The organism is Bifidobacterium sp. LH_743, from assembly GCF_056355775.1.
Genome location: NZ_JBKESZ010000001.1, coordinates 1 through 230,686, shown reverse-complemented (window position 1 = coordinate 230,686; position 230,686 = coordinate 1). Strand labels below are relative to the sequence as shown.

The 230,686-nt window shown below is 60.5% G+C and carries 169 protein-coding genes, 7 tRNA genes and 1 rRNA gene (1 of these 177 cut by a window edge); 64 read left to right on the top strand and 113 right to left on the bottom strand.

Annotated features, from left to right (window positions below):
• The 10 genes from AC1ATL_RS00885 to AC1ATL_RS00840 all read right to left on the bottom strand — a co-directional run.
• Window positions 1-4,759: the 5' portion of a Spy0128 family protein gene (locus tag AC1ATL_RS00885; protein ID WP_476567778.1), read on the bottom strand. Its footprint begins 1,283 nt before the window's first position; 4,759 of the gene's 6,042 nt are visible here — the first part of the coding sequence; its start codon is at window positions 4,757-4,759; the stop codon falls past the left edge of the window.
• A 359-nt stretch (window positions 4,760-5,118) separates the two neighbouring features.
• Window positions 5,119-6,123 carry a class C sortase gene (locus AC1ATL_RS00880; RefSeq protein WP_476567776.1) on the bottom strand — a complete coding sequence of 335 codons (1,005 nt, stop codon included), beginning with the start codon at window positions 6,121-6,123 and terminating at the stop codon, window positions 5,119-5,121.
• 92 nt (window positions 6,124-6,215) lie between these two features.
• The gene (locus AC1ATL_RS00875) at window positions 6,216-7,883 is read right to left on the bottom strand and encodes an ABC1 kinase family protein (protein WP_432622671.1); all 1,668 of its coding nucleotides are present in this window, start codon (window positions 7,881-7,883) and stop codon (window positions 6,216-6,218) included.
• 275 nt (window positions 7,884-8,158) lie between these two features.
• Window positions 8,159-8,401 (bottom strand): phasin family protein, encoded by a 243-nt coding sequence (locus tag AC1ATL_RS00870; protein ID WP_446476267.1) that lies wholly within the window; start codon window positions 8,399-8,401, stop codon window positions 8,159-8,161.
• Window positions 8,402-8,529: 128 nt separating this feature from the next.
• On the bottom strand, window positions 8,530-9,288 hold the full coding sequence (locus AC1ATL_RS00865) for a type 1 glutamine amidotransferase (RefSeq protein WP_476567774.1): 759 nt from the start codon (window positions 9,286-9,288) through the stop codon (window positions 8,530-8,532).
• A gap of 29 nt (window positions 9,289-9,317) precedes the next feature.
• The gene (locus AC1ATL_RS00860; RefSeq protein ID WP_476567772.1) at window positions 9,318-10,889 is read right to left on the bottom strand and encodes a MurT ligase domain-containing protein; all 1,572 of its coding nucleotides are present in this window, start codon (window positions 10,887-10,889) and stop codon (window positions 9,318-9,320) included.
• A 1-nt stretch (window position 10,890) separates the two neighbouring features.
• Window positions 10,891-12,339, bottom strand: coding sequence for a replicative DNA helicase (dnaB, locus tag AC1ATL_RS00855; RefSeq protein WP_432622650.1), 1,449 nt, complete (start codon window positions 12,337-12,339; stop codon window positions 10,891-10,893).
• 447 nt (window positions 12,340-12,786) lie between these two features.
• A complete protein-coding gene (locus AC1ATL_RS00850) occupies window positions 12,787-14,613 on the bottom strand; it encodes a [protein-PII] uridylyltransferase family protein (protein WP_476567770.1) in 1,827 nt (608 codons plus the stop codon).
• Between the two features lie 206 nt (window positions 14,614-14,819).
• Window positions 14,820-15,158 (bottom strand): P-II family nitrogen regulator, encoded by a 339-nt coding sequence (locus AC1ATL_RS00845; protein ID WP_003807443.1) that lies wholly within the window; start codon window positions 15,156-15,158, stop codon window positions 14,820-14,822.
• 1 nt (window position 15,159) lies between these two features.
• Complete coding sequence (locus AC1ATL_RS00840) at window positions 15,160-16,455, bottom strand: ammonium transporter (RefSeq protein ID WP_432622655.1); 1,296 nt, start codon at window positions 16,453-16,455, stop codon at window positions 15,160-15,162.
• A gap of 371 nt (window positions 16,456-16,826) precedes the next feature.
• On the opposite strand from AC1ATL_RS00840, the gene AC1ATL_RS00835 reads away from it, so the two are divergent.
• Window positions 16,827-18,062, top strand: a complete 1,236-nt coding sequence (locus AC1ATL_RS00835) for a cation:proton antiporter (protein ID WP_476567766.1) — start codon at window positions 16,827-16,829, stop codon at window positions 18,060-18,062.
• A 312-nt stretch (window positions 18,063-18,374) separates the two neighbouring features.
• On the opposite strand, the gene ftsY is transcribed toward AC1ATL_RS00835, so the two are convergent.
• Window positions 18,375-19,640 (bottom strand): signal recognition particle-docking protein FtsY, encoded by a 1,266-nt coding sequence (gene ftsY, locus AC1ATL_RS00830; protein ID WP_476567764.1) that lies wholly within the window; start codon window positions 19,638-19,640, stop codon window positions 18,375-18,377.
• A gap of 289 nt (window positions 19,641-19,929) precedes the next feature.
• Between ftsY and AC1ATL_RS00825 the strand changes: the two genes are divergently transcribed.
• Window positions 19,930-20,751 carry a TetR/AcrR family transcriptional regulator gene (locus AC1ATL_RS00825; RefSeq protein ID WP_476567762.1) on the top strand — a complete coding sequence of 274 codons (822 nt, stop codon included), beginning with the start codon at window positions 19,930-19,932 and terminating at the stop codon, window positions 20,749-20,751.
• Between the two features lie 223 nt (window positions 20,752-20,974).
• Complete coding sequence (locus AC1ATL_RS00820; RefSeq protein ID WP_432622663.1) at window positions 20,975-22,006, top strand: glycosyltransferase family 2 protein; 1,032 nt, start codon at window positions 20,975-20,977, stop codon at window positions 22,004-22,006.
• Window positions 22,007-22,390: 384 nt separating this feature from the next.
• On the opposite strand, the gene AC1ATL_RS00815 is transcribed toward AC1ATL_RS00820, so the two are convergent.
• On the bottom strand, window positions 22,391-23,941 hold the full coding sequence (locus AC1ATL_RS00815; RefSeq protein WP_476567759.1) for a C69 family dipeptidase: 1,551 nt from the start codon (window positions 23,939-23,941) through the stop codon (window positions 22,391-22,393).
• Window positions 23,942-24,067: 126 nt separating this feature from the next.
• Here AC1ATL_RS00815 and AC1ATL_RS00810 point away from each other — a divergent pair.
• From AC1ATL_RS00810 to AC1ATL_RS00800, 3 genes are all read left to right on the top strand, one after another.
• A tRNA-Lys gene (locus AC1ATL_RS00810) sits at window positions 24,068-24,140 on the top strand.
• Window positions 24,141-24,756: 616 nt separating this feature from the next.
• Complete coding sequence (locus tag AC1ATL_RS00805; protein WP_476567757.1) at window positions 24,757-24,942, top strand: hypothetical protein; 186 nt, start codon at window positions 24,757-24,759, stop codon at window positions 24,940-24,942.
• Window positions 24,943-25,503: 561 nt separating this feature from the next.
• A complete protein-coding gene (locus AC1ATL_RS00800; protein ID WP_432624761.1) occupies window positions 25,504-25,740 on the top strand; it encodes a glutaredoxin family protein in 237 nt (78 codons plus the stop codon).
• Window positions 25,741-25,778: 38 nt separating this feature from the next.
• Here AC1ATL_RS00800 and AC1ATL_RS00795 read toward each other — a convergent pair whose 3' ends face one another.
• The 3 genes from AC1ATL_RS00795 to AC1ATL_RS00785 all read right to left on the bottom strand — a co-directional run bounded on the left by AC1ATL_RS00795 (window position 25,779) and on the right by AC1ATL_RS00785 (window position 29,678).
• Window positions 25,779-27,059: a putative ABC transporter permease gene (locus tag AC1ATL_RS00795; RefSeq protein WP_476567755.1), complete on the bottom strand. Its 1,281-nt coding sequence runs from the start codon at window positions 27,057-27,059 to the stop codon at window positions 25,779-25,781.
• 299 nt (window positions 27,060-27,358) lie between these two features.
• A complete protein-coding gene (locus AC1ATL_RS00790; protein WP_476567753.1) occupies window positions 27,359-27,985 on the bottom strand; it encodes a hypothetical protein in 627 nt (208 codons plus the stop codon).
• Window positions 27,986-28,103: 118 nt separating this feature from the next.
• Window positions 28,104-29,678, bottom strand: coding sequence for an adhesin (locus AC1ATL_RS00785; RefSeq protein WP_476567751.1), 1,575 nt, complete (start codon window positions 29,676-29,678; stop codon window positions 28,104-28,106).
• A gap of 310 nt (window positions 29,679-29,988) precedes the next feature.
• Here AC1ATL_RS00785 and AC1ATL_RS00780 point away from each other — a divergent pair, with 310 nt between their 5' ends.
• From AC1ATL_RS00780 to AC1ATL_RS00770, 3 genes are read left to right on the top strand one after another with little or no spacing between them, the layout of a single operon-like run.
• Window positions 29,989-32,751 carry a YhgE/Pip domain-containing protein gene (locus tag AC1ATL_RS00780; RefSeq protein WP_476567749.1) on the top strand — a complete coding sequence of 921 codons (2,763 nt, stop codon included), beginning with the start codon at window positions 29,989-29,991 and terminating at the stop codon, window positions 32,749-32,751.
• Window positions 32,748-34,946, top strand: coding sequence for a YhgE/Pip family protein (locus AC1ATL_RS00775; RefSeq protein ID WP_476567747.1), 2,199 nt, complete (start codon window positions 32,748-32,750; stop codon window positions 34,944-34,946). The genes AC1ATL_RS00780 and AC1ATL_RS00775 overlap by 4 nt, the downstream gene beginning before the upstream one ends.
• A gap of 28 nt (window positions 34,947-34,974) precedes the next feature.
• A complete protein-coding gene (locus tag AC1ATL_RS00770; protein WP_476568341.1) occupies window positions 34,975-35,670 on the top strand; it encodes a TetR/AcrR family transcriptional regulator in 696 nt (231 codons plus the stop codon).
• Window positions 35,671-35,919: 249 nt separating this feature from the next.
• On the opposite strand, the gene AC1ATL_RS00765 is transcribed toward AC1ATL_RS00770, so the two are convergent.
• The 7 genes from AC1ATL_RS00765 to AC1ATL_RS00735 form a co-directional block, all read right to left on the bottom strand.
• Window positions 35,920-36,477, bottom strand: a complete 558-nt coding sequence (locus tag AC1ATL_RS00765) for an FMN-binding protein (RefSeq protein ID WP_432624483.1) — start codon at window positions 36,475-36,477, stop codon at window positions 35,920-35,922.
• Between the two features lie 70 nt (window positions 36,478-36,547).
• On the bottom strand, window positions 36,548-37,375 hold the full coding sequence (locus AC1ATL_RS00760; RefSeq protein WP_432624815.1) for an ABC transporter ATP-binding protein: 828 nt from the start codon (window positions 37,373-37,375) through the stop codon (window positions 36,548-36,550).
• Window positions 37,376-37,392: 17 nt separating this feature from the next.
• Window positions 37,393-38,694 carry an ABC transporter permease gene (locus tag AC1ATL_RS00755; RefSeq protein ID WP_476567744.1) on the bottom strand — a complete coding sequence of 434 codons (1,302 nt, stop codon included), beginning with the start codon at window positions 38,692-38,694 and terminating at the stop codon, window positions 37,393-37,395.
• Window positions 38,695-38,790: 96 nt separating this feature from the next.
• Window positions 38,791-40,173, bottom strand: coding sequence for an ABC transporter permease (locus AC1ATL_RS00750; RefSeq protein WP_476567742.1), 1,383 nt, complete (start codon window positions 40,171-40,173; stop codon window positions 38,791-38,793).
• A 21-nt stretch (window positions 40,174-40,194) separates the two neighbouring features.
• On the bottom strand, window positions 40,195-41,466 hold the full coding sequence (locus AC1ATL_RS00745) for a Fe-S-containing protein (RefSeq protein WP_476567740.1): 1,272 nt from the start codon (window positions 41,464-41,466) through the stop codon (window positions 40,195-40,197).
• A 242-nt stretch (window positions 41,467-41,708) separates the two neighbouring features.
• The gene (locus AC1ATL_RS00740; RefSeq protein WP_026646624.1) at window positions 41,709-42,377 is read right to left on the bottom strand and encodes an iron transporter; all 669 of its coding nucleotides are present in this window, start codon (window positions 42,375-42,377) and stop codon (window positions 41,709-41,711) included.
• 73 nt (window positions 42,378-42,450) lie between these two features.
• Complete coding sequence (locus AC1ATL_RS00735) at window positions 42,451-44,250, bottom strand: FTR1 family iron permease (RefSeq protein ID WP_476567738.1); 1,800 nt, start codon at window positions 44,248-44,250, stop codon at window positions 42,451-42,453.
• A 362-nt stretch (window positions 44,251-44,612) separates the two neighbouring features.
• Between AC1ATL_RS00735 and AC1ATL_RS00730 the strand changes: the two genes are divergently transcribed.
• The gene (locus tag AC1ATL_RS00730) at window positions 44,613-45,632 is read left to right on the top strand and encodes an FAD:protein FMN transferase (protein ID WP_476567736.1); all 1,020 of its coding nucleotides are present in this window, start codon (window positions 44,613-44,615) and stop codon (window positions 45,630-45,632) included.
• Between the two features lie 254 nt (window positions 45,633-45,886).
• Here AC1ATL_RS00730 and AC1ATL_RS00725 read toward each other — a convergent pair whose 3' ends face one another.
• From AC1ATL_RS00725 to AC1ATL_RS00705, 5 genes are all read right to left on the bottom strand, one after another.
• Complete coding sequence (locus AC1ATL_RS00725) at window positions 45,887-47,734, bottom strand: ABC transporter ATP-binding protein (protein ID WP_476567734.1); 1,848 nt, start codon at window positions 47,732-47,734, stop codon at window positions 45,887-45,889.
• A 1-nt stretch (window position 47,735) separates the two neighbouring features.
• Entirely contained in the window at window positions 47,736-49,598 is a 1,863-nt protein-coding gene (locus AC1ATL_RS00720) for an ABC transporter ATP-binding protein (protein WP_476567732.1), read from the bottom strand.
• A 105-nt stretch (window positions 49,599-49,703) separates the two neighbouring features.
• Window positions 49,704-50,195: a MarR family winged helix-turn-helix transcriptional regulator gene (locus AC1ATL_RS00715; protein WP_432624468.1), complete on the bottom strand. Its 492-nt coding sequence runs from the start codon at window positions 50,193-50,195 to the stop codon at window positions 49,704-49,706.
• Window positions 50,196-50,291: 96 nt separating this feature from the next.
• Window positions 50,292-51,356, bottom strand: a complete 1,065-nt coding sequence (locus tag AC1ATL_RS00710) for an aldo/keto reductase (protein ID WP_476567729.1) — start codon at window positions 51,354-51,356, stop codon at window positions 50,292-50,294.
• 140 nt (window positions 51,357-51,496) lie between these two features.
• Window positions 51,497-51,790 (bottom strand): helix-turn-helix domain-containing protein, encoded by a 294-nt coding sequence (locus tag AC1ATL_RS00705; RefSeq protein WP_169080743.1) that lies wholly within the window; start codon window positions 51,788-51,790, stop codon window positions 51,497-51,499.
• Window positions 51,791-52,407: 617 nt separating this feature from the next.
• On the opposite strand from AC1ATL_RS00705, the gene thiS reads away from it, so the two are divergent.
• The 3 genes from thiS to AC1ATL_RS00690 all read left to right on the top strand — a co-directional run bounded on the left by thiS (window position 52,408) and on the right by AC1ATL_RS00690 (window position 54,623).
• Window positions 52,408-52,602, top strand: a complete 195-nt coding sequence (gene thiS / locus AC1ATL_RS00700; RefSeq protein WP_432624452.1) for a sulfur carrier protein ThiS — start codon at window positions 52,408-52,410, stop codon at window positions 52,600-52,602.
• A gap of 208 nt (window positions 52,603-52,810) precedes the next feature.
• Entirely contained in the window at window positions 52,811-53,524 is a 714-nt protein-coding gene (gene thiF / locus AC1ATL_RS00695) for a sulfur carrier protein ThiS adenylyltransferase ThiF (RefSeq protein WP_432624447.1), read from the top strand.
• Window positions 53,525-53,708: 184 nt separating this feature from the next.
• Window positions 53,709-54,623, top strand: coding sequence for a thiazole synthase (locus AC1ATL_RS00690; RefSeq protein WP_432624448.1), 915 nt, complete (start codon window positions 53,709-53,711; stop codon window positions 54,621-54,623).
• A 104-nt stretch (window positions 54,624-54,727) separates the two neighbouring features.
• On the opposite strand, the gene AC1ATL_RS00685 is transcribed toward AC1ATL_RS00690, so the two are convergent.
• Window positions 54,728-56,257 (bottom strand): amino acid permease, encoded by a 1,530-nt coding sequence (locus tag AC1ATL_RS00685; RefSeq protein ID WP_476567726.1) that lies wholly within the window; start codon window positions 56,255-56,257, stop codon window positions 54,728-54,730.
• Window positions 56,258-56,660: 403 nt separating this feature from the next.
• Between AC1ATL_RS00685 and AC1ATL_RS00680 the strand changes: the two genes are divergently transcribed.
• Both AC1ATL_RS00680 and AC1ATL_RS00675 read left to right on the top strand, forming a co-directional pair.
• Entirely contained in the window at window positions 56,661-57,827 is a 1,167-nt protein-coding gene (locus AC1ATL_RS00680; RefSeq protein ID WP_476567724.1) for an ATP-binding protein, read from the top strand.
• 75 nt (window positions 57,828-57,902) lie between these two features.
• A complete protein-coding gene (locus AC1ATL_RS00675) occupies window positions 57,903-59,360 on the top strand; it encodes a cation:proton antiporter (RefSeq protein WP_432624451.1) in 1,458 nt (485 codons plus the stop codon).
• A gap of 8 nt (window positions 59,361-59,368) precedes the next feature.
• Here AC1ATL_RS00675 and AC1ATL_RS00670 read toward each other — a convergent pair whose 3' ends face one another.
• Window positions 59,369-62,704 (bottom strand): ABC transporter permease, encoded by a 3,336-nt coding sequence (locus AC1ATL_RS00670; protein WP_476567722.1) that lies wholly within the window; start codon window positions 62,702-62,704, stop codon window positions 59,369-59,371.
• Between the two features lie 465 nt (window positions 62,705-63,169).
• Between AC1ATL_RS00670 and AC1ATL_RS00665 the strand changes: the two genes are divergently transcribed.
• Entirely contained in the window at window positions 63,170-64,672 is a 1,503-nt protein-coding gene (locus AC1ATL_RS00665) for an amino acid permease (RefSeq protein WP_476567720.1), read from the top strand.
• Window positions 64,673-64,886: 214 nt separating this feature from the next.
• Here AC1ATL_RS00665 and AC1ATL_RS00660 read toward each other — a convergent pair whose 3' ends face one another.
• Entirely contained in the window at window positions 64,887-66,128 is a 1,242-nt protein-coding gene (locus tag AC1ATL_RS00660; protein ID WP_476567718.1) for an AGE family epimerase/isomerase, read from the bottom strand.
• 281 nt (window positions 66,129-66,409) lie between these two features.
• On the opposite strand from AC1ATL_RS00660, the gene AC1ATL_RS00655 reads away from it, so the two are divergent.
• Both AC1ATL_RS00655 and AC1ATL_RS00650 read left to right on the top strand, forming a co-directional pair.
• Entirely contained in the window at window positions 66,410-67,228 is an 819-nt protein-coding gene (locus AC1ATL_RS00655; RefSeq protein WP_476567716.1) for a hypothetical protein, read from the top strand.
• 64 nt (window positions 67,229-67,292) lie between these two features.
• Window positions 67,293-67,913, top strand: a complete 621-nt coding sequence (locus AC1ATL_RS00650) for a YesL family protein (RefSeq protein ID WP_432624683.1) — start codon at window positions 67,293-67,295, stop codon at window positions 67,911-67,913.
• Between the two features lie 153 nt (window positions 67,914-68,066).
• Here AC1ATL_RS00650 and AC1ATL_RS00645 read toward each other — a convergent pair whose 3' ends face one another.
• The 6 genes from AC1ATL_RS00645 to AC1ATL_RS00620 all read right to left on the bottom strand — a co-directional run bounded on the left by AC1ATL_RS00645 (window position 68,067) and on the right by AC1ATL_RS00620 (window position 77,430).
• Window positions 68,067-69,101: a LacI family DNA-binding transcriptional regulator gene (locus AC1ATL_RS00645; protein ID WP_432624684.1), complete on the bottom strand. Its 1,035-nt coding sequence runs from the start codon at window positions 69,099-69,101 to the stop codon at window positions 68,067-68,069.
• Between the two features lie 187 nt (window positions 69,102-69,288).
• A complete protein-coding gene (locus AC1ATL_RS00640) occupies window positions 69,289-72,003 on the bottom strand; it encodes a glycoside hydrolase family 2 protein (RefSeq protein WP_476567713.1) in 2,715 nt (904 codons plus the stop codon).
• A 105-nt stretch (window positions 72,004-72,108) separates the two neighbouring features.
• Window positions 72,109-73,005, bottom strand: a complete 897-nt coding sequence (locus tag AC1ATL_RS00635; RefSeq protein WP_476567711.1) for a carbohydrate ABC transporter permease — start codon at window positions 73,003-73,005, stop codon at window positions 72,109-72,111.
• Window positions 73,002-74,051 (bottom strand): carbohydrate ABC transporter permease, encoded by a 1,050-nt coding sequence (locus tag AC1ATL_RS00630; protein ID WP_476567709.1) that lies wholly within the window; start codon window positions 74,049-74,051, stop codon window positions 73,002-73,004. The genes AC1ATL_RS00635 and AC1ATL_RS00630 overlap by 4 nt, the downstream gene beginning before the upstream one ends.
• Window positions 74,052-74,206: 155 nt before the next feature.
• Window positions 74,207-75,583, bottom strand: a complete 1,377-nt coding sequence (locus tag AC1ATL_RS00625; RefSeq protein WP_476567707.1) for an ABC transporter substrate-binding protein — start codon at window positions 75,581-75,583, stop codon at window positions 74,207-74,209.
• Window positions 75,584-76,059: 476 nt separating this feature from the next.
• A complete protein-coding gene (locus AC1ATL_RS00620) occupies window positions 76,060-77,430 on the bottom strand; it encodes a GH1 family beta-glucosidase (RefSeq protein WP_476567705.1) in 1,371 nt (456 codons plus the stop codon).
• 123 nt (window positions 77,431-77,553) lie between these two features.
• Between AC1ATL_RS00620 and AC1ATL_RS00615 the strand changes: the two genes are divergently transcribed.
• The gene (locus tag AC1ATL_RS00615) at window positions 77,554-78,720 is read left to right on the top strand and encodes a GDSL-type esterase/lipase family protein (RefSeq protein WP_476567703.1); all 1,167 of its coding nucleotides are present in this window, start codon (window positions 77,554-77,556) and stop codon (window positions 78,718-78,720) included.
• Between the two features lie 119 nt (window positions 78,721-78,839).
• Here the strand turns inward: AC1ATL_RS00615 and AC1ATL_RS00610 are convergent, their stop codons facing one another.
• Window positions 78,840-80,651, bottom strand: a complete 1,812-nt coding sequence (locus AC1ATL_RS00610) for a sialate O-acetylesterase (RefSeq protein ID WP_476567701.1) — start codon at window positions 80,649-80,651, stop codon at window positions 78,840-78,842.
• Window positions 80,652-80,942: 291 nt separating this feature from the next.
• Here AC1ATL_RS00610 and ilvC (AC1ATL_RS00605) point away from each other — a divergent pair, with 291 nt between their 5' ends.
• Window positions 80,943-81,983 carry a ketol-acid reductoisomerase gene (gene ilvC / locus AC1ATL_RS00605; protein WP_476567699.1) on the top strand — a complete coding sequence of 347 codons (1,041 nt, stop codon included), beginning with the start codon at window positions 80,943-80,945 and terminating at the stop codon, window positions 81,981-81,983.
• Window positions 81,984-82,467: 484 nt separating this feature from the next.
• Here ilvC (AC1ATL_RS00605) and ilvC (AC1ATL_RS00600) read toward each other — a convergent pair whose 3' ends face one another.
• The 9 genes from ilvC (AC1ATL_RS00600) to AC1ATL_RS00560 all read right to left on the bottom strand — a co-directional run bounded on the left by ilvC (AC1ATL_RS00600) (window position 82,468) and on the right by AC1ATL_RS00560 (window position 96,617).
• Complete coding sequence (ilvC, locus tag AC1ATL_RS00600) at window positions 82,468-83,520, bottom strand: ketol-acid reductoisomerase (RefSeq protein WP_432624004.1); 1,053 nt, start codon at window positions 83,518-83,520, stop codon at window positions 82,468-82,470.
• A gap of 372 nt (window positions 83,521-83,892) precedes the next feature.
• Complete coding sequence (locus AC1ATL_RS00595) at window positions 83,893-85,242, bottom strand: MFS transporter (protein ID WP_476567697.1); 1,350 nt, start codon at window positions 85,240-85,242, stop codon at window positions 83,893-83,895.
• A gap of 500 nt (window positions 85,243-85,742) precedes the next feature.
• Window positions 85,743-87,350, bottom strand: a complete 1,608-nt coding sequence (locus AC1ATL_RS00590; RefSeq protein ID WP_476567695.1) for an MFS transporter — start codon at window positions 87,348-87,350, stop codon at window positions 85,743-85,745.
• 283 nt (window positions 87,351-87,633) lie between these two features.
• Window positions 87,634-89,148, bottom strand: a complete 1,515-nt coding sequence (gene gtfA / locus AC1ATL_RS00585) for a sucrose phosphorylase (RefSeq protein ID WP_476567693.1) — start codon at window positions 89,146-89,148, stop codon at window positions 87,634-87,636.
• A gap of 728 nt (window positions 89,149-89,876) precedes the next feature.
• Window positions 89,877-90,851, bottom strand: coding sequence for a DUF4392 domain-containing protein (locus AC1ATL_RS00580; RefSeq protein WP_476567691.1), 975 nt, complete (start codon window positions 90,849-90,851; stop codon window positions 89,877-89,879).
• 72 nt (window positions 90,852-90,923) lie between these two features.
• Window positions 90,924-92,882 (bottom strand): acetyl/propionyl/methylcrotonyl-CoA carboxylase subunit alpha, encoded by a 1,959-nt coding sequence (locus tag AC1ATL_RS00575; RefSeq protein WP_476568339.1) that lies wholly within the window; start codon window positions 92,880-92,882, stop codon window positions 90,924-90,926.
• An 86-nt stretch (window positions 92,883-92,968) separates the two neighbouring features.
• A complete protein-coding gene (locus AC1ATL_RS00570) occupies window positions 92,969-94,846 on the bottom strand; it encodes a 5-oxoprolinase subunit B/C family protein (RefSeq protein ID WP_476567689.1) in 1,878 nt (625 codons plus the stop codon).
• A 14-nt stretch (window positions 94,847-94,860) separates the two neighbouring features.
• The gene (locus AC1ATL_RS00565; RefSeq protein ID WP_476567687.1) at window positions 94,861-95,778 is read right to left on the bottom strand and encodes a LamB/YcsF family protein; all 918 of its coding nucleotides are present in this window, start codon (window positions 95,776-95,778) and stop codon (window positions 94,861-94,863) included.
• Between the two features lie 47 nt (window positions 95,779-95,825).
• Window positions 95,826-96,617 carry a putative hydro-lyase gene (locus AC1ATL_RS00560; protein WP_476568337.1) on the bottom strand — a complete coding sequence of 264 codons (792 nt, stop codon included), beginning with the start codon at window positions 96,615-96,617 and terminating at the stop codon, window positions 95,826-95,828.
• Window positions 96,618-97,106: 489 nt separating this feature from the next.
• On the opposite strand from AC1ATL_RS00560, the gene AC1ATL_RS00555 reads away from it, so the two are divergent.
• Window positions 97,107-98,060: an aminodeoxychorismate lyase gene (locus AC1ATL_RS00555; protein WP_476567685.1), complete on the top strand. Its 954-nt coding sequence runs from the start codon at window positions 97,107-97,109 to the stop codon at window positions 98,058-98,060.
• Window positions 98,061-98,123: 63 nt separating this feature from the next.
• Here AC1ATL_RS00555 and AC1ATL_RS00550 read toward each other — a convergent pair whose 3' ends face one another.
• From AC1ATL_RS00550 to AC1ATL_RS00500, 11 genes are all read right to left on the bottom strand, one after another.
• Window positions 98,124-99,209, bottom strand: coding sequence for a LacI family DNA-binding transcriptional regulator (locus AC1ATL_RS00550; RefSeq protein WP_432624007.1), 1,086 nt, complete (start codon window positions 99,207-99,209; stop codon window positions 98,124-98,126).
• A 366-nt stretch (window positions 99,210-99,575) separates the two neighbouring features.
• Window positions 99,576-100,874 (bottom strand): ABC transporter substrate-binding protein, encoded by a 1,299-nt coding sequence (locus AC1ATL_RS00545; RefSeq protein WP_476567682.1) that lies wholly within the window; start codon window positions 100,872-100,874, stop codon window positions 99,576-99,578.
• Between the two features lie 265 nt (window positions 100,875-101,139).
• On the bottom strand, window positions 101,140-102,420 hold the full coding sequence (locus tag AC1ATL_RS00540) for an ABC transporter substrate-binding protein (protein WP_476567680.1): 1,281 nt from the start codon (window positions 102,418-102,420) through the stop codon (window positions 101,140-101,142).
• 252 nt (window positions 102,421-102,672) lie between these two features.
• Window positions 102,673-103,527, bottom strand: a complete 855-nt coding sequence (locus AC1ATL_RS00535; RefSeq protein WP_476568335.1) for an ABC transporter ATP-binding protein — start codon at window positions 103,525-103,527, stop codon at window positions 102,673-102,675.
• 145 nt (window positions 103,528-103,672) lie between these two features.
• Complete coding sequence (locus AC1ATL_RS00530) at window positions 103,673-104,674, bottom strand: ABC transporter ATP-binding protein (RefSeq protein ID WP_476567678.1); 1,002 nt, start codon at window positions 104,672-104,674, stop codon at window positions 103,673-103,675.
• Window positions 104,667-105,650, bottom strand: coding sequence for a branched-chain amino acid ABC transporter permease (locus AC1ATL_RS00525; protein WP_476567676.1), 984 nt, complete (start codon window positions 105,648-105,650; stop codon window positions 104,667-104,669). The genes AC1ATL_RS00530 and AC1ATL_RS00525 overlap by 8 nt, the downstream gene beginning before the upstream one ends.
• A gap of 5 nt (window positions 105,651-105,655) precedes the next feature.
• Complete coding sequence (locus AC1ATL_RS00520) at window positions 105,656-107,080, bottom strand: ABC transporter permease subunit (RefSeq protein ID WP_476567674.1); 1,425 nt, start codon at window positions 107,078-107,080, stop codon at window positions 105,656-105,658.
• Between the two features lie 210 nt (window positions 107,081-107,290).
• On the bottom strand, window positions 107,291-107,677 hold the full coding sequence (locus AC1ATL_RS00515) for a fluoride efflux transporter FluC (protein WP_476567672.1): 387 nt from the start codon (window positions 107,675-107,677) through the stop codon (window positions 107,291-107,293).
• Window positions 107,677-109,089: a fluoride efflux transporter FluC gene (locus AC1ATL_RS00510; protein WP_476567670.1), complete on the bottom strand. Its 1,413-nt coding sequence runs from the start codon at window positions 109,087-109,089 to the stop codon at window positions 107,677-107,679. The genes AC1ATL_RS00515 and AC1ATL_RS00510 overlap by 1 nt, the downstream gene beginning before the upstream one ends.
• 547 nt (window positions 109,090-109,636) lie before the next feature.
• A complete protein-coding gene (locus AC1ATL_RS00505) occupies window positions 109,637-111,142 on the bottom strand; it encodes a ClC family H(+)/Cl(-) exchange transporter (RefSeq protein WP_476568333.1) in 1,506 nt (501 codons plus the stop codon).
• Window positions 111,143-111,277: 135 nt separating this feature from the next.
• Window positions 111,278-112,564, bottom strand: coding sequence for an adenylosuccinate synthase (locus AC1ATL_RS00500; RefSeq protein WP_432624015.1), 1,287 nt, complete (start codon window positions 112,562-112,564; stop codon window positions 111,278-111,280).
• A 500-nt stretch (window positions 112,565-113,064) separates the two neighbouring features.
• Between AC1ATL_RS00500 and fbaA the strand changes: the two genes are divergently transcribed.
• The gene (gene fbaA, locus AC1ATL_RS00495) at window positions 113,065-114,144 is read left to right on the top strand and encodes a class II fructose-bisphosphate aldolase (protein WP_476567668.1); all 1,080 of its coding nucleotides are present in this window, start codon (window positions 113,065-113,067) and stop codon (window positions 114,142-114,144) included.
• 338 nt (window positions 114,145-114,482) lie between these two features.
• Here fbaA and yddG read toward each other — a convergent pair whose 3' ends face one another.
• The 6 genes from yddG to AC1ATL_RS00465 form a co-directional block, all read right to left on the bottom strand.
• Window positions 114,483-115,466 (bottom strand): aromatic amino acid DMT transporter YddG, encoded by a 984-nt coding sequence (gene yddG / locus AC1ATL_RS00490; protein WP_476567666.1) that lies wholly within the window; start codon window positions 115,464-115,466, stop codon window positions 114,483-114,485.
• 470 nt (window positions 115,467-115,936) lie between these two features.
• A complete protein-coding gene (locus AC1ATL_RS00485) occupies window positions 115,937-117,022 on the bottom strand; it encodes a hypothetical protein (RefSeq protein WP_476567664.1) in 1,086 nt (361 codons plus the stop codon).
• Window positions 117,023-117,528: 506 nt separating this feature from the next.
• Window positions 117,529-117,602 (bottom strand) — tRNA-Gly (locus AC1ATL_RS00480).
• Window positions 117,603-117,733: 131 nt separating this feature from the next.
• A complete protein-coding gene (gene htpX, locus AC1ATL_RS00475) occupies window positions 117,734-118,873 on the bottom strand; it encodes a zinc metalloprotease HtpX (RefSeq protein WP_476567662.1) in 1,140 nt (379 codons plus the stop codon).
• A 382-nt stretch (window positions 118,874-119,255) separates the two neighbouring features.
• Complete coding sequence (locus tag AC1ATL_RS00470) at window positions 119,256-120,293, bottom strand: serine hydrolase (protein ID WP_476567660.1); 1,038 nt, start codon at window positions 120,291-120,293, stop codon at window positions 119,256-119,258.
• A gap of 409 nt (window positions 120,294-120,702) precedes the next feature.
• Entirely contained in the window at window positions 120,703-122,154 is a 1,452-nt protein-coding gene (locus tag AC1ATL_RS00465) for an FAD-dependent oxidoreductase (protein ID WP_476567658.1), read from the bottom strand.
• Window positions 122,155-122,430: 276 nt separating this feature from the next.
• Between AC1ATL_RS00465 and AC1ATL_RS00460 the strand changes: the two genes are divergently transcribed.
• Together AC1ATL_RS00460 and AC1ATL_RS00455 are read left to right on the top strand one after the other, a co-directional pair.
• Window positions 122,431-123,936, top strand: coding sequence for an amino acid permease (locus tag AC1ATL_RS00460; protein ID WP_432623334.1), 1,506 nt, complete (start codon window positions 122,431-122,433; stop codon window positions 123,934-123,936).
• Window positions 123,937-124,083: 147 nt separating this feature from the next.
• Window positions 124,084-125,091, top strand: a complete 1,008-nt coding sequence (locus tag AC1ATL_RS00455; RefSeq protein ID WP_476567656.1) for an asparaginase — start codon at window positions 124,084-124,086, stop codon at window positions 125,089-125,091.
• Between the two features lie 367 nt (window positions 125,092-125,458).
• Here the strand turns inward: AC1ATL_RS00455 and AC1ATL_RS00450 are convergent, their stop codons facing one another.
• Together AC1ATL_RS00450 and AC1ATL_RS00445 are read right to left on the bottom strand one after the other, a co-directional pair.
• A complete protein-coding gene (locus AC1ATL_RS00450) occupies window positions 125,459-128,014 on the bottom strand; it encodes an HAD-IC family P-type ATPase (RefSeq protein ID WP_476567654.1) in 2,556 nt (851 codons plus the stop codon).
• A gap of 346 nt (window positions 128,015-128,360) precedes the next feature.
• On the bottom strand, window positions 128,361-130,253 hold the full coding sequence (locus AC1ATL_RS00445) for a S1C family serine protease (RefSeq protein ID WP_432623328.1): 1,893 nt from the start codon (window positions 130,251-130,253) through the stop codon (window positions 128,361-128,363).
• 270 nt (window positions 130,254-130,523) lie between these two features.
• On the opposite strand from AC1ATL_RS00445, the gene tgt reads away from it, so the two are divergent.
• Window positions 130,524-131,876: a tRNA guanosine(34) transglycosylase Tgt gene (gene tgt / locus AC1ATL_RS00440; RefSeq protein ID WP_476567651.1), complete on the top strand. Its 1,353-nt coding sequence runs from the start codon at window positions 130,524-130,526 to the stop codon at window positions 131,874-131,876.
• Between the two features lie 335 nt (window positions 131,877-132,211).
• On the top strand, window positions 132,212-132,676 hold the full coding sequence (locus AC1ATL_RS00435) for a hypothetical protein (protein ID WP_476567649.1): 465 nt from the start codon (window positions 132,212-132,214) through the stop codon (window positions 132,674-132,676).
• Window positions 132,677-132,960: 284 nt separating this feature from the next.
• Here the strand turns inward: AC1ATL_RS00435 and AC1ATL_RS00430 are convergent, their stop codons facing one another.
• From AC1ATL_RS00430 to AC1ATL_RS00375, 12 genes are all read right to left on the bottom strand, one after another.
• Window positions 132,961-133,419, bottom strand: coding sequence for an Hsp20/alpha crystallin family protein (locus tag AC1ATL_RS00430; protein ID WP_432623322.1), 459 nt, complete (start codon window positions 133,417-133,419; stop codon window positions 132,961-132,963).
• 962 nt (window positions 133,420-134,381) lie between these two features.
• Complete coding sequence (locus tag AC1ATL_RS00425; RefSeq protein WP_476567647.1) at window positions 134,382-135,242, bottom strand: phage major capsid protein; 861 nt, start codon at window positions 135,240-135,242, stop codon at window positions 134,382-134,384.
• Window positions 135,243-135,380: 138 nt separating this feature from the next.
• A complete protein-coding gene (locus tag AC1ATL_RS00420) occupies window positions 135,381-136,076 on the bottom strand; it encodes a hypothetical protein (RefSeq protein ID WP_476567645.1) in 696 nt (231 codons plus the stop codon).
• Window positions 136,073-136,261 carry a hypothetical protein gene (locus tag AC1ATL_RS00415; RefSeq protein ID WP_476567643.1) on the bottom strand — a complete coding sequence of 63 codons (189 nt, stop codon included), beginning with the start codon at window positions 136,259-136,261 and terminating at the stop codon, window positions 136,073-136,075. Before AC1ATL_RS00415 ends, AC1ATL_RS00420 begins: the two co-directional genes overlap by 4 nt.
• A gap of 71 nt (window positions 136,262-136,332) precedes the next feature.
• A complete protein-coding gene (locus AC1ATL_RS00410) occupies window positions 136,333-136,464 on the bottom strand; it encodes a hypothetical protein (RefSeq protein WP_476567641.1) in 132 nt (43 codons plus the stop codon).
• A gap of 230 nt (window positions 136,465-136,694) precedes the next feature.
• Complete coding sequence (locus AC1ATL_RS00405) at window positions 136,695-136,832, bottom strand: hypothetical protein (protein WP_476567639.1); 138 nt, start codon at window positions 136,830-136,832, stop codon at window positions 136,695-136,697.
• Complete coding sequence (locus tag AC1ATL_RS00400; RefSeq protein WP_476567637.1) at window positions 136,829-137,095, bottom strand: hypothetical protein; 267 nt, start codon at window positions 137,093-137,095, stop codon at window positions 136,829-136,831. The genes AC1ATL_RS00405 and AC1ATL_RS00400 overlap by 4 nt, the downstream gene beginning before the upstream one ends.
• Before the next feature lie 44 nt (window positions 137,096-137,139).
• Window positions 137,140-137,751, bottom strand: coding sequence for a hypothetical protein (locus AC1ATL_RS00395; RefSeq protein ID WP_476567635.1), 612 nt, complete (start codon window positions 137,749-137,751; stop codon window positions 137,140-137,142).
• A gap of 217 nt (window positions 137,752-137,968) precedes the next feature.
• Window positions 137,969-139,330 carry a YfjI family protein gene (locus AC1ATL_RS00390; RefSeq protein WP_476567633.1) on the bottom strand — a complete coding sequence of 454 codons (1,362 nt, stop codon included), beginning with the start codon at window positions 139,328-139,330 and terminating at the stop codon, window positions 137,969-137,971.
• Window positions 139,311-139,625, bottom strand: coding sequence for a hypothetical protein (locus AC1ATL_RS00385; protein ID WP_476567631.1), 315 nt, complete (start codon window positions 139,623-139,625; stop codon window positions 139,311-139,313). The genes AC1ATL_RS00390 and AC1ATL_RS00385 overlap by 20 nt, the downstream gene beginning before the upstream one ends.
• 272 nt (window positions 139,626-139,897) lie before the next feature.
• Complete coding sequence (locus tag AC1ATL_RS00380; protein WP_476567629.1) at window positions 139,898-140,101, bottom strand: hypothetical protein; 204 nt, start codon at window positions 140,099-140,101, stop codon at window positions 139,898-139,900.
• Complete coding sequence (locus tag AC1ATL_RS00375; protein WP_476567627.1) at window positions 140,098-140,286, bottom strand: helix-turn-helix transcriptional regulator; 189 nt, start codon at window positions 140,284-140,286, stop codon at window positions 140,098-140,100. The genes AC1ATL_RS00380 and AC1ATL_RS00375 overlap by 4 nt, the downstream gene beginning before the upstream one ends.
• Before the next feature lie 145 nt (window positions 140,287-140,431).
• Here AC1ATL_RS00375 and AC1ATL_RS00370 point away from each other — a divergent pair, with 145 nt between their 5' ends.
• Window positions 140,432-140,887, top strand: a complete 456-nt coding sequence (locus AC1ATL_RS00370; protein WP_476567625.1) for a helix-turn-helix domain-containing protein — start codon at window positions 140,432-140,434, stop codon at window positions 140,885-140,887.
• Between the two features lie 3 nt (window positions 140,888-140,890).
• Complete coding sequence (locus AC1ATL_RS00365) at window positions 140,891-141,988, top strand: tyrosine-type recombinase/integrase (RefSeq protein WP_476567623.1); 1,098 nt, start codon at window positions 140,891-140,893, stop codon at window positions 141,986-141,988.
• Window positions 141,989-142,101: 113 nt separating this feature from the next.
• Here the strand turns inward: AC1ATL_RS00365 and AC1ATL_RS00360 are convergent.
• Window positions 142,102-142,187, bottom strand: a tRNA-Leu gene (locus tag AC1ATL_RS00360).
• A gap of 94 nt (window positions 142,188-142,281) precedes the next feature.
• Entirely contained in the window at window positions 142,282-142,605 is a 324-nt protein-coding gene (locus AC1ATL_RS00355) for a winged helix-turn-helix transcriptional regulator (protein ID WP_281775154.1), read from the bottom strand.
• A gap of 180 nt (window positions 142,606-142,785) precedes the next feature.
• On the opposite strand from AC1ATL_RS00355, the gene AC1ATL_RS00350 reads away from it, so the two are divergent.
• The 3 genes from AC1ATL_RS00350 to AC1ATL_RS00340 all read left to right on the top strand — a co-directional run bounded on the left by AC1ATL_RS00350 (window position 142,786) and on the right by AC1ATL_RS00340 (window position 145,905).
• Complete coding sequence (locus tag AC1ATL_RS00350; protein WP_432623319.1) at window positions 142,786-143,415, top strand: NAD(P)-dependent oxidoreductase; 630 nt, start codon at window positions 142,786-142,788, stop codon at window positions 143,413-143,415.
• Between the two features lie 443 nt (window positions 143,416-143,858).
• Window positions 143,859-145,013 (top strand): macro domain-containing protein, encoded by a 1,155-nt coding sequence (locus AC1ATL_RS00345; protein ID WP_476567620.1) that lies wholly within the window; start codon window positions 143,859-143,861, stop codon window positions 145,011-145,013.
• A 22-nt stretch (window positions 145,014-145,035) separates the two neighbouring features.
• Window positions 145,036-145,905: an SIR2 family NAD-dependent protein deacylase gene (locus tag AC1ATL_RS00340; RefSeq protein ID WP_476567618.1), complete on the top strand. Its 870-nt coding sequence runs from the start codon at window positions 145,036-145,038 to the stop codon at window positions 145,903-145,905.
• A 138-nt stretch (window positions 145,906-146,043) separates the two neighbouring features.
• Here the strand turns inward: AC1ATL_RS00340 and AC1ATL_RS00335 are convergent, their stop codons facing one another.
• A complete protein-coding gene (locus tag AC1ATL_RS00335; RefSeq protein ID WP_432623313.1) occupies window positions 146,044-146,946 on the bottom strand; it encodes a DMT family transporter in 903 nt (300 codons plus the stop codon).
• Between the two features lie 321 nt (window positions 146,947-147,267).
• On the bottom strand, window positions 147,268-149,883 hold the full coding sequence (locus AC1ATL_RS00330) for a X2-like carbohydrate binding domain-containing protein (RefSeq protein ID WP_476567616.1): 2,616 nt from the start codon (window positions 149,881-149,883) through the stop codon (window positions 147,268-147,270).
• 105 nt (window positions 149,884-149,988) lie between these two features.
• On the opposite strand from AC1ATL_RS00330, the gene AC1ATL_RS00325 reads away from it, so the two are divergent.
• Complete coding sequence (locus tag AC1ATL_RS00325; RefSeq protein WP_476567614.1) at window positions 149,989-151,650, top strand: IS3 family transposase; 1,662 nt, start codon at window positions 149,989-149,991, stop codon at window positions 151,648-151,650.
• 208 nt (window positions 151,651-151,858) lie between these two features.
• Here AC1ATL_RS00325 and AC1ATL_RS00320 read toward each other — a convergent pair whose 3' ends face one another.
• On the bottom strand, window positions 151,859-152,923 hold the full coding sequence (locus tag AC1ATL_RS00320) for an alpha/beta fold hydrolase (RefSeq protein ID WP_476568331.1): 1,065 nt from the start codon (window positions 152,921-152,923) through the stop codon (window positions 151,859-151,861).
• 121 nt (window positions 152,924-153,044) lie between these two features.
• On the opposite strand from AC1ATL_RS00320, the gene AC1ATL_RS00315 reads away from it, so the two are divergent.
• Genes AC1ATL_RS00315 through AC1ATL_RS00305 form a run of 3 tightly spaced genes read left to right on the top strand, consistent with a single transcriptional unit; the run spans window position 153,045 to window position 155,240 of the window.
• Window positions 153,045-153,206, top strand: a complete 162-nt coding sequence (locus AC1ATL_RS00315) for a hypothetical protein (RefSeq protein ID WP_476567612.1) — start codon at window positions 153,045-153,047, stop codon at window positions 153,204-153,206.
• An 8-nt stretch (window positions 153,207-153,214) separates the two neighbouring features.
• Window positions 153,215-153,883: a response regulator gene (locus AC1ATL_RS00310; protein ID WP_476567610.1), complete on the top strand. Its 669-nt coding sequence runs from the start codon at window positions 153,215-153,217 to the stop codon at window positions 153,881-153,883.
• A gap of 22 nt (window positions 153,884-153,905) precedes the next feature.
• Window positions 153,906-155,240: a sensor histidine kinase gene (locus AC1ATL_RS00305; protein ID WP_476567608.1), complete on the top strand. Its 1,335-nt coding sequence runs from the start codon at window positions 153,906-153,908 to the stop codon at window positions 155,238-155,240.
• A gap of 229 nt (window positions 155,241-155,469) precedes the next feature.
• Here AC1ATL_RS00305 and AC1ATL_RS00300 read toward each other — a convergent pair whose 3' ends face one another.
• Window positions 155,470-157,905: a S9 family peptidase gene (locus AC1ATL_RS00300; protein ID WP_476567606.1), complete on the bottom strand. Its 2,436-nt coding sequence runs from the start codon at window positions 157,903-157,905 to the stop codon at window positions 155,470-155,472.
• A gap of 199 nt (window positions 157,906-158,104) precedes the next feature.
• Here AC1ATL_RS00300 and AC1ATL_RS00295 point away from each other — a divergent pair, with 199 nt between their 5' ends.
• The 7 genes from AC1ATL_RS00295 to pknB are packed head-to-tail and all read left to right on the top strand — an operon-like array spanning window position 158,105 to window position 166,960.
• Window positions 158,105-158,812, top strand: a complete 708-nt coding sequence (locus AC1ATL_RS00295; protein ID WP_026646684.1) for an FhaA domain-containing protein — start codon at window positions 158,105-158,107, stop codon at window positions 158,810-158,812.
• Window positions 158,813-158,839: 27 nt separating this feature from the next.
• On the top strand, window positions 158,840-159,355 hold the full coding sequence (locus AC1ATL_RS00290) for an FHA domain-containing protein FhaB/FipA (protein ID WP_476567603.1): 516 nt from the start codon (window positions 158,840-158,842) through the stop codon (window positions 159,353-159,355).
• Window positions 159,356-159,360: 5 nt separating this feature from the next.
• Window positions 159,361-160,959, top strand: a complete 1,599-nt coding sequence (locus AC1ATL_RS00285) for a PP2C family protein-serine/threonine phosphatase (RefSeq protein WP_432623298.1) — start codon at window positions 159,361-159,363, stop codon at window positions 160,957-160,959.
• Window positions 160,956-162,467, top strand: coding sequence for an FtsW/RodA/SpoVE family cell cycle protein (locus tag AC1ATL_RS00280; RefSeq protein WP_476567601.1), 1,512 nt, complete (start codon window positions 160,956-160,958; stop codon window positions 162,465-162,467). The genes AC1ATL_RS00285 and AC1ATL_RS00280 overlap by 4 nt, the downstream gene beginning before the upstream one ends.
• On the top strand, window positions 162,460-163,926 hold the full coding sequence (locus tag AC1ATL_RS00275) for a peptidoglycan D,D-transpeptidase FtsI family protein (protein ID WP_432623294.1): 1,467 nt from the start codon (window positions 162,460-162,462) through the stop codon (window positions 163,924-163,926). Before AC1ATL_RS00280 ends, AC1ATL_RS00275 begins: the two co-directional genes overlap by 8 nt.
• Entirely contained in the window at window positions 163,923-164,867 is a 945-nt protein-coding gene (locus tag AC1ATL_RS00270) for a serine/threonine-protein kinase (protein ID WP_476567598.1), read from the top strand. The genes AC1ATL_RS00275 and AC1ATL_RS00270 overlap by 4 nt, the downstream gene beginning before the upstream one ends.
• Window positions 164,864-166,960, top strand: coding sequence for a Stk1 family PASTA domain-containing Ser/Thr kinase (gene pknB / locus AC1ATL_RS00265; RefSeq protein ID WP_476567596.1), 2,097 nt, complete (start codon window positions 164,864-164,866; stop codon window positions 166,958-166,960). Before AC1ATL_RS00270 ends, pknB begins: the two co-directional genes overlap by 4 nt.
• A 266-nt stretch (window positions 166,961-167,226) precedes the next feature.
• Here pknB and AC1ATL_RS00260 read toward each other — a convergent pair whose 3' ends face one another.
• From AC1ATL_RS00260 to AC1ATL_RS00250, 3 genes are all read right to left on the bottom strand, one after another.
• Entirely contained in the window at window positions 167,227-167,871 is a 645-nt protein-coding gene (locus AC1ATL_RS00260; protein WP_026646678.1) for an anthranilate synthase component II, read from the bottom strand.
• 87 nt (window positions 167,872-167,958) lie between these two features.
• On the bottom strand, window positions 167,959-169,056 hold the full coding sequence (locus AC1ATL_RS00255) for a class E sortase (protein ID WP_476567594.1): 1,098 nt from the start codon (window positions 169,054-169,056) through the stop codon (window positions 167,959-167,961).
• A 3-nt stretch (window positions 169,057-169,059) separates the two neighbouring features.
• Window positions 169,060-169,842 carry a DUF881 domain-containing protein gene (locus AC1ATL_RS00250; RefSeq protein ID WP_432623091.1) on the bottom strand — a complete coding sequence of 261 codons (783 nt, stop codon included), beginning with the start codon at window positions 169,840-169,842 and terminating at the stop codon, window positions 169,060-169,062.
• A gap of 121 nt (window positions 169,843-169,963) precedes the next feature.
• On the opposite strand from AC1ATL_RS00250, the gene crgA reads away from it, so the two are divergent.
• The gene (gene crgA / locus AC1ATL_RS00245; RefSeq protein WP_432623093.1) at window positions 169,964-170,422 is read left to right on the top strand and encodes a cell division protein CrgA; all 459 of its coding nucleotides are present in this window, start codon (window positions 169,964-169,966) and stop codon (window positions 170,420-170,422) included.
• A gap of 163 nt (window positions 170,423-170,585) precedes the next feature.
• Here the strand turns inward: crgA and AC1ATL_RS00240 are convergent, their stop codons facing one another.
• Window positions 170,586-171,842 (bottom strand): THUMP-like domain-containing protein, encoded by a 1,257-nt coding sequence (locus tag AC1ATL_RS00240; protein ID WP_432623149.1) that lies wholly within the window; start codon window positions 171,840-171,842, stop codon window positions 170,586-170,588.
• Between the two features lie 430 nt (window positions 171,843-172,272).
• Window positions 172,273-173,061 (bottom strand): rhomboid family intramembrane serine protease, encoded by a 789-nt coding sequence (locus AC1ATL_RS00235; protein WP_432623095.1) that lies wholly within the window; start codon window positions 173,059-173,061, stop codon window positions 172,273-172,275.
• Window positions 173,062-173,202: 141 nt separating this feature from the next.
• Between AC1ATL_RS00235 and AC1ATL_RS00230 the strand changes: the two genes are divergently transcribed.
• Entirely contained in the window at window positions 173,203-173,430 is a 228-nt protein-coding gene (locus AC1ATL_RS00230; protein ID WP_432623097.1) for a hypothetical protein, read from the top strand.
• A gap of 472 nt (window positions 173,431-173,902) precedes the next feature.
• On the opposite strand, the gene AC1ATL_RS00225 is transcribed toward AC1ATL_RS00230, so the two are convergent.
• On the bottom strand, window positions 173,903-176,359 hold the full coding sequence (locus AC1ATL_RS00225) for a glycogen/starch/alpha-glucan phosphorylase (protein WP_432623099.1): 2,457 nt from the start codon (window positions 176,357-176,359) through the stop codon (window positions 173,903-173,905).
• A gap of 310 nt (window positions 176,360-176,669) precedes the next feature.
• On the opposite strand from AC1ATL_RS00225, the gene AC1ATL_RS00220 reads away from it, so the two are divergent.
• On the top strand, window positions 176,670-177,107 hold the full coding sequence (locus AC1ATL_RS00220; RefSeq protein WP_432623101.1) for a sterol carrier family protein: 438 nt from the start codon (window positions 176,670-176,672) through the stop codon (window positions 177,105-177,107).
• Between the two features lie 98 nt (window positions 177,108-177,205).
• Here AC1ATL_RS00220 and AC1ATL_RS00215 read toward each other — a convergent pair whose 3' ends face one another.
• Complete coding sequence (locus tag AC1ATL_RS00215) at window positions 177,206-177,577, bottom strand: DUF3073 domain-containing protein (protein ID WP_432623103.1); 372 nt, start codon at window positions 177,575-177,577, stop codon at window positions 177,206-177,208.
• 126 nt (window positions 177,578-177,703) lie between these two features.
• Here AC1ATL_RS00215 and trpS point away from each other — a divergent pair, with 126 nt between their 5' ends.
• The gene (trpS, locus tag AC1ATL_RS00210; protein ID WP_432623105.1) at window positions 177,704-178,804 is read left to right on the top strand and encodes a tryptophan--tRNA ligase; all 1,101 of its coding nucleotides are present in this window, start codon (window positions 177,704-177,706) and stop codon (window positions 178,802-178,804) included.
• A gap of 315 nt (window positions 178,805-179,119) precedes the next feature.
• Here trpS and AC1ATL_RS00205 read toward each other — a convergent pair whose 3' ends face one another.
• Together AC1ATL_RS00205 and AC1ATL_RS00200 are read right to left on the bottom strand one after the other, a co-directional pair.
• Window positions 179,120-180,715 carry a sodium/proline symporter gene (locus AC1ATL_RS00205; protein WP_432623151.1) on the bottom strand — a complete coding sequence of 532 codons (1,596 nt, stop codon included), beginning with the start codon at window positions 180,713-180,715 and terminating at the stop codon, window positions 179,120-179,122.
• Between the two features lie 157 nt (window positions 180,716-180,872).
• Window positions 180,873-182,792, bottom strand: coding sequence for a threonine/serine exporter family protein (locus tag AC1ATL_RS00200; RefSeq protein ID WP_476567589.1), 1,920 nt, complete (start codon window positions 182,790-182,792; stop codon window positions 180,873-180,875).
• 201 nt (window positions 182,793-182,993) lie between these two features.
• On the opposite strand from AC1ATL_RS00200, the gene AC1ATL_RS00195 reads away from it, so the two are divergent.
• The 3 genes from AC1ATL_RS00195 (at window position 182,994) to AC1ATL_RS00185 (ending at window position 188,137) form a co-directional block, all read left to right on the top strand.
• Entirely contained in the window at window positions 182,994-185,750 is a 2,757-nt protein-coding gene (locus AC1ATL_RS00195; protein ID WP_432623107.1) for a phosphoenolpyruvate carboxylase, read from the top strand.
• A 174-nt stretch (window positions 185,751-185,924) separates the two neighbouring features.
• Window positions 185,925-186,626, top strand: a complete 702-nt coding sequence (locus AC1ATL_RS00190; RefSeq protein ID WP_476567586.1) for a carbonic anhydrase — start codon at window positions 185,925-185,927, stop codon at window positions 186,624-186,626.
• A gap of 146 nt (window positions 186,627-186,772) precedes the next feature.
• Window positions 186,773-188,137: a hemolysin family protein gene (locus AC1ATL_RS00185; protein ID WP_432623111.1), complete on the top strand. Its 1,365-nt coding sequence runs from the start codon at window positions 186,773-186,775 to the stop codon at window positions 188,135-188,137.
• Here AC1ATL_RS00185 and AC1ATL_RS00180 read toward each other — a convergent pair.
• Window positions 188,115-188,774, bottom strand: a complete 660-nt coding sequence (locus tag AC1ATL_RS00180) for a M48 family metallopeptidase (RefSeq protein ID WP_476568328.1) — start codon at window positions 188,772-188,774, stop codon at window positions 188,115-188,117. The two genes, AC1ATL_RS00185 and AC1ATL_RS00180, sit on opposite strands and share 23 nt — an antisense overlap.
• 218 nt (window positions 188,775-188,992) lie before the next feature.
• On the opposite strand from AC1ATL_RS00180, the gene AC1ATL_RS00175 reads away from it, so the two are divergent.
• The 3 genes from AC1ATL_RS00175 to AC1ATL_RS00165 all read left to right on the top strand — a co-directional run bounded on the left by AC1ATL_RS00175 (window position 188,993) and on the right by AC1ATL_RS00165 (window position 189,255).
• A tRNA-Ile gene (locus AC1ATL_RS00175) sits at window positions 188,993-189,066 on the top strand.
• A gap of 42 nt (window positions 189,067-189,108) precedes the next feature.
• A tRNA-Ala gene (locus AC1ATL_RS00170) sits at window positions 189,109-189,181 on the top strand.
• A gap of 1 nt (window position 189,182) precedes the next feature.
• A tRNA-Ala gene (locus AC1ATL_RS00165) sits at window positions 189,183-189,255 on the top strand.
• Window positions 189,256-189,385: 130 nt separating this feature from the next.
• On the opposite strand, the gene AC1ATL_RS00160 is transcribed toward AC1ATL_RS00165, so the two are convergent.
• On the bottom strand, window positions 189,386-189,841 hold the full coding sequence (locus tag AC1ATL_RS00160) for an MscL family protein (protein ID WP_476567584.1): 456 nt from the start codon (window positions 189,839-189,841) through the stop codon (window positions 189,386-189,388).
• Between the two features lie 379 nt (window positions 189,842-190,220).
• Between AC1ATL_RS00160 and gdhA the strand changes: the two genes are divergently transcribed.
• The gene (gdhA, locus tag AC1ATL_RS00155) at window positions 190,221-191,567 is read left to right on the top strand and encodes an NADP-specific glutamate dehydrogenase (protein WP_432623115.1); all 1,347 of its coding nucleotides are present in this window, start codon (window positions 190,221-190,223) and stop codon (window positions 191,565-191,567) included.
• A gap of 330 nt (window positions 191,568-191,897) precedes the next feature.
• Here the strand turns inward: gdhA and AC1ATL_RS00150 are convergent, their stop codons facing one another.
• The 7 genes from AC1ATL_RS00150 to dnaA all read right to left on the bottom strand — a co-directional run bounded on the left by AC1ATL_RS00150 (window position 191,898) and on the right by dnaA (window position 202,680).
• Window positions 191,898-192,440 carry a DUF3566 domain-containing protein gene (locus AC1ATL_RS00150; protein WP_432623117.1) on the bottom strand — a complete coding sequence of 181 codons (543 nt, stop codon included), beginning with the start codon at window positions 192,438-192,440 and terminating at the stop codon, window positions 191,898-191,900.
• A gap of 74 nt (window positions 192,441-192,514) precedes the next feature.
• Window positions 192,515-195,193: a DNA gyrase subunit A gene (gyrA, locus tag AC1ATL_RS00145; protein WP_476567581.1), complete on the bottom strand. Its 2,679-nt coding sequence runs from the start codon at window positions 195,191-195,193 to the stop codon at window positions 192,515-192,517.
• Between the two features lie 48 nt (window positions 195,194-195,241).
• The gene (gene gyrB, locus AC1ATL_RS00140; protein ID WP_476567579.1) at window positions 195,242-197,368 is read right to left on the bottom strand and encodes a DNA topoisomerase (ATP-hydrolyzing) subunit B; all 2,127 of its coding nucleotides are present in this window, start codon (window positions 197,366-197,368) and stop codon (window positions 195,242-195,244) included.
• Between the two features lie 239 nt (window positions 197,369-197,607).
• Window positions 197,608-198,093: a DciA family protein gene (locus tag AC1ATL_RS00135; protein ID WP_432623123.1), complete on the bottom strand. Its 486-nt coding sequence runs from the start codon at window positions 198,091-198,093 to the stop codon at window positions 197,608-197,610.
• Window positions 198,093-199,337 carry a DNA replication/repair protein RecF gene (gene recF / locus AC1ATL_RS00130; RefSeq protein ID WP_476567577.1) on the bottom strand — a complete coding sequence of 415 codons (1,245 nt, stop codon included), beginning with the start codon at window positions 199,335-199,337 and terminating at the stop codon, window positions 198,093-198,095. The genes AC1ATL_RS00135 and recF overlap by 1 nt, the downstream gene beginning before the upstream one ends.
• Window positions 199,338-199,475: 138 nt before the next feature.
• The gene (dnaN, locus tag AC1ATL_RS00125; RefSeq protein WP_432623127.1) at window positions 199,476-200,600 is read right to left on the bottom strand and encodes a DNA polymerase III subunit beta; all 1,125 of its coding nucleotides are present in this window, start codon (window positions 200,598-200,600) and stop codon (window positions 199,476-199,478) included.
• Between the two features lie 523 nt (window positions 200,601-201,123).
• Complete coding sequence (gene dnaA, locus AC1ATL_RS00120) at window positions 201,124-202,680, bottom strand: chromosomal replication initiator protein DnaA (protein WP_476567574.1); 1,557 nt, start codon at window positions 202,678-202,680, stop codon at window positions 201,124-201,126.
• A gap of 287 nt (window positions 202,681-202,967) precedes the next feature.
• On the opposite strand from dnaA, the gene rpmH reads away from it, so the two are divergent.
• The 8 genes from rpmH (at window position 202,968) to AC1ATL_RS00080 (ending at window position 209,325) form a co-directional block, all read left to right on the top strand.
• Window positions 202,968-203,102 carry a 50S ribosomal protein L34 gene (rpmH, locus tag AC1ATL_RS00115; RefSeq protein WP_003807168.1) on the top strand — a complete coding sequence of 45 codons (135 nt, stop codon included), beginning with the start codon at window positions 202,968-202,970 and terminating at the stop codon, window positions 203,100-203,102.
• 20 nt (window positions 203,103-203,122) lie between these two features.
• Window positions 203,123-203,488: a ribonuclease P protein component gene (rnpA, locus tag AC1ATL_RS00110; RefSeq protein WP_432623133.1), complete on the top strand. Its 366-nt coding sequence runs from the start codon at window positions 203,123-203,125 to the stop codon at window positions 203,486-203,488.
• Complete coding sequence (gene yidD / locus AC1ATL_RS00105) at window positions 203,485-203,817, top strand: membrane protein insertion efficiency factor YidD (RefSeq protein ID WP_432623135.1); 333 nt, start codon at window positions 203,485-203,487, stop codon at window positions 203,815-203,817. Before rnpA ends, yidD begins: the two co-directional genes overlap by 4 nt.
• A complete protein-coding gene (yidC, locus tag AC1ATL_RS00100) occupies window positions 203,817-204,854 on the top strand; it encodes a membrane protein insertase YidC (RefSeq protein ID WP_432623137.1) in 1,038 nt (345 codons plus the stop codon). The genes yidD and yidC overlap by 1 nt, the downstream gene beginning before the upstream one ends.
• A 126-nt stretch (window positions 204,855-204,980) precedes the next feature.
• Window positions 204,981-205,511 carry a Jag family protein gene (locus tag AC1ATL_RS00095; RefSeq protein WP_026646651.1) on the top strand — a complete coding sequence of 177 codons (531 nt, stop codon included), beginning with the start codon at window positions 204,981-204,983 and terminating at the stop codon, window positions 205,509-205,511.
• A 502-nt stretch (window positions 205,512-206,013) separates the two neighbouring features.
• The gene (gene rsmG / locus AC1ATL_RS00090) at window positions 206,014-206,748 is read left to right on the top strand and encodes a 16S rRNA (guanine(527)-N(7))-methyltransferase RsmG (RefSeq protein WP_476567566.1); all 735 of its coding nucleotides are present in this window, start codon (window positions 206,014-206,016) and stop codon (window positions 206,746-206,748) included.
• A 277-nt stretch (window positions 206,749-207,025) separates the two neighbouring features.
• A complete protein-coding gene (locus AC1ATL_RS00085) occupies window positions 207,026-207,970 on the top strand; it encodes a ParA family protein (protein ID WP_476568326.1) in 945 nt (314 codons plus the stop codon).
• Window positions 207,971-207,972: 2 nt separating this feature from the next.
• Window positions 207,973-209,325 carry a ParB/RepB/Spo0J family partition protein gene (locus AC1ATL_RS00080; RefSeq protein WP_432623141.1) on the top strand — a complete coding sequence of 451 codons (1,353 nt, stop codon included), beginning with the start codon at window positions 207,973-207,975 and terminating at the stop codon, window positions 209,323-209,325.
• On the opposite strand, the gene trxB is transcribed toward AC1ATL_RS00080, so the two are convergent.
• From trxB to AC1ATL_RS00055, 5 genes are all read right to left on the bottom strand, one after another.
• Window positions 209,306-210,250 carry a thioredoxin-disulfide reductase gene (gene trxB / locus AC1ATL_RS00075; protein ID WP_476567564.1) on the bottom strand — a complete coding sequence of 315 codons (945 nt, stop codon included), beginning with the start codon at window positions 210,248-210,250 and terminating at the stop codon, window positions 209,306-209,308. The genes AC1ATL_RS00080 and trxB overlap by 20 nt on opposite strands.
• Before the next feature lie 208 nt (window positions 210,251-210,458).
• Window positions 210,459-212,393: a protein kinase family protein gene (locus AC1ATL_RS00070; protein WP_476567562.1), complete on the bottom strand. Its 1,935-nt coding sequence runs from the start codon at window positions 212,391-212,393 to the stop codon at window positions 210,459-210,461.
• Window positions 212,394-212,426: 33 nt separating this feature from the next.
• Complete coding sequence (gene murJ / locus AC1ATL_RS00065) at window positions 212,427-214,172, bottom strand: murein biosynthesis integral membrane protein MurJ (protein ID WP_476567560.1); 1,746 nt, start codon at window positions 214,170-214,172, stop codon at window positions 212,427-212,429.
• Window positions 214,169-216,337: a DUF6049 family protein gene (locus AC1ATL_RS00060; protein ID WP_476567558.1), complete on the bottom strand. Its 2,169-nt coding sequence runs from the start codon at window positions 216,335-216,337 to the stop codon at window positions 214,169-214,171. The genes murJ and AC1ATL_RS00060 overlap by 4 nt, the downstream gene beginning before the upstream one ends.
• Window positions 216,301-216,951 carry an NUDIX hydrolase gene (locus tag AC1ATL_RS00055; RefSeq protein ID WP_476567556.1) on the bottom strand — a complete coding sequence of 217 codons (651 nt, stop codon included), beginning with the start codon at window positions 216,949-216,951 and terminating at the stop codon, window positions 216,301-216,303. Before AC1ATL_RS00055 ends, AC1ATL_RS00060 begins: the two co-directional genes overlap by 37 nt.
• Before the next feature lie 84 nt (window positions 216,952-217,035).
• Here AC1ATL_RS00055 and AC1ATL_RS00050 point away from each other — a divergent pair, with 84 nt between their 5' ends.
• Window positions 217,036-218,472: a CCA tRNA nucleotidyltransferase gene (locus AC1ATL_RS00050; RefSeq protein WP_476567554.1), complete on the top strand. Its 1,437-nt coding sequence runs from the start codon at window positions 217,036-217,038 to the stop codon at window positions 218,470-218,472.
• Between the two features lie 236 nt (window positions 218,473-218,708).
• On the opposite strand, the gene AC1ATL_RS00045 is transcribed toward AC1ATL_RS00050, so the two are convergent.
• The 7 genes from AC1ATL_RS00045 to AC1ATL_RS00015 all read right to left on the bottom strand — a co-directional run bounded on the left by AC1ATL_RS00045 (window position 218,709) and on the right by AC1ATL_RS00015 (window position 226,549).
• Complete coding sequence (locus AC1ATL_RS00045) at window positions 218,709-219,338, bottom strand: LytR C-terminal domain-containing protein (protein ID WP_432624514.1); 630 nt, start codon at window positions 219,336-219,338, stop codon at window positions 218,709-218,711.
• A gap of 44 nt (window positions 219,339-219,382) precedes the next feature.
• Complete coding sequence (locus AC1ATL_RS00040; RefSeq protein ID WP_476567551.1) at window positions 219,383-220,282, bottom strand: 4-(cytidine 5'-diphospho)-2-C-methyl-D-erythritol kinase; 900 nt, start codon at window positions 220,280-220,282, stop codon at window positions 219,383-219,385.
• Entirely contained in the window at window positions 220,279-221,187 is a 909-nt protein-coding gene (rsmA, locus tag AC1ATL_RS00035; RefSeq protein WP_476567549.1) for a 16S rRNA (adenine(1518)-N(6)/adenine(1519)-N(6))-dimethyltransferase RsmA, read from the bottom strand. Before rsmA ends, AC1ATL_RS00040 begins: the two co-directional genes overlap by 4 nt.
• A gap of 54 nt (window positions 221,188-221,241) precedes the next feature.
• Window positions 221,242-222,828, bottom strand: a complete 1,587-nt coding sequence (locus AC1ATL_RS00030; protein WP_476567547.1) for an aggregation-promoting factor C-terminal-like domain-containing protein — start codon at window positions 222,826-222,828, stop codon at window positions 221,242-221,244.
• A 300-nt stretch (window positions 222,829-223,128) separates the two neighbouring features.
• Window positions 223,129-223,202 (bottom strand) — tRNA-Thr (locus AC1ATL_RS00025).
• Window positions 223,203-223,315: 113 nt separating this feature from the next.
• Window positions 223,316-224,299, bottom strand: a complete 984-nt coding sequence (locus AC1ATL_RS00020) for a DsbA family protein (protein ID WP_476567545.1) — start codon at window positions 224,297-224,299, stop codon at window positions 223,316-223,318.
• A 69-nt stretch (window positions 224,300-224,368) separates the two neighbouring features.
• Window positions 224,369-226,549, bottom strand: coding sequence for a serine/threonine-protein kinase (locus tag AC1ATL_RS00015; RefSeq protein ID WP_476567543.1), 2,181 nt, complete (start codon window positions 226,547-226,549; stop codon window positions 224,369-224,371).
• Window positions 226,550-226,782: 233 nt separating this feature from the next.
• Here AC1ATL_RS00015 and AC1ATL_RS00010 point away from each other — a divergent pair, with 233 nt between their 5' ends.
• Window positions 226,783-229,701 (top strand): glycoside hydrolase family 3 protein, encoded by a 2,919-nt coding sequence (locus AC1ATL_RS00010; RefSeq protein ID WP_476567541.1) that lies wholly within the window; start codon window positions 226,783-226,785, stop codon window positions 229,699-229,701.
• A gap of 686 nt (window positions 229,702-230,387) precedes the next feature.
• A 16S ribosomal RNA gene (locus tag AC1ATL_RS00005) occupies window positions 230,388-230,686 on the top strand; the annotation flags it as partial.

Here is a 230,686-nt window from a genome sequence, read left to right as displayed (position 1 = left end):
CGGCATTCGTAATATTCCGGTCGGCATCGGTCAATGCATTGCGATTGTCGTACGTGACGCTCTGCACTTGCAGCGTACCGATATGCTTGCCGGACGCGTCCATGTCGGACACGACGTAGGTGACCGTCGAGGTGTGGCCGTCGTACGTGATGCCGCCGGCCTTCTCCTCGGTCTCGGTGATGTCGAAGACGTAGGTTCCCGCCTTGCGGAAGGTAAGCGCGTCGAAGGCGAACGGCTCCTCTTTGCCCGAATCGGCAGTCACGTTCGTGGTGCTGGCCTTGGCGAGCACACCATCCGACGTGCAGCCGGTGCCTGGGCAGCTCGCCCCCACAACCATGCCTGACGTCACGGCATCCTTGGTCGCATCGTCGCCCGCCTTGAGCGTAAAGGCGAAGGAATCAGTGGCCTTTCGTGCGCGGCCGGTCAAAGTCTTTGCACCTGCCGGAACAGCGGAAACCTCGGACGCATGATAGGTGTTGGTGAACTGGATGGCAGTCGATGAATCGCCCGCAGGCGCACTCACCCGTTGCAGCGCTCCGTTCGCGTCTTTGTAATACGTGATCTTCGCGTTGACCATGCCATTGGTGACCGTCACCGCCACGAACACGTAATACGCCGTACCGTCATAGGTCATTGCGGTACCGGCGTCCTTCACGGTGTCCGTGTTCTCCATCACCTTGTACACGTACGTGTTGTCGCCGGTGTTGCCATTAAAGGAGACCTGCGGGAAGTTCGCCGTATAGAAATCATCAAAGACGGCGTTCACGCCAGCTGCACCTGCTCCTACGGGCATTGGCACGGTATCCGCATTGTTCGGAAGCGCGGCCACCGTACCCGGATCTCCGCCCGCCGTCAGGAAGCTGCCGATCGCGGTCAGATGGGCACTGAACATGCCGGCTTGGTAAGGATAGCCGTTCTCGTTGTAATTCTTGGTGGCGGAGAACGTTACCGCACGCGGATCCTTGCTGTAGTTGTTGGTGAATTCGGCCACATTACCGGCTACGGTAGTCGTGTCGGCGATGGCAGCTCCGGAATCGTCATGCGTCTTCGTGACGGTGGTTCCAGCAACCTGCAATGTGCCGTCCGCAACGGTCACAGTGACGGTCACCACGTACTGCGCACGGGAATAGTTGAATCCCTCCAGCGCATCGGTGGCGGGCATGACCTCCGATAGCTGGTAGGTGTAGGTTCCCGGCTTGGTGAACGTGATATCGCCGAATGCCATGTCCTGCGATGCGCCTGCCGAAGCCTGGTAGGTCAGCGTCTTCGTCATCGTATGGTTGCCGTTGCCGTCCACACTGGAGATGGAGCATGCCCCGGCAAGCCGGTTCGCCACATCACAGGATGGCAATGGCGTGCCTTGCGCGGCCCGCAGTTGGAACGTGAACGGATATTTGGCGGACGAAGTGCCTTCCGGCAAACCTGCGACGGTTTTGTGCACCTGCACGAAGTCTTTCGCCGGCATGGTGATGCTGTCCGGCTGATATTGGTTGACCACCGTGGCCTGTGCGGCACCGGAGCTGCGCTTGATGGTGCCGCTCAGTCCGCTGGTTTTCGCCTGGTCAAGCAAATACCCGGTCGGCAAATCCTTTTCCGCAATCGAATACGAAACGTCGTCCGCGATATTGGCGATGGTGAGCGTCTGCCGATTGGTCAGCTTCACCGGCTCGGTCGTCGTGCATTTCGCTTCGTCGGTATCGCCCTCGGCGATGCAACGGACGAGCTGTCCGGACGTTGCATCGGCGCTTGCACGCTCCAGCTTCAGCACCACCGACTGATCCGCCGTAACATCTTCACCGGCACCGCCGGAAATCACGCCATAGTAGTAGTCGGTTTTGCCGTCCTGCTGGAGTTTGGCGGCATCCTTGGCATTCAGCGTGATGTCGAAAGTGAAGGCGCGTGTATCCATATCGTCGGGAGCCGTATACCCTTCGCCGATCGTGACCTTCTTGGTCAGTGACAGGCTGCCCTTGCGCTGATCCTGCACGCGCACCACGGTGGCGCCGGTGAACAGGTGTGAAAGCTCGGAATTACGCAGCTCGAACCTGGCACCACGGCTGCTGGTCGAAGTGTCGGGCGACTGCGCCACGCTGAAGTTCGTCCAGCCGGTGTCGTTGACGAAACCGTCGTCGGTCATGATGCTCTGGTCGGCCAACGTGTAGTAGCCGTTGTCGAAATCGCCGGTCCAGGTTACGTTGACGGCCTTCTCGTTTTCGCCGTCGATGGCCTTGCTCCAGCCGTCGCTGGTCACGCATTGCTCGTCGGCGCACCGTAATTGCGTGACACGCAGGTCGGAGAGCGTGCGATTGATGTCTCGGTTGGCGGCGAACTGCTTGAACACCTCGTTCAGCGTGCCGATATGCGTCAGCGTGGATATGCCGTCGTCCTTGCTGCCGGCGTCGGCGAAGATGCCATCATCAGTGATGAGCACTTTCGCCAACGTATCGTTGATCTCATAGCCGCCGGGGGCCTCAATCTCCTTGATGTAGTACGTGCCGTTGTCAAGGTCGACGCCGCTGCCCGCAACACCGTCCGCTTCGGAACCCTTCATCGCGAACATGCACGAGCCGTCCATATGGTACGGATAATCGGTGTCCTTGGTGACGCAGGCCTGCAACGGCGTGGCGCCTTCGAGCAGGCTCTTGCCGTCGGCGCTGACCTGATTGGCCGCATACAGGCCGAATTTCGCGCCTTCGATCGGATTGCCGGCGTCGTCAACCTTCTGCACGATCGGCGCGTTGCGCACGTCGGTGACCGCGATCTGCACGCCGAAGCTGCGCATGAACTGGTTGCTGTGCTTGCCTGAATCATCCATGTCGAGACGGATGGTGTTCTCTGCCGTAATGTCCGCCGCAGTATCAGCCATGGTGTAGTACAGACCCATCGCGTACAGCGAATCAGCCTGATCCGCTTCGCTGCGCATGAAGTAGTACGTGAACAGGTCGCCGGGCAGACTGGGGATATACGTCGAGTATTTGCCTTCGGAATCCTTGCCGAGGAAATGCAGGTAGTTCGTGCTCTTGCTCGCGTCGGATTGCGCCAGCTTCACGACCGATTCAACGCCGTCGACCTTCGATTCGGACAGGTTCCATCCCTGCAAGGCGCTGCCGGAGACGGCGTTCCATTCATCGTTCTGCAACGTGCCGCCCGCGGTCTTATGCCGGTTCAGGATGACGGCGAACACCTTGCCCTGCGAGGCGTCGTGCACATTGCCGTTCATGTCGTACACCGTGGTGCCGTTCGCCAACGTCAGCGTCTCGTGCGCCACCGACCATGCGCCATCGTTCCATTTCTGGGTTTCCCTGTTGCACAGCAGCAGGCCTTCGCCGTTGGGACTGATCTGGTAGCGCAGGTCGATATCCTTGGATTTTCGGTACCCGGGCGGAGCGCTGGTCTCCTTGAGCACGTAGTGCGTAATACCGCGTCCGTTGCGCGCCAAATCGGCGAAGTTCACCGGTTTGCCGGTTTCGTAGTTGGTGAACCTGTAGACGCCGTCCTTGTCGGTGACGCCCTTGCTGATCAGACCAGCGGCGGTGTAGGAGTAGTCGCTGCCTGCCTTGTACAGCTCGAATCCGGCGCCGGCCACGCGGTTGCCCTGCTGGTCAAGCTTGACCAGGTTGTTCTCCGGAATGTCGGCGAGATTGTACTTGAGCTTCATATTGGAGGCGTTGTTGCCGCGTTCCAGATAGAAGAAGTCGAGCGTGTGGTAACTGCCGTCGGCGAACGTGTTCGGATTGGTCGAAGACCATTCCACGGATTTGAACGCGTCGGAATCCTCGCCATACGCGTCGACGAACGCCTGCCGGATGGTGGTTTTCTTGTACTGGCTGCTGCCGCCGTCGGAGACCGTCACCACGCCGGTCCGATAGTTGATGTTCAAGGCGGAGGTGTTGTGGATGCCACCGACATCGCCCACGAGCACGCCATCGACGAACACCCACACGTCGTCGTCGCCGGTGAAGTCGAAGGTCATGTCCTCGCCGTTGACCAAGCCGTTTATCGGCTGCATGAAGTCGGATTGCGAGTGGACGCCGAAATAGTGGTTCAGCACCGCGTCCCTCATACCCGTGACCTTCTTCGTCAGTTGGCCGTTCCTTTCGGCGAACAGTTCATCGGCGTTGTTGAGCGGGAAGAAGCCCACGCTCGGAGTGTCATACACCACCACCTGGTTGTCGCCGTTGGTATCGCCATTGGTGTCGGTGACCAACGCGGCGAAGTTCTTCGCGCTGTCATACGTGTAATAGCCGTTCTCCAGCTGGAGCAGGCCTTTGAGATTGGTGTAGGTCTTGCGGTATTTCGTGGCCGAATCCGTGCTTTCCGGATCGAACAGATAGTCGAGCGACTGCGTGCCGTCGGTCGTCACACCCGAACCATACTGCTTGCCGGCCGCGAGCTGCGGGTACCCGTTGACCAGGGTGTTCTGGACGATGCCGAAATTCGGTCGGGCGCTTTGCGTCCATGCATTGATACTTTGGCCAAAAGTGCCGAAACCGCTATACGTGAATTTCAGCTGTTTGCCGTTGTTGATGCGCTGACTCCACTGGTCGTATAGGTCGTTGCTATCCGCGGTATGGTACGGCTGCACCCAGTAGTCGAACAGGTCGATGGAGGTGCCGGACGGACTGACCGTGTTCTTCACCACATGGTTGTTGTACGGCACGTCCGAGGTGTCGTTGGCTTGGGCCGACGGCGCGATAAGCACTGTGACGAGCATCAGCACGGCGGCCACCACGGCCGCAACGAAACGATTCGGCGCCAAGGGCGCACACACCCCTGCAAACCTTTGCACCAGCGCAGCCAGTACCCCCCTTGTATGACCCCGCATCAAACAAGAACGCTTCCTCACCGCGCAACCTCATCTTTTGCCGTACCGTCTACACGCAATACGGAATTCCCTTGCCTATCCGCGCCTGTCTGCCTATATTTCAGCACGAATGGTCGGAAGCATACACCATCGGTGTGTCCACGACAAATTCTCCGCCCCCCGGTAAACGAGAGGGGGGGGGTGAAAACGTTAACGCTCACAGTCATTCGGCACGTCTGTCCGGCATGGCAACATCCCCCGTAAGATGGCCACTTGACCGCGAGCACCGAGATCATACCGAATCATGTCCGGAATCATCTGATCAGCGTGTCGAGATGCACCGTGGCGTGACGCATGATATGCGGTTGCGGACGATTCCGACGACCCAGCACAAACAATGTCAGCAAGCCAATCGCAAGAACCGCAATACCAGCCTCAAAAGCCGTGACCCACGGGTCGCGCATGGTGTTCGGATCGGGCGCCGGCTGCGGAATAGAGACGCGATGGCCCGAAACCAGCAGACGATGCGTGTTCACGCCGTACGGCGTGCAGGTCATCAGCGTCACACGATCCTCGCCTTTGACCACACGCAGCTTCGACGTGTCCGAAGGCTCGATCACCTCGATGCGGTCCACTTCGTAGCCAAGCGTCTCCCCCATCACTTCGATGTAGAAGAAATCGCCCTTCCTCACCTCGTCCAAACGCGTGAACATGGCCGCTTCAACCAGCCCACGGTGTCCGGTGATGACCGCATGCGTGCTCGCGCCGCCCACCGGAAGGCTTGTGCCGTACAGATGCCCCGCTCCCGAGGCGAGCGCCACATTGGATGTGCCGTGGTAGATCGGCAGTTTGATGGACACCTTGGGTACGCGGATGGTGCCCATCACCCCGCCGCCGGCGTCCAGCAGGGATTGGTATTCCTTGTCTTTGGCGGATATCGAATCACTATCGTCGGACGTGTGGGAGCCTCCGGGAACGTTCGCGAACGGGTCGGATGCCTCGCCCAGCACACTCTGTTCGGAAGCAGCGATCTTCCTGTTGTATCGTTTGGCCGCGGCGAACGCGCGCTCGGCCTGCGGATACGGCCAGCCCTGCACATGGCGGGCGGCCTCGTCGGCCGTTTTGGATGTGGCGATCGACGCACGCCACTGCAACACGTACGGAAAGCCGGCCACCGCGATCGCAGCAATCACCAGCGTGGCCACGAAAGCATACAGAAAATGCAATTGCCGGCGTAGCCTCTGTCTGAGGGCGACGCGTGCGGAAATGTCGATCGCCTCGTCGAACGCCATCGGGCGCCATGGCTGCCGGTCCGCCATACGCACCTCCTGACGACCTGCATGACCCGCCGGTCGCAACCGGCGGAAATGGACGGAAGCCAAGTCTACCGCATCACGGCAACGCCAATCGGCTACCGCTTCTTCGAGCTGCGTCCCTTGAAGTAGATGTCGAACACAATCCAGACGGACAGGATGAACGCGATCACATAGCCGAGGAAACCGACGATCGGAATGCCGAAGATCACCGGTTTGATGCCCGCGTAATACACGATCGACGAGCCGATGAACAGGCCGACCACGATGAGCGCCATCGTGAGCCTGTTCACCATGTTGGCGAGCAGATGGATCGGCTCCTGCGATCCGACCATCTCCATATTCACGCGCAGCTGACCGCGCGTGAGCATGCGGGAGGCCACCTTCAGCTCGTTGGCGGCGGCCAGCAGGCTGTGCAGCGCCTGATGCCCCTCGACGGCCAGCGATTTCGCCTCATCCTTGACGAAATCCTTCTTCGACGTGCTCGCCGCGATGTGGTCGGAGATAATCTGGATCATGTTCACGTCGGGGATGAACTCGTCAAGTAGACCTTCCAACGTGACCAGCGCGCGGCCGACCGTGGTGACGGTGCTGGGCACTTCAATGCCGTGACGCTGCGCCATCTGCGTCAGGGCCGTCAGCATGGCGGCGATGTCGAGCTCGGCCAAATCAACCGTGCCGAATTCCTTGACGATCACGTCCAAATCAGCCAGCAGGGCCGGGTAATCCTCCGAATCGGCTTCGGCGCCGGCGAACCGCAGCAAACCGTCGGCAAGCGCGGGCGAATCCTGTTCGGCCACGGCGAAGATCATGTCCTTCAGAACGGAACGGGTTTTGGCGTTAAGCCGGCCCGTCATGCCGAGGTCGAGCAGCACGATCTGTCCGCCGCGCACCATGATATTGCCGGGGTGCGGGTCCGCGTGGAAGAAGCCTTCGTCAAGCACCTGCGTGGCGTAGTTGTCCACCAATTTGGTGCCGATCTCCTTCAGGTCGTAGCCGGCCGCGACGAGCTCGTCCGGATGGGACACGGAGATGCCTTCGACGTAGTCCATGACCACCACGTGCTCGGTGCAGAGTTCCGGATACGGTTTCGGGCAGTCCATGTACTTGTAGCGTTCGCAGAATCGTTTGAATTCCGCCAGATTGCGGGCTTCGATGAGGAAGTCGGTTTCGGATTCGAAAGTGTCCCACAGCTCTTCGACCACGCCGGAGAGGTCCACCACCTGCGCGCTGTGCATGGTTCTGGTGGCGACTTTGGCGATGGTGCGCATGATGGATACGTCCTGCGCCATGGTTTCGCGCACGCCCGGCCGTTGCACTTTGACGGCCACGTCCTCGCCGGTGGAGAGTTTGGCGCGATGCACCTGCGCCAGGCTTGCGGAACCGAGCGGTGTGGCGTCGATGTGCTCGAAGATCTCGTCCACGGGCCGTCCGTACTCGTTTTCGAGCACCTGCAGCACCGTGCTGTACGGCATGGGGTCGGCGTCGGCGCGCAGTTTGGACAGTTCGTCGCAGAACGCTTGGGGCAGGATTTCGGAGCGCATGGACAGGATCTGTCCGACCTTCACGAAGGTGGGGCCAAGCGCTTCGAGCATAAGCCGCATTTTGACGGGTGTGAGCCCGTGCACCACGTCGAATTGGTTGGCGATGCGCGCGATTTGCGTGAGTCGCTTGAGTTTGCCGCGTCGGGTCAGGTGGTAGCGTTCGGAGAACGTATCTTTTCGGGGCCCGAAGATGCCGATGGTTTCGGATGATTGCCCGTTCATCTGCGAGGCTGCGTCCGGCGAAGGGTCGGCGGATGGGTTGATGACCGCGTTGACCCTGTCGGACAGTGTGACCGGCTCGACGCTTTCGGGACGTGCCGCGTCCGGCTTGTCTGGTGACGATTTCAAAGACATATCACTGCTCGCAAACGGTTGGGATTCGACTGGGTGCTCGGTACATGGGCAATCGGCGCATGGGCGATGCGCATAAGATGGGCATAACAAATCGCCGTCCGGGCGCTGGCGTGCGCTGCAGACGGCGATACGAGGGTTTTGCCTTACTCGGCCTTGTCTTCGGTTGCGGCCGGAGCGGCTTCGTTCTTGGCTTCGGAGGTCTCCTTGGCCTCTTCGACCTTGTGCTTGAGTTCGGCGTTGAGGGCCTTGCCTTGCTCGACGGTCAGCTCGCCCTTCTTGACGAGGTCGTCGACGATTTCCTGGCTCTTCTCAACAGTGGTCGCCAAAGCACCGATGCCGGCGAGAAAAACCTTGCGCAGGCCGTCACCAAAATTAATATCAGCCATGATGTCCTCCTTTAGGTGATGGTGGTACCTACTGTATCGCAAATGCTCCACATATGCGGGAGGCAAAACCGGTCAATCGCATGGCGATTGGCGGAATACGGGACGGTTGCCGCCCGTTCATCGCCCGTTCATCGCGGACGGGACATGGCCACGCGGCGGGCGCGGTCGGCGGTGGCGTCGATGCGGCGCAATTCGGCGCGCTGCTCGTCCGTCTGCCCTGCCGAAGCCGGGTCGAACTTGCCGTAACGACGTTCCACGGCGGTGCGGATCAGAAAATCGGCGACCGCGGGATTCTTCGGCAGCAGCGAGCCATGCATGTACGTGCCGATCACGTTGTTGACGCGCGCGCCTTCCGTATGGTCCTCGCCGTTATTGCCGGTGCCGTCCGCGTCGACCGTGCCGAGCGGCTGGACGCCGTCGCGCAGGAACGTCTGTCCGGAATGGTTCTCGTAACCGATGATGTCGCCGAAATCGCCGGAATGTTCCGTGAGATTGCCGATCATGCGCGTCTCACGTCCCACCGTGTACGCGCCGATCACGCCGATGCCGTCGAGACGGGAACCGTCCACCGTTTCGAAATACTCGCCGAACAGCTGGTACAGGCCGCAGATCATGAGCATCGGCACGCCGTCCGCTGCCAGCGATCGCAGCAAATCGGCGCGCTGGAAGAAGTCGTCGATGATCTTCTTCTGGCCGGTGTCCTGTCCGCCGCCGCCCAGGATCATGTCGACGTGCTCGGGCCAGTCGCAACCCTGGTTGTAGGCGTGCACGCGCGGCTCATAGCCGTACAGCGCGAGACGGCGCCGGATGGTGAGCACGTTGCCGGAATCGCCGTAGATGTTCATGTCCTTCGGATACAGCGACACGATGTCGATGACCTGGCCCATATCGTCTCCTCGTTCTCCTTCGCCGCGTCTCACTTGCCCACGCCGGCGTCGGCCACGTCGGCGATTTTGGCCAGCGCGGCACGCGTTTTCAGCATGGCGGTGTACGTGCAGTAGATGTGTTTGGGGGTACCGGGGTCCGCGTTCACGAACGTCATGACCGTTTCCTCCAGGTCGGTGCTCACCTGTTCGACGGGCACCTGGTCGTATTCGAGGCGCAGGGCCATGTCCCACGCGCGCACGCCGGACACCGCTTTGACGCCGGTGCCGCGCAGCGAGGTGAAGTCCACGTCCCACAGCCAGCTCATGTCGCGGCCGTCGGCGTATTCGTCGTTGATGCAGATCATGGTGTCGCAGCCTTCTGGCTTGAACGAGGCCAGGGACAGGCGGAATCCCATCGGATTCTTGACCAGTAGCAGTTCCACGGGCGAGCCGTTCACGGTGATGACCTCGCCGCGGCCGAATGCCGGGGTGACCTCGCTGGCCGCGTCGATCATGGCCTGCGTGGTGGCATGCGCGAAGGCGATCATGCGTGGCGAGACTCCGGCTTGGCGCAGAATCGCGTTCGCGGCGGCCTGGTCGCTCTGGCCGGCCGCGCCATTCGCGCCGACCTCGCCGGATTTGCCGGCCGTATCGGATGCGGAGGCTTCGGCGAGCGCCTCTTCGAACGGCAGGAACATGGCCTGCGCGTCCGCCACGACCGCACGCACCACGGCAAGCGCGGCGGCCGCGTTGTACAGGTTGTAGACGCCTTCCAGCTTGACGGTCGTCTCGTACGTCTCACCATCGATGACGAAGCTGGCACGATGGTCGCCTACGGAACGCAATGTCACATCGGCGGGCAGCACGTCGGCCGTACGATCGGCCGAATCGGCGGTATTCCAGCCATTTTCCGGGCTTTCCTGCGATTCCGCAGCGTCCTGCGCAGCGTCCGACGTATCGGTTTCCTGCGATTCCGCGTCGACGGTGGTGCGCATGTCGTCGTCCGACGGGAAGAAGCCGCGCAGCGATTCGTCGAGGCCGAAATATCGCACTTCCACACCGTCTTCGGTATCAACGACGTCCGCAAGCCGGGCGATGCGAGGATCCTCGCGGTTGAGCACAACGGTTCCGGTGGTCGCTTCGGCCGCTTTGCTCAGCAGACGCGCGGTGTTGTCGATCTCGCCGAAACGGTCAAGTTGGTCGCGCATCACGTTGAGCAGCAGGCAGTAATCGGGTTTCACCTGGCGTACGAAATGCACGGCGTACGCCTCGTCGAGCTCCAATACCGCGATGTCGGCGTCGAGTTTGCCAGAAAGTGAGACTTCGGCGAGCAGCGACGAGACCACACCTCGGGTGAAGTTCGAGCCGGTCGGATTGGTGAAGACCTTCAATCCGAGCGATTCGAGCATGCTGGCCACCATGCGGGTGGTGGTGGTCTTGCCGTTCGTGCCGGAGACGAGCACCACGCCGAGCGGCAGTTGCGCCAGCGTGCGCGAAAGGAAGTCCGGGTCGATGCGTTCCACGATTTTGCCGGGGAACGCGCTGCCGCCGCCGTGCGCCAGGCGGGAGGCAGCGCGGACGGCTTTGCCGATCAGGGGCGTTGCGAAGGAATTCCAAGCCATATCACACCATCTCCTGCTGGGACTGGTAATCCTGGGGCATGTCCTTGAACTTCGAATAGGCGCCAAGGAATGCCAGATTGAACGTTTCGGTAGGACCGTTACGATGCTTCGCCATGATGATGTCGGCCTCGCCCGGACGGTCCTCCTTATCGTAGGCGTCCGGACGGTGCACCAGGAACACCACATCGGCGTCCTGTTCGATCGAACCGGATTCACGCAGATCGGCCAACTGCGGCTTCTTATCCTGACGCATTTCCGGACCACGGTTCAGCTGGCTCAGTGCCACCACCGGCACCTCAAGCTCCTTGGCGAGCAGCTTCAGCGCGCGGGAGAATTCGGACACCTCCTGCTGACGGCTTTCCACGGCCTTGCCGGAGGTCATGAGCTGCAGGTAGTCGATGACGACGAGTTTCAGATCGTTCGTCTGCTTGAGTCGGCGGCACTTCGCACGAATCTCCATCAGGCTCATGTTCGGGCTGTCGTCGATGAACAGCGGCGCATTCTGCAACTTGTCCTGCAACTCGTTCAGGACGGCCCAACGCTCAGGGGTGATGTCCTCGGCGCGGCGCATGACGGAGAGCGGAATATTGGCCTCGGCCGCGATGATACGTTGCGCCAGTTCGGTCTTGCTCATTTCCAAGCTGAAGATGATGGACGTCATATTGTGATGCAGCGCGGCGGAACGCGCGAAATCCACGCCGAGCGTGGACTTACCCATGGCCGGACGGCCCGCCACGACGATCATCTGGCCGGGCTGCAGACCCTGCGTCACCTCGTCGATGTCACGGAAGCCCGTCGGCACGCCTTTGGCCACCTCGCCGCTCTGCAGACGGTCGATCTGGTCGAGCGTCTCGGTGATGACACTGCCGATCGGCGCGTAGTCCTGGCGCACCTTGCCGGTGGACATCTCGTACACCTCGGCCTGGGCGAGGTTGACGACGTCCTCGGCCTGAGAGCCTTCGGCGGTATAGCCAAGCTGGGCAATCTTGGTTCCGGCGGCGATCACGTTGCGCAGGATGGCGCGCTGATGGACGATGTCGGCGTAGAACGTGGCATTGGCGGCCGTCGGCACCGAAGCCACCAGACTGTGCAGGTAGTCGGATCCGCCCACCTTCTCCAGGTTGCCTTCGGAAAGCAGCTCGTTGGCCACGAGCACGGCGTCGACCGGCTGGGAGGCGGCGAACAGCTTGATGATCGCCTCGTACACGGTCTGGTTGCGCGGCTGGTAGAAATCGGTCACGTCGATCATCTGCGACACTTCGCCGATGGCGTCCTTGCTCATCAGCATGCCGCCGAGCACCGCCATTTCGGCGTCGTCGTCATGCGGCGGCACACGATCGAAGATGGCGTCGCGGACCGGCTGTCCCGGACGTCCGCTCATGCCGTTTCCGGCGACCGAAAAACCATGGTTCTGCACCAAATCGTTGCCCCACGAATCGTTCTCCGCCATATCTCTCCAAACGCAAAATCGACCGAGGAAATCGACCGAAATTTTTTAATACAAAAGAAAACCATAATACCGTACACGTCGTCACGTCCGACATGGCCCCGCGATTGTGGATGAATCTCCGCATCGGGACATTTCACCAATCCACGACACGCGCGGAAGGCCCCGTTGTGGATAAGAAACTTGAAAAAAGCCGAGTTATCCACATATTGGGGATAACCGTGTGGAAAACGTTCCGACTTTTCCACAGAGTGGGGATAACCAAGTGGACAACTTGGGGACATTTTCCGTTTGGTGGGAAAATCCCCATATTTCGATTTGCCGAAGTGAACGCAAGGTGATATGTTCCCCACTTTTCGCTGACTGCCGACAAAATCACGGTAGACGAGGATGAGCGTCGGAACATTCGAGACGCGGAGACGGCTGAGCGCGCAGACCCCACCGGGAAGCTCACATGTGGTAACGGGTGGCGTTGTACATGGTGCGCACCAGCGTCTCCCGCCACCTGCTCCAGCCATACTGCTTGGAAATGGCCTCGCCGGATGTGGCGCCCAGCGAGGAACCATCGGCGCGGGTCAGGTCGAAGAGCATGTCCAGCAGCACGGGATCATGGTCGAGCCGCCCCGCCAGATCGTCGCCGACATTGGGATCATTGGGATTGCTGCCGGTCGCGAATTCGGATAGCGTCAGATGCTCGCGCACCAGCAATGTGACCCAACGGACGATGTCGCGGTCGAAGCCCATGCGCTCCACGATGACGGTCGCATGCCGCGCGCCCTCCGCCGCATGGTCGCGCACACCCGGCCGCTTGCCGATGTCGTGCAGAATGCCGGCAAGCAGCAACGCCTCGTAATGCCGGTCGTCATAGCGCCCGCCGCTGGGCGTCTCACGGCCGAGGCGGGTGACGACCTCCACCATATGCCTGTCGATCGTGTACCGGTGCGCGGCCGACGCGCTCGGCCGATTGCGCACACCCAACCATTCGGGGATGAGCTTGCCCGGCACGTCGATGAAATCGATGTCCTCCCACACATCCAGCAACGCGGGCCCCGTGGCCAGCAATCGTACGAACAATTCACGTGATTCCGCCGTCCAATTGCGGTCGCCGACCGGGCACTTCCGCAGATTTTGCAACGTTCCCGGAGCTATCGGCAGGCCGAACTCCGCGGCCGCGACGGCGACGCGCAGCACGAGATTCGGATCTTCGGTCGGATCCATGCCCGGTGCGAGGACGATCTCCTCCTCATGCCTGGCGACGCCAGGCGCGATCACATCGAAGGTCGGCGCCTGCCGCCTGCCGCCGCCACGCGGCTGGAACACCTGGAAGAAGGCGAAACGCGGCTTGTCATGCGTCAGCGAATGCTCGGCGCGAGACGCAGTGGAATCAAGGGAGAACGCGATCTGTCGGCCAACGCGGGCCAGCAGCGTCTGCAAATCGTCAATCGACTGCGCCTCACGCTCACCTTCGGGCAGTGTCGGATCGGACAGACCGAGCATCGCCGCGACCTTCGCCTGGTACGGCGACAGCAGCAGATTCGTGTCCTTGTCCGCGACCAAATGGATGCAGTCGCGCACGTCCAGCAAACGTTCGACGGCATCGTCGTACGTGCCGTGCGGACGGTCGGCAAGCCAGGATGCGGCGAGCGCGGAGACGAGCACGGCATCGCGCAGACCGCCGCGCGCCTCCTTAATGTCCGGCTGGTTGATGTAGGCCATGCGTCCGAATTCGTCGAGACGCGACTTCGCGGAGCCGAGTAGCTCCGGCAGACGCTTGCGGGCGGCCTTGCGCCACCGTTCCAATATGGAGGTGGCCGTATCCGCAATCAGCCGTGTGTCCCCCGCGATCGGCACCACATCCAGCCAGCCCATCGCGGCGGGCAGGTCACGGTCGGTGACGGCCTCGCATTGCGCGACGGTGCGCACCGACTGGTCGAGATCGAGGCCGGAATCCCAAATCGGATACCACAATTTGTTGGCGAGCTCGTTGAGCTGCCGGTCGTTCACCGCATGTGGCTCGTAGATGACCACCAAATCCAAATCGGAGCTGGGGCCGACCTGTCCACGGGCCAGCGAGCCAACCGCGCCGAGACCAATGCCGGAAGACGGGACCTCGAAGGAAACCTCCCCACAGGCCTCCTCCCACAGCCGCTTCAGACTATCCATGGCCAACCGCGTACGGGCCTCGCGTTTCGCCGCGCCATCGCGGTAGACACCGTCCTTATCGGGCTGGCTCATAGCCATGAACCGTTTCTTGAGACCTTCGACCGCTGAAGCCATAACGCACGTTCCTTACGAAAACCGACGCATTGAAAACCGGAAACAACGTCCGGGAAAGCAACCCGGAAAGCATCCCGGAAAAGACGAACCTATGGAAATCCCCGCACGGCGCGAAGCACGTACGGGGATCGTCCTATTGATAACCCGAACCTTGAAGCCCGGGGGTATTAAAAGCCGTCCGAATCGAAATCGAAAACGGAATCGAATCAGATGGCGGCGGAACCGGTCTCGCCGGTGCGCACGCGGGTCACCGAATCAAGCGGAGCCACCCAGACCTTGCCGTCGCCGATGGTGCCGGAGCCGGCGGACTTGACGATCACGCCGACCAGCGTTTCGGCATCGGCGTCATCGGACAGCACCTCGATGCGAATCTTCGGAATGAGATCCACGGTGTATTCGGCGCCACGGTAGACCTCGGTGTGGCCGCGCTGGCGACCATAGCCGTTGGCCTCGGACACGGTCAAGCCGTGCACGCCCGCGGCTGCGAGGGCTTCCTTGACATCGTCGAGTTTATGGGGCTGGATGATAGCGGTAATGAGCTTCATCTCACTTCACCTCCTTGAGGACGGAGCTGGCGGTACCAGCAAAATCGTAAGCGCGCTCGCCCTGGTCGGCCAAATCGATGCCGCCGACCTCCTGAGCCTCGGTGACGCGCCAACCAATCGTCTTCTCCAGAGCGAAGGCGATGATGCCGGTGATGACCGCGGACCAGACGATGGCCACGAGAGCGACGACCAGCTGGACGACCAGCTGACGCCAGTTGCCGCCTGCGAACAGGCCGGTGCCCTCGCCGAAGAAGCCGATGAGCACGGTGCCGGTGAAGCCACCGACGCCATGGACGCCGACCACATCAAGGGAGTCGTCGTAGCCGAGCTTGAACTTCAGGCCACAGGCCAGGCAGGTGAGCACGCCAGCGATGGCGCCCATCACGATGGCCCACAGCGGGGAGACCACATCGGCGGCCGGGGTGATGGCGACCAGACCGGCGACGATGCCCGAAGCAGCACCCATCGCGGTGTAATGGCCGGTGCGGATCTTCTCGGTGAAGCCCCAGGAAAGCATTGCCGCGGCGGTAGCGGCGGAAGTGGAGACCCACGCGTAGCCGGCGGTGCCGTTGGCGGCGAAGGCGGAACCTGCGTTGAAGCCGAACCAGCCGAACCATAGCAGGAAGGCGCCGAGCATGACGAACGGAACATTGTGCGGGCGGAACGGCTGCGTGCCGAAGCCCTTACGCTTGCCGATGATGAGCACGATGATCAATGCGGCGACTGCGGCGTTGATATGGACGACCGTGCCACCTGCGAAATCGTGCGCCTGGGCGCCGATGGCCTGGGAGATCGCGCCGTCGGCGGACAGCAGGCCGCCATTCCACACCATGTGCGCGAGCGGAGCGTAATCGAACGTGATCCACAGCGCCACGAAGATCATCCACGTGCTGTACTTCACGCGCTCGGCGATGGCGCCGCAGATCAACGCGACGGTGATCATGGCGAACGCGGCCTGGAATGCCACGTCGATGCTCACCGGATAGTGGTTGCTGTTCAGCGCGGCCGATGTGTATACGCCATTGTCGGAAACCATGGTGTCCTTCAGCAGGAAGCCGGTCGCCGGATCACCGAAGATGCCTCCGACCGAAGTGCCGGCGTAGGCGATCGACCAACCCCACAGCACCCAGATGATCATCGTGACGGACAATGCGGCCGCCTCCATGATCATCATGTTCAATACAGCCTTGGCGCGGACCATGCCGCCGTAGAAGAACGCCACACCAGGCGTCATGAGGAACACAAGGGACGCGGAAGTCAATATCCACGCGGCATTTCCAGAATCAAGCTGGCCCATGTCACCCTCCTCTTTCTTACTTACTCTGTCTTTGATTCACATTTCCCGCCCCATCGTGTGGGGCTGACAGAACGATATGGAACGCCGGCCGCGTTTTGAAAACGTTACGACGTGTTACGGCGACGTAACGGCATGTGAGAAAAACGTCGATTAAAGTCGCGGAATGCCGGAAATCCAACGAAACGGACTACACGGCAACGACCAAGACATGGCCGTCCGACAATCGCAATATGAAATTGCGGCGACGGACGAAGGGCGAGGTCGGAGTAAGTTGAATGCAGAAAACCTACGGGACGCGCGGCGCATGCGGCGTGCGCGATACGCATGCGCACGATACGCGCGGCGTGCGGGACGAGAGAGCGACGAGGATTATGGCAACGTTCATCATTTCACTATGCGCCATTCTGATGCTGACCACGGTCTCCGGACTGATCTGCCGGAAGGTGCAGCTGCCGGAAGTGATCGGGCAGATCCTCGTCGGCATCCTCGTCGGACCGGCGCTGCTGAACGTGCTGCATATGAGCGATTCGCTGTCGCTGTTCAGCGACCTCGGCATCATCATCCTGATGTTCCTGGGCGGTGTCGGCTGTGATCTGCAGCTGCTGAAGAAGTATTCGAAGGCCGCGATCATCATCGCATGCATGGGCGTGGTGTTCCCCGTGGCCGTGATGGGCGGAGTGAGCCTGCTGTTCGGGTTCAAGCCGATTCCGGCGGCGTTCATCGGCGTGGTGTTCTCCGCCACGTCCGTGTCGATCTCCGTGGCGGTGCTCAAGGAGGCCGGGCTGCTGGATTCCAAGGAGGGCGTGTCCATCCTCGGCGCGGCCGTGGCGGACGACGTGATCGGCGTGATCCTGCTGTCCGTGATGTGCACGCTCGTCAACACCGGCAGCGTGGACGTGGCCGGACTTGGCATGATCCTCCTGAAGCAGGTGCTGTTCTTCGTGGCGGCCGTCGTGGTAGTGGTCTGGGTGGCACCGGCGCTGATGACGTTGGCGGGCGTGCTGAAGGCGCCTTCCGGCATCGCGGTGATGGCGATCATCATCTGCCTTGCGATGGCGTGGGCGTCGAATCTGGCCGGACTGAGCTACGCGGTGGGCGCGTTCTTCGCCGGCATCGCGGTCAGCAACAGCGATTACGCCGAAGAGGCGGACCGGTACATCGAGCCGGTTGGCGACACGTTGTTCGTGCCGGTGTTCTTCGTGGGCATCGGCTTGCAGACCACGGGCGTGGACGATCCGAAGATGATCGTCTTCATTGTGATCATGACGATTCTCGGCGTGATTACCAAGATCGTCGGCTGCGGGCTGGGCGGACGCATGGCCGGCTTCGGCGGAGCGTCGGCGCTGATGATCGGCGCGGGCATGGTACCGCGCGGCGAAATGGCGCTGATCACCGCGCAAATCGGATTCAACGAGCATGTGCTCGGCAGCGAATACTATTCGACGATCATCTTCATCATCTCGCTGGTCACGCTGGTCGCGCCACTGCTGCTGAAGCTGACGATCCGCAGAGTGCCGGGGGTGGGTGCTGCGGATAACACTGAAGGTGTCGAAACTGGTGATGAAGCCGAAGCTGGTGAAGCCGCCGAAACCGTGTCCGCGGAGTAATCGCCACACCGAATGTCCGATTCTCCAGAATCGGACATCTGAAGTACCAAATCGGAGCCTTGTTTGTCCGATTCTCCAGAATCGGACATTCATACGCCAAAATCAAGGTCCTAAATGTCCGTTTCCCCAGAATCGGACATTTAGGGTGCGAAATTCGTATGTCAGGTGTCCGTTTCTGCAGAATCGGACATTCAAGCGTGGTTCGAAGTAGTTTATTTGTCCGATTCTGGGGAATCGGACATTCGAGATCGCAATAACGCAATAAAAAACGCCTCCCGAGATTGGGAGGCGCGATGCTATGGAAGAGGCGGGTCAGGCAAGGATGCCGTCGACGAAGCCTTCCGGATCGAACGGGGCAAGGTCATCCGGACCTTCGCCCAGACCGACGAGCTTGACGGGGACGCCCAGCTCCTTCTGCACGGAGATCACGATGCCGCCCTTGGCGGAGCCGTCGAGCTTGGACAGCACCACGCCGGTGATGCCAATAGCCTCGGCGAACACCTTGGCCTGCGTCATGCCGTTCTGGCCGGTAGTGGCATCAAGCACGAGCAGCACTTCGTCCACGGGCAGGTTCTTTTCGGTGACGCGGCGGATCTTGCCGAGCTCGTCCATCAGGTTGGCCTTGTTCTGCAGACGGCCGGCGGTGTCGATGATGAGCACGTCGGCGTTCGCCTCCTTGGCCTTGGCACTGGCTTCGAACGCCACGGAGGCCGGGTCGGCGCCGTCCTTGTCGGAGCGCACGACCGGCACGCCCACCTTGTCGCCCCAGGTCTCCAGCTGATCGGCGGCGGCGGCGCGGAACGTGTCGGCCGCGCCCAGCATGACCTGCTTGCCTTCGGAGACGAGCAGACGGGAAAGCTTGCCCGCGGTGGTGGTCTTGCCGGTGCCATTCACGCCGACCATGATGATGACGCTCGGCTTGTTCGCGCCTTCCTTGTCGGCGTTGAGACGGCGGTCGACGTCGGTGCCAACGAGCTTCAGGAGCTTGTCCTTCAGCGCGGCGCGCACTTCGGCCGGGTCGGATTGACCAGCGATACGGGCGTCGTTGCGCAGTTCCTCGACGAGCTGCTCGCTGGCTTCCGCACCGACGTCGGCGAGCAGGAGGGTATCTTCGACGTCCTCCCAGTCGGCTTCGGAGAGCTGGTCCTTGGCGAGGATGTTGAACAGGGCCTTGCCGAACGGGTTGCCGGACTTGGACAGGCGCGCCTTGAGACGCTGCATGCGGGATCCGGCCGCTTCGGGGGTTTCGATGGTTGCTTTCGATGCTGGTTCTTCAGCTGCGGGTGCCGTCGGGGATTCGGGCGACCGCTGCGTTTCGGAAGCCGCCGATTCGGCGGTTTTGGCGGTTTCAGCGGCTGGCGATGCGTTCGCTTCGGCCTTCGAGGTTTGCTCGGCATCGGCGTTGCCGACGTGCTTGGTGTCTTCGGTGGCGAGCTGCACGCCGCCCTTGGCCACAGCCTCGTCGGTGGCCCGTTCCACGGACCGCTTGGAAGCCTTGCCGAACCACCATACGCCGACGACGATAGCCGCGATGACGACCACGGCCACAACAATCGCAATAATCACATTCGTATCCATGGCTCCAGCCTAAAAAGCGCAACGGACACACCGCCGTCCATCCCACACCCATCCTTCCATCCTTCCCACGAGTGTCCGATTCTGGAAAATCGGACATCCAAGAGCCGAATTCTGCAGTCCAGATGTCCGATTCTGCAGAATCGGACACTCAAGGGCTGGTTTTTGTGCTCCAGATGTCCGATTCTCCAGAATCGGACATTGTTGGGAGGCGGGATATGAATCCGGGAACCGGAGACATGAAGTGGGAGTGGAAGCGGGGCTATCCACGGGACGTGAAAAACTGGACAGCATGGCCAATACATCCAGAATGACGTCGTATCAAAGGCGCGAACAGCTCATCGAAATCGGTCGATCGCTGTTCGCGGCCGAGGGTTTCGAAGCGGTGAGCGTGGAGGAGATCGCAGCCACCGCCAAAGTGTCGAAACCCATCGTGTACGAGCATTTCGGAGGCAAGGAAGGCCTGTACGCCGTGGTGGTGGACCGCGAAATGCGAGCCCTCACCGATACCCTTATCAACGCGCTGTCCGACCCGAACGCACATCCGCGCCAAATCGTGGAACGCACAGCCCTCGCGCTGCTCACCTACGTGGAGGAGAACGCCGACGGATTTCGCGTGCTCACCCGCGATTCGCCGAAAACCGACCCGTCCAGCTCATTCAATTCCCTGCTCGGCGACATCTCGGTCCGCGTGGAGGACATCCTCACCGAATCGTTCAAACGCCAGCATCTGCCGGCCAAAGGCGTGCCGTACTACGCGCAGATGCTCATCGGCATGACCGTATACACCTGCCAATACTGGGCCGACCAGCGCAAACTCAGCAAGGAGCAGCTCGCCGCGCACATCGTGAACCTAGCATGGTACGGACTGAGCCGCATGGAGGCCAAGCCGGAACTGCGCTACGAAAACGAGAAGACCGTACGCGCCGCGGAAAAACAGGCCGCGAAAAAAGCGAAGGAAAACGCGAAGCGGGAAAGGAAAGCCGCGAAATCGCAGAGCGCCCCAAGCCAGCCGGACAACCCAGACAACCCAGACAACCGCGACAACGACGAAACGGACGAACCCGCACAATCGCAAGAACAACAACAGCAGCCAAACGTTGACGAAAACTGACGCAATGTCACCTGAGATGACCCTCAGGGAAAATTCAGGTGCAGATTGCGTATTTCAGGGTGCCGTTTGTGCGCGAAACCATTCCCCGGAAGCGCACATGGTGCTACGTTAGTTTCCGTTACGCTTTGACCGGCACGGACGGACCAGCCTCGGCCCTCCGCACGGCCAACATGGCACAGCGCCGAGCCAAAACGACCGGCACGAGCCCGATACGAGGAAGAATATGCAGGAGAAGAAGACGCTCACCTTCGTGGTGCCCGCGTACAACATGACGGAATACCTGGAACGGTGCGTCGAATCGTTGATCGCGGCGAAGCGCAACGACGACATCGAAGTGCTGATCGTGGACGACGGCTCGTCCGACGGCACGCTGGAAATGGCGCGGAAATTCGAAGCTCGCAATCCGGGAATCGTGCGCGCGATCCATCAGGAGAACAAAGGCCACGGCGGCGCGGTCAACACCGGCATCGCGGCGGCGAGCGGCATGTATGTAAAGGTCGTGGACGCGGATGATTGGGTCGGTCCCGAATCGCTGGAACAGGTTCTGGCCGTGCTGCGCGACGAGGTCGGCAAGGACGACCCGCTCGACATGCTCGTCACCAACTACGTGTACGACAAGGTGGGCAAACGCAACAAACACGTGGTGAGCTTCCGTCATGCCATGGAGCCCGGAAAACGGCTCACCTGGGATGATCTGGGGCATTTCGGACTGACCGAATACATCCTCATGCACGCGCTGGTCTACCGGACGGCCGTGGTGCGTGAATCGAAGATGCAACTGCCGGAACACACGTTCTACGTGGACTTCATCTACGCGTATCAGCCGTTCCCGTGGGTCAAGTCGCTGCAATATCTGGACACGCCGTTCTACCACTATTTCATCGGACGTGACGGGCAGAGCGTGCAGACGGACGTGATGATCCGCCGCGTGGACCAGCTGCGTCTCGTCAACCAGTGCATGGTGCGCGCCACCCCCGAACGCGGCACGGTGCCGGACGGCTTGTACCGCTACATGATTCATTTTCTGGCGATTGAAAGCTCCGTGGCAAGCGTGTTCATGATCTTGTCGCGCGACCCGGCGAATTACGAGAAGAAGAAGGCCCTGTGGGCGGATATCAAGGAATATTCGCCCACGATCTACAAGGACGTCCGCAAGAAGGCGATGTCACGCGCGCTGAATCTGCACGGGTCGGTCGGACGATTCGTGATTCGCAAGGGATATTTCGTCGCGGAACACGTGGTCGGCTTCAACTGATTGTGGGCTCTGTTCGCCGGTCCGGCATTTCCAGTTGACGTGCGTCGGCCGGACGTTCCGGCTGGCATTCCGTTTGACGGACGGGCTGGCGTTTTGACGGTTTTAGCTCCAGGAAAGCGGCTATCTCGCTTATTTGTGGCAGATTTCACCTTTCCGGCACCGCTATTTCGCTTATTTGTGGCACCATAATGCGTTTGCCCCGAGTATGAACGTTGGAATTCCAAGGCTCATACTCGGGGTAACGCGTATCAGGTGCCACAAATAAGGCAATTAGAGGCAATTAGCTGGTCCGGGGGCTTTGCAAGGCAGCGCAGAATCGCCCGCACAGGTCACTGGCGCTGGTTCCCCGGGAGCAGGCACCCGCACCAGGCCGCCCGCACAGGCTCAGTTCCAGCGGTCGGACATGGCGAAGCCGTTGCGCATCAGGTTGCTGGACGTGTACAGCACGTCGTTAAGCAACTTGGTGGCATGCTTGCGCAGGTATTCCGCCATTTCGGTGTTGGCGGATTCCAGACGTGCGGAGGTTGGGCCGGCCGCGGTCTGCCCTGCGTTCTCCGGCTGCTCTTCCTGCTCTGTCGGATTTTCCTGCTTCAGCTGCTCCAGCGCCGCATCCGTGCGTTCGACCAACCGATGCCCAAACACACGCACGCCCTCCGCGAACGCCTCGATGGCATTGTTGGTCTCATAGAAATGCGCGTCGGCGAGCGCCGCGATCAGACGGTTCGTCCAATACAGGCAATCCGTGGAGACCTCCGGCGTGGTGTCACGCAGGTACGCCGGCGTATCGTCCACGTTCGCATAGAACGGCGCCGCCGCGGTGAACGCGCCGGAACCGTAGGAAATCCACATGATCGAACGGTTTTCCGCAGGCACGTACGGACGAATCTGCATGGCGACCATGTGTCCGGTGCGGTTGATGCCAATCGGACGGTAGCGATGGCGGCTTTCCGGGGTTCCCTGCGTTCCGTACGGATCGTAAGGGGTGCCTTCGAAATGCGATCCCAACAAAAAGTCGACGTCTTCGATGGTCACCGCGTTCTCCGGTTCGACGCACCACGGAATATCGTCCGATTCGGGCGTGTGCCCTTCCGCATCAGCGGGGTTGAGGTAACGGTGCATGTACCAGGCGCGCGGCGTGTTGTAGATGTGGTCCTTTGTGGTGGCGGTGCCGAATATGATGCGCGGATTGCAATGGCTACCGTTCATGCCGCCCTGCGCGCCCGCCGCGCGACCAAGTCGATGCCGTTCGATGAAGTCCGGCAGATCGGCGCTGCACATGAATTCGCGTGCGTCGCTGAACGCGTCGTCGAAATCGAAATAATCGATGCCCAGCTGGTTGGGGATGATGGCGCATTTCTCGTCCGGCACGCGACGGGCGATCCAATGGTGGCCGCCGATGGTCTCGACGTACCAGATCTCGTCCACGTCGGAAATGATGATGCCGTTCGATTCGTACGTTCCGTACGTTTCGAGCAGTTCCGCGAGACGTTTCACGCCTTCGCGCGCGGTGGCGACGTACGGCAGGACGAGGGTGATGATGTCCTCCTCGCCGATGCCGCCAGGCGTTTCCGCCCTGCCCGTGGTTTCGTCGGCCGGCTGCAGCTCGACCATCGGATCGGCGGCGAGCACGCGTTCGTTGACGGCGATGGTTTCGGTGGCGCTCATGGCCACGTTATGCTCGTTCACACCAGCTTCCGCAAGGATTCCACGGTTTGGCAGCACGTTCGGCACAATGCTGTAGCGGCATGGGTCATCGGGAAGGTCGATTTCGACGTGGCTGAGCACGCTGCGGTAGTGCCGCGGCTGCTCCTGCGGCGCGACGGCTATGAATTTCTTGGGATCGTAACGGCCGGAACCGGAATCATCGTCGCGGGCGATGATGGTCGAACCGTCGTAGCTTGCTTTTTTACCTACAAGAATCGTGGTGCATGACATGGTTTCGATTGTAAGGGCCGTGGGTACACGATGTGGGCACGCGAGGCGCGAACGTGGGGCAAACGTGAGGCGAAAGACGCCCGCGGTGGCGATTCGTCCGAATATGCTGTATACTATGTTGCTGTTGCCCCTCTAGCTCAACGGTTAGAGCAGCGTCCTTTTAAGTCGTGGGTTGTGGGTTCGAATCCCACGGGGGGCACCGGCCAAAAGCCTTGAAAGCCAATGATTGCAACGGTTTTCAAGGCTCTTCGTTTATCCGATGCAAGGGGTTATGAAGGGGAAACCCAGCATTTACCCAGCAGATTCATTTGCAAAGTCGTGCGGCACACCATAAATCCACGATTTTCCGGCCGTATGTTCTTGGCCACTCATTCCCGGCCGCACGCTTCCGGCCGCACGCCCCGGCCGTACGCCCTCGACCGCAAGTTTCCGGCCGTGAGTCCTCAGCCGGCCTGTCCCGACCACACGTTCTCAGCTGCACATCCCCGGCCGCGCTTGCCCTAGCTCGCCAAGCCAGCCCCCCCCCCACACACACACACAAGCCCAACTGTCCCAGTCCATCCAGAACAAATCCAATCGCCCCTATTGCAACGAATCAACCCAAGCCAAAACATCAACAAAAGCATCAACATGGCATGAACACACCTTTTGAACATCCCTTTGCGGATTTCTAACGATGCGTGCGGATTATTCATAGTATCGTGCGGATTTCTGGCAACGCGTGCGGATTATTCATGGCGTGTGCGGATTTTAAATCGCCCCAAAAATATTATCGGGGGACAAAAGATGGAAATTTCGTACTTTTCGGGGGCAAAATGTCTGAAATCGCCAATTTCCAATCCGCACGTATCGTCGATAATCCGCACGGTCAATCAGAAATCCACAGACACTGCCGAAAATCCGCACACGCAAAGTACAATCCGCAAATCTCCAGCAAGAATCCGCACGGCCTTGCCGAAATCCGCAAAGTTTGGCAGAAATCCGCACGCGACAAAGGATGATGCGGAATGAGGACGAGCAAGGCGCGAGGTACGGACGAGCAAGACATTCGGACGATTCGGACGCAAGGCACGGACAAGCAGAACAGTTGGACAGTCCGGACAATTTGAACGATTCAGACGATTCGAACAGACCGGACGGGCAGGACAAGCAGGACGATTCGGGCGCAAGACGCGGCCAAACAAGGCACGGACAAGCAGAACAATTCAGACACGAAAAAATTCGTACGGAACGAATGCAAACGCGGACAAGCAAGATTCGGACGGGCAGGACGGTTAGGCGATTAGGACAAGGCATGGGCGGTGATGGTCACATCGCGTCCGCAAAAACGGTTTCGGCGCGCCGCAATCGCGGGCGATGATAGACTTGAATGGCATCGAACATTTGTTCGCATATTTCAGTATTATGGGGAATTCCCCACTATATACAGTGGATGAACATACGAAACGCCACTATGGGTAGTGTATACTGATGAACGGTCCGCGCAGACGGGCGATAATCGCAGAACGTACCGGAAGGCATCCGCACAAAGCGGGGAGCCGCTTGCATAGGGAGGAAAAGTAATGACCGTAACCGTCTTCACCAATCCGAACAATCCGCAATGCGAAGCCACCGAACAGGAACTTTCCAAACTGGGCGTGCGGTACGTGGCGATCGACCTGACTCAGAATCCGTCCACGCTCGAGCAAATCAAGGACGCCGGATTCAAGCAGATTCCGGTGGTCATCTCACCGAACTCCTCATGGAGCGGGCATCGCCCCGACCTCATCCGTCAACTGGCCCAAAGCATCGCGGCGTAAACGACGGCCAACCCGGCCAGCATCCGCCGAGACACAGCCTACATACGGCCGGCCGTGGATGGGTCGATCTTCATGGTCTGGAATCGATGAGCCATGAAATCATCATTGAAATAGGTGGCGAAGAACTGCGCGACAGGCGAATCCTGCGCGATCCCCGCCATACGGGAATACCAGGCGTCAAGCGCCATCAACGTCATCACGCCATCCACAAAGACGAACACGAAACACACCAGCGTCAACGAATAGCGGATCCTCCACGGAATGCGCTGGATCAATCGCAGCAATCGCGGCAGAATCAGCTTGACCCAGACCAAACCAAGGATGCCCCAGAAGAACATGTACTTGCCGGACGTGCGCCCGTCGATCGAAAGCCACTGTCCCGTGTAATCCCATGCGCGGATGCCGAACGCCACCTGCATGAACCAGCTGGTGAAATATTCGAACGCACCGCCGATCACAGCGCTGGAGCAGAAGATCAGCAGCCAATTCGACTGCCACAAATGGTTGAGCAGCACAGTGACGATCACCACGCCGAAGCCGTAGATCGGCGAGAATGGCCCCCATAGGAAGCCCGCGCGGTCCTGGTATTCGCCGAACAGGATGAAATGGTAGATGGTCTCGACTACCAGGCCGAACACGCAACCGATCGTGAACAGCCAGAACAGATTGAAGAAATCCAGCGAAATATAGCCTTTGCCGGTCAGATCGCGGCCGGCCATGCCTTGGGAAGCGGCGTTCTCATACGCGCTGCGGGCGTCCATGCGCCGCAACGCGAATTGCAGCCGGCGCTCCTCCCGCAGCGACGGGTCGGCGGTGATGTGCAGCGCGATCAGCACGACAAGCTGGATGGCCGGGCTGACGAGATTCAGACCGAGCCCATTCAACGCCAACGACAGCAGGCCTTCGGCGAGCGTCAGCGGAATCAGCAGGTACGTCCATTGCGCGATGTGCCGGCGCTTGTTCCTGAAAAGCAGCACGCCGAACACCGTCAGGCACGCGGTGGTGACCATCAGCACGACCGCGTGGATCGCCGACAGAATCGTGGTGAGGCTCAGCGCGTCGACCCTCATATCGCCGGAAAGCACGGCCTGCACAACGTACAGGCACGACAGCACGATGATCGGCAGCGTCACCACGCCTTCGACGAGCATCACGATGCCGTAAATGCGGGCGATCAACGGCAGACGACGATCGGCGGGGCTGTCGGCTCCTTCGATGGCCGCGATTTCGGTTTCGTCCGCGATCGCCTTGCTTTCCGTGACCGCCTTGCTTGCGACGGAATCCTTGGATTGCGCGTCGGATTGCGCGGTTTCGCTCATGTGCCGCTCCTTTCCGAGCTCAACGCTACCAAACGGCGGCAATAATCGCTGTGGGGGAAAGAAGATAGGGGTATGACGATCGGCCAGCGCACCGAAGCTCGGAGCCGGCCTGAGAAAATTCCTTTGAGAGGATTTCCTTGACTGCCAGCCTCGACTCCGCCACCGACAAGAATACCCCCGTACATGAGGTCTCCGCGGAAAACATCACTTTTCCGGAGCTGCTACATGTACGAGGGTCTAAGTGCAGGAGGCAAGGTCCAGGACGCCAGAGTTGCGAAGACACCTGGCGCGAACCCCATTCAGCTGGCGATGGTTCCGGACTCATCGGCGTCCAGATAGCTGCTGGAATTGTTGGATCCGGAGGAGCTGGAACCGGAATCGGAAGAGCCTGAACCGGAGCCGCCCTGCTGCCCGGACTGACCAGAACCGGACTGACCAGAACCAGACTGACCAGACTGACCAGAATCGGAACCACCCTGGCCGGGCTGTCCACTCGGCGGCTCACCCATCTGACCGGACTGGCCGCCAGGACCGCCCATCTGACCATTGGATTGGCCATTGGACTGACCGCCAGGCCCCTGCTGGCTCGTCTGCTGCTGGCTCGAACCGGAAATCGCGTTCATCGCGAACGCGCCGCCGACACCGCCTATCAGGCCGCACACCAGGCTGAGACCCGCGATGATGGCGATGGTCTTGCCACCGAGTTTCGGCGATGGCGCTGCCGCCGCGGCCGGGTTTTCGAAGATTTCCGTCTCGGATTGCGGATTCGGCATGCGGAAGTTGTCGTGATTCCCGTCGGGTATCGCGCTGCCATAGCCGGTGCCACCGTAGCCGGCATTGCCGGATTGGGTATCGTCGGGAGCAGTGCTGCCAGACGGCACGGCATTGTTGGATGGGGTTGAGGCATTGAAATCGAAGTCGGTCATGATGCACTTCCTTGCAGTGAATTGTTATGAATTGCGGTGAATTGTTATGGGTTGCTGTGGATTGTTATGAATTGCGGATATGGATGGCTGCGCGAATGGCGGCGAATGGAACCGGCCGTCAGAACGACCACACGGTATCGGCCCCGAACCGCTTGTCGAATGCGGCGCGGTCGGCCACGTCCGAACTCAGTTTCGTGTCGGAGCTGGCGGAAACCGAGGTGCCGTACGAGCCGGTGACGGTCACCGTGAGGTCGCTGTCGCCCGAAACCACGGTCTTGCCGCCTGCCTTGATGGTCACCGTGCGGCCGGAGGAATCGACCACTTTGCCGCCGGAGGCCACGTTCAGCGCGGAGATGGTGGTATCGGCCGTGACCACCCATGTGGAGGTGCCGTCCACGTTCACGCTGATCGGCGCTTCGGAGGCCGACGACGAGCCGGATGCCGACGAATTCTCGGTGATTTCCGCCGAGCCCGTCCACGAGGAGCCTTCCAGCAGGTTGAGCGTCACCGTCGAAATGGTGTCGGCGCTCACTTTGCCGGACAGATCCTGCGAGCGCCCGGTGAAGGTCACCGTGGCGCCGTTCGAGCCGGCCGACCCCCAATTGTTCGAATCGTTGCCGGCGGCGAGGATGAGGTTCGCGGCGGAGGAGTCGAAGTCGAGTTTCGTGTTCTGCAGCACCACGTCAGCGGTGGTGTTGGTGAAGTAGAACATCGAACCGGACTCGATGGCGGATTTCAACGTGGAGTCCTTCGCCTGGAATGTGGCGTGCTCGCCGGTGGCGGTGTCCGCGTCGCCGGAGGTGGACTGGTAGATGATCACGCCGTTGGCCACGGGGTCGGAGCCGGTGGTGCCGGTGTTGGTGCTTTCCAGCGTCGATTTGTTGATGAGGATGGTGTTGAGGCCTTCCATGCCCGCGATCTGCGATCCGTTCGCCGTGCCGGTCACGCCCGACACCTCGATGTCTCCCGTGGAATACAGCAGCGGCGATCCGCTGCCGGCGGTGGAGAGCGTTGACCCGGTGACGGATATGGTTCCGCCGCCGCGGTCGGTGGCCAGGGATGCGCTGTGGTCGCCTTTCGTATTGATGGTCATGCCGTCGGCGATGATCGAACCTCCATAGGTGGCGTCGAGTCCACGCGAATTGGCCGCGGAGGTGTCGATGTCCACGTCGTTGGCCAGCACCGTGGCCGAATCGGTGGCGAAGATGCCGTTCGATCCGGCGCTTTCGGCGCTGATGGAGGAGCCTGATATGACGGCTTTCGACTGCTTCCCCACTGCCAGCAGCACCGAATTGGTGCCGTAGAAATTGCAGTTGTCGGCGTGGCTGCTGTCTCCCGATTTGACGAGTTTGCCGTTGGTGATGGTGAGCGTGCCGCCGTTTTGCGCGAGCGCCGCGTTCTGGTCCGTCTGGGTCGCCGTAGTGGTTTCGCCATCCGACGCGACCTTTTTGCCGTCGGCGGTGAGCGCGCCGGAGTAGGTGCCTGTGTAGTCGTAGCTCATGGTGTTGGCTCCGCCGGGGCCGTTGAGCGTGGCCGCGATGCTTTGCCGCGATCCGGGGCTCGCTTTGAGCAGTGCCGTCACGCCCATGCCCGCTCCGAAGCCCGAGACCAGCGATACGGCCGCCGCGATTGCGATGGCTTTGCCGATCGGCTGCGTTCCGCGATTGGCACGTTGATGGGTTGCATAAGCCATGATCGTTCCTTTCCTTTGAAGGCGGATATGTGGTTATGCGACGTCGTTAGTTGTATTAAGCACCTTGTTGTTGCGATGGAACTGGATGGCGTCCGGAAAGTTTCTGGATGGTTTTTGAAAGTTTTCTGAATGCGATTTCGTGGCCATTCCACCCTGTTTTCGCCCCGTTTTCCGCCTCGGGCGCATGGCGTCGACGCGCTCAGCGAAGATAAGGCAGCTTTGTCCCAGAGCGCGTTATACGATACGAATCGCGTAGCGCTACGTTTCCCGTATCGCTATGAGAGGAATCAATCGCCAAACCGGAGAGACAATGCGCAACGTACTGCAGATCCTGCGTCGTGACTTCAAACGTCTGCTCACCGTGCCGGCGGCATGGGTGATCATGATCGGCCTGATCTTCATCCCGCCGCTGTACGCATGGTTCAACATCTATGGATTCTGGGACCCGTACGGCAACACCAACGGCATCAAGGTGGCCGTGGCCAATACGGACGAAGGCACCGACAACGCGTTGCTCGGTAAAGTCAATCTTGGCGACCAGATCGAAAGCACGCTCAAAAGCAACGACCAGCTCGGCTGGGAGTTCATGAGCAGGTCCAAGGCGATGGAGGCCGTGCAGTCGGGCGATTGCTACGCGGCGATCGTCATTCCATCCGATTTCAGCGAGGACCTGGCCAACGTCGTGACCGACAGCAAGAACCGGCCCACGCTCGAATACTACGTCAACGAGAAGGCGAGCCCGATCTCGCCGAAAATCACCGATCAAGGCGCCACCACGGTCGACCGCACCGTCAACAACACCTTCGTATCCACCGTCAGCGAAACGCTTGTCAAAGCCATCAACGCGGCCAACGGCGCGGCCAACGGCGAAGTCCATTCCATCGCCGGCGACGCCATCGGCGAACTCGACAAAACCAATCGCAACGTGGGCTCGATCCGTTCCGTCATCGCGGATCTCGACAAGCAGCTCGCCAACGTGCCGCAGCAGACCAACGCCGCGCGCAGCGCCATGAACGACGTGCAGCTGGCCGCGGCAAGCGCCGGCAAGGGCCTTGCCGACACGTCCAACGCGATCGGCATCGCGCAGAACCGCCTCAACACCTTCTCCTCCGCCGCCGGCAGCGCGCTGGAGACCGGCTCCGGACTCGTCTCCCAAGCCGCGACCCAATCGACCGCCAGCATCAACCAGATTTCTTCCGTGGTAGCTGCGGCAAGCGGCTCCGCGCAGCAGGCGGTCACCGGCATGCAAAGCGTCACCGACAGCAACGCGAAACTCATCGACAAGCTCAAATCGGCCAGCGACAACGCGCAATACCAGCAGATCATCAGCAAGCTGGAGGACACCAACAACGCCGCCGCCGGAACGCTCACCGACCTCAAGACCCTGAGCGCGGACACGCAGGCCACAGCCGGTAGCGTGACCGGACTCTCCACCGATTTCAACAACAGCACGCAGACCACGCTAAAAAGCGTGGACGCCGCACGGAACACCATCAATTCCGGAGCGCTGCCGCAGCTCAACTCCGGCCTGAGCTCACTGGCCGGCACCGCCGGAACACTGTCCGGCACGGTGACGAACCAGACCGGACTGGTCAGCCAGACCGGCATCGTGCTTGACCAGCTCGACAAGCTGGCGTCGGACACCCGCTCCACGCTCGAGCAGACCGACCGGCAGCTGGCGAAGGTGGAGACGAAGCTTACCACCGTCAGCACCGACCTGAAGGCCCTGACCACAGCGGACCTGCTCAAGACCCTGACCGGCGATAGCTCGCTCGACACGGACAAAATCGCCTCGTTCATGGAATCCCCCACGGTGATCAGCACGAAGAACGTGTACCCGATCAACTCCTACGGTTCCGGCATGGCTCCTCTGATGACCAATCTGGCGCTGTGGGTGGGCGCGTTCGCCTTCGTGGTGATCTTCAAAGTGGAGGTGGACGACGAGGAGCTCGAGGACCTCGACCCGACCCCCACTGAAAAATACCTGTCGCGCTACCTGCTGCTCGGCACCATGGGCGCCATCCAGGGTGCGCTGTGCACCGTCGGCGACCTGATGCTGGGCGTACAGACGGAAAGCACGCCGCTGTTCATACTCACCGGTGTGATCACGTCGCTGGTATACCTCAGCATCACGTACGCGCTGTCCACCACGTTCATGCACATCGGCAAGGGCCTGTGCGTGGCGCTGGTCATCGTGCAGATTCCAGGCGCGTCCGGCCTGTACCCAATCGAAATGATGCCGAAGTTCTTCCGCGCGGTCTACCCGTTCGTGCCGTTCAGCTATTCGATCGACGCGTTCCGCGAAACCATCGCCGGTTTCTACGACGGACACTGGTTCAAGGCGATCGGCACATTGCTGCTATTCGCCGCCGTCTCCTTCTTCATCGGATTGGTGATTCGTCCGCTACTTGCCAACCTCAACCGCCTGTTCGCCCGCGAGATCGAGGAAAGCGACATGATCATCGGCGAGGAGGTCGAGCTTCCGGAGCGTGGATACAACGTGTCCCAAGCCATCCAGGTGCTCGCCGACAAGGGCGGCTACCGCGAGGCCATCGAGGAACGGGCAAGCCGATTCACCGAACTGTATCCGAAGCTCAAGCGTGGCGCGCTGGTCATCGGCTTCATCGTGCCGGTCATTCTGGCGGCCGTGTTCTCGTTCACCAACAGCGAGAAGGTGACCGTCCTGGCCACCTGGCTTGTCTGGATCCTGCTCATCATGGGCTTCCTCATGGTCATCGAATATATGAAGGACAGTCTGAACCGTCAGGTGGAGCTTGGCAGCCTGAGCGACGAATCCATCCAATCCATGCTGATGGAGCGTCAGGCCGCTCGCATCCGCCGCAGAAAGCGCGCGCAACAGGCGCGACGGGACCGGCTATTACGCAAGACGCAGCGACGTTCCGGAAAAGACGATCGCAAGCCAGCCATCGCCAGGGAAACGACGGCGAATGTGGCGGTCACGAACCCTGACGACGGCGACGGCATCGCCATGCTCGTCCGGAAGATGAACGCGTCCGAAACCAACGAAACCACCGAAGACATCGCCAACAACGCAGGAAGGAGCAACGCATGAAAAACATCTGGAAACTGTTCGTCGGCGACATCCGACGCATCACCAGCAACGTCGTCTCCGTCATCATCGTCATCGGCCTGGTGGTGATTCCCGGCATCTTCACTTGGTTCAACGTGGCCGCCAGCTGGGACCCGTTCGCCAACACCGGCGATCTGAAATTCGCCGTGGCCAACACCGACAGGGGTTACAAGTCCGACCTCATCCCCGTGAAGATCAACATCGGCGACGAAGTGGTCAACACGCTGCGTTCCAACAGCCAGCTCGACTGGACCTTCACCACCGAAAAGGAGGCCATCGACGGCACCAAATCCGGCAAATACTACGCGGCCGTGGTGATTCCGAAGAACTTCAGCACCCGTATGATGACGTTCTTCACCTCCGATGGCGACCATGCCGAACTCACCTACTACAACAACGAGAAGAAGAACGCGCTGGCGCCAAAGATCACCGGACAGGGCGCGGACACGGTGAGCGCGCAGATCAACGAGATGTTCTCCGAAACGCTCACCGGCACCGCGTTGGAGATCGCCTCGCAGCTGGCCAGCCAGATGGATAAGCCGGCGGCGAAGAGCCAGCTCACGCAATTCACCGGCAACGTCAAGGAGTTCTCGGGCACGCTCACCGAAAGCGCGGACATGCTCAAATCGTTCGGCTCGTTGACCCAGAGCGCACAGAATCTGCTGTCCAGCTCGGCCAGCCTGGTCGCGCAGGTGGACGGCAGCGCGAAGGGCGCCGGCTCGACGCTCAAGCAGGCCGGCGGCAGCGTGGACGACCTGACCGGTGCGGTGAAGACCAGCACCACGGCCCTTGGCACCGCGCTCGGCAAGTCGGCCAACAGCTTCAAGACGATGTCCGGCAGCGTGGACGACCTGTTCAACAAGGCAGGCACGCAGGCGGGCGACACCGCCACCGCGCTGCGCAACCAGGCGGCGAACGTCACCAAGCAGGCGCAAAGCTACCAGCAGATCTCCGATTCGCTCGACGAACTCGGCAAGAACGACAAGCTGCCGGCAGCGGTGAAAACCGCCATCGACCATCTCAAGACCAACGTGGACGCCACCGTCACGCAGCTCAACGATCTGGCCGCGGCGCTCAATGGCAGCGCCACCAACATCGACACCAAGGTGAGCGACACCGCCACGGAACTGACGGAAATCAAAAAGCTGACCCAGCAGGCGCAATCGTCCATCAAAGGCGTCAAAACCGATTACGAGACCCAGCTCAAGCCGCAGCTCGACGGCATCGCATCCTCGCTGAATGACACGGTCGCCTCGCTAAACTCGGCCGCAACCAGCCTGAAAGGCGCGCTCGGCGACCTGAACGCCACCACCGCCGACGCGGACAAGCAGCTGACCGCCATCCACAAAGTGCTCGATTCCACTGCGGACAGCCTTTCCAAGGCCGGCACAAAGCTGGGCACGTTCACCGGCACGCTGTCCGACGCGCTGGACAGCGGCGACATGAGCACCGTCAAGGACGTGTTGTCCAATAACACGGAATCGCTGGCAGCCACGCTGGCCGCCCCCGTCAAGGTGAAGCGCAACGCGGTGTTCCCGGTCAAGAACTTCGGCTCGCAAATGGCGCCGTTCTACACGTTCCTACCGCTGTGGGTGGGCTCGCTGCTCATGGTGGTGACGCTCAAGACCACCGTCTCGCGCAAGACCCGTCAGGAGCTCGGCGATCCGAAACCGCACCAGTTGTTCCTCGGCCATTACGGCGTGTTCGGCGTGATCTCGCTGCTGCAAAGCACGTTCTCGCTGGGTGGCAGCCTGCTGTTCCTGCACGTGCAGGCGGTGCATCCATGGCTGTTCATGCTCTCCGGCTGGGTGAGCGGCCTGGTGTTCTCGTTCTTCACCTACACGCTCGTGGCCAGCTTCGGCAATGTGGGCAAGGCCATCGGCGTGCTGTTCCTCGTCATGCAGATCTCCGGCGCGAACGGCGCGTATCCGCTGGCCGTACTGCCGAAGGTCATCAGCGGAATCAGCCCGTTCCTGCCCGCCACCCATTCGATCGTGGCCATGCGCGCGGCCATCGGAGGCATCTACGGCAACGACTACTGGTATGCGATCGGCGCGTTGCTGCTGTTCATTCCGCCACTGCTGCTCATCGGTCTGCTGCTGCGCATTCCGCTGATCAAATTCAACAAATGGTATGTGGGCAAGTTGGAAAGCACGAAGGTGATCGCAAGTGCCTGACATGACGGGCGCATCCATAGGCACACCGATGACGGACGCTCCGGGACCCGTACGCGGCAATGCGGCGGGAACCATACCGGGAAATCTGCCGGGAACCGTCAAAGTCGCCGTGCAGGATGCGGTGGAAGGCGTCGTCAGCAAAGCCCGCGGACGGCGTGAGCAGCTGCGGGAGCAGACCGACCGCAAAATCATGCGCGCCACATTGGAAATCCTGATTTCCGACGGCATCGGCGCGGTGACCATCGAGGAGGTCGCACGCCGTTCGGGAGTGGCGAAAACCACCATCTACCGCCGCTATCGCAATGCCGATGACCTACTGCAACGCATCCAGGTGGAAGTGGCCGGGTTGCCGGATTTCGACGATCTGCAACCGTCGCGCGACGGTCTGCGCGAGATGCTGCAACGCATCCAAGGCTGCTTCGACAGCGAGCTTGGGCTGAAGGCCGTCGGCGTGGTGCTGACGTCCGACAACGATTCGCTCAAGGCGATCACGACACAGGTGCTGGCACCGGCCGAACAACGTTTTGTAAGCTTCATGGAACGCGGCATTCGTGCCGGAGTGTTCCGCGACGGCTTGGACTGCAAGTTCCTGTTCAGCACGGTGCTGGGTTCCATGCTGGCATGCAAGGCGCTGGCAGAGCACAAGCCCGACATGGGGCAGGAGACCGGCTCCTGGGCCGAACGCATGACCGCGCTACTCTGGCCGAACGTCTGCGCCGGGTGACTTTCCCTTGCGCGCCGTTCGTTATACCCCCGTACCGGACAATCACCCCCGTATATGTGTCACGATTCGATTTTTTGGGCGAAAAATGGAATCGTGACACATCGCAACCTGCGCAAATACCCCCTAATTTCTATTTTTCTTCCAAAAACGTCGGAAAAAGATAGTTTGGGGGTATTCCTATGCAATTGAATGTGTCACGATTCAAAATTTCGGCCGAAAATCGGAATCGTGACACATCGCATCCCGGCCTTACTGGACCGAAGCCTCCTGCCGCGCCACGTCAAGGGCCTTGTTGAAGGCTTCAGTGGTCCAGCTGGCGCCGGCGAGCTTGTCGACCTTGAGATCCTTCAGCGGCTTGCCGACCACCGCGTCCGGCACGGCTTTGGCGAAGTCGTTCTGATGCTTTTTGGAAATCGACGTGAACGGATGGCCGATGATGCTCACCGACGCGACCTTCTGGTCCTTGACGGTCAGATGCACGTCGATGGTATCCTCGCCGACCGGACCGTACTGGCCGTTGACCGAATAGTCGCCGTCGGCGTAATTGCCGGTGTCCTTCTTGTCGGAGGTCGTGGAATTCTTATCGTCGGCATGGTTCTTCGTGGATCCGTCGCTGTTGGCGGTGTTGTCGGTGGCCTTGCCGTCGGTTTTCGACTTGTCTTCTTGCGATTGCACGCTTTCGCCGGAATTTCCGGCATATTCATCGTCCATCGGCGTCGCCTTCGGTTCGCCGCATGCCGACAGCAGCGCCAGGCTTGCCGCCGACAGCGCGATGACTTTGACCGCGTTTGATTGAGCAGCGCTCATTGTTACCCCCTTCTGCCCTTCGTAACGGGCGATATATCCATCCGGCCGCCGCAAAACGGCCTCATGCCTACTATTCCGCCGTATGGTTGTCCGCCGTGCGATCGTCCGTATCGCCGGTTTTCGCAGCCTTCGTCGGATCCGCGAACGAAATCGCGACACCGCCGTTCTGCGCGCCCTCCGCGTCCGAGCCAGTGCGCGCCGGCTCGCCGCCGGCCGCTTCGTACGCCCGTCGCGCCTCATCGTCGTTCCACTGCTCCCCGACGAGCACGCCATGGTTGAGCATGATTTCGCGCTGCGCGCAGGAGGCGACGAGCGCGTCATGCGTGACGACGATGATCGTCGTGCCCTGCTCGTGCAATTGCCGGAACAGGTCGAGCACGATCTTCTCGTTTTTCTCGTCCAAGTTGCCGGTCGGCTCGTCGGCGAGGATGAGCTTCGGGCAGTTGATGAGCGCGCGGGCGATGCACACGCGCTGCTGCTCGCCGCCGGACAGCTGGCCGGGCAGATGGTGCGCGCGATCCTTCAATCCCACGCGTTCCAACGCTTCCATGGCCTGCTTCTCATCGACGACAGAATGGTAGTACTGCGCCACCATCACGTTCTCCACGGCCGTCAGATGCGGCACCAGATAGAACTTCTGGAACACCAATCCGATCATGTTCTTGCGCACGTCGGCGAGCTGCTTGGCGTTCAAATCCTCCAATCGACGGCCTTCAAGCATGACGGAGCCCTTCGACGGCGTGTCCATGCAGCCAATCATGTTCATCAGCGTGGTCTTGCCGGAACCGGACGAACCGACAATCGCCAGCCATTGTCCTTGCGGAACGGTCAGACTCAGGTCGTCGACGGCGCGCAGATCGCCGTAGATCTTGGAAATATGGTCGAGTTCCAGCAGCATGTGTTCGTTTCCCATGATTATTCCTCCCTCAGAACGATGGCGGGGTCGATGCGGGTGGCGCGGCGGACCGGCGGAATGGATGCGACGACGGCGATCAGCACGCTCAGCAACAGCGAGGCGATGCCGAGAAGCCAGTTGAAGCCGAGCGCGCGGTCGAATACGGTGACGCACAGGATGCGGGCGAGCGCGTAGCCGATGGCCGTGCCGAGCAAGCCGCCAATCAGACCGTAGATGCCGGATTCCACGTAGAATTCGACGCCGATGGCATGCGCGTCGGCGCCGAGGGCCTTGCGCAGGCCGATTTCGTTGCGTCGTTGGCTCACGATGGAGCTGATGGTGGTGCCCACACCGACGAGCGTCAGCACAAGCACAACGAGCGACACGATCCAGAACAGGGTCTGCAGCATGGCGATGATGCGGGTGTCGGACGAGGTGATTCTGGTGACGGTCTGCGCCTTCACCGCGCTGTTTGGATTGCGGTTGATGCTGCCGACGATGGCGTTCAGGTCATCGCCCATGGCGTTCACCGAGTATTCGACCACGTCGGCGCCGCGCTTGGAGCCGGCGAGTTTGGCCACGTCCGCGGTCGTCGCGTAGATGATGGAGTCCTCGTTGCCACCGGTGTCGACGATTCCCGATACGCGGAATTCGGTACCGTCGGCGTCCATGATGTCGGACGAGACGCGACCGTTTTCCATGGCGTGGTGGCCTGTTTCCGCACCTTGGGCTTGAGTACCTTGAGTGTCCGATTCTGGAGAATCGGACATTTGTGGGTCGGATTTGGAGCTTTGTTTGTCCGATTCTCCAGAATCGGACATTTGGGCATCGGAGGCACGGTAGGCGATGGTGACACGGCTGCCGACCTTCACGCCGAGCGCGTCGGCCACGTCCCGGCCAACCATCACATTGCCCGCGCTGGACCAATCGCCCGTCACGTTCCAATGGCGATTGAGCGCTCTGACGGATTTCGCGTCCACGCCGGCGATGGTGTACGGCGCGGAGTTGACGCGCACGCTTTCATACCGGTATGCGGCCGATTTCGCGCTGTGCCCGGCCGTTACGAGCGATGTCACGGCACGCATGGTCGCACTGTCGATGCCTTGCGATTTTCCCGTGGCGTTGGATGGCGTGACGATTAGGTTCGCGCCGTATTCGCGCATTTCCTCATTCATCTGCCGTGGCACCGCGACGCATACGGACGCGAGGCAGAACAGCGTGGCCGCGCCGACCAGCGACGCGATCACGGCCATCATCGCCCGCGAACGACGGCGGAACACCGCGCCCCACAGCATGGTGAAGAACATCCTGCGATTCGTCATCGCACACCCCCTACGAAATTCTGTCCCCGCTTCAGCCCCAGACTCAGCTGCAGCTTCAGTCCCAGACTCAAGCCCAGCCACGATTTCAACACCAACTCACCTTCCATGCAACACCTCCGCCGGCTTAAGGCCCAAAATCGCCCGAATCGACGACAGCGAAGCAATGAGAATGGTGACGGCGAGCAGCACAAACACCAGCACAAACACCATCGGACGCATGGTGATGCCGGAGCCGAACACCACGTGTCCCACAATCTGCGCCACACCGGAACCAAGCAGCGCGCCCACAATCGCGCCGACCAGCGCGACCACCGCCGTTTCGGCGAGCATCAGACGCGAAACCGCGCCGTCCGTGGCGCCGATCGCCTTCAACAATGCCAATTCCGAACCGCGTTCGCCGATCGAGGCGGCCATGAGGTTGGCCACGGCGATCGCGGCCGCGACCAACGACAGCACGGTCATGAGCACCATCACCGCCTGCGTCTTGTTCAGCACGTCGCCCTGCAGCGCGGCCACCTGGCGCACCTGCTTGGCCACCGCCCCCGGCAGCACCTCCTCGATCTGGTAGGCGATCGACGAGGGATACGCGGTGCAATACCAGGTCTCCCACTCGTCCTGCGTGAGCGCGGCCGGGTTCTTCGACGCCTTGCGCGCGAGGTCGTTGTCGGGTGTGGTGAGCGCCTTGACCTCGATCTTGTCGACGGAGTCGGGCAGGTTCGCGAGCGTCTGCGCCATGATGGACGGCATGTAGATGGCGTTGTCGTCCGAATCGCCGGAATCGAATATGCCGACGATCTTCACCTTCACGCGATTCCGCTCGGTGCCGTTTCCGTCGGATGCGGCGATCGTTTTGTCAAGCGTGACGCTGTCGCCGATCTTCAGGCCGAGTTTCGCGGCGATCGCGCTGCCGGCCATCGCCTGCTCGCCGCCGTCCTTCGGCCATGTTCCGCTGACCTTCCACCACGATCGCATGCCGTCCACGCCGACCACGGTGGATTCGCCGGAATCCATGTGCAGGGTCTTGGCGAACCATGTGCCCACAATCGGCACATTCGCGGCCTTGCAGCTGCCTTGCGTCGAGCCGGAGCAGCTGACGTCGGCATGGATGTTCAGCTCGGGCGCGAAGTTGGTGATGTTGAATGCCCAGAAGATGGTTTTGATCTTCTTCGCGTCGGATTCCTTCAAAAACGACGTGGGATCGGAGGAGGTTCCGGAAGCCGCGGAGGACGTTCCGGAAGCAACCGAACCGTTGGAATCACCCGTGCCGTACAGGTCGCTCACCACCGCATCGGATTTCGGCTGAACGATGATGTTCGAGCCGTACGTGGACAGTTCCGCGTTGAGCTTGTCGCCCACGTCGAACACCACGCCGAGCATGGCCACGCTGACGGTGGCGGACAGGCACACGGTGACGGCGATGAGCAGCCGCCGCTTGAACTGCCGGCTGAACGAACGGAAGATCATATTCAGGAAGAACATGGGATTCGGCTTTCCTTTCGCTCACTGGAAGTGGCTCGACAGCGCGTCGAGCGCGGACGTTTGGATGACGATTTTGCCGGGTTTGATCTGGTAATCGAAGGGGATGGGGTTGCAGCCGCCTTTGAAGCCGATAGTGGCGAGGTTGATGGCCACATCGCATTTCTTGCAGATAATCTTGCCGTCCTTCTCGTAGTAGCCGGCGTCGCCGCAGTTGTCGCACGCGTCAAGGCCGACGCCGTACGCGCCGCCGTTCTTCTTGATGATGATGAAGCGCATGACGGTGCCGTCCTTCGCCTTGTATTGGAAGCGATGAAGATGGCCGTCGGAGACTTGGCTGAATTTGATGGTGGCCACGCCGTCGGCGAGCGAATACTCCTCCGGTGGGGAAAGGGTGACGACTTTCTGCGTCTGCGCAACGCCGTACGTCAGGGCCACGGTGACGCCGATCATGGCGACGAGGCTGAACGCGCCGGCCGCTTTCGCACGGCGACGGAAGGCGATGTGCGTACGCGCGATGGCTTCGTTGGCGCCGGTGGGCTTGACCTTGAATCCCATGACGATGCTGGCGACTGCGGGGATGGCGAATACCAGCGCCATGGCGATGGTCATGTCCCGCTGATGGTTGATGCCCCACACGAGCGCCAGGAAAGCGGTTGTCGGGAAACTGACGATGCGTTTGGATTGCAGGAGCTGCGCAAGGTCGGTGAAATGCTGGGCGAACAGCAGCGCGATCAGCAGCAGGGCAGCCGTGGTGAACGACCAGCGCACGGCGGTGGAACGCATCGTGCGGAATATCAGCGCCGCGATGATCGCGACGGCGGCGCCCAACGCGAAGCCGAGCGCGCGCAAAAGCATGTCGGAGGTGAAGATCGGATCGCCAGGCTCGACGAAAATCGTCAATCGCAGGATCACGTCGGGCAGCGCACGGAAGGTGGTGGCTGCGATCGCCAGCGCGGCCACAAGATTCGCCACGTCCAGCAGCGCGCGGCGACGATGCCAGTCGGTGGTGATGCGACGGGCGAAGATGACGACGACGAACACGGCCACGTCGAAGATGACGCAGCACCACAAGGTCGGATAGTTGACGAACGTGCGCTGCGTGATGACGGCCGTGGCGCGCAACGCGGCGAAGACGATGGCACCGGCGAATCCGACAACAAAGCCGGCCAGTCTCCAATACGCGCTCAGCGGCTTGTCCCGTCCCTCACCGACGGTGAGCATAACGTTCAGCGCCATGATGAGCAGCGCGGGCGCCAACACGCCCTGCAACACCGTCACAAACTGCAGCAGCATCCCAAAATCCTTTCATCCCCATCCCTCCCCCAAACCCGAGGAGTTCCCAATCATCCCTCCCCCAAAAAATCGAGGAGTTCCCGGCTTTCCTACCCTGCAATCGCAAGGAATAAGTCGCTCCCTTAAAACGCGAGAGAGCGGCCGCGCCGTATGTTGCTCGACCGTAAGCTTGGCCGAACGGCCTTGAGTGTGTCGAGCAACATATGGCGCGGCCGCGAACGGCAACCATTACAAGGAGAGAATCACCATTCCTGCGGCGTGTAGTTCCAATCCGGGAAGGTGACCTCGATAGGCTCAGTCCAGAAGCGTCCCTTGACGCCCGTCTCCGGATCGACGTGCAGCATCCAACCCTTCTTCTCCGGGGATTCGATCTTCAGCACGAGCTTGTAGGCGCCGGCCTTGTCGAGCTTGACGTTGGCACCGTAGTGCGGGCCGTCGGAGGCGTTCATCTGCATGAAAGTGCCGGAGCCGACGGACTTGTTGGAGGTCTTGTCGATGATGTCGTAGTTGACGGTGAGGTCCGGCACGAAGTCGCCCTTGCCGTAGCCGAGTTCGGTGCCCTTCTTGTTGGCGTGAATGTCGGCTTCGAGGTGGAAGCTCGCGTCGGCGGCCTTGAGGCCCATGCCGGACGGTTCCATGTCGATGGGCTGGAAGTACACGGCGTTGACGGTCAGCGGGCCGACTTCCTGGTCGGAATGCTTCTCGTCGACCTGGATCTCCTCGAAGCCCGCGCCGGAATCGTCGGAGCTGGAATCGTCGGCGGCCTTGGTGTCCTTCGCCGTGTCCGACGTGGACGTGCTGGACTTGTCCGACGAGGCGGCGTTGTCGGAGCCGCCGCACGCGGACAGGGAGAAGGCCATGGAGCCGGCCAGCAGGACGCCGAGCAGAGCGGCGATCTTCTTATTCTTCATTTCTCTTTCCTTCTGTGTTGTCGGATGGTGAGGAAAAATCTGGAAATTTGCGATTACGGATTGCGTACGGCCGTCAGGCGTGCGTCGCGTCCGAATCGCCCGTATCAGCCGCCGTACGCAACTTGCGTTTGCGCGCGAAGCCGACGATGAACAGCGCTATCACCGCGATGGCGGCGACGGCTTGGGCGGCAAGGCATTCGACGTACGGATACAGGCCGATCCAGTCATTCGTCGGCACGCTCGACAGGTAGTGGCCGTCGATGAGGTCGCCTTCGATGAGCGCATGGATGCCACCGCCGGCGAAGATGACCACAAGCACGGCCATCAGAATCGAGGTGACGAGGAAGAACGGGCCGATGGGAATCTTCACGGAGGTGAAGCGCAGCACGAGGAAGATGATGAGCAGCACCACGGCCGCGGCGATGCCGCCAATCCACATGCCTTGCGAATCCTGGCTCATGGAGTAGATGGATTCGTAGAAGATCACGGTTTCGGCACCTTCGCGGAACACGGCGAGGAAGCTCAGCATGGCGAGCGAGACGACCATGCCCAGGCTCACGCCTTCTCCGGCTGCGACCTTGCTTTGCGCGCTGGCCACGGCGGTTTCGGTTTTGGTGCGGATGTACCGGTTCCATGCTTCCACGGAGCTCTTGTTAAGCATCCAGTTGCTGGTCCACAGCAGCATGAGCATGGCGATGAGCGCGCACACGCCTTCGCTGATTTCCTGGATCGGGCCGGAGCCGCCGAACAGGAAGGTGAAGAGCACGGCAATCAGTCCGGAGCCGGCGAGACCGGCGAGCACGCCGAGGTAGATCCACTTGGTGAAGCGCTGGTTGCCGGATTTGACGAGGTAAGCCACGACGGCGGCCACGACGAGCAGCGCTTCGAGGCCTTCACGGATGAGGATGAGGAACGCCTGCCCGGCGGAGCTGGTGACGGCTTTGGTGAAGCCGCTGATGTTGCCGGACGCGCCGCCGTCGAGGGTGGCGGCGTCTTCGACAAGCCAGCTTTTGAGGTCGTCGACGAGCTTCTTGATCTGCTTCTGGGATCCGCCGTCACGCATGGTCTTGCGGGTCATTTTGAACTGATATTCGACTTGGGAGACACGGTCGCCGGAGATGGCGTTCATCACGTTCTTTTCGAAGCCGAGCTTTTCGTAGTACTGGTAGTACGCGTTGTTGACGAGGCTGGAGCCTTCCGATCCCTTGCTGGAGATGGCGGCCTGGTATGCCTTGTCGAGGATGACGTTCATTTCCTTGGCCACGTCGCTCCACGTGCGGTCGCCTTTGCCTTTGGAGGAGTTCTTCTTGGCCGCGTCGAGCGTCTTGCGTTCCTTGGCGGTTTCGGCGGCGCGCTGTTTGGCGTAGTCGCGCGGGTTGGCGAGGCTGGTGTTCGCGTCGAGCGTCTTCGCGGCGGCGTCGAGATCGGCGTTCAACGCGTCGACGGCGCCGGAGATGACGTCGCCCTGCCCCTGCTGGTAGGCGAGGCCTTCCAAATCGGTGAACTGCTTGAGCAGTTCGGTCTGTTTGTCGGCGGAAATGGTGTCGTTGACGGCCTTCGAGAAATTGGACGCATCGTAGCCGATCCAATGCGCGGTCTGGAAATCGGTGCCGGCCTGGCCGTAGTTGCCGTCACGGTAATCCCGTTCGGCGGTGTCGAGCTGTTTGGCGATGTTGTCCGCCACGGCGGTCCAGGAATCGAAATCCGTCTGGCTGTCATCGGCGGCGACCGCGCGCTGCGGAATCGCAGTATTCGTGAACAGCGTGACGAGCGCGATTATCAGCGTCGCAAGAAGCGCGGCAAGACGGCCGGAGACCGGGACGCGCGAATCGCACGAACCGGCTACGTGACGCTGCGCGACGCGAGATGACATGTTCCGAACCTTCCTTCTTCCGAGCTTGTTCGGTGCGCCCTCATCGCCGTACGCGACATGCGCACCGAAAAAACAAAATAGAACGAAAGTTTTTTGAAGAACAGTCTTGATTTTTGGTACGTTCTGCTGTAATGCACTCCCAGAATCGGCGGAATTCCGCCATTTTTATTTTTGACGACTTCGGCGTGTCGTCTCACATCGTGGCATGCGACAGCAACTCATCCATCCAGCAGCCAGTCGAAAAAATGTTAAATATACTTAACATTCCACCTCGAAAAAGGGGAAATGCAAAATATACTTCGCATTTTCAGTAATGATGCCCCTTTCCGCATCGCGATCGTCCTCACGCTAGCATCGGGGATATGGATTCCGCCAACACACTCGCGCGGCGCATGCCGCACACCACCGCATTTCCCAACGCGCTCGGCACCGGTCTGCTGATCTCGACGGCCCGGCCGATTTCCACGGAACTACGCGGCGAAATGGAGCGGTTCATCGACGATTATGAGCGAGTGCTGTCGCGATTCCGCGCCGATTCGTTGGTAGCATGCATCGGGCGCGCGGAACATGGCGGCCATTTCGATTTTCCCGATTGGGCCAAGCCACTGTTCGACTTGTATGATGCGTTGCGCGATGCCACTTCCGGCGCAATCGACCCGTGCGTGGGCGAGGATCTGATTCGACTTGGCTACGATCCCGCGTTGAGTTTCACGGTTAAAGCTGACGCCGGCGGACATTTGGGGGCTTTGCGGGGGCGGGCCGTGTGGGAGCGTGACGTGGTGCGTTCGGAAGGCACGACATTGGTCACGCAAGGCCCGATCCATCTGGATTTCGGCGCATGCGGCAAGGGCTATCTGGTTGACCTGCTGGGTGGATTGCTGAGTGAATCGATGGAGGATGAGGGGGAATTCGTCATCGACGCCGGAGGGGATCTGCTCGTGCATGCCGCAGAGCCGATCAGCGTGGCGCTTGAGGACCCGGACGACCCATCCCGCGCGGTCGGCGTGGCGCATATCGCCGACGGTGCGTTCTGCGCGAGCGCGCCGAGCCGTCGTCATTGGGAGGTGGCGGTCGACGAACGGACGCATCTGGCCATCCATCATCTGCTCAATGCCATCGACGGATTGCCCGCGCAGCAGATGGAGGCCACGTGGGTGGCCGTGCGGACGGATGCGAATACGAATGCCGACGCCGATACGGTCACCCACCATCGCACAATCGTTTTCGCCGATATCCCAACCGCCCTGGCGGACGGTCTGGCCACCGCGCTGTTCGTCGCCGATCCGAATGCGCTGAGCCGTGTGTTCGCGTTCGAATGCGCCATGCTGGACGCCGACCGCCACGCCAGTCTCAGTAGCGGTTTTCCCGGTCGTTTCCTCTAGTCGGCCCAGCCAAAGCCAACAGCCATACACATTCGTGTACATTCGTACACTTTGGTACACATTCGTGTACTTTGGTGCATTTTCATGTCATTTCCACCGCCATATGCAAAACGCGCCGACCGTGCGGATCGGGCCCGTGGGGTCGGGTGGATTCCGCATGGTCGGCGCGCGTCGGATTATTCCGGCCGGCTGGCCGGTCGATTAGCCAACCGGCGTCAGCCATCAGCCAATCGGCCGTTCAGCCAGCCAACCAATCAGTCGGTCAGCGTGAACTGGCTGTTGTAGATGTCGGCGTAAAAGCCGGACTTCGCGAGCAGCTCCTCGTGGGTGCCACGTTCGACGATGTCGCCGCCGTTCATCACCAGAATCATGTCGGCGTCGCGGATGGTGGACAGACGGTGCGCGATCACGAAGCTCGTGCGACCGACCGTCAGCGCGTCCATGGCCTTCTGAATCAGCTCTTCGGTGCGCGTATCGACCGAAGAGGTGGCCTCGTCGAGGATCAGGATCGGGGCGTCCTCAACCATGGCGCGGGCGATGGTGAGCAGCTGCTTCTGGCCCTGCGAAAGCGATGCCTTGTCATCAAGCACGGTGTCGTAGCCGTTCGGCAGCGACATGATGTAGCGGTGCAGGCCGACGGCCTTGCAGGCGTTGACAATCTGCTCATCGGTGACGCCCGGCTTGGAGTATGCGATGTTTTCACGCACTGTTCCACGGAACACCCACGTGTCCTGCAGCACCATGGAGAACTGGTCGTGCACGTTCCAGCGCGGCACGGACTTGGTGTCCACGCCGTCGATCGAAATCGTGCCGCCGGAAATCTCGTAGAAGCGCATAAGCAGGTTCACCATGGTGGTCTTGCCGGCACCGGTCGGACCGACGATAGCCACCTTCTGGCCAGCCTTCACCGAAGCCGAGAAGTCATGGATAATCGTCTTGTCCGGATCATAGCCGAACCGCACGTGGCTGAATTCCACGTCGCCGCGCACCGGCTGTGGCTTGCCGTCCGCGCCGACGCCGAGCAGCACCTGCTTGCCGGATTCGTCAGCCATCTCCGGCTCCTCAAGGAAGCCGAACACGCGCTCGGATGCGGCGGCGCAACGCTGCAGGTTCTGGAAGGCCTGGGCGAACTGCGACAGCGGCTGGGTGAACAGGCGGATGTACATCATGAACGCCACGATCACGCCGAATTCGATCTTGCCGTCCATGGCGAGCGCCGCACCCACCACGCACACGACCACGTAGCCGAAGTTGCCGATGAAGTTCATGAGCGGCATCATCAGGCCGGAAAGGAACTGGCTCTTCCAGCCGGAGACGTACAGGTCGTTGTTGTACTTCTCGAAGCGACGGATGGCGTCGGCCTCGCCGCAGTACGACTTGACCACGGTGTGGCCGGCGTACATTTCCTCGACATGGCCGTTCACGTCACCCAGGGCGATCTGCTGCTGGGCGAAGTATTTCTGCGAGACCTTCATGATCAGGCCCATCACGATCAGGCCGAGCAGCGAGGCGCCGACCGCGCACAGCGTCATGATGACGTTGTTGTAGAACATCATGATCAGCGCGCCGAAGAACAGCGTGACGGAGGTGATGAGCGAGCCGAGCGACTGGCCGAGCGTCTGGCCGATGGCGTCCACGTCGTTGGTGATGCGGCTAAGCACGTCGCCGTAGCTGACCTTGTCGAAGTACTTGAGCGGCAGCTTGTTGATCTTCACGCTGATCGCCTCACGCAGCTGCTGCGCGGTGCGCTGCGTCACGTTCGCCATGATCCAGCTTTGCACGTAGCAGAGCACGGCGTAGCCCACGTACAGCGCGACCAGCAGCCATGCGATGCGGTTCACCGCGTCGAAATCAATCGAACGCAGCACCGGCCTGCCGTGCACGAGGGCCGGCAGGCCCTTGGTGATCTCGTTGGTCATGTCCTTGAGCTTGTCCGGACCGACGATCTGGCAGACCGTGCCGGCTGCGCCGAGCACCAGCGCGAAGATCATGGCCGGAATGTAGTGGCGGCAGAAACGCGCCAGTTTCTTCATCACGCCGCCGAAATCCTGCGGCTTTTCAACAGGTCCGCGTCTGCGACCGTGCCCCATGCCACCTGCCATGTCAGCGGCCTCCCTTCAGTTCGTCCTCGCTGAGCTGCGACTGCGCGATCTGGCGGTACACATCGCAGTTATCCAGCAGTTCCTCGTGTGTTCCCTGTCCGACCACTTTGCCGTCGTCGAGCACGACGATGCGGTCGGCGTTCATGATTGTGCCGATGCGCTGGGCGACGATCAGTTTGGTGGAGTCCTTCGCTTCCCTTGCGAGCGCGTCCCTTACCGCACGGTCGGTTTTGAAGTCGAGCGCGGAGAAGGAGTCGTCGAAGATGAGGATTTCCGGATGGCGGTAGACGGCGCGTGCGATGGAGAGGCGCTGCTTCTGGCCTCCGGACACGTTGGAGCCGCCTTGTGCGATGGCGGATTCGTAGGTTTTGTCCTTCTTCTCCACGAATTCGGTGGCTTGGGCCACGTCGCAGGCCTTGCGCACGTCGGCCATCTGTTCGGCGGTGAGCGCGCGGCTTGATTCGGCTGCGAGCAACTCGCTCTCGCGTTTACGTCCGGCCGCGGTGGAGGTGTCGGCCATTTCGACCGTGTTGTCGGGTGCGCCCGGCTGGTCGCCGTAGCTTACATTGGAGGCGATGGTGCCTTTGAACAGGAACGACTGCTGCGGCACGTAGCCGATCTTGTCGCGCAGGGCCTTGAGCGTGTAATCGCGCACGTTCACGCCGTCGACGAGTACTTCACCCTGCGTGGTGTCGTAGAAGCGCGGCACCAGGTTGATGAGCGAGGATTTGCCGGAGCCGGTGGAGCCGATGAACGCCACCGTCTCGCCCTTCTTGGCGGTGAACGTGATGCCTTGGAGCATGGCCTCGCGTGAATCCGGGTAGGTGAAGCTCACGTTGCGGAATTCGATCTCGCCTTCTTTGCCGGGCTCGCCTTCGGTGTGCGTACCGTCGGTGACGAGCGGATCGGTATCGATGACCTCAAGCACACGCTGCGCGGACACGTCGGCACGCGGCCAGAGCACGAACACCATGCTCATGAGCAGGAAGCTCATGATGACCTGCACGGAGTAGCTGGAGAACACCACCATGTTGGAGAAGGTGGTGAGCTTGTCGGTCAGCTCGGCGGCGTCGATCAGGTAGGCTCCGATCCAGTACACGGCGAGCATGAGGCCGTTCATGATGGTGTTCATGAGCGGCATCATGATGGCCATGGCGCGGTTGGTGAACAGCTGGGTATCGGTGAGTTCCTTGTTGGCCTTGGTGAACTTGGCTTCCTGGTAGTCCTCGGCGTTGTAGGCGCGCACCACGCGCAGGCCGGTGAGGTTCTCGCGGGCCACAAGGTTGATGTTGTCGGTCAGGCGCTGCATGGCCTTGAACTTCGGCATGACGAAATGCATGATTACGGCGATGGCCACCAGCAGGATGGCCACGGCGATGCCGGTGGCGAGCGTCCAGTCGAATCCCTTGCCGGCGATCTTGCACACGGCCCATACGGCCATAATCGGCGATTTGACGATCATCATCAGACCCATGGTGATGAACATCTGGATCTGCGTGATGTCGTTGGTGGACCTGGTGATGAGCGATGCGGTGGAGAATCGGCTCATTTCAGCCGGTCCGAAGCTTTCCACCTTGCGGAATTCGAGCGAGCGCAGGCGCTGGCTGAACGAGGCGCCGACGCGGGCTGCGATGTAGCCGGTGACGATGGCGCAGGCGGCGGAGCCGAGCGAGACGAGCAGCATTTTGCCGCCGGCCACCCAGATGTCGTGCATCTTGCTGCCGGGGGTTTCCACGAGCGTGGTGATGTCGGACATGTAATCCGGCAGGGTCAGGTCGAGCCAGATCTGCCCGACGATGCTGACCAGCGCTATGAGCATCTGGCCTATCTCCGCTTTGGAGAGGTATCGCATGATGCGAAGCATGTATTGGTTCCTTCTCTTATTTGTTTTCTGTATGCGATTTGCGATTGTCGGCGAAGCTACTATCGACGATTACTTTACATCGTAAATTACTTACGATGTGAGATATTACGCTTCTTCCTGTGTGTTTCCTGAGAACGCCTCGGCGACCTGTTCCGGCGTGGGCCGCGGCTTGCCGGGCATGCACAGCGTCATGTACGTGGTGAATTCGGTGGTGAGGTCGATGAATTCGCGCGTCCTGCGCTCCCCCATCTGCGAAAAGATCCAGCAGATCGCGTCGCGCATGCTCTCACGCTGCCGGTGCGCGCGTTCCTCACCCGTTTCAGTGAGACGGATATGCACACTGCGTCGGTCATCCGGGTCCGGTTCGCGCACGATCTGGCCCTTTTTCTCAAGTCCGGCAAGCAGCGTGGAGACACGTCCGGTGGTGGCGCCCATGGCCTGCGCGATCTGGGATGGCGTCATCGGCCCCTTGATATACAGCTGCTGCACGACGAACGGCTCACCTTTGGCGCCACGCAGCATCTCCCGCTGCATCTTGGATCGATTATCCCAGGTGACATGCACCAGCCGTTCAAATGCTTCCTGCTCGAACCCCAATGAGCGTCCTCCTTTACACCGTAGACGTCCGTAAACAACCGCCTACGATAGCTTACGGTGTAAACAATTATTTGGAGGAATCAAACTATTGAACCGTCAGCGTGAGCGGGAACCGCCGAATACGGAACGATTCAGCACGTCGAGCTCGCCCTGGGTAAGGTCGAGCGCGGTGGCGGCGAAGGAATCGTTGATCTCGTGTGGATTGCGGGCGCTGGGGATGGTGAACAGCTTGCCGTATTGCGCAAGTTCCCACGCCAACGTCACGCGCTGGTAGGAGCAGTCATGAGCGGTTGCGACCTCGCGGAACGTATCGTAGGCATGCTGGTCGAACGCGTCGAGGAAGCCACCGAGCGGACTCCAGCAGACGAAGGCCAGGCCGAGTTCGGCGCAATGCTCCATCGTATGTTCCGGATCGGGGTGTGAAGGCGAGAACTGGTTCTGCACGGCAACCAGACCATCACCCAGAATGCTGCGTGCGATGTCGATCTGCTCGTTGTCCACGCGGGAAATGCCGGCATATCGGATCACACCCTCGTCCAACAGCTGCTTGAGCGCACCCACCTGATCCTCGTAGGGAACCGCAGGGTCCGGGCCGTGCGAGTAGAGCAGGTCAAGCGCGTCCACGCCGAGGTGCACGGCTGATTCCTTGGCATCACGGATCATGGTCTCCGGGCGCGAATCGGCCATCCAGCCGTATCGGCTGCCGGCGGCCTGCAGGTGCTGGCGTTCCTGCGCGTCCGCATCCCGAGTGTCCGATTCTGGAGAATCGGACATCCGAACACCACTCGACACCTTCTGGATGTCCGATTCTCCAGAATCGGACACACTGGCGTCAGGAGCCGGAGCTTCCATCGTGCGACGGTAGCCGGTCTTCGTGGCTACCAGCACCTCGCCACGCGGGCCATCCCACGTGCGCAACGCGTCTCGCACCAGTCTCTCGCCGTATCCCAAATCCTCCGGGGTTCCGGTTCCCGGTTGGCTCGGCAGATAGTACGACCATGCGGTGTCCAAGTAACGCACGCCCGCATCGAGACCGGCATGGATCGTCTTGATCGCAGTATCGCGGTCCGGCCGTCCTTCGATGGCGAGCGCCATCGTGCCCATGCCAAGCCTTGGAATCCTGAACCCCGCCAATTCGCTCTCATTCCGTGCAATCGCCATAACCGTCTTCCTCCCCGTCGTCATCGTATCCGCCACCCATTCTTGCACACATGCGGCAGCCGGCAGCATCAGCGCACAGGCTTATCCCGCCACTGCATCCAATTCATCAATCGCATGCTCAAAACGAGAGCCCATAACTGCTACCTCCTCACCCGTTGCGGAAGCTGATCAATGGCACAGGCCATACCCAATGGCGTCTGATACGGGTCAGTGGCGTCTACGGCCGGTTCCAGAAGCTGGAGAATGTTCAAAATCGCAAACAGGGAATCCGTTCTCACGGCTTTGCCGCTTTCAACGTTGCGCACCGTATTGATGCTCACCCCCGCCCTTTGCGCCACATCGGCAAGTGTGAGATTCAACAGTTTCCGCTGAATCGTGGCATGCTCCCCCAAGACACGGAGCGAACGCCTCACTTTCGTCGGAACATACTTCATATTCGCACCCCATCTTGTCTGCAAACTTTTATTGTCATTATTCTGATAATCAACTCTCGTAAGAATTATAATAGCGATAATTATTTGGGACCGGCAGCATATATTGGCCCTATATGAAAACATACGTGCGCGCTTGGCTTGTCGGGCGGGTGCGAGAGGATGAGGACACAACCGAACGGGAGCCGAAAGGCTGAGAGGGAGCTCGACGAGCTTCGACCGAGGACTTGATGCGGGTAATGCCGCCGTAAGGAGACGGGTTGTTCGCGCCGCCAAGGCGCATCTCAATCTTCCGTTCGCGATAACCGAATATCGCGTGATTAGGGTCACGGAGGGGCGCACCACCTCACAGGGTACGGTTCCTTCGGCGACCCTTTTTTCGTACCGACCCCGAGTGTCCGGTTCGGCAGAAACGGACATGTGGAAGCCGCAAACAGATGCTTGTATGTCCGATTCGGCAGAAACGGACACACGTGCATCCCGAAAGGCACTTCGTGTGTCCGATTCTGGAGAAACGGACACACAGAGGACCAAAACCGGCGTGCAGATGTCCGATTCTGCAGAATCGGACACTCAAGGGGCCATAGACAGTGCCGCAGGCACAGAAGGGAACACCGCACATGATCATCAACGGCAAGGAAGAGAACGTCGCCACGCCCATCACCGTGGCCGAGCTGATCGAAAGCAAGGGGCTGCGCGCCGACCGCGTGGCCGTGGAGCTCAACGGCGAGATCGTGCCCCGCACCAAGCGCGCGCAGACGCAGCTCAAGGGCACCGACACCCTGGAAATCGTCACCTTCGTGCAGGGCGGCTGAGCGGCACTGCGATTCAGCGATTCAGCAATCCGCCAAATCGGCCCGGACGCGGCTGCATGCACAACATGCACAACATGCACAACACACGTGACGCATGTGACGCACGTCCGGCGAACGTAGGCACGCGACGCGCAGCACGCCGCAATCGCACGCACAGCAACGCAAGCCAACAACACCCAGCACATCAACGAACGGAAGAATAACCATCATGACCTTTGAACCCACTGCAACACCGGAACAGATCAACGCCCGCCAGCAGGCATTCGACAACCTGCCCGACCCCACCACGCTGGTCAGCCGCGAGGAAATCCGCGCGGCCTTGCTCGACCGCCACACCGCCGCCACGCAGGACAAGCTCGACGCCGCGCACGTGGCCATCTGCGGCCTCGGCGGTCTCGGCTCCACCATCGCGGTGGCCCTGACCCGCATCGGCGTCGGTCATCTGCACCTCATCGACTTCGACCGCGTGGACATGACCAACCTGAACCGTCAGCAGTACTTCCTCAAGGACCTCGGCCAGTACAAGACCGAGGCGCTGCGCTCCAACCTGCGCCAGATCAACCCGTTCACCGAAATCACCATCGACACCGTCAAGGTGACCGACGAGAACGTGCCGACGCTGTTCGAGAACGAGGACATCATCTGCGAGGCGTTCGACGTGCCGGAGAACAAGACGATGCTCGTCAACGCGGTGCTGGAGAACCTGCCGGACAAGAAGCTCGTGAGCGCTTCGGGCATGGCCGGATTCCGCAGCTCCAATCTGGTGAGCACACGCCGCGTCTCGAAAAACTTCTACTTCTGCGGCGACGGCGAGACCGCACCGGTGCCGGGTGCCGGTCTGATGGCGCCGCGCGTGGGCGTGGTCGCCTGCCATGAGGCGAACATGATCACCCGTCTGATCCTCGGCGAAGAGGACGCATAAGGCCGCAAGGCACAAGGCATGCGGGGCCGGTGCGCAGCGGAAAATGCTACGTTACTCCACTACGCACCGGCCCCGCCACACTAGTCCCTGCGCACCGATCACAACGCAATATCCACCGTGCATCAATCGCGGCCACCGCAAGAAAACAGCGAAAACCGCGTAATTCCAACGAAAGGAACCGACTATGAGCACTGAACACACCATCACTACCGCGGAGAAGGACGTCGCCGCCGCGCCGAACGCCACGCTCGACGAGCTGGTCGGCACCACCACGAACACCGCCATCCTGCCGGAGCCGGACGCACACGCCTACGACGAGATCGCCACCGGCGACGCCGATCCGCTCATCCTCGGCGGCCACAAGTTCACCAGCCGCTTCATCCTCGGTTCCGGCCGCTACGACCTGAACCTCATCAAAGCCACCATCGAGAACGCCGGCACGCAGATCGTCACCATGGCGTTGCGCCGCTGCCGCACCACCGAAAACAACCTGCTCGACTACATCCCCAAGGGCATCACCATGCTGCCGAACACGTCCGGCGCGCGCAATGCCGAAGAGGCAGTGCGTATCGCGCGTCTGGCCCGCGAGGTGTGCCAGACGGACTTCGTCAAGGTGGAGATCGAACACGAGGCGAAGTACCTGCTGCCCGACAACGAAGAGACCATCAAGGCCACGAAGCAACTGGCCAAGGAGGGTTTCGTGGTCATGCCGTACATGTTCCCGGACCCAATCGCGGCGAAGCGTCTTGAGGATGCGGGCGCTGCGTGCGTGATGCCGCTTGGCGCGATGATCGGCTCGAACAAGGGCCTGCGCGCACGCGACTTCATCGAGGTGATCATCAAGAACTCCAACGTTCCGGTAATCATCGACGCTGGTATCGGCCGTCCGAGCCAGGCCGCCGAGGCTATGGAAATGGGCGCGGACGCAGTGATGGCGTACACGGCCATCGCCTCCGCCGGCAACATTCCGCTGATGGCGCGCGCGTTCAAGAACGCGATCGCGGCCGGCCGTGAGGCGTATCTGTCCGGTCTGGGCAAGGTGACGGAGGACCACGCCGTGCCGTCCAGCCCGACGAACGAGGCCGATTACATCGGCTGATCGGCTACGATTCGACAAAGGGTCGGTGGGAGACTTACGGTTTCCCACCGACCCTTTGTCATCTTGCGTCGCGTTGCATCGCGCAACCACGCTATTTGCGCGGCCTACTTGCGCGAGACCGCCTTCGAATCGCCTTTCTTGGAACGCTCGCTCAGCAGGCAGTATCCGCCGAACACCACCAGCCAGACCACGCCGGCAATCGCGGAACCGCGCGTATCGGCCGAAAGAAACAGCGTCACGTACACGAATACGAAGAACGCGATCGCAATCCAATCCGTCACCTTCCATGCCGGCATCAGGAAGCCGTCCGCAATGAAGTCGGAGCTCTTGCGATAACCGCGATGCGCGAACATCGTAAGCACGTAGATGAAAATCACCACGGCGCTGGCGGCGGAGGAGAACAGCACGAACGCGCTGTTGACACCGGGAATCATGTTGATGATCGGGGACAGCAGCACCATGCAGCCGGAGACCACGATTGCCTTGGCCGGCACCTTGCGGTCGGACACTTCGGCCAGTCGCGCCATGGCCGGAACGTCGGAATCCTGCGCCAGCTGGTACAGGTGGCGGCCCGCCGAATACAGCAGCGAGTTGAGCGACGATGCGGCGGCGGTGATCACCACGAAGAACACCAGCGCGGCGGCCCAGTCAAGACCCGCATACTTGAAGACCATGATGAACGGGGACGGGTAGGAGCCATCGGAGTTCGGCTTGAAGTTGCGCCATGGCACAATCGCCATGATGGCGACCAGCGCGCCCACGTAGAAAATCAGAATACGCATGATGATCTCGTTGATGGCCTTCGGCAGCACCTTGCGCGGATTCTGCGTTTCGGAGACGGTCACGCCCACGAATTCGATGAGCAGATAGGCGAAGAACACCATCTGGAAGCTCATGAAGAAGCTCATCCAGCCGTTCGGCGCGATGGAGAAACCGTCGACAAGGTTCTTCAACGAAACGGAAGCGCCCGGAATGGTGCCGTCCACACCGTCGATGGTGGTGGCCGGGTAGTGGAAGCCGATGACCAGCATGACCACGGCCGTGACGATAAGGCCGACGATCAGCGTGATCTTGATCATCGAGAACCAGAACTCCGCTTCGCCGAACACTTTGACGGCGATGAGGTTGATGGCGGTGAGCACCACCAGGAAGCACAGTTCGATCAGCCATTTCCACGCATGGAGTTCTATACCGAACATACGGAAGAACGTGACGAAATAGGTGCTGACCGCCGTAATCTCGGTCATACCGGTCAGGATGAGCACGATCCAGTACGTCCAGCCCGCGAACTTGCCCCACGCACGGCCGAGGTAACGCCCGATGAAGTTGATGAAGGTGTGCTGGCTCGGGTCGCGGTACATCATTTCACCGATGGCGCGCATGAGCAGGAACATGATCAGGCCGACGCCGACGTATACGAAGATGATGCTGGGGCCCGTCAGGGCGATGGATTTGCCGGAGCCGAGGAACAGGCCCGTGCCGATGGTGCCGCCGATGGCAATGAATTGCACATGGCGATTCGTCAGGCCACGGGACATTTCGTTGTCTTCGTCGAGGCTTTCGACGGATTTGATCTGCGACTGCGCGTTGCCAGTCGCGCCGGTTTTTCCGGTTTGCGTATTCCCAAAAGTCATAATGCTCACACCCTACCGCGAGAACCGCACAATAAACTTCATTGTTCGTAACGCGAAAGAAACCCGCATCCCCTCGTACGTTTATCTCTGAAATGTCTGGTTCCCGAACAGAAATAAGGCGTCAACCGGACGTTCAGGCAAAGCGCTCAGGCAAGCATTGAAGAAACACGTGCCATTCCCAAATATCCCCTATAGCAGACAGCCCAACATCCATAAGACGCCTGCAGGCAGATATCATCCCAATGGTGGATTGGAAACGATTTATGTAAATCGTGGGTTAGGCTTTATGTAAATCATGGGTTAGACTTTATGCAAATCATGGGTTAGACTTTATGTAAATCGTGGGTTAGACTTTATGCAAATCAACGAATAGCTGCTTCAAAACCCTTGCAGGAGGCGCAAAATGCTTCATCGAACGCTCAGCGACAAACTGCTGCATCTTGCCCAGCAATTTCCGGTCGTTTCCGTCACCGGCCCAAGGCAAAGCGGAAAATCCACACTCGTCCGAAACGTCTTTCCCGATTATCGCTACGTTTCCCTCGAAGACACGGATATGCGCGCGGTAGCCCAAGATGATCCACGCTCATTCCTCGCCCGCTTCGACAACAAGGTCATCCTCGACGAAGTGCAGCGGGTCCCCGAATTGTTCTCATATATGCAGGGGGTAATAGACAACGCGAATATGCCCGGACAGTACATACTTTCCGGTTCGCAGAATTTTCTGCTCATGAAAAGCATTTCCCAGTCGCTCGCAGGTCGCGTGGCAATCCTCCACCTGCTTCCGCTTTCCTATAACGAGCTTTCAGGCACGGACTTCGAGCCGACGGCCATGAGCGACTTCCTGTTCCGTGGCGGATATCCCCGGCTTAACGTCATTGGCATCGCGCCCGAAGACTTCTTCCCAAACTACATCCGCACCTACATCGACCGTGACGTGCGCGCCGAACTGGGCATACGGAAAGTATCGTCCTTCAACACATTTCTCACGGTATGCGCCACACGGATCGGCGAAGTGCTGAATATCGAAAGCCTTGCCAACGACTGCGATATCAGCGTCGATACGGCCCGTAACTGGATGTCCATCCTCGAATCAAGCTTCATTGCATTTCGTCTACACCCTTACCACAAGAATTTCGGGAAACGCCTGATCAAAGCCCCGAAACTGTATTTCTACGACACTGGACTGGCAGCTAATCTACTAGGCATCGAAACCGCCGAACAGCTTGCAGAAAGCCAATACCGTGGCAATCTTTACGAGAATGCGGTCGCGGTCGAAATCATCAAACGCTATCAGGCGCTTGGAAAAGAACCGAGGCTGTTCTTTTGGCGGGACAGCAACAAAAAAGAGGTTGATTTCATCCTCGAGAAAGGCGGCAAGCCCCTGTATGCGATCGAAGTCAAATCGTCCGCCACATACCGGCCAAGCGCTTTCGAGAATCTGGAAGACCTCGCGCCGATTATGGGTGTGGAGACGGATCATCGCTTCGTCGTCTACGGGGGTGATGAGTCCTTCCCCACCAAACATGGGACAGTACTGGACTTCGGCAGCCTCGGCGATCTGGTCGCCTGATCACATCGCATCCGCGTTATATGCACCGGGCTTAACCCCAGCCAGCCCGTCACGCAGGGACATTAGGCTGATGGCATGACGCAAGAGCTCGTTTCATTGACCATCATCATGGCGGTGGCGGCCGTCAGCCCGATCGTGGCGCAGCTGATCCCAGGAAAATTCATTCCGCAGACCGTGCTGCTGCTCGCCGCCGGAGCCGCGCTCGGTCCATACGGTTTTGGCGTGGTGCAGGTGAACGACGCTGTGAAACTCCTGAGCGAGCTCGGCATGGCATTCCTGTTCCTGCTCGCCGGCTATGAGATCAATCCGAAGCGTCTTGCCGGGCATCAAGGCAAGGTCGGCCTCATCACATGGGTGGTCACGCTGGGCCTTGCATGGCTGGTCGTGACGTTCATCCCGTTCTTCTCCAAACAGGGCATCAACGGCATCGCCACAGTCATCGCGCTCACCACCACCGCGCTCGGCACGCTCATGCCGATCCTCAAGGAACGCAGCCTCGAGGGAACCCCCATCGGCGACGCGATCATCTCTTACGGAACATGGGGCGAACTCGGTCCGATCATCGCCATGGCCATACTGCTGTCCACCCGTACCGGATGGCAGACCATGCTCGTACTCGGCACGTTCCTCGCCATCTGCCTGCTGTGCGCGACCCTGCCTGCGAAGGCGCTCAAAACCGGCCATCGCCTGTACCATTTCCTTACGGAAAACGCGAACACGTCATCGCAGACCCTGATGCGGCTGACCACGTTCCTGCTCATCTTCCTCGTCACCATCTCCGCGCTGTTTGACCTTGACGCGGTGCTCGGCGCGTTCGCCGCGGGCTTCATCCTGCGCTACATCATCCCCGACGGCAGCCAATCGCTGGAAATGAAACTGGAAGGCGTCGGCTACGGATTCCTCATTCCCGTCTTCTTCGTGGTATCGGGAGCGGCGATCGACGTGCGCGCCGTCGCCGGGCGGCCCGCGCTGCTCGTCGCGTTCATCGTCATGCTCATGCTGATCCGCGCGGTGCCGGTGTACATCGCCATGTCAATCGACAAACGCAGCAACCCGATGTCGTCGCACCACCGCGTCACCGTCGCGCTGTATTGCACGACCGCGCTGCCGATCATCGTCGCCGTCACATCGCTGGCGGTGAAGGTCGGCACCATGCAAAGCGACACCGCGTCGACGCTCGTCGCGGCCGGTGCGATCACGGTGTTCCTGATGCCGCTGCTCGGCTCAATCACGTATCAGGTGGCCGACGTGCACCCGGTCACCGCGGTCCGGGAGATCGCGCACACGCCGTCCGATTGGCGTGAGATCGTGCACGAGCATGCGCAGATACGCACGCTGCTGCACCATCAGGATCGGCTCAAGCGCTTGGCGGAGACGTTGGACGTGCTGGAAGCGCATGGGCATGGCGACGAGCACCGGGCCGCGCTTGTGGAGCGCGCCCGACATGAGATCGACCGGCAGCTGAAGGAGCTTGGCCTGGACCCGCATCTCACCACGCAGCTGCCGCACAACTACCGCTATCCGAAGAATTAAGGTGCCGGCTACTCCACGGACTTGAGCGAGCCGATCGGGTCGATGCGGTCAAGCACCGGATTGACGAACAGTTGCACCAGCAGCGCGAACGCCATGGTCACCGCGGCCGCGACCACGTAGCTCAGCGGCTTGACCTCCACCTCGAAATACAGCGAAGGCATGTTGAGCGCCATGGTCAACAGGCCGCCCACGAATCGGCCGAGCGGCAGACCCAGCGCCACCCCCATGACGGTGAGAATCATCATCTCGCGATTCACGTAATGGTGCACTTCACGGTCGAAGAAGCCAAGCACCTTGAGCGTGGCCATCTCGCGCACGCGTTCGGACACGTTCGTATTGGCGAGCGTGAACAGCACCACCAGCGCGAGCCCGCCGGCGAGCGCCACGATCAGCGCCACCACCGCGCCCATGAGGTCGAATTTGAAGCTGTCGGCCATGTGCGCGCAACTCACGGTCTTCATCACCGCATCGTCTTTTTCCAGCGATTGCGCGTAGGCGGTTTGCGAGGCGTCGGTTCCGGAGAGTTTGGCGAGCATGGCGTTCCAGGCCAGCGCCGTGGAATCCTGAGTGTCCGATTCTGCAGAAACAGACACGTGGGACCCGGTTTTCGTACTTTGAATGTCCGATTCTGGAGAATCGGACACGTAGGTACCGGTTTGGGTCGTCTGTTTGTCCGATTCTGCAGAATCGGACATTCTTGATGCGGAAGAACCGGCAGATTCGGCAGATTCGGAGGATTTGGAGTTCGTGACGGACGTATCGGATACGAAGGTTTTGCCGAACAGTTTGGTGTAGTAGGCTTCGCTCACGTACACGTCCGAGCCGATGAGATTGCGATTCACCGCGGCCACTTTCGCGACGGCCTGCACGCCATCGCCGTTGGTCAGCCGCACTTTGCTTCCTGCGGTGACGCCGAACGCGTTCGCCGCCGACTGCGCCACAATCACGCCGTCGTCATCCAATTTCAGGGAACCGGCCTTGCCTGCCTCGGAAGAGCCCAGCATCCCGGTTCTCACCGGTTGCAACGTGACCATCGCACCCAAATCGGACAGCCGCTTTTCCGGCACCGTGATCAGCTGGATGCTTGCGCTGCCGCCGTTCGAGCTGCCGCCATTCGAATCGCCGGCTTTCCTTCCGGCATCGTCCGATTTTCCGGCACTCCCCTTTCCAACGGCCATATCACCCGATTCGACGCGCACGTCGAGCGATGACGTGACGCGCCCGTCCGAAGCGACTTTGGCGCGCATCTCGTCCGCGTCCGAATCGCCGGAAACCACCATCAGGTCGTATTGGTAGATGTCGCGGTATTGCTTGATTCCAAGGTCGGCGACGGTGTCATTGATGGCGAGGCCGCAGACGATAAGCGCGGTGCAGCCGGCCACGCCGCCGACCGTCATGATCAGACGCGACTTGAAACGGAAGATGTTGCGCGCGGTCACTTTGCCGAGGAAGCTCATGCGATTCCAAATCGGCCGAATCCGTTCCAGCAGAATGCGCGAGCCGGCACGTGGCGCTTTCGGCCGCATCAGTTCGGCGGGCGTCAGACGCATCTCCCGCACGCACGCGTAGATGGTGGCGGCGAGCACGCCGACCACAAACAGCGCGACGCCGAGCGAACCGTACAGCCAGTCGTATTCCAGATGCACGCCGGGCATCACGTACATGCCCTCCAATACGACCAGCAGGAACGCCGGAATGCCGAGGAAGCCCGCGAGCAGGCCGAGTCCACCGCCGATGAGACAGGCGAGCACCGCGAACAGCAGGTAGCGCGACGCCACCACGAGGCGCCCGTAGCCGAGCCCCACGTAGGTGCCGATGAGCGAGCGGTCCTCCTCGACCATGCGCGCCATGGCGGTCAGGCTCATCATCACGGCCACTATCAGGAATACGATCGGGAACGCGTTGCCGAGCGACTGGATGGAGTCGAGGTCGGATTTGAGCGCACTGAATCCGCCGAGCGACTGCCGGTCCTGCACGTACCACCGCACTTGCGGAACACTGTTCTTCAGCTCGTTCTCCTTGGTTTTCAGCGTTCGCTCGGTTTTCGCCCGCTGTTCGTCCAATTGCGATTGCGCCTGGTCGAGCTGCTGTTTGGCCTGCGTCAGTTCGGGGCTTGCCGCGATTGCTGTTTCACGCATTGTTTCACGCATGGCGTCGGTGAGATTGGCGGCTGCGGCGCCCGCCTGCATGTCGACGATGCGGTCGAGTTGCTGGTTGAACCGCTCGCGATTGGCGTCGATGCGCGACTGCGCCTCGGCGAACTGCTTGTCGGCTTTCGCACGTGCGTCGGCGATCCGCTTTTCGCCCGCGTCGAGCAGCTCCTGGCGGCGGGCCTTCTGCCGGTCGGTTTTCACGGTGCCGTCGATGCGGTCGACCACTTTCCCGACGGTGTCTTCGTACGATTCGCCGAACGTGTCTTCGGCCGCGGCGTCTTTGACAAGAAGGGTAGCGGACGTGTAGAGGGTACCGGTCACGCCATCGGAGGGAGCAAAGAACGTGTAGTCGGTGGTGGCGGTGGAGCGGAACGAGGTCATGGCGGAGTAGCCGTCCGGATTGCTCAGGTTCCGCGGATCAAGCACCACGCCCACAATGGTGAGCCTGGTCGGAAAGCTCGGCGCCGCGTCGGCTTCGGAGGCTCCGCCCGTTTCGTCCGCGACCGCGATGGTCTCAGCGCCACTTTGAGTGTCCGATTCTGGGGAATCGGACATCTGAACACCGTTTTTTGCCTCATGAATGTCCGATTCTGGGGAAACGGACACACAAGCATCCGATTGGGCACCACGTTTGTCCGATTCTGGGGAATCGGACATCCAGGCGATGTTTTTGCCGGTTTGTTTGTCCGATTCTGCAGAATCGGACACTTGGGTATCCGAGGAGGAGGGCTCGGCGGCTTCGGGGGCTACGGTGAGGTGGCTGCCGATTTTCTTGCCGGAGTCGAGCATGAATTTTCGGGTCACCGCGATTTCGCCGGCTTTCCTCGGCAGGCGTCCTTCCTGCACGTACGGCTGGTCGATGCCATCCGTTCCGATTTCCTGCATGGTCGCCGATTTGCCGCCGTCCAAATCGAACGTCACGTCCTGCGACCGTTCCGGCTGCACCTTCTCGACGCCGTCGACGGCACGCATCGCGGCGATATCGTCATCCGTCAGTCCCGCGGTGGACAGCACCTGAATGTCGTGCAGGCCTTGGGCGTCGAAGAACCGATCAGTACCGCGGAACGCGTCCCGGCAACCTGCGTATATGCCGGTGAGCACGGCCACGCCCAGCAGGGTGATCATGGCGATCGAAACGAATCTTTTCCACGAATGCGCCCACATACGCAACATGTCTTTGACGAACGCCATCACGGCCTCCCTCATACGACCACATACAACCCACATGCCCCACACGCAGCCACCGCAACACCGCAACACCGCAACACCGCAGCCGGCCCGCGCATGGTCCCATCTCCATTGAACACCATAAAACCGGAGAAGCAAGGCCGCAGCGGCGCCGAATCGCCTAGAATCGCCCGAAACCATACAAATCCGTCCAAGCCTAATCTGTATCAGCCCAAACCACACCACGCGCAATGCACCAACAACCGCCAACCATCCCAGCTCCGCGGTCCCGCCAACCACCACAACACCAAGCCGCAATCGAAATTCCCCCGAGCCCGCCTATGCCAACCAAACCATCCCATCCAAAACCAGGCAAAACCAGCCCGCCCAAAGCGGACATCGCACTGTTCCGCGCATCGCATGACATTACAATCAAAAGCAGTCCCCACGAAGGACGAATCGCAAGCAAAAAGAGAAGAGGAAACATTCATGAGCGACGTCACCGCCGCAAAGAAGCCGCGTGAGACCGACGACGTGCCGGTTCCACCTACACTTCGCAAATCGTTGAAAAACCGCCACATCCAGCTGATCGCGCTGGGCGGCGCCATCGGAACGGGCCTGTTCTACGGCTCCAGCGAGTCCATCCAGCTGGCCGGCCCGTCCATTCTGCTCGCCTATCTGGTCGGCGGCCTCGCGATCTTCATGATCGTGCGCGCGCTGTCCGAAATGGCCGTGGAGGATCCGAAGGCCGGCGCGTTCAGCTACTATGCCACGCGCTACTGGTCGAAGCGCGCGGGCTTCATTTCCGGCTGGAACTACTGGTTCAACTACGTGCTTGTGGCCATGGTGGAGCTGTCCGTGGTCGGCTCGTTCGTGAACTACTGGTTCCCGAACATTCCGAAGTGGGTTTCGGCGGCAGTGTTCCTAGTGGCCATCGCCGCGCTGAATCTCATGGGCGTGAACAAGTTCGGCGAATTCGAGTTCTGGTTCGCCATCATCAAGATCGTGGCCGTGATCGCCATGATTCTGGGCGGCCTGTATGTGATCATCGCCAACGTGCCGACCGCGTCGGGCATTCGCGCGAGCTTCGCCAACTGGTTCACCGTGGACGGCGGATTCCTGCCCCACGGCCTGATGACCCACAACGCCGACGGCACGTGGACGGGTCTGATGATGGCGCTGGTCGTGGTGATGTTCAGCTTCGGTGGCACCGAGCTCATCGGCATCACCGCCGGCGAGACCGAGAATCCACGCACCACCATTCCGAAGGCCACGAACGGCATCATCTGGCGTATCCTCGTTTTCTACATCTGCGCGCTCGGCGTGATCATGGCAGTGATTCCGTGGAGCAAGATCGACGGCGATTCCAGCCCGTTCGTGCAGATCTTCGATTCGGTCGGTGTGCATGCGGCCGCCGGCATTCTGAATTTCGTGTGCCTGACCGCCGTGATGAGCGTCTACAATTCCGGCCTGTACGCCAACTCCCGCATGCTGTATTCGCTGGCAAAGCAGGGCAACGCCCCGGCTTACCTGGGCAAGCTCAGCAAGAAGGGTGTTCCGGTCGGAGGCGTCGTCACTTCCGCGATCATTATTGCGATCGCCGTGGTCGTCGTGTTCGTATGGCCGGAATTCGCGTTCAATTATCTGATGTCGATCGCCACGATCGCGGCCGCGATCAACTGGATCATGATCATGGTCACGGAAATCAAGTTCCGTCGCGTGGTGGCCGCCGGCGACGGTCCGGCCGAGCTGAAGGGATTGAAGGGCAAGGAGGCGCTCGACAAGATCGCATTCAAGCTGCCGTTCGCCAATGTGACGCCGTATGTGGTGATCGCGTTCATGCTGCTGGTCGTGGTGCTTATGTGCTTCTCCGCGAGCTATCGCATCGCCGTGGTGGCGGGCGTGATCTGGCTGGCGGTGCTGTTCGCCGCGTACCAGCTCACGCAGGCCGGCCGCAAGCAGACGGAGGCATCCGCGGCGGACGCCGAATGACCGAGCTGTCCGCTTAAACGCAGAAAGCGTCCATAAGCAACGCAAAACGGCCTTCCCATCCGTATGCAAACCGTATCGATCGATCCGATTGCGGCGACAACATACGGACGGGAAGGCCGTTTCTTTTTACCTTTGCTTTTGCCTTTGCCGGCTGACCAGCCGCACGCAACCCAAACCGGTCACACACGGCCAATCAGCCATCGCAAATGAAGACTCAGCCCTGCTTCTTGGCCGCCGGAGCGATGGACAGGCTCGGATCGCGCAGCGGGATCATCATGGACTGTGTCGCGTGATACAGGTCGGACTTGCCCGGCCACACGGTGCCGATCGGCTGGTTGGTGCGATCGAGCTGGTGGAACCAGGATCCGTTGACATGGTCCATCACCGTGCTGTCCGCGTACTCAAGGAACGTCGAATACCACTTGGCGTACGATTCCTTACCGGTCACGCGGGCGAGCGTGGAGGACGTGTTGATGCCCTCGGCCAGCGTCCAGTGCATGCGGTCGTGCACGACGGGCTTGCCGTCCCAGTCGGTGGTGTACACGATGCCGGGCGCGCCGTCCGCGTTCCATCCGTCCTCGACAGCGCGGTTGAACAGGTGTTCCGCGGCGTCGATGTACGGGGCGGCGGCCGCCGGATCGGACGGATAGGTGCTGGTGGCCCACTGGGTGATCAGGCGGGCCCATTCGATGCCGTGGCCCGGCGTCGCGCCGTACGGCTTGAACTGGTCGTCCGGCTTCTCACGGTTGCATTCGAGGTCGAGTGACCAATCGGAATGGAAGTGCTCGGGGATGCGCCAGTTGTTGGCCTTCGCCCAGCCAAGCACGTGTTCGATGATGCGGCCTGCGCGCTTGCGCCAGGTCTCGTCGCCGGTCACGTCGGCCACGGCAAGGAACGCCTCGACGGAATGCATGTTGGCGTTGAGGCCGCGGTACGGGTCGAGTTCGGTGAATTCGGTGTTCCACGTATCGACGGACAGGCCGGTCTCGTCATCCCAGAACTTGTCGAGGAAGACCTTTTCGGCGTGGTCGAGCAGTTCGGCGGCGCCGGGACGGCCAAGCAGGGTCGCGGAGGAGGATGCGAGCAGCACGAAGGCGTGCGCGTAGCACTGCTTGGTGGGCGTGTAGCCGCCTTCGGGGGTGATTTCCGGATACCAGCCGTCGTTGACATCGTCATGCAGCGCGCCCTTGAGTCCCTTCAGACCGGCGTCAACCAGCTCCTCGGCACCCGGGAAGCCGACGAAGGCGCCCAGACAGTACACGTGGGTCATACGGCAGGTGATCCAAGTGGCGCGATTGCGGTCCTTCCACGGGGTGCCGTCGTCGCCCAGCCAGTAGGAGCTTCCGTCGGGAGCCGGGAACTTCGTGCCGAAGTTCAGCAGATTGTCGCGGGCCGCGTCGAGGAACGCTTTGTTTTCCGCCGTTCCCAGTTGGTATTTCTTGTCTTCGACAGCCATGTCAAATCCTTTCCTGATTTCCTGCGATTGCGCACTTGGATTTCGCAACGCACGTTCCGGCGCGCCTTTGAGCGGCACGTCACACGTGCATGCACCCCTTGCGTTCGCACCTTGTTCGGTTATGCGCTTGGGAAACTTCGTCATATTCCCTCGCCGCTGCACCCCACTGTAATGATTAAGCGCTTAAGCCGCAACCGCGACACGCGCTGTTACTTAATCGCTTAAGGTTTTCTTAAGCTTATGTTCTATAGTGGTCGATAGCAACGTGGGCCGCCGCATGGATGGCAGGCCATCGCAGGCATCGCAGCAACGAGACATCGCAGCAACGCAGGGAGGCGGAAGCGGGCATGGAATCGTCCACACCATTCAAAGGCGGCGAAATCGACAGCCGACAGGCCGACGCCATCAACACACTTTCCTCAGCCAACGAATACCAAGGCAAATCACGCATCCAAACGTTGCGGAAACTGCCATGGAACCGCAAATGGAGGTACTTCCGCGAGCAACTGCTGGCCCGCACCGTGGTCGTCGCGGCCATCGTGTGCGTGGTCGTGTACATTGCCGCGCAGGTGCTGCTCCCCGCACCGGGGCCGAAACTGTACGTGGCGGTGTTCGACGACGCGGTCAGCCAGCAGGAGGCGGCAAACCTGCAGTCGCAGGTCGCGAAACGGCTGGACCTGCCGGAAGGTCGCAAGGGCGGAGTGCTCATCGACACCTACTTTTCCAGCGACGAGAACGGCATCAGCAAGCTGCAGACCATGATCGCCAATCATGAGATAGACGCGATCGTGGCCACACCGAAGACCTTCAAACAGCTGTCCGGCTACGGTTATATGACCAATCTCGATTCGTCGCTGACCAAGCGGCAGCGCACGTCGTTTTCCGGCGATTTCGTCACGATGAAGGGCTTCAAGGATTCCGACGATCCCGATTTCGACGGCGGCGGCAAAGGCAAGGCCGAGCCGTTCGGCCTTTCGATGACCGGCTTCCGGCAATGGAATCGGCTGAAATCAGCCAAATCCAACGCGTTGATCGGCATCGTGCAGGAATCGCCGAACCGCACGACCACGCAACGGCTCATCGACTATCTCAGCGCATGACGGCTCCGACAACTACCGGCGCCACATCCAGCCACATCAGCAACATCCACCCACGGAGGAGACCATGGCCAACATTTTCAGTCAGGACAATCCATTCAACGACTTCATGAGCAACGTCGGAGATATGGCGATGGTCAGCATAGCCTGGACCGTCTGCTCCATTCCCGTCGTCACGATAGGCGCCTCGACCGCGGCCGCCTGCGAAGTGGTGCGCGAGCTGCAGAGCGATTCCTGCAAAGGCATCTTCCGCAGCTTCTGGTCGGCCTTCAAGCGCCGCTTTCCCACCACGCTCGCCCTGACCGCGGTGATCGCCGCGTTCTGCGGACTGGCGCTGTTCGACCTGTGGTACCTGTCGAAGCAATCCACCGATGCCGTGGCCGTCCTCTACGGCGTTACCGTCGTGGTCATCGCGATCGTTGGCTCGGCCCTGGCCTTCGTGCTGCCCTTGACCGGGCGCAGCAAGCTGAGCGTCGGCGAACAGCTTGTGCAATCCGCCCGACTCGCCTTGGGTCGGCCACATATCGCCTTCGCCGCGCTCCTGCTGGATATCTGGCCGATCATCGTGGTGCTGATTGCGCCGGAGCAGACGCTGATGCTGATGCCGTTGCTGTGGATCTTCGTCGGTGCCGGAGCCAGCTTCTGGGTACAGATGAGGCTTATCCGCAAGACCTTCTCGCTCGACTAGATTCCGTCCGAATCCCGCGAATCCCGTCCGAAAACCTACGCGCAAAGCAGAAACATAAAACAAAAAACGCCGCACGACCATATCGGCCATGCGGCGTTTTTCGCATTCCCGCGTTTCCGCACGGCCCCACGCCCTCGCATGGTCACCGCGCGTTCAGCGACCCGCAGGCGCGGGACCGGTGGAGGCACGCGCACGCAGCTCGTACGGATCCTCCTTGATGTGTCCGAGCTTCTCGCCATCGATGAGCCTGAGCATCAGCTGCGCGGCCGTCTTGCCGGTGTCCACCACGTTGCGGCCCATGGCCGTCAGATTCGGGTAGGCCGCGGTGCACATGAAGGAATCGTCCCAGGACATGAGCGACAGCTCGTCCGGCACCGCGATGCCACGCGCGTTGGCCACGCCGAGGCCGGCCAGCGCCATCACGTCGTTGTCGTAGATGATGGCGGTCGGATGCTCGTCGAAGCCCAGCAGACGATTGGTGGCCTCACGCCCGGATTCGGGCGTGTAGTCGGTATGCAGGCAACGGTACCGTATGCCCAATTCGGCGGCCATGTCGGCGAACGCCGCATCGCGGATATACGAGTGGGCCAACGCTTCCGGACCACCCACACGCGCGATATGGCGATGCCCCAGATCGTACAGATACTGCACCGCCTGCCGTACGGCATCGGCGTCGGCGCTCGACAGGCTCGGCAGACCACCCGCCACGGAGGCGTCGGCGATGGCGAGAACCGGCACGTCAGGAGTCTTCTCCAGCAGGGAGACGCACGGGTCGCCGAGCTCCACGTTGACCAGCAGCAGACCATCGACGTTGCCGGTGGCGATCCAGTCCTTGATGATCGACAGTTTGGCGTCCTCGCCGACGGCCATGCGGATCAGAATGGAATAGTCGTGCTTCTCCAGTTCGGCGCCGAGGCCGGAGATCAGCTCCATCATGAAGGATTCGACGGACAGCAGTTCGGGATCGTAATCCAGCACCAGGCCGATGCGCTGCGTCTTCGCCTTGGCCAGCGCTTGGGCCGCGCCGTTGGGCTTCCAACCCAATTCGTGGGCCACCCGCAGTACTTTGGCGCGGGTCTCGTCGGAGACTCCCGGCTTGCCGTTGAGGGCGTACGAGACGGCGCTGCTGGAAACGCCGGATGCCTTGGCAACGTCGAAAATCGTCACTTTGCTTTTCTGGATAGGCATTCCCGTTTCCTTACACACACTTACGCTAGAAAAATCAGCCACTTAACCGATTCATCTCCATCATACAGCACAAACGCCGTCGATGCTCTGGGACTGGCCTTCCAAGGCTTGTTCCGGAGCATCGACGGCGTTCATACGATCGTCCTCACCGAAGCGAAGACGGCGAAAGGAAATCCCTTTCCGGCAATCACCACTCCCGCTTGAGATCGTTGGCGCTGCGCAGCACGTTTGCCGCGGCGAACGCGTCCGGATCGGCGGTCGCGGTGGTGGCGATGTGCAGCGTGACGCTTTCACCGGCCAACAGGGAGACCATGCCTTCGTCGACGGTCGCCTTGGCATCGACCTTGTCGACCATGCAGAACAGGTCGCGCACGTAGCTTTCGGCGGTGACCGTGAGCTCCACGCCGCCTTCGACGGCCTTGGCGGAGGTCTTGAACGCGTCGGCGGGGGCGGCGAGCTTCTGGTCGATGATTTCGGCCGGATTGAAGACCACGCGGGCGAAGGCGCCGTCGGACGAAGTGGCCACGACCAGCTCGCTGCCGGCGTCCGCATAGGAGACGATGTCCTCGTCGAGCGGCAGTCCGATGTGCGAGACCGCGCCGAGTTCGACGTCATCGAAGGTCTGGGATGCGAGCACCTTGCCGGACAGGGTCACGCGCTCGACCTTCCAGGAACCCTTCCACGCCTCGCGGGTGTCGTTGAGCACGATCAGCTCATAGTGGTCGTTGGCGGTCTTCACGCCCTCCCAGCTGTGGGTCGCGCGGTACTCCTCGGAGACACGCGGCTGGATGGTGGCCAAACGCGGTGCGAAGAAGTCGCGGGAGGCGTACCACACCGGCTTGCGATGGCCGTTGAAATCGACCGCGGCCCAGGAGACGACCGGCCAGTCGTCGTTCAGCTGCCAAATCAGCGCGCCCGCGTTCACCGGCTCGAGGGAGCGCATATGCTCCACGCCGAAGCGCATGGCCTGCGCCTGCTGCAACTGGCATGCCCAGTGCCAGTCCTCGATGTCGGCCCAGTTGTCGGTGGGGATCAGCCAGCTGTGCTCGCCGTCGGACGGCTTGCCGTTGACCACGCCACCGAAGCTCACGTCGTCAAGATGGCCGGGGGTGATGTGCGAGCGCATGCCGCGGGCGAGCTTGTAGTTGCCGCCGGAGGCCTTCTGATGCACGAGCATCTGCTTGCCGAACGGTTCCAACTTGTCGTCATGCACGGCACCGGTGAGGGTGCTCCATGCCGGCGGCGCCTGGTAGCCGAATTCGTCGGCGAAGCGCGGGGTGTACTGCGCGTAGACGGTGTAGTCGGCGCGGTTCCAGGCATCCCAGATGTGCATGGTGCCGTCGGTGTCGAGGTTGGCGCCCGTGAACTTGGTGAAGCTCATCGGAGAGCTCGGCAGGTAGGCGGAGCGGGCCGGGTCGAGTTCGGCCAGCAGGGACGGGAACAGTTCGGAATAGTAGTAGTCGCCCCACGGCTTCTCGCCGTAGCCGTATTCGTTGGCTGGACGATCGTCGTCGCGCAGGGCCTGCTTGTAGCCACCCCATTCGGAGTAGGCCACGTAGTTCTCGTTGGAGCCGTTCCAGACGATGAGGCTGGCGTGTTCGGACAGGCGGGTGATATGCTCGCGGGCCTCGGCTTCGACCTCGGCCTTGGTTTCGGCATCCTCCGGATAGGCCGCGCAGGCCAGCATGAAGTCCTGCCACACCATGATGCCGTACTTGTCGCACAGGTCGTAGAACTCATCGGATTCGTAGATGCCGCCACCCCAGGCGCGCACCATGTTGGAGTTGGATTCCACCAGGTCGCGGATGCCGCGTTCGTAATCGCGCTTGGTGACGCGGGAGATGAAGGCGTCGTCCGGAATCCAGTTGTAGCCGTGCGCGTGCACCGGCACATCGTTGATGTAGATCTGGAATGGACGGCCGATTTCGTCGGCGCGGGTGTCGACGTGCACGGTGCGGAAACCGACGTGGCCGTTCCAAGACGCTTCGGCCGCGTCGCCGGCGGTGACGGCGACGTCGTACAGCGGCTGGTCACCGTAGCCGACGGGCCACCACAGCTTCGCTTCCGGCACGGCGATCGTCAGCACGGCCTCGTTGCGGCCTTCGGCGACGACACCGTCAGCGGACAGCTTCGTGCCGAAACCGGAGATTTCGGCGTGCACCGGCACAGCCTGACGGACCGGATGGGAATCGTACGGGGACATGACGCGGCCCTTGCCGGCGCGTTCGATTTCGACGTGCACGCTGAGCAGTCCGGTGCCGTCGGCGGCGACGTCGACGAGCGGGCGGACGGAGGCGATGCGCACGCCGGACCAGGAATCGATGCCGATCTCACGCCAGATACCGGCGTTGGCCACGTCGACGCCCCAATCCCAGCCGAAGGAATAGCTCGGCTTGCGAATCTGGTTGAAGGCGTGGTGCTCGGTGTGCGGATAGTAGCCGCGGGCCTGTTCCATGCGGTCGGATTCACGCACGGGGGACGTGAAGGTGACGGTCAGCTCGTTGGCGCCGTCCCTGAGCAGACCACGCACGTCCCAACGGTAGGAACGGTGGAAGTTGCGGGTGGAGGCGACCGGGCGGCCGTTCAATGCGATGCCGGCGATGGTGTCGAGGCCGTAGGCCACCAGGTCGTGACGGTCGGAGCCGTCGTCCTGCCAATCGAAACGGCAGGTGAATCGCCAATCGACATCGCCGATCCACTGCTGCTTGTTCTCGTTGTCGCCGTCGAACGGGTCGTCGATCAGACCGGCGTTGAGCAGGTCAAGCGTGGCCTCTCCCGGCACAGTGGCCGGAATGCCTGCGGCGAGCGTCGCGCGCAGTGCTTCGGGAGCGGCTTCCGGGTTGACGGCGGTCAACGTCCAACCCTCGTTCAGAGGTGCAAACGTGCTGGGAATGTGAGACATAGTGAATCCTTCTAACAAATGTTCTGAAAAGGAAAGGGCCGCACCGCGATGTGACTCTTGGCGCGGCCCTTGGTTATGGAAAAAGGAAGTTGGAGGTTACGTTTTTTATTCCTTCACGGAGCCGGCAGCGATGCCGCTGTAGATCTGCTTCTGGAAGATCAGGAACAGGATCAGCATCGGCAGCAGCGTGATGATCACGCCGGCGCAGATCAGGTTGTACTTGCTGCCCATCGGGCCGGTGAAGGAGTACAGCGCGATGGCGATGGTCTTCAGATTCGCGTCCTGCAGGTAAAGGTTGGCGGCGTAGTACTCGTTGTACACACCGACGCCCTTCAGGATGGCGCAGGTCACGATTGCCGGCTTCAGCAGCGGCAGCAGAATCTTGTAGTAGACGGTGAAGTAGGAGGCGCCGTCCATGATGGCAGCCTCATCCAAGGAGATCGAGATGTTCTCGAAGAACTGGATGAACACGTAGATGGAGATCACGTCGGTGCCGCACATCATCAGGATGTAGCCCCACATTGTGTTGACGGCGTGGAAGTTGACCATCATCTTGTACAGCGCGACTTGCATGGCGATACCCGGAAGCAGTGCCGCAAGGGTGAACATGCCACGAATCAGGCCGTTGCCGGGGAACTGGAATCGGCTCAGCACGTAGGCCAGCATGGTGCCGATGATCGTGGTGACCACCAGGACCACCGCCACGACGATGATGGAATTGCGGAAGGCGACCGCCATGTTCGACGTGACGAACGCCTGCACGTAGTTGTCGAAGTTGAACCAGTTCTTCGGCATGTCCATGACGGACGTGCTCTGGTATTCCTTGTCCGTCTTGGCTGCGGTCACGAAGCAGCTGACCAATGGCAGCAGCATCATGAACGCGACGAAGATCAGCGAGAAATACTTGAGGAATACGGCCACTCCGATTTTGAACCTGTACCAGAAGCCCGCGGTCTTGGCTGCGGAACGTTCCTTAGCGAGTGCGACTGCGTCAGTCATCATGCCACCGCCTTTTCCTTGTTGCTCGGTCCGTTCTTGAAGACCGAAGCGTTCTTCCTGGCCATGCGGGCGCGCTGGCGCTCGATCTTGGCCGCCTGCTTCCTTGCCTTCTCCACGCCGTCATCGGCATCCTTGAACACGTACTTGAAGAACAGGTTCTGCAGCAACGCGCAGATGAGGATGATGATCAGCAGGACGATTGCCATGGCGGATGCCAGGCCGACCTTCTGGCTGGTGTGGGCCAGACGGTCCATACGCACGAAGTAGGTGGCGGTGCCGTTGGCGCCGGAGGTGATGACGTACGGGCCTTCGAAGGCGGACAGCGAGCCGGTGATCGAAAGGATGACGTTCAGCACCAGGATGGTCTTGATGCCCGGCAGGATGATGTGCTTGAACTGCTGCCACCTGTTGGCGCCGTCGATTTCGGCCGCCTCGTACAGCGTCGAATCGATCGACATCATGGCGCCGATGAACAGGATCACGTTCTGGCCGAGGTAACGCCAGACGGAGGCGCCCACCAAGGACCAGTTGTTCACGCTTTGGTCCTTCAGCCAGTATGGCAGGTTGTCGAGTTGGAATCCGCACCATTGGAGCACGGTGTCGAACACGTATCCGCGGGTGTAGAAGAACTTGAAGATGAAGCCGACCGCGATGCCGTTGATCAGGTACGGGAAGAAGTAGATGGCCTTGAACGCGTTGCCGCCACGTACCTTGAACGCCAACATGGTGGACAGATACAGAGCCAGCGCCACCTGGATCAGCGCGCCGATCATGTAGTAGACGCTCAGCTTCAGGGAGGAAAGCGTATCAGGACGGGTGAAGACGTCGATGTAGTTCTGGAGGCCGACGAACTGACGTGGGCCGATGTACTTCATCTTGTAGAACGAGTAGCCGATCATGGACCCGAACGGCCAGTAAGTGAAGATTACGAGCAGTGCGACCGGAATCGCGGAAAAGGCGACGATGACGCCCGCCTTACGCCAATTTCGGGGCTGCTTGTTGAAGGGAACCTCGACCTTCTCGGTCGGTTCCACTGCTGCTGCAGTCATGATATCCCCCTCTTTGGGTTGCTTCTCTGCCTAACGAAAGATTGCGATGAAAGATTGCGATGAGAGAGGACTTCGGCTTGGTTCCGCCGAGAACGAGCCGAAGTCCTCAGTGATGGGTGCGCGAGCTTTACGCCGTCACGCCTGGCGTTCCGGAATCACTTGGTGTCGACGCCTTCGGAATCAAGGGCGTCGTTCCACTTCTGGTTCCATTCCTTGACGAGGTCGTTATAGGACTCGTCCTTGTTGGCCGCGTGCTCGACGATGCCCTGGACACGGGAGTCGCCGCCGTTGTTGATGTTGAGTTCGGAATCGGAGTTGAGGTCGTTGAACAGGTCCTCCTCGCCGTCAGGGGCCGGCTCGTCGGCGATGAGCTTGACGTTCTTGAAGTCGGAGTAGAGGTCAGGGAGCCTGTCGTCGTCGGCCTTGATCGAGATGCCACCTTCGTTGTATGCGAAGTTGGACTTCTCGGTCATCCACTTGACGAAGATCATGGCCGCTTCCTGGTTGGTGGTGGAGGAGTTCTTGTTGATGCCGTACGCGTAATCAGGAGCGGAGGTGGCGTACTGCTTGCCCTTGACGGAGATCGGGAACGGCATGTAGCCGACGTCCTTGGCGTTGTCGCCTGCGGACTGGATCTGGGAGACGGCCCAGGAGCCGAGCACCATGGTGGCGATGTCGCCGCTGTTCAGCTTGTTCTTGGAGGATTCCCAATCGGTGGTGGAGTAATCGTCCTCGGTCAGGCCATCAGCGACGGCGTCATACAGGATCTTGTAGACGTTGTAGGCGTGGGTGCCGTCGCCCAGATCCTTGAACGGGTTCTTGGTGTGGGTGAAGACGTTGTTCATGTAGCTGGGGTCACCGGTGGCCGTGCCGCCGATGTACGCATCCCAGGCGCCCATGGTCCAGCCGGCCGCGTAGTTGGTGTACAGCGGGATGGCCTTGGTCTTGTCCTTGACGGCCTTCAGATCGGAGATGAACTCCTTCGGAGTGGTCGGCAGCTTGTCGATGCCGGCCTCCTTGAAGATCTTCTTGTTGTAGACGATGCCGGAGGCGTTGCCGACCGAGGCCACGCCGTAGACCTTCTTCTGGTAGGACTGGTTGACGGCGTACTTGATCTCCTTGTTCATGTCCCCGAGGGAGCCGTAGGAGATGAAGTAGTTCTGCAGCTCGGCCCTGTCGACCGCCGGAATCATCATGATGTCGCCCCAATCGCCGCCCTGCAGACGGGTCATGGCGCTGTTGGCGTAGTCGCTGTTGGCTTCGACGGTGACCTTGATGTTCGGATACGTCTTGTTGAATTCGGCGATGTACTGCTTCCAGGTCGTTCCCGGATAATCGTCCTTGAGCATATCGGTACGGTGGCTGAACAGCTTCAGATTGGCCTTGATGTCCTTACCGGTCTGACCAAGCTTGATGTCCTTGTACTGCACGTCGGTGGTCTTGGAGGAGCCACTGCTGCTGCCACCGCAGGCTGCCATGCTCACCGCGCAAACGGCCGCAATGCCGGCTGCGACGATCTTCTTGAGATTCATCTTCCGATCCTTCCTTGTGAATCCTTGTCCACCACTTCCGGAGTCTCGGCACCGATGCTCCATTGGTGATGCCTTTCATCTCAGGCCTCTCTGCCTGCCTTTGATGAACTGGTAGTTACACCATAAGTGAACCCCTTAAGTTTGTCAAGCGCTTAAGTTAACTTCCGAACCGCCATCACATGCCGGCAATGCTACAACTACCACCTCAGCGCTATGTTTCAGGAACACCAAAACCCAACGTTTTCAGCACGTCGAAACGGTTCGAGATTTATCATACACACACTTCGCATGTTTAGGTTAAGAGGGTTAACGTAAAATTTTTTACTGGAGTGTCATTAAGCGCTTAAGCATGCATATGCAGACGTTCCTTAATCGCGGAAAATGGCGGAATCGCAACAAAAAAGGCGTGCCGCGCCATGAACGGACGCGGCGCGCCTTTCAACCCAAGTCGGCGGGAGGCAGCGATCGCCGAATGCTCACGCCTTGCGGGAAGCGAGGAAATCGCGGTACCACAGGAAGCTGTCCTTCGGAATGCGCTCCTGCGTGGCGTAGTCGACGTACGTGATGCCGAAACGCTTGGCATAGCCGAAATACCATTCGAAATTGTCGAGCAGCGACCACACGAAATAGCCGGTCAGCGGCACACCCTCGTCGATGGCGCGCTTCGCCGCGGTGAGATGGCGCTTGAGATAGTCGATGCGGTCCGGATCGTGCACCGACTTCGTGCCGTCCTCGTTCACCGTCAGCTGGTCCTTGCAGGCCATGCCGTTCTCGGTGATCACCAGATCGACCTCCGGATAGTTGTCGTGCACGCGCACCAGCAGGTCGTGCAGGCCGTCCGGATCGATGTTCCAGCCCATGTCGGTATGCGGGCCCTCGGTGGGCAGCCAGTCCACGTCGGACGCGCCGGGGGCGGTGGACGCCTCAGTGCTCTGCGGGAACTGCGGACGGTCGGACATGGCCACACGGTTGGTGGAATAGTAGTTGATGCCCAACACGTCGATCGGCTGGTGGATGAGCTCGAGATCGCCTGGCTGGATGAAGTCCCAGTCGCAGATGCCCTTGGTGATGGAGAACAGTTCGTCCGGATAGCGGCCGCGCAGCATCGGGTCGAGGAAAGCGCGGTTGGAGATCAGATCGAGGCGATGGCAGGCGTCGGCGTCGCCACGGTTGAACTGCAGATTCAGCGTGACCGAATACTTGGCCTTGTCCCCCACTTCGGCACGGACGGCCTGCGTCATCAGGCCATGAGCGAGATTCAAGTGATGGACCGCCGGGAAAGCGCCGGGGCCGAGGCCCAGGCCCGGCGCATGCTCCTTGGCTCCGTAGCTCAGATAGGACGAGCACCATGGTTCGTTCAGCGTGGTCCAGGTATCGACGCGGTCGCCAAGACGCTTGGCCACGACACCCGCGTAGTCGGCGAGCGCGTAGGCGGTCTTGCGGTTCAACCAGCCGCCTTCATCGCCGAGGTACTGCGGCAGATCCCAGTGGTACAGCGTCACGACCGGCTTGATGCCGGCTTCCAGCAGGGCGTCGACGATGCCTTCGTAGAAGTCGAGGCCTTTGCTATTGGGCGCGCCACCAGGCGTCGGCAGGATGCGGGGCATGGCGATGGAGAAGCGGTAGGCGTCGACGCCGAGGTCCTTGAGCAGGGCGAGGTCCTCACGCCAGCGATGGTAGGAATCGGTGGCCACGTCACCGGTGTCGCCGGCGAGGGTGGCCCCCGGAGTATGGCTGAAGGTGTCCCAGATGGAGGGGCAGCGGCCATCCTCGGTCACCGCGCCTTCGATCTGATAGGCCGCCGTGGCGGTGCCGAATGTGAAATCCTGTGGAAAAGTCAGCGTCATTGCGTGTCCTTTACTGAAGCGGTTAAGATATTAATGAGGTTAACCGATGTCATAGACTGTTTGCAGACAACACGCCCCGTTCCACGGAGCGAAAACACCATCGGTTCGTTCCAAGGAAGGGCCATGAACACCATCACCCAAGCATCGCGATTCATTCCAATCACCAACCCGGACCTTCGGTTCATGGGGCGCATCGACCGCTCCCCCGCCGACCACCAGACCTGGGCTTTCCCTTACACGCAGGTCTCGTTCCGCTGCACCGGCACCAGCGTCGGCGTGCGCCTCGTCAACCATTGGGGGTATGGCGACGCGTATCTCGGCGCCATCGTCGACGGTATGCAGGTCAAGGCGCGCGTGCCCATCGACGCCTCGCATGACGCCGTCAGCATGGAAAACGGCTACCCAAGCCGCGTGGAGCCAGCCGGAGCGGAGGACGAAAAGCCACGACAGCCGGTCGACGTGGCAATCGTCTCCGATCTGCCGAATATCGAACATGAGGTGACGATCTTCAAGCGGCAGGACGAAGGCAACAATCGTCTGGACATGTACGGCATCCTGCTGGATGACGGAGCGAAGCTCATGCCGACGGCGGCGCCGCTGCCGGAACGCCGTATCGAAGTGTACGGCGATTCCGTAACGTGCGGCGAGCGCTGCGAAGCAGCCTGCTACGTGGGCAAGGCCGATCCGGAAGTGGATCTGAGCCCGTACAGCAACTCGTGGTATTCGTACGCCGCCATCGCCTCGCGCAAGCTCGGCGCGCAGGTGCATCTCGTTTCGCAGGGCGGCACGACGCTGTTGGACGGCATCGGCTGGTTCCATGCGCCGGACTACATCGGCATGGAAAGCATCTGGGACAAATCCGTCTACAACACGCAGTTGGGTGACACGGCCCCGTGGGATTTCGCGCAATACACGCCACACGTCGTGGTGGTCGCGTTGGGGCAGAACGATTCTCATCCGCGCGATTTCATGGCCGACGACTACGACGGCGGCGAAGCCTCGCATTGGCGGGCCCGGTACGTCGATTTCGTGCACGCGCTGCGTGGCAAGTATCCGCATGCACTGATAGTGCTCACCACCACCGTGCTCATCCACGACCCGTCCTGGGACCGCGCGATCGACGAGGTGTGCCATACGGTCAACGACGAAGGCGACGACCGCGTGCGGCACTTCCTGTACTCGCGCAACGGAAAGGCCACACCCGGGCATCCGCGCGTGGTGGAACAGCAGGAGATGGCCGACGAGCTGACCGCGTATCTGGAATCCTTCGGCCCCGACCTGTGGAAGTGACTTCGAGGCAAACTTCATAACGACTCCATAGCTGCCCCATAGCGAAACCGGCCGTCCCCTCACATCGAAGGGACGGCCGGTTTTTCTATACCGCCATTCACTGCCGTGAAGCCGCAGAATCACTCCTCGGCGGCAGTGTGATCTGTCAGATCAAGCCGGAACGGCTGTGCGGGCAATCCGTCGCTGTTGAACAGCGGAGCCGGCCCCCAGCTGCGCCACGCGTACCGCATCGACATCGGCTCAGGCACATCCGGACATGCCAGCGTAATCGTGCCGATGCTGCGGCTATTGACGGGAATGCCGAATTCGGTGGCGTTGTAATCGACCACGTTCACCCTGGAATTGACGAGGTCGTCGATGTCGCAATCCACGAAAATCGCCGCGGTGGCCGGATGGAACACGCCATCGGCACCCGCAAGCTCGAAACCGGAGCTTTCCGGCGAGCGCACCAGCGAAGGCAGCTCCACAACGGAAGCATCACCCCTGCTGCCGGGCGTGGTGCCATCGAAATGCAGGCCGTGCGCATACCGGAAGAACAGCCGTACGCGGCCGTTCGGATCGCAACGGAAGCCCAACACCGTCGGCCCGTACACGGGAACGCGGGCCATGCCGTAGACCTGCCTCAGCGCGCAATCGGCAAGCCGTTCGCCCGGAGTGCGCTTGTCGACAGGGTGGATGTTGTCGTACTCGCCGCAATCGATGGTGCAGATGACGTACACGTTGTCGATGGACTGCGCCGCATCCCATTGGGCTTCGCGCAGCACCGGCCACAGCATCGGATCGCCTTCGGTCTCGTCCACCTTCTTGTCGATCCATTGCGGCAGTTGCACAATGAGGAACGGCAGATTCTCGCTCCAGATGGCACGCCACTCACCGATCAGCATGCCCAGCAGCTCACGGTAGGATCCGCAATACGGCTCGTCCTCCTCGCCCTGGTACCACAGGAAACCCGCCAGCGAATACGGCGCGATGCGTTCCAGCATGGCGCGGAACGGGCCGGTCGGACGGTACTGCGATGTCGGCGTGACCGGCGGTGGCCACGGGCACGCGCCGTACTGCTCGTTCAGCGTATCCCACGTCACGTCGGGATCGGCTTCCTTGGCGGCCGCGATATTCGCGTTCCAAGCATCGAATCTCGTCTGCCATTCGTCGGTCTCCAGCTTGAACTGCTCCTGCGTCTTGCCAGCGATCGCGCGCTCGTACCGGGTGAGATAGCCTCGTCCGGCCTCGCTGGAATTCAGCGCGTCCTCGCTCATCCAGCAGGTAATCGACGTGCCTCCGATATAGCAGTCCACGATGCCGATCGGCAGATCGGGGTCGAGTTCGGAGCGCAGCTTGTGTGCGAAATAATAGGCGACCGCGCTCATCACACCGCTGTTTTCCGGCGATGATTCCTGCCAGCTCGCCGCGTTCTCCGCATTGCGATTGATGACGCCGGTTTTCGGCACGTTGTAGAAACGCAGCAGCGGATCAGCGCAATCCTCAAGGGCCGCTTCGGCGTTCTCGCTGTTGCGCAGCTCAAGTTCCATATTGCTTTGGCCACCGGCAAGCCACACCTCGCCGATCAGCACATCCTCGAATTCGAGGAAATCGTTGCCCGCGGTGACGCGAAGCGTGTACGGGCCACCCTCCGGCTGGGCCGGAAGCATCACGCGCCACGGCGAAAGACCGTCCTTGAGATCCTTCGAAGCATACGCGTGGGCTTCCGCGACTGTCGACCCGTCAAAATCGCGAATCTGCGCAACGACCTCCAAACCTGCGCAATCGGCATCCAACGCGCCGAACACGGCGATGGGCTTATTACGTTGCAATACCATATGCGAGGCGAAAATCGCCGCCACATGCAGCACACCGGCCGAGCTACGCTCCTCGACCTCATCGACTTCCGCCGTCAGTTCAGATCCCGGCGCGGGACCAGTTGCAGCGACCATGGCATCTCTTCCTACTAGAAATACGACATGCTAGAAATACGACATGCCTATCCTATGCCATTCCCGGCCGAGAATACGCGAAGCCGTCACCCATTGAGCAGTGGATTTTTTACGGTTTCGCGGCTCACTTTGTGGACTGGATACGTGTCAAGACGATGTCTTCGGTAGGATAGACCGCAGTTTGCAGGACAAAATCCATGCACGAAACCACGAATTTCATCTGCGAATGGTAGAAACCCGAACGCTTTCCAAGCGTTCACCCCACTACACAAAAAAGGAGTGCCAAGTACAATGGCTGCACAAATCTGGTACGAGAACGACGGCGATCTCTCGGTCCTCGAAGGCAAGAAGGTCGCCATCATCGGTTACGGCTCCCAGGGCCACGCCCACGCGCTGAACCTGCGCGACTCCGGCGTCGACGTCGTCGTCGGCCTGCGCCCCACCTCCAAGTCCGTCGAGCACGCCAAGGAGCAGGGCCTGGAAGTCAAGTCCGTTCCGGAAGCCGCCGCCGAGGCCGACATCATCATGATCCTGGCTCCTGATCAGTATCAGCGCACCATCTGGGCCAACGACATCGAGCCGAACATCAAGCCGGGCGCGGCCGTTGCCTTCGCCCACGGCTTCAACATCCACTACGGCTACATCAAGCCGTCCAAGGACCACCCGGTCTTCATGGTCGCCCCGAAGGGCCCGGGCCACATCGTGCGCCGCGAGTACGTGAACGGCCGTGGCGTGCCGGTCGTCGTGGCCGTCGAGCAGGACCCGCGCGGTGACGCTTGGGCCATCACCCTCGCCTACGCCAAGGCCCTCGGCGCACTGCGCGCCGGCGCCATCAAGACCACCTTCAAGGAAGAGACCGAAACCGATCTGTTCGGCGAGCAGAACGTGCTCATGGGCGGCGTAAACAAGCTCGTCGAAATGGGCTTCGAGGTCCTCACCGACGCCGGCTACCAGCCGGAGATCGCCTACTTCGAGGTGTGCCACGAGCTGAAGATGATCGTCGACCTGATGAACGAAGGCGGCCTGAACAAGGACCGTTGGTCCTGCTCCGACACCGCCCAGTACGGCGACTACACCAACACCTGCATCGACGAGCACGTGCGTGAGCGCATGGAATACCACCTGAAGCGCATCCAGGACGGCTCCTTCGCCAAGGAGTTCATCGAGGATCAGGATGCCGGCGCACCGAAGTTCAAGGCCCTGCAGGAGGAGTACTCCAACGTCCGCATCGAGACCGTCGGCCCGAAGCTGCGCGCCATGTTCTCCTGGAACAACGGCCAGGACGAGGACGCCGATATGGCCACCTTCACCGGCAAGATCGCCCGCGGCTGAGTGGTTCTCTGGGCTCGGGAACCGGTTCCGATAAATCCAGCCATCGGAAGGCCGTCACCCCGTTCGTGGGTGGCGGCCTTCCGCTATTTTCTTTCAAGGCTTTCAGTGCGATTCCGCATGCCCTACGAGATCATGCCCCCGTACGCGAAAAACCCATTTCTCGCCGCCAATCCCCAGCCGACGCATGCAAGAGGGTACCAAATCGGTGGAAAATAAAGGAAATCGCACCCCATACTCGAAAAACCTCGATTCATCGCGTTAAATGCCGAATGTGCGGCACAGGTCAAAGATATGGTCAGCCAGTCACCATTTGAGCCAAGCAGACAGACCAAGCAAACCAACCAGACGAGCCAAGCAAGCAGACCAACCAGAGAAACCAAGAGAGATGATCACGCAAACGCAAAAGACCGCCGTCCGAACGAATCGGGCGACGGTCTTTTTGCAATGCTTCAGATTCCGGCTCTCAGCTCGGAATCAGGCAATCTCACTGAACCTGGGTACGAGCAATCTTGCCGTTGAAGGACTCGGCCATATCGGCATCGGCGTCCACCTGGTTGTTCCAGGAGAACATGGCGCGCAGCTTCGGGCCAACGGTCTCCAGGTGCGGGTGGCTGTACTCTTCCTGCAGCTTCTTGAACTTCGGAGCGCCAGCGGCCTGGTCATCCATGAACTCCTTGGCGAAGGAGCCGTCCTGGATGCGCTTGAGCTGATACTGCATGCGCTTCTTGGTCTCCTCGGTGATCACGGTGGAGGTGTAATCGCCGTACTGAGCGGTGTCGGAGCAGGACCAACGAGCCTTGTTCAGGCCACCTTCGTTAGCCAGGTCAACCAGCATCTTCAGCTCGTGGAACACCTCGAAGTAGGCGATCTCCGGCTGGTAGCCAGCCTCGGTCAGCACGTCGAAGCCCATGTCGCACAGGTGGTTGATGCCGCCCATGAGCACGTCCTGCTCGCCGAACAGATCGGTCTCGGTCTCCTCGGTGAAGGTGGTCTTGATGGCGCCTGCACGCAGGGCACCCAGAGCCTTGGCGTAAGCCAGGCACAGCGGCCAGGTCTTGCCATCCGGATCCTGCTCGACAGCCACGACGACCGGGACGCCACGGCCAGCGGCGTACTCACGACGAACGATGTGGCCCGGGCCCTTCGGAGCGACCATGAAGACCGGGTGATCCTCGGACGGCTTGATGTAGCCGTAGTGGATGTTGAAGCCGTGAGCGAAGGCCAGAGCTGCGCCCGGCTTCAGGTTCGGCTCGATGTCCTTCTTGTACACGGCGGCCTGGTACTGATCAGGCAGCAGAATCATCACAACGTCAGCCTCGGCAACGGCGTCGGCGACGGACTTGACTTCCAGGCCCTGCTCCTTGGCGTATTCCACGGACTTGGAGGTCGGACGCAGGCCGACGACGACGTCGACACCGGAATCGCGCAGGTTCAGCGCATGGGCATGACCCTGGGAACCGTAACCGAGGATGGCGACCTTCTTGCCATCGAACACGGACAGATCGGCGTCCTTCTCGTACCAGATAGTTGCTGCCATAATAGGCGCTCCTTTATTTTTCTTTTATTGCGATTCGGGATTTTGCTTTCCCGAACAAACTCGCGTTTTCTTATTCTTTTTTCGGTTGTCGCGGCGGGCCGTGGCTCCTAGGAGTTTACTCCCCCCGGATTGTGTCCGAGGAACCACCCCGCATCTCCTGCGGAACTGTTTTAGTCCCGCTTTCTTTATGTTGCTTGTTGGCGTTCACATAGTGGTTATGTTCGCGTCAAACGATTTTCTGTAGGGCTGTCGAACCCAGCCACCGATTTCACTTGGTGAACGGAGCCGTCAAGACGGCAGTCCAGTGGACTGCCGATAGGCGACGCCTGAACGAAGCGGCAGCTGAGTGAGGGCAGGTATCTGCCGTTGATTTCACTTGGTGAAATCAACGTCCTTAGTCTCCTTGCAGCTCAGCACTGCGATAAGGCAGCACAGGGCCATCACGCCGAGGTACAGGCCAACGGAATGCACGCCCCAGTGGTGGGACAGCCAGGTGGCGATGGTCGGCACGAAAGCCGCGCCGACGATGGCGGCCAGGTTGTAGCCGATGCCGGATCCGGAGTAACGCACGTTCGCGTCGAACAGTTCCGGCAGGAAGGCGCCGATCGGACCGAACGCGGTGCCCATCAGAGCGAAGCCGATGCACAGGAACAGCAGGTTGGTGACGAAGTTGCGCTGGCCGACGACCGCCGGATCAAGCAGGAACGGGAAGAGCAGTGCGAAAGCGATGAGGCAGCAGGAGGAGATGACGATCACGCGCTTGCGACCGAACTTGTCGGCGTTCACGCAGGAAATCACAATGAATGCAGCGAACACGCAGACGGCAACCATCAGCATGAGCAGATACTCCTGGTTGCTGAAGCCCAGGCCGCCACCGCCCTGCTCGACGGTCTTGGTGCCCCAAGCGAGGGACCAGGTTGCCAGCGTGTAGAACAGCGTGTAAGTGACAGCCACCAAGAACGTGGCCTGGATGACTTCCTTCCAGCTCTTCTTGAACACTTCGGTAAGCGGGGACTTGACGACCTTCTTCTGCTCCTGGGCCATACGGAAGATCGGGGTCTCCTCCATCTGGACGCGGACGACGAGGCCGACGATCACGAGGATGGCGGACAGCAGGAACGGCACACGCCATCCCCAAGCGAGCATCGCGTCATTGTCGTTGAAGGTCTCCAGCAGGAAGTAGGTGCCGTTCGACAGGAAGAAGCCGATCGGGGCGCCCAGCTCCGGGAAGGAGCCGTACAGCGCGCGCTTGTCCTCCGGAGCGTTCTCGGTAGCCACCAGCGCGGCGCCGGACCATTCGCCACCCAGGCCGATGCCCTGAACGAAGCGGCACAGGCACAGCACGGCGACGGCCGCGACACCCCACTGGTTGTAGGTCGGCAGGCAGCCGATCAGGAAGGTGGCGATGCCCATGGTGAGCAGGGAAACCACCAGCGTGGTTTTGCGGCCCATACGGTCGCCGAAGTGGCCGAACACCAGAGAGCCCAGCGGACGGGCGATGAACGCGATGGCGAAGGTCAGCAGGCTGGCCAGCAGCGCGACGGTCGGATTGGTGGTGTCTCCGAAGAACACCTTCGGGAAATAATTCGCAGCGGCGGTGCCGTATGCGTAAAAGTCGTAGAACTCGATGGCGGTGCCGACCATGGATGCCGCGATCACGGTCTTCACCGAATCGCGTACCATCGCCTGCGCCTTGCCAGCGGCCGCTTCGACTGTACTCATTGATGTACTCCCTGTACGTCTCCTGTTACCGGCTCCCAACTTCCGCCGATAACGATGTTGTTTGTAGTTTCTGTTTTTCTGTTGTGCGCTATGCCGGCCGGCTTCAAAGGTTTTCGCTGTGTCTGCCTTGTGGGCTGCAACAAAAAGGCCCCGCATCATGCAGGGCCATCAACGTGTGTGTTACGCGCGCCTCAAACCCTGCCTTCGTTGGCGAGGGATTGAAGCCGCTATGCTCGAATCAGTCCGCCAACGAAAGCGGAATAATAATTCGTGCGGACAGCAGTACGCGTGCAACCATTCCGTTCATCTTGGCGAACCTCCTTTCGCAAAGTCTTTCGCTCGGCGGGATTTCCGCTCGAACTAAGCCTTAAAGGTAAGCGTGTCCACCTCCCCCATCTACCAAAGGTTCACTATGTGGACACGTCTACCCAAATTATTTTTTCAAACTGCCTTTTTGGCTATTTTCCGCCGTTTTCCAATCGTTTTCGATTGACGTTCCGTCATTTTTTCAGCGGAAGCGTCAGAACGGCGGCAAGCAGCATGGCGATCGCGGCGACGGCGAACATCGGCAGATAGGCGCCCGTCTCGATGATGACGGCCGCGCAGACGGCGACACCGAGCAATGCGCCGATCGTATTGGCCAATCCGTAGGCGGCCAGCGAACGTCCGACGGAACGCACGTCCGGCAGAATCGCCAATCCCAGGCTCTGGCTGACGCCGTCGAACACCACGCAGGCGAAGCCGGCAAGCAGCGCGTATAGGGAGACCGCCAGCAGATGGTCGGCGAGCAGCAGCGGCAGCAGGGCCGCGACGATGAACAGCACGCAGGCGACGACGGCGGGGATACGCAGATCGTCGAACGCGCGGGCGATGCGGCCGAGCAGCAGCGCGGCGACCAACGCGCCGACGAAAGCGGCGACGGCCATCGCCACAACCACCGCACCCGCGCCGTGGAAGCCGAGGAACCGGTAGCCGGAAATATCGCTTCCGAAGCCGAATCGTGCCATATACCACTGGAACACGGTGATGCCGGCGGTAGCGGCGACGCCCATCATGCGGGCCGCGAACGCCGCGAAGAACTTGGGCGCGCCCTTCGGCGGAAGATACTGCGAGAAGTAGTCGCTCCTACGCGTGCTTCTGCGGGGCAGGTAGCTGCTGGATCCTTCGAACGGCAGCACCAACAGCGTGATGACCGCGGCGATGACGAAGGCCACCGAGCACCGCAACAGGGCCGTACGCACGGTGCCGCTTCCCCAGTCCAGATCATCGAGGTTCCATGTAAGGGCCACGGCGGCGATGACGCCGACCATCTGGCCGAGCGCCTGTCCCTTGCCACGCCAGGAATCGGCCCGGTCGCGGAACTTGTCCGGCACACGTTCGCCGAACGCGGCAGCGAACGGCATGGCGATCATCGCATATCCAACCTGCCCCAGCAGCCAGAAGAACACCACCAACGGCAGGAAATCCGTGGCGCTCATGATGGCGAACGACACCGCAGCGAGCACACTGCCACCGGCGATCCATGGCGTACGACGGCCGAATCGGCAATAGGAATGGTCGGACGCGACGGCGATCAGCGCGTTCATCACGAAACTCAGCACAAGGCCCGCGATGGTGAGCCAGGCAAGGATGCGAACGCTGCCGAAACCGTCGAAATCCGCGAAACGGCTCAGGAACTGCGGCACAATCACGGTGTTGAGGGCCGCGAGCGGAGCGTTGAACAGCAGCGCGCCGAGCGCGAATCCAATGGTGAGGCGACGGGATTGCGCCTTGGTCGGAGTGGTACCGTCCGGCGCGGTCATCGGATCGCGCAGATCGAGGAACGACGATTCCAGGTTCGGCACGGCCACGTCAAGATGCGCGGCGGCGGTCAACGGGGAGCCGGATTCCGCGGAAATGCGGGCCGCCTGCGTTTCCGGGCGCTCGTTGGAGGCTTCCGGCACGCGCGGATGCTGTTTCACGGCAAGGCGCTTCAGCGCCGCCTTGGCTTCCGGCGTGAGCGTCTTCTCAAAGTCGGGACGGTCATCGATGCCGGGGCGGATGAACACCTGTCCAGGCAGCGGCTTGGGCTGCATGGGCTGCTCGTTGTTCTGATTGTTTTCAGTCATATCCACTGTTCTTCTTGCTTTGTTCTTCTTGCTTTTCTGCTTCGTCTGTTTTTCTGCTGAGTCCCGCATATGTATCCGTCGTCGTACACGCGCCCGTATCGCAATGCATGCTATGGTGCGCGCATATCCAAATCCCGCATACGTACGGATCGAAATGCATAAGAAAATCGCCCGAACACACTGCGACAGCGCATTCGGGCGATTCTTCAACGAAACCTACGATAGCAACACGTACGGCCACCGTCGCTTGTTTTTGTTGTCCCCGTTGTCTCCTTTGTTCCCATCAAGCGACGAACGGCGGATTGGCGATCAGGTCGTCACTGCGATGGGATCCGGCGGAATCCTCCCATTCCAGCGTGGCGACCGGCGTGGTGTTCTCGACGCCCAGACCGCGCTTCGGTTCGAAGGTCAGCGTGGCCTGCGTGGTGGCGCCGCGCCAGGTGAAGCTGATGGAATCGTCGCCGTCGGTGGTGTACGAGAACGTGCCGTCGAAGGCGTCGAGCTCGTTGCGGAACTTGGCTAGGGCGTTGAGGGCCTTGACCACCGGACGCTTGAGGTTCTCGTCGATCTCCTCGGTGGAGTAGTAGTGGCGGTTGATGTCACGGCCGTTGTTGGTCTTGCGCAGCAGCTCCATGTCATTGCGGCCGGCGAGCGCGCCCACGTAGTAGACCTGCGGCACGCCCGGCAGGAAGAACTGCACGGCGCGGGCTGCGATGTAGTGCTGGTCGTTGCATCCGAGCGCCGAATAGTAGGTGCTGTTGACCTGGTAGAGGTCAAGGTTGGATGCCGCCGCGCCGGTTGCCGCCTGGGATTCGCCGTGGGTGTTGGCGTGGATGGTGTTGACCAGGTTGTCTACATCCTCGTCCGGCACGAGACCCTTGAGCGAGCGGTCGAGCTGGTCGGAGCCGATGTCGATCACGCCGATGCCGTCGTGCGTATCGAGCACGGTGACGGCATTGTTCGGACGGATGTCGGTCCAGTGGGCGACGGGCTCGACGTGGCCGGTGCTCAGCGCGTGCAGGAGCAGCGGCGGCAGGGCGAAGTCGTAGACGCGGTCGACCTTGGATGCGATCTCGACCTGCTTCTTGTAGTAGGAGTGCACTTCGATGAGGATCTCCAGGCCGCGCTTCATGCCTTCCTCGCGCAGACGGGAGATGAGCTTGAAGGTCTTCGGGGTCATGAAGCAGCTGGTGCCGGCTTCCTTGGCACCATAGCCGACGGCATCGAGGCGGATGTAGCTGACATGGGAGGCGGCCATCTGGTCGAAGATGGACATGAGGTATTCCCAGCCCTTGTCGGAATCGGTGTCGATATCCACCTGCTGCGGGGTGAAGCTGACCCAGACCAGGCGGGTCTTGCCGGCGAACTTGTAGTGGGTGAACGGCAGACCCGGGCGCGGGCGGTAGATGCCGGCCAGGTCCTCTTCGGTGGCGCCGTTCGGGAAGACGGAGCTCATGGTGAGGAACATCGGGTAGTACTCGGACTCCTCGCCCTTGGCGAGCACGTCCTGGAACTGCTTGGACTGCCAGCTCATGTGGTTGACGATGGCGTCGACCATGATGTCGTGGGTCTTGGAGAGTTCGGCCACGTCGTCCCAGCTGCCGAGGCGCGGGTCGACCTTGGTGTGGTCGATTGGGTCGAAGCCCGCGTCGGCGCCGTCGAACGGGGTGAAGAACGGCAGGATATGCACGCCGTCATACACGCCGTCGAAACGGGTGCGCAGGATTTCGGTCATCGATTTGAGGGTTCCGTCGCCGAGACGGTTGGCGTAGGTGATGAGCTGCACCTTGTTTTTCATGGGACCTCCTTTGGCTCCGTTTCTATTCTGAACGAACCTAGGCTTCCGTTTCCGGGCGTGTCCGGACGAGTTGGACGTTTCCGTTCCGAACGCGCCGATCTGCCGTTTCCCGGACTTCCGTTTCCGAGCGATTCCGGACGAATCGGACGAATCGGACGAATCGGACGAATCCGGGCGAATCCGGGCGAATCCGGGCGCCGTCTTCCGCACTTTCGCGCCTCGCGGCGTCCGGGTGCGTCCGTTCCGTTTCCGGACGTTTCCTGACGAGTTGGGCAACGTATCCGAAGTTCGCTCATTGCTGCATCGAACCGGTTCGATATTACCGCAACAAACCCCTCCGCACCAAAACCGCAATCCTCATCCGGGCGTGTCGAACCGGTTCAATCGCAAACCCACACCCAACGCCCCATTCATCGCCCGAATGTCCGATTCTCCAGAATCGGACATCCAGACCCCACAAACCACACTTTGTTTGTCCGATTCTCCAGAATCGGACATCCAAGCAACCCGAATCACACTCCACGTGTCCGATTCTCCAGAATCGGACACTTAAGCATGCAGCATCAAACCCCGAATGACCAATTCGGGAGAAACGGACAAACAGGCGGTCCGAATCGCATTTTGCGTGTCCGATTCTGCAGAAACGGACGCACAGACCCCACAAACCACACGCCATACGTCCGATTCTCCAGAATCGGACACGTGGGGTGGAATGGAATCGGCCGGAATTAGCCGCGGGCGCAGTTCGTAAGTTGGCCGACCTGCCGAAAATAAAAGTCGGGAGCGAGCCCGTCGACGGTCGCGACATTCGTCATATGCACACCGTCAAGTCCTCCGTATTCGACAATCACATCCAGCACTCGCCTCTGCCACGACGGTTCAAGATACGGATCGACCTCATCGCATCCCAATGCGCGCATCGCGCAGACGATCGCATGCGCACCCCAATTCGACGTGCCGGCCACCACCAGCTGATCGGTCGGCACCGTGCAGGCGATATTCTCGCCATGGTCGACCACGCCTTCGATGGCGTAGTCCTCCACACGTCCCATGCCGATCTCGTTGCCGCCATCGCCGACACCGATGGTATGCAGTCCAAGCAGGGTGAGCCGGCTGAGCGGCGCGGTCCATTCGGTGATGTCGATGCCGCGCATGTTGTGTGGGCTGCCGTCGCGCGCCGGGCCGACGCGCTCGATATAGACAAGCGTGTCGATGCGCTCGGCTTTGACGAGGTCGATGACACGCTTGAACCAGGCGTCGAAATCCGGCACATCGGATGCGGCCTTCCGGCTACCTCGCATGTCCGATTCTGCAGAAACGGACATTCGAGCGTTCGGCGCGATCAACACATGGTCGTCAGGCAGGAATCCCAGCGCGGACGGGCGGATCACCGAAGCACAGCACTCATCGCTGATCAGCCATGCATCGCCACCAATCGCCCGCAATGCCATGCACATTTCCAGCGCGCCAAGCGGACCGTCCGTCTCCGCGGCGGGTTTCGCGGCCTTCGGAATGTAGAAGCCCGTAACCACCAACGCACGCGCCGGCCGGCTATCTTTTCCGCACGACAGGTGACGCGCGGCACGGAACAGGTCACCGCGCGAATACGTCATCAACGTCTCGGAGCCACGGCCAACGTCGGAGCCCGCGATACGTGCGATGCGCGCGATCTTCGGATAGCATCGCCAGTCCAATATGCTCATGTTGCGCCCCTTACTTGCGATTTCGCAGTTTCATGACTTCAGCGGATTCAACGGATTCAGGGATTCGGGAGTTCAGCGGATTTCGCCAAGCGATTCGCCGTACCGCACGGCATCGCCGACCTGTTTGGCTCGATGCAGTGTGCCGGAGACGGGGGCGGTTATTTCGGTTTCCATCTTCATCGCCTCAAGCACGACGATTGGCCGGTCAGCTTCGACATGCGCGCCATCGTCGGCGAGCCAGCGGACAACGGTACCGGTGATGGTCGATTCGATGGGGGCGCCATGAGCAATGCGGCCGTGAGGCCAAGAACCGTCGGATGCGCCACTTCGAGTGTCCGATTCTGCAGAAACGGACATCCGGAACGCATCCAGCAGGGTTCGAGCGTCCGATTCTGGAGAATCGGACATGTGGGATGCACCATACGACGCGTGGGTGTCCGATTCTGGAGAATCGGACACTCGGGCATTGGCACCCGACGTGCCCGCGACTCCGCCGGCCGCTTCAGCCACACCGGCCAATCCGGCCCCCAACGCGGCAAGAGTGGCGAAGGATGCGGGCAACCCCAATCGCACGCGCCTGCCATCGACCTCCACCCAACTTTCCACCGGATCGGTCGTGGCGGACCGTCGGCCCAAACTTCCGTCAGCCAACGTACGCACGTCCACGGAGGGCAGGAATTCCTCCTCAATCCAACGGGTGTAGACACCGAAATCGCCATCCGCCGCCGTAAATGCGGGCTGTTCGATCACGGCCTGGTCGAACGCACGGACCGTCGGCACGCCCGTGATCGACAGTTCCTTCAAAGCATGCCGGGCTCGCAACAGACATTGCTCGCGTGACGGCGCGGTAACAATCAGCTTGGCGATTATCGAATCGAACTGGCTCGGAATCGCGCCTCCGGATATCACGCCTGAATCGAAACGGATACCCGGGCCGGTCGGCACGTCCAATCGCTCGATGACGCCGGGGAACGGAACAAAACCAAGGGAAGGATCCTCGGCATTGATGCGAAACTCAATCGCATGCCCCTGCGGAACGGGAGTTCCATGCTCCAAGCCAGGAATATCAGCAAGACGCGCACCTTCGGCAATCGCCAGTTGCGCGGCCACCAGATCGACGCCCGTCACTTCCTCCGTGACGGGATGCTCGACCTGAATGCGCGTATTGACCTCCATGAACGACATCATGCCGTCCGAATCGACCAGAAACTCAACGGTTCCAGCGCTTTCGTAATGCGCGCGCGAGCAGATGGCCACCGCCGCATCCTCGAGTGCGCGCGTGGCCGCGGGCGAAAGAAACGGCGCCGGAGCCTCTTCGATGAGTTTCTGGTTGCGCCGCTGCAACGAGCAGTCGCGCGTGCCGACGGCCACGACGTTTCCCGCGCCATCGCCAAGCACCTGAACTTCGACATGGCGTGGCCGATCCAGAAAACGCTCGATGAAGCAGTCTCCATTGCCGAACGCCAATTCGGCCTCATGCGTGGCGGATACGAAGGCCTCGCGCACATCCTCCAGCCTGCGCACCACCTTCAAGCCACGACCGCCCCCACCGTAGACGGCTTTGATGGCCAACGGCAAACCATGCTTTTCCGCGAATGCGACGACTTCGGCAGGATCGTGAATCGGTTCCGTAGTACCGGGCGCCATGGGCGCACCCACTTCGGCGGCGACGCGCCGGGCCTCAACCTTCGAGCCAAGCATGCGGATGGTGGATGGCCGCGGACCAATCCACGTCAGACCGGCATCGATGACCGCCTGCGCGAAATCCGCGTTTTCGGCAAGAAAACCATAGCCCGGATGAACGGCATCGGCGTGCGCCTTGCGCGCGGTTTCAACGATGGCCGCGATGTTGAGATACGTGCTTTTCGCGTCGGATCCGCCCAGCGCGTAGGCTTCATCGGCGGCGCGCACGAACAGCGCGTCCGCATCGGGGTCAGCATAGGCAGCGATGGCGATGCGGCCGGTGTCATGACAGGCATGAATGACACGCATGGCGATTTCTCCGCGATTGGCGATGAGAATACGGCGCAGTTTCGGTTGCGGAAGCGCAAACACAGTTGACGACGCTGGTGAAATTGACGCCGATGAACTCGACGCCGACGAAATTGACGATGGCATTATCGGACCTCCTTGGTGGGATGCGCGGAATATGAATCCGAGGGTCGTTCGGAAATGAGATGGAAACGGACCAGCGCGCCCGGCGGCAGTTGTGCTGCCATATCCAGCGATTCAGGCTCAAGTACCGCGATAACCGGATATCCGCCGGTCACCGGCTGATCCCGCAGGAAAATCACCGGTTGCCCGCTGGCCGGCACTTCGATTGCGCCCGGCGGGGTGGCTTCGCTGGCCAATTCTCGATTGTCGGCGCGTTCCAGCGCAACATCCCCCGAAATCCGCAGACCGACGCGATTCGACTGCACGGTCACCGTCCACGTCTGCTGCAGAAATGTGGACAGGCCGGCCGTGGTGAACCAGTCGTCGCGCGGCCCCAATCGCACTTGCAAATCCGTGACGCAACCCGGACACGGCAAACCTGCCGGCCACGGATGCGGCCGGTCGACACCGCAATCGCAGAATTCGGACGCAGGTCGTATGGCAAGCCTTTGCTTTGCCACGATCGGGCGCGGGCCAATACCGCTCATCGTGTCCGTCGCGGCCGAATCGAGCGAAAACTCGACATCGAAGCCACCACGTACCGCCAGATAATCCCGCAGCCCGCTTGACGGCGCTCCGATCGACAGCACGTCGCCATCGCGCAGCAGAACCGCTTCCTGCATGGCGACCGAGGTGCGATCCGGTTCCTCCCGGTCTTCCTGCGATTGGCGGGCTCCCGTAATCGCAATATCCGCAGGAGCACCCGTCACCGCCACAACGATGTTGCCGTGCGCGCGCATTTCGACGCCGCCGCCTGTGATTTCCAGCGCGGCGGCGTTCGCAGGATTGCCGACCAACGCGTTGGCCAGGTGGAAGGAGCCACGGTCGGCGGCGCCGGAGCCGGTCACGCCCATGTTCGCCGCGGTACGCCCATCATCCTGAAATGTGGCGAGCAGACCAGGACGGAGGATTTCAACGGCAGTAGACGGGGGTGCAGCGCGACGGCTCGCCTGTGCCGTCTGTGCGTCCGATTCTGGAGAATCGGACATGTGAAGGTCGGAAATACCCGCCTGTGTGTCCGATTCTGCAGAAACGGACATCCGTGGCATGGAAACGTTATCCGGAATGTCCGATTCTGGAGAATCGGACATTGGTGGAGTGGCGATTGGGGTAGATACGGCGATGGCAGAATTTCGCGCAAGCGTGAAACGCACGGTGTCACCGGGCTGCAGCAGCGCGGGCGGATTGGCATGCTCGTTCCACATCGGCACCTCAGTATGTCCCAACAGCTGCCAGCCACCGGAACTGGCACGCGGATAGACTCCGGAAAACGTGCCGGCAAGCCCCACCGCTCCTGCGGGAACGCTCAATCGCGGCACCTTGCGTCTCGGCACGTCGAAAATCGGGTCTCCCCCTGTCAGGTACGCGAAACCTGGCGCGAAGCCGACGAAAGCCACCGACCAATCGGAACCGTAATGCCGACGCACCACCTCATCAACGGAAACGTCCAGCAAATCGGCGACATTGGTCAAATCCTCGCCATCGTAAATCACCGGAATCTCAACTATCCGGGAAGATCGTTCCACGTCATCGGCGACGTTCAGAGAACGTATGGCGGACACCATCCCGTCACGAGGGACGAGCAGCGGATCGAAAGAGACGTAAATGGTCCGCGCCGCCGGAATGAGCTGTTTCACACCGGCGAAGACGGAATCCGAGTCCGATGTCGTCCCTACGACCGTCCTGGCGGACCACCCTCCAGTGCGTTCAGCAGACCGTTCTCCAGTATGTTTCACAGCATGTTCCACGGCATTCCGCAACGCTGCGAACACCCGCAAGGTCTCATCCAAATCGGCAAGCTCCACCAATATGCCATCCGCGCCGCAAGTCAGGAATCGCATGCCGTCGCACCACCTTAAGCCCGAGTGTCCGATTCTGGAGAAACGGACATCCGAAGGTCGGAAATACCGTCCCGAGTGTCCGATTCTCCAGAATCGGACACGCATGGCCCTTCCAAAACCGGCGCAATACCCCCTTCGCCTGCCGTCGCGTCCGCGAACGCATGCACCGTCACACCTTCCGATTCAAGACGGGCACGGATGGCGCGGGCCATCGCCACGGCGGAAGGCGAATCGCCATGCACGCAAACCGAATCGGCATCAAGCCGCACCACAGTGCCATCGACCGCCACCACCTCATGTTCACGCACCATGCGCAGAACGCGCGACGCGACCTGCGCGGGATCCGCAATCACAGCCCCCGGCAAGCGGCGCGACACCAACGTGCCATCCGCGTTGTACGCACGGTCGGCGAACGCCTCATGGAACACCTTCAGCCCAGCCTGCGCAGCCAGATGACCCACCACGGCACCCGGCTGCGTCAATATCGCCAGCGAATCATCCACATCGCGGACCGCCTCGACCACAGCCATGGCCTGCGACTCATCGCGCACGATCCGGTTGTACAGCGCGCCATGCGGCTTCACATAACGCACGCGAGCGCCGACCGATTGCGCCATACCCTCCAACGCGGCGATCTGGTACATCACGTCCGCCTTCAATTCATCGGGCGCCACATCCACATACCGTCGTCCGAAACCGGCCAAATCGCGATAGGCCACATGCGCGCCGACCGCCACTCCCCGGGCGGCCGCGCAACGCAACGTACGCAACATGACGGACGGGTCTCCCGCATGGAAGCCGCAGGCCACATTCGCACTGGAGACGACGCCGAGCAAAGCCTCATCGTCGCCCAATTTCCAACGTCCGAAGCTTTCTCCCATATCACTGTTCAAATCGATTCCGACGACGGAATCGGCAACGTCAGCATTCATCGCAACTCCCATCTCATCATGCGTTCCGGTCCCATCATGCCTTCCCGTCACACCATGTATTCCATATCGCGTTTGCTGGTGATCAGCATGTGTCCCGGCGCGTGCGTGATCGCGAATTCAGGCTTTGACGCCATCACCGCCGCCTGAGGGGTCACTCCGCACGCCCAGAACACCGGCACATCGCCCGGTTCAAGTACGGGGGTATCTCCGTAGTCGGGATGCATGATGTCGTCTATACCGATTGCGGCTGGGTCGCCAACACATACGGGGGCACCGTGCACGGACGGATAGTAGCCGGAAATCCGGCATGCGTCGGCCACCTGCGTCGAGGGGACGCCACGCATCGACACCACCATCGTGGAATGGAACGCGCCGGCCGAACGGCACTCAATCGACGTGTCATACATCGGCACATTGCGACCGGCCGCGATATGCCGCACCGGCACACCCGCCTCCATCAACGGGAATTCGAACGTGAAACTGCAACCAATAACAAACGTGACCAGATCGGATCTCCAATAATCACGGATATCCGGCACTTCCGCCACCAATTCGCCGTGCCTCCACACACGATACAAAGGCACGTCGGTGCGGATGTCAGCCCCCGGCGCAACGACCGGCGCCGTGACGCCAGGCTCCATCACCTCCAGCAGCGGACAGGGTTTGGGATTGCGTTGCGCGAACAGCAGGAAATCGAACGCCTGCTCCTTCGGCAGAATCATCAGATTCGCCTGCGCGTACCCTCGTGCGATGCCGCAGGTCGGGCGGACCAGACCAGCCCGAAAAGCTGCGCGCGCCTGCTCGGGAGTAGACCGCGCGTCAAGCCCCTCCTCGTCCATGTCGGACGCTCTCGTATCGGACGCTCCCGTATCGGATGTGACGCGGGATGTACCAATCACGTCAGTCAAGTCAACCGCGCCAATCGCGCGTACAGCGGACTTTCCATCCACCATCTTGCCCGCCTTTCCCTTGGTTTGCGCATCATGCCGGCCGTTGCCGGGAGACGGCCGTGGCCTTCTGCTGAATCTCGAATGTCCGATTCTCCAGAAACGGACATCCAAGCACCTTACGGAACGCCCCACGTGTCCGATTCTCCAGAATCGGACATTCGCAGTTCCGACGCTCCCGTTCAGCACGACCTGCATTTCCGCGCTTTCCTCCAGCTTGGCCGCGCAACGTTACGATGGCCGCACGATTCGTGACGCGCATGTTTCAACATTGCAAATTGGCGGCGACGGAAGGAAACAAACCACGGTTAGCTTGGACGGCAAACACGCGCCGACGAATACGCAGCAAGCGCACGGCCGCGGTACGGAAGAGAGGTTCCCATGAATTCGATAGTTCTGGCAGTCGGCAATGGCAAGACGCTGTTCGGAGGCACGTCCGTAGCCCCCGACGCCGACCTGATCCGTTTCGCGGACCCGGAAAGCGACATCATCAACGCTTTCGATTTGTGCGCGCTACGTGGCGACGGCATTTTCGAAGCGACCACGGTTTGGAAGGGATTCCCGGTCTCGCTGGAGAACCATTTGAAGCGTCTCGCGAATTCGGCCCGCCTGGTGGACATGCCGGAGCCGAACATTCCCGCACTCACCCGCGCGATTCAACTGGTCATCGACCAGTACGATGATCCGGAACCCGGTCCGATGCTGCGCATCATCGTCTCCCGCGGCCTCGATCCGGACACCGGCGTAGGCAAGGCAGCCGACCGCACGCCCACCGTCTACATCTTCCTTGACGCGAAAGGCACGCTGCACTCGCTAGAACCGATCACCATGGCTTCGATGACGCGCGGCTATCCATCCGACATCACGGCCCGCGCCCCCTGGCTGCTCAACGGCGCGAAAACGCTGAGCTACGCGTTCAACTGCGCCGTGCATCGCGAATGCGCCCGCCGCAACGTCGGTGACGCGATCCTGTATTCCGAGGACGGCTACACCATGGAATGTCCAAATTCATCGATTGTGGCCCGCTACGGTGACACGTTCGTCACACCAGACCCACGCATCGGCATCCTGAACGGCACTTCGCAACGCGAACTGTTCGCCTGGGCGCTTGAAGAAGGCAAGAAGGCGGAATATCGCAAGTTGCCGATAACAGAATTGCGCGAAGCGGATAGCCTGTACATGACGCACGGCGGATGGGCCATTCCGATCAGCGCAATTGACGGACGTGCGTTGAGCGTGGACACGGCTGAGGTTCTTGCAATCAACGACGCGATTCATTCCGGCCGCACGCATGCGGATGCGCTGACGATTGGGCCGACCGGCGACTACGAGTAGCGCCTGGCGGCTGTTCCGCGGATGACTGGCTATGAATCCGCGACCGGCCGACCAGCTGGATGATCAGCGGGTGGTGTCACCCAGCTTGAGGGTCACGGGGATGAGCACGCTCGGCTCGTACGGCTTGCGCCCATCCTCCCGTTGCGCCACCGACCCACCTTCACCGCTCTGCGCGATCGCACGGACGATGTGTCCGACTGCGACCTGCGCGATCTTCTCGAAATCCTGCGCCACGGCGGTCATCCTTATGCCGGCCAGATCGGTCAGATACGTGCCGTCGTACGCGATCACCTGCAGGTCTTGCGGAATCGAAATGCTCCGACGCAACGCCTCCCGCACACACAGCGCGGCGCCGATGTCGGAGCTGACCACGGCGTCGATGCCGTCCGGCTGCATACGGTTGAGCACATCGTTCACCGCATCCTTGTATCCCTGGAAATCCTGCACGTTTCCGGCTTCGACATACTCGTACCGCACGCCGGCCGCCTTGAGCTCCTGCTCCAGCGTGAGGTAATAGCGGATTGTGGGAAACGTCGTCTTGTGCAGGTCGAAATCGTCCAATTCGCCGCCACTTTGCGCCGCCAAATCGAAGAACTGCTCACGTGGTCCGCCGATCATCACCACATGTCGGGCACCGGTGTGGACCAACATGTGCGCCATCAGACGGCCGCCCTGTTCATGGTCGGAGCCGATTGACGCGATGCCGTCCCCCAGCACGCGGTCGAACGCGACGACCGGCCTGTCGATGGACGTCCAGTAGTCGTTCGGATGCGTGGTGTGCGAGCAGACGATGATGCCGTCCATCATGCGACGGCGCAGCATGTCGACGTATTCGGCTTCGCCGTTCTCCGCGTCGGCCGTGGAGCACAGCATGGTGCGCAGTCCATGGGCGGCGAGCTCATGCTGCAGATGCGCGGTAAGGGTGGAGAAGAACGGGTGACGGATGGTCGGCACGATCACGCCGACCAGGTTCGTTCGATTCTTGTACAGATTGCGCGCCAGCTCATTGGGCACGTAGTTGAGTTCCTTCATGGCCGTCTTCACCCGCGAGCGCATGTCGTCGGACACGTATCCCGTTTTGTTGACCACCAATGAGACGGTGCTCAGCGACACCCCGGCCTTCTTCGCCACATCACGCATGCCAACCATTGTTTCGCCCCTTTTTTCGCATGCCGACATAAACAAAATTGACGCACCCCACTTTAGCAAAAGTCGAACAGTTCGACATGGAAATCGCGTTTCCTTTCTTCAAAAACCGTCGCAAAAACACGCTGCGCTCTTCCATCGAATGCCATCGTATTCAGGAGGCCATCATGTCCACACGTCGGTCGTATACGATCGGTTGCATCCGGCTTCCGTATACGATCGGCCACACACGAAAGGGTGGTGCGACGCTTGCGATTACCGCTTGCACCGCACCACCCTTTCCATCGCTTCGACCACATCGATATGCCGTTCCTTCAATCAGGCAAATCAGGCAAATCCATCAGACAAGCAGGCATTTCAATCAAGCGATCAGGCCTTCGGCACGGAGCCTTCCTGGGAATGGTCGAAGACTGGCTTGTTGTCTGCATCGTATTTGTAGACGCCGATGGAGGCCGAGCTTGGGTCATGCGCGTCGTTGAACGCGCCGATGGAGGTCTGGCCTTGGTATTGGATATCCTTGCCGTCCTTCAGCAAGGCGAGGCAGGCCTTGTACGAATCGCACTTCTCGCCCTTGGTGGAGCCGGAGACAGCCATGAGGTTCTTCTGCACGGTTGCGCCATCCGTGGCTCCTCCCTTCTGCGCGGCGAGCGCGGCCAGCACGATGGCGTCGTAGGTTTCGGCGGTGTAGGTGAAGTCGGTGACCTTGGCATTGAAGGATTTGACGTTCTTCTGGAATTCCTCGGTCGGGTGGGCTCCCGGAATGGTGCCGGTGGAGCCTTTGAGCAGGCCCGCTTCGAAATCGGAGGAATGGTCGACGGTGTTGCCGTCGGTCATGTACAGCTTGTGGGTGTCGATGCCTTGGGCCGCGAGCTCTTTGACGAGCGGCACGGTCTGATCGAAGGCGATGACGAGCACCGCGTCCGGATTGGTGGCCTTGATGGCGGTGACCATCGAGGAGAAGTTCGTCTCGGTCGGGTCGAAGGTGTCCTTCTCGCCATAGACCACCTTCACGCCGGCGTCCTCCACGGTTTTGACGACCACGTCACGCAAGGATGTGCCGTATTCGTCGTTGAAGACCACGACGGCGAGGTTTTTCACGCCGTCCTGGGCGATGATCTGGCCGAGGACCGCGCCTTGCACGGTATCCGGCGGAATGGTACGGAAGAAGTAGTCGTTGAGGCCGGAGAAGGCCGTGGATGTGGCTCCCGAGGAAATCATCGGCACTTTGGCGGAGGTGACCTGCTTGTAGGTGTTCTTGACCACGGAGCTGGATGGAGGACCGACCACGACGGAGGGGTTCTTGGCGAGCACCGACTGCGCGGACGAGGTGTTCTGGTCGGCATGGTCGGCGTCCGACGTGTCGGCGGAGGTGATTTCGATGTCCTTGCCGAGCACGCCGCCGGCCGCGTTGATGTCCTTCTGCGCGAGCTTCATGGTGGCGATGTTGGCCGGTCCCAGATAGGCCATGGAACCGGTCAGGGGGAACAGACCGGCCGCCATGAATGTGCCGGACGACTTGGACGATCCGCTGGAAGCCGAATCGGACGAGGACCCGGTGGCCGTGCCGGACGAACCGCAGCCGGCCATCATCATCGTCAACGCCGCAACGGCTGCGGTGATCGTAATAATCGTTGTATTCGAATCCTTCTTGGAAGTGAATGCACGCATCGTAAGCTCCTCTCTTTGCTGCGATCTCGCCGCTCGGTGCGGTTCGAACGCGAATACGTGCCCGGATACGGAAAACCGCGGGAAAGCGCTCGAGCAGCTTTTGGCTGGATTGGTGGATTCCCGCGGTTTGGTTATGCGCTATGGGTTTGCGCAACGATGGGGTTATGCGCTATGCGGCTGTCGGTATGGTTGTCGACCGATGCAGACGGCGACCGATATGACGGCAGCCACTACGGACGGCAGCCGCATTACGCCGGATATCGCATCACTCGGACGGCACATCACCGGACTGGGTGTGGTCGAACACCGGTTTGTTGTTGCCGTCGAAGGTGTAGATGCCGATGTTGGCCGAACTCGGATCGTTGTTCTTGTTGAACGGGCCAATGCCGGTCTGGCCTTGGTATTGGATCTCCTTGCCGTCCTTCAGCAAGGCGAGGCAGGCCTTGTACGAATCGCACTTCTCGCCCTTGGTGGAACCGGAGACGGCCGCCATGTTGGCTTGGATGGTCTTGCCGTCGGCGCTGCCGCCCTTCTGCGCGGCGAGTGCGGCGAGGATGATGCCGTCATAGGTCTCGGCGGCGTATGTGGTGGTGTTCTTCAGGTCCACGCCGGTGGATTCGAGACGCTTGACGAACTCGTCGGATGGGTTGACGCCCGGGATGGTGCCCTTGGATCCCTTGAGCAGGCCGGCATCGAAATCGGAGGAGTAGTCGGAGGTGTTGCCATCGACGAAGTACAGCTTATGCATGTCCACTCCGGCTGAGGCGAGCGCCTTCAGCAGCGGCTCGGTCTGGTCGAAGGCGATGACGAGCGTCGCGTCCGGATTGGACGCCTTGATGGCGGTGGCGATTGAGGAGAAGTTCGTTTCGGTCGGGTCGAAGGTATCCTTCTCGCCATAGACGATGTCGACGCCCGCGTCGCTGGCGGTTTTGACGATCGTGTCACGCAGGCCGGTACCGTATTCGTCGTTGAAGACCGCGACGGCGAGCTTCTGCACGCCATCCTGGGCGATCAGGCTGCCCAGGACGGCGCCCTGCACGGTATCGGGGGCGACGGTACGGAAGAAGTAGTCGTTGAGGCCGGAGAAACTGGCGGAAGTGGCTCCCATCGACAGCATCGGAACACCTTGCGAAGTGATGGATTTATAGGTGTTCTTGACTACGGAGCTGGAAGCCGGACCGATGATGAACGACGGGTTCTTGCTCAGCACGGATTGGGTGGCGGATGTGTTCTGGTCGGCGTGATCCGCATCGGACGTGTCGGCGTCCACGGTGGTGACTTTGTTGTCAAGCACGCCGCCCGCATCGTTGATATCCTTGACGGCCAGCTTTTCGGCGGCCAGTTCAGGCGGGGCCAGATAGGCCAGAGAGCCGGTTTCCGGCCACAGACCGCCAAGCACGAATTTGGTGGTCTTGGCACCGGAAGACGATCCCGAACCGCTTGACGATCCTTCCGACGAACTGGACGAACCGCAGCCGGCGAGCGCCATGACAGCGGCCGCCACCATGGCGGTGGCCGCGACGCCGATCTTTCTTATGCTCTTCATTTGAATCACCGTTTCCTCTCTTGGCTCCGCTTGCTGCCGAGCCCTTGGTGACGATCATCGAGATAGGTTGCTCGAATATCTTGAATCGCACTATAAGCGGCGAGAAAACCGATCGTGTATGCGTGAAGTTAATCAAAGATGAAGCCCGAAAACTGTTGGAAACACAAGGATTTGCACCCGTTTTCAGGCATGGAGGAACCGCCGGCGAGGCATTCCCTTCGGGGGTGCCCCGTCGACGGCGAACGCGACCCTTTACCTGCCTTCCTCCTGGACCTCTTCTTCCAGGTTGCCCAAGTACAAAGAAACGACCTTCGGATCGTTCATCAAATCGCGTCCTTTGCCGGAATACGCGTTGCGGCCTTGGTCGAGGACATAGCCGCGATCGCAAATCTGCAGGCATCGGCGGGCGTTCTGTTCGACGATGACCACGGAGACGCCTGCCTTATTGACCTGGCGCACGCGAATGAAAGTCTCATCCTGCAGCATCGGGGACAGGCCGGCGGAAGGCTCGTCGAGCAACAGGACGGAAGGTTTCATCATGAGCGCGCGGGCCATGGCCACCATCTGTCGTTCGCCGCCGGAAAGCTGGCCTGCGAGCTGGTTCTTGCGCTGGCCGAGCTTGGGGAAGATGGAACACACGTAGTCGAAACGCTCATCGAACAGTTTCGGCGCCTGGAATGCGCCCATGTGCATGTTTTCCGCAATGGTCAGGCTGGGGAAGACGTTTTCGGTCTGGGGCACGAAGCCGACGCCACGGGAGACGAGCTTGTCGGCGCGCAGGTTGGTGATGTCCTCACCCTTGAGCAGAAGCTTGCCGGAATGGATGCGAACCAGGCCGAACAAGGATTTGAGCAGTGTTGACTTACCGGCGCCGTTCGGACCGATGATGCCGACGATCTCGCCTTCGTGCAGGGTCAGGGAGGCTCCGTTGAGGATGTTCACGCCGGGAATGTAGCCGGCCACCAGGTCCACCGCGTCAAGCAGCGGTTCGCCGGCAGGCTCGCCCACATGGATTTGCGCGCGAGTCAACGGCCGCTCCCCGGCCCTTTGCTCTCCAGCCCCTTGAATGTCCGATTCTAGAGAATCGGACACGTGGGATGCGCCCATACCCGTTTGAATGTCCGATTCGGCAGAATCGGACACGTGAGCCACCGAATGTACCGTCCAAACGTCCGATTCTGCAGAATCGGACAAACCCGCTGCCGGAATGGCCATGCCAGCCGCACCAGCCACGCTTGCCTTGTCACCCATCTCAAGCCTCCTTCAAATCTTCCAGCACCGAATCGTCGCCCAGATCCACGTTGGCGTGCGCACCCAAGTACGCATCGATCACTGCCGGATCGTTCATCACGCTCTTCGGCTGGCCCTCGGCCACGATCTTGCCTTCGGCCATCACGGTGACCCAGTCGGCGATATGGCGGACCATGTTGATGTCGTGCTCCACGAACAGCACCGTGGTGCCCTCCTCACGCAGCGCCATGATGTGGTCGAGCAGCGATTGCTTCAGCGCGGGGTTGACGCCGGCCATCGGCTCATCCAGCATGACCAGCTGTGGATCGGACATCAGCGCACGGGCCATTTCCAGCAACTTGCGTTGGCCGCCGGAAAGCGAGCCCGCGTAATCGTCCTTCTTTTTGATCAGCAGGAACCGTTCCAGCAACGCCTCCGCCTTTTCGATGTTCGCCTGCTCCTGCTTCTTCCACATACCGGGGAACAGCGCGCGGAACATGCCTTCGCCCGGTTGCACGGGAGCTCCGAGCAGCATGTTGTCGAGCACGGTCAGACGGCCCATGACCTTGGTCAGCTGGAACGTGCGGACCATGCCCATGCGCGCTACTTGCTCAGGCTGCACGTGGGCCATGTCCTTGCCGTCGAACTGCCATGTGCCGGTGTTTGGCGTATCGAAGCCGGTCATCAGATTGAAGAACGTGGTCTTGCCGGCGCCGTTCGGTCCGATCAACGCGGTGATGCCGTGGCGTTCGATTTCGAAATGGCTGACGTCCACGGCGGTCATGCCGCCGAATTTGCGGGTCACGTTGTCGGCGATCAGGATCGGGTCGGGTTTGTGCACGCCCGGCTTGTTCTCCACGAATTTCAGATCGTCGGTGACTTTGTCACGATAGGCGGTGGAGATGAGCTTCTCGCCTTCCGGCGCTTTGGTGGCCCACTTGGTCAGGTCATGGAACGGCACTCCCGGCTGCACGCCGGATGGACGTCGCGCGCCGGTGGTCGGAGTATTCGTTGTCTCAGGCATGGAAAGCCAACTCCTTTCGGTCGCCCAACAGGCCTTGCGGTCTGAAGATCACCAGGCACATCAGCGCCACGCCGACGATCACCCAGCCGAGGGCTTCGATCTGGTTGGAAGAGATGAGGGTTTCGGGAACGGTGTTGCGCATGACCTCCTTGACGAAGGTGAGCAGCACCCACAGCACGCAGGAGCCGAGTACCGGTCCGAGGATCGTGGCCGCGCCGCCCAACAGCAGAATCGTCCACACGTAGAAGGTGACGGTGCGTCCGAGCGAATCGGGCTGCACGGAACGCGGCAGCACGAAGATGATGCCCGCGATCGCGCCGAACAGACCGCCCAGAATCAACGATTCCATCTTGTATTTCGTTACCGGCTTGCCGAGCGAGCGGATCGCGTTCTCGTCCTCGCGGATGCCTTTGAGCATGCGGCCCCACGGTGAATGGAACCAGCGCCAGCACAGCAGCGCCGCAATCGCCACCAAAACCCAGGCCACGATGCGAAGCCACCAGGAATTGGCGATGTTGTTGCTGTACGTCCACAGCAGGAACGTGGTCGAGCCGTCCGGCAGCGGGGACAGCGATTCGAATTTTCCGGTGAAGTCCTGTGGCGAGATGCCGGCGGAACCGCCCGTGATCTTCGTCATGGCCGTCGACCTGCCGATGATGCGGATGATTTCCGCGGCGGCCAACGTGACCATGGCCAGATAATCGGGGCCGAGTTTCAACGTCGGTATACCGAGCAGCAGCGCGTAGATAACCGCGAGCGCGAGCGCCGCGCACACCGATGCGAACAGGTTGCAGCCCATCGACTGCGTGATGGCGAACCCGTAGGCGCCGAGGAGCATGAATCCGGCCTGGCCCATGTTCATCAGGCCCGTCATGCCGAAGTGGATGTTCAAGCCGATGGCGGCGAGCACGTATGCCGCCGTGGTGGGGGCGATGAGCTCGCCCGCCGCGTTGGAGATGATTGTCATGATGTCCATATGGATCAGCCCACCCTTTGTTGCTTTCCGAAGATGCCCTGCGGGCGCACCAGCAGAACGATGATGAGGATTGCCAGCGCGCTGGCGTAACGCATATCGTTGGGAATGACGAGCGAGCTCATGTCCGCCACGATGCCGATGACCAGCGAACCGATCAACGCGCCGTTAGCCGTGCCGAGGCCTCCAAGCGTCACCGCGGCGAACATCAGCAGGATCAGGGTTGCGCCGGTGTTCCAAGAGATGCCGTTCAGGTAGACGCCGAGCAGCACGCCCGACAGGGCGGCCATCGCGCACGAGAGGATCCAGACCACACGGACCACCTGGTCCACGTTGATGCCGGATGCCGCGGCGAGCGCCGCATTGTCGGAGACCGCTCGTGTGGCGCGGCCAAGTCGTGTCTTGTAGAGGAACAGGGTGACGCCGACAATCACGCAGATGGCGATGAGTGCGGACAGTAGCGTCGGCATGTCGGTGGTGATCGGTCCGAGCTGGAAACTGTCCGGCACCGATTTGACGATGCCTTTGATGTCGCCGCCGAAGAAGAATTGGAACGTGTATTGCAACGCCATGGACAGGCCGATGGTGACGATCATCTGCTGCATGGTGCCGACGTGGCGTCTGCGCAGCGGCCCCCAGACGATTTCGTTTTGGATGAAGCCGGTCAGCGCGCCGATGGCGATGGCGAAGATGGCGGAGACGACCAGCGGCATGTGCATCATCTGCGTGCCGACGTACGCCATGAGGCCGCCGAGCGTTACCTGCTCGCCATGGGAGAAGGACTGCAGTCCGGTGGTGCCGTACACAAGATTCATGCCGACGGACATAAGTCCCAGCATCAGGCCGAAGATTATGCCGGAATACAACTGTTGCCAGATGCGTTTGCCAATGTTGGAACTGCTTTTCCTGGCTGGCGATGGCGTGGCAGCCGTCGAACCGGCCGTACCGGACGTGGTCTTATCGCCATTTGCCGAACCGGACGCGGCGGAAGCGGCGGAATCACTGGCCTGATCGAATCGGACGACGCCACGTTGCTTGTCGAAGCTGGCTTTCTTGATCGTCACCGTCGCGCTGCTGGCCTTCAAGCCGTGTTCTTGTGCGACGGAATCGTCGATGGTGACGGTGTAGTCACCGTCATCGGCAACGGAGAAAGCCCATTTGCCATCGGCCGTGGTCTTGGTCTCCGCCGTTTCCTTGCCGGACAGTTTGATGGTGACGTCCGCGATCGGCTTCTTGTCGGCGTCCTGCAGGATGCCGTTGACGCAGCCGTTACTGGCGGTCGGATTGCATTCGTTCACGGCCTTCGCACCGGAATCGGCAGCGAACGCAGTGGAGGAGGGAAGTATGAAAAGCATCGAGAGAACGGCAAAAACCGCACATATCATGGCGATTCCCGATCGACGATGCCGTATGGAATACGTTACGGCTGTCATTGGTTTTTCCTCTCTTGTTGTCTTCACAACGTAGGAGAGGAAACAGCGTATGCGGTTGCACTCAGATTTCTTTCACGTTACCCGAGACCGTCTGTGTAACGCGAAAATTACGCGCATCTGCCGTGCGGCTACTGGGCGTTTGCTAGGCGGCTACTGTACGTAATCGCCATGCGCGAGCTATGCGTGCGTTATACGTGCGCTATATGTGCGCTACGAGTGCCCGCCCAACAATGCGATGCCGAAACCAATCGCAACGCAGGCCAGAGGCACCAAAACCGTGGCGGCGCCGTAGCCCGCGGCCATGGCGAAGCGACGTTTGCGGATCAGCGACAGCACCTCGTTGAGCGCCGTGGAAAAGGTGGAGAATCCGCCGAGGAATCCCACGACGAACGTCATGACCGTTTCCATATCCACGGATTGGGAGTAGTACGACATCATGGCAATGCCCGCGCACAGGGAGGCGACGCCGTTGATGACGAGCGTGGCCAGCGGGAAACCGTGCTTGCCGGCGCGGTTCCAGCTGCGTTGAATCGACACGTCAAGCACGTAGCGGGCCATGGCTCCGATGCCGCCGAACAGGCAGATCATCCATATCATCAGCGCACCTCCCCTGTGATCGGATCGGCGACGAGCGGAATCTGCGCGGTGATCGGTTTGGGCTCGAAGCTCGGCGGATTGTCGGTTTGCTGCGATTGCGACGTGGCAGGCTGGCTGGGTTGGTGGGGCTGCGCGGGTTGCGGTGTTTGTTGAGAAAGCGGCGTTTGCTGAGGTTGCACGGGACGCTCGGACTGTGCAGGCTGTCCGGAATACGCGGAACGTTCGGGTTGTGCTGGTTGTTCAGGTTGTGCGAACCATTCCGGCTGTTTGGACTGTTCAGACTGTAGCAGGTCGGCCCGCTGAGGAGCCGTTTGGCTGTCATGCGCCATCGGTTGCGGCTCGCTCGAAGCCTGTGATTGCAGACGCGATGACGATTGCGATTGTGACGGCGATGACGACAAGCCCTGCAGCTGCGGAACCGATAGTTGCGGGATATCCAATTGCGGAACCGGCAATCGGAGGATATCCCGTGAAACATCACGTGAAACCGATTGTGTGGCCGGCTGAGCGGCCTGCTGAGCGTCCGGACCGGCCTGGGCAACGGAATCGACCTGCGAAATCGAACCGGCCTGCGCGGCCTGCTGAGCGATCTGCGCGGCCTGCTGAGCGGTCTGTGCCGCCTCAAGAGCCGCCTGCGCAGCGGAATGCGCCACATCCGCCACTTTCACATGGCGCACGCCATGCCCACCCTGAGTGTCCGATTCTGGAGAATCGGACATCTGAGACTGCCGGACGTTACTGTGAATGTCCGATTCTCCAGAATCGGACACAGAAGCACTGGCAAGCGCGGCACGAACCCGCTTGCGGGTGCCATGCGACGTCACGACCCGCATCAGCGCCATACCGGCGGCCGACGCAATCAAACCGCATACGAAACTTGCCGCGAGATAGCCAAACGCAGCCGCGAATCGCTGTTCATGCAGTCCTTCCATGGTTTCCAACATCACGCCGGACATCGTCGAAAGACCACCAAGGAAGCCCAGCCCCACACCGCGGCTGACGACTTGACGCACCCTGCGACGAAGCCACGACGCGGTCGCCATGTATTCGACCAGCATCGCAAACAGAAAACAGGCAATCATATTCGAAACGAACGTGCCCACAACGAACGGCGTTCCGCCGATGGACGGCATCAGCATGTCCAAAACGCGCCGGCAGCCGACGCCGAAGAAACCACCGGCGAACACCACGACATACATCACCGTGTCGGCGAGCGGATTAAACCGCGCCTGCACGCGTTTCATCGGCGCAAGCGGAATCTGAGGCGGATTCTTCGACGCGGCAGCGCCGGACGGGCGGACGCCCGCATGAGCCACTTCTTTGATGTCGATCGATTGCGTAGCGGGATTCGGTTCCGTGCCCGCGTTCACCTCCACTGGGCCGTCCTCCGTTTGCCGTTTTTGCGATTCCATTACGCTCCCCTGTATTGGCCATGCGGCGGACAGCGTTGTTCCGCCCAGAGGCCGTGCAACAACGAGCTGGCCGCAGTTGCCGCCTTCCTAACCCAGACAAGTTTACACGTTGGCTCAACCCGCCCACCCTGAATGTCCGATTCTGGAGAATCGGACACTTAAGCCCCGCAAACCACACGCCGAGTGTCCGATTCGGCAGAAACGGACACGCAGACTCCAAAACCTGTACCCCATATGTCCTTTTCTCCAGAATCGGACATTCAGGCAACGCATCTGCTACCCCATGTGTTCGATTCTGGAGAAATGGACACTTAGGCCTTACAAACTACACGACGAATGTCCGAATCGGCAGAATCGGACATTCAGGCAACCCGCATATGACCTCACGCGTCCGATTCTCCAGAATCGGACATTCAGGATAATTAGGTGGGTTGGGACGCAACGAGGCAATAAGGCTGAGAGCCACTGGAACGTTGAGGAACGCCAGCAAAACCAAGCGTCAGCGCCACACGGTCACAATCGAGCGAAATCACGCACCACACGCAAGTCACGCATCGCACAGGGCGCGCATCGCGAGCCGTGCGTCGCTTTCATTCTCACCGCTGAACAGCACGACCAGATAGTCGCCCGCACATAGCCGCGTATCGACGCGCGGCACCATCTGCCGTTCTCCTCGGCGCAGGCCGATAAGCAGGCAGCCGGACGGCCATCGCACGTCACGCACCAGCTTGCCGTCCGCGATCGCCCCCATTTCCAGCGGAAGCTCCATAATGCCGCGATCCACATGGCTGACGACCGCCGTCGTGCCGCCTTGCGCACGTATGTACCGGTCCAGCAGCTCGCCGTAAATCGGTTTCGTACGGAGCAGATCGGAAACCAGCAATGCGATGAACGCGACGGCCGCGACCGGCAGCATGTGCGTCAACGTGCCGGACATTTCCACGGCCAACAGAATCGATGTGATTGGAGTTTTCACGGACGCCGACAGCGTGCCGGTCATCACGCACACCGCGAAAATCGCCACGGAACCGGACGGCAGCCAACCCAACTGGCGCAACGCCTGTCCGCAGATGCCGCCGGCGAGCGATCCGACCGCGAGAATCGGCATGAAAATACCTCCGGGCGCACCTGAGCCGAAGCTCGTGGACGTGAACAGCACCTTGACCAGGAACAGCAGGCACAGCATGCCCAGCCCGATACGCGCATGCTCGGCCATGTCAATCAGGTTCGATCCGCCGCCAAGCACGTCAGGCAGCCAAATGCCGACCGGCAACGCGATCGCGATCGCTATCATCGGACGACTCCACGCAGGCAGCCTGCCATACAACGTCTGGAATCCAAGCAGCGAACGGTTCATCAGCGAACCGACCAGACCGGCCACCAATCCCAACGGAATCAGCCACACATACTCGTCAAGCGGAAGCTGGCCGATATCGCCGAAATCAAGCACGGGACGTAGGCCGAAACAGTATTTCGACACGAAATCGGCGGTGAGCGACGCGGCGGTGGCCCCCATCAGAATCGCAGGAGAGAAACTGCGATGCACCCCCTCCAAAGCGAACATCATGCCGGACAGCGGAGCACTGAACGCAGCGGAAAGACCAGCGGCGGCGCCGGCGGTGACCAGATAGTGCTCCTGCACATCCTCGCGCTTCCCGCCGCGCAGCCGGTGGGAAAGAAACTGAGCGCCCGAAGCTCCAATCTGAATGGACGGGCCTTCGCGGCCAAGCGACAGTCCGAACAGCGAACCGAGCAAACCGCCGACGAAACGCACCGGAAGAATCGTCTGCCATCGCATTTTCAGACCGCGCATCACCACGCCGTTGGTCTGCGGAATGCCGCTGCCGCCGGCCATCGGCTCTTTCCTGACCATCCATGCAATCGACAACGCGGCCAAAACCGCGGCCAGCGCCCATGGCACGACGAGCCAAGGGGTTTCGCGAATCCGCGCATACACCCAGCGGGCGGTTTCGGCGCCGTATTCGATGCCGAGACGGTAGGCGACGACAAGGAAACCGGAAATCAGCCCTACAACGACGCCGGCCCCCGCCATCTTCCATTTCAGATGGTCGAATCGCGGAACCAGCTTGTCAATGGATGAGGTCGGGGGCACAACGTTCAGTCGGGGCACAGCGCTCAGTCACAACTTTCGGTCATAGCGCTCAGTCACAACGCCTAATCACAACGCTCAGTCAATCAGCGAATGAATCTGGATGATGTGGTCGCGCTGCGGGCCGGTACCGATCACGGAAATACGGCAGCCGGACAGCTCCTCGAGACGCTTGACGTAATCCTGGCAGGTCTTCGGCAGGTCATTGAAATCGTGGACCTGGGAAATATCCTCGGACCAGCCCGGCATGGACTCGTAAATCGGCTTCGCGACGGTGAATTCAGCCTGGTCAGTCGGCATATCGTCACGACGTTCGCCGTTGACGTCATACGCCACGCACAGCGGAATCTCCTTCAGGCCGGTGAGCACGTCGAGCTTGGTGAGCACGATGTCGGTCAGGCCGTTGACCTGAGCCGCATAACGATTGACGACCGCATCGAACCAGCCGCAACGACGCGGACGGCCGGTGGTCACGCCATACTCGTGGCCCTGGGCGCGCAGCCAATCGCCTTCCTCGCCGAACTGCTCGGTCGGGAACGGGCCTTCGCCCACGCGGGTCACATACGCCTTGGCAACGCCGATCACACGGTTGATCTTGGTCGGGCCGACGCCGGTGCCGGTGCAGGCGCCGCCGGCGGTCGGGTTGGAGGAGGTCACGAACGGATAAGTGCCGTGATCCACGTCAAGCATGGTGGCCTGGCCGCCTTCGAACAGCACGGTCTTGCCCTCGTCGAGCGCCTTGTTGAGCACCAGCGAAGTGTTGGCCACGTACGGCTTGAGGCGTTCGCCCAGCTTGAGCAGCTCGTCGGTGGTCTCGTCCACGTCGATCGGACGACGGTTGTACAGCTTGACGAGCATCTGGTTCTTCTGATGCAGGCTGGCCTCGACCTTGTCATGCAGATGGTCCGCATTGAACAGGTCATGCACGCGGATGCCCACACGGTTGATCTTGTCGGCGTACGCCGGGCCGATGCCACGGCCGGTGGTGCCGATCTTGTGCTTGCCGAGGAAGCGCTCGGTCACCTTGTCGAGCACGCGGTGATACGGGGCGATGATATGCGCGCTTTCGCTCACCAGCAGTCGGGAGCAGTCTACGCCACGGCTTTCAAGACCGTCGATCTCCTCAAACAGCACTTCCGGGTCGACCACCACGCCATTGCCGATCACGGGGGTCGTCGTCGGGCTGATGATGCCGGAAGGCAGCAAATGCAGCGCGTACGATTCGTCACCGACCACCACGGTATGGCCGGCATTGTTGCCGCCGTTGAAACGTGCCACGTAGTCGACCTTGGTGCCGATCAGATCGGTCGCCTTACCTTTGCCTTCGTCGCCCCACTGAGCGCCAATCAACACGATTCCCGGCATAACACACCTCCACGATGTCGCCTTGTTTCCGCCGAAAACAGCGTACCGTGAGCCCTCTACTGCGCAGCAGCGGAATTGCGGCGGCAGGCGGTGCGGAGCCGGACCATGCGAAACCGAACCATGCGAAGCCGACAAGACGGACCGTGCCACACGTGCTCGGTCGGGCCACGCTATGCGGATGCCCGCATCACTCCCCCACCATTCCCACACCACGAGTGTCCGATTCTGCAGAAACGGACACTCAGGCACCCAAAATCACACCACAAAAAGTCCGATTCTCCAGAAACGGACACACAAAATCCCACGAACGCACTTCGCGCGTCCGTTTCTGCAGAAACGGACACACAGAGGTCCGGAACCACACTCCACACATCCGATTCTGCAGAATCGGACACGCGGCTATGGAAAGACCACGGAGGACCACGGAATCGTCCGAATCCCAAACCACACCGCGCAACCCGACCACCCGTCGCGTCACGCAACAGCGGCATAATGGAGGCATGACTATCGCAACACCTGAACGTTATGCCGAGATGCTGGATGCCGCGCGCCGTGGCGGATACGCCTATCCTGCAATCAACGTGACGAGCACGCAGACGCTGAACGCCGCGCTGCAGGGCTTCGCCGAAGCGGAATCCGACGGCATCATCCAGGTGTCCGTAGGCGGATCGGCCTACTTTTCCGGCCAAAGCGTGAACGATCGCGTAGTCGGGTCGCTCGCATTCGCCGCGTTCGCACACGAAGTGGCTGCGCGCTATCCGCACATCACCGTCGCACTGCACACCGACCACTGCGCCAAACAGTATCTGGACGAGTGGGTTCGGCCACTGCTCGCGCACGAGGCGGAGCAGGTAAGTCGCGGCGAGGAGCCGACGTTCCAATCGCACATGTGGGACGGCTCCACCGTACCGCTGGAGGAGAATCTCGACATCGCCGAGGAATTGCTCGACAAGTCGGTGAAGGCGCACACCGTGCTGGAAATCGAAATCGGCGCGGTCGGCGGCGAAGAGGACGGCCATTCCGCGGAAATCAATGAGAAACTGTACTCCACGCCCGCCGACGGTGTGCGCGTGGCGGAGCGACTGGGATTGGGCGAGCGCGGTCGCTACATGGCGGCGTTCACGTTCGGCAACGTGCATGGCGCGTACAAGCCGGGCATCGTGCAGTTGCGTCCGAAACTGCTACGCGACATCCAGACGGAAGTTTGGAACGCGGCGCATGACGGGCGATTGGCCGATTCGACCACCGGCTCCGATGTGCTGCGCGATATGCCGGAAGGCAAGCCGTTCCCTCTGGTATTCCACGGCGGCTCCGGGTCCACGCCTGCCGAAATCGCGGAGGCGGTGAGCTACGGCGTGGTCAAGATGAATATCGACACGGATACGCAGTATGCGTTCTCGCGTGCGGTCGCCGGGCACATGTTCCGCAATTACGATGCAGTTTTGAAGATCGACGGCGAGGTTGGCAATAAGAAGCTGTACGACCCGCGTTCGTGGGGACGTGAGGCCGAGACTGCGATGGCCGCGCGCGTGGTTGAGGCGTGCCAGCAGCTGGGTTCAGCCGGGCGCGCGTTGAAGTAGGTTTCTGGGTCTCGTTTTATCCACGCGAAGTGTGGCTACGGGATTCCATGCCGCTTTTCTTGTGACACTTGCGATGTCGACATGGCTGCATGGCATTTGCACGGCGCGTACGGCGCAGATACGGCGCTCGCATGTCCGATTCTGGCGAATTGGACGTGTGAGCACCTTTTTCATACGCTTGTGTGTCCGTTTCTGCAGAAACGGACATACAAACATCTGGTGCGGCATCTCGTACGTCCGATTCTGCAGAAACGGACACGTAGCGTACCAAACCACGTGCCAAAACGTCCGATTCTCCAGAATCGGACACGTGAAATTGGGCGAAACGAATCGAAAGCTCAGGAACGTCGCGAAAACCACACGTTAATCAACGAGCCAGTCACAACGAGCGCCACACCAATCCAGAACGGCATACCCAACGCCACGCCCAGCAACAACGTGCTGGATGCCGTGGAAAAAATCGGGGTCGCATACGAGCCGATCGCCAACGTCTCCATACTGCCGTGAAGCATGCCATACCCCCAGCAAGCGTAGCCGCCGGCAATCGAAAGAGCGCACGCCAGCAGAGCCACATATCCGCCGATGCCGGGAGCCGTCGCAGGCAGACCGTCGCCCGAAACGAAATGGATAATCCACAGCACGACGGCGACACAGCAGAAGAAAATCGTCGTCCCGTCGTATCCGTCGGACATTGACGGCGTCGTACTCGCGTAAATCGCCCAGATAAAGGCGCCGGCAAGTGCCAGTAAGTATGGTAGGGGGTCGCTGGCGATATTGGAGACCGCTTCCTGCATATTCAGGGTCTCACCGCCGACCGCCATCGCTACACCGACGGTGGCGACGACCGCTCCCGGAATCGCCTTGATGACCGCACCGTGTTTACGTGACATGGCGGCGGTCATCAGCACAAGCAACGTCGGCCACAGGTAGTTGACGAGGCTGACTTCCACGGATTGCGCGTTCGTTGTGGCCAGACCGATTGCCAGCGAAATCGACGATTCGTACGCGATGAACATGGCGCCGCCGAGGATGAGATATTTGCGTGGCGCCTGACTGATCGGCTTCGGGCGACGTACGATGAACAGTAACACGCCACCGACGGTATAGATGAGCGCCGATCCGAGAGTGGCACCGAATGATTCGGAAACGAGGCGAACGAGGCCAGCCATGAATCCCCACAGCACGATCGCGGCAAGGCCGATGATGGTCGCAGCGTGCGATGTGGCATGGCCGAGTAAAAGGTTGCGCGGGCTGCCGCCGGAGGATTCCGCAGTATTGTCGGGAAGGTTCTGATCCGTATTCACGATTCCCAGACTACCCATCGGCCATCGCCACGCGTGTCTGACCTACCGCACGTGTCCGATTCTGCAGAAACGGACATCCAGACGCCCAATCCAGCATCTCGCATGTCCGATTCTGCAGAATCGGACGCACAAAAGGCAATTCCGGACGTCCACGTGACCATTTCTGGAGAATCGGACATGTGAGATGTGGTTTTGCAATTCCAGACGTCCGATTCTGCAGAATCGGACATTCATGAGACGAGTACGGCACAAACTAGGCATGGCACAACAGCACAACAACACAACAACACAAACAAGGATAGCGGACCACACACAAGCAGGCCGGACATGGCACAAGTCACGCACAGAGCAAGCCAAATAAGACATAGGACATAAGCAAAGACAGGCAAGAACAAAGCACGAGCCGGCAATCGTCAGCCAACGGCACGGCATAACCGACAGAACACGGCACGACATAACCGACAGAACGCAGAACAAACCAAATGAAATCAGTAGGCCTTGCAACGAAAACCGCTGAACGGCGACCGTCGTCGAACCGGTTCAAACGGAACACCCGCTGCCTGCAATCGCTGCCGCAACTGCCCGCGATCACGCACATGCTCCATTTGGAATCGAACGACATCGACCCGAAGCATATTCAGCTGCGTCTCACGATCCTTCTCACGCAGAATTACATCGATCGAATCGCCTTGCCCCATCATGGACGGATCGACATACTTCTGCCTGCCATCCAGCTCGCCCACGACGATACTGCCATCGTCACGTTTCCATAGAAAGTCGGCGCGAATCTCGCCGCCACTCAACGGACTCACAAACGTGGCCTGCATTCGTGGCCGGCATGCGCCGACCTCCAGAATCGCGGCCAACGCGGTCGCCTCCCCGCCGTTCTCACACGCGGGATCAGCATGTTCAGCGACATACCTGGCGCGCGGAATACCACCAATCCGCTTCCTTCCGTGGACATAGTCCCGCAGCCGATGTTGCGGCAAACCAGACAATCGCAGACCCGTGCAGCACACGACCATCGCATGCTCAAAATCAAGCATGCGGCCGCAATCCATCATCGTGTCCATTTCCACGGTCACCTTCATGCCATCCACGGTTTTCACCGCCGGCATATCCTTGTAAAAATGGGCGATCACATAACCATGGCGCCCCGCCTGCGAGCGTTTCGACACCGCGACATGCACGTAACGCTGCAGCTTGATGGTGGTGGTGAATCCCAACGCGCCCGCCGCGGACGGGCCGCACAACACCCAGCCGGGATGCGTATGGCACACGGTCCGCAAAGCCCACGTGATGCGTTGCGCATATGACAGCGATTCCCATTTCGCGGCGGCGATATACATGCCTTTGTACGGCATGACGATTTCTCCCGTTTTCAGACGTCGCTGAAATGCTCGCCGATCCCTGTCTCGTCTTGGCACCGCCAAGCGACGGCGCGCGTACGCCTGGCCAAGCATGGTGTCAATCCGTTGCTGCGCCTTGGTTTGAGGTGACTTCTTCTGCTGTTTCGTCTGTGATTTCTTCTGCGATTTCGCAGTTTGCTGCCGCGATTGTGCGTGCGTTTGCATTTTCATATCCATGCGCACAAAATAGAGGACTCGAACGGATGGGCGCCACTGGAACAGGGGTTGTGGTCGGAGAACGTGAGTTATCCACAGGCTCCGGGCGTGTCGAGATGGGCAGGCACGTAACGCGAAGCTCAGCCGAAAATTCTCTCACCTACCCCGAGTGTCCGTTTCTGGGGAAACGGACACTCAATGGTCCAATTCCATGCCTCACGTGTCCGATTCTCCAGAAACGGACACTTATGCAGTCAGTGCAACACCCTGGACGTCCGATTCTGGAGAATCGGACATCCGAGCTTTAAAATCTACGCCCCATGCGCCCCACTCGAATCACGCGTCCTACGACTATTGATTGAGATAAGGCATAGGGCATGAGAATTATTGGCCAGACTATCTAATTAGCCATATGGAGGTATCCGTCACTTCCGATTGCGGCCACAGTGCGGCCACTGAACTGTCTTTACAATGAGAAAACCCTTGGAATCATTGCAATTCCAAGGGCTTTTAAATGGAGCGGATGACGGGAGTCGAACCCGCCTTTAAAGCTTGGGAAGCTTTCGTTCTACCGATGAACTACATCCGCAGAATGTGCCTTTTGGGCACGAGTTCACAGTCTAGCATGTCACGGGCGCATATGCGAACACAGACCGCTATGCGGAAATCCGGGCGTCTTCGGAAACCTCATATATCGAAAGGTTCCTCAGCCAAATGGGTTCAGCCGAAATATCCGCCCGACGTAGGCCTTTGCGAATAATCGCGGGAATACCCTCCGTTTGTTCCATATTGCGGACCGTACTGAGAACCATCCGCGCCATATTGCAAGCCATACTGCGCCCCGAATCGCGGACCGCTCTGCGCGTCAGCGCCAAACGCGGCCCCCTGATGGACACCCGACGCGGCGATACCATTCGTCGCGTATCCACCGGCCAGATACCCCGACTGCATGCCCTGCTGTTTCATCTCCTGGCTCATCTGCATCAACCGCGCTATGCGATCCGAAGTCGGAGGATGCGTGGAGAACAGCTTGGAAAAGCCCTCAGCAGAGAACGGATTGGCGATCATCATCGCAGCCACCGACTGCGTTCCAGCGGTCTTGTCCATCGGCATGGCGGCCGCCCCGCCGGAAATCTTGCTCAACGCGGAAGCGAGCGCCTCCGGATCCTCCGTCAATTTGGAACCGTCTTCGTCGGCATCGTATTCGCGTGTGCGGGAAATCGCCATCTGAATCAGCGAGGCCGCAATCGGCGCGAGAATCGTGCTTAGCAGCACGCCGAGCAATCCCAGACCGGCGGATGCCGAATCGTCGCGGTCATCGCGGGAACGTCCGCCGCCGAAATACATGAGCGAATAGCCGAGGTACGAGATCACAGTGGCCATGGCGGAGGCGATCGCGGACGTCAGAATGTCGTGGTTGTAGACGTGCATGAGCTCATGGCCAAGTACGCCACGAATTTCGCGTTCGTTGAGCATCTGCAGGATACCTTGCGTGCAGCAGACCGCCGCGTGACGCTCGTTGCGCCCCGTCGCGAAAGCATTGGGGCTCATAGTTGGGGCGATGTAGATGCGCGGCATCGGTTTGCCCGCCTTCGCCGACAGCTCGCGGACGATCTTATATAGTACGGGGGCTTCCTGCTCGCTTACCGGCTGCGCATGCATGCTGGCGATCGCCAGTTTGTCGGAAAACCAGTAAGAGACGAACGTCGAACCGAGTCCAATGAGAATGTAGTAGCCGAGCGTGCCTTGGCTGGCGCCGGTCGCCCACCAGATGAGCATGATGACGCCCCACATCAACGCGAACAACAGCGTTGTCTTCAAGCCGTTGCAATGGCCGTGCACCTGCAATTTGCCGTTCATGGACACCAGCGTAGAAACGCAGACTGGGATTTTGCTGGATGCTAGCTGGAGGGTGGTTTGGCGAAGTGCCGCAAACCCTACCTCGTTTGTCCGATTCTGGAGAAACGGACAAACATGATGCCTCAGGCGTCGCTCACGTGTCCGATTCACCAGAAACGGACAAACAAGCGCCTAATCCGACCGCCTATACGTCCGATTCTGGAGAAACGGACACATAGGCATCCAAAGTTTACGTTTACAGAGGGAAGCACATGTGCGGGAAGGTTTTACGAACAGGAAAGGAACGCACAAATACCAAGACGAGCAGCAGAAGCAGTACCAAAAAGATGGCTATCCCTGCATGCGCCATCCCTATACGCCCTGTACGCATACCCCGTATGCGCTATCCCTGCATATCGCCCGAATGCACCGCGTCAAGCGCACCGATCAAACCGGTCAGCAAATCGTTGCGATCGCAGGCGTCCGTCAACACGGCAAGCACATACGAGCCGGACTGCGAAGCCACAATCCCCGCGTCGTTCAACGAATAGTAGCCACCTTCGCCGTTAATCCAGCCAGCCTTCGTATACACGGTGTTCGCATCGCCCAGCGCCGCATGAATGTTGGAATTGCGCGAATCCGTCATCTCACCGGCCAACCATTGCAACGATTCCGGCGCAATGCCCTGCGCCCCTGACGTCTGGCCGGCGAAGAGGAACCCATATCCGGCGGTCCACAGTTTGGCCATGTCCCTCGCGGAGGTGAACATGTATCCGCCGCGCTCGGGAGTCATCCTGGATGAGACCCCCTGCTGCTCGGCCCACGTGTTGAACAAATCAAGCCCATACGTCTGGTAGAACCAGTCGTAAGCATCATTGTCGGAATCGCGCAGCACCACATCGACCTTCTGCTGAATTGCGGCGGCTTGCGGATCGGAAGCTTGATATACGGCGTTCAAATCGACGGTACCCGTCGAAAACAACGACATCAGGTACGGCGCCTTCGCCGAGGATGCCGAATAAATCTGCGTATCCGCGTTGTATTCGATCGTACGTCCCGTAGTGATATCGGCGAGCATGAACGATGCGGTGTATCCGCCGTTGGTGAAATTCGCGATTTGCGATTGCACCGCCGCCTGCGATTCAGCGCTCAGCGTGAAACCTTGCGTCGTGATCGCAGGACTGCCGTCCGCCGCGGAAATGGCGTCCTGCACAGCTTGCAATGACACCGGCGCCGTCTGCTGATTTGCCGACGCGTTGTTCGACGCCGCGGTTCCGGAGATTTCGCTCGGCGACATGGCGTGGGCCGATTCCTCGAATCGCAGGTTCGCAAGACCAGCGCCTGCAGCGACGCAGACCAGGCAGGTAAGGAGCAGGCTGGCTACGACGGATGCGGAATAGCGACGCGCGTTCTTACGCTTGACGTGCTTTCCGAAATTCATATCGACCTCACGACTCTAGACATTCGCAACATTCGTGCCGGCAATTCTTGCGGCGTGCCACACACCGCGTTCCATTCACGAGAGTCTACCGCGATAACGCGAATTTCAGGGCTATGCGACAAATCCCTCCACAATGTCTGATGACAGGTACGGCCGATGCCCAAGCCGATACCCCGATACCCCGAACGTCCGATTCTGGAGAATCGGACATGCAGACGGCAAAAACAACGCCTTGAGTGTCCGATTCTGCAGAAACGGACACTCAAGGCGTCGAAAAAGCGGTGGGAACAGCAGCGATTGGCTGTAGGGATCGGCTACGACCGCACGCGTTGCAGTCCGCACTGAACGGCCAAGCGCACCCCTCAGCCGTACCTCAGCCGAACCTCAGATCAGGAGAGGTCCGAAGCGATCAGGCATGCGCCAGCGCGCGCATCTGCTCCGGGTCGATGACCTTCTTGTGCTCGCGGCCTTCCTTCGCGCCCTCGGCACGCTCGTACGCGTCGACCTTCTTCCAGCCGGCGAAGTCGATCGGCTTGACGCCGCGGGATGCGAGCAGACGGTCGATGGATTCCGGGTCGCGGTCAACCGCCACGCGACCGCCCTCGGCGGCCTTGGACAGGTCCTCGAGCATGTTGGTGACGATGAGCAGCGCGTCGGACTTGGTGGATCCGATCAGGCCGACCGGGCCACGCTTAGCCCAACCGGTGGCGTACAGACGCTCACGCACCTGCGCGCCCTCGCCGGACGCCTCGGTGGTGATACGGCCGTCGCCATTCGCATTGGCCAGGTGAGCGCGACGATCGTCGTATGCGATGCCCGGCGCGGAAGCCGGCTTGTAGCCGATCGCATGGTACACGGCCTGCACCGGATACTCCTCGAATTCGCCGGTGCAGGTCATCTTGCCATCGGCGCTGGTCTCGGTCTTCTCCACGCGGATGCCAACGACCTTGCCGTCCTCGCCCAGCACTTCGACCGGCGCGGAATTGAAGTGAATGTAGTACTTGCGGTCCGCCGGATTGCCTTCGAAATCGGTGTCTCCGTCGTCTTCCATATCTTCGGCCATCTCACGGATGGTGAACAGCTCCTCGACCATCTGACGGGTCAGCTTGTCCTTGCCGGCCTCCTCGATGGTGTCGTCGTCCAGATCGAAATCGTCCTCGTTGATGATCAGCTGCACACCCGGCAGCTTCTCCATCTCGCGCAGCTCCTGCACGGAAAACTTGGCCTGGGCCACGCCACGGCGGATGAACAGGTGCAGGGTCTTGGCCTTGTTGGCCTTGATACCCTCGTACACGTTGTCCGGGATGTCGGTTTTGGCTTTGAGATCGTCGGCGTTACGCATGAGCTCGCGCGCCACGTCCATGGCCACGTTGCCGCCGCCAATCACGGCGACCTCTTCGGCGTCGAGCGGCCATTCGCGGGCGCCGGTCGGATAGCCGTCATACCATTCCACGAACTTTGCGGCACCGTGCACGCCGTCCAGATCCGCTCCCGGCAGGCCGAGCGGCTTGTCCTCCACTGCGCCGGTGGCGAACAGCACGGCGTCGTAGCGTTCGAGCAGCTCGTCGAGCGTCACGTCCTTGCCGAATTCCACGTCGCAGTACAGGTGGATGTCCGGGTTGTCGAGGGTCTTCTCGAGCGCGGACGCGATGAATTTGATGGATGGATGGTCGGGGGCCACGCCGTAGCGCACCAGACCGAACGGCACCGGCAGCTTTTCAAACAGGTCGATGCGGGCCTTGGTGCCCAGGCCGAGCTCCTCGCCAAGCTTCTTGAGCTGGCGCAGGAAGATGTCGGAAGAGTAGACGCCTGCAGGGCCGGCGCCGATTACAGCGATACGAAGTTCTTGAGTTTCAGTCACGCGCTCTAGCCTAATATATTCCCTGCATTTGCGATAGGGGCGTACGGGCTTTTTCTTGCGACCTCCACACGCGCACGTGACCGACCGGGAACGGGGGAACGTATCGTCGGGCAAGCGTCGGCGAGCTTCGTCGCAGGTAACGAGCAATCCGTATACTGTTTGCGACCTTACGCGCCGTCAATCGATTGACATGGCCATCGCACCGCGCTTTGGCGGAAAAATTACGATTGCGGCGCACCGTACAACGAAGAAACCATATAACGAAGAAGAAGAATCATGAGCGATTCCAATAATTCGGCGCATTCCAAGGCGCCGACGCAGGGCGGCGCGCGCAAACTCGACAAGAGCGACGCCGGCTATGCGAAGGATCTGAAGCCACGTCATATCCAGATGATCGCCATCGGCGGTTCCATCGGCACCGGCCTGTTTCTCGGCGCGGGCGGCCGTCTCGCGCAGGGCGGCGCGGGTTTGGCGATCGCGTACGCCGTCTGCGGTGTTTTCGCGTTTCTGATGGTGCGCGCCTTGGGCGAGCTGGCGATTCGCCGTCCGTCGTCCGGCGCGTTCGTCTCGTACGCACGTGAATTCCTCGGCGAGAAGGGCGCGTACATCACCGGATGGCTGTTCTTCCTGGACTGGTCGGTCACCGTGATGGCTGACATCACCGCAGTGGCCGTGTATTTCCATTATTGGAAGGCGTTCCAGGGCGTGCCGCAGTGGCTGCTGGCGTTGTGCGCGCTGGCGGTCGTGTTCGTGCTGAATCTGCTGAGCGTAAAGATGTTCGGTGAGGCGGAGTTCTGGTTCGCCGCCATCAAGGTGGCCACGATCATCGCGTTCATGGTCATCGCCATCTGGGCCATCGTCACCGGCGCTCCGGTGGGTAGCTCCCATGCCGGTGTGGCCAACATCACCGACAATGGCGGCCTGTTTCCGAAGGGCATTCCCACCGTGTTCGCACTGACGTTGGGCGTGGTGTTCGCGTTCGGCGGCACTGAGATGGTGGGTGTGGCCGCGGGCGAAGCGAAGGATGCCGAGAAAGTGCTACCGAAGGCCATCAATTCCATGATCATCCGCATTTTCGTGTTCTACGTGGGCTCCGTGGTGCTGATGGCGCTCGTGCTGCCGTACACCGCCTACTCTTCCAACGAATCGCCGTTCGTCACGTTCTTCTCCGGCATCGGCATTCCGCATGCCGGCGACGTGATCCAGGTGGTCGTGCTCACCGCCGCGTTGTCGTCGCTGAACGCCGGCCTGTATTCCACCGGCCGCACCTTGCGATCGCTTGCCGTGGCCGGTTCCGGACCGAAGTTCGCCGCCCGCATGAACAAGCATCACGTGCCGTACGGCGGCATCATCATCACGTCCGCGCTGGGTCTGATCGGCGTGGTGCTGAACGCCGTGCTGCCGTCCGACGCGTTCGAAATCGTCATGAATCTGGCCGGCATCGGCATCGCCGGAACCTGGGCCGCCATTCTGGTCACGCATCTGGCGTTCCTCAGGAAGGTCAAGGCCGGCGAGGAAACGCGTCCCGCGTATCGCATGCCGGGAGCGCCGTACACGAACTACATTTCGCTGGTGTTCTTCGCCGTGGTCGTGCTGTCGAATCTCACCAGCGCGTCCGGCCGTTGGACGCTGGCCATGTTCGCGGTGGTCGTCGTGGCCATGATCGCCGGCTGGTTCTATGTGCGTGGCCGCATCAACGGCGACCTGATGGATGAGATGCTCGACGACAACGGCAACGACGTGCCCGACGTGCTGGAGACCACGGAAAAACCGGGCAAGTAGACCATCATCGTTCGCCTGCAGCCCAAGCGGCCGTCGACGGCAATCGCCGGCGACCCAGCATGCTTTCGGCAGCGGGCGAACGTACAATCGCAATACAAACAAACGGGCCCTCATCGAGCGAGGGCCCTCGTCATACGAGGTGGCAATATGCGTATTCACATCACGTACACCGGCGGCACCATCGGCATGATCGAGTCGCCGAACGGCTTGGTTCCGGGCGCCGACATGCGCGGTTGGCTGCATAGGCTGATCGCGGACGCGCATTTGGATCCGGACCTGTTCTCGTTCACCGAACTTGATCCGCTCATCGATTCGTCGAACGCGACGCCGGACAATTGGCAGACGATGATCGACGACCTGCGTTCGCACCGCGACGAAGCCGACGCGTTCGTAGTGCTGCACGGCACCGACACGATGAGCTATTCGAGCGCCGCGCTGTCTTACGCGCTGGCCGATTTCGGCAAGCCGGTGATTTTCACGGGATCGCAGCATCCGCTTGGCAAAATCGAGTCGGATGCCACCGCGAATGTCACGGGTGCGCTGAATGCCGCGATGAGCGGACGGTTCCATGGGGTGGGTCTGTTTTTCGGGCACCACCTGTTCGCCGGCAACCGCGTGAGCAAGTCGTCAAGCTGGGCGTTCGAGGGCTTCTCCGCACCGTCCACAGGTCCGCTGGCCCGTACCGGCACACCGTGGCATTGGTATGCCGGCAGCGCGCTCACGAGCGAGGGGTGGAAGAATCCGAAGCCGTACACGCGGCATGACGTCGCTGTGATCGACATGGCGCCAGGCATCTCCGCCGCACGACTTGACGCGATGCTCGAACCGCGTCCGGAAGCGGTGCTGCTGCGCGCGTACGGCGTCGGCAACGTGCCCAGCGACGAACCGGGGCTGACCGACGTCATCGCCGATGCGCTGCACGACGGCGTACCGGTCGTCATCGCATCGCAATGCCAGCAGGCGGAAGTGCTGCTCGGCCATTATGAGACGGGCGATGCGATCGCGCGCGCCGGAGCGATCGGATCGGGCGACATGACGCTGGAAGCCACGTATGCGAAAATCATGTTCCTGCTGTCGCAGGGCGTGGACGCGGCCGATTTCGGCACGTGGATGACGCGTTCCATCGCCGGGGAGATCTCGCCAAGCTCGCTGTGATGCGGCGGGGGCGCGCAATCCGTCGCTCAAAATGCGTCATGCGACCGAAAAATGTGTCACGCTTCGAAAAAACGGCGGAAAAATCGAATCGTGCAACAAACAACCTTCGCCCAATGCCCCCGAAGTGTCTCAGCGTAAGCGATTCGCACCCCCTAAACTAGCCTCGGGGGCACAATCGCAAAGCATCATGTCGCACGATTCGAAATTTGCCATCAAAAATGGAATCGTGCGACATTTCATCACGTGTTATCACGTGAATTCGTCGTATGGAACAGCCGTGCACGGCGATGCACGGCCGCGGCAGCCTTGCACGGCCACCGTTTCCAGACACATGACCGCGAAGCCGGGACGCCTTGGCTCCCGCCGATTATTCGCGGTCGAGCAGGGCGGTGAGCGCCCACAGGATGCTCACCACGTCGATCGCCTCCTGCATGAACGCGCCGACGACCACCGGAATCAGGTTGAACGCGGCCGCGACCATGCCGATGATGGCCAGGCCGAGACCGACCAACACCGCCTGCAGCATCACGCGCTTCGTACGACGGGCGATGGCGATGGCGCGCGGCACGGAGGCGATGTCATCGTTCATGATGACCACCTGCGCCGATTCGGACGCCGCCGTGGACGTGCCGTCGGTCATGGCCATGCCGATGTCGGCGACCGCCAATACGGGGGCATCGTTCACGCCGTCGCCGACCATCATGGTCACTTGGCGGGTCATGGATTCGCCGACCACACGCTGCACGACCTTGTCCCACGCGGGCTGGTGCTGATGCGCGTCCTCGGTGGCGTTCTTGACGGCCGCCACCTTGCCTTCGGGGAACAGTTCGGACTGCACGTCGTCGATGCCGACCTCGCCCGCGATGATGCGCGCGGAGGCCTCCTTGTCGCCGGTGAGCATGGACAGTTCGCACACGCCGAGCCGATGCAGCTTGTCGAGGGAGGCTTTGGCGTTCGCGCGCGGCACGTCACGTAGCACGATGCGCGCGGCCAGTTTGCCGTCGATTGACACGTAAGCGGCCATTTCGTCCGGTTCGAGCGGAGCGAACAGCGAGTTGACCTCCAGTTTCCGCGGGGCGGCGCCAAGTTCGGCAGCCTGCGTGTCCGATTCTGCAGAATCGGACATCCGAGATGCGTTCCGTCCACGTTGCGTGTCCGATTCTCCAGAAACGGACATCTGAGCACCATTCAAACCCGTCTGAATGTCCGATTCTCCAGAATCGGACACATGAGCAACGGAAGCGGACTGCGCGGCGGAACTGGTGGATACGGAGGAACCGGGTGCGCCTCCGCCCAACACATGCGTGAAACCAGCCTCATCGGCCGTCGCATACGCGAACCGGCCCACGCGCACCCGATGCCCGTTCACCTCGCCGGACACGCCTTTGCCAGACTCCTCCTTGATGTGCTTCACAACCGGATAATCGCGGCCATGTCCGGGCAGATTCCGTTCTGCGCACAGCCGCTGCCCATTCGCATACCGCTCGTACAGCTTCTTCATAGCCTGCTGTCCGGCCGCCGCGATGCCTTTGGACAGGATGTGCACGGAATAGCCTTCCACCACGCCGGCCATCATGAGGATGTGGTCCTCGTCGTACGGCGAACTGTTCTCGAACGGCTTCTCCACGCGCACCACCTGCGGTTGTTTGACGGTGAGCGTGCCGGTTTTGTCGAAGAAGATGTGCGATACGCGGCCAAGATTTTCCAGCACGTCCTGCGCTTTGATGAGGATGCCGGCTTTAGCGAGACGGCCGGTGCCAGCCACGTACGCAACGGGCGCCGCAATCAGCAGTGGGCAGGGCGTGGCCAATACCAGCACCTGCGCGAATCGCAACGGAGTGCCGGCGACGGCCCATGCGATGCCAGCGATCGCCAGCGAAAGAATGGTGAACGGCACAGCCAGCACGTCGGCTGTTTTGACGACAGTCGGGCGCGATTCCTGCGCCGACGACACCAGTTCGAGGATTTTCTGATACTGCGAATCTTGCGCCAATTGCGTGGCACGCATCGTCAAAGCGGTCGACCCGTTGACCGCGCCCGACAACACGCGTGCTCCCGCATACACTTCGCGCGGCACCGGCTCGCCGTTGATATTGCTCAGGTCCAAGGTGGCCACGCCAGACAGCAGCTCGCCGTCGACTGGCACCGTCTCGCCCGGCAACACGAGAATCACGTCGCCCAGCTTGACCTGGTCGACCGGAACGGTGTCAAAATGCTCGCCGGCCGCATCAAACGTCTTTCCGGCACCACGAATGTCCGATTCTGCAGAAACGGACACGTGGGCATCCTGTTTGCCATCACGAATGTCCGATTCTCCAGAATCGGACACGTGAGATGCGTTGCGTACCGTCTGGATGTCCGATTCTGCAGAATCGGACAAATTTGCACCAGCCACGATGACCGCCGCAGCACCAGCACCAGCCACCTTGCGGAAGCCGTCCGCCGTCACGTCCGCCGCGTGCTCGTCCTCGGAGGCGTGCACGTGCCCGCGCAGACCCGGCAGCGACACCACGTGGGCCGTGCGCGGCGCCGCGTCGACTAGCGCGGTCAGATTGCCCTCGGCCTTCGACTGCGCGAATTCCTCGATCGCCTCGCCGGACGAAATCATCAGCACCACGGCCCACGCGGCCCAGTATTCCTGCACCGCCACCGTCGACGCAATCGCGATGACGGCCAGCAGATCCACGCCCACATGGCCATGCCGCAAATCGTCGATCATGCCGATCACCGTCACCACAATCGTGTACACGACCAACGCGATCACGATCCACTGTCCGACGCCCGGATTGAACGGTCCGAAGGCCAACGAGACACCCGCCGTCTCCCATGGCTTCCACACGCCCAGCAATGCCAGCGGAATCGCGGCAAGAATGGTGATTGGAAGCAGCGGGACTTCCTTACATAAAGCAATGATTCTACGCATGAGAATCTCCTTACGCTCGTTTCGGACGCCTTGTTAACCCACCGGCGCCCCGCCTGCGCGGACCATCGATACACGGCGTAAAAAGATGTTTTCAGCATAACAGAGCATTGCGATAGCCATGCGCCGGACGTGCAAAAGACACGCTGACAGCGCATGAAAGGCATACGAAAAGGGCTGTGCGATTGCTCACACAGCCCTTGCTTTTCGTTGGTTTTCCGACGTTTTTCGTAGGTTTTCCAACGTTCTTGCGATTACGCGACCGGCACGGCCCACGTTCGCGCTTCGCCGTCAGCACATCGGGTGGCGTCCACCCGTCGCACGTCCGGCGTCACGCGTCACGTCGGCTTTACCACATGCCGAACGGATCGAACAGGCCACCGCCGTCGCCGTTGCCATTATTGTTATTGTTGCCGCCGTTGCCGAGACCGTTGTCTCCGTTGCTGTTATCGTCGTTGTCGTTGTTGCCATTGTTGTTCTGCTGACGCTGGTCCTGCTTGTTGGAGGAGCTCGTCTTGCTCTCCTCCTGGTCGAGCGTCACCTCGAGGTCCATGGTGTTGCCGCCGCGAACCACGGTCAGCTTCACCTTGTCATCCATGGCGGAGGCGCGGACGTAGCCGAGCAGCGAGTAGTTGTTGTTCACAGCCTTGCCGTTGAACGCCACGATGGAGTCGCCCGTCTTCACGCCGGCTTTGGCCGCAGGGCCGCCGTCGGTCACGGCCTGCACCTGGGCGCAGCCGCGGGTCACGCCATCGGCTTCGACCGTGGAGCTCTTGATGGTGATGCCGAGGACCACGTGCTTCACGGAGCCGTTGTCGATGATTTCGTTGGTCACCCGCTTGACGAGGTTCGACGGAATGGCGAATCCAATGCCGATGGAACCGGCGGTGCCGGACGAGCTTGCGGTGGAGGCGATGGACGAGTTGATGCCGATTACCTGGCCAGCCGCATTGAAGGTCGGGCCGCCGGAATTGCCCGGATTGATGGCCGCGTCGATCTGCACGGCATTGGTGACGATGGCGTTGTTGTCGTCATCGGTCACGGTCACCGGACGGTTGAGCGCGGATACGATTCCGGTGGTGACGGTGTCGTCGTAGCCGAGCGGGTTGCCGATGGCCATGACGGATTCACCGACGGCCAGATCGTCGGAATCGGCGAATTCCGCGACTTTCAGGTCGCTCGGCGGATTGTCGAGCTTGATGACGGCCAAATCGGTGGTGGTGTCCGTGCCGACCACCTGGGCGGAATACATGGCACCGCTGGCAAGCGTCACCTGAATCTGCTGTCCGCCGGAAATCACGTGGTTGTTGGTGGCGATGTAGCCCTTGTCGCTGATCACCACACCGGATCCCTTGGCCTCACCGTCGCTGGTCGTCACGTCGATGGCCACCACGGAGTCGGACACTTCCTTGGCCACCGCGCTCCAATCGACCGCCTGGCCGGACTTCACCTTGGCGGAGCCGGAACCGGACGTGTTGGATTTGACGTCGGACAGCGAGCTGGAGGACGGCACATGCACCCAGCCGTTGGAAATCGCGGTGAAGCCGATGCCGAGGCAGAGCGCGCCGGACACGAGCGCCGCCACGACCGCGGTGACCACATGGCTGGCTGTGCCGGACTTCTGCTTCGTTACGACGGGCGAGGACGGCTGGTTCGGGAATCCCTGGCCTGGCGTTCCGAACGGGTTGCCGTTGCCTGCCGGCGGAACGTTTGCGCCATACTGCGGCTGACCACCGTTTTGCGATTGCGAGCCGTTCTGCGCGGTGGGAGTGGCGAACGGATTGCCGTTCGGCTGGTTCTGGCGATTGCCGTTCATATACGGGTTGCCGAAATTGCCGAAGAACGGCCGGCCCTGTTGCGGCTGTCCTTGCTGCGGCTGCGCGGGATTGCCAGCGTTTTGGCCTGCAGTTTGGCTCGCGGCACCATTCGCCGGCGGCGTAGGCACGGGGCCGTACGCGCCGTATTCCGGTGCCGGACGATACTGTTCGGTCGGCGCTGACTGCGGCGAAGTGCCGACCACCGTGCTTTCGCCGGCGGCGGAAGCGTAATCGGGCGTATCGTCCGTTGCGTCCACGGCAGGAATGGCGGTGGTGGGACGTTCGTCCGAGTCCCGCACCTCGATCGGTTCGGTGATGGAAGTCTGCGTTTCGTCGGCGACGGGCTGTTCCGACGCCTGCGGCGCGGTCTGCTGCGCGTCGTTCTGCGGCTGCGCGATGTTCTGATCGCTGTTCTCTTCAGCCATTGTTTCTCCTTATTCGTCTCGCGGCATTCACATGGTCAGCAATCGTGCCGCTCGAACTGCTATTTAAGAGTAAAGATAGTTGCGCTGGAAGTTTCCTGAATGTTTGTTGAAAGTAATAACCGAATCAGGTTACAGTTTGCGGACCATCGTCCGCCCGACGGGCCGTCACCCGTACGGACGGCAGCCGTCAGGCCAGTATCTGCCTAGCTTCCGCCGGCATCGAATTCCGGCGATCCGCGGCAATCGGCGCTATCGCATAAAGTACATTGCATGACAAGCCTTACTGAATCGCACACCGACCAGACCGCGGAAGCCGCACCGGCCGAAAACCTGATCGAACATCCGCGCGGAGCGGAACCCGGCAAACCCGGCCGGCGCGACGCGTTCTATTTCGAACAGAAAACCCGCCTTCCCGACGCGGCCGACGGCAAGGGCCGTGGTGGCGCGCGTTACGGACGCACCGGCATCATCCACACCCCGCACGGCGACATCCACACCCCGGCGTTCGTGCCGGTGGCCACCCAGGCCGCGATGAAGGCCGTACTGCCGGAAACCATGCGGGACCTCGGCGCGCAATGCCTGCTGTCCAACGCGTTCCACCTGTACGAACGCCCCGGCGAGCAGGTGCTCGATGAGGCCGGCGGACTGGCGAAGTTCATGAACTGGAACGGACCGACCTTCACCGATTCCGGCGGATTCCAGGTGCTTTCGCTCGGCGCGGGCTTCAAGAAGACGCTCGCCATGGACGTGACCGGCATGAAATCGGATGACGTGATCGCGGAAGGCAAGGAACGGCTCGCATTCGTGGACGAGGACGGCGTGACGTTCAAATCGCCGCTCAACGGCTCGCTGCACCGTTTCTCCGCCGAAATCTCGATGGGCATCCAGCACAAGATCGGCGCCGACATCATGTTCGCCTTCGACGAACTGACCACGCTGATGAATACCCGCGGATACCAGGAACGCTCCGTGGAACGCACCTACCGTTGGGCGCAGCGTTGCGTGGCCGAGCACAAGCGGCTCACCGAAGAGCGGCTTGGCAAGCCGTACCAGGCGCTGTACGGCGTGGTGCAGGGCGCGAATTACGAGGATCTGCGCAGGCATGCGGCCGAGCAGATCGCCTCGCTTGATTTCGATGGCGTCGGCATCGGCGGCGCGATCGAGAAGCGCATCATCGGCGACACGTGCGCCTGGATCTGCGATGCGATGCCGGAAAGCCGCCCGCGCCACGTGCTCGGCATCGCCGCGGTCGACGACATCTTCGCCTGCGTGGAGAACGGCGGCGACACGTTCGATTGCGTGGCGCCGGCGCGATGCGGCCGAAACGGCGCGATTTTCACGCGTCACGGACGCTACAACATCAAGCGCGCACAGTTCAAGCACGATTTCGGTCCGCTTGAGAAGGGTTGCGACTGCTACACCTGCACGCATTATTCGCGCGCATACGTGGATCATGCGTTGCGTGCCCGCGAATTCAACGGTTTCACGCTGGCTACGATCCACAACGAGCACTTCTTCGTGAAGCTGCTCGATGATATCCGCGCATCGATCGACGGCGGCTATTTCAACGAATTCCGCGACGAGACGCTCGCGAAATTCTACGAAAACGGGTCTCGCGGCTGATCCGCACCGGCATGGAGCGTTGCGCTTCGGCCGGCTGCCCGGTTTTATCGAATTGTGTGAGTCGAATGTCCGATTCCCGACTCACACAATTCAGAACATCACAATCAGACACACATCAACAGATGTTGCTTTAGTCTGCAATCTTCTAATACTAGAATATTCAGCACGTATTCACATCAATCAAGGGGGATTGTGATGACTATGCGAAACGGAAAAAAACTGCTTCTTGTGTATCTGTTAGGCACCACCGGACAGCAATCGTCTGTATAGCGCTGGCGGCGATTTGCGCAATCTGCGTCTGCCTATACTGCATGTTTCCCAACATGTTTCACGGTATGTTCCACGGAAACGCCCACCCCGACGGTCCGTCGACAACGCAGTCCTCTTCACAGACCAAAGCCGATTTCAGCTCTGCCGACATCGCCGAACTCAACAAAGCAGTTGGCAGTACGGATGGCAATTCCGTAAGTCTTGCCGCAGCACATCCAAGCTATGTCGTTGGATCGGACGGCACGCTCAAAGTACAACCCACCCGAAGCGTCGATGAGCTGCACAACAGCGGCATGTACCAGCTGACGGTATTCTGCCTAGGAAATGGAAAACTCGATATCGATTTTTCCATTGGAACGGCGGCAAGACAGCAAACCATGCAATGTCTAACGGAATCCGTCAACCAGACATCGGTGAACCTCGACGTGGACATAGCAGATACCGGCACCGTGAACAGCACGACGGTTATCACGCCAACGAGTTCATCGAAATGCCTAATCGCATACCGATTGGATTATCTGGCTGCATAGCCACTGCGCCGCCTCCGGATCACCCTGTCTCGCCCACCCTGTTTGTCCGATTCTGGAGAATCGGACATCCGCGCCCTATATTCAGCACCCTGTGTGTCCGTTTCTGCAGAATCGGACACGCAGAGTCATGTTCGGGATGCATGTTTGTCCGATTCTGGAGAATCGGACATTCGTTGGGCATTCGTTAAACATTCGGAAAACGAAAATACCGGGCACCCTGCACGGGCGTCCGGCATTGTTTGCTTAGTGATTACCGCGATTCACGGCTTGCGGAGGCCGTGAAATCAGCCTTCGATGGCAATCTGGTGCTTGGCCTCAACCTGCTGTTGCGCTTCAGGCTTCGGCATTTCCAGGCACAGGGTGCCATCCTTGTAGCTGGCGTGAATATCGGAATCCTTCACGTCCTCGCCAACGTAGAAGCTACGAGAGCAAGAGCCGGCGTAGCGTTCGCGACGCAGCCAGCGACCGTTGTCGTCCTTGTCCTCGTGAGAGCTGTCGCGATGCGCGGAAACGGTCAGATAGCCGTTCTGCAGATCCAGCGAGATGTCATCCTTCTTGAAACCAGGCATGTCGATGTCGACCATGTAGCCCTTGTCGGTCTCGCGCACATCGGTGCTCATCATGCCCGTCGACATATTCGCATCGCATGCCGCGTGATCCATGTTGCGCCAACCCTCGAAGAACGGATCGTCGAACAGGTCGGAGAACATCGTGTCATTCATCAAAGCCGGAAACATTGCCATAATCGGTACTCCTTAAGCAAATGCGCGTTCTGCGCGCGGAGTAATGCGGCTTGGCAGCCGGCCGTGCGATTATCGCCGCGGCGTCACCATCTGGCGACACCGACGACCGGGTTCGTTGCCACATCCGGAACCCTCCCGGGCTCCTGACCTTGACCTTTCACTTCACCCAACTCTTCCGGGCGCCTCTCATTCCGGAATTATGCTCACAGTGAAATGCGATGATGGCGCGATGGAAACGATGCTGCCGCTTTGGCTATTTTCAACGGATTTGGCAGTCGCGCGATACTTGGAAATTCCGAAAATACGGAAAACACGGCGAAACGATACCAATACATTCTGCCGATTCGCCGTCAATCGCCAGATATTTCTTATATTTCTGTTATATTTTCCGGTTGTGCCGTATACAAGAAAACCCCGGACCATTAGCATTCCAACGTTCCGGGGTTTTCCATTCCCGTGCGAGCGGGGGGAGTTGAAACATACGGGAAACGTTGCTATGTAGCCGTTTTCATTGATATTTCAATGATTTTATGTCAATATTAATCAGCGTGAATCGGTATAAAAAAATTTCGATTCTTATATTTTTCTTATATTTTTTTGTACGTTGGCATCCGGTGGCGTGCTAAAGTTGTTTTCGGCCGGGGGTCCTCTGCGGCGTTGAAATAAAACGCAATGAGCGGAGGCGTGCTCCCGGCTTTTCCGTCACGTTATCGTCACGTTATCGTTTCCGCCCATTCCCGGTGTTTTCACCCACTTGGAAACGTTGCAATTCCAACGTTCCGACTCCCGTCACGTTTTACGAACCGTCACGTTTTAAAACTCCGGGGAGATAACGGCCCTATGCGGCGGGGGACGTGTTTTTCCTGCCGGGAGGGGATACCGCCCCTATGCGCGGCTCTCAAGGCCGCGGGCGGCGCGTATGTTCGTGTCCTCGGCGGCCTTGACGCGCACAGTGGTTATGTTCACGCGCTGATCGTAAGCTTTGCGAGACGGTTCGGGCGGAGCACTCCGAAGCCGAATCTGAAAGTCGCACGCAATCCGATTGAATCGTTCTCGAAATAACGTTGATCCGTCGTTGCCAGCGTCACGTTGCCGATCGCGCTTACTATCTGCGAACTGTCCAGCACAAGAACGGTGTTCTTCGCGGCATGTGTGTTCAACACTACCGGGATGCCGAACAGCTGAGGAGCCGGACTGTTGGCGACGTCCGGCGCAATCACCGATTTGTTGTTTGCGTCCTTCAGCTTCAGCAGGTAAGCCCAAGAATCGTAACCCATCACAAGAGCGTCGGGCGTGCCGCCGTTCGTTCCGATGGTTCCCATGGCGTCGATGATGGCGTCCAGATTCCCGTCGATGGTCCCCGTGCCGATACCGTCGATGTTCGCCAGCCCGGTCATGCCTAACTGTCCTGATTCCGGTTTCGGCTCCGCCAGGAAAGCGGCGTCGGCTTTGGCGGCGAGAGCGCGTGCAAGACTGTTCCCAAGCATGTTCGGCACGCCGTCGTTGTTGTATGCCTCGTTTGACGCCACGGTGACCAATCCCACCTTTTTCGTGGGCACCACGAGTTCGGATAATTCCGGGTCCTTGCGGTTGAGTTCCGCGCCTTCGGCGGCGTAGTCCGCTTCAGGATCGTCGGCCACGTATGCGATTCGTGCCGTCTGCGCGTCTCCCTTGGCCTGTGCGCTGGGCGTGGTCAGAGAGAATACGAGCGCGGTTGGGATGGCGTCTTCGGCGGCGATTACTGAGGTGTTCGGGAAAGCGCCTTGATTCTGCGCGCTTGTGGTGGTCAAGGCGTTGGGGATTGTGTTCTGTTCGCCGGTCATGATGATGTTTTCCTTCGGTTCCTGCGGCCTTGCGGGTGGAATGGAAAAACCCGTGGCCGCTGTTGTTGATCCTGTTGTTTTCAGCGGCCACGGGCCTAAGACTGTCGGAACGGCCACGGGCCATTCCCGTATGTCATTCTATCGCATCGGCCATATGTTCGGGTCACGCTGGTATGGGCGTATCGCCCGGGGCACGGCGTAGGCGAGCACGCTTTGCTTTGCGGCCGGGCGGCTGGGTTTTGTGGCGCTTATGGTCGGCATGGTTGTTTTCGGTTTGCTGGGCGGTGCCTTGAAAGCGTCCATACGGCCCAATGTGCGGAGCAGGGCTTTTACCGCCTGCATGTCCAGCCGATCCGACGTGTTGCCGTCCGCGTCCCTCATGAACAGGTCGGATGCGCTTCTGATCCGGCGAGAGACGACGTGAGACGATTCGTCGTGAGTCCTGTAGCTGACGTCCAGCACCGTTCCCAGTTGTGCGTCGAGGCTGTTCAACACCATTTCGAGAATCTCCCTGCGTACCGGCTCGCCTTCCTGACTGTGCACATACGCGGGGTCCTTGCTGTGTCCGTCCGGGGTCAGTCGAGACTCATTCATTGTGCGGATGGCGTCGGCGGCGATTCGCAGGCGCAAGGCGTCCACATGAGCGTTGGCGGCGTCGAGCTGGGCGGCGTGTTCCCGCTCCCGTGCGTCGATTCCGGCGAGCGCGGTGGATAGTCTCTCTTCGGCGTTTTTGGCTCTGAGGCGGTATTTTTTCGCTTCGCTTGCGGCTTTTTGGGCTGTGGTGTCGTTTTGTTGCGGCTGTTGTGGTTCTGGTGTTGTGGTGGTGTCGGTCATTTGTTGTTTTCCTCCAATGCGGCGGCGATTCGTTCCAGTGCGTCGGCTTTGCGTAGTTCGGCTTCGACGATCATTGCCTCTGTTTCGTTGCGGAGATATTCGTAGTGTTTTGCTTTGGGTGCGATGCCGCCGTCCTGTGGGGCTGGTGTGAGGATGTGCGCGTATTTGTCCATGAGTTTTTTCATGTTGCCTTCTTTGTTGGTGGTATTCTGATTTTGTGGTGTTGGGAGCCCGGCCGGAAGGTCGGGTTTCTTGTTTATTCCGACTGTTTCACGATGATGACGTTTTCCACGTCGCTCGTGCTTGCGACCGTCATGATGGCCTTGAGCTTTTCAAGTTCCTTGCGTTGCTGGGCGCAACGCTTCCGCAACGTCTTAAGTTCATCCATGTTGGCGTTGTTCCGGCATGGCGTCCGTGACCTATGCCGTCGTTTCCGTGGCTTCGTCGGTTCCGGTGGTGTTGGCGTGCTGTATGCGGGTTTCATACGTTCGCTCTCCTTGATATGCTTGGTGTTCGGACTGGCCGAACGCTCGTATGCGGTTTATCTATGGCGTTCGGCCTGTTCCTTTTTCGAGGATTGGGGCCGGACGGTGTGGCGGTGGCGTCCGGCCCTTTTCACTACCGTCTTTTTGACGCGGCGATACGGTTGATGATCGCGGCATAGCGGCGGCAACGCTCCTCCAGCTCCTGCCGTTTCGACCTCTCCTGTTCCAGTTCGCGTTCCAATCGCTTGACAAGCAGTTCCGGGCGGGTCATTGCTTCAGCCCCTTGCGTAGTCTGTTGACGAGGGCGCGTGCTTCGGTCAGCCAGCGGGAGAGGTTCGCGGCCTGCTCGATGAGTTCGTCCAGTTCCTCCGGCCTGTCCACATGCCATTCATCCCAATCGATGTTTAACCACGGGTCTATCTCGCCCGAAGGTGTGCGCCATACGCGCATGTAGATGCCTAACGGCCCCGGGTCCGACTGGTAGATGAACCAATCGTCCTCGGGATTGCGCGGGTCCGCCGGTTCGTTCTTCACGTGCCCTGTGAACAGCATTGGGGGGGGGGTGACGTTTTCGGCCATTAGTGCTCCAATCCGAAGAAGTCGGGCACGTCGTTAGGCCTGTGCGTCTCCAGCAAATGACGTTCGCCCATCGTCCCGCCATCACTGGTACGGCACGGCTCCGAAACCACAAGAAACGCGCTGGGTTCCGTCTCGCCCTTCATGACGCCGTATACGGCGCTGATCTGCCGGTCGGAATGCTTGAGCACGTCATACGCGCGGCCATTGAGATACGCAAGCGTCGGTTCCAGCCGGTTCAGGTTCCGGCGCATACGGCGGGTGAACCGTCGTTCCGCCACGTCCGCCTCCGGTTTCACAGCCGGTTTCGTCCCGGACGCTTCGGACGTATCCCGCGCACGTTCCCGAGCGTCCGCGAGCGCTGAGCGTAATAGGTTGGCTTCGATTGTCTTGATGGCGTAATCCTGCATGGTGATCGTGGCGCCCATGACGGTATCCGTCTCGATGTCCTTGAGTCCGTAGACGCGGCTGGAGTCGGAAACGGAACGTGGCACTAGTACGGCTCCGGCTTCGGCCAGTAATGCGTCCAGTCGGGTGCGCCACGTCTTGTATGCGCTGGTAATGGTGTCCGCCCTATTTTCACCCTTGGTGACGTTTTCGTTAATGGTGGTCATGATATTTTTCCTTCCTGAAATGGTTGTTTTTTGTGTTTGCGCGATTTTGGGTGCCCACATGCCCACATGTTGGAATTACTGGGTTTTGGGTGCCCGCAAGGTGCCCTCATTGTGCCCGCAAGGTGCCCTCATATGTGCGGGCAGTGCGGGCAGTGCGGGCAGTGGTATGCGGGCAGTTAAAACCCTTGTGGGAGTAGGGTGCGGGCATGTGGGCACCTTATTCGACTGATAATGAATAGATGTTTCCCCCACCGATTCCGTCCCGCCTATCTACTTTTCCCCCTTTGTATAGGTCTGATAGGGCGTCTTCCATGACCTTGCGTTGCGGCTTGCTGAGTCTGTCCCTTAAGTCGCGTTCGGTGATGCCCTCGCGGGTTGGGTCCAGTCTGTCCAGCAGTTCAAGCAATCGAGTTTTGGCGCGTTCGGTGACGCTTCGGTTGGCCTGTTCCTCCGCGTCACGCTTCACGCTGATCTGCTCAGCCTGAACGTCCACGGCGCTCCGGCGCGATAGTTCCATGCACTCCGCACGAATCCTGTCGGACACGTCCATGAACAACATGGCCAATTCCCAATCAACGCGATCAACTTCCAGCCGATAATCCATGAGTGCGAGCAAGGCCGCAACCCTCGCCACCAATTCCACACGGTGCGCATCTAACGCGGTAGCCTGTCCAAGGACGCTCAACCGTTGCATATGGTCCGCATACGTCATGGCGGCAGTTGGAAACGAGATGATCGTGAGCGGGTAGCCCTCCCGCGCGTCCGGTCCGTTCTGCGGCATCCTGTCCAGAGAACCGTGCTTAAGCAAGGCGGCGAGCGCTTCCAGTCCGTTTCCCTCCGGGATACGGCACGGGTCATAAGGGAACGTTCCCGCTGGTGGGTTGGGACGTTTTACCGGTGCGTCAACGTCCACGCTGGGCATGTATACGAACCGTCCGGCCAATCCCGTTTGCGCTTCGTCAAACAAGACTCCCGCGTTGCTGGGCTGGACGCCAACCACGGCGGCCAGCCGGTAGGCGTATGGCGGTAGCTTAATCTGGAATTGCCGTCCCTTCGTGTCGTCGCCCAACGGTTCGTTGCTGAAGCTTTCCAGCAAGGTCGGCAGTATGGTACTTCCCTGTCGGCTCATTGCCGCCTTCAGGCTGACCACTTCAGGCATGTACAATAGGCAGCGGTCGGTCATGACCTTGTCCATGTACTCGCCCTTGACGGGTTTTCCATCACCGTCCGTCGCGGGTATTTTCGAGACAAACTTAGCCGGGATGCTCTCTCCCGTCTTCGGTTTGACCTCCTCCAACATGCACAATGGCGGGGTGGGCATGAGTCGCCGTGCCAATCCCATGGTGCGGCCCTTGCCCGAACCGGTCGGCCCCACAAGAGCAACGTTGACGTTGAGCGTCATTGGCATGTCATGCGGCGTCAACTGCGCCACCACGTTCGGCGGCGTCAACGCAGACATGCGCGCCAGCATCACGCCAACCAATCCGTAGGGGCTGAGCCTGAGCGACTTCGCATACCTGTAGGCGTATTCCAGCCACTTGCGAGCGCTGAAGAACGTCTTATCCGCGGCGCTGTCCATATGCCCCGCCCTCCAATCTGCTATTGAGCCATTCGGCCAGTCTGAGTGCTTCGCCCTCCGTAAGGGTTATTTCCCTTCGTGTCAGCGGGTCCGGGCCGATGCCTATGGCGATGCCGTCCATGTTCACGTCGGCCTTCAAGAGTTCCGGGCCTGTGACCGTCACGCCCAGCCGGTCATAGGTGGGTACGTGCCTGATCTGCAATCCGCTCATATCCGGCCCCCTGTAATGTTGCGGGTACGGTTCCAATGGTTCGTATGGTTCCCCTCCGGCGTTCCGTGCGATTCCGTCGCCCATGTACCAGCCGTTCGGCTGGGGTGCGAGTCCATCCCAGATGGCGCGCCGGTGGTTGAGCAGCTGGTAAAAATCCGCGATGCCAGCGCGGTACCCATTCCCGCGAGCGCCACCATGAGAGCCGACAGCGGTTGGGGTTCGGCCAGTCCGGCAACGAGTACGAGGGAGAGCAGAGAGAGCGAGCCGCAAGCGTCGCTCAACACTTGAAAGCGTCTCCCGGTCCTCCGGGTAATATGCCGAGAATCTGCGTATTTGTCTTGTGTCCACATGCGGTTTCACCTCGATACTTCGTCTACGATGTCCCAAGCGGTTCCGGCCAGATTGCGGATGGCCTGAGCGTCCGCGAGAATCGCATAGCCGATCCCAATAAGCGCGTTCTGGGTCGGGTCCTTCACGTTCAAAGTGGTTTCAGCCTGAGTGAGATAGTTCAACGATCGGTTAATCAGTTCCGTCGCGGTCGGCGTCTTCGTCTCGCTCATTTCGCATCCTCTCCGGTAATCCATGCGTCAAGGTCGGAACGGCGGTAGAGGACCTTATGCGTGCTGGGCTTGCTGAACTTCGGGCCACGTCCCTGATATGCGAGCGTCGCTAACGTCCGTTCGGTAGTTCGGGCGTATTGGGCGGCTTCCTTGCGTGTGAGCCATTCAGTAGTTGTGATTGCCATATGACCACCTCTTGTTTTATTTGTTTACTTGGTTATCGATGTATTACATCGTTAGTAGATAGAATTAGCACGTTCATCGATTAAATACAAATTAGACACGCCAACGCTGTAGTAACTTCTTCATCGATTTATTAGATTGATGGGCATGGAAGAAAAGAAAAAACGCCAAGTGAACCAAGTAGCCGAAACCGGGCATACAGTCGCGGCAAACATAAAGCGACTGCGCGGTACTATGCAATACAAGCAATTAGCCGAGAAGCTAGTGGAAGTCGGAAGGCCCATAGCAGAGCTGGGATTACGTAAAATCGAGTCCGGCGAGCGCAAGGTAGACGTCGATGATCTGATGGCGTTCGCCATAGTTTTCGGTGTCAGCCCTCTAACCCTGCTCATGCCGGAATACGCTTCAAACAAGGTTTCCACACGCATAACCGGTGTTGATATGCCGGTTTCGTCCCTGCTCGCGTGGTCGTGGGCTATGTGCGACAAACCGTTACCGTCCGAGGAGTCGGACGCCATGCAGGAGTCCGGCGACATGGCCGGGATGCTGGACGCGGCTGAATTGTTCCGCTTCAGGTCAAGCCCGAAACGGATGGAAGACTGAAGCATGGCCAGCTACGAACGGTATACGCTCAAGTCGGGCGAGAAACGATGGCGCGTCTACTGGCAACAGCCCGATCATTCGCAACGCAACAAGAGCGGGTTCAAACGCAAGATAGATGCCGAGGATTGGATAGCCCGGAACGTGACCACGGCCATAAACGACGGCGCATATGTGGACCCACAGGGCGGCAGGGCGCTTATAGGCGAGCTGGGCGTGCAATGGCTCGAATCGCATAAAAGCGTATGGAAGCCGTCGCACTACCGGAGCGTCGAGACGTCGTGGCGGGTCCACGTCGCCCCCAAGTGGGCAGGCAGGAGACTTGCACAGGTCCAGCACAGCGAGGTACAGCAGTGGATCACCGATCTGTCGGCCGAACGTTCGGCATCCGTCGTGCTCAGGGCCTTCGGCATCCTCAAGGGCATCTACGAGATGTCGCAGAAGGACGGCCGCATCGCCAAAGCCCCGACGGATGATGTGGCGTTACCTCGGAAACAGCGCAAGAAACACGTTTACCTCACTCCCGAGCAGTTGTATAGCCTTGCGGACTGTTCGGGCGCGTATGGCCCTCTTATTCTCGTTTTAGGGCTATGCGGGCTACGTTGGGGCGAGGCCACCGCGCTGACGGTCGGTGACGTCGATTTCAAGCGGAAACGACTGCATGTGACGAAAAGCGCCACATGGGTGGGCGGCGAGGTCGAATTAGGTTCCCCGAAGAACGGGAGGAGCCGGGATGTTCCACTGTTCGACCCCGTGGCCGAGGCGTTGCGTCCAGTCTGTGATGGGCGGGACGCGGGGGAACTGCTGTTCCGGGGCGAGCATGGCGGATACGTCCAGCAGGTGAGCATCGGCAGGAATCATAGATGCTGGTACAAGACGGCGCTCGAACGATCTGGCGTGCCGATGCTCCCGGCCCATGACCTGCGGCATACGGCGGCCAGCATCGCCGTTCATTCCGGCGCGAACGTGAAGGCTGTTCAACGGATGCTCGGCCATTCGTCGGCGGCCATGACGTTGGATGTGTACGCGGATCTCTTCGAGCATGATCTGGACGCGCTCATATCGGACGTGAACAGCGCCGTGGAACGCTCCAAGTCGGCGTGAATCGGCTTGGTGGTGTTTTCGATTCTTATATTTTTCTTATATTTGAACCGTTTTCGGATATAGAAAACCCCTCCGGATTGTTGGAATTTCAACGTTTCGGAGGGGTTTACCCATGGTGCGAGCGGGGGGAGTTGAACCCCCACGAGCATACACTCACTGCCACCTGAAGACAGCGCGTCTACCATTCCGCCACGCTCGCAGACAATCGACTAATTTACACCTCTTCATTCCAAGTAACAAATCGGCGTGTCGCGATTGGCGGATGGGAGCCGCAGAGCATGCCCACAGCCAGCTCAGGCGGCATGCTCGGCCTTGTACTGCGTGCCCCAGTCCTTCATCGCCTCGATGATCGGCTGCAGCGTCCGTCCGGTTTCCGTCAGCGAATACTCCACGCGCGGCGGCACCTCCGGATACACCTCACGATGCACCAACCCGTCGCGTTCCATCTGACGCAGGTTCGCCGTCAGCACTTTCTGCGATACATTGCCGACCGAACGGCGCAGCTCGCTGAATCGTTTGGTGCCGTCCAACAAATCTCGCAGAATCAGCACCTTCCATTTATCGGAGATCATCAGCAATGTCGTCTCTACGGGACACGCCGGTAATTCACGTTCCATCGAAAAAACTTCTCCTTCATGAATCGCAATAAAATCAATAAAAGTTCCCTTTTGGTAACTATAGCACTTTATTGTGCCTTCTTCCGTTTTGGTCAGTATGGAAATAATGTTCATAACGACAGCGGGAAGCAACGGGAATCCGCCCGCCAAAACCTTAAGACACCTACGAAAGGAACGAACATGAAGATCGCAGTAGTGGCAGCCAACGGCAAGGAAGGCCAGCTCGTCGTCAAGGAGGCCGTCAAGCGCGGCCATGACGTGACCGCCGTGGTGCGCGGCGAGAACAAGTCCGAGGCGCAGCACGCCATCATCAAGGATCTCTTCGACCTGACCGCGGCCGACCTCGCCGGCTTCGACGTGGTCGTGGACGCGTTCGGCGTGTGGGCACCGGAAGACCAGCCGCAGCACTCCACCTCCCTCAAGACCCTGTGCGACGCACTGTCCGGCACCGACACCCGCCTGATCGTGGTCGGCGGCGCAGGCAGTCTGTACGTCGACGCCGAGCACAAGACCCAGGTCAAGGACCTGCCGACCTTCCCGGAGGCGTTCATCCCGCTGGCCAACGGCATGGGCAAGTCGCTGGAAGAGCTGCGCGAGCGCTCCGACGTGAAGTGGACCTACATCAGCCCGGCCGCTGATTTCCAGGCTGAAGGCGCACGCACCGGCTCCTACGAGCTGGCTGGCGAGGAGTTCACCGCCAATGCCGAGGGCCAGAGCTTCATCAGCTACGCCGACTTCGCCATCGCCGTGGTGGACGAGGCCGAATCCGCCAAGCACGTCGGCGAGCGCATCTCCGTGTACACCAAGTGAGGTACGCGCCCAACCACGCAGGGGGCAGATTAGCCGGTCTGCAGGCATCCAGAGTGTCCGATTCTGCAGAAACGGACACTCATGGGTCCATTTTCTGGGTTTCGATGTCCGATTCTGAGGAAACGGACATATAGGCCTTGCGGAACATGCCTTACGTGTCCGATTCTCCCGAATCGGTCGCGCGTGGTGTTCTGCAGATGCCGCGGATGTCCGATTCTGGGGAAACGGACATCCGCGGGGTCAATATCTGGGTCTGAGTGTCCGATTCTCCAGAAACGGACATGTAGGGTACTTATACGGGCTTTTGTTTGTCCGATTCTGCAGAATCGGACACGTGGGGTACCAGGGTACGCAGGGTATGCGTGAGGTACGCGGGATGCGCGGCATGCACGTGGGGCGGGCATGGTCTGCGTGGTTTATGGGTATGAACGGAAGGAATGTGGATGGATCAGCGGCAGCGTCGCGTCTGGCTTATCGGGCAGTTGCTAAGGGAATATCCGGAATATCAGGATGCCGACGAGGCGGATTTGCCGATTCCGCACGATGACGAGGAGCAGCGTCTGCTGCTGCGCGCGCTGCAAAACGTCCGTCCACCCGCGCCGGTGAGCGAACGGTTCCTGCATGTGCAGGACGAGTATCTGGGTGCGGTGCTCGCGCAGCACGCCATCACCGACGCGGACGACGTTCTTCCAATCGAAACCATCGTGCCGGCAGGCATCAACGTACAACGTGCGTGGCCGGCATCGCCCGTGCGAAATGGTCAGCCTTCGCAAACCCCGCAAAACCCGCAAACCCCGCAAACCCCGCAAAACCCGCAAAACCCGCAAAACCCGCAAACTCAGCAAACCCTGCAAACTGCCCAAACTCCACAAACCGGCGCAACGCTCGCCATATGGCAGGGCGACATCACCACCCTGCGTTGCGATGCGATCGTCAACGCGGCGAACAGCGGGCTCACCGGCTGCTATGCGCCGAACCATCATTGCATCGACAATGCGATTCATACCGCCGCCGGCGTGCAGCTGCGCCTTGCCTGCGATCGGATTATGGAGCAGCAGGGGCATCCAGAGCCGGTCGGCCACGCCAAGATCACACCGGGATTCAACCTGCCCGCGCGCTACGTGTTGCACACGGTCGGCCCGATGATCCCCAGCGGCGATCCGACGCCGGCCGAGCAGGAGCAGTTGGCGGACTGCTACCGTTCCTGCCTGCGTCTGGCCGCCGACCATGGTCTCGAAACAATCGCATTCTGCTCGATTTCCACCGGCGAATTCCGTTTCCCCGCAGAACTGGCGGCGCGCATCGCCGTGCACACGGTCCGCGATTTTCTTACGCAGCGATGTGCGCAAGAATTCCCGCAACAAGAAGTCGCGCAATCGCAGCAAACGCAATCGCAGCAAACACAATCGCAGCAAACGTCAACCAACGCCACAGCCGCCCCAGCCGCTTCAACCCCCGCCAGCCCCGCCAACACAGCCAGCCCCGCCAACACAGCTGACACCGCCAACACACCCAGCACCATCAGGAAAGTGATCTTCGATGTCTTCTCCGACCGCGACCGCCAGATTTACGAGCGCGTATTCGCCGACCATGCCTGACGGGAGCATGCCTGACAGGAGCATGGCTGACAGTGAGCATATCGCCGCGATCGAACGGCTCGCGAAGGCGTGGCATGAGGCGGATTGCGTGCTTATCGGCGCCGGATCAGGCCTGTCCACGTCGGCGGGTTACACGTATTCCGGCGAACGCTTCGACCGCCTGTTCTCCGATTTCAAGGAGCGCTATGGCATCACCGACATGTATTCGGGCGGTTTCTATCCTTTTGACACACTTGAGGAGTACTGGGCGTGGTGGAGCCGCGCGATCTACTATAACCGGTACGTGCCGGCGCCCAAACCGGTGCATCACATGCTGCTGAACATGTTGCATTCCACCGGTAAGGACGACTATTTCGTGCTGACCACGAACGTCGACCACTGTTTCCAGAAGGCCGGTTTCGACAAGTCGCGTCTCTTCTACACGCAGGGCGATTACGGCCTATGGCAGTGTTCGCTGCCGTGCGCGCAGGTCACCTATGACAATGAGCAGGCAGTACGTGAGATGGTCGAGAAGCAGTCGGACATGCGCGTGCCGAGCGATTTGGTGCCGCATTGCCCACGTTGCGGCCGTCCGATGATGCCGAATCTGCGTTGCGACGCCTCGTTTGTGGAGGATGACGGTTGGCATGCCGCCGCCCGCCGGTATGGCGATTTTCTCGAACGGCATGGGAATTCGCGCATACTATTGCTTGAGCTCGGCGTTGGCGGCAATACGCCGGCAATCATCAAATATCCGTTCTGGCGATTGACGGGCGAAAATTCGAACGCCACATACGCATGCCTCAATCTGGGCGAGGCGGCGGCACCAGCGCAGATTCACAGCCAATCCATCTGCCTCAACGCGGACATCAGGCAGGCGCTGGGCGAGCTGGCTGTGGCGCTCAGGAAGTAACAGTCAAGCCAGGAAATACGGCAAGATGCGGCCGCCTATCCATTTTCCCGGCTTGGCTGCGTTTGTCCGACGCGTCGGTATCAGCATCGAGACATACGGGCACTCGGCCATGGGCATGTGAGAAGCGGACGCACGCGCTCAGCGCACCAAAAACACCATGACGAGGATCATCACAAATCCGACCAGATCGGTCGGCTCGAACACCGCACCGGTCCACGCAACGGCGGAAATCGTGGCCATCACCGGTTCGCTGGTGCCGAGCATGGTGGCGCGCATGGCGCCGACGCGCATCACACCGGCCATGTACAACCAGAATGCGCCGAACGTGCCACCGATCACGGTGAAGACCATCAGCCCAATCCCGGCCCAATCCAAGTACGGCGCCGACGCCCACGGCTTCACGAACGGCAGCAGCACCAGTCCGGAAATCAGGAATGCGACGCCGTTGACGGTGAAGTTTCCCCAACGTTCGATGAGTTTCACCGGCACAATCGACATGGCGGCGGTGGAAATCGCATTGACGACGCCCCACGCCAGACCGGCCAGCGGCAGCTTCAGCGTCGTGACATCGCCGCCGGTCGCGATCAGCACGGTGCCGGCGAAGGCGAGCGCCACGCCAATGCCTTCGCGCATGCCGGGAAATCGTCTTCCACGCAGGCATACGAAGGCGAGGACGAACAGCAGATTCAGGCTTTGCAGCACGGTGGCGGTGCCGGAGTTCGTCCAGTTGATGGATTCAAGATAGGCCACCTGAACGAGGAGCACGCATACGAGGGCGGTCGTCAGGATTCGTGGATACGATGCGCGGTCGCGCAGCATGCCGGAAAGCGGCTTCGGCGTCATGATGGCCGAGCAGGCCAGGAACAGCACACCCGCAGCCAGTTCGCGCACGCACGCTATCCAGAGCGGCGACGCATGGTAGGTGCCCATGAGGATTTTGGAGACGGTGGCGTTGATGCCCCACAGCACGCCTCCGCACAAGGTCATTGCGATGCCGACGAGCAGATCCTTCGGCGTACGTTCGAACGTCTTTCCCACCATCGGTCGCTGTTCTCCTCTTTTCGCCAACATATCCGTCTCTATCTCGCAACCGCATCCCGCAGTCTCACGCACCATTCAACAACCATGACGCAACTTATGGGAGTCACGGCGGTTCCACGGCATCCACGGCATCCGTTTCGCAATGGCACGGGATAGACGTGGCGCATGGTCGCAAAAACAGCGCCGAAAACAACAATGCCGGCCGTACGAGATGGATTCCCATACGGCCGGCATTGCAATCGGCAATTCCGTAGAACGGTTCAGCGGTTGGCTGGGATCGTTGCAGTGCGCGCCGCGATCACCAGCTCCGCTTTATGGCGATCACTTGCGACGCTGGCGCATCAGCAGCACCGCACCGCCGGCGATGACGAGCATGGCCGCCGCAAGCATCATGCCCAGCACGTTCGAGCCGGTGCTGGCAATCGTCTGGGCTGCCGTCTTGCTGCTGGCCGTGCTGGCGTTCGTGTTTTCACCCTGGTGGGACGGACCAGCCGGCTTGACGCCCGGCGTGCTGTCCTTCACCGCCACGGTGAACCTCACCCGGGCGCCACGGTTGAACTTCACCGTCACGGAGCCGGTGGTGCCGGTCTGCTGAGCGTTGAGGAACGTACTGGTCAACGTGATGACGGAGTCGTCCTTGTTGTCCACATAATCCTTGCCCTTTTCGAGCGGCTGGTAGTTGTATTCCACGCTCTCCACGGTGTTGCCATTGAAGTTGACACCCACGTTCAGGCCGGCCTTGTTCGCGGCCTTGGCGTCGGCATCATACTTGTCGTACGTGAAGGAATCGCCCGCGGTCAATACGGCACTTCCCTTCCAGTCGCGATCGGCAGCCAGATCGTTCAGGTTCCAGATCTGCGTGCCGTTGTACGGATTCGCGGTGCCGATGCTCAGACCGGAGTTGGTCTCGGCGAACACGCGCAGACCGTGGTTGTTGTTGTCTCCGAGGCCGTTGCGGGTGATGGTCTGGAAGTTCAGGCCGTCGCTGGTGACCACGAGGTCGAATCCACGCTTGTTGATGGTCGCAGAGGACAGGTAGCGGCACACGCCCACGAAATACGTGAAGTTCTTGACGTTGTCTTCGGTGAGCCACTTGTCGAGCTGATCGGTGATGGAGGACGGCAGCATCGGGCGGACTTCCTGGTAGAGCTTAAGCAGCTCTTCCAGCGCCTTCTGGAACTCCTCACGGTCTTCGACCGTATACGTGTTGGCGTCGTCGAGAGACATCGTGGCCGTTCCGTCGGACGAGACATCGGTCTGCTTGGATTCCAAATCGCCCGACATGTCCTGCATCAGGGATTCCATGCGCTCCACCTTGTCGAGCTGAGCGTCGGAAGACGTGTCGACGGCCTTGCCAGCGGTCTCATCGGACTGCGTGGCCACCGGGGACTTCGCATCCTCGGAAGCAGCATCGCCATCCGTCTTCGCGTCGGCATCATTCGAATTGGCATCGGACGTGCTGGCGTCAGCCGAATTCTTGGACGAATCGTTGGATTCCGCCTCAAGGTACTTCTTGATGTATTCGATCTGCTGCTTCCACTCTTCCGGAGTGCGCTTGAGGATGTCGCCGTTGGCGAACTGCGTGACCGGGTAAGCCAGGTCGCTGATGTCGAACGTGCCCGCGTACATCTTGCCGTCATACGACTGCATACGCCACACGTACTGGTTGAGATGACGGCTCATATCGTCTTCGGAGCTGAGGCCCGCGCGCATCGCCTGGCCGTCGATGGTGCCCTTCGGCGTGCCGAAGTACTTGTCCCCGTCGGCGCCGGCCACGAGTTCGAAGTTCTCATTGGCATCCATGCGCCACAGGTTCACCGGATTCGACATGTCGTTGTACATGTTCTCGAACTTGTTGTTCATCATATCGGGCAGAGCCACCATGGGGTCGTTGTAGCCGCCGATGTACAGATGGTTCTTGTACACCACCAGGTTCGCCGCGCCGGAACGGGTCGCGCCGAAGCCGAAATCATACTTGGCGCCGTCCTTGGTGTCGCCCACAAGCGGCGTATACTTCCAGCTGCCGTCGGCCTGCTCCTCGCCGCGGACCAGCGCAAACGACTGCTTCTTGGCCGACGTGCCGGTGACGATGGTGATGTACAGCCTGTTGTTGAAGGCGATCATATCCCAGATGGCACCGCCGAAGATGTTGTCGGTGTAGTGGTATGCCGGATAGTTGAACAGATCCTGCTGCGTGGCGATGGTCTTGAACGACTTGGCGCCCGCGGACGGATTGGAGGAAGCCACGATGTAGGCGCCATCGGCGCCGATCATGCTGGCGACGAGCTTGTTGCCTATCACGGCCAGACCGCGGATGCCCACGGAAATGCCCTCTGCCACGCCACCGCTCTGGTACACGACCTTGCTGGAATCATCCTTCGGGTCGACTTCCAGCAGATACGGCGCACCCTGCGCCGCGGCCGCGAAATACAGCTTGTCATGGAATTCGACGGCCGCACGGTAGCCGTTCACGTTGAACTTGCCGCCAGTGGCCTTCTGAATCGGCGGCACGACGATCTTCACTTCGCCGGTGACCGTATTGATCTTCAGCAGCAGGCTGCGGTTCTCACCGCTGTCGAGGAACAGCTTGCCGTTGAACATCATGTCAAGGCTGGCCTTGATCTTCGCATAGGTGGAATTGGTCTGGACGGCGATGTGCTTCAAAGTGCTGCCCATAGCCGAGTAGCAGGTGCCCACGTACATCCAGTCGCCGTAGCCGAGGGAAGACCAGGAGTAGTTCTGTCCACGATCGGCCTCGCCATCACCGACGGTGGCGTTGCCGTTCGCATCGACATCCGTGATGCCGTCGATGGCATAGGTATCGTTCTTCGGATGCGAAATCTTCGTTGCGGTGTATCCCGCGCCTTGCTGCACGGTGATACCGGGAGCCTTGCCATTGGAATCCGCTGCGGATGCCACGGAAACCGGAACGAGCATGGCGCATGCGGCTACAGTCGCGATGACAGCTTTGCTGAATTTCGATTGGAATCGCCGAGGTGGTGACGTTTTCTTGGACTTCCCGACCGGGAGGAGAACCCCCTTATGGCGAAGTACAGCAGGGAGCAGCGCGACAGGGCCGTGGACCTGTACATCAAATACGAACGCTGCGCCGCCGACGTGATCCGCGAGCTCGGCTATCCCAGCAGGGGCTCGCTGTGGATGTGGCACAAAGACCGGCTCGAGGAGGAGCGCACCGGCGTCCCCTCCAGGCGCGGGGAACGCCACAGGCGCTACAGCGACGAGCAGAAACAGGCCGCGGTGGACCACTACCTCGAATACGGCAGACGGCTCAGCCGCACCATGCGGATGCTGGGATATCCGAAAAGCAAGGAACTGCTCATGGCGTGGATCGACGAGCTCGCGCCCGGCCAACGCAAGCTGAGGCACGGGCCGGTGCCCGAGGAACTGAAGCGGAAGGCGGTGGTCGCGGTCGCGTCCGGACGGCTGAAATCACGTGAGGCGGCCGCCGAGCTGGGCGTGGAGGCGTCCGTCGTGAGAAACTGGAAACGACAGATGCTCGCCGGATCCAAGGAGACGCCCGTGACGAAGGAACGCAAGGGAAAGGCCGGGAACGGGAGGGCCGTCGCGCGGCCCGTGGTCCCGGACGCGCCGACGGCCGCTGGCGGTTCAGGGGACGCGGCCGGCCTGGCGGACGCGGTGGCGTCGCTGGAGAGGAGGCTGGCGGAGACGCGGGCCCGTCTGGACGAGCTGGACGCCGACATCGAACGGCAGCGGCGGGAGAAGAAGGAGCTGGACATCGAGATCGCGATCCGGAAGGGCGCGTTGGAGCTGTTGGGAAAAGAGCCGGGCGCAGGCCCGGAAAACCTGACCAACCGCGAGAAGACGCTCCTCGTCAGGACCGTTAGCGAGACGCTGGGCGTGACCGCCAGGAGCCTGTTGGGTGTGGTCGGCATCGCGCGCAGCACCTACCATTACCAGCTCAACGCCATGAAACGTCCCGACAAGGATGCTTCCCTCCTGGAGCTCGTGCGCGAGGCGTTCGAGAACAGCGAGCGGCGCTACGGGTACAAGCGGATCCACCTGGAGCTGAAGGGCATGGGCGTCAGGGTGTCGGCGAAACGGATCATGAGGCTCATGACCGGAAACGGCCTGGTGCCCCTGTTCAAGAGCGCGAAGCGGTACAGCTCGTACAAGGGCGAGCTGACCAAGGCCCCGGCGAACCTGGTGGACAGGGATTTCCACGCCGAGCGGCCGAACATGCTGTGGGTCACGGATCTCACGGAGTTCTCGATCCCCGCGGGCAAGGCGTACCTGTCGCCCGTGATCGACTGCTACGACGGGCTTCCGGTCGCGTGGACGATCGGAACGAGCCCGAACGCGGCGTTGGCCAACGGCATGCTCGCCGACGCGTGCTCCACGCTCAAGGACGGCGAGAAGCCAATCATCCATTCCGACCGTGGATGCCACTACCGGTGGCCGGAATGGATCCGCATCTGCAAGGAACACGATCTGACGCGTTCGATGAGCGCGAAGGGATGCAGTCCGGACAACGCGGCCGCGGAGGGGTTCTTCGGCCGTCTCAAGCAGGAGTTCTTCCATAAACGCAGTTTCGCGGGCGTCTCGATGGACGAGTTCATCAACATGCTGGACGAGTACATGGTCTGGTATCGGGACAAGCGGATCAAGACGGAGTTCGGCATGAGCATCATGGACCGTCGACGCGAGCTCGGTCTTGTGGCATGATTGGTGGTGATGGAATCAATGACGAGTCCAACAAAACGGCACCAGCCCCCGCTTCATTGTTTTTCTCTCCAACACCCCACCCGTCCCTGCGACGAATGGCATGGGATAAAAATATCATGAGCTTGCGAGAAAATTGCCGGAATGCCACCGGAGCATGCGATATTTCAGAGGGAACCGCGGCCGCAGCACGCGCGGCCGCATCATCCCCCTACAGACTGGCGTCGGGGGCAGTGAGAAAATCGAGGATTTTGTCCAGATACGGCCCGAGCACGTTGTTCGGCATGGAGAAGATCTCGTGCAGCGATTGCCCGTACCGAACCTTCTCGATTGATCCACCGCCTTCGCGCACTCGTTCCACGAAATCGTCCTGCGGTCCGTTGAGTACCCAAATGTCACGTCCGGCCTGGAACAGCAGCATCGGGGTTTCGATCGCGCCGCACATGTCCGGCTTGAGGATGGCGCGGGACAATGCCAGTGCCTGGTGTGCCCATTCGAAGGTCGCCGCGTTGGTCTGGCACGACACATCGTCGCAACGTTGCTGATGGAACCAGCGCACGCGCGCTTCGGAAGCGCCCTTATGCTCGTCGAGATCGAGGTCAGTCGAGAAATCGGTATGCCCGAATACACGCGATTTGCCGAATCCCAGTCCGCACAGCATGCCCGTCGCGACGCGCGCCAGCCATGTCGGCATGCCGACGACGGGTGCGATCATGGGCGCGGACAGCACCGCCTTGTCGAACAGGGACGGGTAGCGTTCCAGCACGGCCGCGCCGATGCCGCCGCCCATCGAATGGCAGTACAGGTTCAGTGGCTTGTCGCACGCGTATTCGCGCGCGACGCTATCGGCGAAGGCCGCGAGGTCGGCTACATACCGGCGCCAATCGTCGATCCATACTAGGCTGGGATTGTCCACGTCGTGCACGGAATGGCCGTGCCCACGATGTTCGAGGATGCATACGGAATAGCCAGCCAGCAGGAAATACCATGCCATCTCACTGTATTTGCGCGCGAATTCGGTGAATCCATGCGAGATGACGATTGCACCGCGGAACACACCCGAAGCGCCATCCTCACGCAACGCGTCGAATTTGGCCGCGTCGTAGCAGCAATAGTGCAGCCGGCCTGGTTCGTCCAGTTTGGGAAGTTCGTCGCCGTTCCAGTCGACGGTGGCGGGGTCCATCCATCCTTCCGTCATGCAGGCGTCCAGCGCGGGCAGCACCTTGCCTTCCATTTCGGCGTCGTAATTCGCCTCGTCGAGCAGCCTAAGAATCATGCTTTCATCATACGAATCCCGCATGAACAAACCTTTGACCCACAGCGCTTAGACTCCGCGTATCGGACGTGCTCCCCCATGCAATGGACGCACTCCCCCATACAATATCGGTATGAAAATCATGTCATTGTGCATGGCATTCGTCATGTTCTGTACCATGCAGCCAGCCGGAACGATGAATTCGGCCGGCGAGAACACAGCCGCTTCCGCCGACGCGACGAGCGGAACCGCGTCCGCCATCATCAGCTGCCCGCCGCCGTTGCAGTGGCTGTGCGGAAAGTGAGCCATGCGATGAATCCCACGAAATCCGCAGCCACCCCCATACCCAAAGTCCACCGTGTGGCGCTGGTCGATAACGATCCTCGCGCATTGGAATCGTTGAGCCTACTCATCGAAGCGAAGGTTCCCACGGCCTACGTGGTATGGACGGCCACTTCCGGCGACGAGGCAATCGAACGATGCCAGAGGAACGACGACAATCTCAACCTGCTCATATTGGACATGTCCATGGAGGGATTGCAGGGGCCGGCCATCTGCCATCGGATCCGTCTCATGGACAGGCATCTGCCGATTCTCGGCATCACCAGCTTCTCCATCAACAGCTACCGCAACAAGCTGATGGAGGCCGGAGCGCAGGGGCTGATCGGCAAGGAGGACTCCGACCAACTGGCAAAGGCCATTGAACGGCTTTGCGGGGGCGACGTGATGGAGGGATTCGAGCCTCCCGCCTTGGCCAGCGTACGCATCAGACGCGAGGAGGAGAACTCACCGCGGCTCACCGTGCGCGAGGAACAAATCATCTCCCTGTGCGCCGACGGCATGCTGGACAGGGAGATCGCCGAACGGCTGGACATCTCCGAAGGCACCGTGCGCAAACATATGCAAGGCATTCTCAAGAAGCTGAACTGCAAGACGGCACGTCAGGCGGTGGCGTTGTGGGTGAGGTCGCATGTGCGCTGAATCAGCAAACTCAACAAAATCCATGGAATCCACTAAATCCGCAGAATCCAAACCCCTCAGTGCCTTCCGCACGTGGCGTGCCCATATGCGCGCCGACCATCCGAGGCTCTGGCATCCGATCCGCATGGCCGTCGCGGTCATCACCATATGGTGGATACTGTTCTGTCTGGTGCTCGCCCCACCTGGCAATCCCGCGGCGACCGTCTGGACCGTCATCGAAATCGCAGCGCTGCTGCTGTCGACGTTCTTCCCGAAATCGATGTCACTGCTGTTCCTGGTCATGGCCGAATCGGGGCCTTGGCTCATATCCGGAGCCGACGTCAATTCGTTGCCGGGAATCCTCTACGCGTTCGGCATGCTCGCCTACGAAACCAACAATCTTGTGGCATTGCTGCTGCTCGCCTATTCCATAGCCGACCAATTGTTCTGCCAATTGGTCCTTCACATGAATGGCTCCAATCCCGTATCCATCATCGCCATGATCGGCCTGATATTGATGCTCGGATGCGCCTTGCGATGGAATGAGACCATGGCCGTCAGCCGCATGGAGGCGGAGCAGACGAAGACGCGATTACGTGAGATGGAAAGCCGCGCCCATATCGCGGAAGCCATACACGACGCCGTGACGGGAGATCTGTCCGCCGCGGCTTTCGTGGCGCAGCGTCGCATCGACGTATTGTCCGGCAGGAATGGCCGCGGAAGCGATGGCAATGGTGCGGACGGAAGCGCCGACAAGGACGGCGGAGCAGACGGCACGACGGCGAACGGCGGCAAAGACGTGGCCGAAAAACGGGAAGAACTCGACAAATGGGAGCAAGTCAACGATTACATCCTGTCCGCTTTGACCAACGTGCATCGCGTCATCGACGAACTGGATATGGACGTCACCGTTCTTGAGGAGGACGCGGATGGCAAGGCCTTTTCCGACCTGCTCAAAACCACGATGGCCGATGGAGACAGACGTCTGCGCTCGCTCGGATTCGACATCACCTCGATTCTCCATGTGGCGGGCGGTGCGCCGAGCGCATCCCCGAGCCTGGCCGGAATCGCCAATGATCTGCTTCGCGAGACCTACGCCAACATCGCACGTCACGCCCAGCCCGGCAGCAAGGCGGATCTGTCGGTGATACTCAAGCCGAACGCCGTCGAGATCACGCAGATCAACCGGACGAGGACCACCGAAACGGATCGCACGCGTCCGGGAGGCCACGGCCTCGCGTACTTCAGCAAACAACTCGAATCGCATGGCGGCAAACTCGAAACGACGCTTCGCGACTGCGAATGGACGCTGTTCGCCTACCTGCCGATTCCGGTGCCTGAAAACCTGCCGCCCCTTGCCGGGCGTCTCAAATCGTGACCAGATCGTGACCAGTCCCACAGGCCGCGAAGCCCGCAAGGGTGCTACGCAGATGTGGTACACCCTTACTTGCAGGGGTGTTCGCAGCCGTCCTATCTTCCCTATTGAGAAGGGATACGCGTCTCCCCGCGATTCGACGGATACTTGGCAGTCCGTGGAATCGCAGGGGGACGCGTTCTTTTTTTCTTTTGGTTTTATCGGGACGTTTCTGGTTTTTGCCGGAGTGCCGTCAGGCCAGCGCTTCGGCGAGGAAATCGCGTTGCAACAGCAGCAGGTTGCGTGCCACCGTCTCGTCGTTGGTCATATGCGTGATGCCGTTGAGCGGCAGGAACGTGTGCTTGCGCCCCGCGGCCATCAGCGCCTGGCTCAATCGCAGACTGTTGGCGATCGTCACGTTGTCGTCGGCGAAACCATGGATGAGCATGAGCGGTCGGCTGAGCTTCGGCGCGTCCGCGATGATGCTGTTGCGTTCGTACGTGGCCGGGTCGAGTCCCAGATACCGTTCGGTGTAGTGCGTGTCGTACAGCGTCCAGTCGGTCGGCGGAGCGCCCGCGCAAGCGGCGGCGAACGTGTCGGGCGCGTCCAGCACGGCGAGCGCGGACAGGAAGCCGCCGTACGACCAGCCGATCATCGCCACGCGGCCGAGGTCGGGTTTCGGCATGGAGACGCCGGTTTCGGCGGCGATTTCGGCCATTGCACCGGGCAGCGCATGCACGGCGTCGACCTGGTCGGCGAGCGTCACGGCTTTCATGTCCAGATAAATCTCACGGTCCCAACGCGGTCCGCGGCCGGTGGTGCCGCGTCCGTCGGCGGTGACCACGATGTAGCCTTGGTCGGCCCACCATTGCGCGTCCCAGTAGAACGATTGGCTTTCCACGACCTGCTGGAATCCCGGGCCGCCGTACGGCTTCATGAGTACCGGCAGGGTGTCGGCCCGCGCGTATGCGCTGTTTTCGGACGGCAGGATGATCGCCGTGTGCAGCTTGCGTTCGCCGAGGCGGGCGAATCGCACGTTCGGCGTGAAGCCGGGGACCTCGGCATGGTTTTCGATCGGCGCGACCACCATCGACATCACTTCCGCGCCGCCGTCGCTATCGGTGCGCACGTTCATGCAATGCTGCATCTGCGACCGCGCGTCGTCCATGCCACGGCCGGTCACCACGCAACCGTCGCCGGCGCGGGACATCGTCCATTGTCCGGGCGTGTAGGTGAGCGGCTCCCAGCTGCCGTCGTAGCGGATCGAGACCACGTCGAAGCTGCGCGCGTCATGTCCGTCCGCGTTGGATTGCCACAGGAACGGCAGTTCGTCGGCGGGCAACAGTTCCGGCGTGCGCTGCACCACGCACAGCACATCGTCGTCGGTCACGTCGAGCACCTCGCGCACCTGCAGTCCGGCCGGGGTGAAGGCCTTGCCATCCACGGTGAGACGGTTCGTGTCGGCGTCCATGTCGTTCATCGCGCAGACCAGGCGGCCGTCAGGCGTGTATGCGGGGGTGCCTGCGATCAGGTCGAGCCAACGGTCGTTATGGTGTTCCTCAAGCACGCGCGTGGTACCGGGCTCCTCGCCGGGAGCGTATTCGGGAATGGCGATGGAGAAGGTCTCCACTTCGTCGCCGTCCTCGTCGGTGAAGCCGTTTTCCGGCGTGCTCATGGTGACGACCGGGTCGCCCACACGCACGGCGAGCACCTGGTCGTGCTGCTGGAGCCGGTCCTGCACGAGCAGCAGCGGCTCATGACCGGTCGTCCAGCTGACGGCCGCGAGATATTCGTACGATTCACGGTCCCAGTCCACGTTGTGCGCGATGCCGCCGTAGTAGCAGCCATCCGCGTCGTAGCCGAGTTCCAGCAGGGTGAGATGCACGTCGGCATTCGCCGTCATCGCCTGCGGATAGCGACGTCCCTGCGCGGGTTTCGTCGGGTCGGCGGGGTCGGCGATGTACCAGGTCCGCTCGTGGGAGGCATCGAAGGTTTCGAACAACACGTATTTGGAGTCGGGCGACCACCAGAAGCCGTCGTAACGGTCCATTTCCTCGCCGGCGGCGAATTCGGCGAGGCCGATCTTCCATTCGCCGGCCGGTGCGCCATCCGTTCCGTCAGTTGTTCCGTCGGATTGCGAGACGGAAGCCACCACGGACACCGCGTCGCCGTCATCCGCGTCTTCAGCAAGGTCGACATCCACCAGATACGTGCCGGTCGTGTACATGATGTGCCGTCCGTCGGGGCTGACGCGCGGATTGAGCACCGGCTTGAATTCCGGTTCGTCGATGGCGATGGCGCGCGTCGCACCGGCGGCGATGTCGGTCAGGAACAGTCCGCCGTTGATAGTGAACGCAACGCGTTTGCCGGCGGCGTCGACGGAATATCCGACGATTCCGGAACCGCCTTCGCGCGCACGTTCGCGTCTGGCCTTCTCCTCGGCCGGCACATCCTCGGCATCGGCGTCGGCAAGCAGCGTACGCGGGTCGGCGAGCAGGATTTCATTGGATTCGCCATCCTCGCCGATCACGCTCATCCACAGTGATGTGACGGTGTCCTCCGGACCGTCCGACCGCAGGAACAGCGCGCGCGAGCCGTCGCCGATCACGCGTGCGGAACGCGGCGCTCCGCAAGTGAATCGCAAAGTGCGCGCCTTCAACGCTGGAAATTCATCAATCGCATTAACCATGCCTTCCAATCTACCGACGATCGGGACCGTCCCTTCGTCGGCGGTTCGAAAGCCGTCCGATACGCCGACGGACGGAACCGTTCCGCCGACGAAAGGTTGGATACCACCCCTTTACATGGAATTTTTGCAAGCAAGTCCTTGTTGAATTGGCTCTCGGCACGCCAAAGCGTAGGATAGGCAAAGACAGAAAGGGACAAGTATGAGTGTTCTCGACCGATTTGAGAAGAGCGTGGAAGGCGCCGTCAACGGGGTTTTCGCCAAATTCGGGTCCAAGGACCTGAAGCCCGTCGACCTTTCCAGCGCTCTGGAACGCGAGATCGACAAAGAGGCCATGCCCGTCACGCGCGACCGTACCGTAGCCCCGAACGAATATCGTTTCAAACTCAGCACTCCGGATTTCAACAACATCGTCGAATGGGGTGCGGAGACTCTTGCCAACGAACTTGCCGACAACCTCACCCAGTACGCGAAAAGCCAGAACTACGCGTTCGTCGGCCCGGTCGTGGTGATCTTCGAAGAGGACCTTGAGCTTACCAAGGGCGATTACCGGCTTTCCAGCGAATCCGTGCAGGGCAACACCGTGCCGGTCACCACCGATGCGCAGACCGAGGATTGCCCGATGCTGGAGATCGGCGAGCATCAGTATCTGCTTACCGAAGACAAGACCATCATCGGCCGCGGTTCCGACTGCGACATCGTCATCGACGATCCGGGCATTTCCCGCCGTCATATGGAGATCGACATCACCGACAACGGCAACACCGTCATCGCACGGGACCTGGGCTCAACCAACGGCATGTACGTCGAAGGCCATCACGTCGAGGCGGCGACGCTGCTCGACGGCAACACGATCACCATCGGCCGAACCCGCATCCTGTATTGGGCTTCTTCGCAGGATCAGGAGTAACCGACCCCAACCCGGGGAGCCGCCTTTATGCTCACTGAATTAACGTTTGCGATCCTCAAGTACGGGTTCCTCGTACTGCTCTGGATTTTCGTCGCCTGCACGGTGCGTTCGCTGTACAGGGACGTCGAGATTCTCAGCCCGCGCAAGTCGCGGGCCCATCGTCGTAAGGAACGCGCCGCGCGCAAGGCCGTGGAATCGCCCGCGCCCGTGGCCGTCTCCGCACCTGCGTCCAACGCCGCCGCAAGTGCCAAGCCAACGCTTCTGGTCGTCATCGATGGTCCTCTTGCCGGCAGTTCCGTCCCTTTGACCGGCAACACCATCACGCTTGGCCGCGCGGCTTCGAACACCGTGGTGCTGGATGACGAATTCGTCTCCTCGCACCACGCCCGCGTCTACACCGATCCCGCCACCGGCCGCTGGGCCATCGAGGATCTGGGCTCCACCAACGGCACCATTGTCAACCATCAACGTTTGAACGCGCCGATGATCCTCGGTTCGCGCGTACCGGTTCGCATCGGCGCGACCACCTTCGAATTGAGGTGACCGTCGTGCCGACTTCCGCCGCTTCACAGCAATTGTTCATGTATTCCACGGTCGTCTCGGACGTGGGTACCGTACGTTCCAACAACCAGGATTCCGCCTTCGCAGGCGAACATCTCATCGCCATCTGCGACGGCATGGGTGGTCACGCCGGCGGTGACACCGCCTCCACCATTGCCATCCGATCGCTGGCCCATATCGAGCAGGACGACGTCGAAGGAGACGTGCAGGCGATCTCCCATATGATGGCGACCTCCGTCATGGCCGCGCATGACGCGATCGTCGGCAAAGCCAAGCGTGAACGCCGTCTCGCCGGCATGGGCACTACGGTCACGTCCGTGGCACTGGTGGCCGGATGCTGGGTTTTGGCGCATATCGGCGATTCCCGCGCATACCTGTTGCACGACGGCCATCTGATCCGCATGACGAGCGACCACAGCTACGTGCAGCATCTCATCGACACCGGTCGCATCAGCGAGGCCGAGGCACGCAATCATCCGCAACGCAATGTGGTGATGCGGGTGCTGGGCGATTTCGATATCGATTCACGTCCCGACATCGCCATCCGCAAGGCGGATCCCGGCGACCGCTGGCTGCTGTGCTCCGACGGCCTGTGCGGCGTATTGGAGGATTCCACGATCGAGGAGGTGCTGTCCACCTGCTCCGATCAAGAGGAATGCGCGCAGCAGCTCGTGTCGATGGCCCTGCGCGCGGGAAGCACCGACAACGTCACCGCGGTAATCGCCGACGCGACGCTCGCGCTCGACGCGGATGCGTTCGACCTGCCGCACCAGACCCCGCTCGTCGGCGGCGCGGCCAGCGCGAGCCTCGAACCTATCGCGGACATCGTCAACGAGCCGGTCGCCACCGCGCCGCCTCTGCGGGAAGGCAAGCAGTCCCCGGCGGCACGTGCGGCCGCGCTTCGCAACGGCAAGGACCCCAAAGAGGAAACGAAACAGCCGGAACAGCGCGTCGCGCAACCATCCTCGGTCCGTGAAGACAACGGCGACCGCACCAATCCCGACACCGGGGAGATTCCGGTCGTGCAGAAGCGCAACGGGCGCATCTCCGCCGATCCGAACGATCCAGAAGTGGCCAAGGCGATTCGCAACGAACATCTTGAGGAACGCAAGACGAAACGTTCCCGCAAATTCCGCAACCGGATCATCGCCGTACTCGTCACCATCGTGATGCTGCTCGGCATTGCCGCGGTGGGCGCGGGCACCTATCGCTGGAGCCAGACCAAGTACTACATCGGCGACGACCACGGCACGGTGACGATTTTCCAAGGCGTGCCGACGAGCATTTTCAACCTCAGACTGTCGCATGCCGTCACGGCCACCACCATGAAGACGAGCGAATTGCCGCCAAGCTGGCGCGAACAGCTCGCCCAAGGCATCTCCTTCGACACTTACGACGAGGCGAAAAGCCATACGCGTCTGATCAAGAAGCAGCTCCGGCAACAGCAGGAAGCCGAACAGAAGAAGCAAGAGGAGGCGCAGGCCGCCAAGAAGAAGCAGGAGGAGGAAGCGCAGAAGCAGAAACAGCAGGAAGAGGCCGCCAAGAAGGCCGAGCAGGCCAAGAAAACGGACGGTGACAAATCATGATTGCTACGCGCTTGAAGCAATTCGGAATGCTGGCGTTCAGCATGCTGCTGTGCGCCGTGGCGTTCTTCCAGATGTTCGAGCGCACCACGAACGGCTTCCCACAGGACTATCTGTGGATGCTTGCCTTCGTGGGAGCGTTGTTCCTGACCTCCTGGGGCCTGCTGCTGCGATTCCAGCCTTACGCCAACCAGTCGATCATGTGCTGTGTGATGGTGCTGACGGGCATCGGCGTCATGATGATCGCGCGCATCGACCAGGATACGAAGACCTCGGTGGCGTTCCGCCAGTTGATATGGCTGTCGATCGCACTGGTACTGGCCAACCTGCTTATCGTGTTCATGAAGGACTACCGCGTGCTGCGGCGGTTCTCGTACGTCAGCATGATCATCGGCATCGTGCTGCTGCTGTCGCCGATGATTCCGGGACTCGGCTCCGAACAGTACGGCGCACGCATCTGGGTGAAGATCCCAGGCCTGGGCTCGTTCCAGCCAAGCGAATTCGCCAAACTGTTCCTGGCGTTCTTCTTCGCCTCGTATCTGTTCGACCATCGCGACCAGCTCGCCGTCGGCGGCAAGAAGGTCCTCGGCCTCCAGCTGCCCCGCATCAAAGACATGGGGCCAATCATCGTGGTGTGGATCGTGTCCATGGGCGTGCTGATCGTGCAGCATGATCTCGGCACGTCGCTGATGTTCTTCGCCATGTTCGTGTCCATGCTGTACGTGGCCACCGGGCGCAAAAGCTGGATCGTCATTGGCTTCATCGCCTTCGCCGTGGGCGCGGTGGCGGCGGCGAACATCTTCAGCCACGTCGGCGCACGTGTGGACGCCTGGCTACATCCGTTCGACGCAGCGCAGTACAACAAGGAATACGGCGGCTCGTACCAGCTCGTCACCGGCATTTTCGGTCTGGCTTCCGGCGGTTTGATGGGTACCGGCCTCGGTCAGGGCCATCCGTCGATCACGCCGATCGCCAATTCCGATTACATTTACGCGGCTTTGGGCGAGGAACTGGGATTGACTGGCCTGATGGCCATTCTGATGCTGTATCTGCTGATCATCGCCGCCGGCATGATCACGGCGATGAAGATTAAGGATGGTTTCGGCAAGCTGCTCGCATCCGGTCTGGTGTTCACCATGGCGTTCCAGGTGTTCACCGTGGTCGGCGGCATCACGCTGGTCATTCCGTTGACCGGCCTGACCTTGCCGTATATGGCCGCCGGCGGATCGTCGCTGATCGCGAACTACATGCTGGCCGCACTGCTGATCGTGATCTCCAATTGCGCGAACAAGCCGGAATCGGAACTCGACAACGACACGTTCCAGCAGGAGGCCGTCAAGGCGCTGCGCGAACGCGAACGGACCCGCCGTGCCGAAATCAAGCAGACACGACAGACCGTCTCGACCCCGCATGAGGCAACGGATCCTCATCTAATCCAGCAGGCCACGGAAATCGTGGAGCCAGCCACCCGCGACCTGCCCATCCCACGGCAAGGAGCATCACATGAATAAATCGCTCCGCCAGCTGTTCACCATCGTGGTGGCGTTGTTCGTCATCCTGGGCATGTCCACCACCATCATCACGGCCATCCGCGCCAACCAGCTCAACAACGACGCGCGCAACGTCCGATCGCTGTACCACGAATACGGCACCCCGCGAGGCTCCATCCTCGCCTCGGACGGATCGGTCATCGCAAAATCCGATCCTTCCAACGATTCGTTCTCGTATCAGCGTTCCTACTCCAATGGCATGCTGTACGCGCCCGTCACCGGGTTCTTCTCCATCAGCCAGCGCGGCTGGAATGGTGTCGAGGCGTCCCGCAGCGCACTGCTGTCCGGCCAATCGGAGCAGCTCGTCTGGCAGCGGTTCAAATCGCTGTTCACCGGGCAGGAGAACAAGGGCGCCAATATCGAGACGTCCATCGATCCGAAGATCCAGCAGGCCGCATACAACGGTCTGGCCAATTCGGACGGCGCCGCGGTGGCCATCGAACCGAAGACCGGCCGCATACTCGCCATGGTCAGCACGCCCAGCTACGACCCGAACCAGCTGGCCAGCCATGACATGAGCGAGGCGAACAGCAACTACAGCACGCTGTCGCAAAGCGTTTCCAATCCGATGCTCAACCGCGCCACGTCTCAGCTGTATCCGCCGGGATCCACGTTCAAGACGGTCGTGGCCGCGGCCGCGCTGGAAAGCGGCCAGTACCAGACCGACACCCAGATTCCTGCCGGCGCGAGCTACACGCTTCCGGGCACCGTCACGCAACTGACGAACGCCACCCCCCAAGCCAACGGTTCCGACAACAAGATCACGTTGGAGGACGCCATGGCGTATTCCTCCAACACCGCGTTCGCCCAGCTTGGCGTGGCCTTGGGCGATGACGCTGTCTCGTCCATGGCCAAGAAGCTCGGCTTCGACAATCCGATCACCGTGGACGGTTCCAACTACACCGGCACGCCATGGGTGTCGGTCACCTCGAAGTTCCCCACCGACGTCAACGACGACAAGCTCGCGTTGGCCTCGATCGGCCAGGGAGACACCGTAGTGACCCCGTTGCAGAACGCCATGGTGGCCGCCGCAGTGGCCAACGACGGCAAGCTCATGCAGCCGACGCTGGTCGATCGTGTGCGTTCGGCCGATCTGTCGGTCATCTCGCAGACCAAGCCGACGGTCATGTCCCGCGCGTTCAGCGCGGACACCGCCAACAAGCTCACGCAGATGATGGAGGCCGTGGTCACCAAGGAGAACCCGAACCTCGCCATCGACGGCGTGCAGGTGGCCGTGAAGACCGGCACCGCGCAGATCGGCGACGGCAACTCGGCCATCGATGGATGGGTCATCGGCTTCGCTCCCGCAGACGATCCGAAGATCGCGGTGGCGGTCGTGGTGCACAATGTTGATTTGTATGGCTCGTTCGCCGCGGGTCCGATTATGAAAGCCATGATGCAGGAGGCGCTGGCAGAATGAAACTGATTAAAGGACAGCTCATCCACCGACGCTACCGGTTGGATTCCCGTCTCGCCCAAGGCGGCATGGGCGAGGTCTGGAAAGGCTATGACATCCAGCTCGGCCGTCCGGTGGCCATCAAGGCGCTACGCGGCGACCTGGGCGTCACCCAGGAGGCAAAGCTGCTCCGACTGCGTGCGGAAGCCCATAATTCCGCCAATCTTGCGCACCCGAACATCGCAGCGCTGTTCGAATACTACGAGCATGACGGCATCGGCTTCCTCATCATGGAATACGTGCCATCGAAGTCGCTCGCCGACCTGTATCACGAACAGAACGGCCCGATGGAGCCGACCAAGCTGCTGCCCATCCTCATCCAAACCGCCCGAGGCCTTTTCGTGGCGCATTCCCATGGTGTGATCCACCGCGACGTGAAGCCGGCGAACATCATGGTCTCCGATTCCGGCGAGGTGAAGATCACCGATTTCGGCGTCTCCTACTCCACCAACCAGGAGCAGATCACGCAGGACGGCATGGTGGTGGGCACCGCGCAGTACATCTCCCCGGAGCAGGCGCAAGGCAAGCATGCCACGCCGCAATCCGATATCTATTCGTTGGGCGTCGTCGCATACGAGGGCCTGTGCGGACACCGTCCGTTCACGGGCGCGACTCCGGTCGACATCGCAGCGGCGCACGTCAACAATCCGGTTCCGCCGCTGCCCGACACCATCGATGTGCAGCTGCGCGAATTCGTCATGTCAATGCTGGCCAAGGATCCGCTGGACCGTCCGAAGGACGCGCTGGTGGTGTCCCGCACCCTGTCCCGCATCGAACGCCGTCTGCTGGACCAGCAGACGCAGATGGCCGACACGATGATCGTGTCCTCGGGGGGAAGGCTTCCCCGCCGCGTGGTCAGCAAACCCCATATCTCCGTGAGCAATGATTGGAAGGAACAGGGATGAACATCAACATGCCCACCTCTTTGGCTGGAGGCCGTTATCAGCTCGGCCAGCTCGTCGGCCGTGGCGGCATGGCCGAAGTGCATGTGGCGACCGACACACGTTTGGGGCGCACCGTAGCCGTCAAGATCATGCGCGCCGATTTCGCCACCGACAGCATCTTCCTTGAACGTTTCCGCCGCGAAGCCCACTCCGTCGCCCAGATGAACAATCCGAACATCGTGAACATCTACGATTCGGGCGAGGAAGCCGTCACCACGGAGACCGGCGAAGTCGAGCATCTGCCATATCTGGTGATGGAATACGTCAAGGGCCAGACCCTGCGCGACATCCTCAAGGTGAATGGCGCGTTGAGCCAGCGCGACGCCGAGCAGGTGATGATGGGCGTGCTCAACGCGCTCGAATACTCGCACCGCATGGGCATCATCCACCGGGACATCAAGCCCGGCAACATCATGATTTCCGAGCAGGGCGTGGTCAAGGTCATGGACTTCGGCATCGCCCGAGCCATCGACGATTCCGCGGCGACCATGACGCAGTCGCAGGGCGTCGTCGGCACCGCGCAATACCTGTCTCCGGAGCAGGCTCGAGGCGAAAGCGTAGACATGCGCTCCGACCTGTATTCCGCCGGCTGCGTGCTGTACGAAATGCTTACCGGAAGGCCGCCGTTCACCGGCGATTCCGCGGTGGCGATCGCCTACCAGCACGTATCGGAAGTGGCCACTCCGCCGAGCACGATCGTGCCGGGTCTGCCGAAGATGTGGGATTCGATCTGCGCGAAGGCGATGGCCAAGGATCGGCAGAACCGTTATGCCACCGCCTCCGAATTCAAGAACGATCTGATGACGTTCATGAACGGCGGTGTGCCGATGGCGGCCGCGTTCAATCCTCTGACCGATCTGACCAATATGAAGGCCCGCAAGCAGGCCGAGATGGACGCCAACACCGTGGCCATGACCCCCGCCACGGAAACCACCGCCACGCAGGCGTTCAATCCGGTCACGGGCCAGTTCGAGGCAGTGCCGAATCTGAACGCGGCCCTCGCCACGAAAACCCGCACCGAACAACGCGCCAAAGAGGCGCAGGAGCGCAAAAAGAAGAAGATCATCATCGCTTCCGTGGTCGGTGGCATCGTTGCGCTGCTGGCCATCATTGGCATCGTCTTCATGCTCAACGGCCACAAGAAGACCGAAGACACGGTGTCGGTACCCGACTTCACCACCACATCGAACATCTCCGAAGCCCGCGTGGAGGAGCAGCTCAAGGCCCTCGATTTGAAGCTCGACGCCCGCGAGGACACCACGTCCAGCCAGCCGAAGGGCACCATCACCAAGCAGAATCCGAAGGGCGGCAAGAAGGTGGCAAAGGGCTCCACCGTCACCGTGTGGTTCTCCACCGGTCCGCAATCGGTGTCCGTGCCGGACGTGTCCAAGCACACCCAGGAGGAGGCCAAGGAAATCCTCGAGGCGGCCGGCTTCAAGGTGGGCAACGTCACGACCATAGACAGCGCCACCGTGGCCAAGGACAGGGTCGTGAAAACCAATCCCGCGGCACGTTCGAGGCAGACCAAGGGCACCATCATCTCGTTGTACATCTCGTCCGGTCTGACCCAGATCCCCAGCCTGGTTGGGCAGCCCAAGGACACCGCCGTTGAACGGCTTAATGAGGCAAGCTTCACGCAGATCACCATCGAAAGCGAATCCTCCGATACCGTGCCCGCAGGCTCCGTGACGCGCGTCGATCCCGGCGAGGGCAGCACCGTCGAAGCCGGCTCCCCGGTGACCATCTGGGTGTCCACCGGAAAGCAGCAGGTCAATGTACTGAATGTGGTCGGCATGAGCTGCGTGGACGCGAAGGCACTGCTGGAAAGCGTCGGCCTGAAGGTGTCCGTTTCCGGCCCTACGGACGGCCTGGTGACCGGCATGAGCCCGAACGGCGGTAGCAAGGCCGACGCCGGCACCACCATCACGCTGACCACCAAGAGCCAGTCCACCGGCAGCGATGACGACGACAACAACAATAACGGTGACGACAACGGCAATGGCAATGGCAACAACAACCAGCAGCAGCAACAGCAAAACGGCAACGGCAATTAGCCAGCCGACTGACCGGTGATATGAAAAGGGAGCGGTTCAACACCGCTCCCTTTTCATATGCCCTCCTTATGCCTTCATATGCCCGCGAATCGTCGCCGACGAGGATCCGCGGATAACCGTATAGGAAAGGAGCCGTCATATTCCGTTCGAGACCGTAAGCTTGGCCGAACGGCCTTGAGTGTGTCGCGAATGGAATATGCCGGCTCCTTTACGGACCTATTGCCACAGATCTACTGCCGTCCGCGCCGTCGCCGAATCGGCGGAAACTACTTGATCACCTTCGGCTGCAATCCGATCGACCGCTCCACCGCCGAGTCCTGTCCGCACACCTTCAGCCAATTCGCCAGCAGACGGTAGCCGTCCTGCGTCATCACGGATTCCGGATGGAACTGGACTGCATACATCGGCTTGCTGCGGTGCTTGATGCCCTGCACGATGTGATCGCCCTGCGTCCACGCGGTCACCACCAACTCGTCCGGCACGGAATCCGGTTCCACGGCCAGGGAATGGTAGCGCGTGGCGGTCATCGGATTGGCCACGCCTTCGAAAATCTCGTCGTCGATATGCTCCACCTGGCTGGTCTTGCCATGCATGATGGTCGGCGCATGGCTCACGGTGGCGCCGAACACCTCGGCGAGCGCCTGCATGCCGAGGCACACGCCGAACATCGGCTTGTTCAGCTTCGCGCACAGACGGATCATGTCCTCGCTGGCGCCCGATTCGGACGGGGCTCCGGGGCCCGGGGAGATCAGCACGCCGTCGTAGTCGTCGATCACGCCCGGCTGGGACGGGTCTATCGCATCGTTGCGCACCACGGTCACGGTGGCGCCGAGCGTCTTCACGTAGCCGACGATCGTATAGACGAACGAATCGTAATTGTCTACCACCAAAATGCGTGCGGAATCGGTCATCTTGCTCCAATCAACGTTTGAACAGCAGTGTACGTGCGTGGCGGGCCGCCGCGCCGTCCGCGTCTCACGCAGCAGGCGCGTGCCGAATCACACCGCCGTGTAGTTCGACATCTCCCGCAGCATCGGAATGGTCGACGCGGCCCACGGGAACAGCCATTCGAAGCAGGATGCGGCGGCGGCGAACAGTAGCAGCGCCAGCAGTAGCAGGCGAATCGGCAATACGCCCGGCTGCAGTCGCATAAGGCTGCCGTACAGGCTGAAATCGGGCTTCTTGCGGCGTCCTTCGCGCACGTCGGCGATGTACGGCCACCGCCATGCCACGGCAGCGGAGATGAAGATGATCACGTAGGCGGCGAGCACGCCCAGGATCCATGGTTTCAGCGTGCCGATGGACGAGGCGAACGATGGATGCTCGTTGTTGACGAATTTGACTTTGCCGTTCGCGTCCGTGGAGGCCAGTTCTTTGGGGATGCCGTCGGACACTTTCGCCCAGTAGGAGAATTCGGCGTAGCTGATCCAGCGATGCGTCGGAGTGGAGTATTTCGGCTCGCACGTGGTCATGGTCAGCATGCGTTTGGTCGGCGTCGCGCCCGGGTTCTCAGGGTTGGGCGCCACGACTTCTATCTGTGTCGGCAGCACGATTTTGTAGCTGGTGTAGCGGTATACGTACCAGTAGTCCTGCGTACGGATGATGATCGGGTCGCCTTCCTGCAGCTTGTCTACGTCGCCGAGCGGCTGTCCGTAGCCGTTGCGGTGTCCGGCGAAAGCGAAGTTGCCGATTTGCCCGGGCATCTGCGAGGTCGTGTAGTGGCCGAGACCGTGCTTGTTGAGCTGGGTCAGGTCCGTGCCTTCCACGAGGTTGCGTTCCCATTGGCCGCCGAATCGCGGTATGTAGACTTGGGCGATGAGTTCGCCTTCTGTGGCGCTTTGCGGCTGCACGGGCGGGTCGCCTTCCTGGGCCTTGGCCACGGTGACGTTGCCGGATTGCGACGGATCGGACCATGATACGGATTGGCGGGCTTCGATCTGGTTGTGTTCGGCCTGCACGCCCGTCCACCACATCTGCCATGCGATGTACAGCGCGCACACCACGGCTGCGGTCAGCATGAGTTCGGCGAGGATGCCAAGGACCGTCCACAGCACGCCTTTGGCACGTCCGCCGCTTTTCTGGGCCACATGTTTCATCTGCTATTGTTTCCCCTCTTGCGATTCGTCGCTTGTGCCGTCGTCCATCGCTTTCGCATACTGCAACGGCTGTTGCAAGGCGTCGGTCGCTTCGAAATGCAGCTTGTCCTTCTCCTCGACCTGCCATCCCAGGCCGAACGCGCTGACATACTGCCGGTATATGGACACTTCCGTGGAATCGTCGAGTGCCTTCCTCATCTCGTCCACCGGTCCGATCGCCGAAATCTTGAACGGCGGCGAATACTTCTTGCCTTGCAGCAGCAGCACGTTGCCGGAGCAGCGTACGGCGGAGTTGAACAGCACGCGCTGGTCCATGATCTTCATGGATTCGGCACCGCCCGCCCATAACGCGTTGACCACGGCCTCGACGTCCTGCTGGTGCACCACGTAATCGTTGATGTTGGCGTTGGAGCCATTGGAATCGACCATATTCTCCCATAACGGGGAATCGTCGAGCGTCACCACCAGTCCCGGACCTTCCACTTCGGGAAGCATGGTGCCGTTGCCGGCATTCTCGCTGTCCTGCGAGCCATCGGAGTTCTGGCTGTCGAGCGTTTTGCTCAGATCGTTCACTCTGGAGCTGAGGGCGTCGACTTCGGAACGCAGCGAGTTCACTTTTTTCACGCGTTGTTCCACGAGTTCGGCGGTGTCGTTGCTCACCACCACGGAACGGTTGACGCGCAGATTGGTGGCGAGTAGGAATCCCGAGAACAGCAGTACGAGGAAAGCCGCGACGCCGGCCGCCTTGGACCGTTTCACGCTGTGTTTCCCGGTGTGCTTCGCCATGATGCCTTTCTGGACGATTACGGACGGTTGTCCCGATTGTGAACAGTTTCACGCCGTAGGTTCGCCGCTTTCGCGGCCACCCACTATTATATCTTTTAGCCGATTTAAGGAGACTATGCTGATGGCTGACGAAGAGCTGCACGAAACCACCGCGGACGACCAGAAGGACTGGCAGGCCGAGGCCGAAGCCGAAGCTGGCACGGGTGCGGAAGAGACCACTGGCGACGAGGCTGCCGCCAAGTCCGACGAAAACGATGACGATCTCGACATCCCCATGGACCGCGTGGAAGCGGTGCTGAACGCCACCGCCGACAAGGATTCCCTGTCGCCGCAGATGCAGCGCATGATGAACCGTCAGGCGGAGAACACCCGCCGTGTTGAGGAGACCATCAAGGGCACCAAGTCCAATCCGCGTTGGTTCGTGCCGCTGTTCTGCGCGCTGATGATCATCGGTCTGGTGTGGGCCGTGGTCTACTACCTGACCTCCGACTATCCGATTCCGCACATCGGTGCTTGGAATTTGGCCATCGCGTTCGCGATCATCATGGTCGGTTTCATCATGACCATGTGGTGGCGCTGAGCCGTCTAATGGGTTCTGGATCCGATAGACCAATCCACCCGAACTAAACCCTTCGAAAAAGACGCCCAGGATTTCCTCGGCGTCTTTTTCATTTCCGTTCTGTCTTACTTCTTCTCCGCTCCATCCGGCCGTCTTCGCTCCCTCTGCCGGATGGCCCCATCCGCTAACGGCCGGCGTCGATTTTCGTCGTACGGAACAGCACATGCGCGCCGCCCTGCATGGTGGTGCCGAACAGATAGGCGTCCCCGCCGTCGGCCAGCTTGAGCTTCCGACGCAACTGCGGCGCGTTAAGCGGAAAATTGCGCACGGCGATATTGGCACGGTCCAAGCCGGCAAGCAATCGCCGCAACTCCTTCTTGCCCATGCCGCCGACCGACTCAATCGCAAAACCTCGCCCCGGAAAGCCGGACACGGGCTTGTCCGAAACGAACAGGTGGCTGCCCGGCCCGATCTGCGTCACGCCGTACCGCTCCTCGATCGCGTCGAAACAGCCGGCCTTCATGATCGACGCGTTCGGCTCGTACAGATAATGCGGATGCTCCGGCAGCGGTGTCTCCCCGATGCGCAGACCGCGCGTGTAGGCCGCGGCATCGTAGTCGAGCCGCTGGTCGTCGTTCACGCAGTAGACGTGCGGCGCGCGCGGCCCATCGCTGCCATCCAGCACCAGCAGCAGCTCCTTGCATTCGTTGCCGGTGGACACGATGTGCACTTCCGCCACCGCGCCCGCGAAATCGTCCACCGCCTTGCGCCAATCGAGCATCGGCGACAGTTTGACCATCACGTACCGTGCCTTCGTCAGCAGCTCGTCGCGCAACGCCAGCACGTCGGGCGTGCAGTCCTCGATCGCGTAGGTGCGCGCGCCATGCTCGTCCCGTCGCGCGGGATCGATGTAGATCAGCCACGCGGGCTCCATGGAATGGAGGTATTCCACGCCATCCCCGCATACCACACGCACGTGCGCAAGCCCCAAGGCCGCCATATTGTGCGCCGCGAGCCCGCACAGATGCGGCTGCCGCTCGACGTACGTGGCCTGGCCGAATTCGCGTGCGATATACGAGCAATCGACGCCGAATCCGCCCGTCAAGTCCACCATGCTTGCTTCAGAGACCGCACTTCCTGTCGATTGCTGCGTCGGCTGCGGTGTCGACCGCAGCGTCGATTGCAACAGACGCCGTGCGATTTCGGCCTTATATCGCGCTGTGAACTGCGATGAGCACTGTTCCATGGAAATATGCGCGGGATAGATGATATCCGCGCACGCGGCCCATTCCGGCAGTTTTTTGCGTGCGATCTGCCAGCCGGCGATCTGGTCGAGCGCCATCGGCAGGTCGAGGCCTTCCTTCCGTTTCGCTTTGAGCGCCAGATCGCGCACATCCTCGTCGCGATGCGTCTCGACGAAGGCGCGCGTCACCTCATTCATCAACGGGTTTTCCAGGATTCCGTCGTCATATCCGTCCTGCGGCCGTTCCTGCGATGGACCATGCGATTCGTCGCGCACCATTCCGCACCACCTTTCGTCCTTTTGATTCAGCTTTTTCGTCATACACCCCAATCAATCCATTCGTCTGTGGATAACAAGTGGACAAATGTGGATGAATGTGGACAACGTCTATATCTCGTGTCCGCAATAACTTCGTGCCACGAAATATCGGCGGCGATTTTCCCCATTTTTGTGGGGAGTGGATAATGGTTATCCACATTTCCCACCCATGAAATTCCATGCATTCCGCCATTTTGTGAATATCCATGTGGACAATTCACCACGTTATCCCCGAGTTACCCACAGCTTTTACCCCAGTTATCCACACAGTTATCCACGATTGTGGATAACTGTGCAATCCGAATACCCCCTAATATTGCCATGCCATCATCTGCAACAACGGATTACACATGTCACAGCACACGACGACCACGGCTATCGCAAGAAACACGGCAACGCCGTACACCGCTGCACGCCAGCCCAGACCCTTGCCACGGAACGCACGCAGACCCGAGACCAGCAGCCACGCGAACAGGCCGCCGATGATGAAACCGCCGATATGCGCCTGCCATGCGATGCCCGGCGTAATCACCGGCATCAGGAAATTGACCAGCATCCAGATCAACATCGACCGGATATCCATGCCGATGCGGCGGTATACCACCAGAATCGCGGCGAACAGGCCAAACAGGGCGCCGGAGGCACCGTATGCCGCGGTCATCCAGCCCGACGGCGAACACACGGCCCAGACCATCAATCCGGCGCCGCCGCCGAGGCCGGACAGCACGTACAGCGCAAGATATGGCCAATGCCCCATCATCCGTTCCAGAACCGGTCCCACGCACCACAGCGTCAGCATGTTGAACAGAATGTGCCACAGCGAGTTCGGCTGATGCAGGAACATCGATGTGATAAAGGTCCACGGATGGCGTACGGCCGTGGCGGGCATCAGCATGCCGGCGCTCACGAACGCATTGCCCGCGGATGGCCAGACCGCGTACAGCACCGCTTCCACGAGCCACACGACGACGCATGCCGCGATGATGATCATGGTGATGACGGGATCGCCGTTGCGCCAGCGGTATCTCAGCGAACGCGCGGAAAACAGGTCCCTGAACGAAGGGGAATCGGGGAACAGACTGAATCGTTGATATGCCATAGCTCAAACACTACCGGCATGCGCCGGAATTCCCGGCGCGTAAATCCACCCAATCGACACATTCCGCGAATTAAAATGGGAAGCGCAGTTGGTTTGAACGAACAGGCCAACCAATGTTTGGAAACCTTGAAAGGAGCCGTCATGGAGAACAAGTCTTCTAACGGTTGGAAGTTCTTCGCGCTGCTCTTCGGAGCTTTGCTTGCCGGCGTCGTCGGTCTGTACATCTACAAGCAGCAGAATCCTGATTACGACCCATGGGAGGAACCGTGGGAGAACAGCTCCTCTCCGGTCGACCTTGGTCTGAACAAGGATGCCGAGCCTGAAACCGAAGCGGCCGAAGCACCTGCGGCCGAGCCTGAAGCCGCCTGATCTTCCTTTTCCTGTCGTACGTTTTCAACAGACGCTGTCGACAGATCAGAAGAAGCCCCGTATCGTGTGATGCGGGGCTTTTTCGTGCGATTCAAGGCTTTTCCCTTGATGGCATGCTGCATCCGTGGCGCACTGCATCCGACCGGGCATGCGAAAGGGCCTCCGGGATTTCCCGGAGGCCCTTCGTCATCACATGTTCGCCCGTCGCGCAATGTGCGGAACCGTCAGGCGGCCACGTGGACCATCAGGCGAGCGGAGCGAAAGCGATCATGCGTGTGTCACCAAGGCGTCCGGGACGAAGGCGTACGAAGGTACGTCGAGTCCCGAACAACGCAGGTGACACTCCATAATCACTTGAGCGGACCGCGGAGCCGTCAAGCGGACAGCCCAGTGGGCTGTCCGTAGGCGACGCCGAACGGCTATGCCGTGAGGCAGAAACCAGCGCGCAGCTGGCATACCGGGACGCGAGCCGTCAGGCGAGCGGACCGGTGTGCCAGATGCGCTCCAAATAATCCTCGATGGAGCGGTCGGAGCTGAAGTAGCCGGAGTTGGCCACATTGAGCACGGCCATGCGGCTCCACTTCATCGGATCGCGGTAGGTCTCCTCGATCTGGGCCTGGATGTCCATGTACGCACGGAAGTCGGCGAGCGTCATGAAGTAATCCTTGTTCAGCCAGTCGTTGACGAGGTCCTTGTAGGTGTCCTTGTCGCCGTTGGAGAAGGTGCCGTCCGCAACCATGTCGATCGCGGCCTTGAGCTGCGGGTCCTTCTCGTAGTATTCGCGGGACAGGCCCTTGGTGTCGTAGCCCTTGGCGTACAGAGCGGAGACTTCCGGCTCGGTCATGCCGAACAGGAAGAAGTTCTCGGCGCCCACGCGCTCACGGATCTCGACGTTGGCGCCATCGAGGGTGCCAACGGTCAGAGCGCCGTTGAGGGCGAACTTCATGTTGCCGGTGCCGGAGGCTTCCTTGCCGGCCTGGGAGATCTGCTCGTCGAGGTCGGTGGCCGGGATGAGGTTCTGGGCCAGCTCGATGTTGTAGTTCCACGGGAAGTAGACGTTCAGCTTGCCCTTGACGTCCGGATCGTTGTTGATGACGCGGGCGACGTTGTTGATCAGCTGGATGGTCTGCTTGGCCAGGTAGTAGCCCGGGGCGGCCTTGGCGCCGAATACGATGGTGCGCGGCATGACGTCGTCGGCGGAGACCTTGCCGGACTTGATGTCGGCGTAGTCGGCGATGACGGACAGGATCTTCAGGGCCTGGCGCTTGTACTCGTGCAGACGCTTGACCATGGTGTTGATCATGGTGTTCGGGTCGATGTCGAAGCCGTACTTGCGCTTGGCGAAGTTGGAGAAGTCGACCTTGTTGGCCTGCTTGACGGCTGCGAACTTCTTGACGAACTCGTCGTCATCGGCCAGCGGGACGAGGCCCTTGAGCAGCTCGAGGTCGCTCAGCCACTTGTCGGTGCCCAGGCCCTCGGTGATGAGGTCGGACAGACGCGGGTTGGCCAGCTTGATGAAGCGGCGAGGGGTCACGCCGTTGGTCACGTTGGTGAACTTGTCCGGATACACGTCGGAGAAGTTCTTCAGGGTGACGTCCTTGAGCAGCTCGGAGTGCAGCTCGGCCACGCCGTTGACGTGAGAGCCGCCGTAGGAGGCCAGGAAGGCCATACGCACGGAGTCGCCGGTGTAGATGGCCATGTCCTTGATGGTAGCGTCGTCGACGCCCTTGGCCTTGAGCTCGGCCTCGAACTGCTCGTTGATCTTCTTGATGATCTCGAGGTGACGCGGCAGCAGCTCGCCGATGAGCTTGGACGGCCACACTTCCAGGGCTTCCGGAAGCAGGGTGTGGCAGGTGTAGTTGAAGGTCTTGTTGGTGATCTTCCAAGCGGTGTCCCAATCGTAGCCGTACTCGTCCATGAGGACGCGCATGAGCTCCGGGATGCCGATGACCGGGTGGGTGTCGTTGAGCTGGAAGGTGATCTTGTCCGCGAAGGTGGTCAGATCCGGCTTGTCCTGGCCCGGGTAGAAGACGCGGATGGCGTCGTGGATGGAGGCGGACACGAAGAAGTACTGCTGCTCGAGACGCAGAGCCTTGCCCTGCGGGGTGGAGTCCTCCGGGTACAGGATCTTGGAGATGTTCTCGGCCTCGACCTGCGGCTTGACGGCGTCGAGGTACTCGGACTTGTTGAAGGTGAGCAGATCGAACTCGTCATAGCTCTTGGCGGTCCACAGACGCAGGGTGTTCACACGGCCGGAGGCGTAGCCCGGAACCATGTAGTCGACCGGGACGGCGCGCACGGACCAAGCCGGCTTCCAGACCTTCTTGCCGTTCTCTTCGACGACTTCGCCGCCGAAGGAGACCTTCTGGTCGCGGTTGTAGTCGATGTGGCCCCACGGCTCCTCGTTGGCCAGCCAGTAATCCGGGGTTTCGACCTGCTTGCCGTCCTTATCGAATTCCTGCTTGAAGATGCCGTACTTGTACTGGATGCCATAGCCGAACGCCGGCACGCCAAGGGAGGCGAGGGAGTCGATGAAGCAGGCGGCCAGACGACCCAGGCCACCATTGCCCAGACCCGGCTCGTATTCGGCGTCGATGACTTCCTGGGCGGAGAATCCGAGGTCCTTGACGGCCTTGTTGAACTGGTCGGTCAGACCGGCGTTGAGCAGCGCGTTCTCCAGCTGCTTGCCCATAAGGAATTCGGCGGACAGGTAGCCGACGGCCTTGGTGTTGCCGTTGACCATGTCGGCCTGGGTCTTCATCCAGGAATCCACGAGATGGCGACGCACTGCGGCGGACGCGGCGACGTACACATCGGCCGGCTTGGCCTGCTCGACGGTGACGCCCTGGGTGTACTTCAGCTGCTCACGGATCTCGTCAGCGAACTGTTCCGCGGTGACCGCGGACTTCGGTGCGGTAATTTCAGTCATTGATTGACTCCCTTTGACGGATACTCTCCAGGAACATTATGCCTTACTCCAGCGTCCTTGCATTTGCGGCCGCATGAACACCAAGTAACATCATGCATACGTTCTCATGTACAGCATACTACGCAATCGCAAAAAGACGAAATCCCAAGTAATCACTTGTCGGCACTCGTTTGCAAAAATTTGCAAAACAATGCAAAAGGCGGTGCAACGGGATGCAGCCGCTCATCGTACGGTCGAAAGAAATCGGCACGAGCACGCCGATAACGTCCTATCGAACAGCGTAGTCGTTTGTGCGCGGCACAATACGGGTATGGCTGTCATACGAGAACAGGACTTGGGTAGGGGGCGCGCCGCCTTCAAGCAATGGCGGGAAGCGGCACACGACATTTTCGAGGAACATATGCCGGCCGACGATGCCGCCGCCCGCGATTTCCGGCTTGACTTCTTTCCGCGGCTGCCGCGCCAGCTATGGGCGATGGCGGTGCGGTATTCGTTGTATCTGCTTGAGAAGAAGGCGCCCGGCGAAGGCGTGGAGGTGCGCGTCGCGCCATGGGGGGCGATCAAGATACTCGACGGGCCAGCGTCCGACCCGCACAATCTCACGCCACCCGACGTCATCGAGCTCGATCCGGACGTGTGGATGCGGCTTGCCACCGGCATCACCAGTTGGCAGGAGGAGAAGGATGCCGGACGTATCACCGCCGTCGGCGAGCGCGACGACCTGAGCGATTTGCTGCCGTTGGCGTGACCGCCACAACACAACATGGCACAACGCGACATAACACGACACAAAAAAATGACCCGCGGCTTGAGCCACGGGTCATTCATGTAAAGATTCATGCAGAACTAGTCCTGCTTCTTCGGCTTCAGCGCGCTGGGCACCGGCATCGGGATGGGCTTGTGCGGCTTCGGCGCGGCCTTCGCTGCCGGAAACTCACCACTGGTGGCCTTCGCAGCGGCTTCCGCGGCCCACTTGGCGTACTCATCGAGGTCGTCAACGGAATCGGAAGATGCCTGACCATCCCCAGTGGTCTCATCTTCGGCGTCCACATCGTGGGCATACTTGGCTTCGATATCGGCAAACGGGTCGAAGGAACCAGAACCAGGCTCCTGCGCACCGAGCTCCTTGGCAAGCTCATCGTAATCGGTGTCGGTGGTCAGGTACTTGAGCTTTCGGGCTATTTTCTGCTGTTTGGCTTTCTGACGTCCGCGGCCCATCTGACCCCCTGAGATTACTGTGCTATCAATTCATCAAACAAGAGAGTACCACTTATTGAGCATTATTTCGTTGTCGGCTCAGACTTTTACGATAAAATCGTTGATTTTCTTAAGAAAAGGACACATATGACGGACGAAACCCAGGAGCAGCAGATCACCGCTGTCGGCAACGAAATGAGCGCCAGCTTCCTCGCCGCAAAGAAGCGTTCGGATGCAACGCTGGCCAAGCTGGAGGAGCATCCGGACAAGTTCACCATGCTCACCGGCGATCGTCCGACCGGTCGTCTGCATCTTGGCCACTACTTCGGCTCCATCCGCGAGCGCGTGGCCATGCAGAACCGCGGCGTGAACTCGAACATCATCATCGCCGACTATCAGGTGATCACCGACCGCGACACCACCGAGCACATCGAGGACAACGTGCTCAACCTGGTGCTCGACTACATGGCTGCCGGCATCGATCCGAACAAGACCATGATCTTCACTCATTCCGCCGTTCCGGCCGAGAACCAGCTCATGCTGCCGTTCCTGTCCCTGGTCACGGAGGCCGAGTTGCACCGCAACCCGACCGTGAAGTCCGAGATGGAGGCCTCCGGCCATGCGCTGACCGGCCTGCTGCTCACCTACCCGGTGCACCAGGCGTGCGACATCCTGTTCTGCAAGGCCAATGTGGTGCCGATCGGTAAGGACAACCTGCCGCACGTGGAGATCACCCGTACCATCGCCCGCCGTTTCAACGAGCGCTACGCGAAGAAGAACCCGGTGTTCCCGGAGCCGAGCGCCATCCTGTCCGAGGCGCCGGAGATTCCGGGCCTTGACGGCCGCAAGATGAGCAAGTCCTACGGCAACTCCATCATGCTGGGCGCCACCGCGGAGGAGACCGCCAAGCTCATCAAGAAGAGCCCGACCGATTCCGAACGCCGCATCACCTTCGATCCGATCGCTCGCCCGCAGGTTTCCGCGCTGCTGACCACCGCCGGTTTGGTGACCGGCCGCGATCCGAAGGACATCGCCGAGGAGATCGGCGACTCCGGCGCAGGCGCGCTGAAGAAGTACGTGATCGAATCCGTGAACGAGTTCCTGGCGCCGCACCGCGAGCGCCGTGCCGAACTGGCCAAGGACATGGATTACATCCGCGACGTGCTGCACGACGGCAACAAGCGCGCGAATGCAATCGCCAACGAGACGCTGGAGCAGGTGCGCGAGGCCATGGGCATGCGCTACTGAGCCGGGGTGCCGGCAGCAGTCGGCACCCCCCGTGGCTTATATGGGCGGGTATCGGAGCAGTTATCTCGCTTACGTGTGGCAGATTTCGACTGCCGGCCATGTCTATTTCGCTTACGTGTGGCACCTCAATCTGAAAAAGCCTGGGGATGGACGTTGGAATTTCAACGTCCATCCCCAGGCTTTCGCATATCACATGCCACACGTAAGCGAAATGCATGCGGTCATGATCGAGATTCTGCCACACGTAAGCGAGATACAGGCTTTCCTCTGCATGCAACGGCATGCAGAGGATCATGCAGCAGCCAATTCACTGGGTCAGATCTGCGCGCGCTTCTCCCCTGCCGCGATTTCGGCGGCGACCAGATCGTCGTCGACGTGGCGGTCGTCTGGGTCGTCGAGGTAATGGTCGAACTCGTGCAGCACCTCGGCGCTCGGCTCCGGCGTGAGCAGCGAGACCACCACGATGAACAGCAGCGAGATGATGAACGCCGGCAGCAGTTCGTAGATGGCGAACACGCCGCCCAGCGGCTTGATGAAGTTGTGCCAGATGAGCACGGTGGCGGTGCCGGACAGCATGCCTGCGATGGCGCCGTACTTGTTGGTCCGTCTCCAATACAGCGAAGTGAGCATCAACGGACCGAAGGACGCGCCAAGGCCCGCCCACGCGTACGAGACGACCTGGAAGATGGAGGAGTTCTGGTCGAAGGCGATCACGATGCCGAACACGAACATGACGAGCAGCGTGATGCGGGCCACCATCATCACCTGACGGTCGGTGGCCTTGCGGTGCAGCAGTCCGTGGAAGATGTTCTCAGCCACGGCCGAGGCGCCGATGATCATGTACGAGGACGAGGAGCTCATGGACGCGGCGAAGATGCCGGATACCACGATGCCGCACATGAAGCTCGGCAGCAACGCCTGCGCGACCACGATGAAGATGTTCTCGGCGGCCGCCTGGGTGGCGAACTGGGTAGGCATCATGGCACGGCCTACCAGACCGATGCACACGCCGCACGCCAGCGAGATCACGCACCACGTGGTGGCGATGATGCGGGACTTCTTGATCTCCTCGGAGCTGCGGATGGACAGGAAGCGCACGAGCACCTGCGGCATGCCGAAGTAGCCGAGGCCCCACGCGAGCATGGAGATGATGGTGATGATGCCGTAATCGGCGGGGGCGCCGAACATGGCCTGTCCGGCCTGAACGATCTGCTCGCCGGCCGCGTTGAGCACCGGAGCCGCCGTATGCGTGCCATCGAGGAAGCCTGGAATGCCTTTGAGGAAGGCCACGGTGTTGTCGATGCCGCCGGCGGACGCGACGGAGCCGACGAATACCACGGCGAGCGCGAAGAACATGAGCAGGCCCTGAATGAAGTCGGTCACGACCACGGACAGGTAGCCGCCGATGATGGTGTAGGCGAACACGATGGCCGCGCCGACCACCATGGTCAGGTGGTAGTCCCAGCCGAAGAGCGTGGAGAACAGCTTGCCCACCGTCACGAAGCAGCTGCCGACGTACACGCAGAAGAACACGAGGATGATGAGCGCGGCGATGGTGGAGACTATGTTCTTCTTGTCATGGAAGCGCTTGGAGAAGAAGTCGGGGATGGTGATGGCGTCGCCGGCGACTACGGAGTAGCGGCGCAGGCGGCGTGCGACGAGTTTCCAGTTGAGGTAGGTGCCGAGGGCCAGGCCGATGGCCGTCCACATCGGGTCGGCGGCACCGGTGAAGTAGGCGACGCCGGGCAGGCCCATGAGCAGCCAGCCGCTCATGTCGGATGCCTCGGCGCTTAACGCCGTCAGCCATGGGCCGACGCCGCGACCACCGGCGAAATACTGTCTCGTGGACGAGTTCGAGCGCTTGGAGTAGATGAATCCAATGGTCAGCATGGCCACGAAGTAGATGACCATGGCCACGAGGACCCAGATGTCTTTGGAAACCACGTCCCATTCCCTCTCTTCAAAAAACGATGATTTGACCCAATGTAACCGTTCGGGATCACGTCGATCCCGAACGTCTCACGTTGAGAGCCGAAATATGGGCCGTCAAATGCCGAACGCCAAGACGTCACACGTCGTAGCGCCAGGACTTGTCGGTGATCACGCGGGCCATCGCAAGTCCGATGGGCAGGCAGATGATCACCATGAAAGCGCGGAACGCCCAGTCCAAAGCGTTCAGCGTATCGAACTGGCCGAGGTGGAACATGGCCTGGTACATATACAGACCGGGAACCATGATCACAATGGACGGCACGGTCAGGCAGATACGCGGATAGCCCAGATGCGGCGGAAGCCATCCATGACGCACCGCGGAGCGCCAGGCGGAGGCGAGCAGACCGGCAAGCAACGCGCCGATGAACGCACCGGCTTCGGCGGGAACGCCCATGTCGACGATCTCAAGACGCAGGGTGTCGGTGATCAGGCCGATGGTGGCCGCCACCAGGCACATGCGCTGCGGCGAGTTGAACATCACGGAGAAGCCCCACACGCCGATGAACGCGAAGAGCATGCGCAGCAGGCAGTTGACGACGGGATTCAGGCCCAAAGGCTCGAAGCCTTCCGGATTCAGATGCACGACGGACGCCACCATCCATCCGGCCAGCGTGGCCATCAGGATGATGCACAGCACGTAACAGACGCGTTGGATGCCCGACGGGAAGTCGATCTTCGCCATGTCAAGACCGCCCGTGATGAGCGGGAATCCCGGGATGACGAAAAGCATGGCGCCGATGTAGGCAGTGTCGTGCTGCAACGCGACCGGGTTGAACAGGCCGATGAGTCGCAGCGTGCCGGTGCAGGCCAGGGCCGCGACGGCGACGCACACGAAGGTGACGAAGAACTGGTTGAGATGGTGGGCAAACAGCTTGCGGCGCAGCCAATGGCCGAGACCAGCGCCGACGAAGGCTCCGATCATATCGAAGGGGCCGCCGCCCAGCAGGAACACGAAGGATGCGCAGGCACAGGCGGAGGCGAATCCGGCGAACAGCGGCGAGTACAGCGGCTTTCTGCGTTCGATCATGTCGAGCCGCTCATGCGCCTGACGCACGGTGATGCCGGGCTGGTCGCCACGGGTCTTGCCGATGTGGTCGAAATGTTCGGCGTATTCCTTCGGAGGCTTGCCCGCACGCTCCCTAACGAACCTGCGCGCCTGTCCACGACGGCTACGCTTGGCATCGGAGCCCGATACTTCCGCTGTCCGGCCGGAAGCCTTGGAATCGGAAGCCGAATCGGCCTCCACGTCGGAAACCGCGTAATCGGCGCGATACTGCGCTTCTTCAATGTCGCGCAGGTGCAGCGGACGCGCGGTGGAATCATCGTCCTTGGCACGCTCCGTCACCATTTCCAACGCGTCGAGAACGGGATCGTCGGAGCCTTCCTGGTTCTGTTCGACCTTCTGCCGTTCGCGCAGCTGCTTGGACAGGTCGGCGGAGACCTGCGAGGCGTCTTTTTTGTCAAGATGCTGCATCAGCCCTTCGGAAACCTCGGACTGATGGTGGTACATCGAGCCCTTGCCCAGGTTCACGTTGAACCAGTCCGCGAAATGCTCGAGCAGCCAGATGCGCTCGGTGTTCACGCCGGTGGTCGGCAGGTCGATGACTTCGGTGATGCGGTCCTTGCCGTCGGTGCAGGACGCCTCGATATCGGTGAGGTTCACATCGGCACGCACGTGCACGCCCAGCGGATAGGCGATGCGGTGCATCATCTCACGGACGCGGAAGCTTCCCGTTCCGGCGCCGAGGTCGAGCATGCCGACACGTACGATCACACTGGCTTTCGCCGCGATTCCTGCATCGGTGACCGGCTTGTCCCAATCTCGCTCGATGTCTTCCATGTCGAGCGGGATGGAGTGGGTGTGGAATTTGCTGACTGCCTTCGCGCTGCTATTGACGCTTTCAGCATGTTCATCATGTTCATGTAGTGCGCTCACGCTATTCAGGTCTAACGTGTGGGCTGGTCGGGAAATTTTATGGCATTCGATCGATTCCATTTTACGGACATACGATGTCCACGATTCGAACTTTTCCGGTATTTCCGTAACCAAACTGTCGATTTGCCGCGCATACAATGGTCGAGCATTTACCCACCAGACTTAGGGCTGTGGGCTCGCAACAGATGGCCAAAACAATCGCGGAGGTGCCGCGAAGGACCGACAGACCGAGCAACCCGATGGTTTGGAGAAGGAGGTCTGATGACAACTGAAAACGAACAGATCACGCCTGCCGACGCGGCCATAGTCTCGTCCGGCACCGGCACCAAAGGCCCCGAGGAGCGTGATCTTCCCGCTTCCCTCAAAGAGGAAATGGACCTGTGTCTGCAGATCCTTCGTGAGGTGCTCGGCGAATTCGACGAAAAGCTGCTGGCCAAGTTCGATGAGGTGCGCGAGCACGCGCTGAACGCCAGCGCCGAACGTTTCTCCGGCATTCTTTCTGATACGAATCCCGACCAGGACGACCTGCAGAAGGTGGTCGACATCGTCGACAAGATGGATGTCCACGACGCCCAGCTGCTGGCCCGCGCCTTCACCACCTACTTCCATCTGGCCAACCTGTGCGAGGAGAACTACCGCGTCTCCGTGCTGCACCAGCGCGAGGCCGCAGTGGATGAGAACCAGGCCGTCGACCCGGTGAACGAAATGACCTGCGCCTACCACCAGCTCATCAACGAGATGGGTCCGGCCAAGGCCCAGGAACTGCTCAACAAGCTTGAGTTCCATCCGGTGTTCACCGCGCATCCGACCGAAGCCCGCCGCAAGGCCGTGGAAGGCAAGATCCGCCGCATCTCCCAGCTGCTCGAAGCGCACAAGCTGCTCGGCGGCTCGGACAAGAAGGAAAACTCCCGCCGTCTCTTCAACGAGATCGACGCCCTGTTCCGCACCTCCCCGATCGCGCTGAAGAAGCCGACACCGGTCGAGGAAGCGGACACCATCCTCGATATCTTCGACAACACGCTGTTCTACACCATTCCGCAGGTATACCGTCGTTTCGACGACTGGGTCCTCGGAGACAAGGCCGGCCTCGTGCCGCCGGTGTGCCCGGCGTTCTTCCATCCGGGAAGCTGGATCGGCTCCGACCGCGACGGCAACCCGAACGTCACCGCCAAGGTGAGCCGCCAGGTGGCCCGCAAGTTCAGCGACCACGTGCTGGGCGCGCTGGAGATCGAGACCCGCCGCGTCGGCAAGAACCTGACGATGGAAGCCGAGACCACCCCGCCGAGCGCCGAGCTCAAGGCCCTCTGGAGCCACCAGAAGGAAATGAGCGAGCGTCTGACCGACAAGGCCGCCCTAATCTCCACCAAGGAGCTGCATCGCGCCGTCATGCTGGTCATGGCCGATCGTCTGAAGGCCACCATCGAACGCGACGCCGACCTGATGTACCATTCCTGCGACGACTTCATCGCCGATCTGAAGGTGGTGCAGCGTTCCCTCGCTGAAGCCAACGCCAAGCGTTCCGCCTACGGCCCGCTGCAGGACCTGATCTGGCAGGCCGAGACCTTCGGCTTCCACATGGTCGAGATGGAGTTCCGTCAGCACTCCGTCGTGCATTCCCGCGCTCTGGAGGACATCCGCGAGCATGGCCTGCACGGTGAGCGCGGCGAGCTGCAGCCGATGACCCACGAGGTGCTCGACACCTTCCGTGCGCTCGGCGCCATCCAGAAGCGCAACGGCATCAAGGCCGCGCGCCGCTACATCATCTCCTTCACCAAGAGCGCCCAGAACATCAAGGACGTATACGAGCTGAACCGTCTGGCATTCGCCCATCCGGAGGACGTGCCGACCATCGACGTGATCCCGCTGTTCGAACAGCTTGAGGATCTGCAGAACTCGGTGGACGTGCTCGAAGACATGATCAAGATCCCGGAGGTGCAGGCTCGTCTGAAGGCCACCGGCGGCAAGCTCGAGGTCATGCTCGGCTACTCCGATTCCTCGAAGGACGCCGGCCCGACCTCCGCCACCCTGGCCCTGCATTCCGCCCAGGAGCGCATCGCCAAGTGGGCCGAATCGCACAACATCGACCTGACCCTGTTCCATGGCCGCGGCGGCGCCGTCGGTCGTGGCGGTGGCCCGGCCAACCGTGCGGTGCTCGCTCAGCCGGTCGGTTCCGTCAAGTGCCGCTTCAAGCTCACCGAGCAGGGCGAGGTCATCTTCGCCCGCTACGGCAACCCGGCGCTGGCCATCCGCCACGTGGAGTCCGTCGCGGCCGCCACGCTGCTGCAGTCCGCACCGAGCGTGGAGAAGCGCAACACGGACATGACCAAGAAGTACGCCGACATGGCCAGCAAGCTCGATGAAGCCGCGCACAACCGCTTCCTCGACCTGCTGAACACCGACGGCTTCGCACCGTGGTTCTCCACCGTCACACCGCTGACCGAAATCGGCCTGCTGCCGATCGGCTCCCGTCCGGCCAAGCGTGGTCTCGGCGCCAAGTCCCTCGACGATCTGCGCACGATTCCGTGGATCTTCTCCTGGGCCCAGGCACGCATCAACCTGGCCGCATGGTATGGTCTCGGCACCGCATGCGAGAAGTTCGGCGACCTCGCCACCCTGCGTCAGGCGTATGAGGAGTGGCCGCTGTTCTCCACGTTCATCGACAACATCGAGATGTCGCTGGCCAAGACCGACGAGCGCATCGCCAAGATGTATCTCGCCCTCGGCGACCGTGAGGACCTCAACAAGAAGGTTCTCGACGAGATGGAGCTCACCCGCAAGTGGGTGCTCAAGATCGTCGGCGATGAATGGCCGCTGCAACACCGTCACGTGCTCGGCCAGGCCATCCGCATCCGCTCGCCGTACGTGGACGCGCTGTCCGTCACCCAGGTGCTCGCCCTCGGTTCGCTGCGCAAGCGCGTGGACAAGGAAGAGCTCACCCACGGTCAGAAGGAGAACTACACCTATCTGATCCTGTGCACCGTTTCGGGTGTCGCCGCAGGCCTGCAGAACACGGGCTGATTTTTCGGCTGATTGCCTAGATAAGTACGCGAGCGGGGAGGTCCGTGCCGGCGAACGGCGCAGCCTCCCCGCTCGCGTACTATCTGGCCAGATTGCGGTCAACCCACGCATCCAGCAAACGTGCAGGCTGAACCGTATGATGAACCGTAGCCGACACAGCGGAGGGAATTGGCAATGGCAGACGATGACGAACTGTTTGTGAACCAGGACGAGGTCGAAGGCACCGCAAGCGGCGTGTGGAGCCGTATGCTGGCCGGAAATCGCAGATTCGCGGAAGGCAAGCCGGAGCATCCAAACCGTGGCGTGGAGGCCCGGGAGGCGGCCATCGACATGCATGATCCGGATGCGGCCGTGTTGAGCTGCTCCGATGCGCGTGTCAGCCCTGACATCATTTTCGATTCAGGCATTGGCGACCTGTTCACCGTGCGCACGGCCGGACAGGTCATCGACGACGCCGTGATCGCCAGTCTGGAGTACGCGGTGGACGTGCTTGGCGTACGGCTTCTGGTGGTGCTTGGACACCAGAATTGCGGTGCGATCAAGCAGGCGAGCAAGGAATACGAGGCGCTGCTTCACGAGCTGACGGCCGACGCGGAGGATTCCCTGATGGCGGCCGACAGTATCGCTGATCTCGACGAGCGTATCCTCAACGCGGAATCGTTGATACTGCGCACCGTCGGCTTGTCGATTTGGCAGGCGCATGAATCGGAACTTGAATCGGCGGAGGATTTCGAACGCGTGCACATCGCGCGCACCATCGAGGAACTGGTGGATCGTTCCGACGTGATCCGCAAGGCGCTGGCCGAGGACCGGCTGATGATCACCGGCGCGCGATATCAGCTTGATTCCGGCAAGGTCGAGGTCCTGAGCTTCTGACGATTGTCAGTTGGTTGCCGACGATTGTCAGTTGGTTGCCGACGATTGGCGGTCCGCCGGCAACCGTCGGCCGTACACGCCATCCACACGTCCGCCGTCCGTGGCCTCTCCCCCGCTTTGACATGCCGTTGCCTTAGATTGGAACCATGTCACTTGGTTTGAACATCCTCCTGATTTTCGTATTCCTGCTGCTCGGCTCCGTGTTCGCCGGAACCGAGCTGGCACTGGTCAGCCTGCGCGGATCGCAAATCGACCAGATGGAGCAGGAGGATGCCCGCGGCAAGCGTGTGGCGCAGATCGCCCGCGACCCGAACACCTTCCTGTCCACCGTGCAGATCGGCGTGACGCTGTCCGGCTTCCTGTCCGCATCGTTCGGCGAATCGTCGATCGCACCGTACGTCGTGCCGGTCGTCGAAAGCTGGGGGGTGCCGCGTTCCGTGGCCGCCCCGCTGACCACCATCGCACTGACGCTGATCATCTCGTATTGCTCGATCGTCATCTCCGAACTTGTGCCGAAGCGCATCGCCATGCAGCGCAACGAGCAGATCGCGCGCGCCGTGGTGCCGGCCATTCATGTGTTCGCCAAGGTTTGCAAGCCGATCATCTGGCTGATCGGCAAGAACACCAACGGCATCGTGCGCCTGCTCGGCTTCGATCCGAACGAGACCGACAGCGAGGTGTCCGACGACGAGCTGCGCGTGCTGGTCAACACCAACACCAACCTGAGCAAGGACGAACGTACCATCCTCGACGACGTGTTCGACGCGTCCGAGACCATCGTGGCGGAAGTCATGCGCCCGCGTGCCGACGTCGCGTTCCTGGACGGCTCCATGCCGCTCGCGGAGGCCGCTGAATACGTACGTGAGATGCCGTATTCCCGCTACCCCGTCACCGGCAAGGACTTCGACGACGTGCTCGGCTTCGTGCATGTGCGCGACCTGCTCGACATCCGTGATCCGAAGGCGAAGACCGTCGCCGACGTGACGCGCGAAGGCATCTCCCTGCCGGGCACATCCAAGCTGCTGCCAAGCCTCGAACTGCTGCGCAAGCGCGGCATCCATCTGGCCGTGGTCATCGACGAGTACGGAGGCACCGACGGCATCGTCACATTGGAGGACATGACCGAGGAATTGGTCGGCGATATCCGCGACGAATACGATCTGCCGGAGGAGAAAGGCGGCGAACGCACCGAGCGCACCGCTTTCGTGAATGGCGTGGCCACCATCGAAGGCGGCATGACGATTGAGGATTTCGCGGATTTGACGGGCATCGAGTTGGAGGATGGCCCGTACGAGACCGTCGCCGGCTACTTCCTGGCGCACACCGGCAAGATGGGCGAGGTCGGCGACGTGCTGCCGTCCGATGACGGTTACGACATGATCGTCACCAAGGTGGACGGCCGACGCATCGAGACGTTGGAGGTGCGCCGGCACCAGTCCGGACAGCCTGACGAGACCGATGAGACCGGTCAGTCCGGCAAATCCTCCCCTACAGCACCACGTGCCGATTGATATCCCGACGCAACTGCCTCCATTGCGGTAGATAGGCGCTCATACGACTCTGAAAGCCCTCTCCGTGCCCGTTCTCCCATAAGTGGGTCATCTCATGCACAAGCACGTATTCAAGGAATCTGGGGGCCATTAAACCAAGCTGCAAGTTGAGCCTGATTCGTCCGGTCCGCGGCGTGCACGATCCCCAGCGCGACGTCATGACGCGCAGCGTGATATGCGTCGGTCCACGCCCGATGATCGGCAGCCATTTCGCGAGCAAAGTCGGCAATTGCGATTCGATGTTGCGTCTAGCTCGCGCCTTGTTCGCATCCGTCCAGACGAACGTATGCGGATATGTGCGTGAGTCGTCGGACGGGCCATGGAAGCCGGAATCGCCCGTTCCTGCCATTCCAGTACCAGCGGAGCCATCCACGCGCTGGAAGCCGTCTTCTGACGCGTTCTGCGCCGCGATCTGCGCATCCCTGGCCTGCAGCATGGCGCGTCTCGCCCGTTCGATCCATGGCTTACGTTCCGTCACGAATCGTTCGATGGCGCTCTCCGCCATCCGCTGCGGCGCGGAAACGACGATATCCGCGTTCGGCGGCTTGATGCGCAGATACATGTTTTTGATGGGTTTTCTTACGATGGTCACGCGCATTCCGGCGATGTCCGTCACCGTTGTGGAGATCACGCGATTGCGGCCGTTTCCGCGATGTTCCGCTCCCCTGCCGTTGCGGCCGATTGTTTTTCCGCTGCCGCGCTGTCCGTTCGTCATGCCTTGCATTATGTCACGACACGCCGAAAAACGAGCGGTATTTGACTTTCCATGCGATTCAGGTATTATTTCAATTCGTTGTGTTCAAGACACAGCAAGTTGGGCCCGTAGCTCAGGTGGTTAGAGCGCATCCCTGATAAGGATGAGGTCGGAGGTTCAAGTCCTCCCGGGCCCACGTAGATGGTAAGGAAGCGGCGGGGCCGCTTTTTTCACCTATGGGGCTATAGCGCAGCTGGTAGCGCATCTGCTTTGCAAGCAGAGGGTCGCCGGTTCGAACCCGGCTAGCTCCACGGGGCTATGGCGCAGCTGGTAGCGCATCTCCATGGCATGGAGAGGGTCAGGGGTTCGAATCCCCTTAGCTCCACAGTTGAAGGCTTCCGATGATTCGGAAGCCTTTTTTCATATCTGTCAAAAGACGTCAACAAATGCCGGCAAAGCCGGCGGGGGAGTGGTACCGCTTGGTTGCGGGCGCCACTCCAGATTCTTTAGGCGTTCTAAGCGTTTTGGGCACTCTGAGCGTTCTGCTTGGCAAGCTCGTCACGGATCTGCTGCAGCAGCAGCACGGTCTGCTCTTCGGCGGTGGGCTCCGCCGTCGCGGCCTCCTCATCGGCCTTCTTCTGCTCGGCAAGCTTGGTCTTGGCAAGCAGCGCCTCGGTCATGTCACGGAATTTGTTAATCGGCACCAGAATACAGAAATAGACGGCGACGGCAATGATGAGAAAATTCAGAACCGCACCCAGCACCGCGCCGAACGAGACGGTCGCGCCGTTGAACGTGATCGCCAGCAGGCCATCCATGTTCGGCTTGCCGAAGATCATGGCGATGAATGGGTTGATGACGTTGTTGACGATCGCGTTGACCACGGTGGTGACGGCACCGCCCATGACGACGCCGACTGCCATGTCGATCATATTGCCGCGTGCGATGAATTTCTTGAATCCTTCAAACATGGTTTGCTCCTGTTCTGTATTCGCGATTCCGTGAATCGCGTCAATGGACAAGTCTCTCCTTCTTCCGAATCCATCCTATATCCGCCATAACCCGCCCGAATCCATACGCCCAATGTCCGATTCTGGAGAATCGGACACTCAGGGCTCCTCCGCATACCTCCATATGTCCGATTCTGGAGAAACGGACATTCAGAGCCCTTCCGCGCGCTTCCACGTGTCCGATTCTCCAGAATCGGACGTTCCAAGTGCGGATATTTCCACGGACACGGGTGCCGGCATGCTCCAGCCAAATCCTGAGCAATATCTTGTGTGTCCCTCGACCATGCACATAGAATGAAATCGCCTTATTGATAACCCAACTATCCCGAAGGGGAAAAATATGCTCACTGATGAGTACGTCAAGCGCGTGTATGCGCAGGTCGAAAAGCGCGATGGCGATCAGCCGGAATTCCTGCAGGCCGTTCGCGAAGTCTTCGAAAGCCTTCAGCCCGTGGTTGAGAAGCACCCGGAGTATGAGAAGGCGGGCGTGCTCGAGCGCCTCGTCGAGCCGGAGCGCGTGGTGAAGTTCCGCGTCGCATGGACCGATGACGAGGGCAAGGTCCAGGTGAACCGCGGCTACCGTATCCAGTTCAACTCCGCGATCGGACCGTACAAGGGCGGTCTGCGCTTCCACCCGACCGTGAACGAGGGCGTCATCAAGTTCCTCGGTTTCGAGCAGATTCTCAAGAACTCCCTGACCACGCTGCCGATGGGCGGCGGCAAGGGCGGTTCCGACTTCGATCCGAAGGGCAAGTCCGACGCCGAGGTCATGCGCTTCTGCCAAGCCTTCATGACCGAGCTGTGCCGTCACATCGGCCAGTTCACCGACGTTCCCGCAGGCGACATCAACGTCGGCGCCCGTGAGATCGGCTACTTGTTCGGCCAGTACAAGCGCATCCGCGACGAGTATTCCGGCGTGCTGACCGGCAAGGGCCTTGAATTCGGCGGCTCTCTGGCCCGTACCGAGGCCACCGGCTATGGCCTGTGCTACTACACCCAGGAGGCTCTGCGCGTCCTGAAGAACGATTCCTTCGAAGGCAAGACCGTGGTCATCTCCGGCTCCGGCAACGTGGCCATCTTCGCCACCGAGAAGGCCCAGGCCCTCGGCGCGAAGGTCGTCACCGCCTCCGATTCCAACGGTTACGTCTACGATCCGGACGGCATCAAGCTCGATATCGTCAAGGACATCAAGCTGGGTCACCGCGGACGCATCAAGGAATACGCCGAGCGTGTTCCGGGCGCTGAATATCACGAGGGCTGCAAGGGCGTGTGGACCGTGCCGTGCGACATCGCGCTGCCGTGCGCCACGCAGAACGAAATCGACGGCGAATCCGCCAAGGCTCTGGTCGCCAACGGCTGCAAGGTCGTGTGCGAAGGCGCCAACATGCCGTCCACTCCGGAAGCCATCGCCGTGTACCAGGAGAACGGCCTGCTGTACGGCCCGGCGAAGGCTGCCAACGCCGGTGGCGTGGCCGTGTCCGGTCTGGAGATGAGCCAGAACAGCTACCGCCTGAGCTGGACCTTCGAAGAGGTGGACAACAAGCTCAAGTCCATCATGGAGACTATCGTCGCCAACTCCTTGGCAGCGGCCAAGGAATACGGCCATGAGGGCGATCTGATGCTCGGCGCCAACGCCGCCGGCTTCGTCAAGGTCGCCAACGCCATGGTCGCCCAGGGCGTGCTGTGATCGCCGTGATTCGCTGAGCACCGTTTCGGCTTTCCAAGCCGGTTCGCATCGATTCGAGTATTCTGGAGTATTCCGATACCCGATTGATGCGGACCGGCTTTTTGCTGCCCGTTATGGCCCGCTGCCGTCCTTTTGCTGCCGTCCTTTTGCCATCCCCAGTGTCCGATTCTGCAGAAACGGACATCCACGGCACTCCCAATCCACCTTGGATGTCCGATTCTGCAGAATCGGACATTCGAGCCACATAAAAACCTGCCCGCACATACAAAAAACGGCCCGCACCATACCGGTACGGGCCGTTTGCGTCGCAGATTGTGTGGTCCAGCCGAATCAGTCGTCACCGAGCGTCACATGCACGCCGCCGACCAATGTGCTCACCACGTTGTACAGCAACGTCACAATGACCGCCAGCAGAGTGATCAGCACCACTTCGACGATCGAGAAAATGGTGACCGCGCTCAGCACGGTGCTCAGCGAAAGCACGTTGGCAAGATCGAATCCACCCGCGTCAAGGCCGGTGGAGGAGACGATCTGCGTCACCTGGTCGAACACGCCGGCCACGTCCAGAACCGTCCACAGCAAAGCCGCTGCAACGACCTGGATGATGCCGACCGCTATGGACAGCATGAACGCCACCTTGGCTGCGGACCAGGCGTCGATGCGGGTCAGGGACAGGCTCATGCGACGGGCACGCGGCGCGCTGCGACGAGCCACCTTGTCACGGACCTTCACGCCACTGGTCGAAGCCGCAGAAACGCCTTCATGCGCCTTGATCTGCTCTTTGCCGATCAATGGCTGGCTGGAAGCGGAACGAGCCACGCGCGGGGCGCTCTGGCCCTCCTGCGACTGCTCTCTGTTGTTGTTCTCGCTCATCGTTGCTCCTTGCAAAATCTTGCCTGTTTCTAGCTGAGGCTATCAGTTTTCACAGACGATTGGCCGCGTGGCTTTCACGCCGTCGCCGTCTCGCCATCGCCCGGCTCGGCAGCGGTTTGCGCGGCGGCTCCGTCCTGCGATTCCTGCGATTCGGCGACCGCGGTTTCCTGGGATTCCGCGGTTTCGTCCTCGTCCGTCTCCTCGTTGCGTGCGATGGAGATGATCTCGTCGTTCTTGTCCGGCTTGGCGAGCGTCACACCCTGGGTGGTACGTCCGGTGCGCTTGACTTCGGCCACGTTGGAACGGATGACCTTGCCGGACTTCATGATGGCCATGATCTGGTCTTCTTCCTCCACGATCACGGCGCCCACCAGGGAGCCACGGCCTTCGGCGAGCTGCACGGCCTTGACGCCGTAACCGTTACGGCCCTGCAGGCGGTATTCGCTGATGGCGGTGCGCTTGGCGAAGCCCTCGTTGGTGACCACGAGCAGGTCCTTGTCGGAGTCGCCCCACACCACGTCCATGGCCAGCAGTTCGTCGCCGTCGCGGAACTTCATGCCCTGCACGCCGGCGGTCTGACGGCCCATCGGGCGCAGCTGCTCGTCGTTGGCTTCGAACTTCAGGCTCATGCCCTGCTTGGAGACGAGGATGATGTCGTCATCCGCGTTGCACAGCGCGGCGCCGATGAGCTCGTCTGCGTTCTCGCCGTTCTCGTCGGTCATGAGGCGCACAGCGATGAGGCCGCCCTGGCGCGGGGAGTCGTATTCGGCCAGCGCGGTCTTCTTGACCTTGCCGGAACGGGTGGCGAGCACCAGATACTTGGCCACGTCGTAGTTCGGAATCGACAGCACGGTCTGAATGGTCTCATCCGGGCCGAATTGCAGCAGGTTGGCCACATGCTGGCCCTTGGAGTCGCGGGAGCCTTCCGGCAGCTCGTACGCCTTCAGGCGGTACACGCGTCCCTTGTTGGTGAAGAACAGCAGCCAGTTGTGCGTGCTGGTCAGGAAGAAGTGATCGACCACGTCGTCCTCACGCAGCTTGGCGCCCTTGATGCCCTTGCCACCGCGGTGCTGGGCGCGGTATTCGTCGGCCTTGGTGCGCTTGATGAAGCCGGAGTGGGTCACGGTGACCACCACGTTCTCTTCGGCGATCAGGTCTTCGACGTTCATCTCGCCGGAGTACGGCAGGATCTTGGTGCGGCGTTCGTCGCCGTACTTGGCGACGATTTCGTCAAGCTCGTCACCGACGATCTTGCGCTGACGTTCCGGCTTGGCGAGGATGTCGTTGTAGTCGGCGATCTTGCGCATGAGCTCGTTGTGCTCGTCGAGGATCTTCTGGCGTTCCAAGGCGGCCAGGCGGCGCAGCTGCATGGCCAGGATGGCGTCAGCCTGCACCTCGTCCACGTCAAGCAGGTCCATAAGGCCCGTACGGGCGGTCTCAGCGGACTCGGAGGCACGGATGAGGGCGATGACCTCATCGATCATGTCAAGGGCCTTCAGATAGCCCTGCAGGATGTGGTCGCGCTCCTCGGCCTCGCGCTTGAGGTATGCGGTACGGCGTGCGATGACCTCGAGCTGGTGGTTGATCCAATGGCGGATGAACGCGTCGAGGCTCAGCGTGCGCGGCACACCGTCGACCAGAGCCAGCATATTGGCTCCGAAGGTCTGCTGCAGCTGGGAATGCTTGTACAGGTTGTTGAGCACGACCTTCGGCACGGCGTCGCGCTTGAGCACCAGCACGAGGCGCTGGCCGGTACGGCCGGAGGTCTCGTCGCGCATGTCGGCGATGCCCTGGATCTTGCCGTCGCGCACCGCTTCGCGGATGGATACGACCAGACGATCGGGGTTCACCTGGTACGGCAGCTCGGTGATCACCAGGCACATGCGGCCCTTGATCTCCTCGGTGTTCACGACGGCGCGCATGGTGATCAGGCCACGGCCGGTGCGGTAGGCCTGTTCGATGCCCTTGTGGCCGAGGATGGTCGCGCCGGTAGGGAAGTCCGGTCCCTTGATGATGCGGATCAGGTTGTCGAGCAGCTCCTCACGGCTGACGTCCGGATGGTCGAGGGCCCAGTGCACGCCTTCGGCCACCTCGCGCATGTTGTGCGGCGGGATGTTGGTGGCCATGCCGACGGCGATGCCGGACGAGCCGTTGCACAGCAGATTCGGGAAACGGGCCGGCAGCACGGTCGGCTCCTGGGTCTTGCCGTCGTAGTTCGGCAGGAAATCGACGGTGTCCTTGTCGATGTCGCGCACCATTTCCATGGCGAGCGGCGCCATACGGCATTCCGTGTAACGCATTGCAGCTGCCGGATCGTCGCCGGGGGAGCCGAAGTTGCCCTGTCCGTCGACCAGCGTGTACCGCATCGACCACGACTGCGCCATACGCACCAAAGTGTCGTAGATGGCGGAATCGCCGTGCGGATGGTACTTGCCCATGACCTCGCCGACCACGCGAGCGCACTTGGAATAGCCGCGGTCGGGACGATAGCCGCCGTCGTACATCGCGTAGATCACACGGCGATGCACCGGCTTCATGCCGTCGCGCACGTCGGGGAGCGCGCGATCGACGATCACGGACATGGCGTATGCCAGATAGGATTCGCGCATCTCCTGCTGCAGATCCTTCTTCTGGACACGTTCGCCCACCATCAGGCCGTAATCGGTGTTATCGGCCTCCTGCGGGCTCAGCGGCTCCATGGAGCCGTCCGGCACAAACTGGCCGTCTTCGTTGTTGTTGTTTTCGTCTGCCAATTTCTTAATCCTTGCCTAGAAGTCCTCGAAAGAAGTCCTTGGAAGCCCTTACGCGTCGATCCAGCTGACGTTGCGCGCGTTGCGCTGGATGAACAGACGGCGGGGTTCGACTTCGTCGCCCATGAGCATGGAGAAGGTCTCATCAGCCGCCGCGGCGTCCTCGATCTGCACCTGCTTCAGAATGCGGTGATCGGGGTCCATGGTGGTCTCCCACAGCTCCTGGTAGCTCATCTCGCCCAGACCCTTGTACCGCTGGATGCCTTCGCCCTTCGGCAGCTGACGTCCGGCCGCCTTGCCTTCGGCGAGCACGCGGTCGCGTTCGGCGTCGGTGTAGACGAAGTCGTGCGGGCCCTTGGTCCACTTGAGGCGGTACAGCGGCGGCATGGCCACGTACACGTAGCCGGCGGTGATCATCGGACGCATGTAGCGGAAGAACAGCGTCAGGTTCAGCGTTGCGATATGGGCGCCGTCGACATCGGCATCGGCCATGATGATGACTTTGTGGTAGCGCACCTTGTTGAGGTCGAAATCCTCGCCGTAGCCGCCGCCGACGGCGGTGATCAGCGATTCGATGGTGTCGGACTTCATCATGCGGTCGAGGCTTGCGCGTTCGGTGTTGAGGATCTTGCCTCGCAGCGGCAGGATGGCCTGCGTGATCGGGTTGCGTCCCTGGATGGCGGAGCCGCCTGCGGAATCACCCTCCACGATGAACAGCTCGCATTCCTCCGGATTGTTGGACTGGCAGTCCTTCAGCTTGTCCGGCATGCCAGCCGATTCGAAGATCGACTTGCGGCGGGTGTTCTCACGCGCCTTCTTGGCGGCGAGACGCGCGTGAGAGGCTTCGATGGCCTTCTGGATGATGTTCTTGGCCTCGCTCGGGTGGGCGTCGAACCAGTCGCCGAGCTTGTCGGTCATGACGCGCTGCACGAAGGTCTTCGCCTCGGAGTTGCCGAGCTTGGTCTTCGTCTGGCCTTCGAACTGCGGGTTGGTGAGCTTGACGGACACCACTGCGGTCAGACCTTCGCGCACATCGTCGCCGGAGAGGTTCTCGTCCTTGTCCTTGAGGATGTTCTTCTCGCGTGCGTAGCGGTTGACCAGGGAGGTCAGCGCAGCGCGGAAGCCTTCCTCGTGGGTGCCGCCTTCGGTGGTGGAGATGGTGTTGGCGAAGGTGTGCACGGCTTCGGAGTACGCGGTGGTCCACTGCATGGCGATTTCCGCGGAGATGCCGATTTTGAGGTCCTCGGCTTCGAAATCGATGACGTCCGGTTCCACCGGAGTGGCCTTGCGCGACTTCACCAGGTAGTCGACGTAGTCCTTGATGCCGTCGTTGTACTGGTAGGTGACGGTCTGGAACTTGTCCTCGCCGTCGTTGTCCTCGCCGGACACCTCGTCGCCGGCCTGATCGGGTTCGCGCAGGTCGGTGAGTGAGATCTTCAGTCCCTTGTTCAGGAACGCCATCTGCTGGAAACGGTTACGCAGAATCTCGAAATCGTACGTGGTGGTTTCGAAGATCTTGCCGTCCGCCCAGAACGTCACGGAAGTGCCGGTGGATTCGCCTTCCTCCATCGGACGGCCCTTGGCCAGATGCGCTGTCGGCTTCTGGTTGATGTAGGTCTGGGTCCAGTGGAAGCCCTGGCGGCGCACTTCGATGTCCACGCGGGTGGACAGTGCGTTCACCACGGAGATGCCCACGCCGTGCAGACCACCGGAGACCGCGTATCCGCCGCCACCGAACTTGCCGCCGGCGTGAAGCTTGGTCATCACGGTTTCGACGCCGGAGATGCCTTCTCCCGGCACCTCATCGACCGGAATGCCTCGGCCATCGTCCACCACACGCACGCCGCCGTCCGGCAGAATCGTCACTTCGATATGCGAAGCGTAGCCGGCCAGCGCCTCGTCGACGGAATTGTCGACGATCTCATACACCAGGTGGTGCAGGCCGCGGGGACCGGTGGAGCCGATGTACATGCCCGGGCGGATGCGCACCGCCTCAAGGCCTTCCAGAACCCTCAGATCGGATGCGTCGTAATGCTCCGGCGACAACGAGTCGTCGAGCTGCGCGTCTTCGAGCTGATCGTTCTGGATTTGATCCTGAATCTGATCTTCCTGCGTGTTTTCAGCTGATTCGTTCAGCGAATCCGCGTCAAGGTCTGCCACAGAGATTCCTTCCTGCATTTACCCCGCCGTCAGGGTCATTTACGCAGGTGATACCACCTAGAACGCAAATAAAGGCCCCTTCTAGGCGTTTACATACACTGCTTGATATTCTACTCATGGAGGGGGACAGCGGGCGAGAGACTTTATCCTCGGAATATCGCCGTTTTACGCTCCGAAATATCCGGAACGACCATCCGGCGCACGCCGGAAAAGGCACCTATGAAAAGGTGCTTATAAGGCCTATACGAAGGTGCCTGTCAGTACCGAATCTTCTTGGAGATATGCCCACGGCTGAATCCCTGCTGTTGCGGGCCGGTGACCTTCACCTCGTTGATGGTCAGCCCCTCGAGATTCTTGCGGATGGTATCGGTCAGCTCCGGCACCATATATGACAACGTGGTGGTCCATGCGGGACTGTCGCAACGGATCGTCAGCACGCCGTCACGCAGGCTGACGGGGTAGGAGTGCAGCGCGTTCGCATCGCCCACGACCTTATCCCAATGGTTCCGCATCTGGGCCATCTTCAGATGCGGGATCCAGGCGCCGTTCTGCGCCAGAATGTTGAAAAGGCTCCCCATCGTCACCGGATCGCGTCCGGGTTTGCCGAAGCTTTCCCATGCCTTGCGTGCGTTCTCCTCACGCTGTTTGAGGAGTCCGGCGCGCTTGCTGACGTGCTCGAACACCTCGGCCGGCAGCTTGCGTTGGTCGAGTTTCAGGATCTCGCAAATCGGCGGTTCCGGCATCAGTCCTCACCATCCTCGTCCTGCGATTGCTCCGTCCGCGACTGCGCGGCCTGCGTACGTCCTCCGCGCCCGGCGGCGAGCAGTGCCGCCATCGCGGCCACATCGCCGTCCATTTCCTGCGATTGCGTGTGCCGCAACGAAGCGACGTCGATGATATGCGCCCCGCTTTGGGGAATGTCGCTCGCCGCGGCGACGGTGATGAGCACCTGATCCTGCCGCTCGGCGAAATCGAGTATCTGCCCGCGTCGGGATTCGTCGAGCTGGGCGAACACATCGTCGAGAATCACGATCGGTTTGGTTTCCCACTGTGCGGAAACCACCTCGTACAGCGCCATTTTCAAAGCCAGAGCCATCGTCCACATCTCGCCGTTCGAGGCGAATTCGCGGGCTGGCATATCGTTGAGCAGCAAGGTCAGGTCGTCCCGCTGCGGGCCGATCAGATTCTGCCCTCGGGCCACTTCGCCGGGGTAGATCCGCTGGAAATGACGGCTGATTTCCGCCGCGGGCTCGTCGTACAGCATCACTTCGTCGAAGGATGGCTCGTATGACAGGTCGGCCACTTCGCCGGACCCTGCCAGCGCCTCGTAGATTCGTGAGAAGGGCTCGCGTAGCCGTCCGATCACTTCGTTGCGTTCCCGCGTCACCTGCATGCCGATTTCGATGAATTGCCCGGTCCACACCTCCAGGCCGCTCAGCACGGCCTGGCGCCCGTATTCGGGGTCGAGTCCGGAACCATCCGAAAGCTGTTTGAGCAGCGCGGCGCGCTGTTTGGCGATATGCGTGAACTGCTGCAACGACTGCATATAGCGGGGGAGCAGCAGCGATGCCGCCTGGTTGAGGAAGTTCCGTCTGGTGGCGGGGTCGCCCGACACCAGACGCTGGTCTTCGGGGGTAAAGGACACGGATGGCACCGTTCCTATGATGTCCCGCATGTACTGCGATTTTCCGCCATCCACGCGCGCCCTGTTGGCCCCACGCGCGGCGATGGTGATTTCGTACGAACGCCGTCCGTCCGCGCCTTCCACATTGGCTCGGATAGTAGCGGAAGGGTGCCCCTTTTCGATGAGTGGCAACGACGATGAGGTGCGATGGCTGGATCCGGTGGAAAGCACTTCCACGGCTTCCACGATATTGGTCTTTCCCAGACCGTTGGATCCCTGAAGAATGTTGATTCCCGGCTCGAAATCGATTACGCAATGCTCCCAGGACCGGTAGTGGTCAAGCGCGAGACGGGAAATATGCATGGAACGTCAAAACCTTTGGAGGATTTGGAGATGAAAGTATAAAAGTTCAGTTTGGAGGGGGCAGGATGCGGCGATTGGACTGCCGTTGGTTGGCTGCGAAAACAGTGGACTTTCGCAGCCAACCAACGGGGAACGGACTCAGCTGTTGAAGCGCATCGGCACCAGCAGATACCGGTAGTCCATGGATTCGTCGGAGTCGGCTTCCTTCTGTCCGTTGAATTCCACGGGCTTGACCGCGGTGGTCATCTTCATGCGCACGAACGGTTCGCTGATGGCGCTCAGGCCTTCGACCAGGTAGGACGGGTTGAAGGCCACGGTGATGTCCTCGCCGTCCATGTCGATGTCGAGGACTTCCTTGGCTTGGGCCTCGTCAGCGGCGCCTGCGGCCAAAGTCAGCTCCTGGCCGGTGAACATCATGCGAATCGGGGCATTGCGCTCGGCCACCAAGGACACACGTTTGATGGCGTCGACAAGGGCCTGCTTGCTGATGACCGCCTGAATCGGGTATTCGTCGGCATACAGGCGATCCACGGCCGGGAATTCGCCGTCGATGAGCTGCGATGTCGATACGCGGCCGGCGTTTTCGAAACCAAGCAGAGACGGATTTTCGGCATCGAAATCGATGATGACGTCCTGATGCTCATCCAAGGAGCGGGCCACGTCGCGAAGCAGGGAGCCGCGGACCAAAGCCGTGGTGCTGATGGTTGGATCGGCCGGATTCCAGGCAAAGCTCGAACGGGCCAGACGGAAGCGGTCCGTGGAGCTCATGATGACCTTGTCGCCTTGGAATTGGACGCGGATGCCGGTGAGAACGGGACGATTCTCTTCACGGGAGACGGCGACGGAAGCCTGATTGACGGCCTGCGCGAAGGCGGCGGAGTCGGCCTGTCCAAGCGTCGGCGGAACCACAGGCAGATCCGGATATTCGCTTTCCGGCATGAGCTGCATGGTGAAGGTCGATTTGCCCGAAGTGATGGTCATGGTCGAGCCGTCGGTGGAGAGATAGGCTTTGGCGGCTGGCAGGGATTTGGTGATGTCGGCGAGCAGTTTGCCCAGAACCAGAACGCTTCCGGCTTCGTCGATGCCGGCTTCGATGTGATGGCGGGCGGAGATGGCGTAGTTGAAAGCGGAAAGCTGGAGGGTGCCGTCAATGGCTTCCAGACGGATGCCCGCGAGAATTGGCGCTGCTGGACGGGCATCGATGACGCGTGTGGTCCATGCCACGGCGTCGGCAAGGGCTTGGGAATTGACTTCGACTTTCATGGGGTATTCCTCGTTTCGTTCGTTCCACATGCCATTCTAGCGAAGCGGCATACGGGAGAAAAAGCGTGGGGAATTCCCCGCTTTATGGTTTTGATGATTAGCTTAAGAAAAATCCTACTTCCGTAATAATAAGCCCTGTGGATAGTGTGGATAACCGCTGTTACCCCAGATTCCACAACGGTTCATTGCCAGTCGCTTTCTGTGGATAACTTCGGAACAGAGTGTGGACAAACATGGTACTTATCCACAGGCAAAAGTACGACGAAAAGTTATCCACATTTTGCGGTGAATAGTCCACGATTTGCCCACTGGCTCCGGCGGCGTTTCCAACGCGTTTTCCACAGATTTTTCCGCGGAAAGTGGATATCCCTGTGGATAACTCGAAATAAAATGCTTCACACGCCGGCGTGTCAAGCGTTAAGTAAAAAGGTTGGTAAATTATTTACTAACCATGAGAAAAACGTTACGGGACAATGCCTGAACGGCTATAAATAGCTATCGATGACTATGCGCAATTACGCGATTACTTGTCGTTCGACCTCTGCTTGAGCTGCAGGGTCAACTCGGTCACGTAGTTGTAGATCTCCTGCTTTTCCTGCATCTCATCGTTGATGCGGGTGTACGCGTGCATCACGGTGGTGTGATCCTTGCCCCCGAACACCAACCCGATGTCGTTGAGGCTCATACTGGTCAGCTCTCTCACCAGATACATGGCGATCTGACGTGCCAACGCGATCTTCTTGGTGCGGGAACGGCCTACGATGTCATCGAAGGTCAGATAGAAGTACTTCGCCACCTGACTGATGATGTCCGCGGGCTTGATTTCCACATCGGTGGTGAAGAAGTCCTGCAAAGTCTGCTCAGCCAACGCCCGGGTGACCGGCTGGTTGCTCAGCGAGGCCATGGCCGTCACGCGGTTCAGAGCGCCTTCAAGCTCTCGGATGTTCTCGGTGAAGCGTTCCGCGATGAGATTGAGCACGTCATTGGGGATATCGGACGCGTTCATGGTCGCGATCATGCGCAGAATGGCGATTCGTGTCTCCAGATCCGGCGGTTTGACGTCGACGGTCAGACCGGATTCGAAGCGGGAGATCAGACGTTCGTTGAATCCCTGCAGGTCCTTCGGCGGCACATCGGAGGCGATCACGATGCGCTTGTTGGCCTGGTGCAGGGTGTTGAACGTATGGAAGAACTGCTCAAGCGTCGCGTCCTTGCCGCTCAGGAACTGGATGTCGTCGATGAGCAGCACGTCCACCTCACGGTAGCGGCGGTTGAATTCCTTGATTTGGCCGGAACTCTGGTTGGTGTCCGCCAGGGCCTCGATGAACTCGTTGGTGAACTCCTCGCTGGTCACATAGCGTACCTTGAGGTTGGGGTCCTTGACCAGCGCGTAGTTGCCGATGGCGTTCAACAGGTGGGTCTTGCCCAGGCCGGAGCCGCCGTAGATACACAAAGGATTGAAATCATGCCCCGATCCTTCGGCCACGGCCAGCGCCACGGTACGCGCGAAACGATTGGAATCGCCTGGCACGAAGGTGTCGAAGGTGGCGTTCTTGTTCAGATGGGTCTCAGGATCGAGTAAAGGCCTGTTCTGGCCGCTTTGGAAGTTGTTGTGATGTTCCGGCGGCATGGTCGTCGGAATCGGCAGCTGGCCCTGCGTGGTCTCGTTTGCGGGTGCCTTCGCGGGCGTCTTCACCGGCGCTTTCGCCGGAGATTTCACGGGGGAGAAGCGCGGATAGTTTTCGATGGGCGCCGGTTCGGGCTTCGCGGGCTTTTCCACGATTTTGAATGCGGGGAAGATGTCCTGTTCGGCCGATTCGCGCAGCGCCTCCATCAGCGGCTGGTTCAGTTCGGTCTGGAGCGCCTGCTGGGCTGCGGCGGAGGGGACGCACAACATGATGGTGGGACCCCACATGCCTTCCGGATAGACGTTTTCCAGCCAGCTTCTGTCCCGCACGGACAGCGATGGATTCTGATGCAGCAACGCCAGAGCGTCGGACCATACCCCACGAGCCTGTTCGAGAGGGTCTGTTGTCGTATTTTCGGCCACGGATAACCCCTTTCTCGATAGACGTGCCATTACGGTGCAACTGTATATTTGTACTCTTTTTTCCCCAGGTTATCCACCGGGGCGCGTGTTGAAAAACCTGAATTGTGAATAACGTTGATGTGATTTGTGGATAACTTTTGTGGGGAATTCGGCGGAATAGCAACGATTCTGTGGATTATTCTTCGTGGGGAATCCCCATAAAAATGTGAAGGAAACGGTTGGGAATTTCATTCTGTTCAGGGGTCAGAGTAATTTAGTAGAGCTTGACTCATGAGGAGCCGTGCCTTGGCATGGCTAAAACACCGGGAGCATTAATTATGAAGAGGACATTCCAGCCGAACAACCGCCGTCGTCACATGAAGCACGGTTTCCGTCAGCGTATGCGCACCCGCGCGGGCCGCGCTCTGATCAACCGTCGTCGCGCCAAGGGCCGCAAGTCCCTCGCTGCCTGATTTTTTAGTGGCATAGAGCGGTGGAACGGCTGAAAAGCCATCGCGATTTCGTTGCGGTGCTCAAACGCCGTCGTAGGGTATCGCGTGAGGACATCGTCGTGCATTATCTGATGCGCGACGATGCCGTAACGGGCGATACCACGACGGTGCATGGTCGTCGTATAGGCCTGGCCGTTTCCAAAGCCGTTGGCAACGCGGTCACGCGTAATGCTGTGAAAAGGCGTTTCCGCGTGCTTGCGCGGAAATACGAATCTCTATTACCTGAATCCTGCGATATCGTGTTGCGCGCCAAGCCAAGTGCCGCACGTGCCGATTTTTTGTCGCTCGAGCAGCAGATAGCGGCATGTTTTGAAGCGGTGAAGCGTAAAACCGCCCAGCATCAATGAGCGAACATCGCCGTCGTCATTGGACGGTGCAGCTCATCCGCTGGTATCAAAAGCATATTTCCGCCCGTACCGCACCCCGATGCCGGTATTATCCAAGCTGCTCGAATTATGCGATTCAGGCGATTGAACGATTTGGCTGCCTTAAGGGTGGCCTTCTTGCGTTATTGCGCCTTCTTCGCTGCAATCAATGGAACCGTGGTGGGATCGACGATGTTCCGCAGCTCTATTCCTTGTTTTACAGATGTTCGTGGTCGAAGGCACACGAGGAGCCTCGACTCACGCCTCTGGACGTAGAAAAACCTATAGGCGATAAGGAGAATGGCCTGTAATGAATCAAGATCAATTCCTCCTCGACAGTGGTTTCTGGGGCTGGCTGTATAAGCTCCTGTACCCTGTCGAGTGGCTTATGACGCAGATCATGGCCGTATTCCACAAGTTCCTGGTGATGCTGGGCATGAACGAGATCGGTTTCTCGTGGGTCATGTCCATCGTGTTCCTGGTGATTGTGGTCCAGGCGTGCGTGTTCCCGCTCTTCTATAAGTCCATGAAGGGCATGCGCAAGATGCAGTCCCAGATGGCTGTCATGCAGCCCAAGATGCAGCGCATCCAGAACAAGTACAAGGGCAAGAACGATCCGGCCAGCAAAGAGGCCATGCAGCGCGAGCTCATGAAGCTGTATGAGGACAACGACGCGAATCCGATGGGTGGCTGCACATCCATGCTGCCTATGTTCGTGCAGGGCCCCGTGTTCATGTGCATGTTCTACACACTGTCGGCCATCCCGTACATCGCACGCGGCAAATTCAGGAACGGACAGGGCCTTGGCGCCTTCGACATCGCCACGGCCAAGGAATTCACCTCCACCACGGTGTTCGGCGTGAACGTGGCCGAGAACTTCACCACGGCAGCCGTGTACGGCAAGGTGGTCATCGCCATCTTCGTCGCGTTGATGTGCTTCTGCCTGTGGTTCATGCAGTACAACAGCATGAAGCGCAATATGGCGCAGACCGCTGCGAACAAGCAGACCGAAATGATGCAGAAGATGATGCTGTGGCTGTTCCCGATCATGTACATCTTCTCGGGTATCACCATGCCGTTCGCCGTGCTGGTCTACTGGCTCACCAACAACATCTGCAACCTGTTGCGTTCCATCTGGCAGATCCACGTCTTCCCGACCCCGGGCTCGCCCGCGGCCGAAGCGAAGGAGAAGCGCGACCATGCCCATGAGAACGCCCGCCGCGCCAAGGCCGGCCTGCCGTCCCTCGAGGAGGAGGAGCTGCAGAAGGCCAAGGAAGCCGCCGAGAACAAGGAAAAGAACGGCTACCAGCGCGTGCAGCCGAGTCGCAAGAAAAAGAAGAAGAAATAAGTATTGGGTGTGTCCTGTGTTCCACGTGAAACACAGGACACACCGCTTTATATGCGGTCACCAACGTGATACACAACAATCGCTAGACTTGAATAACAAGAACCCCGCTCAAAGGAGTACAGAACCATGGCGCAAGATGATGAGAAGACCATCGATCAGCTCAATGAGGAAGCTGATATCGCTGCCGATTATCTCGAAGGATTGCTCGACATCGCCGATTACGAAGGCGATATAGAAATGGGCGTGCGCAACAATCGTCCGATGGTGCAGATCGTCGCCGACGACGATACCGACATCAAGCATCTGATCGGACGCAACGGGGAAGTGGTCGACGCGTTGCAGCAGCTGACCCGCCTTGCCGTGCAGCAGAAGACCGGCGAACGCTCCCACCTCATCGTGGACGTCGACGGCTTCCTGAAGCGCAAGCGCCAGCGTCTGCACGACCTCGCCTTGGATGCCATCGACGAGGCCCGTGAGACCGGCGAACCGGTGGATTTGAAGCCGATGAATTCCTTCGAGCGCAAGATCGTCCATGATGTCGTGCGCGAAGAGGGTATGAAGTCGCGTTCCCACGGTGAGGAGCCGCATCGTTACGTCACGGTGTACGTCAAGGCCTCCGCGGTCGATGACATCGATGATATTGATGACGAAGGCTGAAAAGCCGCACTGGTTTCACGTGAAACACACTTAAGCGCTGCTCTTTTTTTGAGTGGCGCTTTTTTGTTGGTTTTCATGCGATATGTAATCCGGTATCTAAATTGCGATTTGTTTTTTTGCGATTTCTGGGTGCGCTGCGGCCGCCATATTTCGTTCCCGACACACTCAAGGCCGTTCGGCCAAGCTTACGGTCGGGAACGGAATATGGCGGCCTTCGCTTTGGGGACGATTAACTTGGGTTTTGTAAGCGTTCTTATGGTTGGAGGTATTACAGCTTCGCAACCCTGTTTCTATAAGCGCCTTTGGCTGGAGGTACAAGCTTTCGCTTTGGGAGAGACGTTTACCTGGGGGATCGTAAGTGTCTTTGAGGTTGGAGGGATCTTTCTAGACCTTGGGCTTTCGTCGTGTGACGTGGGGCGAGGAGGGAAGGGAACGCAAATAATGGGGCTGGGGTTGTGTGTCACGTGGTGGGAGGGAGGGAATGGGATATAGGATGGTGACCATGAGTGATGTGCATGACGAATTGGACGGATCGCCTATTCTTGAGGAAGTGCTTGGCGATGCGTTGGACAAGCTTAAGGTGTTTCACGTGAAACTCGCCACGGAAGGCGAGCCGCGTGGATTGATTGGGCCGAGGGACGTCGGCATTATCTGGGAGCGTCATATCCTGAATTCCGCCGCCATTGTGCCCTTTGTGCGTGAGGCTACGGCGAAAAGACAGTTCAAGACGGTTGCGGATATCGGCAGCGGTGGTGGTTTCCCGGGCATCGTGGCTGCCGCCTGCCTTCCGGACCATCGATTCACCTTGGTGGAGCCGATGGAACGCCGTGTCGAATGGCTTCATGAATGCGTCGAGGAGATGGGCTTGGAGAACGTCTCCATCGTGCGTTCCCGTGCCGACGCGGTGATCGATGCCGTCCGCGGTCCGAAGGGAGGACGAAAGGGCAGGGGAGTGGAAGCCGTTGATCTTGACGGCAATCCCATCCACATGCCCCATCCTTTCGCCGTGGTGACCTGCCGTGCCGTCGCTCCGATGACCAAGCTGTCCGGATGGACGCTCCCGCTGCTGGACAAGGGCGGACGTCTGGTCGCGTTGAAAGGACGCTCCGCGCAGGATGAGATCGTCAAGGCGGCCAAGGAGATTTCAAAGAACGGTGGAATCCGTCCGCGCGTGGTGGATGCCGAAGTCGGACCCGGACTTGAATCGACGCATGTCCTGATGGTGGATAAGCGATAAGTTATCCACAAAACGGCGCAAGTTATCCACACTATCCACAATCGTTGGAACGCTTCGAAAATGCTTTTAAAAAAGCTTGAATTTGCAGCGATTGCACGGTGGATAACTTTTGAGTGATTAGATGGGTTATCCACCGACTATCCACCATTGTCCACAATGGTGCGAGGGGCTGCGCTCGGACGGGAATCTGTCCACACGAATGATGAAACTTGAGTTTGAATATGCATAGGAAGGCTAGTTCATGACTGGACCTGGTGAACCAGATAATCTGACTTCGATGGAATCCGCAACGGATACCATCAAGCGAATCTTCAAGGGATCGAATTCCCCGGTTGGCGCGCAGATCGCGGATGAATCATCGCGGTACAAGGCGCTGGAACATGCCGTCTGCCCGAAACCGGCGCAGACGCGACTGATTGCCGTGGCCAATCAGAAGGGTGGCGTCGGCAAAACCACATCCGCAGTGAATCTGTCCGCGGCCCTGGCTCATTTCGGCTGCAGGGTGCTGCTCATCGACATGGATCCTCAGGGCAATGCCTCCACCGCCCTGGGCGCTCCGCACGCTTCCGGACAGCCTTCCGTATACGACGTCATCGAAGGACGCAAGCGCATCGCGGAAGTCAAAACCACATGTCCCGACTTTGAGAACCTCGATGTGGTTCCCGCTTCCATCGATCTGAGTGGTGCGGAATTGGAGGTCGCCGATATGGCGGACCGCAATTCTCTGCTGAAGAACGCGGTGGACGAGTTCCTTGAAACCAGCGAGAATCATTATGATTACGTGATCATTGACTGCCCGCCCAGCTTGGGCCTGTTGGTGATCAACGCCATGTGCGCCGTGCATGAGATGCTGATTCCGATCCAGGCCGAATACTATGCGCTGGAAGGTTTGGGGCAGCTCATCAACACCATTGGCCTGGTGCAAGAGCATTACAACCCGTCGTTGCTGGTCTCCACGATGCTCATCACCATGTACGACAAGCGCACGTTGCTGAGCCGCGAGGTGCATGGCGAGGTGAAGAAGCATTATCCGACGATCGTGCTTGACACCACCATTCCGCGTACGGTGAAGATCTCCGAAGCGCCGAGCTTCAATCAGAGCGTTATCGCATACGATCCCAAGGGAATGGGAGCGATTGCGTATTGCGAGGCCGCGTTGGAGCTTTCGCGTCGTTCCGAGACGGTATTGCAGGCGATTGACGCAAGAAGGAATGAGAACTGATTATGACTACGAAGTCTCGTCTTGGCAAAGGTCTCGGCGCACTGTTTCCTTCTCTTCCGGGGGAGCCCGTCTCCACGAAGCAACCCGCAAAGCAGCCCGTGGAGCGAGCCGAGGAGCCGGCGAAAGCCATTTCCAAGAATGTTCCGGATGTCGCCAAAGGCAATGCCAAGAGCGGCACCAAAGTCGATGCGAAGAACGATAGGAACGGTGCTGCCACTGCGCGTGCGTCAGTGGACGCCGTTCGGGATATGAAGAAGAGCGTTTCACGTGAAACGAAGAAGAACGCGCATCACCGTGCCAGCATGCCGTCCATCTCGCTGAACGAAAGCGCCCATCCCGCCGATATGTTCTTCGGTGCCACGACCGAACCGGTTTCCGAACACAACAATTCGAAGAGTGTTTCACGTGAAACCGAATCGTCGGTAAAATCGTCCGAACGGAAGAAGAAGGACGACGAACCGGAACTGCTGCCGGTGCAGGGCGGCTATCTGGTGGAACTGCATGTGAGCGATGTCGGCCCGAATCTGCATCAGCCCCGTACCATATTCGACGAGGATGATTTGCGTGAGCTGGCGGAATCCATCAAGGAAGTCGGCGTCCTACAGCCTATCGTCGTGCGTAAGCGTCCGCAATCGCAAATCGAGGCCGCCCGTAAGGAAGCTGCCGAAAATCCGGCCGAACCGCACAATATGTTCGACGGACGCATGGATAGCATGTACGAGCTCATCATGGGCGAGCGTCGTTGGCGTGCGTCGCAAATCGCCGGTTTGAAGACGATTCCGGCGATCGTCAAAACCACCGCCGATGACGACATGCTACGTGACGCATTGCTTGAGAATCTGCATCGCGTGGCGCTGAATCCGTTGGAAGAGGCGGCCGCTTATCAGCAGATGATCGACGATTTCGGACTGACCCAGTCGCAGCTGTCGAAATCCGTTTCGAAGTCGCGTCCGCAAATCGCCAATACCTTGCGATTGCTCAATCTGCCGGCCGCCGTGCAGAAGAAGGTCGCTTCCGGTCTGCTGTCGGCCGGCCATGCGCGTGCGCTGCTTGGATTGCCGACGGAAGAGGATATGGAGCAGCTGGCCACGCGCATCATCGCCGAGGGGCTGTCCGTGCGCAGTACCGAGGAAATCGTCTCCATGAAGGTGGCTGAAAGCAACCAGGAGAAGAAGCCGAAGGCCAGCAAGCTCAACCCGTGGGCCGGCACTCCTGTCCAGGTTGGTCTGGAGAAGCGCTTCGGCACCAAGGTATCCATCAAAGGATCAAAGAAGCATGGGCGCATCGAAATAGTGTTCACGTCGGAAGACGACATGGACCGGATCGTCGATTTGCTTATGCAGCAGCAGAAGTGAGATATGCCTGGGCATCCAGCGCGGCTCGGCATCCCATGCCCGCCGCGCTGATGGCCTGACGGTACACGCTGTCCACGCAATCGCCCGCGGCGAAGATGCCGGGCATGCTGGTACGCGTGCTGGCGCCTTCAACATCGATATAACCGGCCTTATCGGTGCGTACGAGCCCGTTGAGAAAGCCAGTTGTGGGAGTGTGCCCAATCGCTACGAAAACACCATTGGCGGAGATTGTGGAGCTCTTTCCGGTGGCGGTGTCGCGTACCTCCACCTCCCGCACGCCATCGTCGTCACCGCGGATTTCCTGGACCACGGCGTTAAGTATGAAATCGATTTTCGGATTGCTCCGCGCCCGTTCAACCATGATGTGCGATGCTCGGAACGTGGAACGACGGTGAATCAGGGTTACGGATGATCCGAAGCGGGACAGAAAATCCGCTTCCTCGAAGGCGCTGTCGCCTCCGCCGACCACCACAATCGGCTTGCCGCGGAAGAAGAAGCCATCGCACGTCGCACAGTAGGAGACGCCCTTTCCGCCGTATTCCGCCTCGCCTGGCACGCCCAGCTTGCGATAGTCGGATCCTGTGGCGATGATCAACGCGCGTGCGTCATGCCGTTCGCCGCCGTCGAGAACGACGGTCGTGATGCCGGACGCTTCGTCACGAGAGATTGACACGGCATCGTCCTGGATGATGTCGGCACCATATTTTTCCGCCTGCCTGCGCATGTTGTCCATCAGGTCGGGGCCCATGATGCCGTCAGGGAAGCCTGGGAAATTCTCCACTTCGGTGGTGTTGACCAACTGTCCGCCCGGCGTCAGCGCGCCTGCCACGACCAACGGCTTGAAGCCGGCGCGGCCCAGATAGATCGCCGCGGTGTATCCCGCGGGGCCAGAACCGATAATCACAACATCATGCACGTCACTCATGATAGCCACTGTAATGCAAGGTCGGACGTGGCAACAATGTTTCACGTGAAACAGAAGGGCACATTGCAATGGAAGAACACGTGAAACCGAGAAGATGCGCGTGGCTGAAGAAAAAACGAAACTAAATAACCGAAACAAAAAGAGGACGTGCGGAACAATCTCCACACGTCCTCTTTTACCGTGTCGCGCGATTGCGGCGAATCAGGAATCAGAACACCTGAATCGATTCGATGTACAGCTGGCTGCCGGGAAGGCTGTTCAGCGGCACCCACAGCAGGATATCCTGCGTTTCCACGGTCTTGTCGAACTTGACATCGGTGGTTCCGCTGGCGTCGAACTCGAATTGGGCCACCTGCTCGCCCTGGGTCGGGTTCGACGTGGTGTTCACGCGGATATAGCCCTGGCCTCCGGAGGAGCGGATCTTGATCGTCATGCGGGACACCTTCTGCGACTGGCTGAGGTGCAGATAATAGCCGTATCCCTGCTGTCCATCCGGATTCGACAGGAACTGACGGTTGTCGATTTCGTACGCGGTGGTGTTCTCCGGAGCCTTCGGATCGGGGACCTGCTTGGCCTCCTTGTCGGGGCTTTTCTCGGTGGTGCCGTTCGACTGCGCGGAATCATCAGTGTCGGAGGAATCCGCATCGGCGGCGGTTCCATCCGGTCCGAAGGGGACTTTGTCGAGATTCATTTCCGGCCACGGATCTCCGGAAGTGCTGGTATCCGAAGAGGAGGAGTTCTGGAACAGCCCGTGCAGAGCGAATCCCAAGGCCACGGCCACCACGACGACCGCCACGATGATGGCCGCCACCTTGGTCTTCATGTTGCCGAACAGCTTGGCATCGGCGACTTCGGTTGAAGTGGAGGAAGAGCCTCCGTTCGGCGCGAAGCTTGGCGGAGTGGGGGCTGTTACCGAATTCTGGTACGCCTCCTCGATCGCGTCCTGCTCCGCCTTCAACGCACGCGCGGACTCCTCTCCGGGCTGGATGACGCGTCCATCGGGCCCGATCACCGGAATGCGTCCAGTCTTCTCCAGCTGCGAATCGTCGGTCTGCTTATCCGACGAAGGCGCGGAGACGCGGATGGGGAAGGAGAAGGGGTAGTCGTCGGTCGCTTCGTCGGCACCGTCGATATCCTCCTCGGTCAGGATTTCACGACCGTTCTTCCACAGCGATTTCACGGCACCGCTCGTCGCCGCCACGCCCTTGGCCAGTGCCTCCTTGCTGTCGGACAGATCGGTGTGTGGAACGGGGGCTTCAAACGTCATTTCGGGGATACTGCCGGATTCGCTAAGCGTTTCCGGAAGCGGGAAAGTGTCCTGTTCGAGAGCCTGCAATAGGGGGACGTTGACAATCGAGCATTCCGAGTTCGCGGAAGGCAGAATCACGTCGGTGCCGTGCAGTTGCGCAAGCGGCTGGTAATCACCCAGCAACGCCTCCAATTCGGCGACGGTCGCCATCGGCACGGTCGGGAAGCCGTCCTTCTCCTTGAGGTTCAGACCACGCTTGCAGATCACGCGGAATTCCATTGGAACGTTCGGTGCGATCGCATCAAGACGGAAATCCGTGGACAAGGTTGACGGCTGTCGCGTCAGCAGCGAATACAGCAAAGCGGCCACCTGCCGAATCGCAAGCTGCTCCTTGCTTTCCGTGACCTGCGCGCGCGAGGTGTCGGCAAGCATGACGCTGATGGGCGCGTCGGCGATCTCCACGCCGTTGCGGGTCAGACGCACGGTATCCGTATTGATCGAGAAATGGGTGAGGCTGTCCTTCTGCAGCACGTGGAAGGCTTCGACGACCTCGCCGAGGATGGAACGTATCGCGGTGAAGCTCAGCGGCTTGTCACGCGACGTGAGGTATTCGGTCAGCGGCATGCCGGCATCGAGTTGCGTGACGACCAGAGCCACCTCGCCGACGTGCTGGAGCTGAAGAACCTGGGTGAAGTGGGAGTCATGGGAGATTGCCAGCATGGATGCCGTGGCGTTGACGTCCTGCAGCGCCTTGCGGTTGTTGACGATGAAAAGCTGGCAATCCCTGGCAAGCACATGGTCGCTTGCTTTCCAGACCTGCAGGCCGGTTTCCTCACGCAATGGCGAAACCAGCACATAGCGGTTGCTGATGGTATCTCCCAGTTGAGGTTTCATGGTTTCCTTCAACTTCTGTAACGATGGATGATTCTACTTGTGGTTCTGTTCCTGTTCGCCGTTTTCGGCGTCGCTTCGCCCCAGTTTACCGTTGGGGCTGGTCGGCTTGACGGGTCTGCTGGCAAGCCCCGGGATACGTGAAACGATCATGGTTTTCACGGAAACGAGTTCCTCGGAACGCAGCGCCCACAGGCATGCCAGATAGACGATGGCGATGATGATGGCCAGGATCATCGCGGACAGGACGGCCTGCCCCCAATTCATAACGCCGTCGTCGCGGCAGATACGCGCTCCGACCAGTCGATAGACGCCGTCGCGGCAGAACAGGCCCACGACGATCGCAGCGATTTCCGCGATGATGGATTTCGTATAGGAAAGGAAGATGCGTCGTCCGTCCACGTTGCCGTTGAATCGCTTGCGCAGCATGACGAAGAGGATCGGGAACGGTAGCATGAAGCTCAATGTGCCGGATACGCCAATCAACGTGACCCATTCGGTCGGCGGCAATACCGCCTCGCCGACCAGCAGGACGATCACCTGCGTTCCGATGGCCATGACGGTGAACAGGAACGGATTCCTGCCGTCCTCGAACGAATAGAAGGTTCGTTGGATGATCAGGTAGGAGCTGGCGAACGGAATGCCGAGACCAAGTGCGACCAATGGTCCGCACATGAGCAACGCCTCGCGTACGGTCACGGACGGCAGCAGCGACAGGATGATCGGCAACGGAAGCACCACGAACGCGGCTCCGAAGAAGCACATGATCAACCCCATGACCCGCAACGATTGACTCAGATCGTTGCGCGCCTCGGCGAGGTTGCGTTCGGCGATCGCTCGGGAGATCTTCGGGAATATGGCGGTGGCCACGGACACCGCGATCAACGAATAGGGGAGCATGTAGATGGTGTACGCGTTCTGGTAGGTCGCGTTGCCGGCCACGTCGAGCGGATTGATATGGAACGCCAGCTGTGCCGTACGTGGCGCGCTGGTGGCGATGCGGGTAATCAGGATGTTGCCGATCTGGTCGACGATGACGATGCCGACGCTCCAAATGGCGACCGGTCCCATCGAACGCAGGCCGATGCCGTGGATGCCGAATTTCGGACGGTATCGCAGGCCGATTTTCGTCAGTGGAATGAACAGCACCAGTGCCTGGAAGGCCACGCCAAGCGTCCAGGCCCCCGCGGTCAACGCGATCTTCGTCGGCGTCCAGAATTCCAGCGGGCGTTCGGTGGCCCTGCCGAACAGTGCGATGAACGTGCCGAAACCAATGCAGCTGATGACGTTCGCGCCGACCGAGCTCCATGCGTAGGTGACGAAATGGTCCTTCGCGGCGAGGATCTGCCCGACCACCGTATACAGGCCGTAGAAGAAGATCTGGGGCATGCACCACAGGGTGAACGATGTGGCGAGGGCCATGGTCTCGGCGCTGCCGTTGACGTACAGTCTGGTCAGCAGTGGCGTGGCGATGGCCATGAGCAGCGTCACGCCCAGCAGCATGGTGATGGCGAGGGTGATGAGCTTGTTGAGTTTGGTTTCGGCGTCTTTGGCTTTCAGCGTGCGCACGATCTGCGGCACGAGCACGGCATTGAAGATGCCGCCGGAGACCAAGGTGTAGATGACCTGCGGAATCATCGATCCGGCCTGGTAGGCGTTCGCGGCGTAGCCGGTGGTGCCCAAGGCCCATGCGAGCAGGATGGTGCGGATCTGTCCGGTCACACGCGAAGCGGCGGTGCCGGAGGCCATGATCAGCGAATTACGGCCAACGGAAGAACTCATTCGTCGGGATCCTTCTTACGGTTGAATTGACGCCACAGTCCCACGATTCCCAAAAGAACGGCGAAACCGATGATGATGAAGCCGCTTTTATCGCTGATTTGCAGTGCGCTGGTGATGTGCGTGACCTGCGTTGCGCCGAACGTCGCGCCGTTCCTATCGAACAGATTGATGGTGGCGTTCGCCGTTCCGGAGGCGACCACGCGGATGGTGAACACCACCTGTGCCTCGCCATGCGCGGGCACTTCCACGGTATCGAATCGCGATGTGACGATCTGCATGGAATCGGAAAGGGAGGAGACCTTCACCTTCACCGGATAGGGATGGCTGTTGCTGATGGTCACCGGCATTTTGGCGGTTTCGCTGACCACGTTCACGTTTTCCGTCGGGGTGATAGCCACGCCGTTGATCAGCAGGGATGCGAGCTGCATAGTCCCTTCCGCCATGGTGCTTCTGGATGGGCTCTCGTTCCCTAGCGCATGCAGGGCCATGATGGAGTGCGTTTTCGTGAGCTGCTTGCTCCATTGGGCGAGGCCAGAACGGATGCCGGACGGGGTTTTCTTGTTTGGTTTGGCGAGAATCGACGCGTTGAAGCGTTTGACGTCATTTGACGCGTTCGCCAGTGTGCTCAGCGTCTGCTGGAGCGCGTTGCGCGCTTCGTCGGACAATCCGTCCGATTCGGGGATGACGGTTTCCGTTTCGTCGTCCGCCGTGGTGTCGGTCTGCTTCAGTGTGGCGAGATCGGTGAGGCTCAGCCATGGCGATTGCTCGATGTCTGTCATGAGCCTCTCCACGATGGCCGGATCGGAATCCTCGTCGAGGCAGACCAGCAGATTGCGTTCCGCATACGGCTGCTCCATCTGGTAGAACGCGCTTTGCGCCACGAATCGCGCGAGCCTGCCGGCGTCGCTTCCTTCGCCGTCGGTAGCGGCTTCGTCGCTGGTAGCCTTGCCTTGCGCCAAATCGGACAGCACGTTCTGCGCGGACAGGACGGTGACATTGCCCGCATTGGTGGAGACCACCGTCTTGCCGGTCTGTACGGTCGCCTTGTCGTCCTCTTCGAAATCATGGGTGGCGATGACGGTGTCATATCCCTGCTGCCGTGCCTTCGTCAGCGCCTTCATGGTCCAATTGCCGTTGCCCTGCCATGCGTATCGTGCGGTATCCGCCTGGGAATCGCCCAAGGACGATCGGTATATCCGCAGCGCGCTGTCGGCATTCCATTCCGTGTCGTTGACGCCGGCCGCGGAATACGTGGATTCGTTGCCCAACGCGGAATACGCGGTCATGTCGAACAACGCGGGTTGGGTGATGCCGTCGACTTGGGTCGGCATCGACATCGACTTCAGATAGGTGGGATCGCCCACCACCTGCAACATATCGTGTTTGGCGAAGACCTGTCCCAACGATTTGAGTCGCGTGTCGTCGTCTTTGCCGGGAACGGCGATTTTCGACAGTTTCGCGTCGGTGACTCCGCCTTCGTCGACCAGCTGGCCGAGCAGATTGCTGTCGGTCGTCCATCCGTTGGCTGCGAGCGGCTGCGCGACGGTGATATGCATCGCCGGCGTGTTGGGGGAGTTGAGACCGTCTCCGGTGCGCGTCACGAAGGTGTGCGATCGCGCAAGGGTGGTGCCGCCCGCCGAATATTCCAGCAGCACCGGCTTTGGTCCCCAGGAGTTGATGGTGGCGAGCGATTGCTGGTTCGCGTCGGCGTCGATGTTCACTTTGGCGCTGGTGCCCGGCCGCAGTGAAGGCACGTCGGTTTCCCCTACGGTATTTGGGATGGATATGGGGCTGGTTCCTTCCGACCATTCCTGGATGTCGTTGCGCGACACGAAGGTATAGAAGGCGTTCATGGCCAGCGTCAGCGTTCCCGCGGGAAGCACCTGGTCGGTGGTGTTGGTCACCGTGGCGCTCAGATGGTATCCGGACGTGTCCGTCAGCACGGCGGTGGAGGAGTCGATGGACACCATCCCGGCTGTCTCGGTCGTCGGATTCCCGGATTCTGTGGCCTGTGCCTCGGGCATGGGCGCGTATAACAACATCAACGCCATGGTCAACACCATGGCGAGGATGGACGATAACGCGCGAAGGTCATGCCGGGCATGCCATTGTGCGGATTGATTCACTGTCACGCCTGTCTGTTGAGTTTCCTTGCGTACAACCATGCTATCTTTCGTTCGTTCGGGTAGCTCAGAACATCGTCCAAATCAGCGAAATCCACCCAAATGGCGTCCTCGGCCTCATGGTCGGGATCCCCTTCGACGGTCAGTTCCCCGCCGATCTGCCGCAACGCGAAGTGGTGTACGAGTTTGTGCACGCGCTGGCTGGTTCCGGTGAACCAGTAGTCGATGGTGGCGATGGAATCGACCACCTCGCCCAGTATGCCGGTTTCCTCATGCACTTCGCGTACGGCCGTCTGCTGCGGCGTCTCGCCTTTTTCGATGTGTCCCTTCGGCAGACACCATTCCAGATGTCCGCTTCGCGAATGACGTGCGATGATCGCCACGCGACCTTTGTCGTCGAACACCAGCCCGCCCGCCGAATATTCGCGTACCACCGGCAATTCCTGCGCGTCGAGCGAAGCGAACGTGGTCGGCCCGTCCGCGTTGCGCCGCCGTGGCATCATCGCCGGCGTCGGAGCGCTTGGCGTGACAATCGTCCGCCGCTGCAGCGACACCGACTGCGATGTGTACAGCAGTTTGTCCGGTTCCAACGGATTTTGGGCATGGTCGTCCGCAGCATCGGCAAGCATGCGTGCAAGATCTGCGGGCGTAATCATGATTCCAACCATACTCAATTCTGTGTGCAGGTGGAGTAACGGTATGCTGGTAAACGGAAACTTGTGGCGCTTGAAAGGGTTGGCGTGAACTTCGAAGTGTGGCCTGAGGCCATTGAATTGGGACGTATGTTTGCCGCGGAAGGCTACGAATTGGCGTTGGTCGGAGGTCCTGTGCGCGACCTGCTGCTTCATCGCAAATCGCATGATCTGGATTTCTGCACTTCGGCGCGTCCCGAGCAGTTTGAGCATATTCTGCGCCGTTTCGGGCATGATGGCTTCTGGGATATGGGCCGTAAGTTCGGCACGCTCGGCGCGATGCGCAGGCGTGAGGACGGCACCGAGGTGAAGGTGGAGGTGACCACCTACCGTTCCGACACGTACGATCCCGATTCGCGCAAGCCGGAGGTCAATTACGGCGACACGCTGGAAGGCGACCTGTCCCGTCGCGATTTCACCGTGAACGCGATGGCGTTGCGCGTGCCGCAACTTGAATTCGTCGATCCTTTCGGCGGTGCGAACGATCTGGCCAAGGGCGTGTTGCGCACGCCCGTCGATCCGAGGCAGTCGTTCGACGACGATCCGCTGCGCATGATGCGCGCCGTGCGTTTCGTGGCGCAGCTGGGCTTCCGTATCGCGCCGGAGACCGCGGAAGCGTTGTCCGATATGGTCGACCGCATCGAAATCGTCTCCGCCGAGCGGATACGTGACGAACTGGTCAAAATGCTGCTGTCCGATCGTCCGCGCGCCGGCATCGAGGCGCTGGTCGATTCCGGTCTCGCCGACATCGTCTTCCCGGAAATCCCGGCATTGCAACTAGAGATCGACGAGCATCACCGCCATAAGGACGTGTTCGAACACACCATGATCGTCATCGAACGCGCGGTCGCCCTTGAAACCGGCCCCGACGGTCCGGTCCCGGGCCCGGACCTGACGTTACGTCTGGCCGCCCTCATGCACGACATCGGCAAGCCGAAGACCCGTCGCTTCGAAGCGGGCGGCAAGGTGAGCTTCCATCGCCACGACGCCGTTGGTGCGAAAATGACCCGCAAGCGTCTGAAGGCACTGCATTTCGACCACCACATGGTCGAGGACGTCAGCGAGCTGGTCAACCTGCATCTGCGCTTCCACGGCTACGTGGAGGAGCCGTGGACGGATTCCGCGGTACGTCGCTACGTCAAGGACGCGGGCCCGCTCTACGAGCGTCTGAACCGTCTTACACGCGCCGACACGACCACGCAGAACAAGCGCAAGGCCATGGTGTTCGCAGCCGCAATGGACGAGATGGAACAGCGTGTGCGCGATCTCAAGAAGAAGGAGGATTTCGACGCGATCCGTCCGGACCTCAACGGCGACGAGATCATGCGGCTGCTGGGCATCGAGCCCGGTCCGATGGTCGGCAAGGCGTACAAGCACATGCTGGAATACCGTCTGGATAATGGTCCGGTCGAACATGACGTGGCCGTGGCCGAGCTTGAGCGCTGGTACCAGGAGCAGGCCGGACAGGCGGAACAGGCTAAATAACGCCGGCAAAGCCGGGTGCGGTCGAATACGGTCCGTCATGGCGTCTGTTCCGCGCGCCGCTTCACGTGGCCATCACGTGCCATTGCGCGCAATCGTCCATAACACCGCGCTAACACCGCGCACGATATGAAGAACCCGCGTCCCCCAGAGAAAGGGAACGCGGGTTCTTCCGTTGACTCCGCTGATGAGCAGCCGATCAGCCGTTCAACTGAAAAGCTGCTTAACTGAACAGCTTTTCAGCCCTGCGGATTCACGGCATCATGCTCGGAAGCCTTGGGCAGATTGGTCATCTTGTCCGCCGCGACGCAGCCCTTGATGCTGGTGATCGGCTTGCCTGCCGCCGGAACGTTCTTGACATCTTGCAGGTTGTCGAAAGTGGCGCCGACGACGACGTCGACCAGCTGGTCCTGACGATCGTCCATCACCAGCATCGCGTCGGTGAAATTGCTTGCCACGGTGTACGCCTGGTTCACGCCGTTCTTGCCGAAGACGATCATCGTGCGGTCGACCTTCTTGGTGTAGTTGCCGGGCGTCTGGGCATTGAATTCGCGATTCTGCAGAGCATCGCTCACCGCCTTGGCGAAGCCGGAGAACTTCGTGCCGTTGAGCACGCGCAACGTGATGTTGCGGTTCTCGACATACTTGGCCTTGCCGTCGGTGTCCTTGACCGCGCACGGGGCCTGCTGCCCGTAATTGGGCTGCACGGCGGTCGATTTGACTGCGCCCAGACCACCGACATGGAAGAAGAACAGCAGGGAGATCACCATGGCAACCGCCAGAATGGCGCCGGCGATGCCGAACACCGTCTTTTGACGGCGGCGAATGTATTCCTTGCGCGCTGTGCGCTCATCAGTAGCCTGGGTCATGTGCGAGTTCCTTTTGAAAAAACCAATTGCCAACAACCTTACTGTCACGCGGTGATATGCACGATTGGACGGGACGGCGCGCTGGTCGTGATGATGCGGTCGACGCAACGGCTGTCCTGCCATGCGGCCTGCACCGCCGCGGCGATATCGTCCGTCGGGACGAAAGCGATGGCGGACGGGCCGGAACCGGAGACGAACGCCTGCCTTGCTCCGGCCCGCAGCGCCTCCTCGATGGCCTGTCCACTGCGCGGATGTAGGTAGATCGCGGCCTTCTGCAGATGATTGTCGTCCGACTCGCCGGCGCCGATCTGATCGAAGGTGGCATACACTTCCGGCGTGCGCAGTTCCGCACGGTACGCACCGACCAGCAATCGTCCGGCGAAGCCACGTTCCTTAAGACCACGTACGATGTCGCCATCGTCGTCAAGCTGCTCGATGCGCTCGCCGAAGCCGGTGCCGCGCGCATAACCGCCCGTCAGGCAGAACGGCATATCCGCGCCCAGCGTGGACGCGACTTCCCTCAGACGCTCGATGGGCCAATCGAGATTCCATAGGGCGTTCAGCGCCAGAATCGTCGCCGCCGCGTCGGCCGATCCGCCCGCCATGCCCGCGCCGACGGGAATGCGTTTGTCGATGCTCAACGCCACGTCCGGTTCATGCCCGCTGGCTTCGGCCATGGCGAACAGCGCCAGCACGGCATGGTTGCGGCGCATGTCGCTGACGGAGGAGGCCAGATCGCCCAGATACGCGCCTTCGAGATTGAGCGAGAAGCCGGTGCCGGGCGCCTTGCGTGTGGCGGTGACGGTGTCGTATACGCCGACCGCGCAGTAGATGGTGTCGAGCTCATGGCGCCCACCCCATTCGGCGTGGGAGGGCCCCACGTGCAGGGTCAGGTTCGTTTTCGCCGGACAATCCACGCTTACGGATTCGACGATGGCGTTCATGCGGACACCTCGTCCAGCGCGCGGGCCAATGCCACGAATTCGTCGATGGTGAGCGTCTCGCCGCGACGGGTGGGATCGATGCCGGAACGTTCGAACGCTTCCGCCGGCACGATCTTCTTCAAAGCGGCGTGCAGGGTCTTGCGGCGCTGCCCGAAGGCCGCGTCGATGAGACGGAACACGGTTTCGCGATTCACGACGGAACCGTCGGCATTGTCCGCGGCGGGGGTATGGCCGCCCGGATGGCGTTTGAACAGCACCAGCGCGGAATCCACGTTCGGTGCCGGCCAGAACACGTTGCGGCCGATGACGCCCACGCGTTCCGCGGTACCGTACCAGGCAAGCTTCACGCTCGGCGTTCCGTAGATCTTCGACCCTGGTTTCTCGCTCAGACGATCCGCCACTTCCTTCTGCACCATCACCAGGAAGGTGCCCAGATTGTCGAAGCGCTCCAGCAGGGTGAGCAGGATCGGCGTGGCTACGTTGTACGGCAGGTTGGCCACCAGCGTGAAGGATTCGTCGTCATTGAAGTCGGGAAGGTTCTCCGGACTGATGGTCAGCGCGTCGCGATTGACCACGCGGAAACGGTCCACGGCATCCGGCATGAATTCGGAGATGGTCTTCGGCAGGCGCTCGGCCACCGGCGGATCGATTTCCACCGCGGTCATGGTGGCGCCGGTCTCCAGAATCGCCAAGGTCAGCGAGCCCAACCCGGGGCCGACTTCCAATACGTGGTCGTCGGCGGTCACGCCCGCCTCGCGTACGATGCGGCGCACGGTTCCCGGATCGATCACGAAATTCTGCCCGAATTTCTTGGTTGGGCTGATGCCCGCCTCGGCCGCGATGCGCCGGATGTCGGCCGCCCCCAACAAGCGGCCCTGCGTATGATCGTTCACGTTTTCTGTCATTCCCTCATTATCCGTTCATGCCGGTACGAAATCGCCTGCAATGGCAGGACGGGATCAGTACCATCCGACTTCCTCGGAGTTCTTCCACGCTTTGGAGGGAGTGCCGTAGCGTTGTGCGATGTAGCTCAATCCCCAATCGATTTGCACGGCCGCGTCGTCTTTCCATCTTGCGCCGAAAGTGGCCATTTTGCTGCCCGGCAGCGATTGCGGGATGCCGTATGCGCCTGAATCCGCGTTTTCGGCGTCCCACTGCCATCCGGATTCGCGATTCCAGAGTTTGACCAGATCCGTCCAATTCTGTCCGGTCCATCCGCGTTGCGCTGCCGCGCCGGCTGCGTAGACTTGCGTCTGCGCGGCGGAAGCATGGTACAGACGGCAGCCGGCCGAAGGGTCGCTTGGCTGCGGCGTGGGCGTCGGTGTAGGAGTCGGCGTGGGCGCCGGATCGTCCTTCTTGGTGTTGCTGGAACCGGACGTGCCGTTGCCGTTGCTCGTCGTACCGGAATTGTTGTTGCCGGAACTATTGTTGCCGGAATTGTTGTTACCGTTGTCGGTCTTGCCGGAATCCGTTTTGCCTGTGTCCGTCTTGCCCGAGTCGTTCTTGTTGCCGGAATCGTTCTTCTTGTCAGAACCGGTGTTCTTGTTGCCGCCCGTGTCCGTCTTGCCGGAATCGTCCTTGCTGCCCGAATCGTTCTTCGTGCTCGAATCGGCGGAACCATCCGTCTTTCCGGAGTCGTTCGAACCGTCCGAACCGTTCGAATCATCCGAATCGGAGGAATCATCCGAGGATTTCGCGGGGCCTACGGCAATGACCTTGTCTATGGCGATTTTCGTGGTCTTCTCGTCGGACAGCGTCTCGCTTTCCTTCACGCCGTCCACATATGTGACGGCGTACGTCTGCTGGATTTCGCCGTTCTCGCCTTCCTGCCGCACCGTGACCTCGCCTGGCTGCAGGTTCGGATCGACGATGGTCTGCGTGCCGAACGGCACCTCCTTGGTGCGCGTCTCCTCGCCGTGCGTCACCCTGCGGACGCGCAGAATGGTCTTCCCGCCGTCCTTTTCGACGCTGACGCGGTCCTCCTTGCCCAGCGTGATGCCTTTGGAATCGAGGATGGAGGCCGCGGGAAGCTTGCCGTTCGGCGCCACTGAGCTTTTGCCGTCCGCGATGACGGTGACGGGCCCCTTCTGGTTGATGACCAGGCCGCCGGTGAGCTTGTTGTAGACGTTGTTGATGCTGACGGTGATTTTCGCCGCTTCGGTCTCGTTCTGGTTGAAGAAGTCCAGCAGCTGTTCGGCGCTGGTCGCCACCGTCCAGAACGGCACCTCCTGGCCGTTGATGGTGATGGTGGTCTGGTATGCGCTTTGCACGGTCACCACATCATGGTTCTTCAGCATGCTTGTCGGGCTGGTCGATTCCACCAGGTCGTGCGTTTTAATCTTCACGCCCTGTTCCTGCAGCAACCGGTCCACGCTCATCGCATATGTGGTCACGGTCGTCGTTTCGCCGTTGACGGTCAATGCGACGGATTTGCGCGCGCCGATGCCGAACGCCAGCGCCGATGTAAGGGTGAGTGCCGCCACGCATGTTATGACGCGGACGCGCCGGAGCGTCACGAATCTCTTGGGTGTCCACCTTCTCGCCATGCGGCCTCTTTCCAGCATTGTTGACAACATCGTCATTGTAGCGATTCAGCCGGATTGTCCGTCGCTGTTTTTCTTGGATTTCCTCCGTACCGACGCATTTGCATTCGATTGGGGACGGGATTTGCCAAGAATGGAAGGAAGAATAGAAAAAGGGGGCAGGAGAGAAGGGGATGTCCTGCCCCCTGTCGGACGAGACAGGTTGGGGAACGCCTCGTCCGTTTTGCCAGAAGTCTCAAGTTGGGGGAAGACTTCTGGAGCACTTACCCGTGGTAAGAGGTCTAAGCCCGCTATGCGGGTTCGAGCCTCCTGTCGGGATCGAACCGACGACCTGCCGCTTACAAGGCGGCCGCTCTGGCCATCTGAGCTAAGGAGGCATGTTCCGTGGTTGTACGGAATACTACGGAACGTTGAATAGCATAACCAGCGCATCCGCGGTAGTCAACTTGTGATTGTCCTATGAGATGCGCCGGTAGCTATAGGGGGTATTTTATTCTCCTGTGGTGACGGAAATGGGCTTCTTCTCGGATCCGATGGACGGCATCTTGCCTGCCACGCCGACCTCGTTGGCCTTCAGTCCGATCGATTCGAGCAGACCATCCTTGACAGTCGTCTGTGCGGCGCTCAGCTGGTCCATCTCCCAATATTCGCCGTTGATGATCACCGTCGGCGTGGTCATGCTGCCCTTGTAGCTGCCGGTCTGATGCCACAGCTCGGGGCGCTTCGGCGTGTAGGTGTCGATCGCGTCAAGCCATTCCTGATAATCGCGTCCGAACGCCTTGTCCGCCACATCCTTGGACGCGCCGGCCGCGATCATCTGTTCCTTGAGTTTGCTGTCGCTCACCGATTTGTAGGAGGAGCCTTCCTCGGGTTGGAAGTCTTCGGCATAGACCTTCTCCATGAAGGAGATCAGATGGCTCGGATCGCTGTCATGCTCGGCCAGATAGATGGCAGCGTTTGCTGCACGGCTGGAGTATTCGTCGGTGGACCAACGGTCCATGAACGCCATGAAATGCAACTCCAGGTTGATCTGCCCCGCATCGACCATCTTCTGTAGGTCGGCGTCAAGCTGACGATGCAGATTGCCGCATCCCGGGCACAGGAAATCCATGTAGATCTCCACCGTCGGAGCGCCGTCCACGGACTTGCCGTAACCGTTCTTGGAAATCAGCAGTCCGCCCTTCTTGTCAACAAGCGTCGGAGTGTTCTTCACCTTCTGCAACGCGGCGTACGCTTCCTGCACCGTCTCCGTGGAGGCCTTCGTTTCGGCCTTCTTATGCATGTTGTGGTACACGGCGAACGCGCCTATCGCCACCAGAATCACCAGTATCGCCACAACAATGCCGCCGATGATCGTCTGCTGTTTGCGCTCCTTCTCCATCTGTTCGGCGCGCGCCTTCATCGCTGCGGCCTCGGCGGCCCTGCGCTCGGCGCGACTGGCGCGCTTCTGAGCATCCTTGCTGTTCTGGGCCATCAATGTTCCTTTCGATCCTATGAATCCTAATGATGTTGTGCTGCGCACCATAGTAGTGGTGCTCAGCTATCAATTCGCTGGAAATCCAGTTTCCCGAGATTGCTCCTGAAGTTCGCTCAAGTGCCGCAGAATAGGCGGTTTCCGGAGAGCTCCGCCCCCCAATCGCATCACTGGCGCGCCAGGCGTCATCACAGCCACCAGCCAGCCGATCGCGCAGAACGCGGCCTGCGCCAGACCGCTTTCGGAAAGAGGACCTTCAATCAACGTCGGCAACGGAATCGACAGACCGAAGACGTTCGCGTCCACTATGGCGTACGGCAGCTGCAGCACAACGGTGGCAATCGACAGACCCAGCGCGACCACGGCAAGCATGATCAGCGTGCGCGTCACCGCCACGCCGAGGCCTTTCACCACGTGCCAAGGCAGGCCGACCAGCCGTAACAGCCAATCGGAGCCCTTCCTTCCGCCACCGCGCTTGCCCTCACGTTCAAGCTGCGCTTCCGTATTGAACCCGATGGCGGCCAGTGCGCAACCGATGATTAGCGCTGCGCCGAATGCGACCCATAGTGAGAACATTCCGCACACGGCCACGGGAATCGCCATCAGCGCGCAGGGGAGCAGTCCACGCCCCAGCATCGCGCCGCGCTTCACATCGGCGGGATTCGGCGCTTCCTCCATGGCGATTGGCGCATTCATGGCATGCATATTCGCGGTCGGCTGCGCTGGTTGGAAGGATGCAGGCGATTGCCGTGCCGCAGCCACATCGCTTTGCGGGATGACGGATGGCGGTTGTTGCATAGCAAGGCGTTGCAAGGCGGGTTTGATATTCGGATCGATCTGCGTCGGCTCCTCCGCCGGATTCCACGCGTCCTGCGCCGGCAGTATCCGCGTGGTTTGTTCCATCGGCATGACCTGCGTCGATTGAGGCAGCGTCTGGGTAGCCGTTGGCATGGTTCGGGTGGAACCTGGCATGGTTTGCGTGGCGTCTGGCATGGCCCATGCGGCTGCCGGCATGGCCTGCGTGACGGTTGGTAGCGTCCGTGTGCCGCCTATACGCTCTGCGCCGCTTATACGTTCGTTGGGAGGCAGTACGTCCGTTTCGTCGCCGATGCTGTCGTTACCTTCGCCGCCGGTCCAATTGCTGCCTTCATCGGCGGTTCCATCGTTGTTGCCGGCGCCGTCGATGGGTGCAATCGCCTGCGTCGCGTCCATGCCGGACATGTCGATTACCTGCGTGGCCTCGCCAGGCTGCGGAAGAGCCTGTGTGCCGGCGGTGCTTTCGTTGGCTGTATCGTCCTGCAATCTCCACAGAATGCGCGGATTGTCGGGCGATTCAGCAAAAGGGGGCATCGCCTCCGTTCCGTTGCCGCTGCCGGCCGCAACCCACGATTGCGGATTCAACGCATCCACGGCGATCGCCTGCAACAGATCTTCCGGTGAGCAACGTTTCGTGCGATCCGGGTTGAGCGCCGCACGGAACGCGGCCATCGTGCCAGCGGGCAGTCCCGCAAGATCGGCGCTGCCGGCCGCGGCACGCTCCAGCACGGTCATCATCGGCTTTGTGCCGAACACCGGTTTGCCCGTCGCGGCAAACGCAAGCACGCTCGCTACCGACCACCAATCGGTCTTCTCATCAGATTCGGCGCCATCGATGATTTCCGGCGCGATGAAACCCGGAGTGCCCATCACCAGGCCCGTGCGCGTCACATGGCTTTCGCCCTCGCCCATGGCGATGCCGAAATCCACCAGCACCGGGCCGGTATTCGACACCATCACATTGGTCGGCTTAATATCGCGATGTACGATGCCGGCCGCATGGACCGCTCGCACTGCCTCAATGAGCTTGCGTGCCAGACGTTCCAGATCGTCGCCCACATAACGGCCATTGATACGCACGTCCTCACGCAGGTTCTTGCCTTCGATCAATTCCGTCACGATGAAGGCCAACGCGTCATCCAGTTCCATATCCACAATGCCGCATACGCCCGGATGACGCACTTTTTGCAACGCCATAGCCTCTCGACGCAGGCGCTCGCGTGCGGTCAGCTGGTCACGCTGCTGTTGTACGGAATCGTCGTCATCGGACAGGGAATCGCGCAAAATCTTCATTGCATACTGGTGTCCGCCGTCATCGCGTACGCGCCACACTGATCCCATTGCCCCCGAACCAAGTCGAGACATCAATGTGTAGCCGCCAACCAGGCTGCCTGATTCCAGATTCGCTGCGCTTAAGTCGCTCATGCCACCCATGGTACTTGGCGTGCAGATTATGCACGCGAATCGACAGGCTGGGTGAATCGCCGTACATCGTTCTCCCGAGTCTGATGAAATCGAATCACCGACATGAAGGAGTGTCTTCACGTAAGTGTCTCACTTCAGCGATTCCATGGGATGCGGGGCAGTGTCACATGGTTTCGTGGTTCCGATAAAGGCATTGGAGCCGATGTGTCGTTTGGTTATGAGAATCAAGGAGGAGGCAGACCATGCTGCAAATCAACATGGCTGATGTCATGAACGTCATCGGTTCATTGACACCGTATCTGATTGCGATTGGCGTGCTGTTCGTGCTCGCGCTGATCATCACCTTCGCCGTCAATAAGAAGACGGTCAAGGACGTGGCGACCCGTAAGATCGTTCATTCCGAATCCTGGCTGGTGGCGCTGGTAGGCATCATCGTGGCCGTGTCCATGATGTTGACCGGCCCGCTTTCCACGCTGCTCAACAATGCGACCATCACCAAGTACACGCTGTCCGACACCACGGTTTCCAAGGCCAACGAGCTGGCCAAGGACGTGCAGTCGGAGGCGGTCACCCTGTTGAAGAACGACGATTCCAACCTGCCGTTGTCCGGCAAGAAGGTCAACGTGTTCGGCTGGGGTTCCACCAATCCGGTCTACGGCGGCACTGGCTCCGGCTCCATGTCGAAGCAGTACAAGACCGTCTCCCTGCTTGATGGCATGAAGCAGGCCGGCCTCAAGACCAACACGGAGCTGAGCAAGCTGTACACGGACTACCGCAAGGACCGTCCGGAGGTCGGCATGTTCGCTCAGGATTGGACCCTGCCTGAGGTTCCGGCCAAGCAGTACTCCGATTCGTTGATTTCCGATGCGAAGTCCTTCTCCGACGAGGCAGTGGTCGTGCTGACCCGCGTCGGCGGCGAGGGCGCGGACCTGCCGACGGACATGAAGGCCGACGGCATCACCTACAAGAACAATTCCAAGGACTACGAGGACTTCCAGAAGGGCGAGAGCTTCCTGCAGTTGTCGAAGACCGAGCGCGACATGATCGACCTGGTCACCAAGAACTTCAAGAAAGTGACTCTGGTGTACAACGGCGCGAACACGTTCCAGTTCGATTTCCTGAAGGACTATCCGCAGATCAAGTCGGTGGTGTGGTGCCCGCCTGCGGGCCAGACCGGCTTCTCCGCCCTGGGCGAGGTGCTCGCGGGCAAGACGAACCCGTCCGGCAAGACCTCCGACACCTTCCTCAACGATCTGACCCAGTCCGTGACGTACAACAACTTCGGCAAGTACGAATACACCAACATGACCGACAAGGCGGCCAAGTACAAGGGCTTCACCGGTGACGACGTCACCGCTATCCCTGGTTTCGTGAACTATTCCGAAGGCATTTACGTCGGCTACAAGTTCTATGAGACCGCTTCGGACGAGGGCCTGATCGATTACGACGACACCGTCGCGTTCCCGTTCGGCTATGGCCTGTCCTACACCTCCTTCGATCAGAAGCTCTACAGCGTGAAGTACAAGGGCGGCAAGGTGACCGTCACCGCCACCGTGACCAACACCGGCGACAAGGCCGGCAAGGACGTCGTCGAGGTCTACTACAACCCGCCGTACACCGACGGCGGCATCGAGAAGGCGTCCAGGAACCTGGCGGGCTTCGAGAAGACCAAGGAATTGAAGCCGGGCGAGTCCCAGACCGTGAAGGTCGAGTTCGATGACGACGACATGGCGTCCTACGACTACAAGGACGCGAAGGCGTACGTGCTGGAGAAGGGCGACTACGACATCTCCATCCAGTCCGATTCGCACCACGTGATCGACCACAAGGCGGTCACCGTGAAGGACACCGTCACCTACGATTCCGATTCGAACACGCACAACGGCGACAAGACCGTGGCCACGAACCAGTTCGACGACGTGGCGGGCGACGTGACGTACCTGTCCCGCGCCGACCACTTCGCGAACTACAAGGAGGCCACCGCCGCGCCGACCAACTTCAAGATGTCCGACAAGGCCAAGGAAACCTTCTATAACAACACGAACTACGATCCGAAGAAGTTCGACAAGGATTCCGACAAGATGCCGACCACCGGTGCCAAGAATGGTCTGAAACTGTCCGATATGTACGGCAAGGACTATGACGACGCCGATTGGGACAAGCTGCTCGACCAGCTCACCTTCGACGATATGGACAACCTCATCGCCAATGGCGGCTACGGCACCCAGGCTGTGAAGTCCGTCGGCAAGATCCAGCTGACCGATGCGGATGGCCCGGCATCGCTGAACAACAACTTCACCGGCGTTGGCTCCATCGGCTTCCCGGCTTCCACCGCATTCGCCTGCACGTGGAACAAGGACCTCGCCAAGCAGTTCGGCGAGATGATCGGCGATATGGCCCACGACATGCACGTGGCTGGCTGGTACGCACCGGCCATGAACATCCACCGCAACGCGTTCTCCGGCCGTACCTTCGAGTACTTCTCCGAGGATTCGCTGCTCTCCGGCGTGATGGCGTCCAATGAGATCGCCGGTGCCAAGTCCAAGGGCGTGTACTCCTTCATGAAGCACTTCGCTCTGAATGACCAGGAGACCAAGCGTACGGAGATGCTGTGCACGTGGACGAACGAGCAGGCCATGCGTGAGATCTACCTGAAGCCGTTCGAGATGAGCGTGAAGGAGGGCGGCGCCCAGGCCGTGATGAGCTCCTTCAACTACATCGGCAACACCTATGCCGGTGCTAACAGCGCGCTGCTGCAGACCGTGCTGCGCGGCGAGTGGGGCTTCAAGGGCTTCGTCCTGACCGACTACTTCGGCGGCTACGGCTATCAGAACGCCGATCAGGAAGTGCGTGCGGGCAACGATTCGATGCTTGCCACCACCAAGATTACCAACCACATCACCGATAAGTCCGCCACTTCCGTGAAGGCGATGCGCCAGGCCGCGCACAACATCCTGTACACGGCCGCCAATAGCTGGCAGTACGCGAATGGCGAGCCGAAGGTCGCTACCCCGATCTGGAAGACCGCCATGTACGTGGCCTGGGGTGTGGTCGCGGTGCTCGTGATCGGTCTGGAATTCCTGACCATCAAGCGTTACCTGAACCGCAAGAAGGCCGTTGCCACGGTTGAGCCGGCTGCCAAGCCCGCTCAGGCCGAGTGATTGGCTGATAACTGAAAACCAATAATTGAAACCCAAGCCGGGAGCCTCCGTGAAACATGGAGCCTCCCGGCTTTTTGCATTCCCATTGCCTCCGTCCGGATCTGCGCAGTCTTTCTTCGGCACTGTATTGGTTCGGCACTGTACTGGTGAGACCGCCAGGCTATGGATTCCATAGCGCAGATTGGTGCATTGTTTGTGTCTTCGCTTCATCCGCATTTGGTTTTGCGATTCCGACACGCCGTGTGTTGTTGTTTTCGTGTTCACTCTGGCGTTGTCTTCAGGGTTTATCCTGGTCCCGTCGGTGGTTCCGGCCTGTGTCGCGCGTGTTTTCGACACGCCGGTGGATGCGAGTGTTTCCAACGGTTCACGCCATGCCGGTGGATGCCGGGTTGCGTGTTCGCGGGTTCTCGTGTAAGTTTATCTCTTGCTGCTCAGCACGGCGGCCTGGCTCCTTGAGTTTGGGGCGGTCTGCTGGTGCGGTGGTGGTTTGAGAACTCAAGAGCGTATTTGTACTACTTCTTTATAGTCAATGATTGCCAGTTCATCACCGGCCACGCGTTCGCGTGTGGTGCCGAGGGATCGGTCAAACGATGATGAGGTTTTTGTGCGATGCGCCTTTCCTTATAAGGCGATCGTCAATTTTCTTATTGTGAGAGTCATTCAATTGGTTCTCTTCATGAATTTTTTTTGTGGAGGGTTCGATTCTGGCTCAGGATGAACGCTGGCGGCGTGCTTAACACATGCAAGTCGAACGGGATCCAAGCAGCTTGCTGTTTGGTGAGAGTGGCGAACGGGTGAGTAATGCGTGACCGACCTGCCCCATACACCGGAATAGCTCCTGGAAACGGGTGGTAATGCCGGATGCTCCAACGGATCGCATGGTCTGTTGGGAAAGATTCTATCGGTATGGGATGGGGTCGCGTCCTATCAGGTAGTCGGCGGGGTAACGGCCCACCGAGCCTACGACGGGTAGCCGGCCTGAGAG

Coding starts and splice junctions, on each gene's coding strand:
- AC1ATL_RS00880 (WP_476567776.1), bottom strand. CDS start 6,123: ATGGCGGACCGGCAGCCATGGCGCCCGATGGCGTTCGACGAGGCGATC.
- AC1ATL_RS00875 (WP_432622671.1), bottom strand. CDS start 7,883: ATGAACGGGCAATCATCCGAAACCATCGGCATCTTCGGGCCCCGAAAA.
- AC1ATL_RS00870 (WP_446476267.1), bottom strand. CDS start 8,401: ATGGCTGATATTAATTTTGGTGACGGCCTGCGCAAGGTTTTTCTCGCC.
- AC1ATL_RS00865 (WP_476567774.1), bottom strand. CDS start 9,288: ATGGGCCAGGTCATCGACATCGTGTCGCTGTATCCGAAGGACATGAAC.
- AC1ATL_RS00860 (WP_476567772.1), bottom strand. CDS start 10,889: ATGGCTTGGAATTCCTTCGCAACGCCCCTGATCGGCAAAGCCGTCCGC.
- dnaB (WP_432622650.1), bottom strand. CDS start 12,339: ATGGCGGAGAACGATTCGTGGGGCAACGATTTGGTGCAGAACCATGGT.
- AC1ATL_RS00850 (WP_476567770.1), bottom strand. CDS start 14,613: ATGGCTTCAGCGGTCGAAGGTCTCAAGAAACGGTTCATGGCTATGAGC.
- AC1ATL_RS00845 (WP_003807443.1), bottom strand. CDS start 15,158: ATGAAGCTCATTACCGCTATCATCCAGCCCCATAAACTCGACGATGTC.
- AC1ATL_RS00840 (WP_432622655.1), bottom strand. CDS start 16,455: ATGGGCCAGCTTGATTCTGGAAATGCCGCGTGGATATTGACTTCCGCG.
- AC1ATL_RS00835 (WP_476567766.1), top strand. CDS start 16,827: ATGGCAACGTTCATCATTTCACTATGCGCCATTCTGATGCTGACCACG.
- ftsY (WP_476567764.1), bottom strand. CDS start 19,640: ATGGATACGAATGTGATTATTGCGATTGTTGTGGCCGTGGTCGTCATC.
- AC1ATL_RS00825 (WP_476567762.1), top strand. CDS start 19,930: ATGGCCAATACATCCAGAATGACGTCGTATCAAAGGCGCGAACAGCTC.
- AC1ATL_RS00820 (WP_432622663.1), top strand. CDS start 20,975: ATGCAGGAGAAGAAGACGCTCACCTTCGTGGTGCCCGCGTACAACATG.
- AC1ATL_RS00815 (WP_476567759.1), bottom strand. CDS start 23,941: ATGTCATGCACCACGATTCTTGTAGGTAAAAAAGCAAGCTACGACGGT.
- AC1ATL_RS00805 (WP_476567757.1), top strand. CDS start 24,757: ATGTCTGAAATCGCCAATTTCCAATCCGCACGTATCGTCGATAATCCG.
- AC1ATL_RS00800 (WP_432624761.1), top strand. CDS start 25,504: ATGACCGTAACCGTCTTCACCAATCCGAACAATCCGCAATGCGAAGCC.
- AC1ATL_RS00795 (WP_476567755.1), bottom strand. CDS start 27,059: ATGAGCGAAACCGCGCAATCCGACGCGCAATCCAAGGATTCCGTCGCA.
- AC1ATL_RS00790 (WP_476567753.1), bottom strand. CDS start 27,985: ATGACCGACTTCGATTTCAATGCCTCAACCCCATCCAACAATGCCGTG.
- AC1ATL_RS00785 (WP_476567751.1), bottom strand. CDS start 29,678: ATGGCTTATGCAACCCATCAACGTGCCAATCGCGGAACGCAGCCGATC.
- AC1ATL_RS00780 (WP_476567749.1), top strand. CDS start 29,989: ATGCGCAACGTACTGCAGATCCTGCGTCGTGACTTCAAACGTCTGCTC.
- AC1ATL_RS00775 (WP_476567747.1), top strand. CDS start 32,748: ATGAAAAACATCTGGAAACTGTTCGTCGGCGACATCCGACGCATCACC.
- AC1ATL_RS00770 (WP_476568341.1), top strand. CDS start 34,975: ATGACGGACGCTCCGGGACCCGTACGCGGCAATGCGGCGGGAACCATA.
- AC1ATL_RS00765 (WP_432624483.1), bottom strand. CDS start 36,477: ATGAGCGCTGCTCAATCAAACGCGGTCAAAGTCATCGCGCTGTCGGCG.
- AC1ATL_RS00760 (WP_432624815.1), bottom strand. CDS start 37,375: ATGCTGCTGGAACTCGACCATATTTCCAAGATCTACGGCGATCTGCGC.
- AC1ATL_RS00755 (WP_476567744.1), bottom strand. CDS start 38,694: ATGACGAATCGCAGGATGTTCTTCACCATGCTGTGGGGCGCGGTGTTC.
- AC1ATL_RS00750 (WP_476567742.1), bottom strand. CDS start 40,173: ATGTTCTTCCTGAATATGATCTTCCGTTCGTTCAGCCGGCAGTTCAAG.
- AC1ATL_RS00745 (WP_476567740.1), bottom strand. CDS start 41,466: ATGCTGCTGCAGTTTGTGACGGTGTTGCAGGGCGTGTTGGCGCCCGCG.
- AC1ATL_RS00740 (WP_026646624.1), bottom strand. CDS start 42,377: ATGAAGAATAAGAAGATCGCCGCTCTGCTCGGCGTCCTGCTGGCCGGC.
- AC1ATL_RS00735 (WP_476567738.1), bottom strand. CDS start 44,250: ATGTCATCTCGCGTCGCGCAGCGTCACGTAGCCGGTTCGTGCGATTCG.
- AC1ATL_RS00730 (WP_476567736.1), top strand. CDS start 44,613: ATGGATTCCGCCAACACACTCGCGCGGCGCATGCCGCACACCACCGCA.
- AC1ATL_RS00725 (WP_476567734.1), bottom strand. CDS start 47,734: ATGGCAGGTGGCATGGGGCACGGTCGCAGACGCGGACCTGTTGAAAAG.
- AC1ATL_RS00720 (WP_476567732.1), bottom strand. CDS start 49,598: ATGCTTCGCATCATGCGATACCTCTCCAAAGCGGAGATAGGCCAGATG.
- AC1ATL_RS00710 (WP_476567729.1), bottom strand. CDS start 51,356: ATGGCGATTGCACGGAATGAGAGCGAATTGGCGGGGTTCAGGATTCCA.
- AC1ATL_RS00705 (WP_169080743.1), bottom strand. CDS start 51,790: ATGAAGTATGTTCCGACGAAAGTGAGGCGTTCGCTCCGTGTCTTGGGG.
- thiS (WP_432624452.1), top strand. CDS start 52,408: ATGATCATCAACGGCAAGGAAGAGAACGTCGCCACGCCCATCACCGTG.
- thiF (WP_432624447.1), top strand. CDS start 52,811: ATGACCTTTGAACCCACTGCAACACCGGAACAGATCAACGCCCGCCAG.
- AC1ATL_RS00690 (WP_432624448.1), top strand. CDS start 53,709: ATGAGCACTGAACACACCATCACTACCGCGGAGAAGGACGTCGCCGCC.
- AC1ATL_RS00685 (WP_476567726.1), bottom strand. CDS start 56,257: ATGACTTTTGGGAATACGCAAACCGGAAAAACCGGCGCGACTGGCAAC.
- AC1ATL_RS00680 (WP_476567724.1), top strand. CDS start 56,661: ATGCTTCATCGAACGCTCAGCGACAAACTGCTGCATCTTGCCCAGCAA.
- AC1ATL_RS00675 (WP_432624451.1), top strand. CDS start 57,903: ATGACGCAAGAGCTCGTTTCATTGACCATCATCATGGCGGTGGCGGCC.
- AC1ATL_RS00670 (WP_476567722.1), bottom strand. CDS start 62,704: ATGGCGTTCGTCAAAGACATGTTGCGTATGTGGGCGCATTCGTGGAAA.
- AC1ATL_RS00665 (WP_476567720.1), top strand. CDS start 63,170: ATGAGCGACGTCACCGCCGCAAAGAAGCCGCGTGAGACCGACGACGTG.
- AC1ATL_RS00660 (WP_476567718.1), bottom strand. CDS start 66,128: ATGGCTGTCGAAGACAAGAAATACCAACTGGGAACGGCGGAAAACAAA.
- AC1ATL_RS00655 (WP_476567716.1), top strand. CDS start 66,410: ATGGCAGGCCATCGCAGGCATCGCAGCAACGAGACATCGCAGCAACGC.
- AC1ATL_RS00650 (WP_432624683.1), top strand. CDS start 67,293: ATGGCCAACATTTTCAGTCAGGACAATCCATTCAACGACTTCATGAGC.
- AC1ATL_RS00645 (WP_432624684.1), bottom strand. CDS start 69,101: ATGCCTATCCAGAAAAGCAAAGTGACGATTTTCGACGTTGCCAAGGCA.
- AC1ATL_RS00640 (WP_476567713.1), bottom strand. CDS start 72,003: ATGTCTCACATTCCCAGCACGTTTGCACCTCTGAACGAGGGTTGGACG.
- AC1ATL_RS00635 (WP_476567711.1), bottom strand. CDS start 73,005: ATGATGACTGACGCAGTCGCACTCGCTAAGGAACGTTCCGCAGCCAAG.
- AC1ATL_RS00630 (WP_476567709.1), bottom strand. CDS start 74,051: ATGACTGCAGCAGCAGTGGAACCGACCGAGAAGGTCGAGGTTCCCTTC.
- AC1ATL_RS00625 (WP_476567707.1), bottom strand. CDS start 75,583: ATGAATCTCAAGAAGATCGTCGCAGCCGGCATTGCGGCCGTTTGCGCG.
- AC1ATL_RS00620 (WP_476567705.1), bottom strand. CDS start 77,430: ATGACGCTGACTTTTCCACAGGATTTCACATTCGGCACCGCCACGGCG.
- AC1ATL_RS00615 (WP_476567703.1), top strand. CDS start 77,554: ATGAACACCATCACCCAAGCATCGCGATTCATTCCAATCACCAACCCG.
- AC1ATL_RS00610 (WP_476567701.1), bottom strand. CDS start 80,651: ATGGTCGCTGCAACTGGTCCCGCGCCGGGATCTGAACTGACGGCGGAA.
- ilvC (WP_476567699.1), top strand. CDS start 80,943: ATGGCTGCACAAATCTGGTACGAGAACGACGGCGATCTCTCGGTCCTC.
- ilvC (WP_432624004.1), bottom strand. CDS start 83,520: ATGGCAGCAACTATCTGGTACGAGAAGGACGCCGATCTGTCCGTGTTC.
- AC1ATL_RS00595 (WP_476567697.1), bottom strand. CDS start 85,242: ATGAGTACAGTCGAAGCGGCCGCTGGCAAGGCGCAGGCGATGGTACGC.
- AC1ATL_RS00590 (WP_476567695.1), bottom strand. CDS start 87,350: ATGACTGAAAACAATCAGAACAACGAGCAGCCCATGCAGCCCAAGCCG.
- gtfA (WP_476567693.1), bottom strand. CDS start 89,148: ATGAAAAACAAGGTGCAGCTCATCACCTACGCCAACCGTCTCGGCGAC.
- AC1ATL_RS00580 (WP_476567691.1), bottom strand. CDS start 90,851: ATGAGCATATTGGACTGGCGATGCTATCCGAAGATCGCGCGCATCGCA.
- AC1ATL_RS00570 (WP_476567689.1), bottom strand. CDS start 94,846: ATGCGATTCCTGACTTGCGGCGCGGATGGCATATTGGTGGAGCTTGCC.
- AC1ATL_RS00565 (WP_476567687.1), bottom strand. CDS start 95,778: ATGAATGCTGACGTTGCCGATTCCGTCGTCGGAATCGATTTGAACAGT.
- AC1ATL_RS00560 (WP_476568337.1), bottom strand. CDS start 96,617: ATGGACGAGGAGGGGCTTGACGCGCGGTCTACTCCCGAGCAGGCGCGC.
- AC1ATL_RS00555 (WP_476567685.1), top strand. CDS start 97,107: ATGAATTCGATAGTTCTGGCAGTCGGCAATGGCAAGACGCTGTTCGGA.
- AC1ATL_RS00550 (WP_432624007.1), bottom strand. CDS start 99,209: ATGGTTGGCATGCGTGATGTGGCGAAGAAGGCCGGGGTGTCGCTGAGC.
- AC1ATL_RS00545 (WP_476567682.1), bottom strand. CDS start 100,874: ATGCGTGCATTCACTTCCAAGAAGGATTCGAATACAACGATTATTACG.
- AC1ATL_RS00540 (WP_476567680.1), bottom strand. CDS start 102,420: ATGAAGAGCATAAGAAAGATCGGCGTCGCGGCCACCGCCATGGTGGCG.
- AC1ATL_RS00535 (WP_476568335.1), bottom strand. CDS start 103,527: ATGGGCGCATCCCACGTGTCCGATTCTCTAGAATCGGACATTCAAGGG.
- AC1ATL_RS00530 (WP_476567678.1), bottom strand. CDS start 104,674: ATGCCTGAGACAACGAATACTCCGACCACCGGCGCGCGACGTCCATCC.
- AC1ATL_RS00525 (WP_476567676.1), bottom strand. CDS start 105,650: ATGGACATCATGACAATCATCTCCAACGCGGCGGGCGAGCTCATCGCC.
- AC1ATL_RS00520 (WP_476567674.1), bottom strand. CDS start 107,080: ATGACAGCCGTAACGTATTCCATACGGCATCGTCGATCGGGAATCGCC.
- AC1ATL_RS00515 (WP_476567672.1), bottom strand. CDS start 107,677: ATGATATGGATGATCTGCCTGTTCGGCGGCATCGGAGCCATGGCCCGC.
- AC1ATL_RS00510 (WP_476567670.1), bottom strand. CDS start 109,089: ATGGAATCGCAAAAACGGCAAACGGAGGACGGCCCAGTGGAGGTGAAC.
- AC1ATL_RS00505 (WP_476568333.1), bottom strand. CDS start 111,142: ATGGCGGGGGCCGGCGTCGTTGTAGGGCTGATTTCCGGTTTCCTTGTC.
- AC1ATL_RS00500 (WP_432624015.1), bottom strand. CDS start 112,564: ATGCCGGGAATCGTGTTGATTGGCGCTCAGTGGGGCGACGAAGGCAAA.
- fbaA (WP_476567668.1), top strand. CDS start 113,065: ATGACTATCGCAACACCTGAACGTTATGCCGAGATGCTGGATGCCGCG.
- yddG (WP_476567666.1), bottom strand. CDS start 115,466: ATGGGTAGTCTGGGAATCGTGAATACGGATCAGAACCTTCCCGACAAT.
- AC1ATL_RS00485 (WP_476567664.1), bottom strand. CDS start 117,022: ATGCAAACGCACGCACAATCGCGGCAGCAAACTGCGAAATCGCAGAAG.
- htpX (WP_476567662.1), bottom strand. CDS start 118,873: ATGAACGGCAAATTGCAGGTGCACGGCCATTGCAACGGCTTGAAGACA.
- AC1ATL_RS00470 (WP_476567660.1), bottom strand. CDS start 120,293: ATGAATTTCGGAAAGCACGTCAAGCGTAAGAACGCGCGTCGCTATTCC.
- AC1ATL_RS00460 (WP_432623334.1), top strand. CDS start 122,431: ATGAGCGATTCCAATAATTCGGCGCATTCCAAGGCGCCGACGCAGGGC.
- AC1ATL_RS00455 (WP_476567656.1), top strand. CDS start 124,084: ATGCGTATTCACATCACGTACACCGGCGGCACCATCGGCATGATCGAG.
- AC1ATL_RS00450 (WP_476567654.1), bottom strand. CDS start 128,014: ATGCGTAGAATCATTGCTTTATGTAAGGAAGTCCCGCTGCTTCCAATC.
- AC1ATL_RS00445 (WP_432623328.1), bottom strand. CDS start 130,253: ATGGCTGAAGAGAACAGCGATCAGAACATCGCGCAGCCGCAGAACGAC.
- tgt (WP_476567651.1), top strand. CDS start 130,524: ATGACAAGCCTTACTGAATCGCACACCGACCAGACCGCGGAAGCCGCA.
- AC1ATL_RS00435 (WP_476567649.1), top strand. CDS start 132,212: ATGTTCCACGGAAACGCCCACCCCGACGGTCCGTCGACAACGCAGTCC.
- AC1ATL_RS00430 (WP_432623322.1), bottom strand. CDS start 133,419: ATGGCAATGTTTCCGGCTTTGATGAATGACACGATGTTCTCCGACCTG.
- AC1ATL_RS00425 (WP_476567647.1), bottom strand. CDS start 135,242: ATGACCGGCGAACAGAACACAATCCCCAACGCCTTGACCACCACAAGC.
- AC1ATL_RS00420 (WP_476567645.1), bottom strand. CDS start 136,076: ATGACCGACACCACCACAACACCAGAACCACAACAGCCGCAACAAAAC.
- AC1ATL_RS00415 (WP_476567643.1), bottom strand. CDS start 136,261: ATGAAAAAACTCATGGACAAATACGCGCACATCCTCACACCAGCCCCA.
- AC1ATL_RS00410 (WP_476567641.1), bottom strand. CDS start 136,464: ATGGATGAACTTAAGACGTTGCGGAAGCGTTGCGCCCAGCAACGCAAG.
- AC1ATL_RS00405 (WP_476567639.1), bottom strand. CDS start 136,832: ATGACCCGCCCGGAACTGCTTGTCAAGCGATTGGAACGCGAACTGGAA.
- AC1ATL_RS00395 (WP_476567635.1), bottom strand. CDS start 137,751: ATGACCACCATTAACGAAAACGTCACCAAGGGTGAAAATAGGGCGGAC.
- AC1ATL_RS00390 (WP_476567633.1), bottom strand. CDS start 139,330: ATGGACAGCGCCGCGGATAAGACGTTCTTCAGCGCTCGCAAGTGGCTG.
- AC1ATL_RS00385 (WP_476567631.1), bottom strand. CDS start 139,625: ATGGGCGACGGAATCGCACGGAACGCCGGAGGGGAACCATACGAACCA.
- AC1ATL_RS00380 (WP_476567629.1), bottom strand. CDS start 140,101: ATGAGCGAGACGAAGACGCCGACCGCGACGGAACTGATTAACCGATCG.
- AC1ATL_RS00375 (WP_476567627.1), bottom strand. CDS start 140,286: ATGGCAATCACAACTACTGAATGGCTCACACGCAAGGAAGCCGCCCAA.
- AC1ATL_RS00370 (WP_476567625.1), top strand. CDS start 140,432: ATGGAAGAAAAGAAAAAACGCCAAGTGAACCAAGTAGCCGAAACCGGG.
- AC1ATL_RS00365 (WP_476567623.1), top strand. CDS start 140,891: ATGGCCAGCTACGAACGGTATACGCTCAAGTCGGGCGAGAAACGATGG.
- AC1ATL_RS00355 (WP_281775154.1), bottom strand. CDS start 142,605: ATGGAACGTGAATTACCGGCGTGTCCCGTAGAGACGACATTGCTGATG.
- AC1ATL_RS00350 (WP_432623319.1), top strand. CDS start 142,786: ATGAAGATCGCAGTAGTGGCAGCCAACGGCAAGGAAGGCCAGCTCGTC.
- AC1ATL_RS00345 (WP_476567620.1), top strand. CDS start 143,859: ATGGATCAGCGGCAGCGTCGCGTCTGGCTTATCGGGCAGTTGCTAAGG.
- AC1ATL_RS00340 (WP_476567618.1), top strand. CDS start 145,036: ATGGCTGACAGTGAGCATATCGCCGCGATCGAACGGCTCGCGAAGGCG.
- AC1ATL_RS00335 (WP_432623313.1), bottom strand. CDS start 146,946: ATGGTGGGAAAGACGTTCGAACGTACGCCGAAGGATCTGCTCGTCGGC.
- AC1ATL_RS00330 (WP_476567616.1), bottom strand. CDS start 149,883: ATGCTCGTTCCGGTTTCCGTGGCATCCGCAGCGGATTCCAATGGCAAG.
- AC1ATL_RS00325 (WP_476567614.1), top strand. CDS start 149,989: ATGGCGAAGTACAGCAGGGAGCAGCGCGACAGGGCCGTGGACCTGTAC.
- AC1ATL_RS00320 (WP_476568331.1), bottom strand. CDS start 152,923: ATGATTCTTAGGCTGCTCGACGAGGCGAATTACGACGCCGAAATGGAA.
- AC1ATL_RS00315 (WP_476567612.1), top strand. CDS start 153,045: ATGTCATTGTGCATGGCATTCGTCATGTTCTGTACCATGCAGCCAGCC.
- AC1ATL_RS00310 (WP_476567610.1), top strand. CDS start 153,215: ATGAATCCCACGAAATCCGCAGCCACCCCCATACCCAAAGTCCACCGT.
- AC1ATL_RS00305 (WP_476567608.1), top strand. CDS start 153,906: ATGGAATCCACTAAATCCGCAGAATCCAAACCCCTCAGTGCCTTCCGC.
- AC1ATL_RS00300 (WP_476567606.1), bottom strand. CDS start 157,905: ATGGTTAATGCGATTGATGAATTTCCAGCGTTGAAGGCGCGCACTTTG.
- AC1ATL_RS00295 (WP_026646684.1), top strand. CDS start 158,105: ATGAGTGTTCTCGACCGATTTGAGAAGAGCGTGGAAGGCGCCGTCAAC.
- AC1ATL_RS00290 (WP_476567603.1), top strand. CDS start 158,840: ATGCTCACTGAATTAACGTTTGCGATCCTCAAGTACGGGTTCCTCGTA.
- AC1ATL_RS00280 (WP_476567601.1), top strand. CDS start 160,956: ATGATTGCTACGCGCTTGAAGCAATTCGGAATGCTGGCGTTCAGCATG.
- AC1ATL_RS00275 (WP_432623294.1), top strand. CDS start 162,460: ATGAATAAATCGCTCCGCCAGCTGTTCACCATCGTGGTGGCGTTGTTC.
- AC1ATL_RS00270 (WP_476567598.1), top strand. CDS start 163,923: ATGAAACTGATTAAAGGACAGCTCATCCACCGACGCTACCGGTTGGAT.
- pknB (WP_476567596.1), top strand. CDS start 164,864: ATGAACATCAACATGCCCACCTCTTTGGCTGGAGGCCGTTATCAGCTC.
- AC1ATL_RS00260 (WP_026646678.1), bottom strand. CDS start 167,871: ATGACCGATTCCGCACGCATTTTGGTGGTAGACAATTACGATTCGTTC.
- AC1ATL_RS00255 (WP_476567594.1), bottom strand. CDS start 169,056: ATGAAACATGTGGCCCAGAAAAGCGGCGGACGTGCCAAAGGCGTGCTG.
- AC1ATL_RS00250 (WP_432623091.1), bottom strand. CDS start 169,842: ATGGCGAAGCACACCGGGAAACACAGCGTGAAACGGTCCAAGGCGGCC.
- crgA (WP_432623093.1), top strand. CDS start 169,964: ATGGCTGACGAAGAGCTGCACGAAACCACCGCGGACGACCAGAAGGAC.
- AC1ATL_RS00240 (WP_432623149.1), bottom strand. CDS start 171,842: ATGAATGAGGTGACGCGCGCCTTCGTCGAGACGCATCGCGACGAGGAT.
- AC1ATL_RS00235 (WP_432623095.1), bottom strand. CDS start 173,061: ATGGCATATCAACGATTCAGTCTGTTCCCCGATTCCCCTTCGTTCAGG.
- AC1ATL_RS00230 (WP_432623097.1), top strand. CDS start 173,203: ATGGAGAACAAGTCTTCTAACGGTTGGAAGTTCTTCGCGCTGCTCTTC.
- AC1ATL_RS00225 (WP_432623099.1), bottom strand. CDS start 176,359: ATGACTGAAATTACCGCACCGAAGTCCGCGGTCACCGCGGAACAGTTC.
- AC1ATL_RS00220 (WP_432623101.1), top strand. CDS start 176,670: ATGGCTGTCATACGAGAACAGGACTTGGGTAGGGGGCGCGCCGCCTTC.
- AC1ATL_RS00215 (WP_432623103.1), bottom strand. CDS start 177,577: ATGGGCCGCGGACGTCAGAAAGCCAAACAGCAGAAAATAGCCCGAAAG.
- trpS (WP_432623105.1), top strand. CDS start 177,704: ATGACGGACGAAACCCAGGAGCAGCAGATCACCGCTGTCGGCAACGAA.
- AC1ATL_RS00205 (WP_432623151.1), bottom strand. CDS start 180,715: ATGGTCATCTACTTCGTGGCCATGCTGACCATTGGATTCATCTACTCC.
- AC1ATL_RS00200 (WP_476567589.1), bottom strand. CDS start 182,792: ATGGAATCGATCGAATGCCATAAAATTTCCCGACCAGCCCACACGTTA.
- AC1ATL_RS00195 (WP_432623107.1), top strand. CDS start 182,994: ATGACAACTGAAAACGAACAGATCACGCCTGCCGACGCGGCCATAGTC.
- AC1ATL_RS00190 (WP_476567586.1), top strand. CDS start 185,925: ATGGCAGACGATGACGAACTGTTTGTGAACCAGGACGAGGTCGAAGGC.
- AC1ATL_RS00185 (WP_432623111.1), top strand. CDS start 186,773: ATGTCACTTGGTTTGAACATCCTCCTGATTTTCGTATTCCTGCTGCTC.
- AC1ATL_RS00180 (WP_476568328.1), bottom strand. CDS start 188,774: ATGCGCGTGACCATCGTAAGAAAACCCATCAAAAACATGTATCTGCGC.
- AC1ATL_RS00160 (WP_476567584.1), bottom strand. CDS start 189,841: ATGTTTGAAGGATTCAAGAAATTCATCGCACGCGGCAATATGATCGAC.
- gdhA (WP_432623115.1), top strand. CDS start 190,221: ATGCTCACTGATGAGTACGTCAAGCGCGTGTATGCGCAGGTCGAAAAG.
- AC1ATL_RS00150 (WP_432623117.1), bottom strand. CDS start 192,440: ATGAGCGAGAACAACAACAGAGAGCAGTCGCAGGAGGGCCAGAGCGCC.
- gyrB (WP_476567579.1), bottom strand. CDS start 197,368: ATGCAGGAAGGAATCTCTGTGGCAGACCTTGACGCGGATTCGCTGAAC.
- AC1ATL_RS00135 (WP_432623123.1), bottom strand. CDS start 198,093: ATGCCGGAACCGCCGATTTGCGAGATCCTGAAACTCGACCAACGCAAG.
- recF (WP_476567577.1), bottom strand. CDS start 199,337: ATGCATATTTCCCGTCTCGCGCTTGACCACTACCGGTCCTGGGAGCAT.
- dnaN (WP_432623127.1), bottom strand. CDS start 200,600: ATGAAAGTCGAAGTCAATTCCCAAGCCCTTGCCGACGCCGTGGCATGG.
- dnaA (WP_476567574.1), bottom strand. CDS start 202,680: ATGGCACGTCTATCGAGAAAGGGGTTATCCGTGGCCGAAAATACGACA.
- rpmH (WP_003807168.1), top strand. CDS start 202,968: ATGAAGAGGACATTCCAGCCGAACAACCGCCGTCGTCACATGAAGCAC.
- yidD (WP_432623135.1), top strand. CDS start 203,485: ATGAGCGAACATCGCCGTCGTCATTGGACGGTGCAGCTCATCCGCTGG.
- yidC (WP_432623137.1), top strand. CDS start 203,817: ATGAATCAAGATCAATTCCTCCTCGACAGTGGTTTCTGGGGCTGGCTG.
- AC1ATL_RS00095 (WP_026646651.1), top strand. CDS start 204,981: ATGGCGCAAGATGATGAGAAGACCATCGATCAGCTCAATGAGGAAGCT.
- rsmG (WP_476567566.1), top strand. CDS start 206,014: ATGAGTGATGTGCATGACGAATTGGACGGATCGCCTATTCTTGAGGAA.
- AC1ATL_RS00085 (WP_476568326.1), top strand. CDS start 207,026: ATGGAATCCGCAACGGATACCATCAAGCGAATCTTCAAGGGATCGAAT.
- AC1ATL_RS00080 (WP_432623141.1), top strand. CDS start 207,973: ATGACTACGAAGTCTCGTCTTGGCAAAGGTCTCGGCGCACTGTTTCCT.
- trxB (WP_476567564.1), bottom strand. CDS start 210,250: ATGAGTGACGTGCATGATGTTGTGATTATCGGTTCTGGCCCCGCGGGA.
- AC1ATL_RS00070 (WP_476567562.1), bottom strand. CDS start 212,393: ATGAAACCTCAACTGGGAGATACCATCAGCAACCGCTATGTGCTGGTT.
- murJ (WP_476567560.1), bottom strand. CDS start 214,172: ATGAGTTCTTCCGTTGGCCGTAATTCGCTGATCATGGCCTCCGGCACC.
- AC1ATL_RS00060 (WP_476567558.1), bottom strand. CDS start 216,337: ATGGTTGTACGCAAGGAAACTCAACAGACAGGCGTGACAGTGAATCAA.
- AC1ATL_RS00055 (WP_476567556.1), bottom strand. CDS start 216,951: ATGATTACGCCCGCAGATCTTGCACGCATGCTTGCCGATGCTGCGGAC.
- AC1ATL_RS00045 (WP_432624514.1), bottom strand. CDS start 219,338: ATGACCCAGGCTACTGATGAGCGCACAGCGCGCAAGGAATACATTCGC.
- AC1ATL_RS00040 (WP_476567551.1), bottom strand. CDS start 220,282: ATGAACGCCATCGTCGAATCCGTAAGCGTGGATTGTCCGGCGAAAACG.
- rsmA (WP_476567549.1), bottom strand. CDS start 221,187: ATGACAGAAAACGTGAACGATCATACGCAGGGCCGCTTGTTGGGGGCG.
- AC1ATL_RS00030 (WP_476567547.1), bottom strand. CDS start 222,828: ATGGCGAGAAGGTGGACACCCAAGAGATTCGTGACGCTCCGGCGCGTC.
- AC1ATL_RS00020 (WP_476567545.1), bottom strand. CDS start 224,299: ATGGCCCAGAACAGCAAGGATGCTCAGAAGCGCGCCAGTCGCGCCGAG.
- AC1ATL_RS00015 (WP_476567543.1), bottom strand. CDS start 226,549: ATGGGTGGCATGAGCGACTTAAGCGCAGCGAATCTGGAATCAGGCAGC.
- AC1ATL_RS00010 (WP_476567541.1), top strand. CDS start 226,783: ATGCTGCAAATCAACATGGCTGATGTCATGAACGTCATCGGTTCATTG.